This is a genomic window from Luteimonas sp. RIT-PG2_3 (assembly GCF_054902115.1).
On the sequence record NZ_JBUBPF010000003.1, the window covers coordinates 173,015 to 403,700 of the forward strand.

185 protein-coding genes, 1 tRNA gene and 1 pseudogene (2 of these 187 cut by a window edge) are annotated in these 230,686 nt (G+C 67.3%); 81 read left to right on the plus strand and 106 right to left on the minus strand.

Going from position 1 to position 230,686, the window contains the following annotated elements; all coding sequences use genetic code 11:
• Positions 1-79, plus strand: partial view of a ribonuclease HII gene (rnhB, locus tag ACYX7E_RS05700; RefSeq protein ID WP_462079606.1) — the final stretch only. It extends 515 nt beyond the left edge of the window; the window shows 79 of its 594 coding nt (coding positions 516-594); its start codon lies off the left edge, out of view; it ends in the stop codon at positions 77-79.
• 39 nt (positions 80-118) lie between these two features.
• Here rnhB and ACYX7E_RS05705 read toward each other — a convergent pair whose 3' ends face one another.
• The gene (locus tag ACYX7E_RS05705; protein WP_462079607.1) at positions 119-619 is read right to left on the minus strand and encodes a hypothetical protein; all 501 of its coding nucleotides are present in this window, start codon (positions 617-619) and stop codon (positions 119-121) included.
• Positions 620-827: 208 nt separating this feature from the next.
• On the minus strand, positions 828-2,963 hold the full coding sequence (locus ACYX7E_RS05710; protein WP_462079608.1) for a tetratricopeptide repeat protein: 2,136 nt from the start codon (positions 2,961-2,963) through the stop codon (positions 828-830).
• A 253-nt stretch (positions 2,964-3,216) separates the two neighbouring features.
• On the opposite strand from ACYX7E_RS05710, the gene ACYX7E_RS05715 reads away from it, so the two are divergent.
• The 4 genes from ACYX7E_RS05715 (at position 3,217) to ACYX7E_RS05730 (ending at position 9,654) form a co-directional block, all read left to right on the plus strand.
• On the plus strand, positions 3,217-3,972 hold the full coding sequence (locus ACYX7E_RS05715; RefSeq protein ID WP_462079609.1) for a DUF1232 domain-containing protein: 756 nt from the start codon (positions 3,217-3,219) through the stop codon (positions 3,970-3,972).
• Positions 3,973-4,189: 217 nt separating this feature from the next.
• Positions 4,190-7,741: a DNA polymerase III subunit alpha gene (gene dnaE, locus ACYX7E_RS05720; protein ID WP_462079610.1), complete on the plus strand. Its 3,552-nt coding sequence runs from the start codon at positions 4,190-4,192 to the stop codon at positions 7,739-7,741.
• A 125-nt stretch (positions 7,742-7,866) separates the two neighbouring features.
• Positions 7,867-8,826 (plus strand): acetyl-CoA carboxylase carboxyltransferase subunit alpha, encoded by a 960-nt coding sequence (locus ACYX7E_RS05725; protein WP_462079611.1) that lies wholly within the window; start codon positions 7,867-7,869, stop codon positions 8,824-8,826.
• A 90-nt stretch (positions 8,827-8,916) separates the two neighbouring features.
• Positions 8,917-9,654 carry a tetratricopeptide repeat protein gene (locus ACYX7E_RS05730; protein ID WP_462079612.1) on the plus strand — a complete coding sequence of 246 codons (738 nt, stop codon included), beginning with the start codon at positions 8,917-8,919 and terminating at the stop codon, positions 9,652-9,654.
• Between the two features lie 42 nt (positions 9,655-9,696).
• Here ACYX7E_RS05730 and ACYX7E_RS05735 read toward each other — a convergent pair whose 3' ends face one another.
• Positions 9,697-10,758, minus strand: a complete 1,062-nt coding sequence (locus tag ACYX7E_RS05735) for an NADH:flavin oxidoreductase/NADH oxidase (protein WP_462079613.1) — start codon at positions 10,756-10,758, stop codon at positions 9,697-9,699.
• A gap of 119 nt (positions 10,759-10,877) precedes the next feature.
• Here ACYX7E_RS05735 and tilS point away from each other — a divergent pair, with 119 nt between their 5' ends.
• From tilS to ACYX7E_RS05750, 3 genes are all read left to right on the plus strand, one after another.
• Positions 10,878-12,248 carry a tRNA lysidine(34) synthetase TilS gene (gene tilS / locus ACYX7E_RS05740; protein WP_462079614.1) on the plus strand — a complete coding sequence of 457 codons (1,371 nt, stop codon included), beginning with the start codon at positions 10,878-10,880 and terminating at the stop codon, positions 12,246-12,248.
• Positions 12,249-12,309: 61 nt separating this feature from the next.
• Entirely contained in the window at positions 12,310-12,582 is a 273-nt protein-coding gene (locus ACYX7E_RS05745; protein ID WP_462079615.1) for an exodeoxyribonuclease VII small subunit, read from the plus strand.
• Positions 12,566-13,483, plus strand: coding sequence for a polyprenyl synthetase family protein (locus ACYX7E_RS05750; RefSeq protein WP_462079616.1), 918 nt, complete (start codon positions 12,566-12,568; stop codon positions 13,481-13,483). Before ACYX7E_RS05745 ends, ACYX7E_RS05750 begins: the two co-directional genes overlap by 17 nt.
• Positions 13,484-13,582: 99 nt before the next feature.
• On the opposite strand, the gene ACYX7E_RS05755 is transcribed toward ACYX7E_RS05750, so the two are convergent.
• The 3 genes from ACYX7E_RS05755 to pmbA all read right to left on the minus strand — a co-directional run bounded on the left by ACYX7E_RS05755 (position 13,583) and on the right by pmbA (position 16,241).
• The gene (locus tag ACYX7E_RS05755) at positions 13,583-14,035 is read right to left on the minus strand and encodes a DUF4870 domain-containing protein (RefSeq protein ID WP_462079617.1); all 453 of its coding nucleotides are present in this window, start codon (positions 14,033-14,035) and stop codon (positions 13,583-13,585) included.
• 165 nt (positions 14,036-14,200) lie between these two features.
• A complete protein-coding gene (locus ACYX7E_RS05760; protein ID WP_462079618.1) occupies positions 14,201-14,623 on the minus strand; it encodes a DUF4870 domain-containing protein in 423 nt (140 codons plus the stop codon).
• 235 nt (positions 14,624-14,858) lie between these two features.
• Positions 14,859-16,241 carry a metalloprotease PmbA gene (gene pmbA / locus ACYX7E_RS05765; RefSeq protein ID WP_462079619.1) on the minus strand — a complete coding sequence of 461 codons (1,383 nt, stop codon included), beginning with the start codon at positions 16,239-16,241 and terminating at the stop codon, positions 14,859-14,861.
• Between the two features lie 17 nt (positions 16,242-16,258).
• Between pmbA and yjgA the strand changes: the two genes are divergently transcribed.
• On the plus strand, positions 16,259-16,813 hold the full coding sequence (yjgA, locus tag ACYX7E_RS05770) for a ribosome biogenesis factor YjgA (protein WP_462079620.1): 555 nt from the start codon (positions 16,259-16,261) through the stop codon (positions 16,811-16,813).
• 190 nt (positions 16,814-17,003) lie between these two features.
• On the opposite strand, the gene tldD is transcribed toward yjgA, so the two are convergent.
• The 4 genes from tldD to ACYX7E_RS05790 all read right to left on the minus strand — a co-directional run bounded on the left by tldD (position 17,004) and on the right by ACYX7E_RS05790 (position 24,828).
• Positions 17,004-18,464, minus strand: coding sequence for a metalloprotease TldD (gene tldD / locus ACYX7E_RS05775; protein ID WP_462079621.1), 1,461 nt, complete (start codon positions 18,462-18,464; stop codon positions 17,004-17,006).
• Between the two features lie 117 nt (positions 18,465-18,581).
• Entirely contained in the window at positions 18,582-22,529 is a 3,948-nt protein-coding gene (locus ACYX7E_RS05780; protein ID WP_462079622.1) for a YhdP family protein, read from the minus strand.
• Positions 22,530-22,601: 72 nt separating this feature from the next.
• Positions 22,602-24,110, minus strand: coding sequence for a ribonuclease G (rng, locus tag ACYX7E_RS05785; protein WP_462079623.1), 1,509 nt, complete (start codon positions 24,108-24,110; stop codon positions 22,602-22,604).
• A 115-nt stretch (positions 24,111-24,225) separates the two neighbouring features.
• The gene (locus ACYX7E_RS05790) at positions 24,226-24,828 is read right to left on the minus strand and encodes a Maf family protein (protein ID WP_462079624.1); all 603 of its coding nucleotides are present in this window, start codon (positions 24,826-24,828) and stop codon (positions 24,226-24,228) included.
• A gap of 120 nt (positions 24,829-24,948) precedes the next feature.
• Between ACYX7E_RS05790 and ACYX7E_RS05795 the strand changes: the two genes are divergently transcribed.
• The 3 genes from ACYX7E_RS05795 (at position 24,949) to ACYX7E_RS05805 (ending at position 26,956) form a co-directional block, all read left to right on the plus strand.
• Entirely contained in the window at positions 24,949-25,707 is a 759-nt protein-coding gene (locus tag ACYX7E_RS05795; RefSeq protein WP_462079625.1) for an SIMPL domain-containing protein, read from the plus strand.
• A 1-nt stretch (position 25,708) separates the two neighbouring features.
• Complete coding sequence (locus ACYX7E_RS05800; RefSeq protein WP_462079626.1) at positions 25,709-25,891, plus strand: hypothetical protein; 183 nt, start codon at positions 25,709-25,711, stop codon at positions 25,889-25,891.
• Between the two features lie 360 nt (positions 25,892-26,251).
• Positions 26,252-26,956: an energy transducer TonB gene (locus ACYX7E_RS05805; protein ID WP_462079627.1), complete on the plus strand. Its 705-nt coding sequence runs from the start codon at positions 26,252-26,254 to the stop codon at positions 26,954-26,956.
• 127 nt (positions 26,957-27,083) lie between these two features.
• On the opposite strand, the gene rlmH is transcribed toward ACYX7E_RS05805, so the two are convergent.
• The 6 genes from rlmH to leuS all read right to left on the minus strand — a co-directional run bounded on the left by rlmH (position 27,084) and on the right by leuS (position 33,230).
• The gene (gene rlmH / locus ACYX7E_RS05810; protein ID WP_462079628.1) at positions 27,084-27,554 is read right to left on the minus strand and encodes a 23S rRNA (pseudouridine(1915)-N(3))-methyltransferase RlmH; all 471 of its coding nucleotides are present in this window, start codon (positions 27,552-27,554) and stop codon (positions 27,084-27,086) included.
• A gap of 57 nt (positions 27,555-27,611) precedes the next feature.
• On the minus strand, positions 27,612-28,010 hold the full coding sequence (gene rsfS, locus ACYX7E_RS05815) for a ribosome silencing factor (protein WP_462079629.1): 399 nt from the start codon (positions 28,008-28,010) through the stop codon (positions 27,612-27,614).
• Between the two features lie 60 nt (positions 28,011-28,070).
• Positions 28,071-28,727, minus strand: a complete 657-nt coding sequence (nadD, locus tag ACYX7E_RS05820; RefSeq protein ID WP_462079864.1) for a nicotinate-nucleotide adenylyltransferase — start codon at positions 28,725-28,727, stop codon at positions 28,071-28,073.
• A 47-nt stretch (positions 28,728-28,774) separates the two neighbouring features.
• Positions 28,775-29,803, minus strand: a complete 1,029-nt coding sequence (gene holA / locus ACYX7E_RS05825) for a DNA polymerase III subunit delta (protein ID WP_462079630.1) — start codon at positions 29,801-29,803, stop codon at positions 28,775-28,777.
• 65 nt (positions 29,804-29,868) lie between these two features.
• A complete protein-coding gene (locus tag ACYX7E_RS05830; protein ID WP_462079631.1) occupies positions 29,869-30,384 on the minus strand; it encodes an LPS-assembly lipoprotein LptE in 516 nt (171 codons plus the stop codon).
• 59 nt (positions 30,385-30,443) lie between these two features.
• Positions 30,444-33,230, minus strand: a complete 2,787-nt coding sequence (leuS, locus tag ACYX7E_RS05835; RefSeq protein ID WP_462079632.1) for a leucine--tRNA ligase — start codon at positions 33,228-33,230, stop codon at positions 30,444-30,446.
• Between the two features lie 151 nt (positions 33,231-33,381).
• Here leuS and ACYX7E_RS05840 point away from each other — a divergent pair, with 151 nt between their 5' ends.
• Together ACYX7E_RS05840 and ACYX7E_RS05845 are read left to right on the plus strand one after the other, a co-directional pair.
• The gene (locus ACYX7E_RS05840) at positions 33,382-35,094 is read left to right on the plus strand and encodes a sensor domain-containing diguanylate cyclase (RefSeq protein ID WP_462079633.1); all 1,713 of its coding nucleotides are present in this window, start codon (positions 33,382-33,384) and stop codon (positions 35,092-35,094) included.
• 220 nt (positions 35,095-35,314) lie between these two features.
• Positions 35,315-36,667, plus strand: a complete 1,353-nt coding sequence (locus ACYX7E_RS05845) for a metal-dependent hydrolase family protein (RefSeq protein ID WP_462079634.1) — start codon at positions 35,315-35,317, stop codon at positions 36,665-36,667.
• Positions 36,668-36,729: 62 nt separating this feature from the next.
• Here the strand turns inward: ACYX7E_RS05845 and ACYX7E_RS05850 are convergent, their stop codons facing one another.
• From ACYX7E_RS05850 to ACYX7E_RS05860, 3 genes are all read right to left on the minus strand, one after another.
• On the minus strand, positions 36,730-37,335 hold the full coding sequence (locus ACYX7E_RS05850) for a DUF998 domain-containing protein (RefSeq protein WP_462079635.1): 606 nt from the start codon (positions 37,333-37,335) through the stop codon (positions 36,730-36,732).
• A complete protein-coding gene (locus ACYX7E_RS05855; RefSeq protein ID WP_462079636.1) occupies positions 37,323-37,550 on the minus strand; it encodes a helix-turn-helix transcriptional regulator in 228 nt (75 codons plus the stop codon). The genes ACYX7E_RS05850 and ACYX7E_RS05855 overlap by 13 nt, the downstream gene beginning before the upstream one ends.
• A gap of 73 nt (positions 37,551-37,623) precedes the next feature.
• Positions 37,624-38,220, minus strand: coding sequence for a hypothetical protein (locus tag ACYX7E_RS05860; protein WP_462079637.1), 597 nt, complete (start codon positions 38,218-38,220; stop codon positions 37,624-37,626).
• A 162-nt stretch (positions 38,221-38,382) separates the two neighbouring features.
• Between ACYX7E_RS05860 and trxA the strand changes: the two genes are divergently transcribed.
• A complete protein-coding gene (gene trxA / locus ACYX7E_RS05865) occupies positions 38,383-39,255 on the plus strand; it encodes a thioredoxin (protein WP_462079638.1) in 873 nt (290 codons plus the stop codon).
• Positions 39,256-39,340: 85 nt separating this feature from the next.
• Here the strand turns inward: trxA and ACYX7E_RS05870 are convergent, their stop codons facing one another.
• Entirely contained in the window at positions 39,341-40,756 is a 1,416-nt protein-coding gene (locus ACYX7E_RS05870) for a cryptochrome/photolyase family protein (protein WP_462079639.1), read from the minus strand.
• Positions 40,757-40,920: 164 nt separating this feature from the next.
• On the opposite strand from ACYX7E_RS05870, the gene ACYX7E_RS05875 reads away from it, so the two are divergent.
• The 5 genes from ACYX7E_RS05875 (at position 40,921) to ACYX7E_RS05895 (ending at position 47,377) form a co-directional block, all read left to right on the plus strand.
• On the plus strand, positions 40,921-41,397 hold the full coding sequence (locus tag ACYX7E_RS05875) for a DUF4442 domain-containing protein (protein WP_462079640.1): 477 nt from the start codon (positions 40,921-40,923) through the stop codon (positions 41,395-41,397).
• 321 nt (positions 41,398-41,718) lie between these two features.
• Complete coding sequence (locus tag ACYX7E_RS05880) at positions 41,719-43,830, plus strand: protein kinase domain-containing protein (RefSeq protein WP_462079641.1); 2,112 nt, start codon at positions 41,719-41,721, stop codon at positions 43,828-43,830.
• Positions 43,831-43,938: 108 nt separating this feature from the next.
• Positions 43,939-44,634, plus strand: coding sequence for a DUF502 domain-containing protein (locus tag ACYX7E_RS05885; RefSeq protein WP_462079642.1), 696 nt, complete (start codon positions 43,939-43,941; stop codon positions 44,632-44,634).
• Positions 44,631-45,404, plus strand: a complete 774-nt coding sequence (locus ACYX7E_RS05890) for a queuosine precursor transporter (protein WP_462079643.1) — start codon at positions 44,631-44,633, stop codon at positions 45,402-45,404. Before ACYX7E_RS05885 ends, ACYX7E_RS05890 begins: the two co-directional genes overlap by 4 nt.
• A 146-nt stretch (positions 45,405-45,550) precedes the next feature.
• Entirely contained in the window at positions 45,551-47,377 is a 1,827-nt protein-coding gene (locus ACYX7E_RS05895; protein WP_462079865.1) for a DUF885 domain-containing protein, read from the plus strand.
• A 214-nt stretch (positions 47,378-47,591) separates the two neighbouring features.
• Here ACYX7E_RS05895 and ACYX7E_RS05900 read toward each other — a convergent pair whose 3' ends face one another.
• The gene (locus tag ACYX7E_RS05900) at positions 47,592-48,983 is read right to left on the minus strand and encodes a DEAD/DEAH box helicase (RefSeq protein ID WP_462079644.1); all 1,392 of its coding nucleotides are present in this window, start codon (positions 48,981-48,983) and stop codon (positions 47,592-47,594) included.
• A 374-nt stretch (positions 48,984-49,357) separates the two neighbouring features.
• On the opposite strand from ACYX7E_RS05900, the gene ACYX7E_RS05905 reads away from it, so the two are divergent.
• Together ACYX7E_RS05905 and ACYX7E_RS05910 are read left to right on the plus strand one after the other, a co-directional pair.
• The gene (locus ACYX7E_RS05905; RefSeq protein WP_462079645.1) at positions 49,358-51,082 is read left to right on the plus strand and encodes a FecR domain-containing protein; all 1,725 of its coding nucleotides are present in this window, start codon (positions 49,358-49,360) and stop codon (positions 51,080-51,082) included.
• A 2-nt stretch (positions 51,083-51,084) separates the two neighbouring features.
• Positions 51,085-52,761: a CHASE2 domain-containing protein gene (locus ACYX7E_RS05910; RefSeq protein ID WP_462079646.1), complete on the plus strand. Its 1,677-nt coding sequence runs from the start codon at positions 51,085-51,087 to the stop codon at positions 52,759-52,761.
• Here ACYX7E_RS05910 and ACYX7E_RS05915 read toward each other — a convergent pair.
• Positions 52,735-53,676: a LysR family transcriptional regulator gene (locus tag ACYX7E_RS05915; RefSeq protein WP_462079647.1), complete on the minus strand. Its 942-nt coding sequence runs from the start codon at positions 53,674-53,676 to the stop codon at positions 52,735-52,737. The two genes, ACYX7E_RS05910 and ACYX7E_RS05915, sit on opposite strands and share 27 nt — an antisense overlap.
• 112 nt (positions 53,677-53,788) lie before the next feature.
• On the opposite strand from ACYX7E_RS05915, the gene ACYX7E_RS05920 reads away from it, so the two are divergent.
• The 5 genes from ACYX7E_RS05920 to ACYX7E_RS05940 all read left to right on the plus strand — a co-directional run bounded on the left by ACYX7E_RS05920 (position 53,789) and on the right by ACYX7E_RS05940 (position 62,013).
• A complete protein-coding gene (locus ACYX7E_RS05920; protein WP_462079648.1) occupies positions 53,789-54,562 on the plus strand; it encodes an SDR family oxidoreductase in 774 nt (257 codons plus the stop codon).
• Positions 54,563-54,721: 159 nt separating this feature from the next.
• Positions 54,722-55,090 (plus strand): hypothetical protein, encoded by a 369-nt coding sequence (locus ACYX7E_RS05925; RefSeq protein ID WP_462079649.1) that lies wholly within the window; start codon positions 54,722-54,724, stop codon positions 55,088-55,090.
• Positions 55,091-55,415: 325 nt separating this feature from the next.
• Entirely contained in the window at positions 55,416-57,257 is a 1,842-nt protein-coding gene (locus ACYX7E_RS05930) for a monovalent cation:proton antiporter-2 (CPA2) family protein (protein ID WP_462079650.1), read from the plus strand.
• 221 nt (positions 57,258-57,478) lie between these two features.
• The gene (locus ACYX7E_RS05935; protein ID WP_462079651.1) at positions 57,479-59,587 is read left to right on the plus strand and encodes a M13 family metallopeptidase; all 2,109 of its coding nucleotides are present in this window, start codon (positions 57,479-57,481) and stop codon (positions 59,585-59,587) included.
• Positions 59,588-59,997: 410 nt separating this feature from the next.
• Positions 59,998-62,013 carry a M13 family metallopeptidase gene (locus tag ACYX7E_RS05940; protein WP_462079652.1) on the plus strand — a complete coding sequence of 672 codons (2,016 nt, stop codon included), beginning with the start codon at positions 59,998-60,000 and terminating at the stop codon, positions 62,011-62,013.
• A 71-nt stretch (positions 62,014-62,084) separates the two neighbouring features.
• On the opposite strand, the gene ACYX7E_RS05945 is transcribed toward ACYX7E_RS05940, so the two are convergent.
• Together ACYX7E_RS05945 and ACYX7E_RS05950 are read right to left on the minus strand one after the other, a co-directional pair.
• On the minus strand, positions 62,085-62,753 hold the full coding sequence (locus tag ACYX7E_RS05945; RefSeq protein WP_462079653.1) for a rhomboid family intramembrane serine protease: 669 nt from the start codon (positions 62,751-62,753) through the stop codon (positions 62,085-62,087).
• 362 nt (positions 62,754-63,115) lie between these two features.
• Complete coding sequence (locus ACYX7E_RS05950; protein ID WP_462079654.1) at positions 63,116-63,460, minus strand: MGMT family protein; 345 nt, start codon at positions 63,458-63,460, stop codon at positions 63,116-63,118.
• Between the two features lie 47 nt (positions 63,461-63,507).
• On the opposite strand from ACYX7E_RS05950, the gene ACYX7E_RS05955 reads away from it, so the two are divergent.
• Positions 63,508-63,918, plus strand: coding sequence for a hypothetical protein (locus tag ACYX7E_RS05955; protein ID WP_462079655.1), 411 nt, complete (start codon positions 63,508-63,510; stop codon positions 63,916-63,918).
• Between the two features lie 73 nt (positions 63,919-63,991).
• Here the strand turns inward: ACYX7E_RS05955 and ACYX7E_RS05960 are convergent, their stop codons facing one another.
• Entirely contained in the window at positions 63,992-65,119 is a 1,128-nt protein-coding gene (locus ACYX7E_RS05960; RefSeq protein ID WP_462079656.1) for an anion permease, read from the minus strand.
• Positions 65,120-65,131: 12 nt separating this feature from the next.
• A complete protein-coding gene (locus ACYX7E_RS05965) occupies positions 65,132-65,758 on the minus strand; it encodes a DUF47 domain-containing protein (RefSeq protein WP_462079657.1) in 627 nt (208 codons plus the stop codon).
• A 291-nt stretch (positions 65,759-66,049) separates the two neighbouring features.
• Between ACYX7E_RS05965 and ACYX7E_RS05970 the strand changes: the two genes are divergently transcribed.
• Both ACYX7E_RS05970 and ACYX7E_RS05975 read left to right on the plus strand, forming a co-directional pair.
• Entirely contained in the window at positions 66,050-67,360 is a 1,311-nt protein-coding gene (locus tag ACYX7E_RS05970; RefSeq protein WP_462079658.1) for a hemolysin family protein, read from the plus strand.
• Positions 67,347-68,006 (plus strand): exopolysaccharide biosynthesis protein, encoded by a 660-nt coding sequence (locus tag ACYX7E_RS05975; protein ID WP_462079659.1) that lies wholly within the window; start codon positions 67,347-67,349, stop codon positions 68,004-68,006. The genes ACYX7E_RS05970 and ACYX7E_RS05975 overlap by 14 nt, the downstream gene beginning before the upstream one ends.
• Positions 68,007-68,109: 103 nt before the next feature.
• Here ACYX7E_RS05975 and ACYX7E_RS05980 read toward each other — a convergent pair whose 3' ends face one another.
• From ACYX7E_RS05980 to ACYX7E_RS05990, 3 genes are all read right to left on the minus strand, one after another.
• Positions 68,110-70,242 (minus strand): putative bifunctional diguanylate cyclase/phosphodiesterase, encoded by a 2,133-nt coding sequence (locus tag ACYX7E_RS05980; RefSeq protein ID WP_462079660.1) that lies wholly within the window; start codon positions 70,240-70,242, stop codon positions 68,110-68,112.
• Positions 70,239-71,168 carry a phosphate/phosphite/phosphonate ABC transporter substrate-binding protein gene (locus tag ACYX7E_RS05985; RefSeq protein WP_462079661.1) on the minus strand — a complete coding sequence of 310 codons (930 nt, stop codon included), beginning with the start codon at positions 71,166-71,168 and terminating at the stop codon, positions 70,239-70,241. The genes ACYX7E_RS05980 and ACYX7E_RS05985 overlap by 4 nt, the downstream gene beginning before the upstream one ends.
• 91 nt (positions 71,169-71,259) lie before the next feature.
• Positions 71,260-72,105, minus strand: coding sequence for an RNA methyltransferase (locus ACYX7E_RS05990; protein WP_462079662.1), 846 nt, complete (start codon positions 72,103-72,105; stop codon positions 71,260-71,262).
• An 88-nt stretch (positions 72,106-72,193) separates the two neighbouring features.
• On the opposite strand from ACYX7E_RS05990, the gene ACYX7E_RS05995 reads away from it, so the two are divergent.
• Complete coding sequence (locus tag ACYX7E_RS05995) at positions 72,194-73,036, plus strand: inositol monophosphatase family protein (RefSeq protein ID WP_462079663.1); 843 nt, start codon at positions 72,194-72,196, stop codon at positions 73,034-73,036.
• 209 nt (positions 73,037-73,245) lie between these two features.
• On the opposite strand, the gene ACYX7E_RS06000 is transcribed toward ACYX7E_RS05995, so the two are convergent.
• The 10 genes from ACYX7E_RS06000 to ACYX7E_RS06045 form a co-directional block, all read right to left on the minus strand.
• Positions 73,246-73,440, minus strand: a complete 195-nt coding sequence (locus ACYX7E_RS06000) for a heavy-metal-associated domain-containing protein (protein WP_462079664.1) — start codon at positions 73,438-73,440, stop codon at positions 73,246-73,248.
• Positions 73,441-73,606: 166 nt separating this feature from the next.
• Positions 73,607-74,101 carry a Cu(I)-responsive transcriptional regulator gene (gene cueR / locus ACYX7E_RS06005; RefSeq protein ID WP_462079665.1) on the minus strand — a complete coding sequence of 165 codons (495 nt, stop codon included), beginning with the start codon at positions 74,099-74,101 and terminating at the stop codon, positions 73,607-73,609.
• A gap of 147 nt (positions 74,102-74,248) precedes the next feature.
• Positions 74,249-74,527 carry a glutaredoxin family protein gene (locus tag ACYX7E_RS06010; protein WP_462079666.1) on the minus strand — a complete coding sequence of 93 codons (279 nt, stop codon included), beginning with the start codon at positions 74,525-74,527 and terminating at the stop codon, positions 74,249-74,251.
• A gap of 56 nt (positions 74,528-74,583) precedes the next feature.
• Positions 74,584-77,127, minus strand: a complete 2,544-nt coding sequence (locus ACYX7E_RS06015) for a heavy metal translocating P-type ATPase (RefSeq protein ID WP_462079667.1) — start codon at positions 77,125-77,127, stop codon at positions 74,584-74,586.
• Positions 77,128-77,348: 221 nt separating this feature from the next.
• Positions 77,349-78,314 carry a protein translocase subunit SecF gene (gene secF, locus ACYX7E_RS06020; protein WP_462079668.1) on the minus strand — a complete coding sequence of 322 codons (966 nt, stop codon included), beginning with the start codon at positions 78,312-78,314 and terminating at the stop codon, positions 77,349-77,351.
• Positions 78,315-78,330: 16 nt separating this feature from the next.
• Complete coding sequence (gene secD, locus ACYX7E_RS06025; protein ID WP_462079669.1) at positions 78,331-80,214, minus strand: protein translocase subunit SecD; 1,884 nt, start codon at positions 80,212-80,214, stop codon at positions 78,331-78,333.
• 146 nt (positions 80,215-80,360) lie between these two features.
• A complete protein-coding gene (gene yajC, locus ACYX7E_RS06030) occupies positions 80,361-80,699 on the minus strand; it encodes a preprotein translocase subunit YajC (protein WP_462079670.1) in 339 nt (112 codons plus the stop codon).
• A gap of 218 nt (positions 80,700-80,917) precedes the next feature.
• Positions 80,918-82,033 (minus strand): tRNA guanosine(34) transglycosylase Tgt, encoded by a 1,116-nt coding sequence (gene tgt, locus ACYX7E_RS06035; RefSeq protein WP_462079671.1) that lies wholly within the window; start codon positions 82,031-82,033, stop codon positions 80,918-80,920.
• A gap of 239 nt (positions 82,034-82,272) precedes the next feature.
• The gene (gene queA, locus ACYX7E_RS06040) at positions 82,273-83,313 is read right to left on the minus strand and encodes a tRNA preQ1(34) S-adenosylmethionine ribosyltransferase-isomerase QueA (RefSeq protein WP_462079672.1); all 1,041 of its coding nucleotides are present in this window, start codon (positions 83,311-83,313) and stop codon (positions 82,273-82,275) included.
• A gap of 115 nt (positions 83,314-83,428) precedes the next feature.
• Positions 83,429-83,860 carry an Lrp/AsnC family transcriptional regulator gene (locus tag ACYX7E_RS06045; RefSeq protein ID WP_462079673.1) on the minus strand — a complete coding sequence of 144 codons (432 nt, stop codon included), beginning with the start codon at positions 83,858-83,860 and terminating at the stop codon, positions 83,429-83,431.
• Positions 83,861-84,227: 367 nt separating this feature from the next.
• On the opposite strand from ACYX7E_RS06045, the gene ACYX7E_RS06050 reads away from it, so the two are divergent.
• Positions 84,228-85,727, plus strand: a complete 1,500-nt coding sequence (locus tag ACYX7E_RS06050; protein ID WP_462079674.1) for an aminotransferase class III-fold pyridoxal phosphate-dependent enzyme — start codon at positions 84,228-84,230, stop codon at positions 85,725-85,727.
• Between the two features lie 208 nt (positions 85,728-85,935).
• On the opposite strand, the gene ACYX7E_RS06055 is transcribed toward ACYX7E_RS06050, so the two are convergent.
• The 4 genes from ACYX7E_RS06055 to ACYX7E_RS06070 form a co-directional block, all read right to left on the minus strand.
• Entirely contained in the window at positions 85,936-86,550 is a 615-nt protein-coding gene (locus ACYX7E_RS06055; RefSeq protein WP_462079866.1) for an inorganic diphosphatase, read from the minus strand.
• Between the two features lie 71 nt (positions 86,551-86,621).
• Positions 86,622-88,004, minus strand: a complete 1,383-nt coding sequence (locus tag ACYX7E_RS06060) for a purple acid phosphatase family protein (protein WP_462079867.1) — start codon at positions 88,002-88,004, stop codon at positions 86,622-86,624.
• A gap of 80 nt (positions 88,005-88,084) precedes the next feature.
• Positions 88,085-89,239: an NHL repeat-containing protein gene (locus ACYX7E_RS06065; RefSeq protein WP_462079868.1), complete on the minus strand. Its 1,155-nt coding sequence runs from the start codon at positions 89,237-89,239 to the stop codon at positions 88,085-88,087.
• Positions 89,240-89,386: 147 nt separating this feature from the next.
• Positions 89,387-91,954 carry a TonB-dependent receptor gene (locus ACYX7E_RS06070; protein ID WP_462079675.1) on the minus strand — a complete coding sequence of 856 codons (2,568 nt, stop codon included), beginning with the start codon at positions 91,952-91,954 and terminating at the stop codon, positions 89,387-89,389.
• 161 nt (positions 91,955-92,115) lie between these two features.
• Between ACYX7E_RS06070 and upp the strand changes: the two genes are divergently transcribed.
• The gene (upp, locus tag ACYX7E_RS06075; RefSeq protein WP_462079676.1) at positions 92,116-92,748 is read left to right on the plus strand and encodes a uracil phosphoribosyltransferase; all 633 of its coding nucleotides are present in this window, start codon (positions 92,116-92,118) and stop codon (positions 92,746-92,748) included.
• A gap of 173 nt (positions 92,749-92,921) precedes the next feature.
• On the opposite strand, the gene ACYX7E_RS06080 is transcribed toward upp, so the two are convergent.
• The 6 genes from ACYX7E_RS06080 to rsmD form a co-directional block, all read right to left on the minus strand.
• Complete coding sequence (locus tag ACYX7E_RS06080; RefSeq protein ID WP_462079677.1) at positions 92,922-93,326, minus strand: MAPEG family protein; 405 nt, start codon at positions 93,324-93,326, stop codon at positions 92,922-92,924.
• Between the two features lie 95 nt (positions 93,327-93,421).
• Positions 93,422-95,287, minus strand: coding sequence for a gamma-glutamyltransferase (gene ggt, locus ACYX7E_RS06085; protein WP_462079678.1), 1,866 nt, complete (start codon positions 95,285-95,287; stop codon positions 93,422-93,424).
• A complete protein-coding gene (locus ACYX7E_RS06090) occupies positions 95,284-95,538 on the minus strand; it encodes a YfhL family 4Fe-4S dicluster ferredoxin (RefSeq protein WP_462079679.1) in 255 nt (84 codons plus the stop codon). The genes ggt and ACYX7E_RS06090 overlap by 4 nt, the downstream gene beginning before the upstream one ends.
• Before the next feature lie 197 nt (positions 95,539-95,735).
• Positions 95,736-96,227: a hypothetical protein gene (locus ACYX7E_RS06095; RefSeq protein WP_462079680.1), complete on the minus strand. Its 492-nt coding sequence runs from the start codon at positions 96,225-96,227 to the stop codon at positions 95,736-95,738.
• A 60-nt stretch (positions 96,228-96,287) separates the two neighbouring features.
• Entirely contained in the window at positions 96,288-96,791 is a 504-nt protein-coding gene (gene coaD / locus ACYX7E_RS06100) for a pantetheine-phosphate adenylyltransferase (RefSeq protein ID WP_462079681.1), read from the minus strand.
• Positions 96,792-96,872: 81 nt separating this feature from the next.
• The gene (gene rsmD, locus ACYX7E_RS06105; RefSeq protein ID WP_462079682.1) at positions 96,873-97,439 is read right to left on the minus strand and encodes a 16S rRNA (guanine(966)-N(2))-methyltransferase RsmD; all 567 of its coding nucleotides are present in this window, start codon (positions 97,437-97,439) and stop codon (positions 96,873-96,875) included.
• Positions 97,440-97,671: 232 nt separating this feature from the next.
• Here rsmD and htpG point away from each other — a divergent pair, with 232 nt between their 5' ends.
• On the plus strand, positions 97,672-99,579 hold the full coding sequence (gene htpG, locus ACYX7E_RS06110) for a molecular chaperone HtpG (RefSeq protein WP_462079683.1): 1,908 nt from the start codon (positions 97,672-97,674) through the stop codon (positions 99,577-99,579).
• A gap of 130 nt (positions 99,580-99,709) precedes the next feature.
• Here the strand turns inward: htpG and ACYX7E_RS06115 are convergent, their stop codons facing one another.
• The gene (locus ACYX7E_RS06115) at positions 99,710-101,521 is read right to left on the minus strand and encodes a DUF885 domain-containing protein (protein ID WP_462079684.1); all 1,812 of its coding nucleotides are present in this window, start codon (positions 101,519-101,521) and stop codon (positions 99,710-99,712) included.
• A gap of 208 nt (positions 101,522-101,729) precedes the next feature.
• On the opposite strand from ACYX7E_RS06115, the gene ftsY reads away from it, so the two are divergent.
• From ftsY to ACYX7E_RS06135, 4 genes are read left to right on the plus strand one after another with little or no spacing between them, the layout of a single operon-like run.
• Positions 101,730-103,184 (plus strand): signal recognition particle-docking protein FtsY, encoded by a 1,455-nt coding sequence (ftsY, locus tag ACYX7E_RS06120; RefSeq protein ID WP_462079685.1) that lies wholly within the window; start codon positions 101,730-101,732, stop codon positions 103,182-103,184.
• Positions 103,181-104,602, plus strand: a complete 1,422-nt coding sequence (locus tag ACYX7E_RS06125) for an AsmA family protein (protein WP_462079686.1) — start codon at positions 103,181-103,183, stop codon at positions 104,600-104,602. Before ftsY ends, ACYX7E_RS06125 begins: the two co-directional genes overlap by 4 nt.
• Positions 104,599-105,681 carry an A/G-specific adenine glycosylase gene (gene mutY / locus ACYX7E_RS06130; protein WP_462079687.1) on the plus strand — a complete coding sequence of 361 codons (1,083 nt, stop codon included), beginning with the start codon at positions 104,599-104,601 and terminating at the stop codon, positions 105,679-105,681. Before ACYX7E_RS06125 ends, mutY begins: the two co-directional genes overlap by 4 nt.
• A complete protein-coding gene (locus ACYX7E_RS06135) occupies positions 105,678-105,947 on the plus strand; it encodes an oxidative damage protection protein (RefSeq protein WP_462079688.1) in 270 nt (89 codons plus the stop codon). Before mutY ends, ACYX7E_RS06135 begins: the two co-directional genes overlap by 4 nt.
• Positions 105,948-106,027: 80 nt before the next feature.
• Here the strand turns inward: ACYX7E_RS06135 and ACYX7E_RS06140 are convergent, their stop codons facing one another.
• Together ACYX7E_RS06140 and ACYX7E_RS06145 are read right to left on the minus strand one after the other, a co-directional pair.
• Positions 106,028-106,510, minus strand: a complete 483-nt coding sequence (locus ACYX7E_RS06140; RefSeq protein WP_462079689.1) for a DUF6491 family protein — start codon at positions 106,508-106,510, stop codon at positions 106,028-106,030.
• Positions 106,511-106,853: 343 nt separating this feature from the next.
• Positions 106,854-109,706, minus strand: coding sequence for a M14 family metallopeptidase (locus tag ACYX7E_RS06145; RefSeq protein WP_462079690.1), 2,853 nt, complete (start codon positions 109,704-109,706; stop codon positions 106,854-106,856).
• A 291-nt stretch (positions 109,707-109,997) separates the two neighbouring features.
• Between ACYX7E_RS06145 and ACYX7E_RS06150 the strand changes: the two genes are divergently transcribed.
• Genes ACYX7E_RS06150 through ACYX7E_RS06160 form a run of 3 tightly spaced genes read left to right on the plus strand, consistent with a single transcriptional unit; the run spans position 109,998 to position 113,822 of the window.
• Complete coding sequence (locus tag ACYX7E_RS06150; protein WP_462079869.1) at positions 109,998-110,852, plus strand: N-formylglutamate amidohydrolase; 855 nt, start codon at positions 109,998-110,000, stop codon at positions 110,850-110,852.
• The gene (locus ACYX7E_RS06155) at positions 110,845-112,770 is read left to right on the plus strand and encodes a tyrosine/phenylalanine carboxypeptidase domain-containing protein (RefSeq protein WP_462079691.1); all 1,926 of its coding nucleotides are present in this window, start codon (positions 110,845-110,847) and stop codon (positions 112,768-112,770) included. Before ACYX7E_RS06150 ends, ACYX7E_RS06155 begins: the two co-directional genes overlap by 8 nt.
• A 2-nt stretch (positions 112,771-112,772) precedes the next feature.
• Positions 112,773-113,822, plus strand: coding sequence for a glutathione synthetase (locus ACYX7E_RS06160; RefSeq protein WP_462079692.1), 1,050 nt, complete (start codon positions 112,773-112,775; stop codon positions 113,820-113,822).
• An 81-nt stretch (positions 113,823-113,903) separates the two neighbouring features.
• Here the strand turns inward: ACYX7E_RS06160 and ACYX7E_RS06165 are convergent, their stop codons facing one another.
• On the minus strand, positions 113,904-115,013 hold the full coding sequence (locus ACYX7E_RS06165) for a DNA topoisomerase IB (protein ID WP_462079693.1): 1,110 nt from the start codon (positions 115,011-115,013) through the stop codon (positions 113,904-113,906).
• A gap of 385 nt (positions 115,014-115,398) precedes the next feature.
• Between ACYX7E_RS06165 and ACYX7E_RS06170 the strand changes: the two genes are divergently transcribed.
• The 5 genes from ACYX7E_RS06170 to ACYX7E_RS06190 all read left to right on the plus strand — a co-directional run bounded on the left by ACYX7E_RS06170 (position 115,399) and on the right by ACYX7E_RS06190 (position 120,680).
• Positions 115,399-116,106 carry a response regulator transcription factor gene (locus ACYX7E_RS06170; protein ID WP_462079694.1) on the plus strand — a complete coding sequence of 236 codons (708 nt, stop codon included), beginning with the start codon at positions 115,399-115,401 and terminating at the stop codon, positions 116,104-116,106.
• Between the two features lie 486 nt (positions 116,107-116,592).
• Entirely contained in the window at positions 116,593-117,264 is a 672-nt protein-coding gene (coxB, locus tag ACYX7E_RS06175; protein WP_462079870.1) for a cytochrome c oxidase subunit II, read from the plus strand.
• The gene (gene ctaD, locus ACYX7E_RS06180; RefSeq protein WP_462079695.1) at positions 117,261-119,807 is read left to right on the plus strand and encodes a cytochrome c oxidase subunit I; all 2,547 of its coding nucleotides are present in this window, start codon (positions 117,261-117,263) and stop codon (positions 119,805-119,807) included. The genes coxB and ctaD overlap by 4 nt, the downstream gene beginning before the upstream one ends.
• The gene (locus ACYX7E_RS06185) at positions 119,804-120,175 is read left to right on the plus strand and encodes a hypothetical protein (RefSeq protein ID WP_462079696.1); all 372 of its coding nucleotides are present in this window, start codon (positions 119,804-119,806) and stop codon (positions 120,173-120,175) included. Before ctaD ends, ACYX7E_RS06185 begins: the two co-directional genes overlap by 4 nt.
• Positions 120,176-120,185: 10 nt before the next feature.
• Complete coding sequence (locus tag ACYX7E_RS06190) at positions 120,186-120,680, plus strand: DUF2231 domain-containing protein (protein WP_462079697.1); 495 nt, start codon at positions 120,186-120,188, stop codon at positions 120,678-120,680.
• Positions 120,681-120,703: 23 nt separating this feature from the next.
• Here the strand turns inward: ACYX7E_RS06190 and ACYX7E_RS06195 are convergent, their stop codons facing one another.
• On the minus strand, positions 120,704-121,267 hold the full coding sequence (locus ACYX7E_RS06195; protein WP_462079698.1) for a CopD family protein: 564 nt from the start codon (positions 121,265-121,267) through the stop codon (positions 120,704-120,706).
• Between the two features lie 23 nt (positions 121,268-121,290).
• Between ACYX7E_RS06195 and ACYX7E_RS06200 the strand changes: the two genes are divergently transcribed.
• The 3 genes from ACYX7E_RS06200 (at position 121,291) to ACYX7E_RS06210 (ending at position 123,900) form a co-directional block, all read left to right on the plus strand.
• Positions 121,291-122,283: a cytochrome c oxidase assembly protein gene (locus ACYX7E_RS06200; protein WP_462079699.1), complete on the plus strand. Its 993-nt coding sequence runs from the start codon at positions 121,291-121,293 to the stop codon at positions 122,281-122,283.
• Between the two features lie 126 nt (positions 122,284-122,409).
• Complete coding sequence (locus ACYX7E_RS06205) at positions 122,410-122,910, plus strand: hypothetical protein (protein WP_462079700.1); 501 nt, start codon at positions 122,410-122,412, stop codon at positions 122,908-122,910.
• Positions 122,911-123,366: 456 nt separating this feature from the next.
• Positions 123,367-123,900, plus strand: a complete 534-nt coding sequence (locus tag ACYX7E_RS06210) for a hypothetical protein (protein ID WP_462079701.1) — start codon at positions 123,367-123,369, stop codon at positions 123,898-123,900.
• Between the two features lie 144 nt (positions 123,901-124,044).
• Here the strand turns inward: ACYX7E_RS06210 and ACYX7E_RS06215 are convergent, their stop codons facing one another.
• From ACYX7E_RS06215 to ACYX7E_RS06230, 4 genes are all read right to left on the minus strand, one after another.
• Positions 124,045-126,075, minus strand: a complete 2,031-nt coding sequence (locus ACYX7E_RS06215; RefSeq protein WP_462079702.1) for an alpha/beta hydrolase — start codon at positions 126,073-126,075, stop codon at positions 124,045-124,047.
• A 314-nt stretch (positions 126,076-126,389) separates the two neighbouring features.
• The gene (locus ACYX7E_RS06220; protein ID WP_462079703.1) at positions 126,390-126,824 is read right to left on the minus strand and encodes an outer membrane protein assembly factor BamE; all 435 of its coding nucleotides are present in this window, start codon (positions 126,822-126,824) and stop codon (positions 126,390-126,392) included.
• Positions 126,825-126,930: 106 nt separating this feature from the next.
• Positions 126,931-130,068, minus strand: a complete 3,138-nt coding sequence (locus tag ACYX7E_RS06225; protein WP_462079704.1) for a YadA-like family protein — start codon at positions 130,066-130,068, stop codon at positions 126,931-126,933.
• A gap of 649 nt (positions 130,069-130,717) precedes the next feature.
• A complete protein-coding gene (locus tag ACYX7E_RS06230) occupies positions 130,718-130,939 on the minus strand; it encodes a helix-turn-helix transcriptional regulator (RefSeq protein ID WP_462079705.1) in 222 nt (73 codons plus the stop codon).
• A gap of 633 nt (positions 130,940-131,572) precedes the next feature.
• On the opposite strand from ACYX7E_RS06230, the gene ACYX7E_RS06235 reads away from it, so the two are divergent.
• Genes ACYX7E_RS06235 through ACYX7E_RS06245 form a run of 3 tightly spaced genes read left to right on the plus strand, consistent with a single transcriptional unit; the run spans position 131,573 to position 136,027 of the window.
• Positions 131,573-132,133: an RNA polymerase sigma factor gene (locus tag ACYX7E_RS06235; protein ID WP_462079706.1), complete on the plus strand. Its 561-nt coding sequence runs from the start codon at positions 131,573-131,575 to the stop codon at positions 132,131-132,133.
• A complete protein-coding gene (locus ACYX7E_RS06240; protein WP_462079707.1) occupies positions 132,130-133,125 on the plus strand; it encodes a FecR family protein in 996 nt (331 codons plus the stop codon). The genes ACYX7E_RS06235 and ACYX7E_RS06240 overlap by 4 nt, the downstream gene beginning before the upstream one ends.
• A 22-nt stretch (positions 133,126-133,147) precedes the next feature.
• Positions 133,148-136,027 carry a TonB-dependent receptor domain-containing protein gene (locus ACYX7E_RS06245; RefSeq protein ID WP_462079708.1) on the plus strand — a complete coding sequence of 960 codons (2,880 nt, stop codon included), beginning with the start codon at positions 133,148-133,150 and terminating at the stop codon, positions 136,025-136,027.
• Between the two features lie 509 nt (positions 136,028-136,536).
• On the opposite strand, the gene ACYX7E_RS06250 is transcribed toward ACYX7E_RS06245, so the two are convergent.
• Complete coding sequence (locus tag ACYX7E_RS06250; protein WP_462079709.1) at positions 136,537-141,891, minus strand: autotransporter outer membrane beta-barrel domain-containing protein; 5,355 nt, start codon at positions 141,889-141,891, stop codon at positions 136,537-136,539.
• Between the two features lie 272 nt (positions 141,892-142,163).
• Here ACYX7E_RS06250 and ACYX7E_RS06255 point away from each other — a divergent pair, with 272 nt between their 5' ends.
• Positions 142,164-142,937, plus strand: coding sequence for an SDR family oxidoreductase (locus tag ACYX7E_RS06255; RefSeq protein WP_462079871.1), 774 nt, complete (start codon positions 142,164-142,166; stop codon positions 142,935-142,937).
• Here ACYX7E_RS06255 and ACYX7E_RS06260 read toward each other — a convergent pair.
• Positions 142,922-143,209 (minus strand): hypothetical protein, encoded by a 288-nt coding sequence (locus ACYX7E_RS06260; RefSeq protein WP_462079710.1) that lies wholly within the window; start codon positions 143,207-143,209, stop codon positions 142,922-142,924. The genes ACYX7E_RS06255 and ACYX7E_RS06260 overlap by 16 nt on opposite strands.
• A 29-nt stretch (positions 143,210-143,238) precedes the next feature.
• On the opposite strand from ACYX7E_RS06260, the gene ACYX7E_RS06265 reads away from it, so the two are divergent.
• Both ACYX7E_RS06265 and ACYX7E_RS06270 read left to right on the plus strand, forming a co-directional pair.
• A complete protein-coding gene (locus tag ACYX7E_RS06265; protein WP_462079711.1) occupies positions 143,239-143,508 on the plus strand; it encodes a hypothetical protein in 270 nt (89 codons plus the stop codon).
• 32 nt (positions 143,509-143,540) lie between these two features.
• Entirely contained in the window at positions 143,541-144,710 is a 1,170-nt protein-coding gene (locus tag ACYX7E_RS06270; RefSeq protein WP_462079712.1) for a low temperature requirement protein A, read from the plus strand.
• A 270-nt stretch (positions 144,711-144,980) separates the two neighbouring features.
• Here ACYX7E_RS06270 and ACYX7E_RS06275 read toward each other — a convergent pair.
• The 9 genes from ACYX7E_RS06275 to thrS form a co-directional block, all read right to left on the minus strand.
• Positions 144,981-145,057, minus strand: a tRNA-Pro gene (locus ACYX7E_RS06275).
• A gap of 133 nt (positions 145,058-145,190) precedes the next feature.
• Positions 145,191-145,547, minus strand: a complete 357-nt coding sequence (locus ACYX7E_RS06280) for a MerR family transcriptional regulator (RefSeq protein ID WP_462079713.1) — start codon at positions 145,545-145,547, stop codon at positions 145,191-145,193.
• Positions 145,540-145,842, minus strand: a complete 303-nt coding sequence (locus ACYX7E_RS06285) for an integration host factor subunit alpha (RefSeq protein ID WP_462079714.1) — start codon at positions 145,840-145,842, stop codon at positions 145,540-145,542. The genes ACYX7E_RS06280 and ACYX7E_RS06285 overlap by 8 nt, the downstream gene beginning before the upstream one ends.
• Positions 145,843-145,882: 40 nt before the next feature.
• On the minus strand, positions 145,883-148,276 hold the full coding sequence (pheT, locus tag ACYX7E_RS06290) for a phenylalanine--tRNA ligase subunit beta (protein WP_462079715.1): 2,394 nt from the start codon (positions 148,274-148,276) through the stop codon (positions 145,883-145,885).
• A 125-nt stretch (positions 148,277-148,401) separates the two neighbouring features.
• On the minus strand, positions 148,402-149,430 hold the full coding sequence (gene pheS, locus ACYX7E_RS06295) for a phenylalanine--tRNA ligase subunit alpha (RefSeq protein WP_462079716.1): 1,029 nt from the start codon (positions 149,428-149,430) through the stop codon (positions 148,402-148,404).
• 153 nt (positions 149,431-149,583) lie between these two features.
• On the minus strand, positions 149,584-149,943 hold the full coding sequence (gene rplT, locus ACYX7E_RS06300) for a 50S ribosomal protein L20 (protein ID WP_462079717.1): 360 nt from the start codon (positions 149,941-149,943) through the stop codon (positions 149,584-149,586).
• Positions 149,944-149,954: 11 nt separating this feature from the next.
• The gene (gene rpmI / locus ACYX7E_RS06305; RefSeq protein WP_024889803.1) at positions 149,955-150,152 is read right to left on the minus strand and encodes a 50S ribosomal protein L35; all 198 of its coding nucleotides are present in this window, start codon (positions 150,150-150,152) and stop codon (positions 149,955-149,957) included.
• 399 nt (positions 150,153-150,551) lie between these two features.
• Positions 150,552-151,073 carry a translation initiation factor IF-3 gene (gene infC, locus ACYX7E_RS06310; RefSeq protein ID WP_462079872.1) on the minus strand — a complete coding sequence of 174 codons (522 nt, stop codon included), beginning with the start codon at positions 151,071-151,073 and terminating at the stop codon, positions 150,552-150,554.
• A 92-nt stretch (positions 151,074-151,165) separates the two neighbouring features.
• Positions 151,166-153,070: a threonine--tRNA ligase gene (gene thrS / locus ACYX7E_RS06315; RefSeq protein ID WP_462079718.1), complete on the minus strand. Its 1,905-nt coding sequence runs from the start codon at positions 153,068-153,070 to the stop codon at positions 151,166-151,168.
• Between the two features lie 810 nt (positions 153,071-153,880).
• Here thrS and ACYX7E_RS06320 point away from each other — a divergent pair.
• Positions 153,881-155,470, plus strand: a complete 1,590-nt coding sequence (locus ACYX7E_RS06320; RefSeq protein ID WP_462079873.1) for an SDR family NAD(P)-dependent oxidoreductase — start codon at positions 153,881-153,883, stop codon at positions 155,468-155,470.
• A 554-nt stretch (positions 155,471-156,024) separates the two neighbouring features.
• Complete coding sequence (locus tag ACYX7E_RS06325; protein WP_462079719.1) at positions 156,025-156,390, plus strand: DUF1428 domain-containing protein; 366 nt, start codon at positions 156,025-156,027, stop codon at positions 156,388-156,390.
• 56 nt (positions 156,391-156,446) lie between these two features.
• Here the strand turns inward: ACYX7E_RS06325 and ACYX7E_RS06330 are convergent, their stop codons facing one another.
• The 4 genes from ACYX7E_RS06330 to ACYX7E_RS06345 all read right to left on the minus strand — a co-directional run bounded on the left by ACYX7E_RS06330 (position 156,447) and on the right by ACYX7E_RS06345 (position 162,446).
• A complete protein-coding gene (locus ACYX7E_RS06330) occupies positions 156,447-157,322 on the minus strand; it encodes an ABC transporter substrate-binding protein (RefSeq protein WP_462079720.1) in 876 nt (291 codons plus the stop codon).
• 100 nt (positions 157,323-157,422) lie between these two features.
• On the minus strand, positions 157,423-159,027 hold the full coding sequence (locus ACYX7E_RS06335) for an EAL domain-containing protein (RefSeq protein WP_462079721.1): 1,605 nt from the start codon (positions 159,025-159,027) through the stop codon (positions 157,423-157,425).
• 206 nt (positions 159,028-159,233) lie between these two features.
• On the minus strand, positions 159,234-161,090 hold the full coding sequence (locus tag ACYX7E_RS06340) for a CocE/NonD family hydrolase (protein WP_462079722.1): 1,857 nt from the start codon (positions 161,088-161,090) through the stop codon (positions 159,234-159,236).
• Between the two features lie 132 nt (positions 161,091-161,222).
• Positions 161,223-162,446 (minus strand): MFS transporter, encoded by a 1,224-nt coding sequence (locus ACYX7E_RS06345; RefSeq protein ID WP_462079723.1) that lies wholly within the window; start codon positions 162,444-162,446, stop codon positions 161,223-161,225.
• A 113-nt stretch (positions 162,447-162,559) separates the two neighbouring features.
• Here ACYX7E_RS06345 and ACYX7E_RS06350 point away from each other — a divergent pair, with 113 nt between their 5' ends.
• From ACYX7E_RS06350 to ACYX7E_RS06360, 3 genes are all read left to right on the plus strand, one after another.
• Complete coding sequence (locus tag ACYX7E_RS06350) at positions 162,560-163,387, plus strand: AraC family transcriptional regulator (protein ID WP_462079724.1); 828 nt, start codon at positions 162,560-162,562, stop codon at positions 163,385-163,387.
• A gap of 183 nt (positions 163,388-163,570) precedes the next feature.
• Positions 163,571-163,960, plus strand: coding sequence for a BlaI/MecI/CopY family transcriptional regulator (locus ACYX7E_RS06355; RefSeq protein WP_462079725.1), 390 nt, complete (start codon positions 163,571-163,573; stop codon positions 163,958-163,960).
• Position 163,961: 1 nt separating this feature from the next.
• Positions 163,962-165,863 carry a M56 family metallopeptidase gene (locus tag ACYX7E_RS06360; RefSeq protein ID WP_462079726.1) on the plus strand — a complete coding sequence of 634 codons (1,902 nt, stop codon included), beginning with the start codon at positions 163,962-163,964 and terminating at the stop codon, positions 165,861-165,863.
• 133 nt (positions 165,864-165,996) lie between these two features.
• Here the strand turns inward: ACYX7E_RS06360 and ACYX7E_RS06365 are convergent, their stop codons facing one another.
• Together ACYX7E_RS06365 and ACYX7E_RS06370 are read right to left on the minus strand one after the other, a co-directional pair.
• The gene (locus ACYX7E_RS06365) at positions 165,997-166,758 is read right to left on the minus strand and encodes a DUF2306 domain-containing protein (protein ID WP_462079727.1); all 762 of its coding nucleotides are present in this window, start codon (positions 166,756-166,758) and stop codon (positions 165,997-165,999) included.
• A gap of 244 nt (positions 166,759-167,002) precedes the next feature.
• Positions 167,003-168,163 (minus strand): AAA family ATPase, encoded by a 1,161-nt coding sequence (locus ACYX7E_RS06370; protein WP_462079728.1) that lies wholly within the window; start codon positions 168,161-168,163, stop codon positions 167,003-167,005.
• 326 nt (positions 168,164-168,489) lie between these two features.
• Between ACYX7E_RS06370 and ACYX7E_RS06375 the strand changes: the two genes are divergently transcribed.
• Positions 168,490-168,939 carry a GFA family protein gene (locus tag ACYX7E_RS06375; RefSeq protein WP_462079729.1) on the plus strand — a complete coding sequence of 150 codons (450 nt, stop codon included), beginning with the start codon at positions 168,490-168,492 and terminating at the stop codon, positions 168,937-168,939.
• Positions 168,940-169,377: 438 nt separating this feature from the next.
• Here the strand turns inward: ACYX7E_RS06375 and ACYX7E_RS06380 are convergent, their stop codons facing one another.
• On the minus strand, positions 169,378-169,698 hold the full coding sequence (locus ACYX7E_RS06380; RefSeq protein WP_462079730.1) for a hypothetical protein: 321 nt from the start codon (positions 169,696-169,698) through the stop codon (positions 169,378-169,380).
• Between the two features lie 241 nt (positions 169,699-169,939).
• Between ACYX7E_RS06380 and ACYX7E_RS06385 the strand changes: the two genes are divergently transcribed.
• The 3 genes from ACYX7E_RS06385 to ACYX7E_RS06395 are packed head-to-tail and all read left to right on the plus strand — an operon-like array spanning position 169,940 to position 173,272.
• Positions 169,940-171,190 carry an alkaline phosphatase family protein gene (locus ACYX7E_RS06385; RefSeq protein ID WP_462079731.1) on the plus strand — a complete coding sequence of 417 codons (1,251 nt, stop codon included), beginning with the start codon at positions 169,940-169,942 and terminating at the stop codon, positions 171,188-171,190.
• Positions 171,191-171,239: 49 nt separating this feature from the next.
• Positions 171,240-172,766, plus strand: coding sequence for a DNA-3-methyladenine glycosylase 2 family protein (locus ACYX7E_RS06390; protein ID WP_462079732.1), 1,527 nt, complete (start codon positions 171,240-171,242; stop codon positions 172,764-172,766).
• On the plus strand, positions 172,763-173,272 hold the full coding sequence (locus tag ACYX7E_RS06395; RefSeq protein WP_462079733.1) for a methylated-DNA--[protein]-cysteine S-methyltransferase: 510 nt from the start codon (positions 172,763-172,765) through the stop codon (positions 173,270-173,272). Before ACYX7E_RS06390 ends, ACYX7E_RS06395 begins: the two co-directional genes overlap by 4 nt.
• A 56-nt stretch (positions 173,273-173,328) precedes the next feature.
• Here ACYX7E_RS06395 and ubiM read toward each other — a convergent pair whose 3' ends face one another.
• Positions 173,329-174,501 carry a 5-demethoxyubiquinol-8 5-hydroxylase UbiM gene (gene ubiM, locus ACYX7E_RS06400; protein WP_462079874.1) on the minus strand — a complete coding sequence of 391 codons (1,173 nt, stop codon included), beginning with the start codon at positions 174,499-174,501 and terminating at the stop codon, positions 173,329-173,331.
• 426 nt (positions 174,502-174,927) lie between these two features.
• Here ubiM and ACYX7E_RS06405 point away from each other — a divergent pair, with 426 nt between their 5' ends.
• Positions 174,928-176,154 (plus strand): dipeptidase, encoded by a 1,227-nt coding sequence (locus ACYX7E_RS06405; protein WP_462079734.1) that lies wholly within the window; start codon positions 174,928-174,930, stop codon positions 176,152-176,154.
• A gap of 199 nt (positions 176,155-176,353) precedes the next feature.
• On the opposite strand, the gene ACYX7E_RS06410 is transcribed toward ACYX7E_RS06405, so the two are convergent.
• From ACYX7E_RS06410 to ACYX7E_RS06425, 4 genes are all read right to left on the minus strand, one after another.
• Complete coding sequence (locus tag ACYX7E_RS06410) at positions 176,354-176,524, minus strand: 30S ribosomal protein THX (RefSeq protein ID WP_462079735.1); 171 nt, start codon at positions 176,522-176,524, stop codon at positions 176,354-176,356.
• 103 nt (positions 176,525-176,627) lie between these two features.
• Entirely contained in the window at positions 176,628-177,026 is a 399-nt protein-coding gene (locus ACYX7E_RS06415; protein ID WP_462079736.1) for a MerC domain-containing protein, read from the minus strand.
• A gap of 199 nt (positions 177,027-177,225) precedes the next feature.
• Positions 177,226-178,029, minus strand: coding sequence for a class I SAM-dependent methyltransferase (locus ACYX7E_RS06420; RefSeq protein ID WP_462079737.1), 804 nt, complete (start codon positions 178,027-178,029; stop codon positions 177,226-177,228).
• Between the two features lie 190 nt (positions 178,030-178,219).
• Positions 178,220-180,331: a TonB-dependent receptor domain-containing protein gene (locus ACYX7E_RS06425; protein ID WP_462079738.1), complete on the minus strand. Its 2,112-nt coding sequence runs from the start codon at positions 180,329-180,331 to the stop codon at positions 178,220-178,222.
• Between the two features lie 281 nt (positions 180,332-180,612).
• Here ACYX7E_RS06425 and ACYX7E_RS06430 point away from each other — a divergent pair, with 281 nt between their 5' ends.
• Together ACYX7E_RS06430 and ACYX7E_RS06435 are read left to right on the plus strand one after the other, a co-directional pair.
• Positions 180,613-181,056, plus strand: coding sequence for a MarR family winged helix-turn-helix transcriptional regulator (locus ACYX7E_RS06430; RefSeq protein WP_462079739.1), 444 nt, complete (start codon positions 180,613-180,615; stop codon positions 181,054-181,056).
• On the plus strand, positions 181,053-182,306 hold the full coding sequence (locus ACYX7E_RS06435) for an MFS transporter (protein WP_462079740.1): 1,254 nt from the start codon (positions 181,053-181,055) through the stop codon (positions 182,304-182,306). The genes ACYX7E_RS06430 and ACYX7E_RS06435 overlap by 4 nt, the downstream gene beginning before the upstream one ends.
• Before the next feature lie 106 nt (positions 182,307-182,412).
• On the opposite strand, the gene ACYX7E_RS06440 is transcribed toward ACYX7E_RS06435, so the two are convergent.
• From ACYX7E_RS06440 to ACYX7E_RS06450, 3 genes are all read right to left on the minus strand, one after another.
• Positions 182,413-182,910 (minus strand): transcriptional repressor, encoded by a 498-nt coding sequence (locus ACYX7E_RS06440; protein ID WP_462079741.1) that lies wholly within the window; start codon positions 182,908-182,910, stop codon positions 182,413-182,415.
• Between the two features lie 73 nt (positions 182,911-182,983).
• The gene (gene gltX / locus ACYX7E_RS06445; protein ID WP_462079742.1) at positions 182,984-184,408 is read right to left on the minus strand and encodes a glutamate--tRNA ligase; all 1,425 of its coding nucleotides are present in this window, start codon (positions 184,406-184,408) and stop codon (positions 182,984-182,986) included.
• A 113-nt stretch (positions 184,409-184,521) separates the two neighbouring features.
• Positions 184,522-186,585 carry a TonB-dependent siderophore receptor gene (locus ACYX7E_RS06450; RefSeq protein ID WP_462079743.1) on the minus strand — a complete coding sequence of 688 codons (2,064 nt, stop codon included), beginning with the start codon at positions 186,583-186,585 and terminating at the stop codon, positions 184,522-184,524.
• A gap of 417 nt (positions 186,586-187,002) precedes the next feature.
• Here ACYX7E_RS06450 and ACYX7E_RS06455 point away from each other — a divergent pair, with 417 nt between their 5' ends.
• The 4 genes from ACYX7E_RS06455 to lpxH all read left to right on the plus strand — a co-directional run bounded on the left by ACYX7E_RS06455 (position 187,003) and on the right by lpxH (position 190,982).
• A complete protein-coding gene (locus ACYX7E_RS06455; RefSeq protein WP_462079744.1) occupies positions 187,003-188,019 on the plus strand; it encodes an ABC transporter substrate-binding protein in 1,017 nt (338 codons plus the stop codon).
• An 8-nt stretch (positions 188,020-188,027) separates the two neighbouring features.
• Complete coding sequence (locus tag ACYX7E_RS06460; RefSeq protein ID WP_462079745.1) at positions 188,028-189,092, plus strand: FecCD family ABC transporter permease; 1,065 nt, start codon at positions 188,028-188,030, stop codon at positions 189,090-189,092.
• Position 189,093: 1 nt separating this feature from the next.
• The gene (locus tag ACYX7E_RS06465) at positions 189,094-190,146 is read left to right on the plus strand and encodes an ABC transporter ATP-binding protein (RefSeq protein WP_462079746.1); all 1,053 of its coding nucleotides are present in this window, start codon (positions 189,094-189,096) and stop codon (positions 190,144-190,146) included.
• A 101-nt stretch (positions 190,147-190,247) separates the two neighbouring features.
• Positions 190,248-190,982, plus strand: a complete 735-nt coding sequence (gene lpxH, locus ACYX7E_RS06470; RefSeq protein ID WP_462079747.1) for a UDP-2,3-diacylglucosamine diphosphatase — start codon at positions 190,248-190,250, stop codon at positions 190,980-190,982.
• An 18-nt stretch (positions 190,983-191,000) separates the two neighbouring features.
• Here the strand turns inward: lpxH and ACYX7E_RS06475 are convergent, their stop codons facing one another.
• The 6 genes from ACYX7E_RS06475 to ACYX7E_RS06500 form a co-directional block, all read right to left on the minus strand.
• A complete protein-coding gene (locus ACYX7E_RS06475; protein ID WP_462079748.1) occupies positions 191,001-191,810 on the minus strand; it encodes a ferritin-like domain-containing protein in 810 nt (269 codons plus the stop codon).
• Positions 191,810-193,282, minus strand: a complete 1,473-nt coding sequence (gene purF, locus ACYX7E_RS06480; protein WP_462079749.1) for an amidophosphoribosyltransferase — start codon at positions 193,280-193,282, stop codon at positions 191,810-191,812. Before purF ends, ACYX7E_RS06475 begins: the two co-directional genes overlap by 1 nt.
• Positions 193,283-193,437: 155 nt before the next feature.
• Entirely contained in the window at positions 193,438-194,445 is a 1,008-nt protein-coding gene (locus tag ACYX7E_RS06485) for an SPOR domain-containing protein (RefSeq protein ID WP_462079875.1), read from the minus strand.
• A gap of 50 nt (positions 194,446-194,495) precedes the next feature.
• Entirely contained in the window at positions 194,496-195,782 is a 1,287-nt protein-coding gene (gene folC, locus ACYX7E_RS06490) for a bifunctional tetrahydrofolate synthase/dihydrofolate synthase (protein ID WP_462079750.1), read from the minus strand.
• Positions 195,783-195,990: 208 nt separating this feature from the next.
• Complete coding sequence (locus tag ACYX7E_RS06495) at positions 195,991-196,635, minus strand: histidine phosphatase family protein (RefSeq protein ID WP_462079751.1); 645 nt, start codon at positions 196,633-196,635, stop codon at positions 195,991-195,993.
• Between the two features lie 144 nt (positions 196,636-196,779).
• A complete protein-coding gene (locus ACYX7E_RS06500) occupies positions 196,780-198,948 on the minus strand; it encodes a S46 family peptidase (protein ID WP_462079752.1) in 2,169 nt (722 codons plus the stop codon).
• A gap of 475 nt (positions 198,949-199,423) precedes the next feature.
• On the opposite strand from ACYX7E_RS06500, the gene kbl reads away from it, so the two are divergent.
• The gene (gene kbl / locus ACYX7E_RS06505) at positions 199,424-200,617 is read left to right on the plus strand and encodes a glycine C-acetyltransferase (RefSeq protein ID WP_462079753.1); all 1,194 of its coding nucleotides are present in this window, start codon (positions 199,424-199,426) and stop codon (positions 200,615-200,617) included.
• 196 nt (positions 200,618-200,813) lie between these two features.
• On the opposite strand, the gene ACYX7E_RS06510 is transcribed toward kbl, so the two are convergent.
• The 5 genes and pseudogenes from ACYX7E_RS06510 to ACYX7E_RS06530 all read right to left on the minus strand — a co-directional run.
• Positions 200,814-201,593, minus strand: a complete 780-nt coding sequence (locus tag ACYX7E_RS06510; RefSeq protein ID WP_462079754.1) for a pseudouridine synthase — start codon at positions 201,591-201,593, stop codon at positions 200,814-200,816.
• A gap of 74 nt (positions 201,594-201,667) precedes the next feature.
• Positions 201,668-202,138: a hypothetical protein gene (locus tag ACYX7E_RS06515; protein ID WP_462079755.1), complete on the minus strand. Its 471-nt coding sequence runs from the start codon at positions 202,136-202,138 to the stop codon at positions 201,668-201,670.
• A 154-nt stretch (positions 202,139-202,292) separates the two neighbouring features.
• Positions 202,293-203,357 carry an OmpA family protein gene (locus ACYX7E_RS06520; RefSeq protein ID WP_462079756.1) on the minus strand — a complete coding sequence of 355 codons (1,065 nt, stop codon included), beginning with the start codon at positions 203,355-203,357 and terminating at the stop codon, positions 202,293-202,295.
• Between the two features lie 189 nt (positions 203,358-203,546).
• Positions 203,547-204,992 (minus strand): bifunctional 2-methylcitrate dehydratase/aconitate hydratase, encoded by a 1,446-nt coding sequence (locus tag ACYX7E_RS06525; protein ID WP_462079757.1) that lies wholly within the window; start codon positions 204,990-204,992, stop codon positions 203,547-203,549.
• A 303-nt stretch (positions 204,993-205,295) separates the two neighbouring features.
• A pseudogene (locus ACYX7E_RS06530) lies at positions 205,296-206,204 on the minus strand (LysR family transcriptional regulator); the annotation flags it as partial.
• A gap of 97 nt (positions 206,205-206,301) precedes the next feature.
• Between ACYX7E_RS06530 and ACYX7E_RS06535 the strand changes: the two are divergent.
• The 7 genes from ACYX7E_RS06535 to ACYX7E_RS06565 all read left to right on the plus strand — a co-directional run bounded on the left by ACYX7E_RS06535 (position 206,302) and on the right by ACYX7E_RS06565 (position 214,578).
• The gene (locus ACYX7E_RS06535; RefSeq protein ID WP_462079758.1) at positions 206,302-207,585 is read left to right on the plus strand and encodes an MFS transporter; all 1,284 of its coding nucleotides are present in this window, start codon (positions 206,302-206,304) and stop codon (positions 207,583-207,585) included.
• 78 nt (positions 207,586-207,663) lie between these two features.
• The gene (locus ACYX7E_RS06540) at positions 207,664-208,686 is read left to right on the plus strand and encodes an aldo/keto reductase (RefSeq protein ID WP_462079759.1); all 1,023 of its coding nucleotides are present in this window, start codon (positions 207,664-207,666) and stop codon (positions 208,684-208,686) included.
• A 168-nt stretch (positions 208,687-208,854) separates the two neighbouring features.
• Positions 208,855-209,874, plus strand: coding sequence for a zinc-binding alcohol dehydrogenase family protein (locus tag ACYX7E_RS06545; protein WP_462079760.1), 1,020 nt, complete (start codon positions 208,855-208,857; stop codon positions 209,872-209,874).
• A 263-nt stretch (positions 209,875-210,137) separates the two neighbouring features.
• Complete coding sequence (gene yczE, locus ACYX7E_RS06550; RefSeq protein WP_462079761.1) at positions 210,138-210,785, plus strand: membrane protein YczE; 648 nt, start codon at positions 210,138-210,140, stop codon at positions 210,783-210,785.
• A 155-nt stretch (positions 210,786-210,940) separates the two neighbouring features.
• On the plus strand, positions 210,941-212,971 hold the full coding sequence (locus ACYX7E_RS06555) for a 2,4-dienoyl-CoA reductase FMN-binding domain-containing protein (protein WP_462079762.1): 2,031 nt from the start codon (positions 210,941-210,943) through the stop codon (positions 212,969-212,971).
• A 398-nt stretch (positions 212,972-213,369) separates the two neighbouring features.
• On the plus strand, positions 213,370-213,828 hold the full coding sequence (locus tag ACYX7E_RS06560; protein ID WP_462079763.1) for a cell wall hydrolase: 459 nt from the start codon (positions 213,370-213,372) through the stop codon (positions 213,826-213,828).
• Between the two features lie 138 nt (positions 213,829-213,966).
• The gene (locus ACYX7E_RS06565) at positions 213,967-214,578 is read left to right on the plus strand and encodes a glutathione S-transferase family protein (protein WP_462079764.1); all 612 of its coding nucleotides are present in this window, start codon (positions 213,967-213,969) and stop codon (positions 214,576-214,578) included.
• Between the two features lie 168 nt (positions 214,579-214,746).
• Here ACYX7E_RS06565 and prpF read toward each other — a convergent pair whose 3' ends face one another.
• From prpF to prpB, 6 genes are all read right to left on the minus strand, one after another.
• Positions 214,747-215,964 (minus strand): 2-methylaconitate cis-trans isomerase PrpF, encoded by a 1,218-nt coding sequence (gene prpF / locus ACYX7E_RS06570; RefSeq protein WP_462079765.1) that lies wholly within the window; start codon positions 215,962-215,964, stop codon positions 214,747-214,749.
• 25 nt (positions 215,965-215,989) lie between these two features.
• Complete coding sequence (locus ACYX7E_RS06575) at positions 215,990-216,658, minus strand: hypothetical protein (RefSeq protein ID WP_462079766.1); 669 nt, start codon at positions 216,656-216,658, stop codon at positions 215,990-215,992.
• The gene (locus ACYX7E_RS06580; protein WP_462079767.1) at positions 216,648-217,118 is read right to left on the minus strand and encodes an SRPBCC family protein; all 471 of its coding nucleotides are present in this window, start codon (positions 217,116-217,118) and stop codon (positions 216,648-216,650) included. The genes ACYX7E_RS06575 and ACYX7E_RS06580 overlap by 11 nt, the downstream gene beginning before the upstream one ends.
• Before the next feature lie 44 nt (positions 217,119-217,162).
• On the minus strand, positions 217,163-219,784 hold the full coding sequence (gene acnD / locus ACYX7E_RS06585; protein WP_462079768.1) for a Fe/S-dependent 2-methylisocitrate dehydratase AcnD: 2,622 nt from the start codon (positions 219,782-219,784) through the stop codon (positions 217,163-217,165).
• A 157-nt stretch (positions 219,785-219,941) separates the two neighbouring features.
• Complete coding sequence (gene prpC / locus ACYX7E_RS06590) at positions 219,942-221,102, minus strand: bifunctional 2-methylcitrate synthase/citrate synthase (protein ID WP_462079769.1); 1,161 nt, start codon at positions 221,100-221,102, stop codon at positions 219,942-219,944.
• A gap of 67 nt (positions 221,103-221,169) precedes the next feature.
• Positions 221,170-222,054, minus strand: coding sequence for a methylisocitrate lyase (prpB, locus tag ACYX7E_RS06595; protein ID WP_462079770.1), 885 nt, complete (start codon positions 222,052-222,054; stop codon positions 221,170-221,172).
• A 146-nt stretch (positions 222,055-222,200) separates the two neighbouring features.
• Here prpB and ACYX7E_RS06600 point away from each other — a divergent pair, with 146 nt between their 5' ends.
• Entirely contained in the window at positions 222,201-223,439 is a 1,239-nt protein-coding gene (locus tag ACYX7E_RS06600; protein WP_462079771.1) for a citrate/2-methylcitrate synthase, read from the plus strand.
• A 183-nt stretch (positions 223,440-223,622) separates the two neighbouring features.
• The gene (locus tag ACYX7E_RS06605) at positions 223,623-224,957 is read left to right on the plus strand and encodes a M14 family zinc carboxypeptidase (RefSeq protein ID WP_462079772.1); all 1,335 of its coding nucleotides are present in this window, start codon (positions 223,623-223,625) and stop codon (positions 224,955-224,957) included.
• 27 nt (positions 224,958-224,984) lie between these two features.
• On the opposite strand, the gene prpE is transcribed toward ACYX7E_RS06605, so the two are convergent.
• The 5 genes from prpE to ACYX7E_RS06630 all read right to left on the minus strand — a co-directional run.
• Positions 224,985-226,883, minus strand: a complete 1,899-nt coding sequence (gene prpE, locus ACYX7E_RS06610; protein WP_462079773.1) for a propionate--CoA ligase — start codon at positions 226,881-226,883, stop codon at positions 224,985-224,987.
• A gap of 300 nt (positions 226,884-227,183) precedes the next feature.
• Positions 227,184-227,909, minus strand: a complete 726-nt coding sequence (locus ACYX7E_RS06615) for a cupin domain-containing protein (RefSeq protein WP_462079774.1) — start codon at positions 227,907-227,909, stop codon at positions 227,184-227,186.
• A 211-nt stretch (positions 227,910-228,120) separates the two neighbouring features.
• Complete coding sequence (locus ACYX7E_RS06620) at positions 228,121-229,107, minus strand: malate dehydrogenase (protein WP_462079775.1); 987 nt, start codon at positions 229,105-229,107, stop codon at positions 228,121-228,123.
• A 39-nt stretch (positions 229,108-229,146) separates the two neighbouring features.
• Complete coding sequence (locus ACYX7E_RS06625) at positions 229,147-229,503, minus strand: glutaredoxin family protein (protein ID WP_462079776.1); 357 nt, start codon at positions 229,501-229,503, stop codon at positions 229,147-229,149.
• A gap of 16 nt (positions 229,504-229,519) precedes the next feature.
• Positions 229,520-230,686, minus strand: partial view of an aminotransferase class I/II-fold pyridoxal phosphate-dependent enzyme gene (locus tag ACYX7E_RS06630; RefSeq protein WP_462079777.1) — the 3' portion only. The gene runs 33 nt beyond the window's last position; the window shows 1,167 of its 1,200 coding nt (coding positions 34-1,200); the start codon falls outside the window, past its right edge — the gene reads right to left on this strand; the stop codon is at positions 229,520-229,522.

Consider the following 230,686-nt stretch of genomic DNA (forward strand, 5'->3'; position numbering starts at 1 on the left):
GTCCCTGCTGCGCGCGCATGGTCCCTGCCCGCAACATCGCCGCAGCTTCTCGCCGGTACAACAATCGTTGCCCTGGTAGTCGCAGCGGCCTTGCCCGGGTGCAGGACGCGAACGCGCTCTACATCAGCGGCGGATCCGAGGACACCACGATGATCGGCGTACCTGCGAGCGGAGTCTTGTCGAGCACGCCCTGCACCTGGCCTTCCGGAAAATCGGCATCCGCGCCGACGATCACCGTGAACACATAACGCCCGTCTGCCAGGCCCGGCGCGATCTTCGCCGCGACCGCATGGCCGGCGCCCGAACGCAACACCAGTCGCCACGCAGCGGGACTACCGTTCCCGTCCGCATCCGCCTCGTCGCCGGGCAATGATGACAACGGCAGCGGCGCACCAGCGGCCTCGGCGAATGGCTGCGCCGGACCCGACTGGAACACGACGCGGAATGCAGCGGCGGCACCGCCATCCGACGCAATGCTGCGCCAGACGACGCGGTCGACATCCTGCAGATGGACCGCCTCCGGTTGCAGCGTCCATCCCCCATTCGCATCGCGTGCGATGTCGATCACCACGTCCTGCTGAGCGCCTGCCGCCGTTTCGGATTCTGTCGGGGACACCATCTTCCACCTCCATCGGCATCTGTCGCGATGCCATCGTCTCGTGAAGCGACGTCCGGAACTCCAGCGTCGCGCATCTGTGTACAGCCGTGGTGCTCTTGCCTTGCCGCTCTTGCGGTAGTGCGCTTGCCGTAATGCGCTTGCCGAAGCCTTCGTACCCTGGCGCGCCTGCGGTGGTGCTCCGCTGTTTCTTCTGTTCGAAATGCCGCGCCTATTGCCGACGCTCCGCCACGGACACGGCCAGAAACGGATTGCCGGCAATCCGCCTTTCCGGGATCCCTGCACGGCGCGCCGTGTCCAGGCGCTTGCGCGCGTCCTCCTCATCACCAAGCGCGTGCAGGGTCTGCGCATTGAGCAGGCTGGCCTCACCCGCTGCCGTGCCCAGCGCTTCGGCACGCGCCACCATCTCACGCGCCTGCCGGGTCATGCCCAGGTTGGCCATGTACCAGCCGGTGGCGGCCATCGCGACCGCATCGTCGGGATTGAGCGCGAGATAGTCCGTGGAGATCTCGACCGCGCGACCGAATGCGGTGGTTGCCGCCGCCGAATCGGCGCCTCCCGATTCCGCCAGCAATGCATTGCCCAGGTTACCCCAGACCAGCAGGTCGCCGGCATCGAGCTCGACGGCGCGTCGCAGCAGGCTCACCGCCGCCGGGTACTCGCGCTGCAGGAACTTGAGTTCGCCATAGTTGCTGAGCACGCCTGCCGTCGGTTGCAGGCTGATCGAACGCTCGAACGCCTCGGCCGCAAGACGGTGGTCGCCGATGCTCAGGTACAGGCCGCCCAACGTACTCCAGACCACCGCATCGTCGGGCCGGAAGCGCACTGCGGCGCGATAGCTCTCGATCGCGCCTTCCAGGTCGCCCTGCAGGTACTGCTGGTAACCCAGCCGGCTATGGATCGCGGCATTGCCCGGGCTTGCCTGCATGGCCTTGCGGAAATACGTCAACGCCTGGGCGTGCTCGCCACGCGTTGCGTGGATCTGCGCGATGCCGGTATAGGCGCCCGGCCAACGCGCGGGATCCTTCAGCGCGAGCGCGTACTGCGCGAGTGCCTGCTTGTCGTCGCCCTGCGTGCGATACAGGTCGCCCAGCGCAAGGCTGGCGATGCTGGACCCCGGATCCATGTCGCGCGCCAGCTCGCAGGCGACCCGGGCATGCGCCAGCGACTCCGCGTTGCGACGGCTGCCAAACCTGACCAGTTCCGAGCGGCAGATGCCGGCCTGCGCCTTCGCGAAACCGCGATCTTCCTTCAACGCGCCGTTGAAGAACGCGATCGCGTCGTCGACGTTGCCGCTGCTGGCGGCCAGCCGCAATTGCTGCATGCCGCGCAGGTAGGCATCGAAGGCGACCACGTTGCGGGTCGGCGTCAGCTTCCGCGACAACGCTTCGCTGCGCTCGGGCAACACCTGCAGCAGCGCGCCGACGACTTCGTTGGCGATTTCGGTCTGGGTCGCGAACACGCCCGTGCGTTCGCGGTCGTAGACCTGGCTCCAGACCGTGAAACCGGTGCGGGTATCGGACAGGCGCGCACTGATCCGGAGGCGTTCGCCCTCGCGGCGCACGCTGGCGTCGAGCACCGCCGACACACCCAGCAGCGCGCCCAGCTTGCGCACGTCGGTCTCGCGGCTCGCAGGACTGGCCGGAGACAACGGTGCAGCAACCTTCAATCCCGCCACGCCGGCCAGGGCATCGTGCATTTCCACCGCCAGGCCTTCGGCGAAGTAATCATCGTCGCGCTCCCCGCCCAGCGTCGTGAACGGCAGGATCGCCACCGAGGCCTCGCCCCGCCCGGTAGGCGCCGCCGCCTGCTGCTGCCACCACAGCGTCGCGATGACAATACCGATGGCCAGCAACGAGGCCGTCATCCAGGTGCGCATCGTCCAATGCCGGGGCGATGGCCGGGCAGCCGCTCCGCTGCGGTCGCCGCTGCCGACGTCCCAGGGCCGGCCCGAAGTCGATCCAGCGCCCGAACCGACCTCGGTGTCTGCGATAACGTCGGCCGGCAGCACCTCGTCGAGGCGGGCATGCTGCTGCAGCAACGCGCCGACGAAACGGTAGCCCACGCCGTGCTGGGTCTGGATGTAGCGCGGCTGCTGCGAGTCGTCGCCCATCGCGTTGCGCAATTGCGCCACTGCACGCGTCAGCACGCCCGGCGTCACGTGGCGATGGCCCCAGACCTGGTCGATCAGCGCCTCGCGGCCGACCAGTTCGCCCGGTCGCCGCAGCAATGCCAGCAGCACGGCGAAGGCCTTGGGCTCGACTGCCTGGGGCTCGCCGGCCCGCAACAACAGGTGCGCAGCCTCCTCGACGACGATGTCGCCGAAACAGAAGCGTCCGGGCGACACCGAGTCCGCTGCACGCCCGGCTGCCCCAGGACCCGCTGCCCCAGGGCCCGCTGCGCCAGGACCGGCCGCGACGACGCCCGGAAGTCCCTGATCGGCGGCTTCGTCGGTCATGGTCCGTCCGTGCTCATGTCATCGCACCATCATCAGACTTGGCTCACGAAAACATCCTAACTCCCTCATGACCCCAACGGGAAAGCGCACCGATGCTGGTCACGCGCTCCATCCCCCGGGCGCCTGGACATGAGGACTGCACGTGAACGCAATCGTGAACACCCTGGCCGCCGGCCGCCGGCGACCCGACCATCCGTCTCCCCACTCGCCCGGCAGCAAGGTCTCGATCGAGGCCAGTCACCGCATTCGCGGCGGCAGCGGACCGTCCAGCTGTTGCAGCAGCGGAGTCGCCAGCCACACGGGCGGCACTGGCAAGGCGACCCGCGGCAGCCGGCGCATGATCGGCAGTTATCCGATCGACCAGGGCGCGTTGGACCGCTTCAACCGCCTGCTGCGCCGGCTCGGCCAGTCGCCACTGACCCTGGACGCGCTGACCGACTTCGCACGCTGCCTGGCATCGGCGACCGCCAACAACGCGACACCGGCCTGGATCATCGCCCGGATGCGTCGGGCGTCCGTGCTCAACGTCATGATCGCCGACCCCACCTGGGACCTGGCCGAGGACTGCCGCGACGCCGCGCGCCTGGTCATGGACTACGTCCACAGCACCCTCGACCTGATCCCCGACAAGCTGCCGCGCCTGGGCTGGCTCGACGACGCGATCCTGATCGAGGCGGCGTGGCCGTTGCTGTCGGGCGAAGTCGACAGTTACCTGGACTTCTGCCGCGTGCGCCACCTGGAAGCGCAACTGCGCGGCTGCGAGGACCACGCGTTCAGCTTCAGCCGCGAGGACTGGCTGCGCCTGCACGTCGCCTCGACCGACGGCAAGGGGCATCGCCGGGTGGTGCCCCGCGAACAGGTCGTCGCCTCACTGGGCATGACGCCGCTGGAAGACTGAACGGCAACGGCGGGCCGCGCCGACGGGCCTGCATGCTGGCGCAGGACGCTACCCCGCGCCGGCCCCCGTCACTGCGGGCGTCGGCCTGGTGTTGCGGCATGTTCCGGCGTGTGCGGGCATCGGCGGATGCCGCCGGCTGATCCGCAGGCAGTGGACTGTCAAGCCTTGTCCGGACTGCCTCGCGGACCTACCCTGACAGGCTACAGCCGGCCTGCCGATGTCCCAACGATTCGTCCACCTCCACCTGCACAGCGAGTACTCGCTGGCCGATTCGACGATCCGCATCCCGGATCTCGTCAAGCGTAGCGCTGCCCTCGGACAGCCCTCGGTCGCACTGACCGATCGCAACAACCTGTTCGCGCTGGTCAAGTTCTATCGCGCGGCCGAAAGCGCCGGCATCAAGCCGATCGCCGGCGCCGACGTGATGATGGCCGACGGCGACGCCCCGGCCTGGCCGATGACCCTGCTGTGCCGCGACCGCGACGGCTACCTGAGCCTGTCGCGCCTGCTGACCCGCGCCTGGATGGAAGGCCATCGCCATGACGGCGTCGTGGTGCGGCCGGAATGGCTGCAGGAGCTCAACCTCGGCCTGTTCGCGCTGGTGGGTCGTCACAGCCACGCCGGGCAACTGGTGTCCGGTGGCCGCGACCAGGCCGCCAACCAGTGGCTGGCCGGCTGGCAGCAGGTCTTCGACGATCGCCTGCACCTCGAGGTGACGCGTTGCGGCCTGGACGGCGAGGCCGACTTCAACGCCTTTGCCCTGCAGGCCTCGGTCGAGCGCAGCCTGCCGCTGATCGCCAGCAACGACGTCCGCTTCCTCGATGCCGAGGGCTTCAACGCGCATGAGGCGCGCGTCTGCATCGCGTCCGGACGCGTGCTCGAGGATCCCAAGCGCCCGCGCGACTACGCGCCCGGCCAGTTCCTGAAAAGCAGCGAGGACATGGCGGCGCTGTTCGCCGACATTCCCGATGCGATCGACAACACCCTCGCACTCGCGCAGCGCTGCAACCTCGAACTGCAGCTGGGCACCTACTACCTGCCTGCGTTCCCGGTGCCGGCCGACGAGACGCTGGACAGCTGGATCCGCAAGGAGTCGCGCGACGGGCTGGAGAAGCGTCTTTCCAAGCACCCGATGGCACCGGGCCACGACCGCGCCAGCTACGACGCGCGCCTGGAGACCGAACTCGACGTCATCATCAAGATGGGGTTCCCGGGTTACTTCCTGATCGTTGCGGACTTCATCAACTGGGGCAAGGCCAACGGCATTCCGGTCGGGCCGGGCCGTGGTTCCGGTGCCGGTTCGCTGGTGGCGTGGGCGCTGGGCATCACCGACCTCGATCCCCTGCCCTACGACCTGCTGTTCGAGCGCTTCCTGAATCCGGAACGCGTGTCGATGCCCGACTTCGACATCGACTTCTGCATGGACCGTCGCGACGAGGTCATCGACTACGTCGCGGCGAAGTACGGCCGCGACCGCGTCAGCCAGATCATCACCTACGGCACGATGGCGGCCAAGGCCGTCGTCCGCGATGCCGGACGCGTGCTCGGCTATCCCTACGGCATGGTCGACGGCATCGCAAAGCTGGTGCCGATGACGCTGGGCATCGGCCTGGAGGACGCACTCGGCCGTACCGACAAGTCGCGCAGCGACGATGCCTGGCGTTCCGACGAACTGATCGCGCGCTACAACGACGAAGACGACGTCCGCGACCTGCTCGACCTCGCGCTCGAGCTCGAGGACCTGACGCGCAATGCCGGCAAACACGCCGGCGGCGTGGTGATCGCGCCGACGCCGCTGTCGGACTTCTGCCCGCTGTTCGCCGAACACGACGAAGGCGGCCGTGGCCGCAATCCGGTGACCCAGTTCGACAAGGACGACGTCGAAGCCATCGGCCTCGTCAAGTTCGACTTCCTCGGCCTGCGCACGCTGACGATCATCGACTGGGCGGTGAAGGCGATCAACAAGCGCCGCGCACGCGCGGGCGAGGCGCTGCTCGACATCGACGCGCTGCCGCTCGACGACGTGCCCAGCTACCAGCTGTTCGCGCGCGGCGACACCGTCGCAGTGTTCCAGTTCGAATCGCGCGGCATGCGCGAGCTGCTCAAGCGCGCGCAGCCCGATACCTTCGAAGACATCATCGCGCTCGCCGCGCTGTTCCGTCCCGGTCCGCTGGGATCGGGGATGGACAAGGAATGGGTCGATCGCAAGCATGGCCGCACCGAGGTCAGCTATCCGCACCCCTCGCTGGAGCAGGTGCTCAGCCCGACCTACGGTGTGATCGTCTACCAGGAACAGGTGATGCAGATCGCCCAGGTCCTGGCCGGCTATTCGCTGGGCGGCGCCGACCTGCTGCGTCGCGCGATGGGCAAGAAGAAGGCCGAGGAAATGGCCAAGGAGCGCGCCAAGTTCGAAGCCGGCGCGGCCGAGAACGGCGTCAACCCGAAGGTCGCGACCTCGATCTTCGACCTGATGGAAAAATTCGCCGAGTACGGCTTCAACAAGTCGCACTCGGCCGCCTATGCGCTGGTCGCCTACCAGACCGCATGGCTGAAGGTGCATTACCCGGCCGAGTTCCTGGCCGCGGTGCTGTCGTCGGACATGGACAACACCGACAAGGTGGTGATGTTCCTCGACGAATGCCGCGCGCAGGGCATCGACGTGCTGCCGCCCGACGTCAATTCCTCCGGCTACATGTTCGAAGCGATCGACAGCAATCCAGCCCCCGGTTCGCAAGCGAGCCGGGGCACCATCCGCTATGGCCTGGGTGCGGTCAAGGGTGTCGGTCGCGGCGCCTGCGAGGCCGTGGTCGAGGCGCGCGGCAACGGCTTCGAAGACCTGTTCGATTTCTGCAAGCGCATCGACACCGGCAAACTGAACAAGCGCACGCTCGAAGCGCTGATCAATGCCGGCGCCCTCGATGCATTGGCCGGCAATCGCGCATCGCTGATGCTGCAGCTGCCGGAAGTGCTGAAGGCCACCGACCAGATCGCCAAGAACCGCGATGCGGGCATCTTCGACATGTTCGGCGGCGGCGGCGCGCCCGATATCCACATCGACCTGCCAACCTGCGCGGAATGGCCGCTGCAGCAGAAGCTCAACGGCGAACGCGAGACCCTCGGGCACTACCTCAGCGGGCATCCGCTGGATCCGTATCGCGATGAACTCAAGGGACTGGTGGGCCACCACCTGGGCCAGCTCGACGAGATCTGGGCTGCGCGCAAGGACGACAAGGCCGGCAAGAGCTGGCGCCCGGAAACCACGGTGATCCTGGCCGGCCAGGTCATGGGCATGCGCAAGCGTGGCGAATCGCAGGCCTTCGTGCAGATCGAGGACGGTCGCGGGCGGCTGGAGTGCGCGTTCTTCGCCGAGGCCTATTTCGAGAATTCGCAGTTGCTGACCCGCGACCGCATCCTGGTCATCGAAGGCGGCCTGCGCGAGGACGAGTTCAGCGGCGGCTTCGCGCTGCGGGCACGCCGGGCCTGGGATTTCGACGTGGTCTGCCAGCAGCACGCGCAGGGCCTGGCGCTGCAGCTCGACCTGCGCGTCGACGGCACCCTGGAACAGGTCGAATCGCTGCTGTCGCAGCGCCGGCCCGGGCAGACCGCACTGCGCTACGACCTGCTGCTGCCCAAGGGCGCCGCCGGCACGCTGGCGATCAACGGCAGCCACGGCGTGCGCGTCGATGCCGCGCTGCCGGGCACGCTGCGCGCACTGCCCGGCGTCAGGCAGGTGCGCCTGAACCTGACGCGCCCCTGGACCAGCGGCTGAGGCCAGCACCCACCACGGCCAGCGCGCTTCCAGCGCGCCCCTTCCAAACCCGGGCGTACGGTCGTTTCCGGTGCCGTCCGTTAAACTGTCCACTTTCCGGCCTCTGGCCCAGGGCTTGCCCTTACATGAATCCAAATTACCTCGACTTCGAACAACCCATCGCCGATCTCGAGGCGAAGATCCACGACCTGCGCCAGGCCAGCAACGGCCCCGCGGTCAACATGGATGCCGAGCTTCACGCCCTGCAGGACAAGCTGCGCAAGCGCACCGCGCACATCTTCCGCGACCTGACGCCATGGCAGGTCTCGCAACTGGCCCGGCACCCGGCACGCCCCTACACCAACGACTACATCCGGGTGTTCTGCGACGAGTTCGAAGAGCTGGCCGGTGACCGCGCCTATGCCGACGACGCCGCGATCGTCGGCGGCCTGGGCCGCATCAACGGCCGCAGCGTCGTCATCATCGGCCACCAGAAGGGCCGCGACACCAAGTCCAAGGTCCGCCGCAACTTCGGCATGCCGCGCCCCGAGGGCTACCGCAAGGCGCTGCGGCTGATGAAGATGGCCGAGCGCTTCAAGCTGCCGGTGCTGACCTTCATCGATACCCCGGGCGCCTATCCCGGCATCGGGGCCGAGGAGCGCGGACAATCCGAGGCGATCGCCCGCAACCTGATGGAGATGGCCGAGCTCAAGACCCCGATCATCTGCACGGTGATCGGCGAAGGCGGCTCCGGCGGCGCGCTGGCGATCGGCGTCGGCGACCGCACGCTGATGCTCGAATACAGCACCTATTCGGTGATCTCGCCGGAAGGCTGCGCATCGATCCTGTGGAAGGACGCCGGCAAGGCGCGCGACGCGGCCGAGCAACTCGGCCTGACCGCCAAGCGCCTGCTCAGCCTGGGCCTGATTGACAAGCTGGTGCGCGAGCCGATCGGAGGTGCGCATCGCAATCCGCACCAGACCGCGATCCGCCTGAAGGCCGTGCTGATGAAAGAGCTCGACGCGCTGGAACGGCTGCCGATCTCCGAGTTGCTTGAAAATCGTTACCGCCGCCTGCGCAGCTACGGCGCCTACGAGGCGGCCTGACGCAACGGCATGCTGCGACACGGCGCGCCGCATCCGCCGGCGCTGCCGCACGCATTGACACTCCAGAGACCGAGCCCCGACAGGGATGCCATGAGCCCGATCCTGCTGCTATCGATCATCCTCCAGGTCGGCTGCGCCGTGCACGTGGTACGCACCGGCCGGCCGATGTACTGGCTGTTCATCCTGCTGATCGGTTCCTACATCGCGGTCCTGATCTACCTGGTCGCCGTGGTGCTGCCGGACATGCAGAACAGCCGCGGCGCGCGGCGCGTGGTGCACAACCTCAAGGACCAGATCGATCCCGAACGCGGCCGGCGCGAAGCCGACGCGCAACTGGCGATGTCGGACTCGCAGGACAACCGCCGCAAGCTGGCCGAGCAATGCCTGGCCGCCGGCGATTACCAGAAAGCCGCCGACACCTACCGGTCCGCGCTGCGCGGACTCTATGCCAATGATCCGCACCTGTTGATCGGCCTGGCCCGGGCGCAGTTCGCACTCGGGGAGACTGCACAGGCCAGCCGGACCATCGAGTCGCTGATTGCCGCCAACCCGGGGTTCCACTCCTACGACGCGCACCTGCTTTACGCGCGCGCACTGGCCGCCAGCGGCGAAACCGGGCGCGCCCGCGAGGAGTACGCCGAGCTGGTCACGCGCTTCCCCGGCGAAGAAGCGCGTGCGCGCTATGGCCTGCTGCTGAAGAGCGAAGGCGACGATGCCGCCGCGCGCGCGGTTTTCCAGGACATCCTGCAACGCCTGCAGACGCTGCCCGACTACTACCGCCGCGAACAGCGCGAGTGGATCGATATCGCCAGGCGCGAGCTCGGCTGACGCCGCTCGGCACCCACGAGGTCATCCGGACCTCCTCCGCGCCTACCAGGCGCGCTGGTACTGCAACGGCGTCGTGATCTGCGCGCCCAGGGCCTGCGCCGCGCGCCGCGGGAAATACGGATCGCGCAGGAATTCACGCGCCAGCAGCACGATGTCCGCATCGCCTCCGGCCACGATGCGCTCGGCCTGTTCCGGTGTCGTGATCAGGCCGACCGCGCCCGTGGCAACGCCGGACTCGGCACGGATGCGCGCGGCGAACGGCACCTGGTAGCCCGGCCCGACCGCGATCTTCTGTTCCTTGGACAGGCCACCACTCGACGTGTCGACCAGATCGACGCCGCGCGCCGCGGCGAGCCTGGACAGCGCGACGCTGTCGTCGACCGACCAGCCACCGTCGACCCAGTCGGTCGCCGAGATCCGCAGCCACAGCGGCAGCGATTCGGGCCAGACCTCGCGCACCGCATCGATGACCTCCAGCACCAGCCGCACGCGGCCATCGAAACTGCCGCCATAGCCATCGCGGCGCAGGTTCGACAACGGCGACAGGAACTGGTGCAACAGGTAACCGTGCGCGGCGTGGATCTCGACGAGTTCAAAGCCCGCCTCGAGCGCGCGTACCGCAGCCTCGCGGAACGCACGCGTGATGCCGGCGATGCCCTCGGCATCGAGCGCCTGCGGCTGCGGATAGGTCACGTCGTAGGCCAGTGCCGAAGGGGCGACCACCTGCCAGCCACCGGCCGCTTCCGGCACCCCGCCATGGCCCAGCCACGGCGCGTACGTGCTGGCCTTACGGCCGGCATGCGCCAACTGGGTCCCCGGCACCGCGCCGTGTTTGCGGATGAAGGCCGCGATCGGCGCCCATGCCTCCACCTGCGCCTGGTTCCACAGGCCGGTGTCCTCGGGCGAGATCCGCCCCTCCGGCAGCACGGCGGTGGCTTCGGTGAAGACAATGCCGGCACCGCCGACGGCGCGACTGCCCAGGTGGACCAGGTGCCAGTGGTCGGGTAGCCCGTCGCGCGCCGCGTACTCGCACATCGGCGACACCGCGATGCGGTTGGCGAACGTCAGTCCGCGCTGGCGCAACGGTGAGAACAGCACGGACATCGGCAGGCTCCAGGCAGGCAGGACAATGGACGACTGTAGGCCGCAGCGGCGGGGTCCGCGACGACGCCACCGGATCACTGCATTGCAGCGCATGGCACCATGTCGCGATGACGCCCGCGATGCCCCCCGCGCACGACCCTGCGAACACCGACATCGCGCTGCCTCCCGCGCCCGGGGCCGGCAGTCTGGTGGTCGGCTTCAGCGGTGGACTGGATTCCACCGTGCTGCTGCATCGCCTTGCCCGTGCCGTCGCTCCCGTCGCCGTTGCTGCCGGTACAGCCCCTGCGCGCGGGCTGCGTGCGCTGCACGTGCATCACGGCCTGCATGCCGACGCTGACGCCTGGGCCGCGCACTGCCAGGCGACCTGTGCGGCGCTCGGCGTCGCGCTCGATGTCGTCCGCGTGCGGGTCGACACCGACAGCGGGCTGGGCCTCGAAGGCGCCGCACGTGCGGCCCGGCATACCGCCTTCGCCGCCGCACTCGGTGCCGGCGACATCCTGACCCTGGCCCACCATCGCGACGACCAGGCCGAGACCTTCCTGCTGCGCGCCTTGCGGGCCTCCGGCGTCGACGGGCTGGCCGCGATGCGTCCGCTGCGGGCGTACCCACCCGGCTGGTTGTGGCGCCCTCTGCTGGCGCTCCCACGCAGCGCCCTGCTGGCCTATGCGCAGGCGCGCGACCTGCAGTGGATCGAGGACCCCGGCAACGTACGCGACGACCTCGACCGCAACTTCCTGCGCCATCAGGTGCTGCCCCTGCTGCGGCAACGCTGGCCGCAGGCCGACGCCGCCTTCGCCCGTGCCGCGGCCTTGCAGGCCGAGACCGCGGCACTGCTGGCGCATGACGACGTCCGCTTGCTGGCGGACGCCTGCGATGGCGATCCGCACCGGCTCGAGGTCGCGTTCCTGGGCCGGCTGCCTGCCGCCCGGAGCGCCCGCCTGCTTCGCCTGTGGATCGCAACGCTGGGACTGCCTCCATTACCGGCACAGGGCCTGCGCCGGATCGCCTCCGACCTGCTGGTCGACGCCCCCGGCGACGATGCACGCTTCGCCTGGCGCCATGCCTGCATCCGGCGCTGGCGTGGCTGGCTGCATGCCGATGGCCTGCGACCGTCGTTGCCGGTGGAGTTCCGGGTCGCGTGGACGCCATCCAGGCCATTGACACTGCCGACCGGCGACACGCTGTCGTTGACATCGGCCCGCCCGCTGCCACCAGGCACCGGCTTCATCGTGCATGCGCGCCAGGGCGGTGAACGGATCACGCTTGCCGGCCGGCACCACTCTCACGCGCTCAAGCACGTGCTGCAGGACGCCGGCATCGCACCGTGGACGCGCGAAGGCCTGCCGTTGCTGTCTTCACCCGATGGCACGTTGCTGGCCGCCGGCGACCAGGTGCTGTCGGGTACCTTCGCCGCCTGGCTGCTCCGCCACGAGGCACGGTTGTCATGGCAGCGCACGACGCGCGTCGATGCAGCTCCGCCCACCCGCTGACAACAGGCCGGCAACGCCGCCCTCCCTCGCCAGTCCGACGGCACGGGCTTACACTTGACGCATGGTCAAGAAGCCCACCGCCGAAGCCTCGCCCGTCGCCGATTTCGAAAGCTCGCTGGACCAGCTCGAACAACTGGTCGACAAGATGGAGCACGGCGACATGAGCCTGGAAGACTCGCTGGCCGCCTACGAACGCGGCGTCGGCCTGTACCGTCGCTGCCAGCAGGCGCTGGAACAGGCCGAGTTGCGCGTCCGCCTGCTCAGCGACCCCGATGCCCCGGCGAAGGCGGTGCCGTTCCCGGCGGCCGGCGGTTCCGATGACAGCGAGCGCTGAGTCCGTCCAGGCGGACGCGACGGACGGCGGGTTGTCGCAATGGCGCGTCGCCAGCGATAGCGCGCTGGCCGCGGCGCTCGACGGACTCTCATCCACCGAACCCAAGCTGCTGGCGGCGATGCGCCACGCGGTACTGCTGGGCGGCAAGCGCATGCGTCCGCTGCTGGTGCACGCGACCGGGCATGCCTGCGGTGGCGCGATCGATGCCACGCTCGCGCCGGCCTGCGCGGTCGAACTGATCCACGCCTATTCGCTGGTGCACGACGACCTGCCGGCGATGGATGACGACGCACTGCGTCGCGGCCAGCCGACCGTCCACATCGCGCATGGCGAGGCGATCGCGATCCTCGCCGGCGACGCCCTGCAGACGCTGGCTTTCGATGTCCTCGCGCAGGCCTCGCATCCGGCGCAGATCCGCGTCGACATGCTGCAGGAACTGGCGCGCGCGTCTGGCGCGCTGGGCATGTGTGGCGGGCAATCGCTCGACATCGTGGCGACCGGACGCTCCGATACGACGTCGCTGCCTGAACTCGAACGCCTGCATGCGATGAAGACCGGCGCGCTGCTGCGTGCAGCGGTGCGTCTGGGTGCGATCGCGGCGCAGGCCGACAGCGCGCAGCGCGTGCGGCTGGATGTGTTCGCCGACGCGCTGGGCCTGGCGTTCCAGATCCGCGACGACCTGCTCGACGTCGAAGGCGACAGCGCCACGCTCGGCAAGACCGCGGGCAAGGACGTCGCGCAGGACAAGGCGACGTTCCCCGCGCTGATCGGCATCGAAGACTCGCGTGCACGACTGGCCGAACTGTCCGGGCGCATGCACGACGCGCTGGCCGGCGATACGTTCGCGGACGCGCACGGACTGCGCGCATTGGCGCGCCGGGTCATCGAACGCGACCACTGACGCAAGCGCCCCCGTGCGCCGCGCTGGCGCAGGCGGCCGGGTGGACTCAGAACCCTGTTCACGATCTGTCGCGAGCGCAGCAAGATCGTGAGCAGGTTCCTAGACCAGGCGGATCGTGAACGGGTAACGGTAGCTTTCGCCGTTCCAGGCCTTGACCGTGGCAACGATGCTGCAGACCAGCCACATCACCGCGATCGCGAACACCAGCAGCAACAGCATCAGGCCGAGCGGAGCGGTGACGATCACGCCGATGCCCAGCGTCAGCACGGTGGCGCCCAGCAGCAGGAAGCCGGCCGCGAACACGCCGCAGGTGTACAGGAACATGCTGATGTTGAAGTTGAGCGCTTCACGCGCATGTCCGGCGATGAACGCCGAATCGTCGCGCTTGAGCAGGTAGACGGCGCCTGCGACCAACATACCGGCAAAGCCCGAGATCCAGCTGGTCATCAAGGCCAGCAGCAGCGCGCCCAGGTGCGTCAGCGCCGCCCATTGGCGTTCGGACGCGGACGCGTCGGACACGATCGTGGCGGGGGTTGTCTGTGAGGTCTGCATGCGAAGTCTCCTGCCGGAAACGCTCCGGTTGCAGGACCAATATGACCGCTGGCGCGCACAACTCAACCCAACCGATGGCCTACCCGCGCAGGTCACCGCCAGCCGCCGGCGATCCCGCGAACGGAAACCGCCGGCTGCCTGCACGCGAAGCGTGCGTGACGATGCTTACTTGATCAGGCGGATCGTGAACGGGTAGCGGTAAGCCACGCCTTCGTTGGCCTTGATCGCGGCGATGACGATGAAGACCAGTGCGGCAATGCCGATGATGAACATGATCGGCAGGATCACGATGAAGCCGATGAACAACGTCAGCACGCCGGCCATGAACAGGATCAGGAACACGCCGGCCAGCGTGATGTTGAAGTTCAGCGCTTCCTTGGCCTGGTCGTCGACGAAGGGCATGGTGTCCTTCTTGACCAGCCAGATGATCAGCGGACCGAGGAAGCAGCCGATGCTGCCGGCCCAGCCGGCGGTGACGACCGCACCGACCAGGGACGACAGGTGGGCGATCATCGCCCACTGCCGCTGGTCGGCAGGTGGGACGCCGTCGCTGACAGGCGGCGGAATGGTGTCATTGAAATCGGTCATGCCGAGCTCCCCGGAGGCGAATGGACGGGCGGTCGATACCGCCGCCAGCGCACATTACACCAAGCACGCAGCACAACGATGACGCCTGTCGCCGGCGCCGGCGGCGCCCGGCAAGGCCTTCGCCGGGTCGGCCCCACCCGCTGGCAGGGCCCTCTCGCTGGCGGGGTCGACGATGGCCCTTCCCCAGGCCGTCAGCACGACGGCGGGCCGGCCACTGGAGGTCAGTCGCTGGAGGTCAGTCGCTGCCGGCGACCGTCATCGCCCCGAGCAGGATCGAACCGGTACGGATATGCGAACGCGGATCGATATCGCTGCCGACCGCCTCGATGCCGGCGAACATCTGCTTGAGGTTGCCTGCAATCGTGATGCCATCCACGGCATGCACGATCTCGCCGTTCTCGACCCAGAAGCCGCCGGCACCGCGTGAGTAGTCGCCGGTAATGCCGTTGACGCCCTGGCCCATCAGTTCGGTGACCAGCAGGCCACGGCCGAGCCCGCGCACCATCGCCTGCAGATCGCCGGCATTGGCGGCCACCTCGAGGTTGTGCACGCCGCCGGCATTGCCGGTGCTCTGCAGGCCGAGCTTGCGCGCCGAATAGCTGCCGAGGATGTAGCGCTGCAGCACGCCGCCCTCGACCAGGGCCGATTCGCGCGTCGCCACGCCTTCGGCGTCGTAGGCCGCCGAACGCAGCCCGCGCGGCAGGAACGGACGCTCCTGGATCGAGAACCACGACGGGAACACCTGGGTGCCGGCACTGTCGAGCAGGAAACTCGCGCGGCGGTACAGCGAGCCGCCCGAAACCGCGCCCAGCAGGTGACCGATCAGCGAACGTGCCACCTCGGCGGCGAACAGCACCGGATAGCTGCCGGTCGCGATCGGGCGCGGGTCGAGCCTGGCCAGCGTGCGCTCGGCAGCCTTACGACCGACATCGCCCGGCGATGCCAGGTCCAGCGCCGACAGGCTGAAGCTGTACCAGCCATCGCGCTGCATGTCGTCGCCCTCGCCGGCGATCAGCGCGCATCCGAGGCTGTGGTGGGTCGCGCGTTCGGCGCCGACGAAGCCATGCGAATTCGCATAGACGCTCAGCGACTCCCCGGTCCCGACCGAGGCACCGTCGGTATTGCTGATCCGGCGGTCGGCGTCGCGCCCGGCCTGTTCGCAGGCCAAGGCAAGATCGACGGCCTGGTCGGCCGACAGCGCCCAAGGGTGCCAGTCGTCGAAGTCCGGCCAGCCATCGGCACCGGGAGTGGCCATCAGCTCGGCGTCGGCCAGTCCCGACGCGGCATCGTCCTCGGTGAAGCGTGCGATCGCGCAGGCCTGCTCGACGGTGGCGCGCAGGCTGTCCTCGCGCAGGTCCGCGGTGCTGGCGCTGCCCTTGCGCTTGCCGAAGTAGACGGTGACGCCGATGCCGCGGTCGCGGGTCGATTCCACGGTATCGACCGCGCCCATGCGGACGTTGACGTTGAGGCCGCGCTCCTCGGAACACGAGACCTCGGCCTGGGTGGCGCCCTGCGCCCGGCAATGCGCCAGCAGGCGCTCCGAGAGGCCGGACAGGCGCTGCAGGCGGTCGACGGAATCGTCGACGTCGGGGGCGGAAACCGGAACGACAGCGTTCAATGGATTATCCTGTTGCAATGAGAGGCAAAGACGAAGAGACCGGAGAATTCCTCGGCGCGAGCCGCAGCCAGCAGCGGCGCGAGGCGCTGGGGGTCCTGGCGCTGGGCGAACAGCTGTCCAGCCTGGGCGACGCGCAGCTGTCGAAGCTGCCGATTCCCGAGCACCTGCTGCCGCACATCCTGGAAACCCGCAGGATCACCTCGCATATCGCGCGCAAGCGCCAGCTTGCGTGGCTGGCCAAGCAGATGCGCCGCGAGGAGGACGAAGTCCTGGACGCGATCCGCGACGCGCTCGATGCCGGCGGCCAGGCCGCTCGCCAGGAGACCGCGCTGGTGCACCGGATCGAACGCTGGCGCGAGCGCCTGCTCGACGACGGCGACGCGGCGCTGGCCGAGCTGCTGACCGACTATCCGCGCGCCAACCGCCAGCACCTGCGCCAGTTGACGCGCAACGTGATCGAGGAGCGCAAGCGCAACAAGCCGCCGCACGCGTTCCGCGAACTGTTCCGCGAACTGCGCGAACTGATGTCGCAATCGCAGGACGACGACGCGTTCGTGGAAGACGCCGAGTAGCGCAGCGCGACGGTGCGGATGCAACCGTCTGCGCCGTCGGTGCTGTCTCCAGGCTCCCTCTGCAGCATGTCCATCCGGCGCGTGCCTGTTCTGGACATCCCAGCCCAGAGCCTGCCTGCCCGGAGCAGACTTGCTTGGAGCATGCCCACCCGCGCCGCGCTGCATCAGCCTTGCCATCGCTACGCCGCCTTCAGGCGCGCGTCCCGCCAACGGTGACCTGGTCGATCAGCAGCGACGGCTGGCCCACGCCGACCGGTACGCTCTGCCCGTCCTTGCCACAGATGCCGACGCCATCGTCGAGCGCCATGTCGTGGCCGACCATGCTGACCCGCTGCATGGTCTCGGGACCATTGCCGATCAGCGTCGCGCCCTTGACCGGCGCGGTGACCTTGCCGTCCTCGATCAGGTAGGCCTCGGTTGCCGAGAACACGTACTTGCCGCTGGTGATGTCGACCTGGCCGCCACCGAAGTTGACCGCGTACAGGCCCTTCTTGACCGAGCGGATCATCTCTTCGGGATCGTGCTTGCCGGCCAGCATGTAGGTATTGGTCATCCGCGGCATCACCAGGTGCGCGAACGATTCGCGACGGCCGTTGCCGGTCGGCGCGACGCCCATCAGGCGCGCGTTCAGCGTGTCCTGCATGTAGCCCACCAGCACGCCATCCTCGATCAGCGTCGTGCACTGCGTCGGCGTGCCTTCGTCGTCGATGTTCAGCGAACCGCGCCGCCCGGCCAGGGTGCCGTCGTCGACGATCGTCACCCCGGGCGAGGCCACGCGCTGGCCGATGCGGCCGGCATAGGTCGAGGTGCCCTTGCGGTTGAAATCGCCTTCCAGTCCGTGGCCCACGGCTTCGTGCAGCAGCACGCCGGGCCAGCCCGCGCCGAGCACGACCGGCATCGATCCGGCCGGCGCATCGATCGCCTCCAGGTTGACCAGCGCCTGCCGCAAGGCCTCGCGCGCGAATGATTCCGGACGGCCGTCGTCCAGCAGTTCGGCATAGTTGTAGCGGCCGCCAAAACCGGCATAGCCGGATTCGCGGCGGCCGCCCTGTTCGACGATGACCTGGATGTTCATGCGCACCAGCGGTCGCACGTCGCCGGCCAGCACGCCATCACTGCGCGCGATCAGGATCGTGTCGACGCCGCCGGACAGGCTGACCATGACCTGCTGCACGCGCGGATCGGCGGCGCGCAGCATGCGGTCGATCCTGCGCAGCGCCTCGACTTTGGCCTCGTTGCCCATCGCATCGATCGGATCGAGCGCGGGATACAGCGAGCGCGACGACAGCGCGTGCCCGCTGCGCAACGCCAGCGGCGCATGCGCGGCGCCATCGCGCGCGATCGCACGCGCCGACTGCACGGCGGTCAGCAATGCCTCGCCGTTGATGTCGTCGGAATAGGCGAAGCCGGTCTTCTCGCCGCTGATTGCGCGCACACCCACGCCCTGCTCGATCGAGTGCGCACCGTCCTTGACGATGCCGTCCTCGACCGTCCAGCTCTCGCGACGGGCATGCTGGAAATACAGGTCGCCGAAATCGATCCCCGGCCCGAGCAGGCTGCCGAACATGCGATCGAGGTGGAGGTTGTCGAGGCCGGCAGGCATCAACAGGCGGCTTGTCGCAACCGCCAGCGGCGTGGTGTTCTGGGTCATGGTATCGAGTGTGGGGGCTGGGCCCGAAATGGCAAGCCGCAAGCGGCAAAGGAAGCAGGCACGCGCCTGCTTACAGGCCGGCCGTTCAAGGGCCGGGCATTCACAAGGGCCGTCCCGTCACGGGCCGGCCGGTGGATCGACCGCCGGCGGCACGACGCTCGCGTCCTTGGCATGCGGTCCGATGCCGGCATGCGGGATCACGTCGACCTTGGGATCCTGCCAGGGGCCGCTGACCCGATAGGTCTTGGCGGTCATTTCACCCAGCGGACGCTTGAGCACGGCGTTGGCGACCGCGCCGACGGCCGCGCCCACCGGTCCCGCGGCGATCGCGCCGACCGCGGTCAGCAGGTTGCCGGCCTTGGGCAGCACTTCGATCGTCTGGTCGTGCGTCTGCGCCCGCAGGTCGGCACGTCCGCGGATGCGGATATCGGCGGCCGGGCCGCTGATCGCCATGTCGTCGCTGCTGGCGATGCCGTCGCCGATGCGGATGTTGCCGCCGATGCGGTTGAAGGTGAATCCCTTGGCGAAGAAATCGCGGAAATCGAGCATCAGCCGTCGCGGCAGCTCGGCGACGCTGAGCAGGCCGAGCACGCGCCCGGCACCGGGTTCGACCTCCGCCAGCTGGCCATCGCGGATCTGCACCGACAGCGTGCCTTCCAGCGCGCCGGGCGCGAACGCGATCGGACTGCCGGGCCAACGGGCGCTGAAGCGCAGGCTGCCTTCGCCGCCATTGATGCGCTGCCCCAGCCCCATGCCCAACAGCACACGGCCGAAGTCGCCGCTGTCGACATCGACATCCAGGCGCGTGCGCGCACTGTCGCCGCGCCCGACCCACTCGCCGCGCACATCCACCTGCTGGCCTGGCGCTCGCATCTGCATGCGCTCGATGCCGATGCCGTTGGCGATGCGCTGGGTGTACAGCGCCGCCTTGCCCAGTTGCAGTTCGCCCAGGCGCAGGTCGTCGACGTCGATGTGCAGCGGCGGCAGCGACGCGGGATGGAGGGTGTCGTTTTCGGCGGATGCCGATGCCTGGGCTGTCGCTTGCGGAGCGGCAGGGGCCGGCAGTGCCGCCGCTTTCTCGCCCGGCCTGGGTGCCGGCCAGTACAGTCGTTGCAGGCGGGCGACAATCGCCGCGCGGCGATCGTTCGGTACCTGCACGCTGCCCGCCAGCGTCGCGCCTTCCAGCGCCAGCTTCAGCACGCCCTGTTCTTCAGACCCGCTGATGCGGGTGTTGGCGAAATCGCTGCCGAACAACCGGAACCGCTCGGCCTGCACGTCGATGCTGCGCAACGCCAGACCATCGCCGTCGCCATCCCCGCCCAACGCGCTCCAGTCGATCGCGTCCAGCTCCGGGGTACGGCCACCGATGACCAGCCCGCTCGCGGGCGGTGCCTGCACGACCTGTCGGCTGCCCAGTTGCACGCGGACGCCCGTGCGCTCGCCGACGGTCCGCGCACGCAATGCCAGGCGATCGGCGAACGCCACGGTGATGTCGCCACTGCCCAGCGGCAGCGGGGTTTCGATCGTCGTCGACAAGGCTTCCGCTGCCGGCTTGCGCAGCGGTTGCGGCAGCGCCAGCGACGTCCCGACCAGATTGGAATGCAGCCGCAGCATGGTCGGCGCCACCCCGCCCGCCGTCCCCTTCTGCGTCGCGACTTTCCGCGGCGTCGCATTCTGCGCCGTGGCATCGGGCGTGGCGCCCTTCGGGATCGAGACGCCTATCGTCCACGGCGAACGTCCACGCACCTGCGGGACCAGCCAGCCCAGGTCCGGCGCACGCGCCAGCAGGTCGGTCGCCGACAGCGACATGTCCAGGTCGGCCTCGAAGGCATGCAGGCGATCGCGCACATGGCCTTCGCCGGCACGCAGGCTGAGCAGGCCAGGCTGACCGTCGCGATGCACGCGCAAACCTTCCGCATCGAACCCGTGCTGGTCGTAGCGGGCCTCGCCATGGACATCGCTGAAGGCCAGGTCCCAGCGCGATTCGGAAAGCTGCGCGCCACCCAGCGACACGCTGCCATCGATCTGCGGCGCGCCATGCGCGTGCAGGGCAAGCGCCAGCGCGAACCGGGTCGCCGCCGGGCCACTGGCCTTCAGCGCCTCCAGCGTTTCGGCATGCTCGTGCTGCAGCGGACTCTGCTTCAGCAGCGCGAGCAGCTTGGCGGCGTCGGTGTTCGCCTGCGCCCGGACCGCAAGATTGGCCTGTTTGTAGTGCGGCAGGCTGGCCTCGATACTGCCGACATCGATCCCGGCCATCGTCGCCGTGCCCTGCAGCGAGAATCCGTCGCCGACAAAACTGACGTGCCCGTTGATGCGTTCCATCGCCGGCCAGTCGGGTTGGAACTTGACGCCGACATCGACAAGATCGCCATCGGCCTGGAACAGACCCCGCGACGCCTTGCCATCGAGCGCGCTGAACGGCCAGTCGTCGAGATCGCCGGAGATCACCGCACGCCCATTGCGGACTTCGCCGGCAATCAGCGCGCCATCGAGCCAGCGCACTGCCGACTCCGGCATCTGGTGACGGATCCAGAACCGCTTGGCGAGCGTGACTTTCGCCGGCGCGACCGCCGCCGCCAGGTCGAGCACCGGACGCGAGCCGTCGGCCTGGAAGCCCAAGCCACCGCGCACATCCACGGCATAGCCGATGCCCTCCACGTGCAGTGCAGAGGTTTCCAGCCGCATGCCCTCGCCATCGCGCCACGCGGCCAGTTCGCCACGCAGCTGGATGGGGTGCGGCGCATCGAACGCCGGCGGCCAGTCGACGACGACCTTGGCCGCGGGGTCGAGAGCGAAGGCCAGCCCCTGCGCATCCATCGACAATGCGCCGGCCAGGCCCTGCAGGCCGGGACGGTTCGCAATCGCGGCAAAACCCAGGCCTTCGATCCGGCTCGATCCGCGCCAACTGCCTGGCCCGGACGGCGCCGAAACGCGGATGTCATGCAGCACGGCGGCCGGCTTCGACGTGGCCAGCCATTGACGCAGCGATGCCGGCAGGCGATTGCTCAGCGACAACGCCGCCACCAGCGGGCCGGCGTCGATGCGGTCCGCGCGCAGCCCGTACTGGCGGCCGCCGGCAAGCGCCAGACCGTCCAGCGATTGCGGCTGCGCCGCCATGCCCAGCCGCAGCGTCGGTGCGTCGATCCGCCACTGCGTGCCGTCACTGCGCCAGCGTGCCTTCATCGTCAGCCGTTCGAAGCCGGCCGAGGTGGCCGCTTCGCCGGCATGCAGCGGATCGCCGCGCAACGACAGCCCGTCGACCACGACATCGGTGGTCACCGAGACGACCTTGTTCCCGCGCAGCTCCACCCAGGCCTGGCCGCGCCCGCGTCCGGCATTGGCGACGATGCCGCCCGCCTGCAGCAGGCCCGACCATGCGGACAGATCCGCGTCGCGCGCGATCGCATAGGCCTTGCCCGATCCCTGCGTGCGGTCGAGGTCGAACGATGCCTGCACCGGCGCGGCGTCGCTGCGCATCCGCGCACGCGCGGCGACGCGCATGCGGTTGCCGCTGACCTGCACGCGGACGTCGATGCTCGGGATGACCGTATCGATGCCCAGCGACGGCGCGTGGATACCGAGGCTGCCATCGATGACCTGCAATTCGCCCAGGCCTTCCAGTGACGACATCGGATCGCCACCGGCCTGCGCCTGGCCCGGCAATCCACGCACACTCCAGATGCCGTTCGCGCTGCGCTCCAGCGTCAGCTCGACGCCGCGCAGGCGCAGCTCGGTGAACGAACGCCCGGGCAACAGGCCAGCGTACTGGGCCACCAGGATCTCGGCACTGCCGACCAGCACGGCGTCCGGGCCGTCACCGATGCGCAGGCCCTCGACCTGCAGCAGCGGGCCGCGTCGCGTCCAGGACGTCTGCAGTTCATCGAACGCGATGCCGCGCCCGGCCCGCTCGCTGAGCCAGGCCGCTATGCGATCGGGATGGCGCTCGGCGAGCGGCAGCAACTGGCTCATCAACCCGGCGCCGAGCGCCATCAGCACCAGCACCACCGCCACCGCGTAGCCCAGGCCACGCCGCGCCAGCCGCAGACGCCTGCGCAGCGAGCTCATGGCGGAGGGGCGGGACGCGCGCAGCCGCGCGCCCGCGACGCATCCGGCACGGCGCCGTCGCCATTGCGGCGGCTAGAGCAGCACGACATCGAACTGCTCCTGCAGGTATTGCTCGTCGGCCTGGAAACGGATCGACTTGCCGAGGAATTCCTCGAGCTCCGCCACCGCCGGGGACTCCTCGTCGGTGATCCGGGTCACGACCTTCGGCGATGCGATCACCAGCAGACGCTCGGCCTCGAACTGGCGCACCGCACGCACGATCTCGCGGAAGATCTCGTAGGTCACGGTTTCGGCGGTCTTCAGCATGCCGCGGCCACCGCATTCGTGGCACTCCTCGCTCAGTTGCCGCTCCAGGCTCTCGACGGTGCGCTTGCGCGTCATCTCGACCAGGCCCAGCGGCGAGAAATCGTAGACGGTGGTCTTGGCGTGGTCCTTGGCCAGCGACTTCTCCAGCGTCCGCAGGACCTGGCGACGGTGCTCGTCGTCGGTCATGTCGATGAAGTCGATGATGATGATGCCGCCCAGATTGCGCAGCCGCAGCTGCCGGGCCACCGCCTGCGCAGCCTCCAGGTTGGTGCGGTAGACGGTCTCCTCGAGATTGCGCTGGCCCACGAACGAACCGGTGTTGACGTCGACCGTAGTCATCGCCTCGGTCTGGTCGATGACCAGGTAGCCGCCGGACTTCAGCGGCACCGACTTGTCCAGCGCACGCTGGATCTCATCCTCGACGCCATACATGTCGAAGATCGGGCGCGCCCCGGAATAGTGCTCGAGCTTGTCGACCAGGCCCTGGTCGCCGCCGGCCACCAGCGAAGGCATGTACTGCGCGGCGAACGTGCGCAGGCGCTCGAAGGTCTCGCGCGAATCCACCTTGACCTTGTCGACGTCGCGGCGGATCAGGTCGCGCACCGCACGCATCGGCAGCGTCAGGTCCTCGTACAGGCAGCTGCCGACGCTGGTCCCGGCGACGCGGTGCTCGATCAGCGACCAGGCGCGCTGCAGGTAGGCCACGTCCTCGGCCAGCGCTTCGGCGGACTGGCCTTCGGCATTGGTTCGCACGATGTAGCCGTGGTGGGCACCGGGCGGCGTCAGTTCGGCGACCAGCCCCTTCAGGCGGGCGCGCTCGGCCTCATCCTCGATCCGCGCCGACACGCCGATCACGCGCGACTGCGGCAACAGCACCAGGTAGCGCGACGGAATGCTGATCTGCGTGGTCAGGCGCGCGCCCTTGCTGCCGATCGGATCCTTGACCACCTGCACGACGACTTCCTGGCCATCGCGCAGCAGCTCGGTGACCGGAAGCGCGGGCTGCGGTTCCGACAGGGCAGGCTCGCCGAGGTCGGCTGCCGACATCGAGCGCATGACGTCGTTGGCATGCAGGAACGCGGTGCGATCCAGGCCGATCTCGACAAAGGCGGCCTGCATGCCCGGCATGACCCGCTGCACCTTGCCCTTGTAGATGTTGCCGACCACACCGCGACGCCAGCCGCGTTCGATATGCAGCTCCTGGAGCATGCCGTTTTCGATCACCGCGACACGGGTTTCCCGTGGGGTGACATTGACCAGGATTTCCTCCGACATGACCTGCGTTACTCCGAATCGGAAGAAAGAAACATCGAGGCGGCGCACGGCGCGACCTCATGGAACCGCTCGGGCCTTGCGCGTCCATTCGAGCGGCTCGCGCCCCACGTCGCGATCACGCGCGCGTCCCGGGCGTGGACGGGTCGGCGTCGAGCGCGATCCCGAAGTCGGCCAGCAGGCTCGCGGTCTCGAACAGCGGCAAGCCCATGACGCCCGAATAGCTGCCCGCCAGATGCGTGACGAAGCGTTCGGCGCCCCCCTGGATCGCATAGCCACCGGCACGGTCGCGCGGCTCGCCACTCGCCACGTAGGCGGCGACCTGCGCCGGCGACAGCGCCGCGAACGTCACCTGCGAACGCGACACCGCCTGCGCCTCGCGACCGGCCGACACCAAGCTGACCACGGTGATCACCTGGTGCGTGCGGCCGGACAGCCGCTGCAGCATGCGCGCGGCATCGGCATCGTCGACCGGCTTGCCGAACACCTCGTCGTCGAGCACCACTTCGGTGTCCGAACCCAGCACCACCGCGCCGGGCACGGCGACGACCTGCAGCAGGCCGGCACCGGCCTTCTCGCGGGCGACGCGCCTGACGTAGGCCTCGGCCGGCTCGCCGGACGCGCGCACCTCGGGAACGTCGACATCGACGATGCCAAACCGCACGCCAAGGCGCGACAACAGTTCACGCCGACGCGGCGATTTGGAAGCAAGATGCAGCATCCCGCAAGGATAACCCGCGCCCCGCCAACACTGGCGCCGAAGCGTCATCAACCCCATTCAGGCTCACCGGCCGTTCACTGGGATACGCCCATCGTATTGGGTATCCACAGGAGTGACCAGATGACCTTTTTCCGCCTTCGTCCGCTGACCCGCGTCCACCCGCTGATGGTGGCGACCGCCCTTGCCCTGAGTACCGTCTCGATGACCGCCTGCGCGCAGACCCCCGCCCTTTCCGCCACCGCACAGGACGGCACCCTGCTGTCGGTCTCGGCCAGTGCCGACGCCAGCCGCGTGCCGGACATCGCGACGCTCTCCACCGGCGTGGTGACCCAGGCGGCCGACGCCAACACCGCGCTGCGCCTGAACTCCGAACAGATGACCAAGGTCGTCGCGACGATCAAGGCGTCGGGCGTTGCCGAGAAGGACATCCAGACCTCGGGCATCAACATCCAGCCGCAGTACCGCTACACCGAGAACCAGCCTCCGGTGATCACCGGCTACCAGGCCAGCAACAACGTCAACATCAAGGTCCGCAACATCGGCCACCTGGGCAAGGTGCTCGACGCCCTGGTCGCCAGTGGCGCCAACCAGGTCAACGGCCCGAGCTTCGAGATCGACCAGCCCGAGGCGGTCTACGATGAAGCCCGCCAGGCCGCGCTGGCCAAGGCCCAGCAGCGTGCGGAGATGTACGCCAAGTCGCTCGGCCTGAAGGTGCGCCGGATCGTCAGCATCAGCGAGGGTGGTGGCTTCCAGCCGCCGATGCCGATGATGATGAAGGCGATGGCGATGGATTCGGGCGCACGCGCGGCACCGCCGGTATCGCCCGGCGAGACCTCGCTGAGCGCGAACCTCGACGTGGTCTTCGAACTGGGACGCTGACATGGGCACCCCGGACCGCGACGACAGCAAGCCCAGCAAGCCGGGCAAGGACTCCGGCTACCGGGAGCGCCAGCCCGCCAGCGGCGAGGACGCGCGCAACAGCGGCAAGCGTCCCCACCAGACCCCCGAGGACGGGGGCCTGGAACGCGATCCTGATGCCGATGCTGATCGCAAGCCGGACTGACGCCCTGGAGGCGATGCCCGGGGATTGTCCGGGGCTGCCGTCACATAGAGACCCGCGCCACCTCCACAAGGCCCGCCATGCGGGCCTTGTGCCGTCCGGGCACAAGCCCATGACCGCACCCATGACGGCGCTACTGTTCGCGCGGTCGCGGCCGCACCCTTCATCCCACGGTTCCGACCGTCCGTCTGCGACGCATTGCCGGTCACCCTTCACAGGGACCACTTTTGACGGGCAGTCGTAGCGTTGGACGCCATCCAGGCAGCAACACGCGGACGATCCATGGTTTCAACCCCATCTGCCGGGGTGGCACGTTTCCCGTCGTACCGGAGCAGTCGTGCTCCGGCAACCTGGAGGTGGGCCATGGTGCTGCAACACACGCGTTCCCTTTCCCGCGCACAGACCCAGCACGGCCACGTGCTGTTGCATGGCGTGAAGCTCGACCTCAATCGCATCATCGGCGTCAGCGGCACGCTCGCGTTGAACGTGCTGCTGTTGATGTTGCTGCTGGTGCCGATGCGCATGCCGGCGCCGGCCGCGCTCGAAGACAAGGCCCCCGACCTGCGCTGGATCGATCCCAAGCCGACGCCGCCTCCTGTACCGCCGGAAGTGGTCAGGATCGTCCCGCCGCAGCCGCGTGCCGCCCCGCAACCACGCGCGGTGGTCCCGCAGCAGGTCGTCGTCGACGTCCCGGTGCTGTCCGACCAGGGCACGCCCGTCGTCGACATGCCCACGCAGGCACCGACGATGGACGCCGCTCCGTCGATCGCCCCCTCCGGCCCGGTCACCGGCATGAGCCTGGAATACGTCAACGCCTCGTCGCCACGCTATCCGCGCGATGCGATCCGCGGCGGGCTCGAGGGCACGGTGATGCTGAAGGTGCTGGTCGACGTCGACGGCAAGCCGATCGAAGTGACCCTGCACCGCAGCAGCGGACATCGCGTGCTCGACCAGGAAGCCGTGCGCCATGTGCTGCGCCAGTGGACGTTCCGCCCGGCCACGCGCGACGGCGTGCCGGTGCAGGCGATCGGCATCGTGCCGATCGACTTCAGACTCGACCGAGGCTGAAAGCTCCTCCCCCGGGGTGTTTGACGAAAGCCCGCCGCAAGGCGGGTTTTCCTCATCTGGATGTCCCCGCCGCAAGGCAGGTTGTCCTCGTCTGGATACTCCCGCCGCAAGGCAGGTTGCCCATCGATCAAGCGCGGTGATACGGGTGGTTGGCCAGCATCGCCGCGGCCCGGTACAACTGCTCCGACAACAGCAGGCGCACCAGCATGTGCGGCAGCGTCAGGGGTCCCAGCGACCAGGCCTCGTCGGCACGCGCCATGACCTCGGCGGCGTGGCCTTCGGGTCCGCCGATCAGGAACGCAAGGTCGCGCCCCTGCCCGCGCCAGTGTTCCAGGCGCTGCGAGAGTTGCTCGGACGAATGCAGTTTCCCGCGGCCATCGAGGACCACGACGTGCGCCTGCCGTGGCAACGCGGCCAGCACGCGCGCACCTTCCTCCTGGGTCGCGCGCGCGGCGTCGCGACCCTTGCCGCGCAGGCCGGGTTCGATCTCGATCAGTTCAAGCGGCAACCAGTGCGATAGGCGCTTCTGATATTCGGAGAATCCCTGGACCACCCAGGCCGGCGGACGTTCACCGACCGCGATCAGCCTCGCCTTCATCGGTGGGCACCGGGCGTGGCACACACAGCGACGGCCGCAGCGCAGCCATCACCGCGATCAGGCCTGGCCATCTTCCGGTGGCTGGTCGCCGACGGTCCACAGGCGCTCGAGCGCATAGAACTCGCGCACGCGAGGCAGCATGACGTGGACGACGACATCGCCGAGGTCGACCAGTACCCATTCGGCCTCGCGCTCGCCTTCGACGCCGAGCGGCTGGCAGTCGAGCTGCTTGGCCTGGCGGACCACTTCGTCGGCGATCGACTTCACGTGCCGGCTGGACGTGCCGGAGGCCACCACCATGAAATCGCAGATGCTGGTCTTGCCGCGCACATTGATTTCGGTGACGTCCTTGGCCTTCAGGTCGCCGACGGCGGTGTGGATCACCTTCAGCAGGGCTTCCGCCGACGGCGGCGGATTCGGAAGGCGGGTCTTGATGACGTGGGCGGAACTGGTCAAGTGCGGGTCACTCTTCGGATAGCGGGGGAGTATAGCGGAGCCCGGATAACGCAGGCCTGATCAGCCGCCATCCAGGTACAGCCGCTGGCCCCGGATGTAGTGCGCGACCGCCGGGGGGACCAGGCTCGCCCAGTCCCCGCCGTCGGCCCGCAGCTGGCGGATCCGGGTCGCCGATTCGGGATGCAGCGGCTGGTGCAGGCGCAGCAGGTGGCCGCCCGGCCCGGCGCGCAGCTGGGCCGGATCGTCGGTCCAGCGACCGGCCGTGGCCGCCGACAGCGCGGGCGGCCAGGGGCCCTCGAGCGGATTGCCCGGCCGCTCTGCGACCACGAAATGGGTCAGCGCGAACATCTCCTGCCATTGCCGCCAGCCCGGCAGTCCGAGCAGGCTGTCGGCCCCGATCAGCAGCGCGACCGGGGTCTGTGCGCCGTACTGGCGCCGCAGTTCGTGCAGGGTCTCGATGGTGTAGCTGCGGCCTGCCCGGTCAAGCTCGCGGCGATCGACCCGCAGGCCCGGCTCGTCGGCGACCGCCAGTTCCAGCATCCGCACGCGCTGGTCGGCAGTCGCGCCGGGCACCTCGCGGTGCGGGGGATCGGCGGCCGGCATCAAGCGCACCGGCGTGCCCAGCGTGTCGCGCGCCGCGCGCGCGATCGCCAGATGACCATTGTGGATCGGGTCGAAGGTGCCGCCGTAGAAGACCAGCAGGGCGTCCGCGTCCACGCCGGGGGGCTGCGCACCGGTCGCCGGAGCGCTGTGCTGCCCGGTGTTCACGCCAGCAGCGCCGACGCCTTGGGTTCGGCGACCGCGACCAGCAGACGCTCCAGGACCTGCCAGGCGTCGCCCGCGGCGCGCCCCTTGGCGATGCGGTCGACGCGCCCGGCCTCGACCACGAAACGCTGCCAGCGCGTTGGCGGGTGCCGCTGCAGCGCGCGCCGATAGACCGCCTGCTTGGAATCCCAGACCCGCTGCGCCTTGAACTCGGCCGCCAGGTTGCCGCCACGGGCATTGACCAGCGACAGCGCGGCGATGCGCTGCAGCTCCATGACCACCATGCCCATCAGCGCGAACACCGCCTCGCCTTCAGCGCGCAGGCCCGCGAGCATCCGCGAGACCTGGGCCGGCTGGCCATTCAGCGCCGAATCGATCAGGCGGAAGACGTCGTAGCGCGCGGCGTCGGCGACCAGCGCGTCCATCCGCGCCAGGTCCAGGGTCGTGCCTTCGGCCAGCAGCACGAGCTTGTCGATCTCCTGCGCGGCAGCGAGCAGGTTGCCCTCGACGCGCTCGGCGAGCCGCAGTACCGCATCGCGGTCCGCCCGCACGCCGCGCTTGCGCAGGCGCGTTTCGATCCATTCCGGCAACTGGTCGGGGCGCACCTGCTGGGCGACCACCAGATGCCCGATCCGGCCGATGGCCTCGCTCCATTTGCCGCCATGCTGCCGGCTCCATTCGCCGCCCGTCACCAGCAGCACGACGTCGCTGGGCGGATCGGCGCAGAACGCGCTGATGACCTCGGCGCCCTCCTTGCCCGGCTTGGTCGTCGGCAGGCGCAGTTCCACCAGCCGCAGCGACGAGAACAGGCTGGGCGCACGAAAGGTCGCGTCGAGCGTGTTCCAGTCGAAATCGCGGCCATCGGCATCGAAGACCTCGCGTTCGCTGAAGCCCAGCTCGCGGGCGCGGCTGCGTACGGCATCGGCCGCCTCGAGCACGCGCAGCGGTTCGGGACCGGCGATCAGGTACGCAGGCCGCAGCGGCTCGTTGGCCAGTTGCGTGACCAGGCGCTCCGGGGTCAGCTCCATCGGCAGGCGTTCATGACTGCGGTAGCTTCGATGACGTCAGGCACGGTCGCCGCTGTCGCCGGCGATCAGTGCGGCACGCCGCGCACGGCGGCGTCGATCCGGCGCAGGATCGAGGCGGTCATCTCGCGCTGCATCTCGATGGTCAGCAGTTCGCGCTCGCTGTCGACGCCGGTGGCGTCGTCGGGCGTGGACACGTAATCGCGCGACAACTCGACCGCCTGCTGCGGCACCATGACGTTGCCGTCGGCATCGCGCAGGCGGAACACGACGGCATAGCGCAGCGCGAACTCCTGCGCGCGGCCGAACTGGTCGACCGCCAGCGGCGTCGACGCCCAGCGCTCGGACTGGATGTCGAGGCTGGCGGCATAGGCGCCGTCACTCGCGTCACCGGTCAGCACGTTGACGCCTGCATGCTCCAGCGAACGCTCCAGCGAGCGCGCCAAGGCGCTGTACGGATCGCCGGCCGAGACCTTGATGTCCTCGAGGTCCGGCGGCAGCGTCAGCGCGTTGCGCAGGTGGAAGCCGCAACCCGGGAGCACGGTGACGGCGAGCAGGGCCAGGATCGCGAGGAATCGTTTCATGCGGGCAGTCTGGACGAAGGGAGCGGCGGCGGGCAAGCGGAACGACCTCGGTGCGTCCATCAGGACGCCACGACGTTGACGATCTTGCCCGGCACCACGATGACCTTGCGCACGTTCATCTCCTGCAGGAATTTATGAACGTTCGGTTCAGCCAGCGCGGCGGCCTCGACGGCCTCGCGGCTGGCGTCGACCGCCACCTCGATGGTCCCGCGCAGCTTGCCGTTGACCTGCACCGCCAGCGTCAGCGCATCGCGTTGCAGCGCCGTCGGGTCGACCGCCGGGAAAGCAACGTCTTCCAGCAGCGTCGGCGCATGGCCCAGCAGCTGCCACAGCGCATGGCTGGCATGCGGGGTGATCGGATTGAGCAGCAGCACGATCGACTCGAAGATCTCCTGGCGCAGCGCGCGGGCGTTGGCGCTGGCATCGTCGAACTTGCCGACGCGGTTCAGCAGCTCCATGACCGCGGCGATCGCGGTGTTGAAGCTGTGGCGGCGGCCATAGTCGTCGCCCACCTTCTGGATGGTCTCGTGCAACTGCCGGCGCAGGGTCTTCTGCGCGGCGTCCAGCACGCCCGGATCCAGCGCCGCGACGGCACCGCCATCGACGTGGCGCTGCACCTGCAGCCACAGGCGGCGCAGGAAACGCGACATGCCCTCGACACCGGCCTCGTTCCATTCCAGCGACAGTTCCGGTGGTGCCGCGAACATCGAGAACAGGCGCACGGTATCGGCGCCGAACTTGTCGATCATCGAACGCGGATCGACGCCGTTGTTCTTCGACTTGGACATCTTCTCGGTGCCGCCGATGTTCACCGGCAGGCCGTCTGCCCTGGAGACCGCGCCGACGACGCGGCCCTTGTCGTCGCGCTCGATGTCCACGTCGGCCGGGTTGATCCAGTCCTTGCCGCCGTTGTCGAGGTCGCGATAGAAGGTGTCGGCGATGACCATGCCCTGCGTCAGCAGGTTGATGACCGGCTCGTCGCTGCGCACCAGGCCCTCGTCGCGCATCAGGCGATGGTAGAAGCGGAAATACAGCAGGTGCAGGATCGCGTGCTCGATGCCGCCGATGTACTGGTCGACCGGCGTCCAGTAATCGGCACGCGCGTCGACCATGTCGGCGGCACCGGGGGAGGTGTAGCGCGCGGTGTACCAGCTCGATTCCATGAAGGTATCGAAGGTGTCGGTCTCGCGCTCGGCCGCACCGCCGCATTGCGGGCAGGTGGTCTTGCGCCACTGCGGATCGGACTTGATCGGCGACTGCACGACGCCGGGGTTGGCGAAGGCCTCCTCGACGTCTTCAGGCAGCAGCACCGGCAACTGGTCCTCGGGCACCGGCACCGCGCCGCAAGCGGCACAGTAGATCACCGGAATCGGGCAGCCCCAGTAGCGCTGGCGGCTGACGCCCCAGTCGCGCAGGCGGAAATTGACCCGGCGCGAACCGATGTTGTCGGCTTCGACGCGCGCGGCCAGCGCCTGCAGGCTGCCCTCGAAATCCAGGCCGTTGTACTCGCCGGAATTGATCAGGAAACCGCGCTCGGTGTACGCGCGCTGGTCGAGGCCGTCCAGATATTCCTTCACCACCGCCACCGCCAGCGAGGTGTCGTAGGCATCGACCGATCCGCCTGCCAGTGCGGCCTGGAACGGATCGCTGTCGTGCGAAACGTCGCTGGCGACTTCGTTGAGGGCGTCGCGCACGGCCGGCGGCACGATGACCGGGCGCACCGGCAGGCCGTAGGCCTTGGCGAACTCCCAGTCGCGCTGGTCGTGCGCCGGTACCGCCATGACCGCGCCGGTGCCATAGCCCATCAGCACGAAGTTGGCGACGTAGACCGGGATGTCCTCGCCGGTGATCGGATGGATCGCCCACTGCCCGGTGGCCATGCCACGCTTTTCCTGGGTTTCCAGGTCGGCCTCGGACACGCCGCCGCGCCGCAGGTCGGCCAGGAACGCCGCGAGCTCGGGATTGCCTTCGGCCGCCTTCAAGGCCAGCGGATGCTCGCCGGCGATGCTGATGAAGGTCACGCCCATCAGCGTGTCGGGACGCGTCGTGTACACGACAAGCTCCCTGAGATCGGGCGACACATCCTCGCCATCGACGCGGAAGCTGATCTCCAGGCCTTCGCTGCGACCGATCCAGTTGCGCTGCATGGTCTTGACCGAGTCCGGCCAGCCCGGCAGGCGATCGAGGCCGTCGAGCAGTTCCTGCGCGTAGTCGGTGATCTTCAGAAACCACTGTGGGATCTCGCGCTTCTCGACCAGCGCGCCGGAACGCCAGCCGCGGCCGTCGATGACCTGCTCGTTGGCCAGCACGGTCTGGTCGACCGGGTCCCAGTTGACGACCGAATTGCGGCGGTAGGCCAGGCCCTTCTTCATCAGGCGCACGAACATGCGCTGCTCGTGCACGTAGTAGTCCGGCGCGCAGGTCGCGAACTCGCGGCTCCAGTCGATCGCATAACCCAGCGACTGCAGCTGCGAGCGCATGTGCGCGATGTTGGCATAGGTCCACTTGGCCGGCGCGGTCGCGTTCTTGATCGCAGCGTTCTCGGCCGGCAGGCCGAACGCATCCCAGCCCATCGGCTGCAGCACGTTCTTGCCGATCATCCGCTGGTAACGGCTGATGACGTCGCTGAGCGTGTAGTTGCGCACGTGTCCCATATGCAGCGCGCCCGACGGATACGGCAGCATCGACAGGCAGTAGTACTTGGGCTTGTCGCTGGTTTCGTCGACCTCGAAGGCCTTCGAATCGCGCCAGAACTGCTGGGCGGAGGCCTCGACGGCGGCAGGCTGGTAGGCGGCCGGGTCGGTCGCGGGGACGGGGCTGGAGGCGTTGACTGGGTCGCTGGACACGGCAATGGCGGAAGCGGTGGGAGCTGAACAGCCTACCGCAGCGCCCCGGCGGCGTCATGCGAAGACATCGCCCGCGGCGCGCACTGGTTCATGAAGCCCGGTGCCCGCAGTGGCTACACTGGCCGGGCGTTCCCCCGGCAATCCGCAATCGATGCCCCCAAGCCCCGCGTCCCCAGCGTCCCGCCTGCGGCCCTACCGGCCCGCGACCTTCATCGCCACCCTGGTGCTGCTGCTGGGCGTCGGCGTGGCCAGCGTGATCGGCGTCAGTACCCTGCGCGACAGCAATCTTGCGATCGAACGCAGCTACCAGGTGCTGAATCTGATCGAGGTGCTGGACCACAGCATCCGCGTGACCGAATCCAACGCCCGCGCCTACCGGCTGACCGGGCACGCCGGCTACCGCGAGCAGTACCTGGCGTCGCTGCCGGAAGTGCAGCGCGCGTCGCAGGGGCTGATCGGCTTCACCCCGGCGGCGTCGACGCTGCGCAGCCAGGCCGAACGCCTGCAGGCACTGGCCGACCTGCGCCTGGCCGAGATACAGGGCCTGTTCGACATGCAGGAGACCCTGGGCAGGACGGCCGCGCAGGAGGCGTCGGATCCCACCAGCAGCCTGGCCCGCTGGCGCGAGATCGATGTACTGAGCCAGCAGATGCGCGACAGCGAGCGCGAACGCCTGCAGTCGCGGCAGGACGGCAGTCTGCGCCTGGCACGCTGGGTCATCGCCTTCGTCGTGCTCGGCATGCTGTTGTCGAGCTTCCTGCTGGTGACGCTGACCATCAGCCTGTCGCGCGAGGTGCGGCGTTCGGGCAGGCTCGGACGCGAGTCGCGCGATGCCTTCCTCGGCATGCAGGCATCCAACGCGCAGCGCGAACACCTGTCCGAGCAGCGCCACAAGCTCAGCCGCTATTCCAGCCTGCTGCAGAGCTGCGACAACCGCAACGAGATCATGCAGCTGACCGCCAGCACGATCCGCGCCCTGGTGCCCAACGCCAGCGGTCAGTGCTACGTGCTGCGCTCGTCGCAGGATTTCCACGAAAGCGTCGCCAGCTTTGGCGACCAGGTCGTCAGCAGCGGCGACCTGCTGCTGTCGCGGCAATGCTGGGCGCTGCGCCGTGGCCAGACGCACTACCTGCCTGGCGGCTCGGTCGGCATGCGCTGCGACCATATCGATGCCGACGCCGACCTGCAGCGGACCTCGTGCCTGTGCCTGCCGCTGGTGGCCCAGGGCAGCCCGATCGGACTGCTGCACGTCAGCGCGCCGGCCAGCGGCTCGCCCGACGACACCGATGCCGACATCATCGCCGCGGTCGCCGAGCAACTCGCGCTGGCGCTGGCCAACATGCAGTTGCGCGAGAAGCTGCAGGTGCAGTCGCTGCGCGACCCATTGACCGGCCTGTTCAATCGCCGTTACCTCGAAGAAAACCTCGCCCGCGAGCTGCATCGCTGCGAACGCCGCAAGCTGCCGCTGTCGGTGCTGATGCTCGATGTCGACTATTTCAAGCAGTTCAACGACAGCCATGGCCATGCCGCCGGCGATGCCGTGCTGGCCCTCGTCGGGCGGACGCTGACCGAAGCGATCCGGCAGGAGGACATGGGCTGCCGTTACGGCGGCGAGGAGTTCACCGTCGTGCTGCCGGAGACCGACGCCGCGACCGCGTTCGCGCGTGCCGAGACGATCCGGCGGACGCTGGAGACGGCCACCATCGTGCACCTGCGGCAGACGCTGGGGCCGGTCACGGTCTCGATCGGCATCGCGACCTACCCCGCCGACGGCACGACCCCGGAACTGCTGCTGGAAGTCGCCGATGCCTGGCTGTACCGCGCAAAGGCCGGCGGCCGCAACCAGATCGCGCCGACGCCCTGAGCGCGCACCGATGGCCGGACCGGCGCGGACCGCGGTCCGGCGGATGAACCCGGGGCGTGTCCGACGCGCGTGACACGAGCGGTCTGCGCGACCGTCCATGCGGCCCATGCGGATGGCGCCGACTTCCGCGGGACTCCCGCATCCGCATCCCGCGGCGCGCGACCTGCGCGCGGCTCCGCCACTGTGCTTCAATCGCGGCTCCTGTCTCCGGAGCCACCCGATGTCCGCATCCTCACGTCCGCCATTCGTTTCCCTGCTGCTGGCATCGGCACTGGCATCGCTCCTGCCGTTGAGCGCGTCCGCCGCCGGCACTGCCGTGCATTGCGACCGGCTGTTCGATGCACGCAGCGGTCGGATGCTCGGCGAGCACACCATCGTGGTCGAGGACGGACGCATCGCCAGCGTCATTCCCGGCCGCGCGAAGCTGGCCGGCGACATCGAATCGATCGTACTCGGCGACCGCACCTGCCTGCCCGGCTGGACCGACCTGCACGTCCACCTCGGCAGCCAGTCCAGTCCGCAGAGCTATTCCGAAGGCTTCCGCCTCGATCCGGTCGACTATGCGTTCCGCTCGGTCGGCTACGCCGGCAAGACCCTGATGGCCGGCTTCACCAGCGTGCGCGACCTGGGCGGCGAAGTCAGCCCGCACCTGCGCGACGCGGTGAACCAGGGTCTGGTCGATGGCCCGCGGATTTTCGCCGCCGGCAAATCCATCGCCACCACCGGCGGCCACGCCGATCCCAGCAACGGCCTCAACACGATGCTGTCGCACCTGATCGGCCCGCCCGGCCCGACCGAAGGCGTCATCAACTCCATCGACGACGCCCGCCAGGCGGTGCGCCAGCGCTACAAGGAAGGCAGCGACGTCATCAAGATCACCGCGACCGGCGGCGTGCTGTCGTACGCCAAGTCCGGCGACGCGCCGCAGTTCACGTTCGACGAGATCAAGGCGATCGTGCAGACCGCCAACGACTACGGCTATCGCGTCGCCGCGCATGCGCATGGCACCGAGGGCATGAAGCGCGCGGTCGAGGCCGGCGTCACCAGCATCGAACACGGCACCCAGATGACCGACGAGGTCATCCGGCTGATGAAGCAGCACGGCACCTGGTACGTGCCGACCATCTACGCCGGCCGCTTCGTCGCCGACAAGGCCAGGCAACCCGGCTATTTCCCGGAGATCGTGCGGCCCAAGGCAGCCGCGATCGGCGCGCAGATCCAGCAGACCGCGGCACGCGCCTACAAGGGCGGCGTCAAGATCGCGTTCGGCACCGACCAGGGCGTCGGGCCGCATGGCGACAACGCGCGTGAGTTCATCTACATGGTCGAAGCCGGCATTCCAGCTGCCTATGCTCTGCAGTCGGCCACGCTGCATGCCGCCACCGTGCTCGGCGTCGACGACCAGGGCGTCATCGAGGTCGGCAAGCGCGCCGACATCATCGCGGTGGCCGGCGACCCGGTGACCGACATCAACGCAGTGATGAACGTGGACTTCGTGATGAAGGACGGCAAGGTCTACAAGTCGCCGGCAGCGGCATCGACGGCCGCAGCCACGACTGCCACTGCGCAGTAACGACAGCGGCATGCCTTGGGCGGCATGCCCTGATGGCAACCGCACCTGCCGCGGACGTGGCCTCACGTTCGCGGCAGGCGCACCAGGATCCGCGTCACCCACGCCATCCATGCGAACCACGCCAGCGTCGCGATCCGTTGCGCGGGCGCGACGCCGATCAGATCCGCACCCAATACCGCCAGCAGCAACACCGCCGCGATCGCGAGGCCTGCCCGGCGCAGGCCTTGCCTGGCCACCGACAGCGCCAGCAGTGCGGCCGCAAACGCGATCCACCAGCAGGTCCACAGCACCGCATGCCAGCGGCTGGCGCCGGCATCGAGTTCATTGAGATCCAGCGGCGCCAGGCCCTGTGCCGCGAAGGCCAGCGCCGACAGCAGCGCAAGATTGCAGCCCTGCCGCGCCCACACGCCGGCATTCTCGGGCAGACGGTTGCGCAGGCCATTGGCCAGCAGCGCCATCGACAGCCCCGGCAACACGAACACCATCGCGTTGAACAACCACGCGCCCGGCAATCCGGCGGCGCCCGGCAATCCGATCGGATGCCGCCATTGCGAGTAACCATCCAACTGCGCGCCCAACGCGAGCAGCGCGCCGGCCCAGACCAGCGCCGCGCCCCAGGCCAGCGCCGCCGGTGGTCGCGCCAGTGGCGGCCAGGTCAATCCTGCCATCGGAACACCTCTTCGATTCCCACGTTGAATGTCCGCGCGATGCGGAACGCAAGTTCCAGAGACGGCGCGTATTTGCCGGCTTCCAGCGCAATGATCGTCTGCCGCGTGACCCGGCAGGCATCGGCCAGTCCCTGTTGCGTCATCTGCCCGTTCTCGAAACGCAGGCGGCGGATCTCGTTGACGATCGGTGTGCTCGCGATCGGTGTGCTCGCCATCAGCCCGGCACTCCGACGGCAGGCCACATGCACGACACCGCACTCCACCCCACCACGCTCCACGACACGGCGTTCAATGCCGGTCCCGCCAGTACATCACCGCGGAGGCGACGTACTCCACCAGCCAGCCCCACATCAACGCGAATACCAGCAGGTGCGCGATCATCAGCGGCGACGCCCATTGCAGCATGTGCGCAGGCGAGAACCCGAACATCACCGCCAGCGCGGCGACGCTGAACACCAGTGCGCCCTGCCCCCAGCTTGCCGCCTCGCCCTCGATGATGCGATCGCGCTCGTCGGCCTGCACCCTGTCCTTCCAGCGCGACGCCAGCCACTGCGACAGGATCGCCCAGGCCACCAGCAGCAGCATCAGCTTGCGTGCGATCCCGTTGAACTGGACGGCCTGTGGCGCGTCCACCGCACGCATCAGCTGCAGGTTGGCGCCGAAGTAGAACAGCGCGACCAGCATGAAGCCCACGCCGATCCAGGCCCGCCACTCACCCGGTGAGATCGCGTGTTCGACCTGCGGCGCCGGCAGGCGCGATGCCGCGTGCAGCGCCAGCGCGGCCACCGCGACCAGCACCATGATCCCCAGGTAGCCCAGGTCCACACCAAACAGCGGATCACTCCAGGCCAGCAGCGCCCACAGCAAGAGCCCGGCTGCCAGCACTGCGCCAATCCAACGTCCCGACCACCGCATGATGTCACCTCGACCAGACTATATGTAAAAACAACCTTACTTATTGATTGTTGGATGTCAACTGTTTTTTACATGGACTTGGATTCATCGCCGGGCGCCGCCATCCTGACCGCAGTCCAACAGGAAGCCTCCATGTCCCCCGACCCCGCCACATCGCACGTCTTCGACGCCACCACCGCGACCTTCGAGGCCGACGTCCTGCAGAAGTCCATGGACACCCCGGTCCTGGTCGATTTCTGGGCCGAATGGTGCGGCCCCTGCAAGGCGCTGGGCCCGATCCTCGAGAAGATCGCCGGCGACTTCCACGGCAGCTTCCTGCTGGCCAAGGTCGACACCGAGGCCGAGCCGCAGATCGCCGGCGCGTTCCAGATCCGCTCGATCCCGACCGTGTTCCTGGTCCGCGGCGGACAGATCGTTGATGGCTTCCAGGGCGCACTGCCGGAAGGCCAGGTCCGTGAGTTCCTGAAGCACCACGGCATCGAGCCGGGCCAGCCGCAGGACGCCGACGCCGATGTCGTCGACAGCGCGCCGATCGATCCCGCGGCCGATGTCGCGCGCCTGCGCACGCTGGTCGCCGATGAGGCCGACAAGCCCGAGCACCAGCTCGACCTGGCGCTGGCACTGCTGCGCACCGGCGAAGCCAACGAGGCCCGGACCCTGCTCGATGGCCTGCCGGCCAACCTGTCCACCGACGACCGCGCGGTCAACGCGCGCGCGCGGCTGGGCTTTGCCGCCGCGCTGGAGGGCGCACCCTCGGCGGCGGCGCTGCGCGCAACGCTGGACGCCAACCCGGACGACCATGCCGCACGCCACCTGCTGGGCACGCACCTGCTGCTGGGCGGCGAATCGGAGGCCGGCCTCGACGCCTTCCTGGACATCCTGCGCCGGGATCGCGAGTTCGGCGACGCGCTCGGCAAGCGTGCGCTAATCGATGCCTTCCGCATCCTCGACGACGCCGAACTGGTCGGACGCTATCGCCGCAAGATGTCGTCGCTGCTGTTCTGACACAACGACGCACGGGCGCGGCGACAGGCCCGCCCGTGCCCGCTGGTCATGCACAACCGGCCCGGCGTGGCCACTCCTGCCTGAGTCAGTCCGGTGTGCGCACGCGGATTGTTTCGAAGGCCGCAAGCGCCGCCTTGCGGCCTTCCGCGAGGTCGACGATCGGCGTCGACGGATAGCCGGCGGCACGCGCCAGGGCTGGCTGCTCCCACGGCGCATGCCGTAGCGGTGCCGGCAGGCCGGCCAGTTCCGGCACCCAGCGCGCGATGTACTCGCCCTTCGGATCGAAGCGGCTGGCCTGCAGCACCGGATTGAACACCCGCACATAGGGCGCCGCATCCACGCCGGTGCCTGCGGCCCATTGCCAACCCAGGCTGTTGTTGGCCAGGTCGGCGTCGACCAGCGTGTCCCAGAACCAGCGCGCGCCTTCGCGCCAGTGCGCGCGCAGGTGCTTGGTCAGGAAACTGGCGACGATCATGCGCACGCGGTTGTGCATCCACCCGGTCTGCCAGAGTTCGCGCATGCCGGCATCGATGATCGGCACGCCGGTGCGGCCGTGACGCCAGGCCTCGAGATCGGCGCGCGCAGGCCTGGCCCACGGAAAATCGTCGAAGCGCGGATTGAAGTTGGCATCCGTGGTCTGCGGGAAATGATGCAGCACGTGGTGCGCGAACTCGCGCCAACCCAGCTCGCGCAGGCTGGCTTCGCGACCGCTGCCGTCCTGCGTCTGCAACAGCGCGCGCGCGATCTGGCGTGGCGAGATCTCGCCAAAATGCAGGTGCGGCGACATCCGCGACGTTCCCGCCACCGACGGCACGTCACGCGCCTTGGCGTAGTCATGCAGCCGCTCGTCGATGAATCGCCGCAGCGCTTCTTCGGCCCCCAGCTCGCCCGGCGTCCAGTCCTCCCAGAAGCCCTTGTCCCAGCCCAGCGACGGTTGCAGGCCAAGTGCGTCCAGCGCGACTTCGCCAGGCAGTGCGGCATGCAACGGCAACCGCTCCGGCGCCGGCATGGCATCGGGCAGTCGCCACTGCGACAGCGCCGTGCGCCAGAACGGAGTGAATACCCGGTACGGATCGCCCTGCTTGGTCTGCACCTGCCAGGGCTCGAACATCAGGCTGGCGTTGTGGCTTTCGACATGCAGTCCCTGCGCACGCAGTTCGCGCTTGAGCCGGGTGTCGCGGGCTTCGATCGCCGGCTCGTAGCGGCGGCTCCAGAACACCGCCTCGGCGCCGCTGGCCTCCACGATCGCCTGCACTGTCGCCAGCGTCGGTCCGCGGAACAGATGCAGGCGCGCGCCGACGCCACGCAGGCGCGCCTCCATGGCCTGCAACGAGCGATGGCGCCAAGCATCGGAGGCGGCACCCGGCGCCCAGTCGCCTTCCTCATCAGGGGCATGCACGTAAGCCAGCAGGGGCGCATGGCCGAGCCGCAGCGCAGCCTGCAGGGCGGGCTGGTCAGCCAGGCGCAGGTCGTTGCGCAGCAATACGATGGCGACGGACATCAAGGCCTCGGGGTGTCAGGGGAAGGGAGCCGCATCGCGATCGCAGGGACCAGGACGGGCGCGCCATGATGCCAGCCGCCTCGTCGGCGCCTGCATCACGATCAAAACATACTGATGCGTATGTTAGGCTTCAGGCCTCCCGACCGACGCCCAACCGACCTACGATGAAAGCCTCGACCCTGCGCTGGATCTTCAACGTATGGCCGCCGTTCCTGTTCTCCGGCATCCACGTGTCCCGGCTGAGCCAGGACTGGCGGCATGCCGAGGTCGCGTTGCGGATGCGGCCCTGGAACCGCAACTACGTCGGCACGCATTTCGGCGGCAGCCTGTTCGCGATGACCGATCCGTTCTGGATGATCATGGTCAAGGAAGCGCTGGGCCGCGACTACATCGTCTGGGACCAGGCCGCCGAGATCGCCTTCGTCAAACCCGGTCGCGGCACCGTCATCGCGCGTTTCCACCTGCAGGACGCTCCGCTGGACGAGATCCGCGCGGCCGCCGCCGACGGCAGCAAGGTGTTGCGCTGGTTCGACACCGAGATCGTCGATGACCAGGGCGATGTCGTGGCGCGCCTGCGCAAGCAGTTGTACGTGCGTCGCAAGCGCGACCGCCCCCCGCAGCCAGCGCCGGGCCAGGCATAGGCGGAGCAGGCATCAGACAGCCGCGCCGGGCGCGGCGCCCGCTGGATGCCCCCCGGCTTGCCCTGCCGGACCTTGCGACCGCAACTGACCGAGCGCGGGCCCTGCCGTTGGAAAGCGCACGAACAGGCTACGGGCGGCCCATCTTGCGGGAACCAGGACCATCGCGTCCGTGTCGAAACGATGCCGCCCTGGAGCGGCCACGTCGCCATCACTGCCTGCCCGCCCGCGTCCATCCGTCCGACCGGCGCGATCATGCAGGGCCTGGGTTCATCGCTGAGCGTCAACGCGCGATATCCTGCGTGCCGTTGACAGGGGATCCACATGCCGACCGGCACCTACCAGACCGACCCGCCGCCGTTTCCGGAAATTCCCGGTTATCGGCTGTCGCGCGTGATCGGCAAGGGTGGCATGTCGACGGTCTACCTGGGCACCCAGTTGTCGCTGTCGCGCGAAGTCGCGATCAAGGTGATGCTGTCGGAAGCGCTGGCCGACGAAGTCAGCCGTCGCCGCTTCGAGAACGAGGCGCGCACGATCGCCCGCCTCGAGCATCCGCACATCGTCGGCATCCATGAGGTCGGTCGCACCACGCAGGGCCAACCCTGGTACGCGATGCCGCACCTGTCGGGCGGACACCTGGGCCAGCGCGACTTCACGCAATCGCACGACCGCGTCCGCGACACCCTGCAGGCGTTACTGTCGGCGCTGTCGTTCGCGCATGCGCGCGGCGTGGTCCATCGCGACGTCAAGGCCGAGAACGTGCTGTTCGACGAAGCCGACCGTCCGTTGCTGGCCGACTTCGGCATCGCGCTGCGCCGTGGCCACGGCACCCGCGTCACCATGACCGGGCTGGCCGTGGGCAGCACCGCCTACATGGCACCCGAACAGGCGCGCGGACAGCAGGTCGACCAGCGCGCCGACCTCTACAGCGTCGGCGTGCTGACCTGGGAAATGCTGACCGGCGAACTGCCGTACAAGGCCGACGATGCGTTGGCGATGGCGATCCAGCACACCCAGAACCCGATCCCGAGGCTGCCGGCGCGCTTGCGCCACTGGCAGCGCTTCGTCGACCGCGCGATGGCGAAGTCGCCGCGCAAGCGTTTCCACGATGCCCGCCAGATGCTCGAAGCGCTGGACCAGGTGCGTTGGCTCGATGGCAGGCAGGAACCGTGGTCGACGCGCCTGCGCAAGTACGCGCAATCGCTGGTGCGCCCGGTGCCGCGCGTGGCGCTGATTCCGGTCGGCCTGCTGGCCGCGGGCGTCATCGGCGTCGCCCTGCAGCGCGATCGTGGCTGGTCGCTCGGCGAGGACTTCCGGACCCCGGACAGCCAGGGCACCGCCGTGCCGTCCGATGCATCCGCCGAGGCCTCCATCGACACTCCCTCCGACGGGAACGTCGCCGAAGAAGCAGCGGCGTCGACCGACAACGTGAGCCCGGACGCCGACACCCTGCCCGGCAACGTCATCGATGCGACCCGCGCCCTGCATCGCGCCGCGCCCGAATCGATCGCCGGCAGCTGGCTGGCGACAATGGACCGCCGGCTGGCCAATGGCGTGATCAGCGTGGCCGACAGCCGCAACGCCGCCGACAGCCTGATCTCGGCCTGGCAGGCCGATCCCGCGCACCTGCAATTGCCGGCCGCCACCCAGCGCCTGTTGCACGCACTGGGCAACAGCGCGACCCGCGCGATCGCCGCCAACGAGGATGCCCAGGCCCAGGCCCTGCTGGCACAGGCGATGCGTGCGGCCAGGACGCTTGGCGTCGAGCCCGCGGATCCCGCACTGGAGACGCTGCGCAGTGAGGTCGACAAGGCCATCGCCGCGCGCATCGGTCGCAGCCGCGATCCTGCCGTTGCCGTGCGCAGCATCGAAAGCGCGCGCATCGTCGGCCTGGCGCAGGCGCGCATCGACGCCCTGCTGTCGCGCGCGAATGCAAGGCCGCGCGCAGCCGCCGGCAGCAACATCGCGCTGTTGTCGCTGGACGTCGCCGGACGCCAGGTGCAGGTCTTCGCCGCGCCGGTCAACCGCATCGACTACGCACGCTTCGCGGAGGCCAGCCAGCGCGAACCGGGCCTGTGTCGCGAGCGCGGCTCGCTGTTGCGGGTGCTGTCGCCGCGCGACTGGACCACGCCCGGATTCGCGCAGGCCGGGACGGATCCGGTGGTCTGCGTGTCCTGGCAGGACGCCAAGGCCTATGCCGCCTGGGCCGGCCAGCGCGACGGCCAGCGTTACCGCCTGCTGACCGCCGAGGAAGCACGCGCGCTGCCCAGCGCCAGCGCGGCCAAGCCCACCGCCGAATGGCGCGCGGACTGCGGCAAGGACTGCGCGCGCCGCCTGGTCACTGGCGCAAGCTGGCGCACAGCGGATGCATCGCGCGCGCTGGCCTCCGACCGCGGTTACGACGACGTCGGTTTCCGCCTCGCGATCGAACGCTGAGTGCCGACATAGGCTGGTTGACATACACTTGCGCGCTCGGCGGCAGAGCCGCGCAGGCGCTGCGCGGATGCCCACCTGACAGACGAACAGACGACAGGCCCCCGCGCGATGTCCACACCCTCTTCCCCCGCGCGCCGCGTGCAGCGGCTGTTCCTGACCGGCCTGCTGACGCTGTTGCCGATCTGGCTGACCTGGGTCGTCGTCAAGTTCGTGTTCGTGCTGCTGTCGGACATCAGCAAGCCCTGGGTCGGGCCGCTGTCGGAGCAGATCGCCGCGTCGTTCCCGAGCGCGATGGGCTGGGTCCACGCCGCCTCGGTGCAGAACACCATCGCGCTGGCCGCGACCGTGGGCCTGATCCTCGGCGTCGGCTGGCTCACGCGGCGCGTCATCGGCCAGCGCATCCTCGGCTGGCTGGACGCGCTGGTGCAGAAGATCCCGCTGGCCAACATCATCTATTCCAGCGCGCGCAAACTGCTCGACATCCTGCAGACCAAGCCAGACGGCACCCAGCGCGTGGTGCTGATCGACTTCCCGCACAGCGAGATGAAATCGGTCGGCTTCGTGACCCGGGTCATCCGCGAACAGGGCACCGGACGCGAACTCGCGGCGGTATATGTGCCGACCACGCCCAATCCGACCTCGGGTTACCTCGAGATCGTGCCGGTCGAAAAAATCACCCCGACCGACTGGACCGTCGACCAGGCGATGAGCTTCATCATCTCCGGCGGCGCCGTCGCACCGGACACGATCCCGTTCGATCCTCCCGGCAAGAACACCGCCACAGTCGATCCCGCGCAGGCATGACCGCAAGGCTGCTCGACGATCGCGCCACGCGCCTGTTCATCGGGCTGGCGGCGTTCTTCTGCGCCAACGCCGTGCTGGCCGAGTTCATCGGCGTCAAGATCTTCGCGCTCGAGGACACGCTGGGCGTCGCCCCGTTCGAGTGGCGCCTGTTCGGACAGGCCGGCTCGCTGAGTTTCACCGCCGGCACCCTGCTGTGGCCGATCGTGTTCGTGTTCACCGACGTCATCAACGAGTTCTTCGGCAGGCGCGGCGTGCGCATGATCTCGTGGATCGCGGTCGGCCTGATCCTGTACGGCTTCGTGTTCGCATTCGCCGCGATCGCGCTGGCCCCGGCCAGTTGGTGGGTCACCGCCGCGCAGGCACAGGGCGTGCCCGACTACCAGGCCGCGTTCGCCGCGATCTTCGGCCAGGGGCTGTGGACGATCGCCGGATCGGTCGTGGCGTTCCTGATCGGCCAGCTGATCGACGTCCAGGTCTTCCACAAGATCCGCCAGGCGACCGGCGAACGCTGGGTCTGGATGCGCGCCACCGGCTCGACCGCGGTGTCGCAGCTGATCGACAGCTTCGTGGTGATCTGGATCGCGTTCGTGCTCGGGCCGCAGCAATGGCCGACCTCGCTGTTCCTGGCCGTCAGCAGCGTCAACTACGCCTACAAGATGCTGGCCGCAATCGCATTGATCCCGTTGATCTACCTGGTGCGCCACGGCATCCGCCGCTACCTCGGCGATGCCCGCGCCGAGGAGCTGCGGCGCCAGGCCGCCGAAGGCTGAGCGGCCCCGCCGCCCGGGCGCTTACCTGCCAGTCCGCCCGCCTGCCCGCCCGTCCATCGGAACCGCCACCCGCCAGCCCCCCTGACCAGCGGCCCATGCGCCGCGGCCCGGAAACTGGAATGATCGGCGCACCTTCCGCTGGAATCCTGCCGATGCTGCGTCCGCTGCTGCTTGCCCTTGCCGTCACTGCCGCATTGTCGGCCTGCGACCGCCCCGCCCCGACCGCTGCCGACCCGGCCGCCGCACCTGCCGCCAGCGCGCAGGACGCGACCGCGCGCGCCGCCGAGCTGACCAAGGCCTATGCCGAGTTCTGGGAAGAAACGCTGAAGTTGAACCCGGTGCAGGCGACCTTCCAGGGCGACAACCGCTACAACGACCAGTTGCCTGATTTCGGCTCGGCCGACTACCGCAAGCAGATGCACGACTTCACCGAGCGCTGGCTCAAGCGTATCGAAGGCATCGGCAGCGAAGGCCTCGCCGGCCAGGACCTGCTGAGCTACGAGATCTTCGTGCGCAGCGCCAAACAATCGCTGGACGCAGAGAAATTCCCGGGCTGGATGCTGCCAGTCAACCAGATGGGCAGCGTCGCCAGCTATGCGGTGATGCTCGGATCGGGATCGGTCGCGCAGCCGTTCAAGACCGTCAAGGACTACGACAACTGGCTCGCCCGCGCGGCACGCTTTCCGGTGCTGCTCGACACCGAGATCGCCAACATGCGCGAAGGCATCGCCGCCGGCGTGGTGCAGCCGCGCGTGGTCATGGAAAAGGTGCTGCCGCAGCTGGACGCGGTGATCACCGATAAACCCGAGGACAGCCAGTTCTGGGGACCGGTCAAGGCCTTCCCGCAGGACTTCAGCGACGCCGACAAGCAGCGCCTGACGTCCGAGTTCCGCGCCCTGGTCATCGAACAGCTGATGCCGGCACTGCGCCGCCAACGCGCGTTCATCGCCGACGAATACCTGCCCAAGACCCGCGACAGCGTCGGTCTCGATGCGCTGCCCAACGGTCAGGCCTGGTATGCGTTCAACGCACAGCAACAGACCACCACCACACAGACGCCGGCCGAGATCCACCAGATCGGCCTCGACGAAGTCGCGCGCATCCATGGCGAGATCCGCAAGGTCATGGCCGAGGTGAAGTTCGAGGGATCGCTGCAGGATTTCTTCAAGTTCATGCAGTCCGACAAGCAGTTCGAATTCAAGTCCGAGCAAGCGCTGCTTGAGCATTACCGTGCGCTGGAAGCCAAGGTCGAGGCCAAGGTGCCGACGCTGTTCTCGCTGACGCCCAAGGCCGGCTTCGAGATCCGCCCGATCGAAGCATTCCGCGCGCAGTCGGCGGCCGGCGGCGAATACATGTCGCCCAGCGAGGACGGCACGCGCCCGGGCATCTTCTACGTCAACACCTACGACCTGCCGACGCGCAAGACCTGGGATGCCGAGGACCTGTTCCTGCACGAAGCCATCCCCGGCCACCATTTCCAGCTTGCGCTGCAGCAGGAGCTGACCGACGTGCCCGCGTTCCGCCGCTTCGGTGGCGAGACCGCCTTCGTCGAAGGCTGGGGCCTGTATGCCGAAGGCCTGGGCAAGGACCTGGGCGTCTATACCGATCCCTACAGCTACTTCGGCCGCCTGCAGGGCGAGCTGTGGCGCGCCGTGCGCCTGGTGGTCGACACCGGCCTGCATAGCAAGGGCTGGACCCGCCAGCAGGTGCTGGACTACATGTTCGAGAACTCATCGGTCAGCGAGCCCGACGCGATCGCCGAGGCCGAGCGTTACATCGCATGGCCGGGGCAGGCATTGGCGTACAAGACCGGCGAGCTGAAGATCAAAGCGCTGCGTGCGCGTGCCGAGCAGGCCCTGGGCGACAAGTTCGACATCCGCCAGTTCCATGCCGAAGTGCTCAAGGATGGCGCGGTGCCGCTGGGCGTGCTGGAAGCCAAGATCGACCGCTGGATCGCGGCGCAGAAGGGCTGAGCCCGCGGCGCGTGCAGAGACGTCCCGGCCTGCCGACGCAGCGCCGGGACACCGCGATGCAATGTGGTGTGGCGAGGCGCGATTCTGTTTGGCAGGTCCAGCGGGCTGCTGGCAGGTGGGCAGATAGATTGGCCTGGCAGTCCGAGGACGCCTGAGCCCGAAAACGACAATGCCGCCCTGGGGCGGCATTGTCTTGACGCTCACACCACCGGGATCAGGCGCGGCTGTCGCTGCGGTTGCCCTGCGGACGGGCCGTGCTGGGGCGGTGCTGCTTGGGACCGGCATGCGCGTGCGCACTGCGGTCGGCCGGCTTGCCATGCCCACCACGGCTGCCCGGCTTGCGCGGGGCGCGATGGCCGGCCGGCTTCTGCTCGCCCGGACGCAGGCCCGGACGCGCACCCATCGACGGCTTGCGCTGCTGCTGTCCGCCGCCACCGTTCTTCGGGATCGGGGTGTCCAGACGGATCGGACGGCTCGGCTCGTAGCCGGGCACGTTCTCCATCAGGATGTCCGCCTTCAGCATGCGCTGGATCTGCTTGAGCAGGCCGCCCTCTTCCGGCGAGACCAGCGACAGGGCTTCGCCCGACGCGCCGTTGCGGCCGGTGCGGCCGATGCGGTGCACGTAATCCTCGGCGACCATCGGCAGGTCATGGTTGATGACCAGCGGCAGGTTCGGGATGTCCAGTCCACGGGCGGCGACATCGGTCGCGACCAGGATGCGCGCACGGCCCGACTTGAACTGGTCCAGCGCCTTCTGGCGCTGCGCCTGGCTCTTGTTGCCGTGGATCGCGACCGTCTTCAGGCCGGCCTTGTCGAGCTGCTCGGCCAGGCGGTTGCAGCCATGCTTGGTCTTGCCGAAGATCAGCACCTGGTCGGTATGGCGACGCGCCAGGATGTCGACCAGCAGGTCGCGCTTGCGCTGCGCGTCGACCGGATGCACGCGGTGCACGATGGTCTCGGCGATGGTGTTGTTGGCCGCGACCTGGATCTGCTGCGGATTACGCATGAACTCCAGCGCCAGCGCCTTGATGCGCGCTTCGAACGTCGCCGAGAACAGCAGCGTCTGGCGGTCCTTCGGCACGCGGCCGAGGATGCGCTTCATCGACGGCAGGAAACCCATGTCGAGCATGCGGTCGGCTTCGTCGAGGATCAGCACCTCGACGGCATCGAGCTTGGCGTGGCCCGATTCCATATGGTCGAGCAGGCGACCCGGGCAGGCGACCAGGATGTCGACGCCGCGACGCAAATTCTCGATCTGCGGCTGCATGCCGGCACCGCCATAGATGGTGGTGACGTTCAGGCGCAGGTGGCGGCCGTAGGCCTTGATGCTGTCGGCGACCTGCACCGCGAGCTCGCGCGTGGGCACCAGCACCAGGGCGCGCGGCTTGCGCGGACCCTTCGGCGGCGTGGTTTTGGACAGGTGCTGCAGCAGCGGCAGGCCGAAGGCGGCGGTCTTGCCGGTACCGGTCTGGGCGCCGCCCAGCAGGTCATGGCCGGCCAGGACCAGCGGAATGGCCTCGGCCTGGATCGGCGTCGGGGTGGTGTAGTTGGACTCGGACAGCGCGCGCAGCAATGCGGGCGACAGGCCCAGGCTTTCAAAACTCATGGATGTTGACTCCGTTCAGCCCGTTGGCGAGCGAGGGCACCCCGCTGCAATGCGGAGGACCGGCGTCGATGGCCTTGGACTGGCTTGCCCGGAACTATCCAGAACCGCGTTGCGGGCAATGATTTGACGGCGACCGGATGCTCCGGGCCGTGTCTGCGCGACGAAAGACGTGCGGGATAAGAAGCCGGGCGGCCCTTTCGGGAGATGCGCGGCGGGCGTACCAGGATCGTATCCGCCACGGACCTCGGGTCCGGCGCGGAAGGCAGCCGTTTTGCAGAACATGCCAATTGTATGCAATTGCCGGCCGGTTCACCAGTCCACCCGATGTCATCGCCTACAATGCCGTCCTCATCCTGGGGAGATGGACCTGCGCCTTGAATGCGATTGCCAACACCATGCCGGGATTTTCGGCGTTGCTGCAACGTCCTGACGCCAGGACCGGCCTGTTGAACGCCTCCCTGCTGAACCCGGTCCTGGTCCGAGCCCTGGCAATCGTGCTCGCGCTGCTCGCCCTGCTGGCCGCGGCGGACGTGTCGGCGCAGGAATGGCGCTACCGCGTGCGGCCCGGCGACAACGTCTGGGAGCTGGCGCGCAGGCACCTCAAGCCCGACGTGCCCTGGGAGCGCCTGCAGGCGCTGAACCAGGTCGAGGACCCCTATCGCCTGGTGCCCGGCTCGGTGATGCGCTTCCCGCTGGCGTGGCTGCACCAGCAACCCGCCAAGGCCCGCGTCGTCGCATTCGCCGGCAACATCCAGGCCACCCGGCCCGGTTCGGCCACCCCCTTCCCGATCAGCGTCGACCAGTCCCTGGACGCCGGCACGACCCTGCGCACCGCCGCCGATGCCAGCCTGACGCTGGAGTTCGCCGATGGCTCGCGCCTGCAGCTGATGGGCGACAGCGAGCTGCAGCTCGACCGTCTCAGCGCCTACGGCAGCACCGGCATGGTCGATACCCGGCTGCGCCTGCCGCGCGGCCGTACCAGCTACGACGTCAAGCCCAACCGTGGCCCGGGTTCGCGGTTCATCGTCGAATCGCCCGGGCTGATGACCAGCGTGCGCGGCACCGGTTTCCGCGTGGCCAGCGACGGCACCCGCAGCCACTCCGAGGTCTACAACGGCAACGTCGACGTCAGCGGCGGCGGTCGCCGGGTCGTCGTCGCGGCCGGTCGCGGCACCTACAACGATGCCCGCCAGCAGCCGGTGACGCCGGTCGCGCTGCTGCCGGCTCCCGACCTGCGTGGCCTGCCCGGCGACATCGTGCGCATGCCCGAATCGCTGTCCTGGACGCCGGTCCCCGGCGCAGCCGCCTATCGCCTGCAGGCCAGCAGCCACGAGGACTTCCGCACCCTGCTGCAGGATGTGCGCAGCGATGAGCCGCGCGCGCAGTTGGACCTGCGCGCCGAAGGCCAGGCCTTCGTCCGCGTGCGTGCGATCGACGCGCAGGGGCTTGAGGGCCTGGATGCGGTGCATCCCGTGCTGATCGCCGCGCAACCCGGACCGCCGTTCACCATCAGTCCCGCCATCGACGCCAAGGTCGCCGGTCCACGCCCGCGCCTGCGCTGGACGCTGTCGGAAGGCGCCGCACGCTACCGGGTACAGATCGCGACCACGGCCGACTTCGCCGCACCTGTGTTCGAGCGCGACGACCTCAAGGGCCCGGACCTGCGCCCGGCGGTCGACCTCGCACCCGGACCGTATTACTGGCGGATCGGTTCGGTCGACGCCGCCGGCAAGCACGGTCCCTTCAGCGACAGCATCGGCTTCGAGGTCCACGCGGCCGATGCCGGTCCCGACGTCAGCGCCAACACTGCCGCCAAGGGCCTGGACGTGAGCTGGCGTGCCGGCGACGACGACCAGCGCTATCGCTTCGAGCTGTCGCGCAAAGCCGACTTCAGCGTGCTCAGCGAGGACCGCCTGCTCGACGACAACCGCATCCACCTGCCCGACATCAAGTCCGGCACCTGGCACATGCGCGTCAGCGTGGTCGAAAGCGATGGTTACGCGCAGGCGGCCGGTCCGGTACAGACGTTGAGGGTGGGCTGCGGGGCGTGCCGCATCCTGCTCGGCGTCGGTGCCGTGCTGGTCCTGACCGTGCTCTGACGATGCAGACATGGTCGATGCGCAGGCTGCTGACGCGGGCCCTTGTGGGGGCCGTCGCCGGTGCCGGCGTGGTCGCGCTGACCCTGACCGCCGCGACCTGGCGGCTCGACATGTGGGCCTACGACCAGTTGCTGTCGACGCTGGACCATCGCGCGGACGAGCACATCGTGCTGGTCGTGGTCGACGACAAAAGCCTGTCCGCGCTGGGGCGCTGGCCGTGGTCGCGCGGCGTGCACGCCGCGCTGATCGACAGTCTGGAACCTGCCAACGTGCGCGGCATCGCCTTCGACGTGATGTTCGCCGAGCCCAACCGCGAGGATCCGGCCGGCGACGATGCACTGGCGCTGGCGATCCAGCGCAACGGCAAGGTCGTGCTGCCGGTCATGGCCGAGCCGTCGCAGCCCGACGGCACCCTGATCGAAGTGCTGCCGATGGCGCCGCTGATCGATGCCGCCGCCGCGCTCGGCCATGCCGAAGTGGATACCGACAGCGACGGCATCGCGCGCGCGGCCTACCTGTATGCGGGACTGGGTTCGGCGCATTGGCCATCGCTGGCGCTCGCTTTGAGCAACCTGCATGCCGACACCCGCCCCCAGGGCAGGTTGCCGGGCCTGCGCGGCCACCTGGATGCGCAATCGCCATCGCCGTATCTGTGGAACCGCGACCACCAGATCATGGTGCCGTACGCGTCCACGCAGCGGTTCCAGCGCGTGTCGTACATCGACGCGCTGCGCGGCGAGATCGCGCCCGAGCTGCTGCGCGACCGCTGGCTGCTGGTCGGCGCGACCGCCAGCGGCATCTCCCGCGACGTGCTGGCGCCCGGGGCCGGTACCGGCGTGCGCATCTCCGGCGTGGAGTACCACGCCAACCTGCTGAACGTGCTACAGCACGACGCCGCGATCACGCCGCTGCCGCCGCTACAGCAACTGCTGCTCGGCGTCGGCCTGTTGCTGCTGCCGCTGGTGCTGTATCGCGAACGCGCGCGCGTGCGCCGCGGCTGGGTCGTGGCCCTGCTGACGGGACTGGCGACGCTGCTGGCCTGCGTGGTGCTGTTGCGCTCCGGCCAGCTCTGGTTCGCCCCCGCGCCGACGATCCTGGTCGTGCTGGTCGGTTACCTGGTGTTCGCGACGCTGCAGTTCAGCCGCTCGCAGCGACTCGCCAGTTCCGATGGCCTGACCCGGCTGGCCAACCGCCACATGTTCGATGCGACCCTGGAACGCGAGCTCAATGCGGCGCGACGCTCGAACCGGCCGCTGTCGCTGCTGCTGGTGGATGTCGACCACTTCAAGGCCTTCAACGACACCTACGGCCACCAGGCCGGCGACGACATCCTGCGCCACATCGCCAACATCCTGCTCGGCTGGACGCGGCGGCCGCGCGACCTGGCCGCGCGTTACGGCGGCGACGAGCTCGCCCTGATCCTGCCCGAAAGCTCGGCCAATGCCGCGATGGCCATCGCCGAAAGCATCCTGGCCGATGTGCGCCAGCTGAAGATCACGCACGCACGCTCGGACACCGCCGCGACCGTCAGCGTCAGCATCGGCATCGCGACCTACTACCCGATCCTGGAAGGCCACGAGGTCGACCTGATCAAGCGCGCCGACGCCGCGCTGTATCGCGCCAAGCGCGAAGGCCGCAACCGCGCACACTGCTCATCGGGATCGGTCGTCGGCGGCTGACAACGCCGGCTCGCCACCGTCCGCGATGCCGGCGAGCCGGCCTTCGAGCCATTCGGCGAACACGCGCACGCGCCCGGACAGATGCCGGCGGTGCGGATACAGCAGGTTCACCGGCAGATCCGCCGCGCGGTAGGCCGGCATCACCTCGACCAGTTCACCGGCGTCCACATGCGACTGCGCGTCGTAGCGCGGGATCTGGATCAGTCCGAGGCCGGCGATCGCGCAGGCGATATAGGTCTCGGCATTGTTGGCGCTGACCCGGCTCCGCAGCTCCACGACGCGCGAGCGTCCGCGTTCGACGTACTCCCAGTGGTCGACGCGGCCGCTGCCGGGCAGGATGTAGTTCACCGCGACATGCGCCTCCAGGTCCGCGGGGACGCGCGGCTCGCCGTGGGTCGCCAGGTAGGCCCGGCTGGCGAAATTGCCCTGCGCCAGCTGCCCGAGCGGGCGTGCGACCAGCCCGGAATCCCGCAGCGTGCCCACCCTGAGCGCGCAATCCACGCCCTCGCCCGCCAGGTCGACCTGGCGATCGCTGGCCATCAGTTCCAGCTCGATCTCGGGACAGGCCGCGAGGAAGCCCGGCAGCGCTGGCGCCACCAGCCGCGACGCGACGCGGGTCGGCATGTCCACCCGCAGGCGGCCACGCGGCTGCTTCGCGGGGCCGCGGTAGCGCGCCTCGGTGTCCTCGATCTCGCCCAGCAGTTGCCGGCACCAGTCCAGGTAGGACTCGCCATCGGTGGTCAGGTGCAAGCGTCGCGTGCTGCGGTGGATCAGGCGCGTCTGCAGGTGCTTTTCCAGCGCCTGGATCGCCTCCGACACCGTTGAACGCGGCAACTGCAGGCGATCGGCGGCGGCCGTGAAGCTGCCCAGCTCGGCCACGCGGATGAACACATCCATCTTCTGCAGGCGATCCATGGGGGCATCCCGATTGTTCGTGATTTCCGGATTGTAATTCCAGTCTGGCGACATTTATCCGCCCACGACGACCTTCCACACTGCGGGACCTACCCAACGCAGGAGTGTCCCCATGTCTGCCCGTACCCTCCAGGACAAGGTCGCCGTCATCGCCGGCGGCGGCAAGAACCTCGGCGCCCTGATCGCCACCCAGTTCGTGCAGGCCGGCGCCCGCGGCATCGTCGTGCACTACAACAGCGATGCCTCGCGCGACGAGGCCGAGGCCACCGTCGCCAGCCTCAAGCGACTGGGCGCCGACGCCATCGCGGTGCAGGGCGACCTGTCGGTCGTGGACAACAACATCCAGCTCTTCGATCGCGCCCGCTCGCACTTCGGCCAGGTCGATGTGGCCGTCAACACCGCCGGCGTGGTCATCAAGAAGCCGATCGCCGATGTCACCGAGCAGGACTACGACCGCAGTTTCGCCGCCAATGCCAAGGCCGCCTTCTTCTTCATCCAGCAGGCCGGTCGCACGCTGTCCGACGGCGGCAGCCTGGTCACCATCGTCAGCTCCCTGCTCGCGGCCTATACCGACTCGTATGCGATCTATCCCGGCAGCAAGGCACCGGTCGAGCACTACACACGCGCGGCGTCCAAGGAGTTCGGCGCACGCGGCATTTCGGTCAACGCCATCGGCCCCGGGCCCATGGATACGCCGTTCTTCTACGGCCAGGAGTCGAAGGAATCGGCGGCCTACCACGCATCGGCGGCCGCGCTCAGCGGCTGGTCGCGCAAGGGCCTGACCGACATCGAGGACATCGCGCCGATCGTCCGCTTCCTGGTCACCGAAGGCTGGTGGATCACCGGGCAGACCATCTTCGCCAATGGCGGCTATACCACCCGCTGAGGCCTCGCCCCGGCGGGCGAGACCTGCCTGGCGCGGCCCGTTGCGACCCGCACGGGCCGCAGCGGCCGTGGCCCGGCAGCGTCGTACGCGATGGCGCCGGGCACGCCTGCCGTGCCACCCTTGCAGGCTCCTGCCCTGAGAATCCCATCGGGAGCCCGCATGTCATTCCGCCAGAACACCCCTACGCCCGGCCTGTTGCTGGTTCGCCTGCTGCTTGCCAGCGTTTTCGTCGTCATGGGCGCCTGGCGATTGTGGGCCGCCCAGGGCATACCGACCAGCGGCGCTACGCTGACGTTCAGTGCCTTCGAGCTGGTGCTCGGCCTGCTGATCGCCGCGGGCTGGCAGTTGCGCTGGACCGCCCTGCTAGCGGCCCTGCTGATGCTCGCCGACGCCCTGATGTCGCATCCCTTCTGGTCGCTGGTCGGCAGCGAGCGCAGCGCGCAGTTGCTGCATTTCATGAAGAACGTCAACGCCATCGGCGGCTTCCTGCTGCTGTCGCTGACCGCGAACGCCGGCAAACGGCGCTGACGGACCTTCCGCCCGCCCGGCCTCGGTCGCCCGCCCCGGTCGCTTCGCTCCGGCCACTCCGATCCAGTCGTGCGGTGGGGACACATGAGGTCCACCCTGCCGCATACTGGGCACGGCGCCGCGCGCGCCACGGCCCTGTTCCATTGCCATGCTGCCCGCTCGATCGCCGCCACACGGTGACCATGTCGGGGCGCCTCCCTGCCTGCGGTATGCGGCGGGCACGGTCGGCACGATGACACGGGCAGGCGCGGCCTCCATCGCAAGACCTTCCGGATCGAACGCCCGCTCGATGCGGGTTTCCCCCTTTCCCAGTTGAACCGTCCCCATGGCCGCAGAATCCGATCCGACCACCCTGATCAAAGCCGTCGCCCTGCTCGGCGCCGCGATCGTCGCCGTACCGCTGTTCCGCCGGCTCGGCCTCGGCTCGGTGCTGGGCTACCTGGCTGCAGGCCTTGCGATCGGCCCGTTCGGTTTCGGCTGGTTCTCCCAACCCGAGGCGATCCTGCATTTCGCCGAGCTCGGCGTGGTGATGTTCCTGTTCGTGGTCGGCCTGGAAATGCGGCCCTCGCACCTGTGGAGCCTGCGCAAGCAGATCTTCGGCCTCGGCGCGCTGCAGATCGGACTGGCCTCGCTGGCGCTGACCGGGGTCGGCCTGCTGTTCGGCTTCCCGTTGCCGGTGGCCTTCATCGGCGGCGCGGGCTTCGTACTGACCTCCACCGCGATCGTCATGCAACTGCTCGGTGAACGCGGCGACATCGCCTTGCCGCGCGGCCAGCGCATGGTCTCGATCCTGCTGTTTGAAGACCTGCTGATCGTGCCCCTTCTGGCCCTGGTCGCGCTGATGTCGCCGCAGGCCGCCGATCCCGATGCCCCCTCGCGCCTGGTCAGCGTCGGCATCGCGCTGGCGTCACTGGTCGGCCTGATCGTCGCCGGCCTGTACCTGCTCAATCCCCTGTTCCGCGTGCTGGCCGCGGCAAAGGCGCGGGAAGTCATGACCGCCGCCGCACTGCTGGTCGTGCTGGGCGCGGCCGTGCTGATGGAGATGGGCGGACTGTCGATGGCCATGGGCGCATTCCTTGCCGGCGTACTGCTGTCGGAATCGACGTTCCGCCACCAGATCGAAGCCGACATCGAGCCGTTCCGCGGCATCCTGCTGGGCCTGTTCTTCGTCGCCGTCGGCATGTCGCTGGACCTGGCCGTGGTCTCGGCGAACTGGGTGCTGATCGCGTTGGCGGTGCCGGCGATGATGCTGGCCAAGGGCGCGTGCATCTACATCATCGCGCGCCTGATGCGCAGCAGCCACGGCGATGCGCTGGACCGCGCGACGCTGATGGCGCAGGGCGGCGAGTTCGCCTTCGTGCTGTATGCCGCGGCCGAGACCGCCGGCATCATCGACGCCCAGGTCAACGACAACCTGACCGCCATCGTGGTGCTGTCGATGGTACTGACACCGCTGGTGGTACTGGCGACGCGACGCCTGATGCCCAAGCAGGCGCAGTCGCTCGATGGCGTCGAGGAAGCCGACGGCCAGACCGGCAGCGTGCTGATCATCGGCTTCGGACGCTTCGGCCAGGTCATGAGCCAGTCGCTGCTGGCGCGCGATGTCGACGTGACGATCATCGATACCGACATCGAGATGATCCAGAGCGCGGCCGAATTCGGCTTCAAGGTCTACTACGGCGATGGCAGCCGGCTGGACGTGCTGCATGCCTCCGGCGCGCACCGTGCGCGTGCGATCGCGGTCTGCATCGACGACCGCAAGGCCGCGAGCCTGATCGTCGAACTGGCCACCCAGCATTTCGCGCAGGCCAAGCTGCTGGTGCGCTCCTACGACCGCGAGCACTCGCTGAGCCTGGTCAATGCCGGCGTCGATTTCCAGATCCGCGAAACCTTCGAATCGGCGGTCGCGTTCGGCGAAGCCGCGCTGCGCGCGATCGACGTCGACGAAGCCGATGCCGCCGAGATCGCCGAGCAGGTCCGCCGCCTCGACGCCGAGCGCTTCGAACTGGAATTGGCCAGCAACGACACGCGTGCGGGCATTCCCCTGATCATCAAGAACACCCAGCCGCTGGTGCCCAAGCCCACGCCGCTGACCTTGCCCAAGCGCGAAAGCAAGCGGCTCAACGAACAGGGCGACGCCGAGCCGTCTGCCGACCCGGCGGCCTGAACCCGCGTCCCGGCAGAGCTCGCGCCGCTGACCTGCGGCGCAGGCGCTGTGCCGTTGCTGTCGTCGCACCATCCCGATCATGGCAACGACAGCTTTGTGAAGGCCGCCCTCACGTCTTCACATGACCTTCGACACCCTCAGCTGCACGGACGGAGGCGTAGAGTGCCGCCACACCGCCGGGCGACCGTGTCGCCGGCTCCCCTTTTCGATGGAGTGATTCCGTGCGCGCCCAGGTCCCCAAGATCGTGTTGCTGTCCCTGTCCGTCTCGCTCGCGCTGGCCGCCTGCCAGCGCGATGCCACGCCCCCCGCGGCTGCAACCACCGCCTCGACGCCTGCGGCCGACGCCAAGGCGATGACGCTCGATGAAAGCAAGCTGCCGCCCTACAACCAGTTCCAGATCGGCGACCTCGACACCAGCAAGAACGCCTGCAGCGACTTCGGCGGCTACGTCAACGGCAAGTGGCTGGCGGCGAACGCGATCCCGGGCGACCGCACGTCGTGGGGTGCCTTCGAAATGCTCGACGAGCGTTCCACCGCCGTGCAGCACCAGCTCGCGCAGCAGGCCGCGGACGACGCCAATGCCGACGGCGTCGAGAAGCTGGTCGGCGATTTCTGGGCCACCGGCATGGACGAGGCGAAGATCAATGCCCAGGGCATCGAACCGCTGAAGGCCGAACTGGCCGCCATCGACGGACTGACCGACACCACGTCGATCGCCGACTGGCTGCGCAGCACCGCCGCCAAGGGCCAGGGCTTCCTGTGGGGGATCGGCGCGATGCCGGACTTCAAGGATTCCTCGGTCAACATCGCCGCGACCGGCCAGGGCGGCCTCGGCCTGCCCGACACCACGTACTACACGGCGGCCGACAAGGCCGGCATCCGCGACGCCTATGTCACCCACATCGCCAAGGTGCTCGAACTGTCGGGCACGCCCGCGGACCAGGCCAAGACGCAGGCCGCCGATGTACTGAAGTTCGAAACCCGCATCGCCAAGGCGTCGAAATCGCGCGAGGAGTTCTCGCGCAACGTCGAGCTGTACTACAACCCGATCAGCACCGCCGATGCCGACAAGCTGACGCCGAACTTCCCGTGGACGCGGTTCTTCGAATCGCAGGGCGTCGCGGTACCCAAGACGTTCTCGCTGTCGGTGCCCGCGTTCCACCAGGAAGTCGACAGGATGCTGGTCGACGTGCCGGTCGAACAGTGGAAGAGCTACCTGCGCTTCCATGTCGTCGACGGCGCATCGCCCTACCTGTCGGATGCGTTCGCGCAGCAGAACTTCGATTTCTACAACAAGACCCTCAGCGGCCAGAAGGACATCGAACCGCGCTGGAAGCGTGTGCTCGGCACCGTCGACGGCCAGGTCGGCCAGGCCATGGGCCAGCTGTACGTGCAGGTCGCGTTCCCGGCCGAATCCAAGGCGAAGATGGAAGCCCTGATCAAGAACCTCAGCGACGCGCTGAAGGTGCGCATCGAGAACCTGGAGTGGATGAGCGCCGACACCAAGAAGAAGGCGCTGGACAAGTGGAACACCTTCGAGCCGCGCGTCGGCTATCCCGACAAGTGGCGTGACTGGACCGGCCTTGCGACCAACCGCGACAGCTACATCGGCAACGTCATGGCCGCGACCGAGTTCAACTACAAGTGGGACCTGGGCAAGATCGGCAAGCCGGTCGACAAGAGCGAATGGGGCATGCACCCGCAGACCGTCAATGCCTCGTACAACCCGCTGGCCAACCAGCTGACGTTCCCCGCGGCAATCCTGCAGCCGCCGTTCTTCGACCCCAATGCCACCGACGAGATGAATTACGGCGGCATCGGTGCAGTGATCGGCCATGAAATGACCCACGGTTACGACGACCAGGGCAGCCGCTTCGGACCAACCGGGAACATGGAGAACTGGTGGACCGATGCCGACATGAGCGGCTTCCAGTCGCGCACCGGCAAGCTGGTGGCACAGTTCGACGGCTACAAGACCGCCGACGGCCGCAAGCTCAGCGGCAACCATACGCTGGGCGAGAACATCGCCGATCTTGGCGGCCTGGCCACGGCCTATGACGCAATGAAGAAGGCGGTCGGCGACACGCCCGACCCGATGACCGACCAGCTGACCCGCGACCAGCGCTTCTTCCTGAGCTGGGCCACGGTGTGGCGCCGCAACTTCACGCCGGAAGAGCTGACCAAGCGCCTGGTCACCGACGAGCATGCGCTCGCCGAATTCCGCGCGATCGGCGCGCCGTCGAACCTGCCCGCGTTCGCCGCCGCGTTCTCGTGCAAGGCCGGCGACCCGATGGTGCGTGGCGACGCCCAGAAGGTCGTGATCTGGTAGGAACCAGTTCACGATCTTGCTGCGCTTGCCATCTGGCACGCGTGCGGTGCTCGGTTGCTCATGTACCTCCACGTACACTGCGCTTTCTGCGCGCTCTTCCCCTTGGGACGCACGCCACGCGCCACCTGGCTGCGCTCGCGACAGATCGTGAACAGGTTCCAAGGCCTCCGCGCCGCATCGCGGCATCGGACGCCGCAGGCAGGGAGTCCTCGTCCCCGCCTGCCACCACAGAAGGCCCGGCACTGCCGGGCTTTCTGCCGTCTGCGGGCCGCAAATGCGGATCGCGACTACGGACGGTTCGCCACTGCACGTCCCGGACAGCGACGGCATTCAGGGACGGCATTCAAAGTTCGTCGCGCCGGGCTTGCTAGAATCCGGCGATTACTTTCCCGGGACTCCACATGCCGTCCATGCCGTCCAACCGACCGCTTGCCATCGCCCTGCTTGCCGCCAGCCTGACGCTGGCCCTGATGCCGCTCGATGCCGACGCCCAGCGTCGCCGGGCCGCCCCCAAGCCCCCGCCGGGGCCGACCGCATGCACGGACTTCTACGGCTTCGTCAACAAGGACTGGCTGACCGCCCATCCCTCCGCCTCGGGCAGCCCGTCGATGTCGGTGCTGGCCGAACTGCAGCAGCGCACGCTGCAACAGCAGCAGGACCTGCTGGACGCCGCGATGCAGGCGCCGCAGAACGACATCCAGAAGCTGCTCGGCGACTTCTGGGCCAGCGGGCTCGACGAGGCCGCGGTCGAAGCCGATGGCGCGCAACCGATCGCCACGCTGCTGTCGCGCATCAACGCGATCCGTCGCGCCAAGGACATCGCGCCGACGATCGCCGCGCTGCATCAGGTCGGCATCCCGGTCGCCTTCAACTTCAGCGCCGACCTCGACCTTGCCAACCTGGATCGCCACATCGGCTACTTCAGCGAAGGCGGTCTCGGCCTGCCCGACCCGGCCTACTACACGCGCACCGATGAAGACACCCGGGCCCTGCTGGGCCGCTACACCGACTACGTCAAGCGCATCCTGCAGCTGACCGGCACGCCGGAAGCGCGCCTGGCCGCGGAAGCGCAGCAGGTCATCGACCTGGAAACCCGCATCGCCGGACTGTCGCGGCCGATCCTGTCGATGCGCGACCCGCGCACCAACTACGCGCTGGTCCCCACCGACGGCTTCGCCAAGCAGTACAAGAACCTGCGCCTGCAGGACTTCCTGAAGGCCCAGGGCGTCACCGACCCCAATGTCTCGCTGGCCAACACCCAATTGTTCACCCAGCTCGATGGCTGGGTCGGCTCGCTGAAGGCCGACCAGTGGAAGGCCTACCTGCGCTTCCAGGTCGGCAACGCGATGGCGCCGTACCTGTCGAAGGACTTCCGCGACGCCGAATTCGCGTTCCAGGGCCGCGTGCTGCGCGGCGAGACCCAGCCGCAGCCGCGCAAGCAACTGGTGCTGGACGCGATCAACCGCGCGGCCGGCCCGATGATGGCGCGCGAGTACGTCGCCAAGCACCTGCCCGAAGCGACCCGCACGCGGGCGACCAGCGTGGCCGAGAGCGTGCGTGACGCGCTCGCGCGCGGCGTCGACCGCAGCCCGTGGATGAGCGAGCCCACCAAGGCCGAGGCGCGCGCCAAACTGGCGGCACTGAAGATCGAAGTCGGCGCGCCGCGCGACGACCTCGACTACACCGTGCAGCCGATGGGCCGCGCGAGCTTCGGCAGCAACATGCTGATCGCCTCGACCTGGCATTTCCGCGAAGAGATGCGCCGCATCGGCCGTGGCAACGCCAGCCGTCGCTGGGACGTGCTGCCGCAGCAGCCGGTACTGGCCTATGACGTCGCCCACAACCGCCTGATCGTTTCGGCCGGCGTGCTGCAACCGCCCGGCCTGGACGCCGGCTACGACACCGCCAGCACCTATGGCAGCTTCGGCGCGCTGATCGGCCACGAACTCAGCCGCGCGATCGACAATCGCGGCCAGTTGGTCGACGCCAAGGGCGATGTCCGCAACTGGTGGACGCCGGCAGACCTGGCCGCGTGGGAAAACGTCTCGGTCAAGGTCGCCACCCAGTACAACGCCTATCCCTACCCGGCCGCGACCGGCACCAACGTTAACGGCTTCCTGACCAAGGACGAGAACACCGCCGACCTGGCCGCCGTGGAACTGGCCTGGGACGCGCTGAACACCGTGCAGCCCACGCTGAGCCCCGCCGAGCGCGAGGCCTTCTTCAAGGGTTGGGCGCTGCTGTGGCGCGAACAGACCTCACCGGAAACCGCCGCCTTCAACGCCACGACCAGCGTCCACGCACCGGGCCAGTGGCGTACCAACGGCCCGCTGGCCAACCAGCCGGCCTTCGCCGAAGTCTTCAAGTGCAAGCTCGGCACCGGCATGGTCCGCAAGGCCGAAGACCAGATCTCGATCTGGCGCTGACGCGATCGCGGCAAACGAAAGGGGCGCCATTGGCGCCCTTTTTTTGGGTCCGCTGCGCATGCCCGGCGTGCCTACATGCGTCGACCACTCTGGAAGCCACGGCCGCGCTTGCGGCCGAACGGCGGTTGCCCGCGCCAGTAGCGGATCAGCAACCAGCCGAACAGCATGCCGCCCAGGTGCGCGAAATGTGCAACGCCCGACTGCGTGCCGGTGATGCCCATCGTCAGCTCGATCAGGCCGTAGACGATCACCAGCGTACGCGCCTTCATCGGGATCGGCGGGATCAGCAGCATCACGCGCTGGTTCGGGAACAACAGGCCATACGCCAGCAGCAGGCCGAACACGCCGCCCGATGCGCCGACCGTGGGATACAGGCCACCGCCCTGCTGCAGCGACATCGACACCACCGCCAGCTGGCACAGGCCGGCACCGACCACGCAGACCAGGAAGTACGTCAGGAAGCGGCGATTGCCCCAGACGTGCTCGAGCTGCGCGCCGAACATCACCAGCGCCAGCATGTTGAACAGCAGGTGCGCCGGGCCGCCGGTGTCGTGCATGAAACCGTAGGTCAGCAACTGCCACGGCATGAACGGCGTCGCGCCCGGCACCTCGACGCCCGAAGGCAGGATCGGCCACAGCATGAACAGGTCCAGCGCGGGCCCCAGCAGCAACTGCAACGCGTAGACGATCGCGTTGATGATCAACAAGGCCTTGGTGACCGGTGGCAGATTGGTGAACATCCAGACTCCTGACTTGCGTTCCTTTTTTGGCGCCGCCACGCCGGCGGTCGCCATCCCTCATCACGCCAACGGCGCATCGCCGCCTTGCAACGGCATGCACCACCCGCGCGACCGGACCACATGCGTCCCGGCTGCCCGCCGGCAGGCCACGGGGCCTGCAATCGCCGGAATGGCATGACGCATGCCTCCATCAACACGCAGGAAGCGCCCGCGACCGGCTAAGAACCTGTTCAAGATCTGTCGCGAGCGCAGCCAGGTGGCGCGTGGTGGAGCGCAGAAAGCGCAGTGTACGTGCAGGTACATGAGCATTTCGAGCACCGCACGCGCGCCAGATGGCAAGCGCAGCAAGATCGTGACAGGTTCTAACGCATGCCGTCCGCAGGCCCCCACAGCATCGCATCGAGGCTGTCGTCGCCACGCGAGATCCTGACCCGGCCGTTCTCAACCTTGACACCTTCGCGCGCCAGCCGGGCGGCCTGCTCCAGGAACTGCGGGCTGCCCTGCGCAAATGCAATGCGGCCGTCGCTGCGCAGCACGCGATGCCAGGGCAGGCTGGCGTCCTCGTTCTGGCTCAGCAGCCGCGCCACCATGCGCGCGCGCCCGGACAGACCCGCACGCCGCGCGACGTCGCCATACCCCGCCACGGCACCTTTCGGGATCGCACGGATCGCCGCAAGGATCCGCTTCTGGGCAGACAGGTCGCTCATCGGCGAATAGGATACCCTTCCGGATGCATTACGACGGACCCTGAACCATGCAGAATTTCGAACAGATCCGCAGTCACCTCGTCGCCAGCGACTTCCGCATCTCGATGCAGGAACCTTACGTGATCTGCATCGAACTCTCGCTCGATGGCGGCCGCCGCCACCAGGCGATCTTCCTGTCCGAACTGCACGACGACGACGCCCGTCATTTCCTGCGCGTCAGCACCGTCATCGCCCCGATCACCGGCATCGACGCGCGCCGCGCCCTGGCGTTCAACTGGGACACCCGCGTGGGTTATCTCGCGCTCGGCGAACTCGATGGCGTGCCGTACCTGCAGCTGTGCGAGAACCGCCCCTACGACGGCCTGTCGGCCGCCGAACTCGGTCGCCTGATCCTGGAGATCGGCGGCATGGGCGATCGCCTGGAGCGTGCGCTGTCGGCGGAAGGCGACCTGCTGTAAGGCCAAGCCCGGCAAACAATCCGGCTCAAGGCGAAACCGGGTCTGCGACGCTCCGGCTTCGCTGGTTTGAGGCTTACGCCCAGCCCATATTGACGAACCAGCGGAACAGTCCGTAGGCGATCGCGCCCGACATCGGGATGGTCAGGATCCACGCCCAGATCATCTTGTGGACCACGCTCCACTTGATCGCGTTCAGGCGCTTGGCGGTACCCACGCCCATGATCGCCGACGAGATGTTGTGCGTTGTCGACACCGGGATGCCCAGCGACGACGCCGCCAGGATCACCGAAGCCGCACTGGTCTCGGCCGCGAAACCATGGATCGGATGCAGCTTGACCAGCTTGTGGCCCAGGGTCTTGATGATCCGCCAGCCACCGGCCGCGGTACCGGCGGCCATCACCAGTGCGCATGTGATCTTGATCCACAGGTCGATGTCGCCCTGCGCCAGCGCCGCGTCGGACGGATGCAGGAACGCCAGCCAGCCCGGCAGGTTGTCGAGGGTGCCGACGCTCTGCGCGCTGGCCAGCGTCAACGCGACGATGCCCATGGTCTTCTGCGCGTCGTTCATGCCGTGCGCGAACCCCATGCCGGCGGCGCTGACGATCTGCGCCTTGCCGAAGAAGCTGTTGACCCAGCGCGGGCGCGCCAGGCGCGCCGGCCAGCCGCCGCTGCGCGCCATCATCGAGATCACGAAGAACAGCACGCCCATCATCAGGAAGCCTGCGGCGAACCCCAATACCGGCGAACTGACCATGGGCACGATGACTTTCCACAGGATGCCGGCGCTCTTGTAAAGCGGCTCGGTCGGCTCCGACCAGATGATCACGTCGAGGTTGTTCATCGCCGCGGCCAGCGCGGCGCCGACCAGGCCGCCGATCAAGGCATGCGACGACGACGACGGCAGCCCGAGCCACCAGGTGATCAAGTTCCAGATGATGCCGCCCAGCAACGCGCACAGGATCAGCTGCGAGCCCACGTCGATGACGCCGGCGTCGATCAGGCCCGACGAAATCGTCTTGGCCACGGCCGTGCCCATCAGCGCACCGACCAGGTTCATGCTGGCCGCCATGCCGACCGCCTGCATCGGCGTCAGCACCTTGGTGGCGACCACGGTGGCGATCGAATTGGCGGTATCGTGGAACCCGTTGATGTACTCGAACACCAACGCCGTGGCGACGACGATCAGGACCAGGGTGAGCATCGATCCCGGCCCCTAGGAGTTCTTCAGCACGATTTCATACGCCACGACACCGGCCTCGCGACAGCGGTCGATGGCCTTTTCGAGGATTTCGAAGAACTCCTTGAGCAGGAACATCTGCAGCGGATCGAGCTTGCCCGAGTAGATGTCCCGGTACAGTTCCAGCATCAGCCGGTCGGCCTCGTTCTCCAGCGAGCGCAGCTGGTCGTTGAGCGCCTTCATCGGCTCCAGCTTCATGTGCCGCAGTTGCTTGACCATCTGCACGACCACCGACGAGGCCTGTTCCAGCATCGCCGCGCGCGGCGCGAAGTCGATGTGCTCCAGGTGCTGGGTCGCCAGCGAATAGCGGTCGGCGAACTTCTCGATCTGCTTGGGGATCTTGTACAGCGCCGAGCCCAGCGCCTCGATGTCCTCGCGCTCGATCGGGGTGATGAAGCTGTCGACCAGGGCCTGACTGATCTTGTTGGAGGTCTCGCGCTCGCGCAGGCGGGCCAGCTTGAAGGCGTCCAGCGCCGGTTGGCGGTCGGCATCCTTGAGCATGCCGTGCAGGGCCTTGGCGCTGTCGTGGGCCGCCGTGGCGGCGTCCTCGAGCAGCGTATAGAACTGGTTGCCCTGGCCGAAGATGGTTTGCAAGGAGAACATGGGAGAGCCTCTCGCGCCGGAACGGCGGATCCAAGAAGGGAATTATGACCGCTCGATGACAATTCACGCCATCGTGCCGGCGACCTGGCCGCCAGACCGGGGTCCGGGAAGGCCCGGCGTGAAGGCCCTGCTAGCCAGCCGGCGCCTGCCGCCTGCTATGATCGCCTCCGCGCCCAAGCGCTGCCGACCCCACATGGACGACGACTCTAGACCGCCGCCGCGATCCAGCCACCGCTCTGCCGGACCTGCCGATCCCCGCCCTGCCCCCTTCCTGACCAGGACCCCACGCTGATGCTGGAGTTCCTGATCGTCCTCGTCCTGATCGCCTGCAACGCGTTCTTCGCGCTGTCGGAAATGTCGGTCGTGACCTCGCGCAAGCCGCGCCTCAAGCAGCGCGCGGCCTCCAGTGCCGGCGCCCGCAAGGCGCTGGAGCTGGCCGAGCACCCCGAGCGCTTCCTGTCCACGGTCCAGGTCGGCATCACCCTGATCGGCATCCTGACCGGCATGTTCGGTGGCGACGCCATCGGCGCGGCGATCGGCGCCTGGCTGTCGGAGACCGTGCCCGCGCTGGGCCGCTACGCCAATACCGTCGGCCTGGTGCTGGCGGTCAGCCTGATCACCTTCCTGACCATCGTCATGGGCGAACTGCTGCCCAAGCGGCTGGCGCTGCTGGCGCCCGAGCGGGTCGCCGCGACCGTCGCGCTGCCGATGCACTACCTGTCCAAGATCGCGACGCCGGCGGTCTGGCTGCTCAGCGTCTCGGTGCGGGCGATGCTCAAGCTGCTGCGCCTCAACAACACCGAGGCCGCGCAGGTCACCGAAGAAGAGATCCGCATGCTCGTCAGCGAAAGCCACGAGCAGGGCGTCATCGACGACGACGAACGCAACATGATGAACCGGGTCTTGCGCCTGGGCGACCGCAGCACCGCCAGCCTGATGACCCCGCGCACGCGGATCGCCTGGCTCGATACCGCCGAAACCCTGGACGACAACCTCGGCGTAATGCGCCAGACGCCGTTCTCGCGCTATCCGGTCTATCGCGCTAGCGATGCCGACGTCATCGGCGTGCTCGAGGTCAAGTCGCTGCTCGACCGCCTCGACCAGCGCTCGCCGGAACTGTTCCGCGATGTCCGCGAAGCGCTGTTCGTCTCGGAGTCCACGCCGGCGCTGAAGCTGCTGGAGATCCTGCGCGAAGAGCAGCAGTCGCTGGCGCTGGTCGTCGACGAATACGGCGAGATCACCGGCCTGGTGACCGTCAACGACGTCATGGAGGCCGTCATCGGCCGCACCCAGAGCGGCGACGGCGCCGATGCGACGCCGCTGATCGTGATCCGAGACGACGGTTCGATGCTGATCGACGGCAGCCTGACGATCGACAACCTGCGCGAAGTGCTGGGCGGCGGCGCGCTGCCCGGCGAAGACGAGCACGACTACCACACCGCAGCCGGCATGACGATCGCGCACTTCGGCCGCATCCCCAACGTCGCCGAACATTTCGACTGGCATGGCTGGCGGATCGAAGTCCTCGATCTCGACGGCCCCCGCGTCGACAAGCTGCTGCTGCAACGCGTTCCAGAAGCGGCCGCCGATGACTTCTCCTGACGCGCCGTCGCCGCAGGCCGAAGGCCCCGGGCGTCGTCGCGAAGCAGGGACGCGCGCCCTGCTCGACGCCCTCGCGCTCGGCGATCCCAACGACACCCTGAAACTGGGCGACCTGCTCGCCGGGCTTGGCCGGCAGATGTTCGGCATGCTGCTGTTCGTCGCCACCCTGCCCGCGTTCATCCCGATCCCGGGCGTCGGTGGCGCGATCGGCGGACCGCTGGTGGTGCTGGTCGGCGTGCAACTGCTGGTCGGCATGCGTAAGCCCTGGCTGCCGCGCTTCATCGCCGAGCGCGGTCCGCGACGCGCCTCGATGCAGATGTTCGACCGCAGGCTGTCTCCGTGGCTCGCACGGTTGGAACGCGTCGTGCGTCCGCGCCTGACCGGCGTGCTCGACCACCGCCTAGCGTCGATGTTCACCGGCCTGCAACTGGTGCTGCTGGGCGTGCTGCTGGCGCTGCCGATTCCGTTCACCAACTACCTGTTCGGCTGCCTGCTGCTGGCGTACGCACTGGCCCTGCTCGAACGCGACGGCGCGCTGCAACTGGCCTCCTGGGCCGGCGGCATCATCGCGATCACCGTGTTCGGGGTGCTCAGCGGCAGTCTCGCCGCAGCCGCCAGCCACTGGATCGGTCGTCTGCTGGGCTAGCTGCCGCGCCACACGCACGACGCGAGAGGCCGTGCCTGCGGCGGCCACAAGCACGTCGCGAACGACCACGACCACGCGCGCACCACAGCGGAGCGCGCTCGCGTCACATCAGCAGGCGCGAGAACTCCTGCGCGGTCATCGGATGCCCCAACCAGTAGCCCTGGGCGAGATCGCAACCGCGCTCGCGCAGGATCACGTACTGGCCTTCCTTCTCGATGCCTTCGGCGACCACCGTGATGCCCAGCGAATGCGCCATCGCGATGATCGCGGTCGTCAGCGCGAGATCGTCGGGGTCGCGCATCAGGTCGGCGATGAAGCTGCGATCGATCTTGACGCCATCCATCGGCACGCGCCGCAGGTGGCTCAGGCCCGAGAAGCCGGTGCCGAAATCGTCGAGCCAGACCTTGACGCCGGCATTGCGCAGACGCGCCAGCAGGCTGCTGACGCGCAGTTCGTCGCCGATCACCGCGGTCTCGGTCAGCTCGACGTGCAGATGGCGCGGTGCCAGCCCGGTCTCGCGCAGGATGTCGTCGACCTGCACCGACAGGTCGCCCGCACGCAGTTGCCTCGGCGAGACGTTGACCGACACGAACAGGTCGGCCGCCATCGGAAAATCGCGCTGCCAGCGGCGCGCGTCGATGCAGGCCGCGCGCAGCACCTGCGGGCCGATCACCTCGATCAGGCCACTCTGCTCGGCGACGTCGATGAACACCGACGGCGCGACCGGGCCGTTCTGCGGATGCTTCCAGCGCAGCAGCGCCTCGGCACCGGCGAGCTTGCCGTCGTTCATGTGGAAGACCGGCTGGTAGACCAGGCTGAGCTCGCCGCGCTCCCAGGCGCCGCGCAGGTCCTGTTCCATGCGCACGCGGCGCTCGACCGCCTGGTCCATCGCCCGGCTGTAGAAGCGATGGCAGTTCTTGCCCGCGACCTTGGCCTGGTACATCGCGATGTCGCCGTTCTTCATCATCATGCCGGCGGTGGACGCATCCTCCGGGAACAGCGTGACGCCGATCGAGATGCCGAGGAACACCTGGCGCCCGTGCACCTGGATCGGATGGCTGAGTTCGGCGATCAGGGCTTCGGCCAGGTTGCTCGACGCGACCCGGACATCGACGACGGGATCGCCCGGGTACTCGACCAGGATCACGAATTCGTCGCCGCCGAACCGCGCCAGCACGGAGTTCTCGCCGCCGAAGCGGTCGACCGTCTCGCGGATGCGGCTGGAGAACTGCATCAGCACTTCGTCGCCGGCATCGTGGCCGAGGGTGTCGTTGACGCGCTTGAAGTCGTCGATGTCCGCGAACAGCAGCGCCAGCTGGCGGCCGGTGCCGCTGCTCTGCACCAGCCGCTGGTCCAGCGTCTCGCGGAACGACAGCCGGTTCGACAGGCCGGTCAGCGCATCGGTGTAGGCCATGCGCCGGATATCGCGGTCATGGCGCACGATGCTGTCGACCATGTGCGCGAACGCGCGCATCAGGTCGCCGATCTCGTCTTTGCGCGCGGTCGGATCGAAGCGCACGTCGAGGTTGCCGGACTCGATCTGGCGCGCGGAATCGGCCAGCAGGCGGATCGGCCGTACCAGCGCACGCTGCAGCACGTAGCTGACCACCAGCGTCAGCGCGCCCAGCGCGGCCAGCAACAGCCCGATCGACAGCAGGTGGCGCTGCGAGATCTCGCGCATGCTCTCGCCCATCTGGCTGACCACGCTGCCCTCGTCGGACTTGACCGAGGCCAGCGAGTAGCCGATGCGCACGCCGCCCAGGCGCTGGTCGCCGATCCGGATCGGCGCCGACGCATCGAACAGCTTGTCGTCGGACTGCATGTGCAGTTCATTGGACGCGACCAGCTCGAAGGCGAACGGATCGGCCATCGGCTGGCCATAGGCGGCGATGTCGCGGCTGCCGTCGTGGATGATCCGGCCTTCGTTGTCGTAGACCAGCACGTAGCTGACATCGGGCAGCTTGGACGCGTTGCGGATCAGCGCGCCGATCGCATCGAGGTCGAAGTAGTACAGCGGATTGACCAGCGCGTCGGCCAGTTGCAGCGTCGATGCCTCGCCGCGCAGCACCAGCCGGTTGACGGCCATCTTGTGCACCGATGTCCTCGTCAGGTTCAACACCTCGCGCTGGGTCTGGTCCTGGCGCATGAACATCAGCGCCAGCACCGCGACGATAACCACCGATGCCAGCGCGGTCAGCAGTACGAACTTGCCACGCAGGCCGGTACGCAGGTTCATTCCACTTCCGCCACGACGCGCGCCACGCCCTTGCCCATGTGATCCAGCTCGCGTCGCGCCTGGTCGTCGATATCGATGAAGCGCGTGGTGCGGAAGAAACTCGCCAGCGCATCGCGCGCGGCCGGATCCTCGTGCGCGGCCAGCAGCAGTTCGCGCAGGCGCTGCTTGACGCGGGCATCCATGTCGCCGCGCACCACTTCCAGCGCGCGCGGATACGGCGCGGTTTCGCGGAAGACCACGAAGTCGCGACGGAACGACAGCGGCACGCGCTGGACGTTGTCCCAGTCCAGGTTGCTCATGACGCCGGCATCGACCAGCCGCTTGTGCACCCACGACGACAGGTTCAACTCGGACCGCGCGAACAGGTAGCCCACGCCGGTCGACGACGAACGGTCCATCGGCGACAGCAGCACTTCCATCGACAGCCCGGCCGAGAGCAGTTCGATCGCCGGGATGAAATAGGCGCTGGTCGACGCGCGGTTCTGGAACGCGATGCTGCGTCCGCGCAGGTCTTCGATGCTGCGGATGCCGCTGTCGCGACGGGTGAAATAGATCGTGTGGTAGCGGCTGACGCCATCGCGCTCGGTGATCAGCAGCGGCTCGGCGCGTGCGCGCTCCTTCAGCAGCATGCCGTTGCCGGAGGTCTCGGTGACCCAGTCCACGCGCCCACGCTTGAGGTAGCTCTGCATCTGCTGGGCATCGCCGGCCATCAGGATGCGGCCCTCGCGGATGCCGAGGTCGGCCATGCGCGGCACCACGTAGTCCAGCAGCGGCTTGAGCTGGTCGTAGTGGGCCTGGGGATCGTCGCTGATCCGCCCCAGCACCAGCACGTGGTGCCCCTCCTGCGCGGGCGACGGGCCGATACAGGCGAGCAGAAGCGCGGCCAAGGCCAACTCCCGACGCCACCTGTTGAAAAGCGCGCTCAACACATCCCAGCCCAAGGTCCCCAAAACGGATTCGAGACTAGCCCAAATCACCGAACCACGACAGCCGCATCGACGCATCCTGCAGACGCCATCAGCTTTTCCCGCGGTCGCCGGCAAGCCGGGCCATGCGTTGTGCATCCGCCAGCACGCCCCGCAGCAACCGCACCTCGCGGACGTCCAGTTCGCCGCGCAGGAAGATCCGCCGCAGCTTGCGCATCGCCGACTCCGGCGCGCGCCCCTTGTGGAAGTCGATCGCGTGCAGGGTCTCGTCCAACTGGCCGAAGAATCCCTCCAGCTGCGCATGGGTGGCGGGGGTGTCGCGCGGGTCCATGTGAGCGTCACCCTCCCCCTCTCCACCGTCGCGCCCGGCATCGGCAGAGCCCGTGCCACGGCAGGTATGTGCCGTCCCCGCCTCCCCGGCCCCGTCTCCGGCCAGCGCGGCGATCCGCAACTCGTACGACAGCACCTGGACGGCGGCCGCCAGGTTCAACGAGCTGTATTCAGGATTGGCCGGGATATGCGCGGCGGCATGGCACAGCTGCAATTCGTCGTTGTTCAGGCCGGTACGCTCGCGGCCGAACACCAGCGCCACCTCGGCGCCGTCGCCAGCCACGGCCAGCACCTTCGCGGCGGCCAGCCGCGGCGACAGTTCGTCCAGCGCGATCCGCCGGCTGCGCGCGGTGCAGCCAATCACCAACCGGCAATCGCCGACGGCTTCGGCTAGGGTCTCGAAGCGCTCCGACGCAGCCAGCACGTCGTCGGCGCCGGCGGCCATCATCACCGCATCGGGATCGGGAAAGCGCTCGGGCGCGACCAGCACCAGGCGCGCGAGCCCCATGGTCTTGATGGCGCGTGCGGCGGAGCCGATATTGCCCGGGTGCTGGGTACCCACCAGCACGATACGGACGCGATTGAGACGTGAAAGATCCTGATCCATGCGGTGAATGGTAAACTGACCGGCCCGACCCCTGCGTCGGACCGTTCTTTCAACCGTCGATCCTTCCCCGCGCCCGGAGACCTCCGCGATGCTTCAACCTGCTGTCAATATCATGGTCAAGGCGGCGCGCGCCGGTGGCAACATCCTGCTGCGGCACATGCACCGCCTGGATGCGCTGAACGTCGTCGAGAAGGACCGCATGGACTACGCCAGCGAAGTCGATGGTCTGGCCGAAGAAGCGATCATCAAGGAACTGCGCCGGGCGCACCCGGAATACGCGATCCTGGGCGAGGAAGGCGGCGCGCAGAAGAGCAGCCGTGGCCCGAGCCGCTACACCTGGGTCATCGATCCCCTGGACGGCACCAGCAACTACCTGCGCGGGTTCCCGCACTGGTGCGTGTCGATCGCCCTGTGCGAGGGCGCCGAGCCGCTGCATGGCGTGATCTTCGACCCACTGCGCAACGAGCTGTTCACCGCCACCCGTGGCGCCGGCACCCAGCTGAACGAGCGTCGCGTGCGCGTGTCCGACCGCAAGGACCTGGGCGGCGCGATGCTGGCCACCGGCTTCCCGCCGCGCGAGCGCTCGCGGGCCCCGGCCCAGCTGGAATGCATCAATGTGCTGCTGCGCGAGGCCGAGGACGTCCGCCGGACGGGTTCGGCCGCACTCGACCTGGCCTACGTCGCCGCGGGACGCATGGACGCCTATTTCGAGGCCGGCGTGCAGCCCTGGGACATCGCCGCCGGTGCGCTGATGGTCCGTGAGGCCGGCGGCCGCGTCTGCGACTTCAAGGGTGCCCCGACCGGACCGCTGCACATCTCGACCGGCAGCCGCCAGCTGATCGCCGGCGGCCTGCGCATCGTGGATCCGCTGCAGAAGGTGATCAGCGCGACCGGCTATGCCGATGCCTTCAACGTCCAGCTGACACCCTGACCTGCGCGCTGCGCGGCCGCTGCCGGGCGGCCGTCACGCAAACTCGCTTGAACGCCGGGCCGCGCCTCCCGCCTTCGCGGCAGGTGTCCGGACATCGCTTCGGGTCGGCGACACGATCGAAAGGTCCGGCCATGCCGCCCCGGCGCCATCCGCAGATCGGCAGCCACGCTGCCTGCGTCAGGGCAGGCTTCAACGCATTCGCCTGTGCATCAAGCCTGGTGCGGATACCCCGCCTCGCGCAATGCGGCGAGGAAGGCTGACTGTTCGACGGCACTGTCGACCCGGACGTCACGGTTGGGCGGGTCGGTTTCGATACGGGCATGGGGATCGACCCCCTGCAGCGCCTTGGTGACGGATCGGGCGCAGCCGCCGCAGGTCATGTTGGGAACATTGAATCGATACATCCTGATGTCCTGTTGATTCGGGGAGTCAGATCAGTATCCGGGTTGCCACCGTGGCAAGGTCAAGCGCCAGCGACGTTTTTCTGCACGCCCGTCGGCGGCATGCCTGCGCGACTCCAATGCCGGTCAGCAGGCTCGATGCGTGCACGCGCCGCCGCATGCGCGCCGCTCAGGCGTGCGTCGGCCTGTTCCCGCGACGGCGTGATGAAACCGGCGTATCGACGCCGAACAAGGGCGCACGGCGCGCGCCCTTCGTCGTTGGCGCGGGGTCGACTTTCGATTCGGCCAGATCCGCGATGATCGGGCAATCCGGCCGGTCGTTGCCGTGGCAATGCGCGGCCAGGTGCTCGAGCGTCTGCGCCATCGCCTGCAGCTCGGCGACTTTCGCCTTCAGCTCCGCCACGTGGGACAGCGCCACGGCCTTGACGTCGGCGCTGGCGCGCTCGCGATCCTGCCACAGCACCAGCAATTCCGAGATCTGCTCGACCGAAAACCCGAGGTCGCGTGCGCGGCGGATGAACCGCAGGCTGTGCGCATCCTGCGGCGTGTAGTTGCGGTAACCCGCATCGGAACGCAAGGCCTTCGGGATCAGCCCAATCTGTTCGTAGTAGCGAATCATCTTCGCCGAGACGCCGGAGAACCTGGCCGCTTCACCAATGTTCATCGTTCCTGCCTCCAAAGAAATCCATGCGATTGTGGCCCAGGCGCGCGCCGACCGTGCGCGACACGCGATCGTCGGCGAGCGTCGCTGCCGGGACCCTGGCAGCGGTCGCCACCCTGCGACGCGCCCGGTTGGTTCTCAGACCGCTGCTCAAACCGCTGCTCCCGATGGCGCCGGCAGGCCCAGCGCGCGCACCAGGCCCGGCTTCTGCGAAACGAACGTTCCGTAGAAGACCTCGTCGCCGACCAGGGTGATCGGCGCGATGCGGACGCCGGTGCGCGCCTTGGCTTCCGCCATGATGTCGGGGCGGGTCAGATCGCGCAGTTCGAACGCGATACCTTCCCTGTCGAGCCAGGCTTTCAGCATCTGGCAATCGGGACAGGTCGGCGTCGAATAGACGATGACGCGCGGGTGGGATACGTCGGGCATGGGAGACTCTTGCTGTATGCAGACGGGGAAAGGACGGCGGGGAACGCCGGCCAGCCTCAGTGATCGTTCGCCACACGCGGCCCATGACGACCTTCGACCGCCATGGGGCCACGGAACCGCTTCAGGCGCAACGCATTCCCCAGCACGAAGACGCTGGACAGCGCCATGGCGGCCGCAGCGAAGATCGGCGACAGCAAGGTGCCGTTGAACGGATACAGGGCACCGGCGGCGACCGGGATCAGCACCGCGTTGTACGCAAAGGCCCAGAACAGGTTCTGCTTGATATTGCGGATCGTCGCCTGGCTCAACGCGATCGCATTGGGTACGCCACGCAGGTCGCCGGACATCAGCACCACGTCGGCCGCCTCGATCGCCACGTCGGTACCGGTCCCGATCGCAAGCCCGACATCGGCCTCGGCGAGCGCCGGCGCGTCGTTGATGCCGTCGCCCACGAAGGCGACCCTGGCCCCCTGGCTGCGGAACGCCTTCAGCGCCGCGACCTTGCCATCGGGCAACACTTCGGCAGCGACCTCGTCGATGCCGAGCTGGCGGGCGATCGCCGCGGCCGTCGCCGCATTGTCGCCGGTGATCATCGCGACCTTCAGTCCCAGCGCATGCAGCGCGCGGATCGCCTCGGGCGTGGTGTCCTTGATCGGATCGGCGACGGCGATCACGGCAGCCAGGCGACCGTCGATCGCGGCATACAGCGGGCTCTTGCCTTGCGCGCCGAGCCGCTGGGCATCCTGCGCGAATTCCGTCACGTCCAGGCCCAGCCGGGTCATGAAGCGATCCGCGCCCACCGCGACGGTCCGTCCGGCCACCGTGGCCGAGACGCCGAAGCCGGGGGTCGCGTCGAAGCGTTCGACCCCAGGCAGGGGGATGCCACGTTGCTGCGCCGCCGCGACGATCGCTTCCGCGATCGGGTGTTCGGAGCGGGTCTCGACTGCCGCGACCAGCGCCAGCACCTCGTCGTGCGCAAAGTCCCTGGCGGGCACCAGGTCGGTCAGCTCCGGACGCCCCTTGGTCAACGTGCCGGTCTTGTCCAGCGCGACCACGCTGACATCGCGCAGCGCCTGCAGGGCCTCACCCTTGCGGAACAGCACGCCCAGCTCGGCCGCGCGTCCCGTTCCGACCATGATCGACGTCGGCGTCGCCAGCCCCATCGCGCAGGGGCAGGCGATGATCAGCACCGCGACCGCATTGACCAGCGCAAAGGTCAGCGCTGGATCCGGACCGAAGACCAGCCAGACAAGGAAGGTCAGCGCGGCCGCCACCATCACCGCCGGCACGAACCACATGGTCACCTTGTCGACCAGCGCCTGGATCGGCAACTTGGAGCCCTGCGCCTCCTCGACCAGGCGGATGATCTGCGCGAGCACCGTATTGGCGCCGATCCTGGTCACGCGGAAACTGAAAGCGCCGGTCTTGTTGATCGTGCCACCGATGACCTCGGCACCCACGCCTTTCGAGACGGGCACCGGCTCGCCGCTGATCATGCTCTCGTCCACATAGGACGCGCCGTCGACGACCTCGCCGTCGACAGCGATCTTCTCGCCCGGCCGCACCTGCACGATGTCGCCCGTCGTCACCTGGTCGAGCGCGATCTCGACCACGCTGCCGTTGCGCTCGACGCGCGCCGTCCTGGCCCGCAGCCCGACCAGTCGTTTGATCGCCTGCGAGGTTTTTCCCTTGGCGCGCGCCTCCAGCGTGCGCCCCAGCAGGATCAGCGTCACGATGACCACAGCGGCTTCGAAATAGACGTTGGCCGTACCCGGCGGCAGCGCGCCAGGGACGAAGGTGGCGACGACCGAATAGCCGTAGGCGGCCGACGTGCCGACCGCGACCAGCGAGTTCATGTCGGGCGCCAGCCGCAACAGCGCCGGGATGCCTTTCTGGAAGAAGCGCAGGCCCGGTCCGAACAGGACCAGGGTCGCGAGTGCGAACTGCAGGTACCAGCTTGTCTGCTGCCCCAGCACGCCCATCACCCAGTGGTGCATGGCCGGCACCAGGTGCGAGCCCATTTCGAGGATGAAGACCGGCAGGGTCAGCGTGGCGGCGACGAGCAGTGCGCGTCGCAGCGCGCGTGCCTCGCGTTCGCGACGCTCGTTGTCCTGGTCACCCGCATCGGTGGTGTCGACGGACAGGCGACGGGACGTATAGCCCGCCTGCTCGACGGCCGCCGCAAGATCGGCCATCGACACGGCCCCGGCCACATGGCGCACACGGGCGCGCTCGGTCGCCAGGTTGACGCTGGCTTCGAGCACGCCCGGGACCGCGGCCAGTGCCTTCTCGACCCGACCGACACAGGAGGCGCAGGTCATGTCCTCGATCGCCAGTTCGACGGTCTCCTCGCGGACCGTGTAGCCGGCGTCGGCGATGGCGCGGACCACGGCCTGCGGATCCGCCGCGCCGGCGAAGGTGATGTCGGCGCGCTCGGTGGCAAGGTTGACCGTGGCCAAGTGGACGCCCGGGACGGCTTTCAACGCGCGCTCGACACGGCCGACGCAGGAGGCGCAGGTCATGCCCTCGACCGGAAGGCTCAGGCGGGAAAGCGAAGAGGTCGGCGTCTGTTCGCCAGGTGGGGCCGCGACGGAAGTCATGGACCTGTCCCTTGGTGTGTGGAGTTGAAGCAAAGCCTAAAGCTTCCCATCGTTGGAATGTCAAGCCCGGGATCATCACAGGGCCTGCCCGGCCGACCCGAGCCGTCTCCCCTCCTCGCGTTGCCGCCGGCAACCGGCTTCTGGGGGCAAAAAAAAGGCCGCACTGGGTGCGGCCTTTCCGGTATGGCGGTCGTCGCGATGCGACGCCTGCGGTCCCTCGATCAGGGACGGCGCGCCAGCGCCGAGTCGTCGCGCGACTTCGGCATCAGGTCCTGCTTGGTGACCTTCAGCACGCCAATGGTCAGCAACGGGCAGGCAACGCAGATCGACGAGATCGTACCGATGACGATACCGATCATCATCGCTTCCGACATGCCCGCCAGCGAACCGCCGCCATAGATGTACAGCGCCAGCACGGTCAGGAACGCCGCCACCGAGGTGATGATCGTGCGCGACAGCGTCTGGTTGATCGAGGCATTGAGGATCGTGATCGGATCGGCGCGCATGCCACGGAAGTTCTCGCGGACGCGGTCGAACACAACGATGGTGTCGTTGATCGAGAAGCCCATCACCGACAGCAGGCCCGCCAGGATCGTCAGGTCGAACTCGCGCCCGGACAGCGAGAACCAGCCGGCCACGATGATGACGTCGCTGAGCGTGGTGATGATCGCCGAGATCGCGAACTTCCACTCGAAGCGGAAACCGATGTAGATCAGGAAGCCGACCAGCACGAAGATCAGCGCGTAGATGCCGTTCATCGCCAGCTCGCGGCCGACCTGCGGCCCGACGAACTCGTTGCGCACGATCTGCGCTGGGTTGTCGGCGGTGGCCGCAGCCGCCAGCACTTCCTGGGCGGTACGGTTGCTGGCTTCGGCATCGGTCTTGCCATCGCGCGGCTGCAGGCGCACCAGCAGGTCGCTGCCGGTACCGAAGGTCTGCACCTGGGCGCCGGCGTAGCCGCTCGACTCCAGACGCTCGCGCACGGCATCGATGTCGGCCGGCTTGTCGTAGCGCAGCTCGATGACGGTACCGCCGGTGAAGTCGAGCGCGTAGTTGAAGCCCTTGAAGACCATCAGGCCCATGGCCGCCACCATCAACAGCACGGTGACGCCGATAGCCACCCAACGCAGGCGCATGAAGTCGATCGACGGCGTGGCCGGGATCAGTCGCAACGGGAAAAGGCTCATGTCTGTAATTCTCCCGTCAGATGGCCAGCGACTTGAGCTTGCGCTTGCCGCCGTAGATCAAGGTTGCAATGCCACGCGACACCGTCACCGCCGTGAACACGGAAGTCAGGATGCCGATGACCATGGTGACCGCGAAACCGCGCAGCGGTCCGGTGCCGAAGGCATACAGCGCAACGCCTGCGAGCAGTGCGGTCATGTTGGAATCGAAGATCGTGCCCGAGGCCTTGTCGTAGCCTCCGGCAATGGCCGTTCGTGGAGGCAGCCCGGCCCTGAGCTCCTCGCGTATGCGTTCGTTGATCAGCACGTTGGCGTCGACCGACATGCCGATCGACAAGGCCAGGCCGGCGAAGCCGGGCAGTGTCATCGTGGCGCCGAACAGCGACATCACCGCGACCACCATCAGCAGGTTCAGCAGCAGCGCGATACAGGTGATGACGCCGAACATGCGGTAGTAGATCGCGAAGAACACCAGCGTGAACAGGAACGCGTACTGCACGGCCTGGGTACCGCGGGCGACGTTCTCGGCGCCGAGGCTCGGGCCGATCACGCGCTCTTCGATGAAGTCCATCGGTGCGGCCAGCGCACCGGCCTTGAGCTGCTTGGCCAGGTCCGCGGCTTCCTCGCGGCTCAGGCCGGTGGTCTGGAAGTCCTTGCCGAACACGCCGCGGATCGTCGACGAGCTGATGACGCGCTCTTCGACGCGCGAGGTGCGCACTTCCTCGCCATTGACGATGCGCACGGTCGGGATGCGCTCGACATAGACGATGCCCAGGCGCTTGCCGACGTTCTCGAGCGTGTGGTCGAGCATGCGCTTGCCGCCCGCGGCGTTGAGCGTGATGCTGACCGCCGGCAGGCCGGTCTGCGAATCGGTCTGCGGGGTCGCGTTGACCAGTTGGTCTCCCGACACCAGCAGGCGCTTGGACAGCAGCAGCGGTTGGCGGTTCTGGTCGTAATAGATGCGCGAATCGGCCGGGATGTTGCCGTCGGCCAGGGCCGCGGCGGCGGCGAGCTCGTCGCCGGTGACGGCGCGGAATTCCAGCGTCGCGGTCGCGCCGATCAGGCGCTTGGCCTCGGCGGTGTCCTGCAGGCCCGGCAACTGGATCACCAGGCGGTCGCTGCCCTGGCGCTGCAGCACCGGCTCGGAGACACCGATCGAGTCGATGCGGTTGGCGATGACGTTGCGGTTCTGCTCGACGGCATCGGTGGCGATGCGGCTGATCTCGCTATCCGACAGGCGTACCAGCACCTGGCGGTCGTTGGCTTCGATGACCGGCGCACCGCCGATGGTGCCGCCGCCGGCACTGCCGCTGAGGCTGCTGAAGATCGCGTCGCGCGCCTTGGCGACATCGGCCGCGTCCTTCACTGCGACACGGATGCTGTGGTCGGGCAGGCGGTCGACCGCGGTATAGGCGATGCGACCATCGCGCAGCGCGGCGCGGATGCTGTCGGAGTACGAGTCCACGCGCTTTTCGATCGCCGCGTTCTGGTCCACCTGCATGACGAAGTGCACGCCGCCCTGCAGATCCAGGCCCAGCGACATCGGCTTGCCGCGCAGCTTGGACAGCCAGTCCGGCACCGTCGGCGCCAGGTTCAGCGCGACCGAATAGTCCTCGCCCAGTTCCGGACGCAGCAGGTCGGAGACCCGGGTCTGCAGGTTGGGATCGTCAAGGCGGACCAGCAGGTGGTCGTCCTCGATCTCGACCCGCTTGGGTACGACCTTGGCGGTCTCCAGCAGGGCTTCCACGCGCTGCTGCAGCGCGGCGTCGACCACGATGCCGCTGCGGCTGGTGGTGACCTGGACCGAGGGATCCTGCTGGTAGACGTTGGGCAGCGCGTACAGCGCGCTGAGCAACACCACGATCAGGATGAGGGCGTACTTCCAGCGGGGAAATTCAAGCATTGAGATAGCCGTGTCGGGCGGAGAGTGGTCGCGGCAGCCGTGCTGCCGCTACCCTCGCCCCCTGCCGCAAGCGGGAGGGGACGGGTCGGTGCCGGGCACGCTGCGTCTGGCGCAGGCCGCCCCGGGGTGAGGGTGCAGCGGACCGATCAGGTCGACTTCAGGGTGCCCTTGGGCAGCACGTTGCCGACCGCGCCCTTCTGCACGCGGATCTCGACCCTGTCGGCGATCTCGACGGTGACGAAGCTGTCGCCCAGCGCGCGCACGACGCCGGCGATGCCGCCGTTGGTGATGACTTCATCGCCCACCGACAGCTTTTCCAGCATGCCCTTGTGTTCCTTGGCGCGCTTCATCTGCGGGCGGATCATCAGGAAGTACATGATCGCGATCAGGATGATCGGGAACGCCAGCGTCGACAGCAGGCTCGGCGAGCCGGCGGGGGCCGCCTGCGCATAGGCGGGGGAAATCAGCAGATCGAGCAGATTCATCGAATGTCCATCCAGCGGAAAAATAGCGGGGGATTATGCCACGGCAGGCCCGGCACGCGGGTCCGCCCGGGTTTGGGGCGGTTCCGGCGCCAGCCGATCGCGATGCGCGTGCCGGTCCGGGCCAGTGGGATGCCACCCCTGCCCCCGCCAGGCTGGATCAGCGGACCCGCCACCGGCTGGATCAGCCGGGCCGGTCTGGGCCCGGTGACGCCATCCGGTCAGCCCTGCCCCACACGCGCGGCATGGAAAGACTCCCGGAAGGCCGAAAAGGTTCCCGCCGCGATCGCGGCGCGCATGCCGGCCATCAAGGTCTGGTAGTACCACAGGTTGTGCAGCGTCCCCAGCATCGGCCCCAGCATCTCGCCGCAGCGGTCCAGGTGGCGCAGGTAGGCGCGGGTGTATCCGCCGCTGCAGGCATAGCAGCCGCAGCCCTCCTCGATCGGCCGCAGGTCGCGCTCGTACTTGGCATTGCGGATGCGCACCGTACCGGTACTGGTGAAGAAATGGCCATTGCGGGCATTGCGGGTCGGCATCACGCAATCGAACATGTCGATGCCGCGCGCCACCGACTCCACCAGGTCCTCGGGCCGGCCGACGCCCATCAGGTAGCGCGGGCGATCCTGCGGCAACTGCGGACAGGTATGTTCGAGCATCGCGTTGCGCTCGGCCTCGGGCTCGCCGACGGCCAGACCGCCGACCGCGTAGCCGTCGAAACCGATCTGGCTGAGCCCGGCGACCGATTGCGTCCGCAGGTCGTGGTGCACGCCGCCCTGGACGATGCCGAACAACGCGGCATCGTTGCCTTCATGCGCGCGCCGGCTGCGTTCGGCCCAGCGCAGGCTCAGCTCCATCGACTTGCGCGCGACCTCGTGCGTCGCCGGGTACGGCGTGCATTCGTCGAAGATCATCACCACGTCCGAGTCGAGCACCTTCTGGATCCGCATGCTCTCCTCGGGCCCCAGGAACACCTTGGCGCCATCGGTCGGCGCGGCGAAGGTCACGCCCTGCTCGGTGATCTTGCGCTTGTGCGCCAGCGAGAACACCTGGAAGCCGCCGGAGTCGGTCAGGATCGGACCGTCCCAGCGCGTGAAGCCGTGCAGGCCGCCATGCGCCTCGATGACCTCGAGGCCGGGCCGCAGGTACAGGTGGAAGGTGTTGCCCAGGATCATCTGCGCGCCCAGCGCGCGGATCTGGTCCGGGAGCACGCCCTTGACCGTGCCGTAGGTGCCCACCGGCATGAACGCCGGCGTCTCCACCGTGCCGCGTGGAAAGGTCAGGCGGCCGCGACGCGCGACGCCATCGTTGGCCAGGAGCTGGAACTGCATTCGGGACATGTGGGACCGGGAGATCGGGAAAGGAGGAGATCGGCAAGGTGGATGCGATGTCGCGATGCCGCCAGCGCGGGACAGGCGACCCAGAACCTGTTCACGATCTGTCGCGAGCGCAGTCAGGTGGCGCGTGGCGTGCGTGCCGGTGAAGAGCAGGCAGAAGCGCATTGTACGTGCGGGCACATGAGCAACCGAGCACCGCACGCGCGCCAGATGGCAAGCCCAGCAAGGTAGTGAACAGGTTCCTAGGACTCCCGGCGCTCGCCGCTCCACAGCAGCATCGCGTCGCCATAGGAGAAGAAGCGATAGCGTTCGCGCACCGCATGCGCGTATGCGGCGAACACACGGTCCTTGCCGGCGAAGGCCGAGACCAGCATCAGCAACGTCGATTCGGGCAGGTGGAAATTGGTCAGCAGCGCGTCGACGCTGCGGATGCGATAGCCGGGGAAGATGAAGATCTGGGTCTCGCCCGCGAATGGGTGCAGCTCGCCCTCGTGCATCGCGCTTTCGAGCGCGCGCACGACCGTGGTCCCGACCGCGATCACGCGACCGCCGGCTTCGCGGGTCTGGCGCACCTGCGCGACCAGCTCGGCACCGACGTTCAACCACTCGCTGTGCATCGTGTGCTCGCGGACGTCGTCGACGCGCATCGGCAGGAACGTGCCCGCGCCGACATGCAGGGTCACGTGGCCGAAGTTCACCCCGCGCTCGCGCAGGCTGGCCAGCAGGGGCTCGTCGAAATGCAGGCCCGCGGTCGGCGCCGCCACGGCCCCGAGCTGGCGCGCGAACACGGTCTGGTAGCGCTCGGTATCGTCGCTGCCCGGCTCGCGCCGGATGTACGGCGGCAGTGGCAGGCGGCCGGCCTTGATCAACCAGGACTCCAGCACGTCGCCAACGTCGAAACGCAGCCGGTAGAACCCGCCGTCGCGCTCGAGCACCTCGGCCTCGCCGCCAGCATCCAGGGTGATGCGCATGCCCGGCCGCGGCGGCTTGCTGGACCCGATCTGCGCACGTGCCTCGTTCTCGGGCAGCAGGCGCTCGATCAGGATCTCGACCCGGCCGCCGGTTTCCTTCTGCCCGAACAGCCGCGCGGGGATCACCCGGGTGTCGTTGAACACCAGCAGGTCGCCCGGCTGCAGCAGGCCGGCCAGATCGCTCACCTGGCGATCCGACAACGGCTCACCGGCCGGCGGGACCAGCAGCAGGCGACTGGCCGAGCGCTCGGCCAATGGCGCCTGCGCGATCAGCGCGTCGGGCAGTTCGTAATGGAAATCGGACTTCTTCACGGGACGCAGGAAGGCGGCAGGGCTGGCTATTGTAGTGACATGGCGGTGAGGGCCGGCCCGCGGGATGGCGGGGAGAAGGCGCCGGCTCGAGACCCGGCCCGCGAACCCGCCTCGCTCAGCGTTCGAACTTGGTCGACAGGATGATCGACGAGGTGGTGCGCTCGACACCGTCGATGGCACCGATGCGGTCGGTCAGCACGTCCATGCGGTTGACGTCCGGCACCAGGCCGAGCGCGATCAGGTCGTAGGAGCCGCTGACCGACTGCAGCGTGCGCACCTCGCTCATCGCCCGCAGCGCGGTGATGACCGGGGTCATCTGCTTGGGCTGCACGGTGATCATGATGTGGGCACGGATGTGGCCGCGCTCGTAATCGTCGTGGACGCGGACGGTATAGCCGCGGATGATCCCGGCCCGCTCCAGGCGCTCGATCCGCGCCTGCACGGTGGTTCGCGACAGCCGCAGCCGGCGTGCGATCTCGGCCGTCGACAGGCGCGCGTTCTCGCGCAGCAGGGACAGCAACAGTTGATCCGGGGCGTCTGCGTTCATTTCGACCAGATATTTCGGCGATCTGCCGAGATTACTCCGATTAGTGCGCAGTTCACACCTTCCAATCGGCAAGTCGATCCCGATAATAGACGTGTCGTCGGGCCATTCTCCGTCGCCCGCTGTCCCGGCAGCCGGGAAACGCAGACCGCCGGTGCCACCGCCGACATCCATGCCCCGCAAGGGCCTGGGCTGCATGGAGCGCAGCGGTGGGGAGCGGTACGCGTCTGCTGGCCCGGGCTCGATGCCCTCGGATCGTGTTCCGGCGCAAGCCGGGCTGCCGCCAGCCCCGTGGTCCGACCTATGGCCGCCATCCCGTGTCGCCCCTTCTTCCGCCACCTTCCTTTTTGTCCGTTGTATGGAGAACACCATGTCCGTGATCCACACCCTTGCCCCGCTGCGCGCCCATGCCGGCGAGCGCCGCACCGTCGGCCTGGATGACGCCACCGTCGAGCGCTTCGCCGCCTCGCATCCGGAGCTTGCCGAGGCCATCGAAGCCGCTGCCGTCGAATACGCCGCCATCCGGGCCGATTTCGCCGACCTGCTCGACCTCGACGAGTCCGCGCAGATCGAGGCCGTGCAGCACGGCTTCGTCAATTTCTATTCCACCGACGCGGTCAACCCATACGTCGCGCTGACCGCCCGCGGCCCCTGGGTCGTCACGCTGAAGGGCGCGGTGCTGCACGACTCCGGCGGCTACGGCATGCTCGGCTTCGGCCACACGCCCAAGCGCGTCATCGAGGCGATGGCCAAGCCCGCGCCGATGGCCAACATCATGACCCCCACGCTGTCGCAGCTGCGCCTGGAGCGCGCGTTGAAGCGCGAGATCGGGCACACCCGCGGCGGTTCGCCATTCAGCCATTTCCTGTGCCTGAACTCGGGCTCCGAGGCGGTCGGCCTGGCCGCGCGCATCGCCGACATCAACACCCGCGTTCAGACCGATCCGGGCGCGCGCCATGCCGGCAAGACGATCAAGCGCGTTGTCGTCAAGGGCAGCTTCCACGGCCGCACCGAGCGTCCGGCGCTGTACTCCGACTCCAGCCGCGGCCCCTACCTGAAGTACCTGGCCAGCTTCCGCGGCGAGGACTCGCTGATCACCGTGCCGCCGTACGAGGTCGACGCCCTGCGCAAGGTCTTCGCCGATGCCGACGCCAACGGCTGGTTCATCGAGGCGGTGTTCCTGGAACCGGTGATGGGCGAAGGCGATCCCGGCCGCGCCCTGCCGGCGGACTTCTACGCCGCCGCGCGTGAGTTGACCCGCGCCCACGGCACCCTGCTGCTGGTCGATTCGATCCAGGCCGGCCTGCGTGCGCATGGCGTGCTGTCGATCGTCGACTATCCCGGCTACGAAGGCGTCGACGCACCGGACATGGAGACCTACTCCAAGGCGCTCAACGCCGGCCAGTACCCGCTGTCGGTGCTGGCGGTCAGCGAAAGCACCGCCAAGCTCTACCGCAGCGGCATCTACGGCAACACCATGACCACCAACCCGCGCGCACTCGATGTCGCCTGCGTGGTGCTGGACCAGCTAACTCCGGAACTGCGCGACAACATCCGCATCCGTGGCGAGCAGGCCATCGCCAAGCTCGAGCAGCTCAAGTCCGAGCTCGGCAACGGCCTGATCACCCGCGTGCAGGGCACCGGCCTGCTGTTCTCGTGCGAACTTGCCCCGCAGTTCAAGTGCTACGGCGCCGGCTCGACCGAGGAATGGCTGCGCGAGCGCGGCATCGGCGTGATCCACGGCGGCGCGAACTCGCTGCGCTTCACGCCGCATTTCGCCACCGACGCCGACGAGCTCGAGCTGCTGGTGTCGATGGTCGGCAAGGCGCTGCTGGAAGGCCCACGCCAGAGCGAGGCCGCTGCGGCCTGATTCCGCACGCCGGCAACGCGCCGGTCGTGAGGATCCCCGCATGTGAGACGTCAACGCCGCCGGTTGCAGCTGCAGCCGGCGGCGCTTTTTTTGTCGCGTTCTTTTATCGCGTTCTTTTGTCGCGCGTTTTTCCCTGCGCGTTCTGTTGCCGCACATGCTTTGCGTGCCTGCGAGCGCCTGATGGCGACGCCGGCACCATGCGGCGCGGTCAGTCCTTGAACGCCGCCATCGCTTCCCTGATCATCGCGCGGGCTTCGGCAGCATCGCCGTAACCGCTGAGCTCGACGCGCTTGCTGCCGGCCGGCAGGTCCTTGTAGACGCGGAAGAACGCTTCGATGCGATCGCGCTCGATGTGCGGCAGGTCGGTGATGTCGCGGATGCCGATATAGGTCGGATCGATGTCGTCGGCAGGCACGGCGATGATCTTCTCGTCGCGCTCGCCGGCATCGACCATGCGCAGCACGCCGATCGGACGGAAGCGGATCAGCACGCCCGGATGCAACGGCGCCCGCGTCAGCACCAGCGCGTCCAGCGGATCGCCATCCCCGGCCAGCGTCCGCGGCATCGAACCATAGTTCGCCGGATAGGCCATCGGCATCGACAGGAAACGGTCGACATGGATCAGTCCGCTGTCGTCGGTCTCGTACTTGGTGAAACTGGCCGCCGGAATCTCGACCAGCAACAGCGCTTCCTCCGGCGCTTTGCTAGCCTGGGGCACGTGCAGCGGATGCACGCCCTGCGCCATCGCGCCCACCGGCACCAGCAGCGCGCCGACCAGCAGGCTCAAACAGATGCGTCGCGCCTGCTGCCGTGCACGCCGCATGCCGACGCCTGCCCTGCCCGGGTTCTTCATTCCGTGACGCGCCACCGTGTCACGCTCCATCGTGTCGTTCGTCATTCCCAACATCGGTCCGCCCTTCCTTTCAAGGTTTCGCCGCGCGTGCAATCGCGGGGCGCGATACGGCCATCGGTGATCTCGACCAGCGAACGCGCACCGTCAGCGCCGGTCCGCAGTTCGAAGGCATCGTACAGCCGGCCGGTGGCGGTCCGCGACTCGTAGCGCAGCACGCCGTCGGCGATGCGCAGGACCTGGAACAGCTGGGTATCCTCGGCGACCGGACGCATGTCGCGGCGGGCGGTGTCGGAGAGCCTGTACTGTTTGGCGCCGACCACGGACACGACATACTGCGGCGTCGCATGCGCGGGATCGAGGGCGCCACGACGCGCATAGACGTGGTCGTGTCCCTGCAGCGCGAGGTCGACGCGATGCCGCTCCAGCACCGGTTGCACATGCTCTCTGAGCAACGCGCTGTCGCGGTCCCCGCGAGGGGATTGGAATGGCTGGTGGATCAGCACGATCGACCAGCCGGGACGGGGCTTGGCTTCCAGCACACCCTCCAGCCACGCCGCCTGCGCCTTCGCGGTCCCGAGGTCGAGCGCGGACGTGCCATCGAGCACCGCGACGCGCAGGTCCTGGTAATCGAACCAGTAGCTTGTGCCCTCGACGCCCTTCGCACCGTTTCCGGGCAACGCGAACGTCAGCGGCCAGTGCGCACCGAGCACGCGGCGCTCCTGCGGCGTGTCCTCGAACTCTTCGAAGTACTCGTGGTTGCCCGGCGCCGGCGCGATCGCCAGCGTGCCCAGCGCGGCATCGTTGGCGTCGAACCACTCGCCCCATTCGTTGTCGTCCTCGCCGTCGCCGCCGCTGACCAGATCGCCGGCATACAGCGCCAGGCGCGCATCGGAAACGCTGCGCGCGGCCTCGCGGATGACCCGCGTGGTCAGGCTGGCGTTCTTGTTCTGGGTGTCGCCAAAGTACAGCAGCGTCAGTGGCGTGCCGGCAGTGGCGGCAGTGCGCAGGTGCCGCCAGGGGCTCCAGGTGCGGTCCCCCTGCACGCGGTAGGCATACAGCGTATCGGGCTCGAGTCCACCGACGTCGGCACGATGCTGGTAGGCGACGCCGTTCTCGGTGGTCTGCGCGCGGCTGCTGGACATGACCTGGCGTGCGATCCCCTGATCCGGCGAATCCGAGGCGACGGCGATCTCCAGCACCGGCGAGCGGATCGCGGCATTGGTGCGCCAGGCGACCGCGAAGCCGCGCGCAGCATCCTGCGCCGGGCTGGCGACGATGCGATCGGGAAAGCCGCTGGGCGCGTAACGCATCACGCCGGCAGACACCAGGGTATTGGGCTCGGGCGGGCGCGCGTCCTGCGCCTGCAACTGGCCGGTCCACAGTTGGCCGGTCGATGCCAGCACGACGGCGAGACCCACGACCACGTGCAGGCGACGGGTGAACCTGGTGCTGCGGTAATGACGGTCATGGCGGTGGGGGCGGCCATGGCCGCGTCGGATCGCGCTCATCGCTGCGCCTCCGTCGCCGGACAGGCGGGCAGCTTCAGTGCCGTCACGATGTCCTTCCAGTCGAACGCGACCACGCCCTGGTCGTCATGCACCGCATACAGCACGCCATCGGGGAACCGCGGCGATGCCAGCTGATCGAGCCAGATACCATCGGTATTGGCCACGCTCGCACCGGTCACCGCGCCGGTATGCGCCAGCGTACGGCGATCGAACAGGTGGAAGACCGTGCGACCCTTGCCCTGCTCGGTCGTGATCCACCAGCCGCCACCGTCCGCGCAGGTCCTCAGCATGATGCCTTCGGACTGCGCCTTGAAGACGTCGGCGCCCAGCGTGCGTCCCGCGAATCGTCCGGCAAGGTCATAGACCTTGAGTTCGTTGGCGTAGGTCTCGTCCTCTTCGGCGATCAACAGGCGATCGTTGCCGGGGTCGCCCCAGATCGACTCGACCACGCGCAATGCGCCCTGCTCGCTGGTGTCGCCGAAGCTTCCGCTCAACGTCGCCTGCCAGCCGTCGCCGGCAGGCGCCAGCGCGTACTGCCTGACGCGGCGATCCAGCTCGTCAAGCGGCGGCAGGATGTCGTTGCCCTCGGCATCCTCGCCGGCCATGTAGGCATCGGTGACATACAGCCTGTAGCCGTTGCCTGTGCGATCGACCCAGAGGCCGTAGGGCTTGACCAGGTCGGCCTCGGCAAACACCAGCACGGGCTCGAACCCGGGCAGCCGCAGGACCTGGACGCGATGGTTGTCACGCTCGACGACGAACAGCAGGTCGTCGATGACGGCAATGCCATTGGGGCGCAGGAATTCCCCTGGCCCCTTGCCCGGCTTGCCGACCGTACGCAGGGTCTGCCCGGTCTGGCCGTCGTAGACCACGAGGCGGTCGGTGGCCTTGGCGGTGGCGATCAGCCAGCGCGTGCCATCCGCCGCCGTCCACGATGCCGGCGAATCGATGTTGTCTTCAGGTGTCATGACCGTCAGGAAGGCTTCGGTCAGCACCGGGATGTCGCGGGTCGCGGCATCGGCGAGCGGCGCCTGCACGGCGTTGCCGGAAGCAGGCCCCGGCGTCGCCGGCGCGGCAGGGGTCTGGCTGCCGCCACAGGCGACCAGCGCCAGCAGCAGCGGAACGACAGTCAGCACGCGCGATGTCGGCATCATGGGCATGGAGGGGTCTCCGTTGCATGGCGTGCGCCGGGATCGCGCACGCGCGCCATCCCGGGGATGGCGGTGGGCCCTGCGTCGACGGGTCGCGTCGACGCAGGGCGGGCTCGGTGGATCTACGATGGCAGTGCGGGTCCGGACTCAGAACCGCAGCTTGACGCCCATCGTGTAGGTGCGTCCGTACAGCTCGTTCTGCAGCGTATTGGCCGGCGATCCCTGGTACAGCTCCAGCGGCTCGTCGAGCAGGTTCGACGCTTCGAGGTAGAAGCCCCAGCTGTTGCTGACCTTGTAGTCCAGCGTGAAGTCGAGCTGGGTATTGGCGGCGACCCAGATGTCCAGGTCCTTGCTGTCGCCGATCTCATCGAGGTACTCGCTGCGGTAGACCGCTGCCAGGCGCGCGCTCAGGCCGCCGCGTTCGTAACCGACATGCACGCTGTACAGGTTCTCCGACGACAGCGGCAGCGTGAACGCCTCGCCGCTACGGTCCTCGACCGTGCTGCCTGCCGGCAGCGTGAACTCGGTATCCAGCCAGGTCGCGCTGGCGCCCAGCAGAAGGCCGTTGCTGAAATGCTGCTGCCAGTTCAACTCGACGCCGAGCACGCTGGCATCGTCGCCGTTGACCGGCATTCTGACCTCGGCGCCCGGGTAGGCTGCGTTGTTGACGCTCAGGGTTTCGGCGATGTAACCCTCGATGTCCTTGTGGAACACGCCGACCGAGAAGATGCCGGCATCGCCAAGATAGCGCTCGAACGACAGGTCGAGGTTGCGCGACTTGTAGGGATCGAGCTGCGGGTTGCCCAGTTCGACTTCATCGTCTTCACGATTGATCCTGGCGCGCGGCGAAATGTCGCCGAACGACGGCCGGCCGATGGTCTGCGTATACGCGCCGCGCAGCACCCAATCGTTCTGGGTGTCGTAACGCAGGTGCAGGCCCGGCAGCACGTTGGTGTAGCGGCTCGAGGCCTGGCGCGTGACAAAAGTAGTCACGCCATCCTCGTCGGTCTCCATGCCGTTGCCGGTCGCCTCGAACTCGGTGCGCTCGACACGCGCACCCGCGATGACCCGCAGGTTGCCGATGTCGGCCGTCGCCATCAGGTAGCCGGACAGGACGTCCTCGCTGGCGACGTAGTCCTCCAGCAACGAGACTTCCTGGTTGCCGAGCACGTCCTGCGGACGCGCGGTGTAGTCGCCCTGCCGCGCCGCGAGCCAGGCTCGCATGTCGGCCGAGCTGATGCCATCACCCATGTTGCCGTGGGTGTAGTCCGGCGAATTGCGGCTCCAGTTGCCCAGGCCAGGATCCGGGCCGCGGCGCAGCTCGAGTTCGTCGACATTGACGTTGCGATCGCGCCAGCGACCGAGCAGACCGGTCTTCCAGGTCACGCTATCGCCCTGGAACGCGTAGTTCAGCGCGGCGCTGTACTCCTTGTCGTCGACCCACTTCGGCGCGACCACGAGGCGGTTGAACGCGTAGTTGTCATTGTCCAGCCAGCCACCGGCCGGACTGTCGCTGATCGTGTAGCGCGGGATCGCACCACGCTGGTCGAGGATCAGCGAGACATCGTCATCGCCGGCATATTCGAAGCGCATCTCGACCTCGTCGGCGACCTTCTCCTTGGTCTTTGTGTAACCCAGACGGTAGTCGATGGTCGAACGGCCGAAACGGTTCTCGCCGCCGACGCTGGTCGTGAACGTATTCTCTTCCTTGGTGCGGTAGCGCACGCGGCGACTGAAGTCGCCCGGATCGATCCCAGTCACGGTGTAAGTGCCATCGGCGTTCTGGGCGACGTCGCCCTCGCCCACCGGGATGATGCTGTTCTGGCGGGTCTCGGCATCGGTGAAGTCGGTATACAGCGTGCGCAGGAAGTAGCTGCTGCTGTCGTCGGGACGCCAGTCGAGGTTGAGGTTCAGGCCGGTGCGTTCTCGGTTGACGTAGTACTTGCGCTGCTGGACCTCGATGGCTTGCAGGCGGCCATCATTGACCTCTTCATCGATATCGGCGTACTCCGCCTCGATGTTGTCGGACTCGTAGTCGCGATCCTGGTAACTCAGGCCGAACGCGACCGCGAAAGTGTCGTTGAAGCGGTCGCTGTAGTTGAACGAGGCCTTCGGGCTGGTCTTGCCGCTGAGGCTCTGGTAACCCATCTCCGCCTTCGCGCGCAGGTCGCGGCCATCGCGGTCGAAGCCCGAGGCCGACTCGACCTGGATGCTGCCGCCGATCGAGTCGCCCGGCAGGTCCGGGGTCGGCGCCTTGATGACGGTCAGGCGCTCGGTGGAATCGGAAGGAATCACGTCCAGCGGCGCGGCGCGGCTGGAATCTTCCGGCGTACCGATCGCGACGCCGTCGACGGTGACGCTGTTGAGCGCCGCGTCGAGTCCGCGCACGACCACGTAACGGCCTTCGCCCTGATCGCGGGTCACGCTGATGCCGGGCAGGCGCTGCAGCGATTCGCCGACGTTCTTGTCCGGGTACTGGCCCATCGAGTCGGAGGACACCGTGTCCTGGATCGTGTTGGAGCCGCGCTTGAAGTCGATCGCGCGCAGCTGCGATTCGTACTGGGCGCGGACGACCATCTCGTCGAGGTTGACGATGTCGCTGCCATCGGGCGCGACCTGCGACGTGGCTGCATCCTGCGCCGTGGCGGCGAAGGAAAGACTGGCGGACGCCAACGCGAAGGCGATGGCGGCGTGAAGCGGGTGCGGAGCGGGCATGGGGGGTCCGGAGCTGTGAGTACCGGGTGCACACGGTATGTCGGTCCGGTTTCAGCACCATGACAGCGCGCGCCCGCTGCAGGCCGCGACGACTGCTGTCATGCTATCGACATCTCCCGTCAGCGACGGCCACGCGCCGCACAGCCGCGATGAAAGCGCCCATGAAGATCATCGAAGTCTCCCATCCCCTGGTGCAGCACAAGCTCGGGCTGATGCGTCGCGCCGACAACAGCACCAAGGTGTTCCGCGAACTGGCCGCCGAAGTCGCGACGCTGCTGACCTACGAAGCCACCGCCGACCTGGAGACCGAGGACACCGTCGTCGAAGGCTGGGCCGGCCCGGTGCACGTGCGCCGCATCAAGGGACGCAAGATCACGCTGGTGCCGATCCTGCGCGCGGGACTGGGCATGCTGACCGGCGTGCTCGAACTGATCCCGGCCGCCAAGGTCAGCGTGGTCGGCATCAAGCGCGACGAGGATTCGCTGCAGGCGGTGCCGTACTACGAGAACCTGGTCGGCGAGATGTCCGACCGCACGGCGCTGATCCTCGACCCGATGCTGGCCACCGGCGGCACGCTGATCGCGACCGTCGACATGCTCAAGGCCGCCGGCGCGGCGCGCATCAAGGGTCTGTTCCTGGTCGCCGCGCCCGAAGGCCTGCAGGCGCTGGAGGCCGTGCACCCGGATGTCGAGGTCTATACCGCGTCGATCGACGAACGACTCAACGAGAAGGGGTACATCCTGCCCGGCCTCGGCGATGCTGGCGACAAGATCTTCGGCACGCGGGTCGAATAAGTCCGGAGGCCGGAGGGACGCCCGGGCGACCCGGCCCCGGGCTGTCGCAGCTGCCGGTGGCCGCCAAGGCCCACCCTCACCGCGAGGCGGGCATCGGCCCCGACGTCAGGAGGGCCGCCACCGCCAGGCCCGCAGCAGCGCTCAAGCCGGCAGTGGCCGTCACACAGTGGCGATCACGCCAGGAGCGTTGGCAGCACGGCGCGATAGATGCCGAGCGCGGCCATCAGCAACAGGCTGATCAGGGTCAGCAACATACCGACCAGTCGTCCCGGCGAGACCCCGATGCTGCCGCCCAGCCCCACCGCATGCAGGATGCGTCCCAGCAGCAGCATCGCGCCCAGCACCCACAGCCATGCGGCGGGCACTCCGCTGAGCTCCAGCAGGGCCATCAGGATCAGCGCCAGCGGCACGTACTCGGAGAAGTTGCCGTGCACGCGGACACTGCGTGCCAGCGTGGAATGACCACCATCGCCGATGCCGATCCGGTTGGACCTGCGCTGCATGACCACGCGCATCGTCAACACCACGAACATCAGCGCATGCAGCGAAGTGAACAACAGGGTAATGCGTGGCGTCATGGCGATGCTTCCGGCGTGCAGGACTCTTGTAGGAGTGGCGATGGGCGCAATGGGCGTGTCTCAAACCCGGCGCCCGACGATCGGACACGGACGCCTCAGTTGGCCTTGCCGACCGTGTCGACGCGTCCCTTGCCGACCGGATTGCGCGGATCGCTGCCGGCACTGAGCGCGTTCCCGCGCCGGTCCCAGCCAACCGCCTGGAAGTTGCCCCAGACGTGACTGGACCCGCGTCCGCCTTCGGCGGTCTCGCCCGGCAGGTTGACGGTATGGCCCAGCGCGCGCAGCCCCTGGGCGGTCTCGGCCGTGAAGGCATCGGATTCGGCCGAGATCACGTCCGGCATCCACTGGTGGTGGTAACGCGGCAGCGCGGTCACCGCCTGCATGTCCAGCCCGGCGTCGACGCCGAGCGCGCCCAGCAGCACCATCGTGATGATGCGGCTGCCACCGGGGGTCCCGAGCACCGCGACGCGATCGTCGGAAACCATGAAGGTGGGCGTCATCGAACTCAGCGGGCGCTTGCCCGGCTTCGGGGCGTTGGCGTCGTAGCCCATCACGCCGAACGCGTTGGGCGTGCCCGGCTTCAGCGCGAAGTCGTCCATCTCGTTGTTGAGCAGTACGCCGGTTCCCGGCGGCACCAGTCCGGAACCGAACAGCAGGTTCACCGTCTGGGTCACCGCAGCGCGGTTGCCGTCGCTGTCGATGATCGAGAAATGCGTGGTTTCCTCGTCTTCCAGCGGCGTCGGATTGCCCGACAGCAGGTCGCTGGGCGTCGCCCTGGCCGGGTTGATCGTCGCGCGCAGGCCGGCGGCATAGTCGCGGCTGGTCAGCAGGCGTTGTGGCACGTCGACGAAATCGGGATCGCCCAGGTAGAACGTGCGGTCGCGGAACGCGCGCCGCATCGACTCGACGACCAGGTGCGTGCGCTGCACCGGATCGAGCTCGGGCAGCTTCCACGGTTCCAGGATCTGCAGCATCTGCGCCATCGCGATGCCGCCCGACGACGGTGGCGGCGCGGTGACGATGTCCCAGCCGTGATAACGCAGGCGGATCGGTTCGCGCTCCTTGACCTGGTAACCGGCGAGCTCCTCGGCGGTCCAGCGTCCGCCTTCGGCGCGAACGCCGGCGATCAGCTTGCGCGCGATCTCGCCCTTGTAGAAGCCGTCGAAGCCCTTGTCGGCCAGCACGCCGAGCGTGCGTGCCAGGTCGGGCTGGCGGAACAGGTCGCCTTCCTTCAGTGCCGCGCCACCGGCCAGGTAGACCGCACGCGTCCCGGGGTAGCGCTCCATGACCTCGCGGCGTGCCTGGTAACCGCGCGCCAGCCGGGCATAGACCGGGAAACCCTCGCGGGCGATCCGGATCGCCGGGGCCAGCGACTGCTTCAGCGGCAACTTGCCGTACTTGCCGGCCACATGCACGAATGCCGCGGGCAGCCCGGGGATGCCGGCGGCCCAGGGACCGTTCTCGGCGCGATCGCGATCGAACTCGCCATCGGCTTTCAGATAGCGGTCCGGCGTCGCTGCCGCAGGCGCGGCCTCGCGCGCATCGATGAAAACGTCCTTGCCGGTGGCGGCATCATGCAGCAGGAAGAAGCCGCCGCCACCAATGCCCGACGAGATCGGCTCGACCACCGACAGCACCGCCGACACCGCAACGGCCGCGTCGAAAGCATTGCCGCCGGCATTGAGCACTTCGAACCCGGCATCGGTCGCCAGCACATGCGCCGACGCGATCGCCGCGGCCTGCGGCGTGCCCGCATGCGCCGTGGTGGTCGACGGCGTTGCCTGCACGTCCTGCCCGCCCGCCAGCGCGGTGGCCGCGAACGGCAGCAGCGCTGCGATCAGGACCAGCGAGACCGCGTGTCGCGAGGCAAGCCGGCGCGCGGCGGCCTGCAGCGAGGCAAGCGTGTGCGAAGCAGGGTTGCGCGAGGCGGCGCCGAACGCCGTGGTGACAGGCAGGGTCATGTGAGCTCCAGTTGCAGCCGGCCCAGCTTTGCCAGCAGTTCTTCTTCGGATTCGGGGAATTCGGGATCGGGGTCGATGCACTCGACCGGGCAGACGACCACGCACTGGGGTTCGTCATGGTGGCCCACGCATTCCGTGCAGCGCGCGGGATCGATCACGTAGATGTCTTCGCCCTGCGAGATCGCCTGGTTGGGACAGGCCGGCTCGCATACGTCGCAATTGACGCACAGCGCATTGATCTTCAGTGACATGGCGCCATTGTAAGCGCTGGCTGCGGTCGCAGCGTGCCATCGGCAGGATGCTGCGCCCGGCGGATGGATGTCCAACACCCCGGACAGGCCACGGGGAGGGACCGCCTCCCGGGAGCGGCCTGCGGCCGTCCCGGGAGTCTTGCTGCGACGGGTCTTGCTCAGGCCAGCCCTGTCTCAGGCAGCCTTGCTGGAGCGGCTTACTTGGCGGTGTCGACGAACACGTACTCGACGCCGGCCGGGGCCACGGCGGTCTTGACGCGCTCGCCGTCCTCGGCCTTGCCGATGAACAGCACGCGCACGCCCTTCATGGTGTTGGCTTCAACGCCCTTGAACGCCTCGACGACGGTGTCGGCCATCTTCGCCGATGCCGGCGACGCATAGGCCAGCAGGTTGCCCTTGACGATGCCGCGCGACACGTCGGCGGTGATCTTCTCAGCCAGGCGGTCGTACTGGTCCTGGAAGTCCGGGGTGCTTTCGCCCGGCAGCAGGTACACGAACGGCTGGTTGCTGATGCCTTCCATGTTGCGGTTGACCACGTCGGAGATGTAGGCGACCCACGCGCCACGGTCTTCGCTGGTCGGGGCCGACACCGGCGCCTGCTCGACCTGTTGCGTGGATTCTTCCTTCTTGCAGGCGGCGAACGTCAGCACAAGGCTTGCGATCAGCATCAGGCGGGTCATGGTGTTCATCGTGTTACCTCTGTGTTGTCCGGTGAATGTTGGATGATGGTGTGGGGCTATTGAATCAGATCAGGGATGCGTGCGCTTCCACTCGGCCTGCAGCGCTTCGGCCACGGCCGCGGGCACGAAGCCGGATACGTCGCCGCCCAGGCGCGAAATCTCGCGCACCAGCGACGAGGAAATGAAGCCGTACTGCTCGGCCGGCGTCAGGAACAGCGTCTCGACCTCGGGAATCAGGTGGCGATTCATGCTGGCCATCTGGAACTCGTACTCGAAGTCCGAGACCGCGCGCAGTCCACGCAGCAGCACACCGCCGACGACCTCGCGGACGAAATGCGCCAGCAGTCCATCGAAGCCGACGACCTCGACGTTGCGATGCCGCGACAAGGCCTGCCGCGCCAGCCCGACCCGCAGATCGAGCGTCAGTGCCGGGCGCTTGGACGGGCTTTCGGCAACGCCGACGACCAGCCGCTCGAACAACGGCGCGGCCCGGTTCACCAGGTCGATATGACCATTGGTGATCGGGTCGAAAGTGCCTGGGTAGACCGCGATGCGGTTGCGTTCCGCGCTCATGCCTGTCCGCCGTACGTCCATCGTGATGACGGCGGCAAGTGTACCAGCGCAGTCAAGCTGCATTCATCCTGCAACGCAGGCTCATTCCGGCGGCTGCCATCGGTACAGACCATATCGGGTATCGCGGGTGCTGCCCGTTCGATGCCCGGCCCATGGTGGGTCCAGCGCGATGCTGCAATGCAGCGGCGTCTCCAGGTAGAGCCAGGCCCCCGGCGCCAGCCATGCCGGTAATGCCTGCAGCACCGACTGCCAGAGGTTGGCGGCGAACGGCGGATCGACGAAGACCACGTCGAAGCGCCCTTGCAGCGGTGCCCGCAGGAAGGCCACGGTATCGGCGCGCACGATATGCGCGGCATCGCCGCCCTCCAGGCGCCCCACCGTCTGTTGCAGGCTGGTCACCAGGGCCGGCTCGCGTTCGACCAGCAGCGCTTCGCGCGCTCCGCGCGACAGCGCCTCCAGGCCGAGTGCACCGCTGCCCGCGAACAGGTCGAGCACCCGCGCGCCGGGCAGCGCCGGCTGCAACCAGTTGAACAGCGTCTCCCGGGTCCGGTCCGAGGTCGGGCGCAGCCCGTCGCGCTCGACCACCGGCAAGCGGGTATTGCGCCAGCGGCCGCCGATGATGCGGACCTGTCCTGTGTTTGGCTTCATACCGCTATTGTGCCGCGCCGCACCTGGCCTGCGACATCGGCGATGCGCCTGCAACACGACGGCGGGTGCGCCCCAGGGGAGCGTCATCGGGCAGCCGTGGTCGCGCCCCCACCCTGCCCTGACGACCGCCCGCGCTTGAATCCCCAGGCAATGCCCCTATCTGCAAGGACATTGGCCGCGATCGCGGCCGCCGCCTTTCAAGCCCTCTTCTCCACCGGATCGAGCCACGCCCATGACCACCGAGACCGACAAGCAGACCCTTGGATTCCAGACGGAAGTCAAGCAACTGCTGCAGTTGATGATCCATTCGCTGTATTCCAACAAGGAGATCTTCCTGCGCGAGCTGGTCTCCAACGCCTCCGATGCCGCCGACAAGCTGCGCTTCGAGGCACTGACCGACGGCAGCCTGCTCGAAGGCGACGGCGACCTGCGCATCCGCATCTCCAGCGACCCGAAGGCGCGCACGCTGACCATCGACGACAACGGCATCGGCATGACCCGCGACGATGCGATCGCCCACCTCGGCACGATCGCGCGCTCGGGCACCGCCGACTTCCTGAAGCAGCTCAGCGGCGACCAGAAGAAGGACGCCCACCTGATCGGCCAGTTCGGCGTCGGCTTCTACAGCGCCTTCATCGTCGCCGACCAGGTCGATGTCTACTCGCGTCGCGCCGGCACACCCGCCAGCGAAGGCGTGCACTGGTCGTCGCGCGGCGAAGGTGATTTCGAGGTCGCCAGCATTGACAAGCCCGAGCGCGGCACCCGCATCGTGCTGCACCTGAAGGAAGGCGAGGACGCCTACGCCGACGACTGGCGCCTGCGCGGCATCATCAAGAAGTACTCCGACCACATCGCGCTGCCGATCGAGCTGGTCAAGCCGTTCCACGGCGAGGACAGCGAGAAGCCGGCCGAACCGGAATGGGAAGTTGTCAACCGCGCCAGCGCGCTGTGGACGCGTCCCAAGGGCGAGATCAAGGACGAGGAATACCAGGCGTTCTACAAGCACATCTCGCATGCGTTCGACGACGCGCTGGCCTGGAGCCACAACAAGGTCGAAGGCAAACTCGACTACACCTCGCTGCTGTACCTGCCCGGCAAGGCGCCGCACGACCTCTACCACCGCGATGCCGCCAAGGGCCTGAAACTCTACGTGCAACGCGTCTACATCATGGACCAGGCCGACCAGTTCCTGCCGATGTACCTGCGCTTCATCAAGGGCGTCGTCGATTCCGCCGACCTGCCGTTGAACGTTTCGCGCGAGATCCTGCAGGCCGGCCCGGTCATCGACTCGATGAAGGCTGCGCTGAGCAAGCGTGCGCTGGACATGCTCGAGAAACTGGCCAAGGACAAGCCCGAGGACTACAAGGCGTTCTGGACGCAGTTCGGCCAGGTACTGAAGGAAGGCCCAACCGAAGACTTCGCCAATCGCGACAAGATCGCCGCGTTGCTGCGCTTCGCTTCGACCGCCGACACCAGCGGCGAGCAGAGCGTGTCGCTGGCAGACTACATCGGCCGCATGAAGGAAGGCCAGGACACGCTGTATTACCTGACCGGCGAGACCCATGCGCAGATCAAGGACAGCCCGCATCTCGAGGTGTTCCGCAAGAAGGGCGTCGAAGTGTTGCTGCTCAGCGACCGCATCGACGAATGGTTGATGGGCTACCTGACCGAGTTCGACGGCAAGCGCTTCGTCGACGTCGCTCGTGGCGATCTGGATCTGGGCGCGCTCGACAGCGAGGCCGACAAGAGCGCGCAGGAAGTCGTCGCCAAGACCCGCGAACAGCTGGCCGTGCGCCTGAAGGACGTGCTGGGCGACGACGTCTCGGACGTGCGCGTCTCGCATCGCCTGACCGAATCGCCGGCGATCCTCGCGATCGGCCAGAACGACATCGGCCTGCAGATGCGCCAGATCCTCGAAGCCAGCGGCCAGCAGGTGCCTGACACCAAGCCGGTGTTCGAATTCAATCCGGAACATCCGCTGATCGAGAAGCTCGATGCCGAGACCGACCAGAGCCGCTTCGCCGATCTCGGACGCGTGCTGTTCGACCAGGCCGCGCTGGCCTCGGGCGAAGGACTGAAGGATCCGGCCGGCTACGTGCGCCGGCTCAACAAGCTGCTGCTGGAACTGTCGGCAACCTGAGACAGGCGGCGCGTGGACGCGGACCGGCCGGCAATCCCAGCCCGGTCCGCCCCCGCGCCCACGCGTGGCGAGGCGTCAGCCCCCGTCGCCGGCACCACACCGCTGGCGCCATGCGCGGCCATGGCCGCGACTAGGAAGCCTTGTTCTTCTGTTCGGCAATGAAGCGGCGCATCTGTTCTTCCAGCGTCGTCAGCGGCACGCCCCCCAGGTCCAGGATCGCGTCGTGGAACGGGCGCTGGTCGAACGCCGGACCGAGTTCGGCCTCGGCTTCCGCACGCAGCTTGCGGATCGACAGCAGGCCCAGGTGATAGGCCAGCGCCTGCCCCGGCCATGAGATGTAGCGGTCGATCTCGGTCTCGATGTCGTGGTGCGCCAGCGCGGTGTGACTGGCCAGGTAGTCGATCGCCTGCTGCCGGGTCCAGCCGTATTCGTGCAGCCCGGTATCGATGACCAGGCGCGCAGCGCGCCACATCTCGAACGTCAGCCGGCCGAAGTCCTCGTAGGGCGTCTCGTAGATGCCCATCACCGTGCCCAGCCATTCGCTGTAAAGGCCCCAGCCTTCGCCGTAACCGCTGAAGTAGGTCTCGCGGCGGAAGTCCGGGCGATCGGGCGCTTCCAGCGCGACCGCCGCCTGGTGGCTGTGCCCCGGCGCGCACTCGTGCAGCGTCAGCGCCGGCAGGTTGTACAGCGGCCGCGACGGCAGGTCGTAGGTGTTGAACAGGCAGGCCTCCAGACCACCGCGCCCGGAGGTGTAGATCGGGGCGATGTCATCGGGCACCGGGACGATCGTATAGCGATAGCGCGGCAGCACGTTGAAGATGTCCTTGAGCTTGCCGTCGACGCGCTTGGCGACATAGGTCGTGTACGACAGCAGCTCGCGCGGCGTCTTCGCATAGAACTGTGGATCGCTGCGCAGGAACGCCAGGAACGCCTCGAAGCTGCCCTCGAAGCCGGCGCGCAGCATCGTCTGGCGCATCTCCGCGGAAATCCTCGCAACCTCGTCGAGACCGATCCTGTGGATCTGCTCCGGCGTCAGTTCCAGCGTGGTGTATTCGCGGATCTGGCTGCGGTAGAACGCCGCGCCATCGGGCAGGTCGCGGGCACTGATGGTGGTCCGCGCGGCCGGCATGTAGTCCTCGCGCAGGAACGCCAGCAACCCGCGATACGCCGGCACGACCTGGCCACTCAGCAGCCGTGCCGACTCGGCCTGCAGCTCGTTGCGCACCGCCTCGGGGATGTTGGCCGGCATCGATGCGAACGCGACCGCGAACGGATTGCCGGGGCCGTCGACGGTGAACGCCTCCAGCGTCTTGTCGCGGCCCTGGATGGTCACGCGCGGCACCGAGTAGCCGCGCGCGAGGCCTGCGCGCATGTTGGCGATCTGCTGCTGGAAATGCTGCGGGATGTCCTGCATCCGCGCCAGCAGGCGCCGGTACTGCGCCTCGTTCTGTGGCGGTTGGCGCGGGCTCAGCCAGCTCCAGAAGAAAGTGTCGCTGTTGAACGGCGCCTCGAAGGTGCGATAGCGGATGTTGTTGACCTCGGCCTCGAGGGAGGCGCGGAACACCTGCGCATTGACCTGCTCCTCGCGCGGAAGCCCGGCCACCGGGATGCGGCCCAGTTGCGCCAGCACGTCCTCCCAGTAGGCCTGGCGACGGGCATAGACCTCCGGCGCGACGCTGCCGAGCCGGCCATCGGATACCCAGCGACCGTTCTCCAGCACATTGCCGTACTCGCGCTGGCGCCACGCCCACTCGGACTCGTACAGGGCCCGCAACCGCGCCTGCGCCGCAGCGCCAGCGGCCGCCTCCTGTCCTGCGCCTTCGGCTGGCGTGGCTTGCGCGGGCGTGGCTTGCACCGGCATCGCGTGCACAGGCGGCGTGACTGCGGCGGCCAGCGCCATCGACAACGGCAGGCCGGCGAACAAGCGGCGGATATCAGTCATGCGGTCACTCCAGGACGCAACGGTCGATCGGGAATCCAGCCCGGATTATCGCGACCACATCGCATCCGCGCGAGCCGGGCGGCCGCCGATGCCGCGACGCCTTGTCCATCCGCCCGGGGACGCGTGCAGGCCGGTCGCCGTCAAGCTGGCGGCCACGCCCGCAGTGCTAGCATTGTGGGTCCCCCGTCTGGCTGTGCCGCACGCCCCCATGATCCGACTGTTTGGCCGAAAACCCGCTTCCGACGCCGCACCGGACAAGGACGCAGGCGCCAATCCGCCCGCGCGCACCTCCAAGTACAGCCTCGACGACCTGGCGGCCGCCTTCCCGGGCGCGCAGCCGGCACCGGCACAGCCTGCGGACGAACCGGGACCGCCGCCCGGTCGGCAGGACCAGGCCGCACCGCGACCGTCCGAAGAGGTCGATGCCGCGACCGAACAGGCCATGGCGGCGGCAAACGCCATCGCCGCAGCCAGCGCACCCGCACTCGCGCAGCCCGCATCGACCACGGGCCTGGTGCCGCCTGCACCTGTCCATGTCCCGGCAGCGCCCACACCCGCCGCGCCCACCGCCGCTGTCCCCACGGTGGCGCCGCCTCCGCTCGCTGCCGTCACGCCACCGCCCGCGGTCGTGCCCGCGCCTGCACCGTTTGCTCCTGCACCGCCCGCGCCTGCGGCACCCACGCTCGCGGCCGCCGCGCCGGAACCCTTCGCCGCCGCGCCCGGCACGCCCGAACCGGCCGCAGCCGGCAAGCCCGGCTGGCGCGAACGCCTGCGTGGCAGCGTGTTCGCCCGTAGCCTCGGCGGCCTGTTCTCGCGCAACCCCAAGCTCGACGACGACCTGCTCGACGAGATCGAAACCGCGCTGCTGACGGCCGATGTCGGCATCGCCGCGACCACGCAGCTGATCGACAACCTGCGCAGGCGGATGAAATCGCGCGAGTTCGCCGATGCCAATGCGCTGCTGCGGGCATTGCGCGACGATCTGGTCGCGATGCTGCGACCGGTCGCGCAGCCGCTGGTCATTGCCGCCGACGCCCAGCCTTTCGTGATCCTGACGGTTGGCGTCAACGGCGTCGGCAAGACCACCACGATCGGCAAGCTGGCCAAGCGCTACAAGGACGAAGGCCATTCGCTGATGCTGGCCGCCGGCGACACCTTCCGCGCAGCCGCGGTCGCGCAGTTGCAGGCCTGGGGCGAACGCAACGGCGTGGCCGTGATCGCGCAGGGCCAGGATGCCGATGCCGCATCGGTTGCCTTCGATGCCTTGCAGGCCGCCAAGTCGCGCGGCACCCGCGTGCTGATCGCCGATACCGCCGGACGCCTGCATACGCAGACCGGGCTGATGAACGAGCTCGGCAAGATCCGTCGCGTGCTCGGCAAGCTCGATGCCAGCGCACCGCATGAAGTGCTGATGGTCATCGACGGCACCACCGGACAGAACGCGCTGTCGCAGCTGCGCCAGTTCCATGCCGCGGTCAATGTGACCGGCCTTGTCGTCACCAAGCTCGACGGCACCGCCAAGGGCGGCGTGGTGTTCGCGCTTGCGCGCGAGTTCGGCATTCCGATCCGCTACGCCGGCATCGGCGAGCGCCCGGAGGATCTTCGCCTGTTCGATCCCGAAGCCTTCGTCGATGCCCTGCTGCCGGAGACGCTGGGCGCGTGAGCGCCGACGCCCCTGCGGCGGCCGCTCCCCCTGCTCCGCGCGGCCGACGCTGGTGGCGCCGCGCGGGCATCCTCATCGTGCTGGTCGCGGTGGGCATCGTGCTGCTGCACTGGCTGCTGCCGCCGGCGCGCGTGGCCGACCTGGTGCTGGGACAGCTGGGCAGGACGCTGGCGCTCGACATCCGCCGCAGCGGCGACGCCGACTACCGCCTGCGCGGCGGCCCGATGCTGCTGGTCCACGACATCGTCGTGCGCGCACCCTCACCCGCTGGCGTGCCTTCCGCTGCCGAGCCTTCGCCTGGCGCGCCCTCATCGGGTACCAGCGCACTGCTGCGCGCCGACCGCGTCTATATCGCGCTGCCATGGCGCACGCTCCTGAGCCGCGGCAAGACGCTCGCGATCACCCGTATCGAACTCGACAGGCCGATCGTCGACCTGCCCGCCGTGCAGCAGTGGCTGGCGACGCGCCCGCCAGGCGACAGTCGCCTGCCGACGCTGGTCGATGGACTGCGCATCCGCGATGGCGTGCTGCACAACGGGCCGTGGCGCGTCGAGGGCATCGCCGTCGATCTTCCACGGTTGGCACCGGAGGCCGCTGACGCGCGCGATGCCCGCGTCGATGCCAGGGTCGATGCACGCCTGCGCGGCCGCTACGTCGATACCACGATGCGCATCCCGTTCGATGTCGCCATCGCGATGACCCGTCCCGGCAACGGTGCCGGCGCCGCCGTGGTCGGCAACATCAGTATCGAGCGCGACGACTGGCGCATGCCCGCCTGGGTGAGCCTGTCGGGACCGCTGTTGTTCGGCGATGGGAATATCCGTGTCCGCCCGGCACGACTGGGCCTGCACGCGAGCGTTGTGTCCGGCGACACCCGCATGCCGTTCGCGCTGGGCCTGCAGGGACCGCTGCGGTTCGATGGCACCACCTGGACGCTGGCGCCCCTCGGCATGGCGCTCCACGGCACGCAGATGCTGCCGAGCCTGGAATCGCATGGCGCGATCGCACTGGGTCGGCGACTGGTCGTGCGGCTCGACGGGCGCATGCAGGGCTGGCCGGACGCGTGGCCTGCGTTGCCGCCGCCGCTGTCGGCATCCGATGCACCGTTCGCCTTCGGCATGCGCTATGCCGATGCTGCGGATGTGTCTGGCCCGATCGGCTTGCAACTGCAGCGCGACGCCACCCGTTTCGATGGCCGCTTCCGCGTGGCCGACATCAGCGACTGGCTCGCGCAGCTCGAACGCGGCACGCCGCTGCCGCCGCTGCAGGGGCGCATCGAGACGCCCGGCATCGAGATCTCGGGTGCGCGGCTGGAAGGCGTGGTCGTCGAGTTCGAAGACGCCGGTCTCGACGACGGCAGCGACCCATCCCTCCCGGACAACTCGACCAACACCACGACCACGACCACGACGCCATGACGATTGCGAACGACGAGCATTTCGCCCAACGCCTGCTGGCCTGGTTCGATGTCTCCGGGCGCCATGACCTGCCATGGCAGCACCCGCGCTCGCCGTATCGGGTCTGGTTGTCGGAGATCATGCTGCAGCAGACCCAGGTGCGCGTGGTGATGCCTTACTTCGAGCGCTTGCTGGAAGCGTTGCCGAGCGTGCGCGCACTGGGAGAAGCGCCCTTGGACGATGTGCTCGCGCTGTGGTCGGGCCTGGGCTACTACGCCCGCGCACGCAACCTGCACAAGGCCGCGCAGCAATGCGTCGCACTGCACGATGGCGAGCTGCCGCGCGATTTCGATGCCCTGCTGGCCTTGCCCGGCATTGGCCGCAGCACCGCGGGCGCCATCCTGTCGCAGGCCTGGGGCGATCGCTATCCGATCCTGGACGGCAACGTGAAACGGGTGATGTGCCGCTACCACGGCATCGCCGGCTGGCCGGGCACGCCGAAGGTCGAGAAGCAGCTGTGGGAGATCGCACAGGCGCAATTGCCGCAACAGCGCATGGCCGATTACACCCAGGCACAGATGGATTTCGGCGCCACCCTCTGCACGCGGCACGACCCGGCCTGCGTGCTGTGCACGCTGCAATCGGACTGCAGCGCGTTGAAGCAGGGCCGCGTCGACGAACTGCCGACTCCCAAGCCCGGCAAGCCCCTGCCCGAGCGCGAGACCATCGCCCTGCTGCTGCAGGACGAGGACGGCCGCGTGCTGCTGCAGCGCCGCCCGCCCAGCGGCATCTGGGCCTCGCTGTGGTCGCTGCCGGAAGCCGTGGACGAGGCACAGGCGCAGCACTGGTTCGACGAACACATCGACGGACGCTTCGACGCACATGCGACGCTGGCGCCGGTCGCACATGCCTTCACCCACTACCGGCTGACGCTGCATCCGCGGCAATGGCCAGCGGTCGCGCTGCGCAGCCGCGTGGGCGACAATGAGGACCTGCGCTGGATCCATCGCAGCGACCTCGCGTCGGTCGGCATCCCGGCGCCGATCCGCACCCTGCTGATGGCACGCCTGCCCCACGAACCCCGGACACCGCCACGATGAGCCGCACCGTCTTCTGCCTCTACGAACAACGCGATGCCGAAGGGCTTCCTTTCGTGCCCTGGCCCGGCGAACTGGGCAAGCGCATCTTCGCCAACATCGGCAAACCCGCCTGGGCCACGTGGCTGGCGCACCAGACGATGCTGATCAACGAGAACCGGCTGTCGCCGCTGGACCCCAAGCACCGCGCGTTCCTGGAACTGGAGATGGAAAAATTCCTGTTCAGCGGCGGCGCCGACAAGCCCGCCGGCTACGTTCCCGAAGCCTGAAGCCGCGACACGGCTCCAGACCAAGCCCAGGCTGCATCGCCGACGAGCTGCCAGACCGCGCGCACCACCCCGACCTCACGCTATGCCGCAGGCGGGTTGCCGGTAGCAGGGCTGGTCGCGGGCGGCGTGGCCTCGGGTTGTTCGCGCGCCTGCTTCTCCGCCGCGCGGATCGCGTTGACGTCCAGTGGCCGGATCTCGCGGATGGTGCACGGCATGTCCATGCTGCTGCCGGTATCGCGCACCAGCACCTTGTCGAAACGGGCACTGACCCGGTTCATCGTATTGGTCAACGCGATCGCCGGCGTCGACTGCAGACCACTGCAGGGCCCATGCAGTTCCAGCAGCCAGGCCTCGCGCGGACGCGTCCAGACCGCGATCGCGGTATCGCCGAGCGGTGTCCAGCCGTTGATCGAACCGAAGTAGTTGAAGCTGGGGACCGGCTCACCGGCATGCTCGCGATAGAGCGCAAGCTGCTGCGCGTCGCTGAGGCCGCCACCGGTCGCGCATGCGCCCAGTGCGAGCGTGGTGGACAGCATCGCAGCCATCGCGGACAGGCGTTTCATGGTGGACTCCTTCGTCGCGGCGCGACGGCAATGGTCGGCTCGAACACGGGTGACCGCCCTGATCGAGCACTCCGATCGAGCGTTCTGATCGACTGGCACAACAATTATCCAGATCGAATGATGCGCCCCTGCGGCCAGGGTGCAAGCCATCGCCGCGCCATGGTTCAGCACAGGTTGGTCGCAGCCGCCGCCACGGGCCCGAGAACCTGTTCACGATCTGTCGCGAGCGCAGTCAGATGGCGCGTGGTGGAGCACAGGAAGCGCAGTGTACGTGTGGTACATGAGCATTCCGAGCACCGCACACGCGTCAGCTGGCAAGCGCAGCAAGATCATGAGCAGGTTCTTATTGTGCCGACGTGGTCGCCTGCAGCAGCCCATTGAACAGCAGCTTGAACGCGCCGTGACTTTGCGCGCGGAACGTCACGTCCGTGCCCAGCAGCAACAGCCGCCCTTCGCCGATGTCAGCCTGTGCCGCCAGCACGCCACCGTCGAGGTATTCCTGTCCCAGCGCCCAGCCGCTGCGCAGCGGCTGCGGCCCATCGAACCACAGGATCTGGCGGATGCCGGCGTGTCCGTCCGGCAGGTCGAACACCGGTGCGTTGTCCCAGCGGCCGTCCGAGAAATACAGGTCCAGCCGCTGCGGCAGCCCCATGGCCACCGGATGCGTCGTGTCGACCGCCACCGACAGCACGCTCCCCGGGATGTAGTACTCGCGCTGGCGCAGTGCACGGTCGCGGCCATCGTCGCCGACCTTGCGCAGGTGGCTGCGGATCGGCAGGCCCAGGCTCAGCGCAAGACCGGTGGACGATCCGGTGGCAATGATGTGGCCGCCCGCGTCCAGAAACGCGCGCAGTGCCGGCAGCGAGCTGTCGTCGAGCTCGCCGAGCATGTGCTGGAACGCCGCCGGCACCTTATCCTGGCCTTGCCGGCGCGGGGCGCGGGGTGCCTTGCCCTCGATCGCCAGCGCCTCGGCGGCCGGGAACGCGCCGCTGGGCAGGATCAGCACATCGAAGCGCTCGCGCAGCCCGCCGGCAGTGATCGCCTGCGGATAGACCACCTCATAGTCGAAGCCGAACGATTCCAGCACCAGCCGCGTCCAGCCCGACACCATCGAACCACCGTACTGGTCCCACAGCGCGATGCGTGGCGCATGGATCTCATGCAGCCCTTCGCCGATCCGTCGCGGCGACGCAGCGACCGCAACACCGGTCTCTGCGGCGGCCGGGCCCAGCACCGCCAGTGCGGCGGCGGTCGACGGGACGTGGAACATGCCCGCCTCGCCGTCCAGACGTTGCACCGGCACGCCCGCCTTGAGCACGCGATTGACGACGGTGAAGCTGTCGTTGGCGCGTGGATCGATCAGGTAACCACTGGACGCGCCGGCAACCGAGGCCGCTGGCGGCGACTGCAGCTCGCCGACAGGCACGGCGGCGAACGGACCATCGAAACCGTCGAGGATACGGTCGAAGGCGACCCCCATCTGCAGCGCCAGCGTCCAGCCGGCCGAATCGTAGGGCGCGACCGGCGGTCCGCCCGGATATTCGACATCGTGCGGATGGTCCTGCGGTTCGAACATGTCGAGCACGTGCGGGCGGAATGCCTGCGCCGTCCGGACGACATACGAGCCGGCCGGATAACCCTTGCCGGCGACCTCGAACGCGCGTTCCGCCCGCTCAACCTCGACGCCGGCCAGCAGCAGCGCGTTGACGAACTTCACCGCGGTCGGGAAATCGGCCTGGTCGGCTGGCAGGATGTAGCCGCGCGGATCGCGGCGGTCTGCGGCGTACAGGCGCTGGTACTGCACGGCCGTGAGTTCGTTGATCGCCGCCGCCGTCGCCGCGCCCTGCGCAGGCGCCGCAACCTGCCCAGCGGCGGCATCTGCGGCATCTGCGGCATCTGCGGCAGCACCCGCCGCCGCAGGCTTGCGCTCGGCCAGCGCCTGCGCGCGCGCCGCATCCAGCGCCGAGGGTCGCGCGGTCCAGTGGTCGCGGCTGCCGCGCTCGATCGAGTTGCGGCCCATGCGCCAGATGTTGAACAGCAACGGCTCGCGATGGCGCGACGCGTAATCCAGGATCGCCCAGTTCGCGGTCAGGCTGTAGTCGATCGACTGGCGGAAATGCCAGCGCTGCGCCGGCACCGGCAGCGGCAGGTTGCTGTCGGGCAACTGCCGGTCGAGCAGGAACGGCATCTGCATCGGCGTGGGGCTGCCGGTGATCTCGGTCAGCACGCCCAGCATGTTGTGGAAATACGGCGTCGTGCGCAGGCCGCCATTCCACCACGTCGAATAGACGCTGCCGCCCTTGGAGACTGCGCCGGGCTTGGCCTCCTGCAGGAAGCGCGTGTTCATCGCCGCGCCCAGCGCTTCCAGCCCGACCGGCACCATCGCGTCCATCGCATAGTTGAACGGGTCGCGATACGGCGGGATCACGATCACCGTACCGGTAGGCGACGACTGGTGGTGGTTGTAGAGGATCTGCGGGTACCACTGCGTATAGGCGACGCGGTTGAGGTTGCGCGTCTCCTGCAGCGCGGCCATGTAGAAGTCGCGATTATTGTCGTGCCCGGCGTACTTCTGGTACATCCGCGGCGCGGTGTCGGCCACGCGCTTGTTCGCGACCGGCTCGCGCATGTACCAGTCGGCGATCAGCTCCTGGCCGTCGGGATTGGCATGCACCAGCAGCACGATGGTGTCGTCGAGGATGCGCAGGGTCTCGGCATCGTCGCGCGAAGCCAGTTGCCACACCGTTTCGATCAGCTGGTGCGAGCCGACGGTCTCGGTCGCATGCAGTCCGCCATCGATCCAGACCACCGCCTTGCCGGCGGAGGCGAGCTGGCGCGCGACCGCCTCGTCGTCGCGCGCGCGGGCCAGCCGTGCGGAGATCCCGCGATACTCCTCCAGCCGCGCCAGGTTCGCGGGCGACGATGCGATCAGCATCAGGTGCGGACGGCCTTCCGACGTCCTGCCGATCTCGACCAGCCGGAAGCGGTCCGAACTCGCGGCGACCCTGCGGAAATAGGCCTCGGTCCGGCTGTAGTTCGCAAGCTGGTAGTCGTCGCCGATGGCGAAACCGAAATGTTCGCTCGGCGATGGCGGTCGCGCCTCGACCTGCGCCGTCGCCAGCACGAGCAACAGGAGCAACGACCACCACGCGGGATTGCGGGCTGCGGCAGGGTGGACGGCATGGAGGTTCGGCACCGCAGACTCCCGGATCGACGACAAGCGCGAAGCGGCCCACGGTGCCACAAGGCGGACACGCGTTCCAGCGCCCGGTCACGGCAGCGGCGACGACACCCGGCGCCTGCGCGCCGGCGCCCGGCCTCACAGCGTTGGCAATGGCGACCGCGCCCACGCCTCGCTCACGCGGACTCGCTTACAACGGACACCCGACACGCAGCCCGCCCCGCCGATCACCGCGCATGTGATCGCCGTCCCACGAGGTAGATGCATGACAACGCCGTTTCCGCCATCGCAGACGCAGACGTGTCCATGACCACGGCAGGCGTCCATCCAGACGATCCGCAGCCATGGTGGCGGCTGCAGCGCAGCGACGATGCCATTGTCGCGACCGCGATCCATGACGGCCACCAGTTGCGGCCCGCCGTGGAGACCGCGATGGCCTTGTCCGATGCCGGGCGCCTGCGCGAAGAAGATCCGTTCACCGGCCATGCCATCGCGCGCATCCCCACCCATGTCATCGCGCACCGTTCGCGCTTCGAGGTCGACCTCAACCGCCCGCCGGAAGCGGCGGTCTACCGCACGCCGGAGCAATGCTGGGGCCTGCAGGTCTGGCAGGCGCCGCCCGACGACGCCTTCGTGGCCGAGTCCCTGCGCTCGCACCGCGCCTTCTACGCCATGGTGGGGCAGCTGCTCGACGATGTCGCGGCCGCGCATCCCCGATTCGTGGTGCTGGATGTCCACAGCTACAACCATCGCCGTGATGGTGCCGACGCTGCGCCGACGCCGCAGCAGGATGCACCGGACATCAACATCGGCACCTACTCGATGCCGCGCGCGCAATGGGCCTGGCTGCTCGATCCGCTGATCGAGCGCATGCGCGACTTCGACTTCGGCGGTCGCCGGCTGGACGTACGTGAGAACGTGGCCTTCGAGGGGCGCGGCGAACTGACACGCTTCGTGCACGCGCGCTATCCAGGCGCCGGCTGCGCGATCGCGATCGAGTTCAAGAAGTTCTTCATGGATGAATGGAGCGGCCAGCCCGATCCCGCCGAACTCGCGACCATGCAGGCCTTCATGCGAGACATCGCGACCCATGCACGAGGCCTGCTGCAGGCGCGCAACGAGCCGGATGCGCGGCCGACGGATGCGCCCGCGCATGGCTAGCCAGCGCTCGCCGTCGCCGCGCACGCAGGCCTCCGACCTGCAGGACGATGCCCGCCATGACGCGGGCGGGCAGACCGCCCTGCCCGCGGTCGATAGCGATGGCGTCTCGCGGCAGACGCTGGCCGCCGGCGGCCGGGTCCACCTGGATCGCCCCTTGCCATTCCTGCTGCTGAGCCGCTATCCCGACGATCCCTGCAGCCTGGCCCATCGCGTGGCGACGATCAGCCCGGCCAGCGTGATGTGGCCCGAGGCCGAAGCCGCGGACGCCGAGGCGCTGGGCCGCGTGCTGGCGATCCTCGAACGCCAGCGCCGCGACTTTCCCGGCCTGTTGCTGCTGTCGCTGTACGACCTGCCGCGCGACCGGATCCTCGAGGAGGACAGCCCGCGACTGGAGCGCTTCGACTTCATCGTCGGCGCCACCGACGACGCACCTGCGCAGGCGGCGGCCGATCGCCTCGGCAAGGCACTGCAGTCGCTGCGCGTCGACCAGCGTACGCCGAAGATCGAGCCGGTCGACCATGCCTACGCGGAACCCGGGCTGGAAACGCTGGTCGCCGCCATCCCGGACCTGTCGCACCTGTCGCTGGGCCTGCCGCAAGTCCATCGCGTGCCCGGCGAGGAAGGCGTCTATCCGCAGGTCTTCCATGCCCTCGAGAGCGCCGTGCTGGATGCGCTGCTGCAGGCCTGCGCCGCTTTCGTCGAGGCCACGACGCCGGGCGACCGGCCGCACCATCGCAGCCTGGGACGCAGTTCCTTCATCGATGCCGCCGTGGCCGTGGACCGCGAACTGTCGCGGATCAGCCACTCCTTCGACTTCCTGCTGGGCGTCTCACCGATCAATACCGTGCAGGCGCGCCAGCAGTACCAGGCCGATGACGCGCAGAAGCCACCGCAGTTCCGCTACCGGCCACTGACGATCAGCCCCGAGCGCGGCAAGCGCGCCCTGCATGCGATCGACGTCCGCGGTGTCGAAGACCCGGTCCTGGAAACGCTGTTCCTGGAGAAGCAGCGCGAACTCGACCTGCAGCTGACGATGCTGCAGGTCCGCAACACCCCGGCATTCAGGCACGCGTCGGCGATGCAGTACGGCACCGTCGAGCCCTGGCTGCGCGAAGCGGCGCTGCACATCCTCGAAGCGATCCACGAGCCGGAAGATGCCGACGACGCCTCATGGATCGACTGCCACGCGGTCCAGTCCGCGGCGCAGGCCCTGATCGCCCGCTACCACGACGGGCTGCCGGACTTCATCGCCGACGCCTGCCTGCGCAAGGACATCGCGCCGGGGCTGATGGTGTCGGGCAACGCGGTGCTGATCTCGACCGAAACCCGGATGCGCCGCGAGCGCCTGGACGCGCTGCTGCAGCATGAAATCAGCGTGCACGTGCTGACCTGCGTCAACGGACGCCAGCAGGGCCTGTCGATCTTCGGCGCCGGCCTTGCCGGCTATGAAGGCATCCAGGAAGGTCTCGGGGTGTTCGCCGAGTACGCCGTCGGCGGCCTGACCGCGGCACGGCTGCGCCTGCTCGCGGCACGGGTGCTGGTCGTCGACGCGATGCACGACGGCGCCGGTTTCATCGATTGCGACCGCCTGTTGCGCGACCGCCATGCGTTCGCCGCCGCCGCGTCCTTCGACATCGTCGCGCGCGTGTTCCGGTCAGGCGGCCTGGGCAAGGACGCGATCTACCTGCGCGGACTCAAGCAGGTGTTCGACGTACTGGCCGAGGGCCACGATCTGGGCACGTTCTGGTTCGGCAAGATCGCGCTGCAGCATGTGCCGATGGTCGAGGAACTCCGGCAACGCGGCATCCTGCGCGCGCCGATGGCCATCCCCGAATTCCTGTCCCGCCCGACCGTACAGCGCAACCTCGCGCGCGTGCGTGCCGGGATTCCCTTCGTCGACCTGCTCAGGACACCATGACCATGCTGATCGCATTTTTCGTCAATACGATGGAAGACGAGCAGGAGCACTACACCACGACCGTGCTCGCGCACGAAGCTTCGCGCCGGGGCCATGACGTCTGCTACGTCACCGCAGGCGATTTCACGCTGGGCGCCGACGACGTGCTGCGCATGCACGCCCATGTGATCCCCGCGCAGAAGAACGGCAAGCGATCGATCGCCCGCTTCTTCAGCGACCTCAAATCGATCGCACAGACCAAGCTGGTCGCGATCGACGATGTCGACGTGCTGATGCTGCGCAACGATCCCTCGCGCGACGCCATCGACCGCCCCTGGGCGCAGGACATCGGTATCCAGTTCGGACGACTGGCCGCGCAACGCGGGGTACTGGTGCTCAACGACCCGGGCGCGCTGTCGCAGGCGGGCAACAAGCTGTATTTCCAGTCGTTTCCCCGCGAAGTCCGCACCGACACCCTGATCAGCCGTTCGCCGACCGACATCAAGGCCTTTGCCAAGAAGCACAACGGCAAGGTGGTGCTGAAGCCGCTACAGGGGTCGGGCGGCCAGGGCGTGTTCCTGCTGGAAGGCAAGACCGGCAAGAACCTCAACCAGATGATCGAGGCGATCGGTCGCGATGGCTACATCATCACCCAGGCCTACGTGCCGGAAGCCGACAAGGGCGACATCCGCCTGTTCCTGATGAACGGCCTGCCGCTGCAGGTCGATGGCCAGTACGCCGCGATCCGCAGAGTCAGCGCCAAGCAGGACATGCGCAGCAACATGCATGCCGGCGGCAAGGCCCGCAAGGTCAAGATCACCGACCGCCAGCTGCATGTCGCCGAACTGATCCGGCCCAAGCTCGTGCATGACGGCATGTTCCTGGTCGGCATCGACATCATCGGCGACACCATCCTGGAAGTGAACGTGTTCAGTCCGGGAACGCTGCAAGCCTGCAGCGAGCTGGCCGGCGTCAACTTCGCATCGGCGATCCTGGCCTCGATCGAGCGCAAACTGGCGATCGCGCAGCAGTTCCCGCACCGCTTCGACAACCGCACGCTCGCGGTGATCTGATCGCGTCTTGCCGCCGCGCCACCATGTGGCGTGGCGACGGCCTGCGTGGGGACGGTAGTACCTCCCGGCGATGTCGACCGCTCAGCCCGGCTTGCGTCGCCGTGAGGTGGACTTGCTTGCGACGCGGTGCGTGCGCGACAGGTAACGCAGCGCAGCGGCCTCCCACTGGCGCTCGCCGCGTGCCGCACGCGCCGTGCGCTGCAGGCTGCCGTCCTGCCAACCCGCGAACACGCAGGGGTCGATGTACGACTTCCTGCACACCGATACCGTATTGCCGAGCGCTTCGGCGATCCCGGTGACCACCTCGCGCTCGAGGCTGGCCAGCAGGCGCTGCGACGGCGCTTCCGGGGCCGGAGTCGCCGCCAGTTGCTGGAAGGCGGCCAGCGTCGCGCCCCAGGTCCGGAAATCCTTGGCGGTGAAATCCTCGCCCATGCTGTCGCGCAGGTAATCGTTGACGGCGCCGGAGTCGACCGGCTGCAACTCGCCATCGTCGCCACGGAACTGGAACAACAACTGCCCTGGCAACTGGTGCAGCGCCCGCACCATCCGCACAAGCCGCCGGTCGCCGATGGCGATGTCGTGCTCCTTGCCGCTCTTGCCACGGAACTTCAGGCGCAGGCCACCACCCCGCACGAACGAGGCATGGCGATTGCGCAGCGTGGTCAGGCCATAGGATCGGTTGCTGCGCTGGTACTCGACATTGCCGACCCGCATCAGCGTGGTGCTCATCACCGTCACGACGATCGCAAGCACCTTGTCGCGCGGGAAGCCCGGCAAAGCCAGGTCCTTGCGCCGGGGCCGGCCCAACGCAGGCAAGGCACGTCCGAACGCGACCAGGCGATCGAACTTGTCGACGTCGCGCAACGAGCGCCAGCGTGGGTGGTAGCGATACTGCTTGCGCCCGCGCGCGTCGCGGCCGGTCGCCTGCAGGTGCCCGCGCTCGGACGTGCAGATCCAGACGTCGCGATAGGCTGGCGGGATCGCCAGTGCGCGGATGCGCGCAAGCACCTGCGGATCGCGGATGGCACGGCCATCGCTGCCGCGATAACTGAAGCCGCCACCGCTGCGCCGCCGCTGGATGCCCGGGGCGTGGTCGCTGACATAACGCAGGCCCATCTCGGCCGCCTGGCGCGCGGCCTCGATTGCGGAAAGATCGGGCGGGACGTCGGCTTTCATGGCGTTCGCAGGCATCGGATGCGCGGCATTGCGGAACGCGATTGTGCGTGGCGGCCGTCAATGCGGCGTCAACACACGCAGGCGCTGGTCGCGCGCAATGCGCGCAAGGATGACTGCGCTGTCGGCCTGCGCCCTATGGACGTGAGCCATGGACGGATCGCCCGACGTGACCAGCGCGACGCAACCGATGAATAGGCTCGCGGACAGGCCAGCACGGTGACCGGAATCCCTGCGTATTCATGCCTTCTTTGCGCGTCGTCGGTTGCGCAGAAGACAAGAATTCAAGTCAGACGCTCGCAAAACGTGATCGATGTCGCCGTCAACACTCAATCACTTCACACAGAACAAACTGAACGCCTGCCATCGTTTGGCTTCAACTCTTTCACACAGCGAGGACGCCATGCATACGGGACATCGCGGTCTGGTGCTTATCGTCGAGGACAATCGCAACATCTCCGGCCTCATGGGCGATTTCCTGGAGAGCCGCGGCTACGAAGTCGACTACGCAGGAGACGGCTCCGAAGGTTACCGGCTTGCGACCGAGGAATCGCATGACGTCATCGTGCTGGACCTCGGCCTGCCGCGCATGGACGGCCTGGAGGTCTGCCGCAAGCTGCGGGACAACGCGCGCATGAGCACGCCGATCCTGATGCTGACCGCACGCGACACGCTGGAGGACAAGATCGATGGCCTGCAGGCCGGTGCCGACGACTACCTGACCAAGCCCTTCTCGATCGAGGAGCTGGAAGCCAGGGTCCGGGCGCTGGTCCGTCGCGGACGTCGCGAGGTCGGCGGAGAAGTCCTGCGCGTCGCCGATCTTGCCTACGACCCCGCCAGCATGCGCGCCACGCGAAATGGAGATGAACTGGTGCTCTCTCCGATCGGCCTGAAACTGCTGAACATCCTGATGCGCGAGTCGCCACGCGTAGTCTCACGCCAGGAGATCGAACGCGAGATCTGGGGCCAGCACCTGCCCGATTCGGATACCCTGCGCAGCCATCTGTACAACCTGCGCCGCGTCATCGACAGGCCGTATCCGACGCAGTTGCTGCATACCATCCAGAGCGCGGGCTACCGTCTGGCCGACACCGGAACGACCGTGCAATAGCGCGGGCCTCGCGCGGGGTGGGCCCTGCCTGCAGCAGGCAGGGGCCCATTGTCGGGAATACGCGTGCGGACGCCGTGGCCCAGCCTCGGCGTCCGCTTTGTTTTGGAGCGTGCGTCCTCTGGACACTGTCGCGTCCAGTCGTGCGCGGCAGTCCCTGCACCGCTGCGCATGACATGCCGGCCGTCGCGCTTCACCTCTCGGCCACAGCGGCCATGCAAACCTGAATGCGTCGCCCATCGATTCGCATCCTGCCCGATCGCAGCGGCATCCATTCTCACGCCGTCATTTCGCACGCTGTCATGCCGCGCGATCCCGTCGGACCGCACCGCCGCCACATCCGCTGCCACGCCGCCAGGAGGGATCGCCATCAATCCGCCCGCAGCTGCCCGCAGACCTCCCGACATGCAAGGCGCGCGGCCTCCCGCATGCGGCAGGTCCGGATCATCCCTTGCCGCGTTATCGGCATGCACACTGTCGGCGTACCTGCTGTCGGCATGCCAGGGCCCACAATCGGCGCTGGATCCAGCCGGCCCGTCCGCGGATGCGATCGGTGCGATCTGGTGGTGGATGCTGTCCGGTGCCACCCTGATCTGGATGCTGGTCGTCGTGCTGGCGTGGCACGCGATGTCGCGACGCAGGCCCAGCCTGCGTGCCGTGGGCGGACGCCGCCTGATCGTCATCGGCGGGCTGCTGCTGCCGACCCTCATGCTGATGGCCCTGCTGGTCTACAGCGCCGCCAGCAGCGAGCGCATCACAGGGGACCGGCAACAGGTCGCGCATGCCGTCGACGTGCGTGCACGCCAGTGGCAATGGACGTTCGAATATCGCGATGGCATCGATGGCGACATCCTCGCGCGTAGCGAGGATGCCCTGCTGATGCCACGCGGCGAATGGGTCGAGTTCCGCGTCCATGGCGAGGATGTCATCCACAGCTTCTGGATTCCCCGGCTTGGCGGCAAGATCGATGCCATCCCCGGACGCATCAATACGATCCGCCTGCGCGCCGACCAGGGTGGACGCATCAGTGGCCAGTGCGCAGAGTTCTGCGGCCTCGATCATGCGCACATGCGCTTCGACGTGCATGTGGTCGAACCCGACCAGTACGCAGCCTGGCTGCGGAGCGATAGCGACCGCTTCCTGCCGGAGACCGTATGGTGAGCGGCGCTGGCACCGATACCCTCCCGCAGGACAACGGTCGGCAGGTCGCGACCCGGGACGCCGCATTCGTCGCCGTGCTGGCGCAGGTCTGGGCCAACGATCCTGGCTGGAAGGGGCAACTCACGGCCGTCAACCACAGCACGATCGCGCTGCGCTTCATTGTCACCGGCTTCGCGTTCCTGCTCGTCGGCGGACTGCTCGGCATGTTCATCCGCCTGCAGCTGGCATGGTTCGGCAACGAGGTCCTGGATCCGGCACGCTACCACCAGTTCGTGACCATGCATGGCACGACGATGATGTTCCTGTTCGCGGTGCCGATCATGGAAGGCTTCGCGATGTACCTGATCCCCAAGATGCTGGGGTCGCGCGACCTGCCCTACCCCCGACTCAGCGCGTTCGGTTACTGGTGCTACCTGTTCGGCGGCCTGTTCCTGTACTCGAGCTTCCTGTTCGACGCGGCACCGGACGGCGGCTGGTTCATGTATGTCCCCCTGGCCGATGCGACCTACTCGCCGGGCATGGGCGCCGACTTCTGGCTGATCGGCGTGACCTTTGCCGAGATCGCGGCGGTGACCGCGGCCGTCGAGCTGATCGTCGCGATCCTGCTGACGCGCGCGCCGGGCATGCATCTGGGCCGCATGCCGCTGTTCGCCTGGGCGGTGCTGGTCACCGCTTTCATGATCGCATTCGGATTCCCACCGCTGATCCTGGCCAGCATCCTGCTGGAGATGCAGCGCGCCTTCGATGTCGTGTTCTTCGACGTCGGCCGTGGCGGCGATCCCCTGCTGTGGCAACACCTGTTCTGGCTGTTCGGGCACCCGGAGGTCTACATCATCTTCCTGCCCGCCACCGGCGTGATCTCGATGGTCATCCCGACCTTCGCGCGCATTCCCGTGGTCGGCTACAGCTGGATCGTGCTGGCGCTGGTCGCGACCGGCTTCCTGAGTTTCGGCCTGTGGGTACACCACATGTTCGCAGTCGGCATCCCACTGCTGGCGCTGGCGTTCTTCAGCGCCGCCAGCATGGCAGTCGCGATCCCGTCGGGCATCCAGGTCTTCGCGTGGATCGCGACACTCTGGTCCGGCCGGCCCTGGCTGCGCGTGCCGATGCTCTACATCATGGGTTTCTTCGTGGTGTTCGTCTGCGGCGGACTGACGGGCGTGATGCTGGCCCTGGTGCCGTTCGACTGGCAGGCCCACGACACCCATTTCGTCGTCGCCCACCTGCATTACGTATTGATCGGCGGGCTGATGTTCCCGCTGTTCGCGGGGCTGTACTACTGGCTGCCGCTGGCCACCGGGCGCATGCCGTCGGAAGGCCTCAGCCGCAGCGCATTCTGGTTGCTGTTCATCGGCTTCAATCTCGCGTTCCTGCCGATGCATCTGACCGGGCTGCTCGGCATGCCACGACGCGTCTACACCTATGGCGAGCACCTGGGCGTGGAATGGTTGAACCTGCTGTCGACCGCCGCGAGTTTCGCGATGGCCGCCGGCATCATCGCGATCCTGATCGACGTCGCGCTGTGCCTGCTGCACGGCCCGCGCGCACGCCGCAACCCCTGGCGTGCCGGCACGCTGGAGTGGGCCCTGCCGCAACCGGTGCCTGCCTACAACTTCGCGTCGATGCACGAGGTCGCCGACCGCTATCCCTTATGGCAGACCCCGGACTGGGCGCCACGCAGCGCCGGCGCCAGCGGCTGGCTCGGCTCCGTGGCCGACGATCGTCGCGAAGTGCTCGGCACCGGCATCCGCAATGCCAGGCCGGAACAGGTGATCCGGGTCTCGGGCTCGACCTGGCTGCCGTTGCTGTCGGCGCTGACCATCGCCGCGCTGCTGGCCTGCTTCATCGCCAAGCAGTACGTCGCTGCGGCGGGCCTGCTGCTGCCGCTGCTGGCCCTGCTGCTTGTCTGGGCCTGGACGACCGGCGACCGTCACGCGCCGCTGCGCCGCGAAGCCGCACCCGGCACATGGCTGCCGACGCAGCGCAGCAGCGCCAACGCACCCGGCTGGTGGGCGCTGGTCATCGGCCTGCTGATCGACGGCTCGCTGTTCGCGTCGCTGGTGTTCGCGTACTTCTATCTCTGGCTGGGCACGCCGCAATGGCCACCGCAGGCGTCGAGCGTCGCTGCCAGCGGCATGGCCCTGCCGGCCCTGTTCGCGCTGCTGGCCAGCAGCGTGGGCGCGGCGATGATGTCGGCGATGAACCGGCGCAATGCCGCACGCCCGGCGCAGGCCATGGCGGTCGCCAGCGGCCTCGCCGGCATCGCCTTCCTGTACCTGCACGCAGCGGCGTTGCGCGACGTCGGCCCACCGCAGGCGCATGCCTACGCGGCGGTGGTCTGGACCCTGGCCGGCTTCCACGCGATCCATGTCGTGGTTGCTGGACTGGCCGGCCTGTTTGCCTGCGCGCGCATCGGCCGCGGGTACGCCGACAGCGAGCGCGATCTCGACGTCCGCATCGCCTCCGGCCTGTGGCACTACACGGTCGTCCAGGGCACCATCGCCTGGGCGGTCATCCATCTCTTTCCGCGGATGGCGACATGAGCCGCGTGCATGCCCGCAGCCTGACCGGCATGGCCGCGCCGCTGGCGGTCTGGGCCCTGCACTTCATCGTCGTCTACGCGATCCAGGCCATCGCCTGCCGCCAGGGCTGGCATGCGCTGCGATGGGCGGGTCGCGATGGGATCGTCTGGTGCCTGTTGCTGCTGACGCTTGCGGCCATGCTGACGACGGCCTGGCTGGGATGGCGCGCATGGCGGCAACGCCCGGCAAGCACGCGCAGCGGTACCGACCACGATGCACCGCCGCTGGACCGCTTCATGGCGACGTTGACGACCGCCGTCTCGGTACTGGCGACCGTCGCCATCGCCTTCACTGGCATCCCGTTGCTGATCCTCTCCACCTGCCGCTGAGACCGTCCCGATGCGCAAGCAGATCCGTCAGCCCGCCGCGACCGAGAGTGGCCCCTCGCTGAAGAGCCGCATGGCCATCCTCGGGCATCCGATCCATCCGATGCTGGTGGTCTACCCGACTGCGTTCCTGAGCATGGCGTTCGTCACCGACCTGGTGTTCCTGTGGCTGCAGGTGGGCTTCTGGGCGCAGGTGTCGTACTGGCTCTGCGTCGCCGGACTGGTCTTGGGCGTACTTGCCGGCTGCGTCGGCGCGATCGACGTGCTGACGATCCGCAGCGTGCGCCGGCATGTCTCGGCATGGAGCCACGCGGTCGCCGCGGTGATGCTGCTGGCGTTGGCCGCCGCCGGCGTCTGGCTGCGCCATCCCGATCCCGAAGCCGCCGTCTGGCCCTGGGGGCTGCTGCAATCGGCGGCGACGACGACGATGGCGATGGTCGCCGGCTGGCTCGGCGGCACCTTGACGTTCCGTCATGGCATCGGCGTCTATGGCAGCCACGAGCCGTGACCGAGCCTGCAGCAAGGATGTCTCTACTTCACGGCACACTGCCGACGCAAGACTGTCCAGTGGCCGACCGCATCCGCACCGGCGGCCGTCGCTGTCGCCACTGGCGATATCGAAACTGCGGATGTCGCAGCCGTCGGTGTTGCAGCGGTTGGAAGCACAGCGGAGCGGGTCCGGTCTCCCGGCTTGCCGGCAGTGACCGCGGCGATTGCCAGCAACAGCACCAGTGGCAGCCAGCGCGTATGGCGATAGTGCGTACTGCTGTCGCGCCCCTCGCCGTGCCCGAACCGGTACAGGATCATGCCGTAGTAGACGTGCAGCAGCACGGCCAGCGTGACCAACCCGAGTTTCGCGATGATCCATGGCGACGGCGCCACCTGCAGCAGCAGGATCGCGCCGAGCACCACCGCCAGCAGCGCTGCCGGCGTCATGATGCGGAAGTACAAGGTGTTGATCGCGAACGTGCCGTAGTCCGAACGCGAATCCCGGCTGCGGCGATGCCACGACAACAGCAAGCGCGGCAGGAACACCAGTCCCACGAACCACAGGGACACGGCCGCGATATGCAGGGATTTGATCCAGAAGTACACGCGCGCTCCATGGAGAGACCGTCATGAAGCCTACGCCATCGCCTGCAAGCCGGATGTGCATGGCCCATTTCCGTGCCATCGGCATGGTGCCATCCACCTTCCACGCCAGCTTCGCAACCGCTGCGCGTCGGCCACGCGTGCTGCGATGCCTGTTGGCCTGCGTCGTGCTGGCGGTCGCGGCGATCGGACAGGCCTCAGCACATCCGGCCGACACCCCGCCGACCTGGGGCAGCGCATGGTCGTTGTCACCCTGGATCCTGGTGCCTTTCGCGCTGCTGCTGTGCGCCTATGCACGCGGACTCTGGCTGCTGTGGCGACGCGCCGGTATCGGCCACGGCATTTCCACTGCAGGCGCATCCGCGTTCGCGCTCGGCATGACCTGCCTGTGGTTCGCCACCATCTGGCCGCTGGACGCATACGGAAGCTGGTCGCTGGCCGCGCACATGGCGCAGCACATGCTGCTGCTGGCGCTGGTCCCGCCGCTGCTGCTGGCAGGCCAGCCGCAGGCCGCCATCGCGACCGCCTTGCCACGCCAAGCCAATCGCATCGTGCAGGCCATCGCCCGCAGATTGGGGAGGGTCGGATCCGCACTGACGGCCGCTGCGATCGCGCACAGCCTGGTCATGTGGGCCTGGCATGTGCCTACGGCTCTGACCCGCGCATTGGCGTTCGAGCCGCTGCACTGGTTGATGCATGCGAGCTTCCTGGTGACCGGGCTGTGGTACTGGCATGCGCTGCTGCAGCGACTGCGCGATCCACGTACCGGCTCGCTGCCAGCCCTGGGCTCGATGGTCGCGGTGATGATGCAGATGGGATTGATCGGCGCACTGCTGACGTTCTCGCCACGTCCGCTGTACGCGATTTACGCAGGGCGCACTGCCGCCATCGGGTTGGATCCGCTGCACGACCAGCAGCTGGCCGGCCTGCTGATGTGGGTGCCCAGCTGCCTGCCGTATCTGTTCGGTGCGTTCTGGCTGACGCAGCGCGAACTGTCGCGATGGTCTCGACGTGCCTGACGAGACATGCCTGATGCGACGCTCACGTCCGCTTCGAAACGCAAGCAGGATCCACGGTCTGGCACCTTCACGATGCATTGCCGCCCGTCATGCCTCAATCGGGACTCGCGCCAAGGAGTCTTCGACATGCGCAAGCGCATCGTATTCAGTACCCGCGACGTCGCACATGCCCGCGACCTCATCGCCATCGCCTATGCGGCCGGCTTCACCGACGATGATCTGTCGGTGGTGGCCCGCTCCGACATCGAACTCGAGCAGGTTGCCGACCAGCTGAAGATGGCCGACTCCGATTTCATTCCGGCCGCCTTGCGGGGTGCCGGCTATGGCGCGATCACCGGCACGCTGGCGGGACTGGTCGCGGTCAGCCTGACGCCGCTGGGCATCACCCTGGCTGGCGCCGCGCTGGCCGGCGGTCTCGGCGGCGGCGCGATCGGCGCCTGGGTCTCGTCGCTGGTCGGTTCCTCGATTCCCGATCCGATCCGCCAGGAATTCGAGGACGAGATCAAGGCCGGACGCGTACTGGTCGCGATCGATGGCGAACCGGAAACACTGGATGTCGCCATGCCCCGATTCAACGAAGCAGGCGCGGTCAAGCTCGACTACGAACGGCAGGCGGGCATGACCTGATCCATCGCCGCGGAACACGCGCGGATGCCTCCCGTCTGCGCGGCGAAGCCCGCGTTTCCAGCGGCTTCCTTTCCTGCCTGAGCCGGACTGCTTGCCGCCGCCATTCTCCTTGTTGACGGTGGCCCAGGCACGTTCCGTCGCGACATCCCTGGACACGCCCTGCTTGCGATAGCTGTCGGCAATATGTTCGGCCTTGCGCTTCTGCTTGTCGGCATATGCGGCTTTCGGATCGGTGGCCATGATGATCGCCTCCTGAGCAACATCGGCATTCCACCTGCAGCATTCCACGTGCAGCGTCACGCACGGGAGAACGCAAGGTTAAAGCCATGTGCACACCAGCATGACTGGTCGGAAAACAGAAATCACGACGTGCGGCATCCGGTCAGGATGCGTTGATGGATCGGCTCGCATGCTCCTCAGAACGCCGCATCCCGCACAACACAGGAGGTCGTCGTCATGAGCATGCTCTCACCGGTCACCGGTGAAATGTCCGACAGCAAGGTCGCCGCCATCTTCGAGGATGAAAGCACCGCCCGCAGGATCGCCGGCAAGGTCGGCGGCCTGCTCAACCTGCGTCCCACGCAGGTGCAGGTGGTGACTCCGATGGACCAGCAACCCGGCAGGAAGCTGGAGCCCGAAAGCCACGGCATCTTCCGCACGATCCTGATCGCCCACTACAAGCTTGGCCTGGCCGGACTTGGCACGGGCGCGGTGCTGTTCGCCGTACTGATGATGATGCAGGTGCCCGCCATCGTGCAGTCTCCATGGTTCGCCGCCGGCATGATGATCGGCTACGGCGGCGTGGCGGGATTGATGCTCGGCGGGCTGATCTCGCTGCGCCCGGACCACGACCCCTACGTGTTGAAGGTGCGTGGCGCGCTGAAGGAAGGGCGTTCCGCCGTCGTGGTGCACGCGTATTCCGCCGGTCAGCGCGACCATGCTGCGGATGCGCTGTCGTCGAATGGCGGAGAAACGATCCGCACGCTCTGATCCTCGGCGCCGGAGTGACCGCGAACGGTGATCCGGAGCACAGAATGCCTGGCGGGTTGCGGAGCATTTCGTTGCGCTCTACTGCGCGCGAGCATTGGCCAGCTCAAATGGCGCGACCTGCCAGCGCGCATGCCGACACGCCTGCTAACGCACCCGCGGCATCGCCTTCGCGACAGGCGTCGCCAGCTTGGCCGACGCGATCCTTCGCTCCAGTTGTTCGCGTTCCGCCATCGGCTTCGCCCGCCACCAGTCACGGACGTAACGCCCGTCGACCTGGACGACCCCGTCCCGCCAGGCATTGAGCTGCGGCTGCGGAAAGCCATTGGCCTGACCGCGCAGATGGTGGTCGAAGAAACCCAGTACGAAATCGATCGGTGCGCCCAGCATGGCCTCGGCCGGGGCGTTGCCGAACAGCGGATCGCGCAGCGGGCGACGGATGAACCATGGCAGGTCCGACAACCCCAGATGCCGGGTTCCCAGCAACTGCACGCGCACGACATCCTGGCGCATCCCCGCGGTTGCAAAACGCTCATACGCGAGTTCGTTGTAGCTGCGCGCAGGCCGGCGCTTCGGCATACCCATCTCGTCCTCGTGCGCGGCAAGGTCGGAGTGGAACATCATGAAAGGCACCGGCATGTCGGCATCGAGCGCCAGCATCGGCGTGTCCCAGCCATCCAGGTTGACGCCCGCGCCGCAACGGCGGTCGACGATGCAGACCGCGCCCGCGACCGCACCGCCAAACGACATGCCCATCTCGCCAACGCGATCGAATGCGCCGGCCGCCGCGATCGCGACGACATCGGCGGGCACGGCACCGCGTTGCAACTGGTCATGCACGAAGAGGCGATCCGCGATCCAGGCCGGCGCACTGCGGAAGGCCATGCGGTCATCGGAAGCAGCGTCTTCCAGGCGTCCTTCGATCAAGCCATCCAGGCGTTCGTCGAGCGTGCGGCCCTCCTTCGCATGGCGGACCGCGGTCGATTGTGGACGCGCGGCTTCTACCGCCATTGCCGGATCCGTTGGAATGACCGTGCCGTCGCGGAACGGCGTCGGCGCAGCATCATGCGGGTGCTGGATCGAATAGACCACATAGCCGTGGCTGGCCAGCGCTTCCATCAGCGCCGTGTTCTGGCCCAGGAACGACGTGAAGCCATGGCTGTAGAACACGACCGGCCACGGCGCTTCGCCGGTCAGCAGTGGCGCGCTCTCGTAGGAATGCGTGCGCACATGGGTCAGGTAGGTCAGGAACGGCGGAAAGCCGACCATCTCACCCAGCCCACGCGCCGTTGTCCGCGCCTCGATGTCGCTGAAATAGCGCAGCGGCTCGCGCCCCTCCAGATCCCCCGCCGGATACCAGACGCGCACCAGCAGGCGACGCGGTTCGTCGGCCGCCGCGGCCAGCACGCCCAGCCTGGACCGATCGACCAGCTCGAACGTCCGCACGCCGACTCCATGCGGCCCAGGCGGCACCGGAAGCGCCGACACCGGGAACCACCACAACGAGACGAAGACCCCGGCCGCCATCAGCGTGACGACGCTGCCGCTCAACAGGCGCAGCGCGGCAGAACGCGGCGCCATCGTCGCGCGACGGCGCACCACCAGCGCCACCAGCAACACCACCCCGACCGCCACGCCCGGCGCGGCCTGCCACCGGCCCAGTACCAGGCCGACCACGCCAGCGAGCAGCGCGATGACAGCCGAGCCCACGAGGACACGGGACCGACCCGGCAGCGAACGCCACCACCACGCCGCCGAGAACACCGCCAGCGCAATGACGAGCACGAGATCGGACGGAATCATGGGGCAAGACCTGCCGGCCGGCGGCCGTCGGATCGGCAGTGTAAGCGAGCGCCCAACGGCAGGAACCTGCCGGACGTCACGCGTACGACCCGCACGATTGCCGTGCGTCCTCGCCTGGCTTTTCTGTCCCGGCCAGGCGCCCGCCCGCGTCGTTCCCCGGGAAATCAGGGATCGTGTTCGACGTGCATGCCCAGCACAACCAACCTGCCCCAGTCCGTCACGGGACCAGAACGGTATCTCCCCGGTTGCACGGCAGCGACTCCCCGCCGACATCAGGGCCCCATGTTGGCCCTTTTTTGGCGCCGTGCACGACGGCACATGCATCGCGCGATCGATCCCATCCCGCCGCCGCCGCGACGTTTCGCCGGCAAGCAACCCGGTGTTGGATACGAATGTGCCGGGCAAAAAAAACGGCCACCGAACTGGTCGATGAGCCGCTGATCAAAGCCAGAATTTGATCGAGGTAGCCTCTACCAGAAATTCAATATAGCTACATTAAAATCAAATGCTTGTTAATGAACTTGTCGAAGCTATCCACAAAACCACCCCAAACGACGACTCGATGCGACGCAGTGCTATGCAGCACTTTCGCCAATCGGAGAGCCGCAACAAGTATTGACGCCCGGGCATTCCCAAGACCGTTGACGAGGCGCTTTGCCTGCGGGAAGCGGCGGTGAGTGGGTTGCCCATCAATGAACTGCGTCGGGAACGCGCTCCGCACAGGAGTCGGGAGCCCAATGGAAGCCCTGCCCGCGATAGTCCTTGTCGAAGATCACCTTGTACTGGCAGGTGACGACACCGTCAGCGGTGCGGAAGTGGAAGAGATAGTCCCACTCGCGCACGCCGACCAGGCCCTCGCGGAAGTGGGGACGCCCCAGCAGGTCGTACAGCTGATCCTTCGTCACGCCCGGACCGATCGCGCGCAGGTTGTCGATGTTCGGGAACGTTCCTTCCTTCAGGACAATGCCGGACACGTCAGGGAACACCACCTCGCCCGCCTGCCCGTTCGGCGAGATATCCCGACTGACGTGGCGGGTCCCGCACGCACCCAGCAGGGCGACCAACATACCCGCAACACACATGCCCGCGATCCGTCCGCGCTTGCTCCGTACCAAGATCTTCATTGTGTTTCCCCGTTATTCAACTGACCGGGCGGCAGGCGTCGCGCTGCCACCGCGAAAATTCCATCGTTCCAGGACGGGAGGCGATGGATCACCGCCTCCCGCGCACTCACCACTGGATGCCGGCACCGACCGAGAAGCCCCAGTCGCGCGAGGTATTGCCGCTGGCCGAGGCCTTGTAGACATAGCGCCCGTTGTCGGTGATCCCCGACAATCCGACCGCCATGCCGTACTCGCTCTGGTAGCCGCCGAAGCCGACCGCAAGCATGCTCTTGCCCGGCAGATAGGCTTGCGGCAGGCCCGCGATCGCCATCGCCGAAGCCGTCGCACCGCGATAGCCGCGATTGAGTGTCCACACGTCGTTCTGCAACCCGCCGAGCCGCTGGTCGGTGTATTGATTCGCTGTACTGATGGCCTGCGTCACCCCTGCGGACAACTGGTTGACGTTGACAGCATCCGTACCGGCGATGCCCGGGGCGACACCGCTGATCGTACGCTCCCCGACATTGACCTCGCCTACGGACTGACTGGTACCGACATAGGCTGCGTTGTATCCGGCCTGCGCGCCTACCGAGGTCGCCGACCCCTGCCCCAGCGCGACGCTATTGGCATGGCTGGCGGTGGCTCCCTGCCCGATCGCCGTACTGTCGGTGGCAGAGGCGCTCGCGTCATTTCCGATCGCCGTGCTGTTGCTGCCACTGGCTACGCTCTGATTGCCTACCGCGGTGCTGTTGCTTCCGCTGGCCACCGCGCCGTTGCCACCCGCCGATGCATTCGCGCCACTGGCCTGCGGTGCGACGTAAGCCTCCTCCTGGGTGACCTGGAACGGGCCACTGCCACCACGCTCCAGATCGGTGACGCGATCATCGAACCCGTCCACGGTATTGCTCAGGTTGATGACGTCGCCCTCGACACTGGTCACCCGGCCATCGAGGTCATCGATATCGCCCCGGATATCGGTGATCTCGCCTTCCACATGCGTCACACGCGCATCGACCTGGTCGATGCGGACGTTGACCGCTCCGATCTGCGCGTCGGTGTAATTGCTGGACTGCGTGACGACGCTGCTGATCCCCGCCTGCAATTGACCGACATTGACGGCGTCGGTGGCAACTGATCCGGCAGCGACGCCGGTCACCTGGCGTCCGCCAAGGTTGACCTCGCCGGTTGAACTGCTGTTGCCGACATACGCCGCCTGATAGCTGGCTTGCGCGCCCACTGTGGTCACGGATCCAGCACCCAGCGCGATGCTGTTGGCATGATTGGCAACGGCACCCGTCCCGATCGCAAGGCTGTTGAATGCCAAGGCCTGCGCACCGGAGCCCAGCGCGACACCACCATCTCCCTGGGCGCGCGCGCCAAACCCGACGGCGACGGCCTCATCTCCCTCTGCCTCCGCGTCCTTGCCGATGGCGATCGCGTCATCGCCGGTCGCACCGTCGTTGGCCTCGTTACCTCCACCGGTACTGTTGACGCTGTAGTAATCCACCTCACCGGCTGCGACCGCAGTCTGCACCGCTCTGAGCTGAGCCACGTTCACCGCGTCACTGTCCTCCGTTCCTGCGGCCACGCCCGTGATCTGGCGGAATGAACCATTGGACGCATCGCCGACGCTCACGGCGCCCAGGGTACTGCGGGTGGCCGCGATCGCAGCCTGCTGCGCCGCACTGGCTCCCGAAGGCACATGACCGCTACGCGTGGCGTCGTTGCTGGAGCTGTCGGTACTGGCAACACTACCTGCGCCCAGCGCGACGCCATCCGCCACACTGACCCGCGCCTGGGTGCCGATGGCCGTGCCGCGGTCGGCGGACGCTGTCGTCGAGGCGGAATTGCCGATAGCAATGGAGTCCTGCGCCTCTGCGACGCTCGTGCGCCCTACCGCAAGGCTGCGATCACCCACCGCACTGTTCATGACACCCAGCGCAACACTCTCCTCGCCCGCTGCAACATTGAGCACGGGAAATCCAAGCAGATAGGTCCCCACGCCCATTGCGACGCTGCGCGTCCCAGAGGCGAGATTGCCATTGCCTACGGCCGCCGCCTCGTCTGCACCGGCGATGTTGCCCGTCCCGAGCGCACTGCTCATCAGGCCATCGGCCGTGTTGGTCGTCCCCACGGCGACCGAGCCGTCCCAGAGGGCAGCATTGTCGATGCCCATTGCCACGGCGCCTGTCACCAAAGAGCCATCCCCCGTCGCGTTGTTGCGCGTGCCGACGGCCACGCTGTCGGAGCTGGAGGTCTGGTTCCCGAAGCCGAGCGCGGTACTACGCGACCCGAGGGCCATGTTCTGGTAACCGACAGCGGTCGCATACCCCAAGGGCTCCCATGGGAAACCGGTATTGATCGCGCCGGACGCCTGGCTGCCAAAGCCCATGGACGTGCTGTACTGGCCTGACGCGACTGCCTGCGTGCCAAAGGCCAGTGCATTGTCGGCCGTGGCACTGGCCTCGTAACCCAGCGCCACGGCATTCATGCCATCACTCCGGGCATCGCGACCGATCGCGATCGCGTAGTCCTGGGTTGCTTCCGAAGAGCGGCCAATCGCCAGAGAGCTGGCGCCACTGGCCAATGCGCTGTCACTCATGGCGATTGAATCAGCACCCGACGCCACTGAAATCCGACCAATGGCAATTGAGCTGTCCGCGGACGCATTCGCCCCATTGCCCACTGCCACCCCAGAGTCTGCAGTAGCGGAACTGGTTGTTCCCAAGGCCAGGGCCCGACGTTGATCTGCCGCGGCACTATCGCCCAGCGCGACAGCACCTTCAGCAGTCGCATTGTTGCTGCGCCCGATGGCGACCGCGCCATCCCCAATCGCAGTGTTACCGGAACCGACCACCACCGCACCAACGCCATTCGCAGACGAACCGCTACCGATCGCAACAGCACCACCTGTCCCGGTGATATCCGTGCTGCCCTGGGTGCTGGCGGTGACATAGGTTCCGATGGCGACATTCTGCGCAAGGGAATCCGACCCACCTGCTGCTGCACGCTCGGCCACGGCATTGAAACCGATGGCAATACTGTTGTCGCCCTCCGCGCGCGTCGAACTATTCCCCAGGGCGATCGCCCCGGTCCCAAGGTTGCTGCCCGCCAGCCCCACGAGCCCCGCCCAATCCGGCACACCCGTATTGTCGGCAATTCCAGAGAACGTTCCGAATCCACCATTGGCATTGGGAATGGCGCAAGTCCATGGGCCCGTCGCAGCCGGCCGCTGACATACGGCGCCCGTGGTGGCGTCCTGCACGACAGCCGCCCTCGAAACCACTGGCAATGCGGCAAGCACTGCCAACACCAGAAGAACATCGACTCTAGGCGCCAGGTGGAGACGCCGAACAACAGCCGAGCCATCGCTCGTGACCAACGCTGACGCCACGGCCCATGGCAAGCGCCCCGGGCTTCCGACCTTGCTGCGAGATATGCTCATATTGCTATAGCCTCAAGTTGACGTGAGCTGCTACCGGAAACGCAAAACTCCGTGCAAAAAAAACGTCGATAGCCAGCGTAAGTCTGCGAGATTATCGAAGCGGACTTGACGAAAAAAGGATCAGTGCTCTCTTCTGTGAGTCGGCACACAATCAGCCCACAAGAACAATGCTTCTACCTAGGACCGCGGCTTCCGATAATGGCGTGTGTGGTCTGAAACCACGCCAAGTGAGGGCTTAGAGCCGGCCCTCGATAGTCAGTGAGGACAATCCGGAATCGATGTTGCTTATGACGCACTCCGCACAGGAAGGTTCGTCCTCCCCCAAGTCAGGCTTGCGAGTCTGACTGCCCTATAGTCGGCCTCGGTTGCCGCTCACACCGATCCTTGCGCTTCCGTCCGACCCGACGAAGCGTGATGAGTCTTGCGCCACACTTCGTGGTCGACAATCACCAAGCCCATATGCCCTTCTTCATTCCCGGAACTGGATGTCGCCGCGCCCGGTCGCTACCCATTCGAAGGACACGCCGGTCGTGGTCGCAAGCACAACCAGGTTGCCCACGCTGGGCTTGGGGCGCGTGCTGATCTCCCAATTTGCGACCGCACCACGCGTCACGCCGATTCGCTCTGCCAACTGGCTTTGCGTCAGTCCTGCACTCCGCCGCGCCACGCGTATACGCGTCGCCATGTCCATGGTTCATCCCTACGCCCTGTCCCTGCGCCATGAAACGTAGAATCCTCTAGAACTCCCTACCTTCGACCGCAGTCGATCTTCCCTATCCACGCGTGGAGTCACCGTTGCTCGACGTAAACAAGGGCCATCTCTGAAAGTCGATGAGGATCGAGAACCGCAAGGACTGGCCTGGGTTCTCCGGGCCATGTACCCACCATCCACACGCTACCCCGCACTTTGGACCACCAAGGTCAAGAGTGGATGCAGGGCGCTGTGATTGGCTGGAACCCAGGAATGCACTCCTCTACCCAACCTCGCGCAAGGCAGGGTCGTCCAGGAAGGGGCGGTTTAGGGAGTCGAACCATCCCAGCTTGAGCGACCTCGTCCCGCACCCTGCAGCCAAACCGGGTTGCTGCACTTTCATGAGTTCCATCGGCGGATCAAGGCTGGCATTCGTCTGCCGGGGAAAGGGGCCCGCGTTTCCACCGCCGTCACCTGCCTAGACACCCCCCAGCTCCGGCAGGCAACGTAAAAGAACACCACCCTCCCTACCTACCTGCCCTGCCAAATGCCTGTCAGAATCCCGCCTTAATTTGGTTAGTATCAGTCACATGGGCCAGCATACGGAGCCCGTTTCCCACGGGCCTGTATTGCATGACTGTCGTCACAGAAATCGCATCCAGCGAGCGTTCTTTTGAGCGGTTTCTGGTTCAACAACGCCCGATCCTGGTCCGTTATCTCCGCAAGTACGTGACTTTGCATGACGATGCCCAAGACATTGCGCAGGAAAGCCTGTTCAAGCTGACGCGCTACCGCAACCTGCCCGCCGCCGACCTGAGACCGCTGCTATACCGGATTGCGCTCAACGCGCTCCATGATTTCCGACGGCGAGAGTCCGGTGTGCGCCAGATACCCCTATGCGATACCAATTCCGATCTTGATGACGTCCCGGACGAATTGCCGCAACCCGAGCAATGGACAGAGCATCAAGAGGAACTCGCGCGTGTACGGGCCGCCATTGACCAGCTGCCAGCACGCTGCAAGGAGATCTACCTGCTCAATCGCGTTGATGGCATGAGCTATAGTCAGATTTCCAAGCATTGCGGCATTTCCACCAAAGCGGTCGAGAAGAATGTAGGTAGAGCCCTGTCTTCGCTCAGGAGGTTGCTCTCAGTTCAAGCGGGATCTACAGACAGCGACGACCAGAATCCATGAACGTTTCCACTTCCTCATCTCTCCAGGACCTGCCCCGCTCAGCCGAAGACTGGCTGGCACGACTGCTATCGCCCGATTGCAGCGCAGATGAACACAGGGCTTTCGAAGATTGGCTGGCCTTGTCTCCCCGCAATGCGCTCGACTACGCTGAAGTCGAACGCATTCATCGATGGGCTGGAGCGCTGAGGTCAGATCCAGCGCTGCGCAACCCGGAACATCATGCAGACGAGACTCCAACAAGGCACTGCAGACGCGTCTGGCATCCCGGCTTCGCTTTGGCAGCCGCGTTGCTACTCGCGCTGGGAGGAGCAATTTGGTTGTTCATCGACCTACGGCAGGCGGCGCCCCTGCAGTATGCGACACAGATCGGCGAACAGCGCCGCGTAGATCTGCCGGATGGGTCTGGACTGTTCCTGGACGCGAATACTCTGGTGCTGGTGGCATATGGGCATTCTCAGCGTCACGTGGAGCTTCTGAGCGGCCGCTTGCAAGCCAATGTCGCGCACGATGGCAATCGACCTTTCGTGGTGACTTCAGGTGTGGGCACCACCCGCGCGCTCGGGACCGTATTCCAGGTGGAGCGACAGAACGGGCGCACGGTTGTCAGCCTGTTGCAAGGACGGGTTGTTGTCGACACGCGAGACAACCAATCTGTTCACTCATTGGAACTGCGACCGTTGCAACAACTCACCTATGGCCCAACCGGAGAATTCGCCCACCGGACAAGCATTGATCGTAGTGATGCGGAGAGCTGGCTTCATGGGCGCCTGACATTCAATGAAGAGCGCCTCGCCGACTTGATCGCGCAATTCAACCGCTATTCCCAGAACCAGTTGATTCTGTCGGACGCCGCATTGGGTGATATCCGCGTCAGTGGCATGTTTGATGCCCATGACCAGCCTGGATTGCTCGCCGCCCTGCACCAGGGCTGGGGGTTACAAGCAAAGCAAGTCGCCAAGCATCAGATCGAGTTGTCTACATCGAAGCAATAGGTGCTGGGGAGCACCGACGACCATGCCGATCCGGCCCTGCGGCAAAAACTTTGCAAGACATGCGTCACCCAATCCACCAACAAGCGTTCTGACACGGCTGCTCGTCTCGGCATGCATAGCGATTTCCGCGCAAGACGCCATTGCCGTGCAGGCGAACTCCGCCCCAACGTCCCGCTATGAGGTTCCATCGGGCACGCTCGATGACGCCTTGCGGGCGTTCGCCGACCAATCGAATATTCAGCTGCTCTACTCCCCAATGCTGGTCCGTGGCAAGCATAGTCCTGGTCTGCGGGGTGACCACGCCCGATCCGCGGGACTTGCCCGACTTCTTTCGGAGCATGGACTGACGGCGGTGACCGTCAACCCGAACACATATCTTCTGCGAAGCACGAAAGACCAGGCGCGCGCGCCCCTGGTCTCTTCCGTGCAGCCGGAAACCACCCAGCCGTCCAGCGTGATCGAGCTCGCTTCGGTCAACGTCACCGGCACACGTATTCCACGCACCTCGATGGAATTGTCATTCCCCATGACCGTGATCACCGCAGAAGACATTGAGCGCAGCGGACGCGGGACGCTGCACGACCTGTTGAGTCAGCAACCTGGCCTGGTCAGCCACCACCCGGTCACCGTCGCCAGCGAAGGAAGATACTACCCAACGATCATTGCGGCGTCCGCGAGTCTGTATTCTCTCGGCCCCCGCTCAACACTGTACCTGTTGGACGGACGACGCATTGCACATTTCGGCCTCGCGTCGGCAGAACTCGGCGGGATATTCGACCTGAACAGTATCCCCTTGAGTTTCATAGACCGCATCGAAATCCTGCGTGGCGGCGCTTCAGCAATCTACGGTGCGGATGCTATGGCAGGCACAATCAATATCATTCTCAAGAAGGATCATGCAGGAGGCGAGGCATCTTCTCAGCTTGGCATCTCGCAGCAAGGAGATGCCCCATCCCGCCGAGCATCCGTGATCTTCGGAGCGCAGACACCCGGAGGCGGAAACCTCATGCTTGCGGCAAACATCACGTCTCAGGATGAGCTTGGCGGGGACCGTCGTAAGTGGCACACAGATGACCGATCAGCACATGGGCTACCGGACGAACGCCCACTCATTGGGTTCTCGACCAGACAAGGGACACCCCTGCTCCGACTTCCACAATGCCAAGCCAGGGGCGAAGATCCTGACTCCCCCTATTGTCGCTTCGACTCCGCAAGATACAGAACCCTGCAGCCCGATCTACTCAACAAGTCCGTATACGCGCACTGGAACCAAGCGCTAGGCAATTCTCTCTCGTTGCACTTTACTGGTTTGCGTACACAGAGCAAGCACACGCTTCAGTACCCTCCTGTGATTAGTTTTTTTTCAATTACGCCCGCTCATCCCGACTACGCACTGGCGCCCGCTGCCAATTTGGATGTCGACTACGCATTCTATGAATTCGGCGCACCCAGAAACCACAGCACCAGCGTCACCAGTGACGTTTCGCTCGGGCTGGCAGGCCTGACGCGAGGATGGAGCTGGGACGTCGCCTTGTCTCACAGCAAGAGCAGCGTCCACAGCACGATCGACAACGTTTTCCTGCTATCCGAAGTCAGGGAGAACATCAATCGCATCCGGATCGATGGTTCGGACAATACCGACGTCATGAACGCGATGCGCGCCGCTATCCATCCGTCCGGCTACTATTCTGTCGATACACTGGAAGCCACTGCGAACCGCGGATTGTTCGATGCGTTCGGTCGACTCGCCCAGATTGAACTGGGGGTGGCGATCCATTCAGCGCATCGCCGGAATGTGCCAGACCCGCTGCAAGTGAATCGCGAAATATCCCTCGGCTCAACGGGCATTGCGCCTTACGACCTGCATGGTCGCGATTCCGCCATCTTCGCTGAGCTCGATTTGCCCCTGCGTCACACGCTACAGGCGGATCTGGCCATCCGTATCGACCATCACAATGGCTTTCGCTCCAATATGTCGCCACGGATCGGCGTGAAATGGACTCCAAGCCGAACCCTGCTCGTTCGCGCCAGTCTTGGCCAAGGCTATCGGGCACCCAGCTTGAGCGATAAACGCGTACCGTTTGATTTGGGTACCGACAACGTGTCGTTGCGAGCCAGTCCGCAACTACTGCCTTGCATCCAAATCGTTCCAAATCTCTGCCGGGTGGAATATGGTGTTGGCGAGAATCCTCATCTACGCGCCGAATTTTCCCGCAGCCTGACCGTGGGCGTGGCCTGGGCGCCGACACGTGCGTTCAGTGCAAGCCTGGATGGTTACCGCATTTCTCGCACCAATGAGTTCGGCATCGCCGACGCGTTCAGATATCCCTCCCTTTTCCCGGACGGACTGATTCGCGACGACGATGGCGTGCTGTATCGAGCAAACAAGTACCTTGCCAATATCGGCTCGTCCGAAACGCAAGGATTGGAGTTCGAGTCGAACTATTTCTGGCGAAGCCAGAGTTTCGGAGAGTTCAGTCTTAGTCTCGCCGCACACTACCTCAGCCAATATGCCACCGCGAATGTCATGCAGTCAAGGCCCATCGACCATGCAGGCCATGACGTGCCCAAGCTGACGGTACTGGGCAACATGAAATGGCAGTACGGCAACTGGACGACGACGCTATCGTTGCGCCATTTCGGCACGTCGCATGCTTATGTTGCGGGAGAGTCATGCCCGGCGACCAATCGCGAGCTGGGAAAATGCACCAATCCGTCTGCGGCGATTTGGGGAGTTGGTACCAGCTACGCCGCACCAGGCGGCTGGTCATACTCGTTTGGCATCAGCAATTTGCTTGATCAAAACCCCACAAATTATCGCGCCGGAACAGGTGGTTACAACATAGCCATCAACGATGTTCTGGGGCGGTACTTTACGGCGGGTGCGACGCATAGATTCTGAGGTCCTGCGATCACAGGCCCGTATCGCGTACCTCAATGGGGCCATGGCAACGCTGCTGCATTCAGGTCAGCCGGGCCCACCCATGTCGCCAGCCTCCTGGAGACGTCTCCGCCAGTGGACCACCCAAGTCGTCCATGCACGCAGACCAGGCTTGTTGGGTACTTGCGTGAGCACAACCCGTTGTTCGAGAGGTTCGCGAAGTCGTCTCGACATTTCACGTCTGATGCTCACCAGGTGAGCTGCGGGCGCTGAACCGGTCCGGGAGTCAAAGACAGCTGGCTCGGGTCACGCTGTCCGGCTGAACCGGAACTCTCCTGCACCCACTCTGCCTGCCGCGCCCGCGTGCCGGAAGTCCGCACCCTCTAAACGGAACAGGCGGCGATCGGGTCGATCGCCGCCTGCTTGAGCCAAGCTCGTTTCGGTGCTGGCGCACCATGGGGGCCGCTCGCTCTTCTTCTCGCTGTCCATGGCTCCAGTCATCAAGCGCTGGAGCCTCCGGAAAGCCAGGTTCAGAAGTCCCAGCGCACCCCCACCGTCCCGCCAACGCCATGGTTGTCGCTCGCGTTCTTTTCAGACTGGCCGTAAGTCGCCTGCCCATACAGGAGCGCGTTGCTGCCCAGGGCAATGGATCCACCCACACCGATCTCGACCCAGGTCGGCTGGTCGCTCGTGACCAGTTCCATGTTCTGCGCAATGGTGGTGTGGTGCGGCCTGAGGGATTGCACGACATTGACGATGGCATAGAACATCTTGCCACCGTTGTCCGGACCGGTCAGATTCGCGCCGTTGGCATGGTACTCATATGCCAAGCCGATTCGCGCGACGTTGTTCTTGTGGTTACCAAGATCGACCTTCACGCCCTTGCTGTCGGTGAAGGTATCGGAGCTCAGCTGGCTCCAGCTCACCTGCGCCTGCGGCACCAGTACGCTCTTGCGGCCCTCACCGATCACGAAGCGATTGCCGGCTTCCAGGCTGACCGACGTCGATTCCACATCCAACCCTTGCACGGTGGTGCCGTGGCTCGTCGTGCCCAGATCGGCGGACGCCTTGTTGTACTGGGCCTGGAAATCCACGTATTCGCCGCCCGCGCTGTTCCAGGTGAGGTTCACGCCGACACCAGCACCATCGGCCCTGATCTTGCCTCTGTCGGCGGCCTCCGGCCTGCTGATCCTGGCGTCCATGCCCTTGTACTGGCCGGTGACGCCCGCGCTCAGGCGCCCGCCTTCGTCATTGTCGAACAGCGCGAAGTCGGCACCGACCTGCACGCCCCAGGTATCGTTGCGCGTGCTGAAATCAACAGTGCTGCTCTTGGGCGTCTTGGTTGTCTGATCGGCCGTCATACGAACCCACAGACCGCCGAACGCACTGTCATTGCCTCCGGCCAGCCACTGCCGCTGTCCGACGCGCTCCTCCAGGGTCGGAAGTTCACCAAAGGCATCCGCCAAGGCACCTGCCGCTCCGCTGTACAACGCACCAAGAGAATTCAGACCGCCGCGCAACACGACGGTTTTAGGCTCAGCGCCGTTTGCCAGATCGTAGTCCCAGATGCCGTTGACGATCGGTCCGCCGACGAGGCTGAAGTTCGAAGCGTCCACACTACCGCCAGCCGTCGCGACGAGCACATCCTGACCTGTCGCTTCTGCGGTCGCCGGAGTGAGGTCTTTGACGTTCAATGCCGTGACGCCGGTGATCGAACCGCCCACATGGAGCTCGTCCGCCACATCTGTCGCAAAGTTGGCGTCGATCTTCAGCGTATTTCCTGAACCGATGGCCGCGTAGTTCCCGGTGACGTTGAACGTGTCACCGGTCGCGTCATCCTGCATGTCAATCGTTGCCGGATTGAGGCTCAGATTGCCGTTGATGGTGAAACCACTGCGGGCCACGATCGTCGAATTGATCAGGTTGACCTGCGCCGCCGTCAGCGAATCGCCACCGCCGACCGTCAGCGTCGAGCTATTGGCGTTGACGGTATCCCAGTTCACCAGATTGCTCTGCGGCGCAATCAGCGTCTGGTTGACGCTGTTCAAGTTCAGGATGTTCCCCTGCCCTGCAGCGCCACCGTCCAGCCTGGTATTGCCCAGAGTGAAAGTCGCACCCGCGACGTTCAGCGTATCCGCACCATCGCCGGCATTGACGCCGCCAGCCACCGTACCGCTGGTGAGGTTGATGATGTCATTCCCGGCACCGCTGTTGATGGCGCCGCTGATCGCAGCACCGGCCAGTGTGATGGTATCGACACCGGCTCCTGCCGACACGCTACCCGCCGTTCCGGCGCTCAGCGTCACGATGTTGTTGCCCTCGCCAGCGTCGATCTCACCGCTGACAGCAGCACCGCTCAGACTGATATTGTCGTTACCGGCACCACCGGCCACGCTGGCCACAGTGCCTTGCATCAGGGCAATCGTGTCGTTGCCTTCACCGCCTTCGATGGCGCCGTCGACCGCTGCCGTGGCACCGTTCAGAACGATGGTGTCATTGCCGTTTCCGCCAGCGACCTTGCCGCTCACGTGCGCGCCGCCCAGCACCCAGATCTGGTTGTTGCCATCCGTGGCCGTGCCGTCGCCGCCGAGCACGTCGCCCCCCACCGTTACGGCATCGGTAGCCGGCACGCTTCCGTCGGGAAGGGCGCCCAGGCCACCAATCCTGATCTGGTTGCTGCCCTCATTGCCTTCGACATTCGCCACGACGGTGCTGCCGCCCACGACATAGATCACGTCATCGCCCAGGTTGCCCTGTACGCCGCCGACTGATCCCGTGGTGTTGATGACAATCAGGTCCGCGCCGTCCTGCTCCGCGCTGGCGTCGGCGCCGACCTCTCCGCCGGCCACGATACCGCCTACCGAGGCGCCACCTGCGACCGTGAGGATGTCCATGCCGCCAGCGCCTTCGAAGTTGCCGGCAAAGACTTCCGTGCCATTCACGGTCAGCGTGTCGTCGGTGATGCAGCCCAGCGAGGTGCCATTGGTCTCGTTCAATCCGCCCGCCGGGCAAGCTTGCAGCGTCAGGAACCAATCCAGGGGATTGGCGCCCGCCGAGTCGCCCTGCTGCAGTTGATAGGCGCGCCCACCCATCTGCGCCGGACCATACGCCAGCACGAAGGCGTCACCCGGTGACGACGTACCTCTGACGTCCACCACGGCGATATCCTGCTCATCAGACAGCGCGCCCGTTGGTGTCAGGTTGTTCACTGCCAGGCCCGTCACGCCACTGACGTTGCCATCGACCACCAGCTTATCGGACGTGTGCGTGGACGCATCGACGTCGAGCAGGATGCTGCCACCGGCGCCGACGTAGTTGCCGCTCGTGGCGGTGAGGGCCCCGATGGTCAACGTGTCACCTACAGTACCTGCCCCAATGGACAGCACCGCAGGATTGCCAGCAGCGTCCCTGCCCAGGGTGAAGGTACCGGCCGTCATCGTGCCGACCAGATCCGCCGTGCCGCCATTGAGATTCACGGCCCTCCAGTTCTGAATTTCCTGACCCGCGGCATCGAGGTTACGCGTCAGGTTGCTCACGGCGTTCAGGTTCAGAACATCGACGGCATCGTCGACGCCGCCATCCAGCGTCCCGACATTCGTCATGTCGGTTCGGTTGAAGGTCAGCACGTCAGCACCGGTCCCCAGGCGGAAGCCGCCGGTCACCGTAGCCGCGCCAACGGTGATCACCGAATCGCCACCGTTGTCGGTCATCGCAAAACCGGTTCGACCTGCCGCTTGTACCGTGGAGCCGTCATTGATGTTGACCGTCGTCGTTCCGGGGGTGCCCCACGTCCAGATGACGCCATCGCTACCACCTGTCAGCGCCGTTGACCGCAGCGTGCCATCGACATTGATCGTCGTTCCCGCGGTACCGTTGTTGGTCAGCTCCATCGTGTTGTTGTAGGACGTAATGGTGCTGCCCGCTGCGATGTTGATCGTCAGGGGACCTTCGCGCTCCGTCACGCGCATACCATCACCGGTGATAGTTCCAGCCGACAGCGTATTGATGGCGCCGTTCGTGGTGATCGTCGTTCCCTTGACCGCCCTGGAGTCCACATTGATCGCCGTGTTGTTCGGCGTATCAATATTGTTGACGGTGATGATGGTCTGGCTGTCGGGCGCTGGGGAGTAGAAGGTCGCGGAATCATTCGTCAGATTGACGCCGATGCGGTCCGACTGGATCGTCCCAGCAGCATTGATCGTTGCAGCCCCCGTGCCGCTGTGGGTGATGTCAATACCATCGCCGCCGGACGTGATGTCGCCGACGTTGATCGTGGTGATGTTGGCGAGATCGGTGCTACCGAGCGTGTCGCCGGCAATGCCCCTGCCCGCGGCCGTGATGTTGCCGGCATTGATGACCAGGTCATTCTTGACGATGTTGACGCCGTACCGGATGCCGTCACCTGTCGTCGCGGTGATGTCGCCGGTCGTGATGCTGACCTTACCGGTGCCATTGCGGTTGTAGACAACGCCGGTGCCGGCCTGGATATTGCCCGCCGTCACCGTCGTATCGCCGTTGCCGCCGTTCGCGATCGTGCCGAGCCCGATGCCCGTCCCTGCGAAGTCGCCGGTGGCACGATTGGTGACAGTGATATCTCCGGTCGTAAGGTTCCAATCCGATCCGCCAGGTCCCGCCGTGGTAGTCCCGTGCGGGTCGCTGTCGAGCCGGACGCCATAGCCGCCACCGTTCTGGAAGCCATTGACCCCGGAAGCCGCCATGCCCGCATTGATATCGCCGGTTTCAACCGAGATGCTGCCGGTTCCTGACTGGTTGACGGTGACGCCCGTACTGCCGGTGGTCACGTTGCCAGTCTGGACGTTGATTGCGTAATTGTTGGCATTGTCGTTCGACTCGATCACGACGCCTGCGCCGCCCGCCGTGATGTTCCCGGTGGTGACCGTCGTTTCGCCATCAACCATGTTGATAGCGAACCCGAGATTCACGCCCGTTCCAGCGACGTCGATGTTGCCGGTGGTAATGTTGGTAGGCTGCATGCCCGCCTGACCGACCCGACCCACCAACTGGATGCCGTCGCCACCGTTAGAGACGAAGGTATCCCCGGCACTGGCGCGGCTGCCGGCCACGATATCCTTGACGTCGATGGTCAGCGGACCGCCCAAATTGCCGTCACTGTTGCCGTCGACCCCGTTGATACGGATGGCATGCCCCAAAGTGTTGGTCACCGTACCGGTTGCCGTCACCGTCAATGATCCACCGGCGCTGGCATTGCCGATATCGAGCGCAGCGCCCAAACCGCCGACGTTTGCCGTCACCTGATTGACGTTCACGGCGACATCGAAACCAGCCTCGCTGCCGTCGCGGAGGACGCGAACGCCACTGTCGGCGCTGCCGGTAATGGTCCCCGTCGAAGTAACGGAGACATTCCCGCTACCGGTGTGCGTGATGTTGATGCCCTTCCGGGTTCCCGTCACATCGCCATCCGAAGTGACGGCCACATCGCCTGTGCCATCCGTGGTGACGAATATCGCACCCAGGTTTCCAGCAGTCACGTTGACGTCGTGGACGTTCACCGTAATTGCATCTGAGTTCACATCCGTCTGGATATCAATCGGGGAGTGGGCCGCATCGCTTCCATTCGTGATCAGGCCCGTCGATGTGACCGTCACATTATCCACTCCCGGTGATCGAACGACGACCGGAGCATCCGACGGAGGCTCGTTGATGACGATATCTGCTGCCAGCGCCGGCTGAGCAATGGCCAATCCGGCAACCAAGCTCACGCTGGCCACATTGGGTCCGATGCTGGCGAGAATTCCCTTGAACTTTATGAAGCGTCCGCCCCGCAACAACAGTTCTGCACGCACGCGGGCGATGCGCTCTTGTTCAGCGGCACGCGAGGCTTGGGCACATGACTTGATGTTCATTGAAAGCGTTCCTTCTGGGAATTCATGGAGAAAAGGTGACAGCCGTTACGGAAACTGACTATTTCCGCCACAACACATGGCTGATCAAAAATCGTAGCAACGTCGAATAGCAAAGTATCCGGCACCTCTCATTTTGTGATTGATAATCACAAAGTCCGTCTGCACCCACTTATTCGATGAGCAAGATGTCACTGTGCCAGCCAGCGATGGCCCATCTCTCCGATCTGAGCCCGAAGATTCAAACCTCCCGACACGCCACCAAGGAGATCGCAATGGCAGACCATTCCATCAAAGGCAAGACCGTACTCATCGCCGGCGGCGCCAAAAACCTCGGCGGACTGATCGCCCGCGATCTCGCGCAGCAAGGCGCCAGGGCCATCGTCGTGCACTACAACAGCGCCAGCACCAGGAGCGACGCCGACGCGACGGTCACCGCAGTGAAGGCCGCGGGAGCCGAGGCCGTGGCGATCCAGGCAGACCTGACGACAGCCAGCGCGATCGAGAAGCTGTTTGCCGACGCCATCGCAGCAGTGGGCAAGCCGGACATCGCCATCAATACCGTTGGCAAGGTGCTCAAGAAACCAATGGCCGACATCAGCGAAGCCGAGTACGACGAGATGACGGCCGTCAATTCCAAGACCGCCTTCTTCTTTCTCAAGGAAGCCGGCAAGAATCTCAACGACAACGGCAAGATCTGCACCGTAGTGACGTCCCTGCTGGGCGCCTTCACGCCATTCTACGCTGCCTATGCCGGCACCAAGGCGCCGGTCGAGCACTACACGCGGGCAGCGTCCAAGGAGTTCGGTGAGCGCGGCATCTCGGTGACTGCGGTCGGTCCAGGCCCGATGGACACATCGTTCTTCTACCCGGCCGAAGGCGCCGATGCAGTGGCCTATCACAAGACGGCGGCGGCGCTCTCTGGCTTCAGCAAGACCGGCTTGACCGACATCGTGGACGTCGTGCCCTTCATTCGCCACCTGGTCAGCGACGGATGGTGGATCACCGGCCAGACCATCCTGATCAACGGTGGCTACACGACCAAGTAGTCCTGCCCGGGGATGAGCGGCACGGCCGCTCCCACGGTGCCAAGAAGGGGCGAAACCGGGTCGACAGCCCGCCGTTCTGCAGTGTCGACGACAGCAGGCTGGATAAGCACTACGCCAAGGATGGCTTCGATGCGTTCGGCAATACCAAGGCCTTGCTGATCGACAATCCGGATCTCGACATTGATGTCTTTCTGCCCTATACCGGCAAGGACATCGCGAATCACCTGACCGTCATCTCCTGACGGCGCAAGCGGCCATTCCCACACCTCCACGCTCCCTCCAGAATCTTGAGGAAACAGACATGCACGTGCTGATGGTGATTGCAGGCGGTGTCGTGTTACTGGGCGTCTTCCTGCTATTTGGCAAGCTCTGGGGCGGCGACGCCGCTGGCATCACGATGGCCATCAAGGTCTTCATTCCCGTGTGGCTGCTCGTCTCGATCGCCAATCTGTTGGTTGGCGTGATGCACGCCGGCTACAGCGTGCGCGAGGAGCTGCCGATCCTGTTGATCGTCTTTGTAGTGCCGGCCGCGGTGGCGGCGCTGGCCCTCTGGTGGTTCGTCCGTCCATGATGGGCGAACGTCCGACGCGGCCGGGGGAACCCATGTCGCATCCGCTTCTGCGGCACCGCGACGGCCATCATGCGCGGGTAACCTACGAAGAGTTGTTCTTCGACCTGGTCTACGTCTTTGCGGTAACCCAGCTCAGCCACAAGCTGCTGCACAACCTCACTGCCATAGGCGTGATCGAGACGTTGATCGTGTGGTTCGCTGTCTGGCTTGGCTGGCAGTACACCTGCTGGGCCACCAACTGGTTCGATCCCCAGAAACCCCGCATCCGCGGCATGATGTTCGCGGCCATGCTGCTCGCCCTGGTGATGGCGTCGAGCATTCCGCAGGCCTTCGGCGACCGCGGACTGGTATTCGCGGGCGCCTATGTCGCCATGCAGGTTGGTCGAACAGCGTTCATCGCACTGCAACTGCCTGCGGACCACCCGCTGGCGCCGAACTATCGGCGCATGCTGGGCTGGGTGTCGGTCGCGGCGGTGTTCTGGATCGCCGGCGGCCTGGCGAACCCCGAGACACGGGCACTGTTCTGGTTGGTAGCTGTCCTGTGCGAATACGTCTCCCCGATGTTCGGCTTCGCCCTGCCTGGCATGGGGCGATCAAGAACCGGGGACTGGACGATCGAGGGCGGGCATCTGGCAGAGCGCTGCCAGCTCTTTGTCATCGTCGCCCTCGGCGAGACTGTGCTCGCCAGCGGTGCCAGCCTCGCCAATGCTGAGCTCTGGACGCCCGCGGTGCTGCTGGCGTTCCTGTCCACGTTCATCGGCACCCTGGCCATGTGGTGGCTGTACTTCGGCACATCGAGCAGAGATGCCACCGCCGTCATCACGCGATCCGGAGATCCCGGGCGCATCGGCGCCTATTTTCATTACGCCCATGCGATCCTGATCGCCGGCGTCATCGCCACCGCGGTCGGCAATGACCTGGTGCTGGCCCATCCGCACGCAGGCCCGGCCGTGGCCCAGCTCGCCATCCTGCTGGCCGGCCCGGCGCTCTATCTACTGGGCAGCGCCGTGTACAAGCGCGTCGTCTATGGCGTGCTGCCCGCGTCCCATCTCGCGGGCGTGCTGATGCTGCTGGCGCTGGTGCCCGTGGGTCTGACTGCCGACACCCTGGTCCTGGGCTGGCTGACCACAGGGGTCGTGCTGGTGGTGAGCTTCTGGGACACGCATCGGGTGCGTGTGGACCGTCCGGATACGCGATCATGAGCATCGGACGCTGCCTCAATTGAATCGGGCGATGATCTAGCTCCGAGCGCTGTGGAAGATACGGAGACCGTCGTGCCCTTCTTGGCGCACCACGTGGCCGACTGATTCAGTCAGGATCTGGCCTTCGAGCGTCGGTGTCGCGACCGCTTCCTTCAGGCTGCGCCTGTCGATTGCAGGACGTCGCATAGGATTTGCTTGGACACTGAAGTACAAAAGCCTCTGATTTCCCAGAGGCTTTTGGTCTTTCTCGTCCATTGCTGGACTGCTGTTTGGTCGGGGTAGCCGGATTTGAACCGACGACCACTTGTCCCCCAGACAAGTGCGCTACCAGGCTGCGCTATACCCCGGAAAAAGCTGGCCCGGCTGCAGAACCGATGCAGGCGGGCGGGTGTTGCTGAAGCGGCGTGATTATACCGGTTTCTCCGGCTGCCGCCGAGCTTGCTTGCTGAACGCGGCAAGGCCGGTCCGGCACGTCGATTCTCAGCGCTTGAGCAGTTGCAGGACTTCTTCCAGCTCCATGCGGACCTGCTTGACGATCTGGTTGCTGAGCGCGGATTCCTGCTTGGCGCCCTCGCCTTCCAGGCGCAGACGGGCGCCGCCGATGGTGTAGCCCTGTTCGTACAGCAGGCCGCGGATCTGGCGCACCATCAGCACGTCGTGGCGCTGGTAGTAACGGCGGTTGCCGCGACGCTTGACCGGCTCCAGGCTCGGGAACTCGGTTTCCCAGTAACGCAGCACGTGCGGCTTGACGTCGCAGAGCTCGCTGACTTCGCCGATGGTGAAGTAACGCTTGGCCGGGATCGGTGGAAGTTCGCGGTTGCTGCCCGGATCAAGCATGGACGGCTCCTGCGTAGGCTTCGACGCGTTCCTTCAGTTTCTGGCCCGGCCGGAACGTCACCACGGTGCGTGCGGAGATCGGGATCTCTTCGCCGGTCTTGGGGTTGCGTCCGGGGCGCTCGTTCTTGCGGCGCAGTTCGAAGTTGCCGAAACCCGACAGCTTGACCTGGCGGCCCTGTTCGAGCGACTCGCGCAGCGCATCGAAGAACGCATCGACGAATTCCTTCGCCTCGCGCTTGTTGAGGCCGACTTCCTCATACAACTTCTCGGCCATCTCCGCCTTGGTCAACGCCATGCTGTTCCCCCGTCCTTCTTCCGCGCCTGCGTGTGCAACGTCATCCCCGGATCCTGGCGCCGTGGTCGCGCGCCAAAGTCTCGATCACCCGAGCGACGACGACATCCACATCGGGGTCGGTCAGAGTGCGGGAATCCTCCTGCAGAATCAAGCCCATGGCGAGACTCTTGAACCCTGGTTCGACCCCCTTGCCTGCGTAACGGTCGAACAGCCTCAGGCCGGTCAGCAACGGACCGGCCGACGCCCGGATCGACGCCTCCAGTTGCGCCCAGCCCACGGCCTCGGGCACGACAAACGCGAGGTCGCGGCGGACCGACGGGAACTTCGACAACGGCCGCGCCAGCGGCAGCGGACGCTGCTGCAGCGGCGCGAGATCGAGCTCGAATGCGATCACATCGACATCCAGGTCCAGCGCGCGCGCCAGCCGGGGATGCAGTTCGCCGATCCAGCCCAGCCGCAGCTCGTTGCCGTCGGCATCGCGGCGCAGCACATCGGCCGAACGTCCCGGGTGCCCCATCGGCGCAGCCGACGGACGGTAGACCAGTTCGGCCCCCGCGCAGGCCGCCAGGCTGTCGAGGTCGCCCTTGAGGTCGTGGAAGTCGACGGCGCGCGCAGGCACGCCCCACTGCTCGCTGACCACCGGACCGCAGACCGCGCCGGCGATGCGCACGGTCTCGACCGGCGCCTCGCCCTGGCCCCTGGCCGCCGAGAACACGCGTCCGATCTCGAACAGGCGGATCCGCGACTGCTGGCGCGCGGCATTGCGGCGCAGTGCGTCGACCAGGCCGGGCAGCAGCGAGGTCCGCATGATCGCCAGTTCGGCGCTGAGCGGATTCGCCAGCGGCACGCTGTCGGCGTCCAGCGACCACAACTGCAGCCACTGCGCATCGACGAACGCGAAGTTCACGGTCTCGTAGAAGCCGCGCGCGACCAGTTGCCGGCGCAGGCCGGACTCGGGGACCTGCAGCTCGCTGGGCGACGCCAGGCGCGTGCCGCCACCGGGCAGGGTCGTCGGGATCGCGTCGTAACCATGGATGCGCGCGATCTCTTCGATCAGGTCTTCCTCGATCGCCAGGTCGAAGCGGCGCGCCGGCGGCGTGACCTGCCAGCCATCGGCCTGCACGACCACCGCCAGCCCCAGCGCGCGCAGGATGCGCTCGACGTCGGCATCGGCGACCGCCAGGCCGAGCACGCGCGCCAGCCGCGCGCGACGCAGCACGATCGGCTGCGGCTGCGGCAGGTGCGCGGGCAGCACGGCTTCGCTGACCGGACCCGGCGCACCGCCGGCGATATCGACGATCAGCCGCGTCGCCAGCTCGATCGCAGCCGCCGGCAATTCGGGATCGACGCCACGCTCGAAGCGGTGCGCGGCGTCGGTGTGCAGGCCGAGCTTGCGGCTGCGGCCGATGATCGCGTCGGGCGCGAAATGCGCCGACTCCAGGAACACGTTGCGGGTGGCGTCGGTGACGCGGGTGTCCATGCCGCCCATCAGGCCGGCCAAGGCGACCACGCGATCGGCATCGGTGATGGCGAGGAATCCGCTGTCGAGCGCGGCTTCGCGGCCATCGAGCAGGGTGACGGTCTCGCCATCGCGCGCGCGGCGCACGCCGATCGGGCCCTTCAGGGTGTCGCGGTCGAAGGCGTGCATCGGCTGGCCCAGCTCCAGCATCACGTACTGGGTCACGTCGACCAGCAGGCTGACGGGGCGCACGCCGCTGCGGCGCAGGCGCTCGGCCAGCCAGATCGGGGTGGCGCGCATGGCGTCGACGCCTTCGATGACACGACCGAGGTAACGCGGGGCGTCGGCACCGGCATCGAGTTCGATCGGCAGGGTCGCGTCGATGACGGCCGCCACCGGCGCCGCTTCCAGTGCGTTGACCTGGCTGCCGAAGGCCGCCGCGACGTCGAACGCGATGCCGCGCACGCTGAAGCAGTCGGCGCGGTTGGGCGTCAGCTTGAGTTCGATACTGGCATCGGGCAGGCCGAGGTAGCCGGCCAGCGGTGCACCGATCGGTGCGTCGTCAGGCAGTTCCAACAGGCCCGAGGCGTCGGCATCAATGCCCAGCTCCTTGGCCGAGCACAGCATGCCGTTGGATTCGACGCCACGCAGCTTGGCGGCCTTAATCGTCAGCGTGCCGACCGTCGTGCCGATGGTCGCCAGCGGCGCGACCAGGCCCGGACGCGCATTGGGCGCGCCGCAGACGATCTGCAGCAGCGCGGGACCACCGGCATCGACCTGGCAGACCTGCAGGCGATCGGCTTCCGGATGCTTGTCCGCCGACACGATGCGCGCGACCACGACGCCATCGAGCGCTTCACCCAGCGGCTGCAGTTCATCGACCTCGAGGCCGATCGCGGTCAACGTCGCGGCGAGCTGCTCGCGCGTGGCGTCGGTGGTGACATGCTGGCGCAACCAGTTTTCGGAGAATTTCATGGTTCGTGGTCCGTAGGGCGGGTCTCGACCCGCCATTGCAAAGCATCGGTGTTTATCGAGCGTCCGGACGGATATCCGTCCAACCGCGTCCCATCAAGCACAACAGCGCAGGGTCGAGACCCGGCCTACGCGAACTGTTTCAGGAAACGCAGATCGTTCTCGAAGAAGGCGCGCAGGTCATTGACGCCATAACGCAGCATCGCGAAACGCTCGACGCCAAGGCCGAACGCGAAGCCGGTGTAGCGCTCGGGATCGATGCCCACGGCTTTCAGCACGTTCGGGTGGACCATGCCGCAGCCCAGCACTTCCAGCCAGCGCGTGCTGCCGTCGGGCTGCTGCCAGGCGATGTCGACCTCGGCGCCGGGCTCGACGAACGGAAAGTAGCTGGGCCGGAAGCGCATTTCGAAGTCGCGCTCGAAGAACGCGCGCACGAACTCGCTCAGCGTGCCCTTGAGGTCGGCGAAGGTGGCGTGCTCGTCGACCAGCAGGCCTTCGACCTGGTGGAACATCGGCGAATGCGTCTGGTCGGAATCGGAGCGGTAGACCTTGCCGGCGGCGATCATGCGCAGCGGCGGCGCGCCACCGCTCTCGAGAAGCCGCGTCATGTAGCGCACCTGCACCCCGGACGTGTGCGTGCGCAGCAGGCGGCCGACGCCGCCGGCGGTGTCGCCGGGCAGGTAGAAGGTGTCGTGCATCGCGCGCGCGGGATGGTGCGGCGGGAAGTTCAACGCTTCGAAGTTGTGCCAGTCGTCCTCGATCTCGGGACCATCGGACAGTTCGTAACCCAGCCTGCCGAAGATCTCGGCGATGCGCTCGAGCGTATGGCTGATCGGATGCACGCCGCCACGGTCCGGGTCGCGACCCGGCAGGCTGACGTCGATGGTTTCCGACGCCAGGCGCGCATCCAGCACGGCGTCGTCGAGCGCGGTCTTGCGCGCCGACAGCGCATCGCCGATCGCGTCGCGGGCGCGGTTGATCGCTTCGCCGGCCGCCTTGCGCTGGTCGCCGGGCAACTGGCCCAGCGCCTTCAGCTGCGCGGTAATGCTGCCCTGCTTGCCGAGCAGGCCCACGCGCAGGCCCTCCAGCGCCTCGGGCGTGGCGGCCGCGGCGATGTCGGCCAGCGCCTGTTGGGACAACGACTCGATCTCGCTCATCTCAATGCATTCCGTAGGTCGCGTCGCGTTGCGGAAAGCCGCATGCACTTCCGTCCAGCGCCGCAAAAAAACAAATGGGGAAGGACTTGCGCCCTTCCCCATGCGTTGAAGCGTACTCCCGGCGATCGTGAGGCGATCACCGGGGCATGTACATCAAGCTGCGAGCGCGCCCTTTGCTTTTTCAGCCAGGGCCGCAAAACCGGCCGCATCGTGCACGGCGATATCGGCCAGCACCTTGCGATCCAGGGTAATGCCGGCCTTCAGCAGGCCGTTCATGAAACGGCTGTAGCTCAGGCCGTTGATGCGGGCAGCCGCGTTGATGCGGGTGATCCACAGCGAACGGAAATTACGCTTCTTCTGCTTGCGGCCGATGTAGGCGTATTGCTGCGCCTTGATGACAGCCTGCTTGGCAGCGCGGAAGACCTTGCGACGGGCGTTGTAATAGCCCTTGGCGAGGTTCAGAACTTTCTTGTGGCGGCGACGCGCCTGTACACCACGTTTGACTCGAGCCATGGTCTAGGTCCTCAGAGATAGGGAAGCATGCGGTCCAGACGGCCCGCGTCCTCGGCACGAACATGGTTCGTCTGCCGCAGGTTGCGCTTCCGCTTGGTCGCTTTCTTGGTGAGGATATGGCTGCGATTGGCGTGGCCGGCCTTGTACTTGCCGGACGCCGTCTTACGGAAGCGCTTGGCCGCGCCCCGATGGGTCTTGATCTTGGGCATTGCGATGTCCTTGACGGTTTTCTAATACTGGCCCGGGCGGTGGCCTCCACATCCCGAAGGACGCTGCCACGCTTTCCATCCTGCCCCTGCCGGCTTGTAAGTCACTGACCTGCCTCGAAAAAGGCAGCATCACGACGGGTTCCAAAGGTGTAACCAACAACAACCCCGGCGAACCGGGCCGGCCATTATGCCGGGATCGGGTTTTGCTTGCAAATCATCAGCTTGCCGGCACGCATCCAAGGCATCGGCGCGGGCACGCGAACGGCCCCGCCATCCGGTGCAGGCCAGCGCCAAGCCGCCACCGCCGAAACGGCGGAAGCGCAGGACCCTCCGACCATGCCCTCCCACGCAGGCGCGGGAGGGGGCGAGGGACGCGTCAGCGGCCAATGGCCGCCGGCATCACTTCTTCTTCGGCGCGATCATCATGACCATCTGCCGGCCTTCAAGGCGCGGACGCGATTCGATCACGATGTCCTCGCCCAGGTCCGCCTCGATGCGCGAGGCCATCTCGCGACCCAGTTCCTGATGGCTCATCTCGCGACCACGGAAACGGATGTTGACCTTGACCTTGTCGCCTTCCTCAAGGAAGCGACGCATGTTGCGCAGCTTGATCTGGTAGTCACCCTCGTCGGTGACCGGCCGGAACTTGAGTTCCTTGATCTCGACCTGCTTGGTCTTCTTCTTGGCCTCGTTGGCCTTCTTCTGCTGTTCGAACTTGAACTTGCCGAAGTCCATGACCTTGCAGACCGGCGGATCGGCATTGGGCTGGATCTCGACAAGATCCAGGCCCTCGCTTTCCGCCAGTTCCAAGGCCTCGTCGCGAGACAACACGCCGATCATTTCGCCGTCGGAACCAATCACGCGCACGCGCGGCACGCGGATTTCGTTGTTCCGACGATTCTGTTTTTCAGGGGTGCTAATACTGCATTCTCCAGAGTGATTTGAACCGGCTGCTCGTCAGCGGCCGGAGCATCCGCGGCAGGCCGGACCCCCGGCATGCCACGTTGACAACATCATGCTGCGCGCTCTTCACCCAAGCGTGAGACGAAGTCCTCGAGCGACATTGTGCCAAGGTCTTCGCCTGAACGCGTGCGTACGGCGACGACGCCGTTTTCCTTCTCGCGGTCCCCCACCACGAGCAGGTACGGCACCCGCTGCAGCGTGTGCTCGCGGATCTTATAGCCGATTTTCTCGTTCCGCAAATCAGCCGAAACCCGGAACCCTTGATTTGCAAGGGATTTCCGGACGCCGTCGACGTAATCGGCCTGCGCATCGGTGATGTTCATCACAACCGCCTGGACCGGGGCCAGCCAGGCCGGGAAGGCGCCGGCGTGGTGCTCGATCAGGATGCCGATGAAGCGCTCCATGGAGCCGACGATGGCGCGGTGCAGCATGACCGGGGTGCGCTTCTGGCTGTGTTCGTCGACATATTCGGCGCCCAGGCGGCCCGGCATCATGAAATCGACCTGCATCGTGCCCAGCTGCCAGGTCCGGCCGATGGCGTCCTTGAGGTGGTATTCGATCTTGGGACCGTAGAAGGCGCCCTCGCCCGGCAGTTCCTGCCATTCCACCCCGCAGGCCCCCAGCGCCGAGCGCAGCGCGCCCTCCGCCTTGTCCCAGGTGGCGTCGTCGCCGAGGCGGGACTCCGGGCGCAGCGCGATCTTGATCTGGATGTCGCTGAAACCGAACTCGGAGTAGACCTTCAGGGCCTGCTGGTGGAACGCGGTGACCTCGGCCTCGATCTGGTCTTCGGTGCAGAACACATGCCCATCGTCCTGGGTGAAACCGCGCACGCGCAGGATGCCGTGCAACGCGCCCGACGGCTCGTTGCGGTGGCAGGACCCGAACTCGCCATAGCGGATCGGCAGATCGCGGTAGCTGTGCAGGCCCTGGTTGAAGACCTGGACGTGGCCGGGGCAGTTCATCGGCTTCACCGCATAGGTCCGCTTCTCGGACTCGGTGAAGAACATGTTGTCCTTGTAGTTGTCCCAGTGGCCGGATTTCTGCCACAGGCTGACGTCCAGGATCTGCGGGCAGCGCACTTCGCCGTAACCGGTATCGCGGTAGACGCGGCGCATGTATTGCTCGACGACCTGCCAGATCGCCCAGCCCTTGGGATGCCAGAACACCAGACCCGGCGCTTCTTCCTGCAGGTGGAACAGCTCCTGCTGCTTGCCGATGCGGCGATGGTCGCGCTTCTCGGCTTCCTCGATGCGCTGGATGTAGGCCTTGAGCTGCTTGGCATCGGCCCAGGCGGTGCCGTAGATGCGCTGCAGCTGCTCGTTCTTGGAATCGCCACGCCAGTACGCGCCGGAGATGCGCGTCAGCTTGAAGGCCTTCAGGAAACGCGTGTTGGGCACGTGCGGGCCACGGCACATGTCGACGTATTCCTGGTGGTGATACAGGCCCATCGCAGTGACTTCGGGACCCATGTCGTCGATCAGGCGCAGCTTGTAGTCCTCGCCGCGAGCCTTGAACGTCGCCACGACTTCGTCGCGCGGGGTCATCTTCTTGACCACATCGTATTCGCTGTCGATCAGCTCGCCCATGCGCTGCTCGATCGCCGCCAGGTCCTCGGGCGTGAACGGGCGCTCGGACCAGATGTCGTAATAGAAGCCCTCGTCGATGACCGGGCCGATCACCATCTTGGCGTCCGGGTACAACTGCTTGACCGCGTGTCCGACCAGATGGGCACAGGAGTGGCGGATGATCTCGACGCCCTCGGCATCCTTCGGGGTCAGGATCTGCAACGTGGCATCGCGGTCGATGATGTCGGAGGCGTCGACCTGGCGGCCGTCGACCTTGCCGGCGACGGTGGCCTTGGCCAGGCCGGGACCGATTGACTGGGCAACCTCCATCACCGAGACGGGATGGTCGAATTCGCGGCGGCTGCCGTCCGGGAGCGTGATCGTGATCATGGGCATCTGCAATCTGGAGGACGGCCGTCGGGAAACGGGCCGTGGGATGGAACGGGAAGCGCGCGCAAGCGCGGGGGAAAGGTTCGACAGCGGAAGGAGGCCGGGCCAGGCAACAAAAAAGCGCCTTGCGGCGCCCGGAGGGTCCGGTTCCGCTGGGACAGACATCAATGGGCGGTGGTAGTGCTCATGTCGCACGCTCGGCCGGCGTTGCCGCGGGCCACCTTGCGGGGAAGGGGATGCGGCAGATTCTAGGCCTTGTGCGGGCGCTTGGGTAGTTTGCCGGCCGCCTCGGCCCCCGCGTGCCCTGCCGCCAGGCGCTCCCGGCAGGCGACGCGGACGCCATCCCACCGCTCCTGCACGAACTGCCAGCGCCCCTGTTACAGACATTTGCCGTCCCGCCAGCGGAAGCAGCGGGCAGCCCGATTGCCGCGTCGGCCGGGCGAGCCGTAGCTGGCCGCCTGACTGGTCGGGCTGGCGGCCGCTGCTCTGGAGAGGGCGTAGCGAACCCGATGCCGGGACCGCCATCCGCACGGGACATGCCGGAAACCCGCGCGTCGGCGACAATACGCGGTCAGGTGGCCGACACCGGCCCGGTTGGGAGGCCTCCCGGCGGTATCGCGGCAGCGCGTGTCCAGCGCGCGCCACGCCGCCGACCCGCGCCCCCGACGGTGGCAGAGGTCCGTGCCGGGACGTCCGAACGCTCCCTGGCGCGTGCCCGCTGTCACCCGCCCTTCCCCCGCCTGTCTACCTGCCTGTTCAAACTGCCCCTCGTCGTCGCCCTCCTCCCGGATATCCGTTTTGAACGCTCCCATCGACACCGCGCCCGCCTCCTCCCCCGACAACACGTCACTGTCAGAACGCGTGCGCATCGCGCTGTCGCTGCTGGAGGACATCCGCGCCGATCGCCGGCTGCTCGACAGCCTGCCCGACGACCAGCGCGAGCGCCTGCACGTCGCCATCGCCGAGGTCCACCACCCCGAGCCCAAGGCGCGTCGCAAACAGCTCAAGGCCGAAGCACGCGAGCGCCACCAGGAGAAGGTCCGCAAGACCGAGGCGCTGCTCGACCAGACCGGCATCCGCACGCTGCGGCGCAAGCCGGTGTTCACGACACCCAACTATTTCCCGCCGCAGGCGCCAGGCCAGCACGATCCACGCAACGCCGCGACCGAGGCGCTGGCCTACCAGACGTCCCCGGAGCTGCTGCATTGCTATGTCTGCAAGCAGAAGTACACGCAGGTCCACCACTTCTACGACCAGTTGTGCCCGACCTGCGCCGAACTGAACTTCTTCAAGCGCACCGAGACCGCCGATCTCAGCGGCCGCGTCGCGCTGCTGACCGGCGGTCGCGTCAAGATCGGCTACCAGGCCGGACTCAAGCTGCTGCGCGCCGGCGCCACGCTGATCGTCACCACGCGCTTCCCGCGCGATTCCGCCGCGCGTTATGCGCAGGAAACGGACTTCGCCGACTGGGGTCATCGCCTGGAAGTGTTCGGCCTCGACCTGCGCCACACGCCGAGCGTCGAGGCGTTCTGCCAGCAACTGCTGGCCACGCGTGAACGGTTGGACTTCATCATCAACAACGCCTGCCAGACCGTGCGCCGCCCACCCGCGTTCTACGCACACATGATGGCCGGCGAGACTGCTGCCGTGCAGGAGTTGCCCGAGCACGTGCGCAAGCTGGTCGGCAACTACGAGGGCCTGCGCAGCATCGACCTGCTGCCGGGCGGCGCCTCTCCGGCGCTGGTCGAACGCGGCCAGTCCGCGACCGATGCCGCTGGCCTCGTGCGCGCGGCCGAGCTGTCGCAGGTGCCGCTACTGGCCGACGAGCTGCTGGGCCAGACGCACCTGTTCCCCGAAGGCCGGCTCGACCAGGACCTGCAGCAGGTCGACCTGCGCGGACGCAATTCGTGGCGCCTGCAGATGGACGAGGTGCCGTCGGTGGAGCTGCTGGAGACGCAACTGGTCAACGCGGTCGCGCCGTTCGTCATCAATGCGCGGCTGAAGCCGTTGATGCTGCGCACGCCAGCCGGCCAGCCACAGGAGCGCGACAAGCACATCGTCAACGTCTCCGCCGTCGAAGGCCAGTTCTACCGCAACTTCAAGACCACCAAGCATCCGCACACCAACATGGCCAAGGCCGCGTTGAACATGATGACGCGCACCTCGGCCGCCGATTACCACGGCGACGGCATCCACATGAACTCGGTCGATACCGGCTGGGTCACCGACGAGGATCCGGTCGAGATCGCCGCGCGCAAGATCGTCGAAGAACGCTTCCACCCGCCGCTCGACATCGTCGATGGGGCCGCGCGCATCGTCGACCCGATCATCCACGGCATCAACACCGGCGAGCATGTCTGGGGGCAGTTCCTGAAGGACTACGCACCGACGGACTGGTGACAAGGCGACGCGGGCGAACGCGTCGCCCGCCATCCATCGGCAGTCTTTATCCGCGCGCGACGCGACGTCGCTTCGGTGCGTTGACCGCAGCCGCCTTGTCCACCGGAACCTCAACCTCCCTCGTCGCCGATGCCACGGACGCGGCGTCACGATCGCCCAGGTGCTCGACCGTATCGGCCAATGAGCTCACCCAGAGGATCTGCGCGTCTGGCCGCGCGCGGCTGGACGGCGCCCGACATCCGTAAACTCATGCGCGAGAACTGGCTGTGAGTCCACGAGCAGGTCTGGGACCTTTGAACCTTGCGCGCCGCCACCGGCATCGGGGCACGCTGAGCGACGACGCCCGCCCGGCCGGCCGTCTTCAAATCCGTGGGCCACGCCGCCTGGGACCTGGCCGCCGCGCGCGTACTGCTTGCTGCACACTGAGTCCTGCAGCGCGCGCAGGCACCCGGTCGAGCCGCAGGCTGCACCAGGTATCGAACCATTCAGCGGAGCCTGTCGATTCCAGCCCCCCGCAGTCGTCGTTGCAGGCCATTCCACCCAAGGAGACAGCCATGAGCTATATCGACGGATTCGTGATTGCCGTGCCGACCGCCAACAAGGACAAGTTCATCGCCCACGCGCGCGAGGGCGATGCCGTATTCATGGACTTTGGCGCCCTGCGCGTCGTCGAGTGTTGGGGCGACGATGTGCCCCCCGGTAAACAGACCGACTTCCAGCGCGCGGTGCAGGCCAAGGCCGACGAGACCGTGGTGTTTTCATGGATCGAGTGGCCCGACAAGGCCACGCGCGACATCGGCATGAAGAAGATGATGGACGATCCGCGCATGGACCCGACAAACAACCCGATGCCGTTCGATGGCATGCGGATGATCTTCGGCGGATTCGCGCCGGTCGTGGAACTCGGCGGAACACCCTGAAGCACAGGGCGTCGCCTGCCGACCGCCGCGGCCGGTCGCGGCCCGCACCGGCTGTGTCAACGGTACAGGGCTTCGTAGCCTTCCGCGTCCACCCGCGACAGTCCCATCGCGTCGAACTGCGCCCACATCGCGCGCCAGCGGCCGGCGTCGCGACGCACCGGGCTAACCAGTCGCGGGCAGGTGTCGGCGATGATCGCGTCCATCAACGCGCTGGCCGTTTCGCCGCTGTGCGCATACCACAGCCGCGCCGCCTGCGTGGGATCGTCGCGACACAGGGCCGCGCCACGCGAGATCAGATCCGTCACCGTCGCGACGACCTGCGGGTGCTCGGCCAGGAATGCGCTGCCGGTGAACAGTTCCAGGGCCGAGAAATTCTGCAGGCCGGTATCGCCGCTGGCGATGAACGCTGCATCGACGCCGAGCATGCGCGCTTCCACGCCCTCGAAGTTGGCGAAGCACAACCAGGCGCCATCGTAGCCCTGCTGCAGGTTCTGCAGATGCGCGAAGCCGGCGCTTTCGATGACCACCTGCGCCTCGTCGAAGTCGGCGCCCTGCTGGCGGCACCAGCGCGCCAGGATCTCGATCGCGATCGCATCGGTCACGCCCCCTGCAACCGGCGACGCCAGGCGGACACGCCCGCCGTCCAGCAGGCGGCGCCCGGCACTGCGATCGAGCAGGATGCCGCCATCGGTCTCGAAGAAGCAGCCCAGCGCAGACAGCCCGTTGCGCGCCTCGTCGATCATGTGCAGCGGCTCGTTGCAGGAAAACGCGATCTCACCGCTGGCGGTCGCTGCCAGGCCGTCGTAATGGTCATCGGGCACGACCAGTTCCAGCGACAGGCCCGCCTCGCGATACCAGCCAAGTTCGATGCCAGCGATCATCGGCAGGTGATCGGGATTGAGGAACCATTCGAGGCCGAGCTGCAACTTCATGCGGGTGTTTTCCTGCGGGAGGGACCAGCGCGCAAGATACGGGATCCGATGCGCGCGGTCAGCCCTGACCGCCGGCCTCGACGATAGCGTGCGCGAGGCCTCAGCTGACCTGCGCCTGTCCGCCCGCGGCCTCGTCCGCGATCCGCTGGCGAAATGCGGCGGCGGTCATCGGGCGGCCGAACCACCAGCCCTGGCCGAACAAGGGATAGCCGATCGCACGCAGGTAGTCGACCTGCGCCTGCGTTTCCACGCCTTCGATGACCACCTGCATGTGCAGGGTCCGCGCGAGGTCGATGATCTGCGGCACCAGCGTCACTTTCATGCCGTCGGTATCGATGGTGCTCGTGAACGACCGGTCGATCTTCAGCGCATGCACATCGAGTTCGCTGAGGTAGGCGAGACTGGAATAGCCGGTGCCGAAATCGTCGATGTAGACGCGATGGCCAAGTTCATGCAGCCGGCGCGTGCCGGAGATCGCCACCTCGCGCGCCGCGGTCGAATGCTCGGTGAGCTCGATGCACAGGCGATCGGCGGTCACGCCCGACAACGCCAGCGCCTGCGCCAGCTCAAGGTGGAAACGGCTGTTGTCGAGGTCGTTGGCCGAGATGTTGACATTGATGCGGAATTCGCCGGGCTGCACCAGCAGGTCGGCGAAATCGCGCAGTACGCGGCGGATCACCAGCGTGGTGATGCGGCTGATGCTGCCGTTGTCCTCGGCGATCGGAATGAAACGCGCAGGCGGCACCATCCTGCCATCGCGGTCGCGCCAGCGCACCAGCGCCTCGGCGCCGACGATGGCGCCGTCGTCGATGCGCACGACAGGCTGGTACTCGACCTCGAGCGCATCGTTGGCGATGGCCCGCTGCAGCCGCGCCTCCATCGACTGGCGACGCGACTGCCACAACAGGATCGAGACACCGAGCGCGGTGCCGGCGATCGCCCCCAGCAGCGTACCGACCAGCATCAGCGGCCACTGGTTCTCCAGCAGGCTGGTCTTGCGCTGGCTGCTGGCCACGCAGACGCCGCGATCGAGCGCGCATTGCGGATAGAACAGCGCGCCATCGCGGTCGAACGGCGTGCCGGCCCGAAGGTCGGCCGGCGTCAGCCGCATCGGCGTGCCATACAGCGACAGATAGCCGCCGCTGCCCTCGCCCAGGTAGCCGACCATGACCTGCGCATCGGGAAACGGCAGGATGCGGAACGCGGCCGGATCGAGGACCACGCGTGTATCGCCACGGCCCATCGTCGGAGCGCGGCTGCCATGGGCCAGCAACTGCAGTTGCGACAGCGAGAGATCGCGCCCGTCCGCTGTGCGCAGATCCGGTACACCGACGTGACGGGGCGTGCTGACCCGGAACAGGCTGGCCGAGCAGACGAGGTCGCCGTTGCGGACGCGCCCGATGTCCTTGATGTAGTAGGTGCGATAGACCGTTTCGCGCAGCTGTTCGAATTCCGCGTCGCTGCACATCTGTCCGGGCTGGCCGTTGAAACGAGCAATCGTCAGCAGGACCTCGCGGTCCAGGTCCAGCGCGCGATCCAGCAGCAGGCCCGAGTACGCGCCCAATCGCTGCTCGGCAAGAGAGGTCACCGCCTGCCAGCACAGGACGGCACCGAGCAAGCCGCCGGCCATCGCGCAGCCCGACACCAGCAACGCCCGCAGCAGTTGCGGCAACCACGGCCCGCGGGTGGATGCAGTGAGAGACAAACCGGCCCCCGATCGTCACTGGATGCCATCGTGGAGACGGCTGCAGCCGCACTATAACGGCTGCCGCGGTCCATTGACGCCAGCAGTAGGCCCACGCTCCAGCGCAGGCCCGCTCCAGCGCGGGCACCCTCCAGCGCAGCCACTCTCCGACGCAGGGGCTCCCCCGTCAGAGCCGCGACGCTGCGGCCCGCATGCGATCACCGCCCTCAGCGTGCGGACTTGCCGCCGTGCCCCAGGAAGGCGGCGTCCGGAGCCTCGGGTTCACCCTTGCGGACGGGGTGCGCGATCGGCACGTACAGCGCGGTAGGATGCGCCGCATCGTGGAACAGCCTGACCGTGACCGGACGCGCATCGCGCATGGATTCTTCCGCGACCACGCCACCGCTGTTGTAGTTCTTCTGCATGCCGATCGAGCTCACCGGCCCCACGGTCAGGCGCAGGCGATGGCCCTTGCCCAATTGCCGCGAGACGAACATGAAACGCTCGAAGTCATAGCGCTGCGGTTCGGTGGTCTGCACCAGCCTTGGCGTGCGCAGGTCCTCGCGATAGCGGGCGCGCATGATGTCGTTGCTCAGCAGGATGCTGTTGCCGTCGCGGTCGACGTCGTACACCGATACGGTGAAATCGGTGTCGGGCTGGTCGATCGCCAGCCACGCCGAGAACTTGAAGAAACCGCTGATCTCGGTGTCCTGGTCCAGCGGCGCGCTGTGGTAGACCAATTGCGGGCCGGCCGAGGCCAGCACCAGGCGCTGCGAGACCAGTTCTTCCGGGCCTTCCTCGCTCTCGATGTCGGAAATGCGGGTATCGCGCGGATCGTAGACATAGTGGTCCGGGCCGCCACTCCCGGCGCTACCTGTCTTCAGGCTGCCGGACGCGAAGGCATCGCTGGGATTGCCAGTCGAGTCCAGGTAGTACGGACGCGCCTCGGCGGTGATCGCATCCAGGCTGTCGGCATAGCGCCAGGTATCGGTGCCCATGACGTAGTAGGCGACCGGCTTGCGCAGGAAGTCAGGCTTGGGACCGCCCTGCATCGTCCACGCATACCAGGCCAGATGCAGCTTGGGCAGGTCCAGCAGGCTGGCAGGACCGAACTCCAGCCCGCCGAACTTCGCCTTCGGCGTACGCGTGCCGGCATGGTCCCATGGCCCGATGATCAGGTAGTGGCCCGCGCGTCCTTTCGCCGATGCATGCTGCAGGTGCTGGCGGTAGAACGCCAACGCGCCGGGCTGGTCGCCGTCATAGCTGCCGGTGATGCTGAGGATCGGCATGTCGAGCTTGGCGTATTGCGCAGGCGTGGGATTGTAGGTATCCCAGTACGCGTCGGGATGCGGGTGCTGCAGCCATTCCTGGAAGATCGGCGACGGGTTGCCGACGATCCGGTCGTAGGTGTTGAACGGTGCGCCGCTGACGAACCATTCGCGCATCTTCGCGGTCCAGAACCCGCCATCACCGAACAATCCATCCTGCGCCGCGCGACCGCTGACCAGGGTCAGCCACTGCAGGTTGTAGGGATAGAAGATGTTGTTGCGCATCGGGAAATCGACACCCGCATGCGCGGACGCGACCGGCACGATCGTGCTCAGGTGCGGCGGTAGTTCCTTCGCGGTGGCCCATTGGTCGTAGCCGGCATACGAGCCGCCCCACATGCTGACCTTGCCATTGCAGTACGGCTGCTTCGCCAACCATTCGACGACGTCGTGCCCGTCCTTGGCTTCCTGGATGAACGGTCGGAACTCGCCTTCTGAATTGCCGCGTCCGCGCACGTCGACGGTCAGGAACGGCAGGCCGTGCGCGGCGAAGTACACGCCACGGTCGTGGTACGTCTGCGAGATGTACGGCGTCAACGTGAAGATGCATGGCGCCGGCGCGGATTGCCCCTTCGGCCGATACACGGTCGCGTTGAGCTTGACGCCATCGCGCAGCGTAATCTTGACGCCCCAGCTGAAGTCGACCTTGGCCGCATCCTCGAGATCGGTCGCCAGCGCCTGCGATGGCGACAGCCAGCACAGCGTCGCCGCGACCCACATGGATGCCGCGACGCGGCGTGTGTCGAACTGGACCATCAGGACCCCTCCACGGGAATGGCCCCTCACCCCGGGCCGGATACCGGCATCCAACACCCCGGCAGGCGCGAAGTAAAGCGCCGCGGGTCGGTTCTGGTATTTGCACTGGCGTCCGCCTCGCGGCGCGTGCCATCAACGCGGCGACGCGACCTGCGAGGCCTCGCGCGGCAGCAGGATCGCGATGATCCCCAGCAGCGGCAGGAAGGCGATCGTCTGGTAGACCAGTTCGATGCTGGTGCGATCGGCCATGACCCCGAGCACGGCGGCGCCCAGCCCGCCCATGCCGAACGCGAAGCCGAAGAACAGGCCCGACACCATGCCCACCTTGCCCGGCATCAGTTCCTGCGCGTAGACCAGGATCGCCGAGAACGCCGACGACAGGACGAAGCCGATGACGATCGCCAGCGCCGTGGTCCAGAACAGGTCCATGTACGGCAGCATCAGGGTGAACGGCGCCACGCCCAGGATCGACACCCAGATCACCGGACGGCGCCCGATGCGATCGCCCACTGGTCCACCCAGCAGCGTGCCGGCCGCCGATGCGAACAGGAACACGAACAGATGCATCTGCGCGCTCTGCACGCTGAGGCCGAATTTCCCGATCAGATAGAACGTGTAGAAGCTGCCGATGCCGGCGATGTAGAAGTACTTCGAGAAGATCAGCACCAGCAGCACCGCGATCGCGCCCAGCACGACGCGACGCGGATACGGCGCGGCCTCTTCGACAACGGCGGCATGACTGGCCGAGCGCTGGCGCTGCGCGCTGGCCCAGCGGCTGACCCAGGCCAGCACGAACACGCCCAGCAGTGCCGCAATACCGAACCAGGCAATGCTGCGCTGCCCGTACGGCGCGATCACCAGCGCCGCCGCCAGCGGTCCGACCGCGGTCCCGGCATTGCCGCCCACCTGGAACACCGACTGCGCAAGGCCATGCCGACCGCCCGACGCCATGCGCGCGATCCGCGACGATTCGGGATGGAAGATCGACGAGCCCATGCCGACCAGGGCCGCCGCCATCAGCACCGTCGCGTAGTTCGGCGCGAACGCCAGCAGCAACAGGCCGCACAGCGTGAACGCCATGCCCAGCGGCAGCGCCTGCGGCAGTGGCCTGCGATCGGTATAGGCACCGATCAGCGGCTGGAAGAACGAGGCAGTGAACTGATAGGTCAGGGTGATCAGGCCGATCTGCGCGAACGACAGATGGAACTGGCCCTTGAGCACTGGATAGATCGCCAGCACCAGCGACTGCACCATGTCGTTGACCAGGTGCATCGCGCTCAACGAGCCGAGCACGCGCCCGGCCACCTGGCGTGCCGCCGGGGGCGCCGCCGCAACCACGGAAGTAGGGTCTGTCATCGCATCGATCCTGGAAAACCTGGGGGAGGAATACCCACCGGCCAACGCCGGCAGCGCGGCGATGATGCAACCGCCCGGGGCTCCCGTCTCTCGTTTTCAGGTACCCTCCTGTCGTGAAAAGGACATCGGCACCTCCTGCCTCCTCAGCGCCCCCGGCGACGCCTGTCGACCCCGCCCTGCGCGCGCGGATCCTGGACGAGCTCGACGCCAGCACGCTGGCGGTGTCCTGCAAGGCCACCGACTACGCGCCGCGCACGCTGATCGCCGCGCATGCGCACAACAAGCACCAGCTGATCCATGCCGTGCAGGGCATCATGGTCGTGCAGTCGGACGCCGGCCGCTGGATCGTGCCACCGACGCGCGCGATCTGGATGCCGGCCGGACAGGTCCACATGATCCGCTGCATCGATGCGCTGCACATGCGCAGCCTGTTCGTGCGACCGGATGCGATACCCGGCTTGCCCGATACGCCGCAGACGGTCGCGATCTCGCCGTTGCTGCGCGAGATGATCAATGCCGCCGTCGACATCCCGCATCCCTACGCGTCCGACAGCGCCGACGCACGCCTGATGCGCTGCATGCTCGACCAGTTGCAGACATTGCCGGTGCTGCCATTGCACCTGCCGCAGCCCACCGACAAACGACTGCAGCGCATCTGCCGGCAACTGCAGCAGTCGCCGGACGACACCTCGACGCTCGGCGACTGGGCCGGCCGACTGGGCATCGACGTCAAGACCATCCAGCGCCTGTTCGCACGCGAGACCAGGATGACGTTCGGGCAATGGCGACAGCAGGCGCGATTGCTGGACGGACTGGAGCGGCTCGCGCGTGGCGACAAGGTCGTCGACATCGCATTCGCGCTCGGCTACGACACGCCCAGTGCCTTCACCGCGATGTTCAAGCGCCAGTTCGGGCTGACCCCAAGCCGCTTCTATCGCTGAGGACGCTCCTGCCCTCGTCCGCCCGCCCGTGGCGAGCCTGGCCTCGCCCGCCCACCCTGAGCAGACCTGACCCTCGCCCGACCGCGCTGGGTGGACGGACCCGGCAGGCATGACCTTCCGCCTATTGACTACAATTGTAGTCACGCGCATATTGACTACACGTGTAATCACCAAGGCACCGGCATGCGCAACAAGACCGTCGGGGACCAGGAACTGGCCCTGCTGCAATACCTCGCCGAACAGGGCGAGTCATCGGTCGGCGAGGTCGCCGCCGCGTTCGGCGAGGCGCGCGGGCTGGCCCGCTCGACCGTGCTGACGATGATGGAACGGCTGCGCGCCAAGGCCTACCTCAAGCGCCGGCAGGTCGATGGCGGCGTGTACCGGTACTCGACGACCGCGCGTCAGGACGATGTCGTCCACAACGCGGTCGGGAGCTTCGTCGAGAAGACCCTGCAGGGCTCGGTGTCGCCGTTCGTGGCCTGGATGTCGCAGCGCACCGAGGTCAGCGACAGCGAGCTGGCCGAACTTGAAGCCCTGGTCGCGACGCTGCAGTCCAAGCGCAAGGAGGACTGACATGACGCTCGAATTCGTCAGCGATCTGTTGTTGCCGCGATTGCTGGCCGCCAGTGTGCAATCGACCCTGCTGGTCGCCGTGGTCTGGCTGCTCTGCCACAGCGTGCCGCGCCTGTCGGCCAACACCCGTGCCTGGCTGTGGTGGCTGGTCGCGCTGCAGTTGCTTGCCGGCCTGTTCTGGTCGAACCCGCTGACATTGCCCCTGCTGCCCGCGCAATCCGTGCAGCCGGCGATGGCCATCGGCATACCGCCCGACGCCTGGTCGACACCGCCCATGGCACTGGCAGGCATCGATGCGATGGCGACCGACGCCGCTGCGTCCACGAGGCCTGCCGCCAGCGCGTCAGCCGCACTGCCGGCGACCCCATGGCCCTTGGCCATCACGATCCTGTGGATCTGCGGCCTCGGCGTGATGATCGTGGCGACGCTGCGCGGCTACCTCGCCACGCGGCGCCTGTTGCGGGAATCGCAACCATGCCGCGACCGCGCCCTGCTGCAGGCACTCGCACTCGCCGCCGACGCGCACGGCCTGCGCGCGGCGCCACGGTTGCGCGTCTCCGCCGCGATCGATTCGCCGCAATTGATCGGCCCCTGGGCGCCCGTGCTGTTGCTGCCCGCGCATCACGCGCAGTCGATGCAGGCCGATGAACTCGACATGGCGCTGACCCACGAGCTGGTGCATCTGCAGCGCGGCGACCTGTGGTGGGGAATGCTGCCTTCGCTGGCTCGTCACCTGTTCTTCTTCCACCCGCTCGCGCACCTGGCCATCCGTGAATACGGCCTTGCGCGCGAAGCCGCCTGCGACGCCGCCGTGCTCGCCGGCCATCGACATTGCGCCCGTCGATACGGGCAACTGCTGTTGCGCCTCGGCGTGGCGCCACGTCCCAGGGCGGGGCTGGCCAGCGCATCGGCCGACTTCCACATCCTCAAGAGGAGGCTCACCATGTTGCACGACACGCATCACCTTCCGCGCATCGTTGCCGCGCTCGTCATCGGCGCCGTCGCCGTGCTGGGCGTCATGCCCTATCGCATCATCGCTGCCACCGCACCAGTGTCCGCGCCGGCCACGGTCCCCGTCACCGCACCGCATTCGGCCCCCACCACACTGTCGGCACCCGCCCCCATCGCCGCGCCACTGGCCGCACCCGCGCCGGTCTCGGCGCCAAGGGCGATAACTGTGCCCACCACCAGCGTGACAGCGCCGAATGCCGCACTGGCGGCACCCGTGGCTCCCACCGCGCCGCTGGCCCCGTCCGCACCGCGTGCAGCGCCCGAGGCGCGCGACCCGACCGTCGACATCGCCCCGCATGCCACCGCGCTGCGCGGCACCTTCACACTGAACAGGCAGCCCGGCGATCGCGCCTATGTGCTGCTCAGCGACGACGATAGCATCGCCGTGGGCGCTACCTCCGAACTGCGCGAGGCACAGGGGATACGCAAGGGCAATGAAGACCTGCTGTGGATGCGCAAGGGCAACGTCCGCTACGTGGTCCGCGATTCCGCGACGCTGGCGCGCTTGCGCGAGGTCTATGACGACGTCGAGCGACTGGGCAAGGCCCAGGGCGAACTTGGCGAGCGCCAGGGCCAGTTGGGCGAACAGCAGCGTGCGCTGGGCTCCCGCCAGGACGACCTCGGCATGCAGCAGGCCGAACTCGCGTCCGAAGGTGCCAGCCGACGCGATCATGCCGCGTACGCCGAACGCATGGCCGCGCTGGCCGCCCGGCAGCGCGCAATCGCCGAGGACATGCAACCGCTGGCCCAACGCCAGGCCACGCTGGCGCGCGAGCAGGCGGCGCTCGCGGCGCGCCAGAAAGCCGCAGGCGAACAGGCGCAACGCGAGGCCTGGCGCCTGATGGATGCGGCCATCGCCAATCGCGTCGCGCAGCCGATCAGGATCGATTGACGGGTGCAGCGTCTGCGTTCGACGCAGGGCGGAGACCGCGCCCGACCAATGCCGGGCGCAGGCCGCCGCAGTACTGCATCCATCCGGCATGCGAGATCTCGCCAGGTCCCCGGCACAGGCACGGCGGCCCGCCTCACATGCGCGGCCACCACATCCCGATCGTCGCCACCGCGATGCCGACGCCCATCGCCAGGGTCAGCACGACCAGCAAGGCTGAGACCGCCAGACGGCCGGCGGCGCCCGGCCGCTCCTGCACATGCAGGTAAGCCTGCAGCACCAGCAACGGCAAGGCGTACTGGCCGATGCCGAGCACGATCAGCGCGGGGCCTTCGAAGGTCTTGGGATCGAATCCGGCCGGACCGCCATTGACTGCGATCCAGAACATCAGGCCGACACGGAAAAACCAGACACCGTTGACGACCAGGAACAGGCGCAGCGCCCAGCGACGATGGCGGCGGATATCACGTGCCAGCGCATGCCGGAACGCCAGCACCGCGCAAAGCAGGATCAGGATCGCATTGAAGCTGATGCTCAGGTGCTGCACGGTGCCGCCCACGGCCCCACGTGTCAGCACCATCACGAGCCCGGTGCTGCTGACGACCCCGGCGGTCAGCAGGTACAGGCGACCATTCCAGCGATGCAATCGCGGCGCATGCGTGCGGACCGCGGGGATCAGTTGCAGCGGCCCGCCCAGCGTCAGGATCGCTGCCAGCAGGACATGCAGGCCGACGACGAGGTTGCCGGCGGTTTCACCGGCGACGTAGCCCTTGGGCAGCACCTGGTTCCAGATCGACAGATCGCCGATCACGACCGCACCGCCATAGAACGCGAGGATATAGGCCGCGAAGATCAGCTGCCCGGCCACCGCCACCACGAACCAGGCGCGCACCGACATGCGCAAGATGGCACTCGCTGGAGATCCCCGCCCTGCACCGGCATTCGACACTGCGGCATGCATCGCCATCCCCCAAACCTGCGTTGAAGCGCAGCGACTGCCGCGCCTCCCGTGCCCGCATGATGCAGGGCCATGGCGACATGGCCGCGTGCCGTTGGGGGGCATGACTTCTGTCGGCGCCATCAGCACGCGCCGCGCAACACTCCACCGCCTGCGCGCGTGCCCCAGCCCCGCGGGGCGCGACTCAACGCTCCGGCCAGTACCAGGCCGGCGCATCCAGCAGGCCCTGGCCGTCGATACGGGTCTGGCTGTCCTGCTTCACCAGGCGGATCGCGTTGCAATCGGGCGCCTGCTCCAGCGCGGCGATCAACCGGCTGGCATGCGAGACCACCCAGACCTGGCTGCGCCGCGACGCGTCGGCGATCAATCGCGCCAGGGCCGGCAACAGGTCCGGATGCAGGCTGGTTTCGGGCTCGTTGAGCACTATCAACGGCGGCGGGCGCGGCGTGTGCAATGCGGCAATCCACAGCAGGTAGCGCAGGGTGCCATCGGACAGTTCGGCTGCCGACAGCGCGCGCAGCAACCCGTGCTGGCGGAACTGCAACGAGAAGCGCCCGCCTTCGACCAGGACCTCGACCTGCGCGCCGGGAAACGCATCACTGACTGCCGCATCCAGCGCCGCGGGATTGCCGATCTCGCGGATCGTTGCCCAGGCCGCCGCGAGGTCGCGACCGTCATGACTCAGCACCGGCGTCCGCGTCCCGAGTTGCGGCAACCGTGCGGGCGCATCGGCATCGGCGCGAAAATGATCGTAGAACCGCCAGTTGCGGATCGTCTCGCGCAACTGCAGCACCTCCGGTGCATGACGCGGATCGGCGATCTGTCCGAACAGGCTCTCGAACTTGTGCAGATGTTCGCCGGCCACGCGCCAGCCACGTCCTTCGCGGACGCGCACCATCGCGCCACGGCGGTCGACCAGCACATTGCCCTGGCGCAGGAACGGTCCGCTCCAGATCACCTCGCGCTTGACCTCGGGGTCGAACGCGAACAGCGACCGCTCCGGTGTCGGCAGGCCGAGATCGATCGCATAGCCGAAGTCCTCGCCGGCGAATCCCAGCTTCAACGACACCGGCTTCTGCCGCGGCCCGCCTTCGACCGGCACTTCGCCGCGTCGCATGCGTGCGCTGATCGCCTCCGGCCCCGCCCACAGCGTCGACTGGAGTCCGCCCTCGCGCGCCAACGCCGACACCACCCCACCCTGCGCCGTCTCTGCGAGTAGTCGCAGCGCGCGGTACAGGCTCGATTTGCCGCTGCCGTTGGCACCCGTGACCAGGTTCAGGCGGCCCATCGGCACGACCAGGTCGTGCAGCGAGCGGTACTGGGCAATGGCAAGTGTGTTGAGCATCTGGGGACGGACCGCGCTGCATGCGCACCAAGGACGGGAGGGCATCGCCGGCCGTGCAGAGACTTCCGCACCCCACCGTCGCGATGCCATGCGGCCAACCTAAGGGCTGCCGTTCTCAGGGATCGCGACACTCCGATCCATGCCGCGCAGCGTCAAGACCTCATTAGGCTGGACGTTTAGGATAGGACGCCCGGACATCGACCACCACAACGCTGCGGCGCGGTTCCCTGCTTCAGGTTGCCTGGAGGCGTACGTCCTTGCGACGCGCGTCCTCGCAGCACGAGCCCTCGCGACACGATCCCACACCCCGGCCAGGAGACCATCGCATGCGCAAGACCCGACATGGCAGTTGCCACTGCGGCGCCGTCCGCTTCGCCTGCGACATCGACCTGGCACCGGAGGGCGAGCGCTCGCCGCAACGACGGCCCGGCATTTGGTTCTCGTCGACGCTACGCTGCAATTGCTCGTTCTGCCGCAAGACGCGGATGTGGAAGAACCACGTCCCGGCCGAGGACTTCCAACTGCTGCAGGGCGCCGACGCGTTGACGCACTACCGCTTCGGCGAGGCCGGCATCGACCACACGTTCTGCGGCACCTGCGGCGTGTACCCGTTCGTCACTGCCAGCGAGCCGGTGATGGGAGGCGACTTCGTCTGCATCAACATCGCCTGCCTGGACGACGTGTCCGATGACGAGTACGCCGCCGCGCCACTGCGGTTCGAGGACGGCGCCCACGATGACTGGGGCCAGCCGCCGCGCGTCACCGCGCATCTGTAAGCGAGCTGCCGGCGGCATCCAGACGGATCGCAGGGCCTAAAAAAGCGTCTCTTCGCCGGACCCTGGAAATCGCAGGATTGCCGAATCGCTGGTGTCGGATCTGCAGTGGTCGCGAGCTGAGGCTGCTCTCCCTCGGTCAGGGCATCCTGCCCTGACTCGGGCGCACGCCATCCATGGCGTGCTCGACGCAGCCTCCGCCCGCGACCACTGCCGTGCGCGTCATGATTGCGGCGCCGGTTGCTTTCACCGCATGTCCCAGTCGTTGAAGACAACGGGTCCTCCGAGACCGGACGGGGCAACGCGGATTCCAAAGCCGACGCCGCCTCCTGCTTGGCGCCATGCGGACACGCGAAACTCCCCACTTCAGAGAAGAACCAAAAAAGCAGACGCCCGGCACTGGGCCGGGCGTCCGTTGGATCGGTGGCGATGTCGCGCAGCTCAGAACACCGACGGATCGAGGCGACGCAAGGCGTCCTTGAGGTCGGTCGATCCGGTGCGCTGGATGTCCTCGCGGGTATAGACGCGACCACCGGCGGACACGCAATCCTTTTCGGCGCGCTTGGAACGGGCGTTGCGTGCGGACACGATGCGCGAGCCGGTCTCTTCGATGCAGATGCGATCGTCAGGCTTGGCACGGTCCGAGGCGGCGTTGCGACCCGCCTCTTCCGGCTCGTCCTGCGGCACGGACTGGGCCGATGCGGCGAACGCCAGGCCGGACAGCAGCACGGCGGACAACAGGGATTGGCTGAAACGGTTCATGGCACACCTTCAAGCGGACATTCGGGTACGCACAAGATGGGCATTTGCGCCGACAAATCAAGCATCCGACGCATTCAGCGCAGCTGGCGGTTGGAGTCCGTTCACTGCGACGGCGCGCACCCGCGCAGACACGCGAGCGCCCCGGGCGCGTCGACGGAGCCCACGTTGCTCGCGCGCCAGTCTTCGGCCTCCGTGGCAAGCCCGCCAGAAAACCGTCATCGGCAAGGATTAAACTGCGCCGATGACTTTCCAACGCCTGCTGATCCTGGCGGCCGCCTGCCTGCTGGCCGCGTGCGCATCGACGCCTTCCCCTACCGCCCCCTCCACTCCCACCGTGCTGCTGATCTCGATGGACGGCGTGAAGCCGGACTATCTCGGCCAAGGCGACACGCCGCGCCTGGACCACCTCGCGCACGAAGGCGTGCGCGCGCAATGGATGAATCCCTCGTATCCGACGCTGACGTTTCCGAACCACTACAGCATGGTCACCGGTCTGCGTCCGGACCGGCACGGCATCATCCACAACATGATGCAGGACGCCGAACTGGGCGGGTTCAGGACGTCCAATCGCGAGGCCGTCGGCGATGGTCGCTGGTGGGGTGGCGAACCGGTCTGGGTCTCGGCCGAACGCGTCGGCCTGCCGACCGCGACACTGTCCTGGCCGGGCAGCGAGGCACCGGTGCAGGGCGTGCGTCCGGGCCGCTGGCTGCCGTTCGACATCAGCCGCACGCTCCCCGTCCGCGTGCAGACCGCGCTGGACTGGCTGTCGGAACCCGACGCCACGCGCCCACGACTGATCACGCTGTACTTCGAACAGCCCGACAGCGTCGCGCATGAGTTCGGGCCGTCATCGCCGCAGCTGCGCGCGACGCTGCGCGAGGTCGACGCGGCGATCGGCCACCTGCTCGACGGCATCGCGGCCCGCGGGCTGCAGCCGCGCGTGAACCTGGTCGTGGTCTCCGACCACGGCATGGCTGACGTCCCGCTTGGCAACACCCTGGCCACGGAGGACCTGGTCGACGCGGCGGAGGCCGAGGTCGTCTCGTATGGACAGGTCGTCGGCATCGTGCCGCGCGCCGGACGCGAACAGGCAACGGCACGGCGATTGCTGGGCGCGCATCCGCAATACGATTGCTGGACCAGGGACACGCTGCCGCCACGCTGGCGCTACGGCCGGCATCCGCGCGTGCCGCCGATCGTCTGCCAGATGCACGAGGGCTGGAACGCCTTGCCGCGTGCGATCGCGCAGGCGCACCTGGCCGCCGGGCATGCGCGCGGATCGCACGGTTACGATCCCGCGCTGCCGTCGATGCGCGCGGTGTTCCTCGCCCGGGGTCCGGCGTTTCACAATGGCGTGGTCCTGCCGGCGTTCGACAACGTCGACATCTATCCGCTGCTGATGCACCTGCTCGGGCTGCCCGCCCAGCCCGGCGATGGCGAGCTGGGTCCCCTGCTGCCGGCGCTGAAGCCCGACGCAACGATCCGACATTGATGTCCGAATCCGGCGAGTCCCGGCGTGGCCCGGGTGCTAGCCTGCAGGCATGTCACAACCCGCCACCCTTCCCGCCCCCGCCGTCTGCGAACAGGCCCGGCTGAGCCGCGACGCCCGTTTCGACGGGTTGTTCTTCACAGCGGTCACCAGTACCGGCATCTACTGCCGGCCGGTCTGTCCGGCGCGGCCGCCGCGTCGTGAGAACGTGGTCTATCACGCCAGCGCGGCCGCCGCCGAAGCGGCAGGCTTCCGCCCCTGCCTGCGCTGCCGGCCCGAACTGTCGCCCAGCGAGGGGGCCTGGCGACGCGGCGACGAAGTGGTCGCGCGCGCCCTGAAATTGATCGACCAGGGCGTGCTCGGCGATGGTCCGTTGGCCGACCTCGCCGAACGCCTGCACGTGGGCGAGCGCCAGTTGCGCCGGCTGTTCGTCGACCGCCTTGGCGCGCCGCCGATCGGCGTGCATGGCACGCGCCGCCTGCTGTTCGCCAAGCAGTTGCTGACCGAAACCGCGTTGCCGATCACGCAGGTGGCCGAGGCCGCGGGTTTCGGCAGCCTGCGCCGCTTCAACACCACGTTCCGCGACGCCTACCGGATGGCACCGCGCGACCTGCGCAAGCGCGAGCCGGCCGCCAACAGCGAAAGCCTGTCGCTGCGCCTGAACTACCGCCCGCCGTACGATTTCGACGCGATGCTGTCGTTCCTGCGCGGGCGCGCCCTGCCCGGCGTCGAACGCGTCGATGCACGGCAGTACACGCGCGTCATCGGCACCCGCGACGCACCCGGCTGGCTGCGCGTCAGCGCATGGCCGGCACAGGACGGCACCCCGCAACATGCGCTGCGGCTGGAGGTTCATGGCTGCACGCCGGCGCAGTTGCTGGACGTGGTCAACCGCGTCCGCCGGATGTTCGACCTCGATGCCGACCCGCAGGTGATCGCGCAGGCGCTGTCGAAGGATCCACGCCTGGCTACGCTGGTGCAGCGCGCACCGGGCCTGCGCCTGCCGAGCGGCTGGGATGGCTTCGAGATCGCGATGCGCGCGATCATCGGACAACAGGTCAGCGTCGCCGCGGCACGCACCGTTACCGCGCGCGTATCGCAGCGCTTCGGCGATCCATTGCCGCCCGCGTTGGCGGAACTGGGTTTCGCGCACCTGTTCCCGCGTCCGCAGCAACTGGTCGACGCCGACCTGTCCGCGATCGGCCTGACCCGCGCCCGCGCGCAGACGATCCGTACCGTTTCGGCCGCGCTGCTGGAAGGCCGCGTGGACTTTCGCGTCGAGCGCACGCTGGACGACTTCACCCGGCGCTGGATCGCACTGCCCGGCATCGGCCCCTGGACCGCGCAGTACATCGCGATGCGCGCCCTGGGACACCCCGACGCGTTCCCGGCGGAGGATCTCGTGCTGCAGCGCGCCCTGCCCGACGATGGCAGCCGCCTGGGCGCGAAGGCGCTGCTGGCACATGCCGAACAATGGCGACCCTGGCGCGCCTATGCGGTCATCCAGCTGTGGCGCGACGCGATGCCACGGCCGAAGGATGTCCCCACCCCACCCGATTCCAAAGGAGCCACCCGATGATCACCTGGACCACGTTCGACAGCCCGGTCGGCCCGTTGATGCTGGCGACCACCGATGCCGGCCTGCATGCGCTGGAGTTCGGCGAAAGCCGTCACCCGGTCCGCCGCGACGCCCGCTGGCAACAGGGCGACCATCCGCTGTTGCAGCGCGCGCGCGCGCAGCTCGATGCCTATTTCGCAGGAACGCTGCGCGATTTCGACCTGCCACTGGCACCGCAGGGCACCGCGTTCCAGTGCGAGGTGTGGAAGGCCCTGACAACGATTCCCTATGGCAGGACATTGGGCTATGGCGAACTCGCGGCACGCATCGGCAAGCCGTCGGCGGTACGCGCGGTCGGCGCTGCCAATGGCCGCAATCCGCTGTCGATCTTCGTGCCCTGCCATCGCGTCATCGGTGCGGACGGCACGCTGACCGGATACGGCGGCGGGCTGCCGACCAAGGAATTCCTGCTGAGCCTGGAAGGCGCATGGCCGCGCACGGACCTGTTCAGCGCCGAGCGTCGCTAGCGCAGCGCGGCGTGTACTGCTTCGCTTTCCAGATTCGAAAGCGCCGGCCGGCCGCCTCAACCGCGCGTCAGGTGCCCCGCGATCAATTGCCGGAACGGCGCGACATGATGGGCAAGCCGCAGCGCGGTATTGCGCACCAGCCGCGCGGGCACGCGATCGTCGGTGTAGAGCCCTGCGACCATCTGCGTCGCCAGGTACAGGGGGCGCGTCGCGAGCCGGTGACCCCACTGGTAGCGCGCCAGCACCGTCGGCGCGGCGAAGTCCTCGCCACGCCGATGCGCGCGCAGGATCTCGCGCGACAGGCGTGCCTGCCCCAGCAGTCCGAAGTTGAAACCATGCGCGGTCACCGGATGCATACCCACCGCCGCATCGCCGAGCAATGCGTAGCGTGGCCCGACGAAACGATCCGCATAGACACCGACCAGCGGATAGCAATGCGGGCGGCTGATGACGTCCATCCAGCCCAGGCGTCCATCGAAGCGGCGTTCGAAATCCCGGCCCAGCGCGCTGTCGTCCATGGCCTGCAGCCGTTGCATCTCGCGCTGCGGCAGCGTCAGCACGACGGATGCGCGGTCGCCATTGAGCGGCAGCAACGCCAGCGTCTGCCCGTAGTCGAACCATTCCCAGGCTACGTGTCCGTGCGGATGTTCGTGGCTGACCCGGCAGACCATCATGCTCTTGCCGAAATCGCGCATCTGCGCGCCGATGCCCATCATCCGGCGGGTCTCGGAAAACCGGCTGTCGGCCGCGACTACGAGCCGCGCCTCGACGTGGCTGCCGTCATCGAGCCCCAGCCGTGCCGCGCCCTCGACCTGCTCGATCGACTTCACACTCACGCCTGCCTGGATGCCGACATCGGCGCAATCGGCGACGCTGTCGTAGGCGGCCTTGCGGATCAGGTCGTTCGGGACCAGCCAGCCCAGTTCCGACTCGCGGCCATCGCCTGCGGTGATGTCCAGCGCGAACAGCGACGGACCGTTGAGGACTCTGGCATCGCGCAACGGCGAGATCTCCCCGGGCGCGATCCGACCCCAGATATCCAGCGCCTGCAGCAGGCCGCGCGAGGTGTGCGTCAATGCGATCTCACGCCCGTCGAATGCGGGCACCCGCAGCGCGTCCAGCGGCTGCTTCTCCAGCAGGCGCACCGACAGGCCGCTGCCCGACAGCGAGCGCGCGAAACCCAGGCCGGAAGGCCCGGCGCCGACGATCGCAACGTCCACGCGTTCCATGCCTTCCATGCATTCCTCGCGTTCAAGGCTGCGTGTGCTCGTCATCTGCTGCATCCGTCAGGGCACCTGCATGAAGTGTAGTGACGCCGGCACGGTAGCGACTTGATCAGGATCAAGGCCCTGCGGGCGCAGGCGGCACCGGGCATCGAGGGAGGGCTGGCGGCGTCGTGGCGACGTCCTGCGGGCGATGGGCAAGCACGGCCAGGTCCATGCGTCAGCATGCATCGGCACGTTGCGGCGCGCTGCAGGACGATGGCGGTGGCCAGGGGCTGGCGGTCCCGCATCAGGGGGCTGGCATCCATTTAGGTATTGTCACCCGGGACGGCAGCGGATGCGAATGCATACAATCGGGCGATGGCTGCCGCGATGCCGCGCTTGCGTTCCGCGGTCCCGTCTTCCGTTGCGTCCCAACTCCCAGGAGTCACCATGCGTCTTGCATCCCTCGTGCGTCCCGCTCCCCTCGCCGCCGCCCTCGCGTGCTGCCTCGCCACGCTGGCAGGCGCCTCGCTCGCTGCCGACGACGCCGCGCGCAAGCTCGCGCAGGACGCGATCATCGTCGACACCCACATCGACGCGCCCGGAGCGCTGGTCGAGAAATGGGCCGACATCGGCAAGCTGTCGCCGGACCGCGAGTTCGACTACCCGCGCGCGCGCGAAGGCGGGCTCGACGTCGCCTTCATGTCGATCTACACCTCGGCCGGTCAGGACGCCTCCGGGCAGGCCCGCCAGGCCGCGCATGCGCAGATCGATGCCGTCGAGGCCGCGGTGCAGCGCAACCCCGACAAGTTCGCGATCCTGACCTCGCCGCGCGATGTCGAGCGCCTGCGCGCCGGTGGCAAGGTGCTGCTGCCGCTGGGCATGGAGAACGGCGCGCCGCTCGGCGACGATCTCGCACAACTGCAGGTCTTCTTCGATCGCGGCGTGCGCTACATCACGCTGGCCCACAGCGCCAACAACCGCATCAGCGACTCCTCCTACGTCCAGGTGAAGCAGTGGAACGGGCTGAGCCCGTTCGGCCGCCAGGTCGTGGCCGAGATGAACCGCCTGGGCATCATGGTCGATGTCTCGCACCTGGGCGATGCCTCGGCGGCCGAGGCGATCAAGCTCAGCAAGGTGCCGGTGATCGCGAGCCATTCCGCATTCCGCCACTTCACGCCCAACTTCGAGCGCAACATCAGCGACGAGCTGGCCAAGGCGGTCGCCGCCAAGGGGGGCGTGGTGCAGGTGCCGTTCGGTACCGCGTTCGTCAATCCGGTCGCTGCCGCCGACATCCAGGCCTACTACCGCGCCGTCAACGATTTCAACAAGCGCAACGATGCGCTGGCCGCGGAAGGCAAGCCGAAGGAAGATTTCAAGGCGTTCTCCGACGCGTGGGACAAGGCCCACCCGACGCCTGAAACCCTGATCGAAGCGGTGCTCGAGCAGATCGACTACGGCATCAAGCTGATCGGCATCGACCACGTCGGCATCGGTTCCGACTTCGATGGCGTCGACGGCGCGTTGCCGACCACGCTGCGCACGGTGGCCGACTTCCCGAACTTCGTCGCCGGGCTGCAGGCACGCGGTTACTCCGATGCGGACATCCGCAAGGTGCTCGGCGAGAACCTGTTGCGCGTCTGGCGCGCGGTCGAAGACGGCAGCAGCAAGCGCTGACGGCACCGGGTTGCAGCACCGGGCTGTCGGGCCAGCGCCCGGCAGCCTGCGACTGCGATGGACGCGTGATGGCCTCGCGGGGATCGCGGGGGTTGCACGCAGGATCCGCAGACACAAAAAAGCCCCGCATTGCGGGGCTTTTCGTTGCCGCGGTCGACAGCGCGGACGCCATCGAACCCGTCGACCGAAGATCATCGAATCAGGCAGCAGCCTTCTTCACGACCTTCTTGGCCGGAGCCTTGGCTGCGGACTTCTTGGCCACCGGGGCGTCGGCCGCACCGGTCGTCTTCTTGGTCACCTGCGAACGGGCATTGCCGTAGCTGGAGTTGTAGCGCTTGCCCTTGGCTGTCTTGCGGTCGCCCTTACCCATGGTCCTGCTCCTGATCTTGTCTTTGCATGTGTCGTGCGGACGTGCCGCAGGCCGCGAATGCTAGCACGAGCGGGCAGTTCCCGCCCTGCGCGCGGCCCCGTCCTTATCGTGGTGCCGAGGCCGCATGCGAAAGCTTGAGGTTCAGCAGATGGGCACCGGCCAGCATCAACCCGCCCAGGGTCATCACCACTGCGTGCGCGATGCCATGGTTGTGCAGCACCGTGAACGAGCCGACCCAGACCAGCCCCAGTCCCGGCAGCAGCAGCGCCCAGGCCCGGAATGCGCGGTGGCGGCGATAGCCCAGCGTCAGCGTGGTGGCGCCCAGCAGCGTCGCGAACACCACGAACGCCTGGTCGATATCGATCCAGCCGCCCACATTCAGGCCGAATGCGGGCAGCAGCGCCAACAGGATCGGCACCAGCGCGCAATGGATCGCGCACAGGAAGGAGGCGGCAAATCCGAGGCGGTCAGCCTGGCGGAGGGTGGATGACTCAGTGGACATGTCGTTCTGCGGGGGCGGCGATTGATGTAACATTATAACATCCATTGTCTTTGTCTAGTGTACTCCAGCGAAACGCTGCGGCGCACAAACGCGCGGATCGGGCGGCGGGTCCTGCGCCGCATGCGGGTGGACGCACGATGAGCGCCTCAGAAGTGCCTATCAAAACTGCGCGACAGCCCTGAATCCGCCCACCCTGCACTCATCGTGGCTCGGCGACGACGATGTAGTCGTGGCCATGGCGCAGCCCACCCTCGCGGTGCAGGTGGGCCAACGCCCGACGGCGCAGGTCGGCGATATGCGCCAGCATCGCCACCGCCAGCGCGCGGTCCTGCCAGCGGCCGACCGCCTGCGTGCACATGTCCAGCTGGCTGTGCACGAACCGTTCGCCGTAACGGATCGGAATGCGCTCGGCATCGATGACGCGGAATCCGGCGGTGTCGAGCTGGCGCAGCGTCCATTCCAGCGGGTATTCGCGATACGGCTGGTCCCGGGCGATCAGCAGGCAGGCATCGCGCAGGCGTCCAATCTCGTTGACCAGGCGCGCGTCGGCCTCGGTGGGCACATCGTGGACGTAGGGCTCCAGGCCGACGACATACAGCCTGCGCGTGACCAGCGGACGCAGGCGCTGGAACAGTTGCCCCTGCCAGTACGGCGCGAAGCCTTCGATCGCGCCCAGCAGGTAATCGGCCAGCACGGTGTCGTAGCGTTCCCCGGCCAGCAATCCGGGATCGACCCAGTTGCCGACGACGATGCGGTCCTGCTCACGGCCGCGATCGCCGAGCTCGATCCGGGTCTTGTCGGCCATCGCGCTGGACCCGGTGATCGCGGTCCAGCGCTCGGTGTCCTGTGCCAGCAGCCAGCGCATCGAACCGCGCCCGGTGCCGGCATCGAGCACCGCGCCCCACGGCAGATGGCCGTGGAGCGCGGTGATGCGGTCGTACAACGACATCAGCGCCTGACCACGATCTGTCGCGAGCGCGAGCAGGTTGCGCGTGACGTGCATTGCGTGGAGAGCAGGCAGAAAGCGCAGTGCATGTGCCTGTCAACCAACATGTTCATGAGCACCGTGACCGCCCTCCATGGCGGCCACCCTTCGGGCCAGCGCCATGCGCTGTCCAGAACCGCTCCAGGCGGCTCTTTCGAGCACCGCACGTGCGCAGGATGGCAAGCGTCGCAACATCGTGGACAGGTGCTTAGAAGTCGTAGCTGACGCCGAAGCTGACATTGCGACCCGGCAGCGGGATGGTGCTGGCCAGGAACGAGGCGTGGTTCCAGATCTGCTCGTCGAGCAGGTTGGCACCGCGCACGAACAGCCGCGTCCGGCCATCGGGCAGGCGGTAGTTCAACGTCAGGTTCAACATGTCGTGGCTGGGCGTGACCGATTCGAAATCATCGATGTTGTCCTGCCGGTTGACGTGGTACAGCTCCAGCTCGCCGGTGAACGGGCCGCTGCCGACATTGACGCGACCGCCGAAGCGCGCCGCGGGGATGCGCGGCACGTTGCCGCCGCCGTCGGCGAACGTCGCCTGCACGCGGTCTGCGAACACCGTCGTGGTCAGCGCATCGCTGAGGTGCAGGCTGACCTCGGCCTCAAAGCCGCGGAACTCGGCATCGCGCTGCGAGTACTTGATCAGGCGGAAGTCCTCGTAGCGGTCCAGCGTGCGCGCGTAGATGTAGTCGTCGATCTTGTTGGAGAACGCGCCGAGGCTGAAGGTGACGTCGCCGGCGGTCTTGCGCAGGGTCAGCTCGTAGTTGCGCGAAGACTCCTTGCCGAAGGCCGCATCATTGACAGCACCGCCGCAGGTCAATGCGCTCGGCAGCAGGCCGCACTCGTAGGTGTTGGTGGCCAGGTGGACGCCGCGGGCGTACAGCTCCTGGGCATGCGGCAGGCGTTCGGAATGCGCGGCCGAGAACGTCAGCGACAGGTCGGGCCGGAACGACCAGACCACGGCGGCGGCCAGCGACGTCGCGGTGTCGTCGAAGCGCGGACGATTGCGGGCGTCGTCGACCGGCGTGTGTTCCAGCCATTCCTGGCGCGCGCCGAGCTCGAAATGCCATTGTTCGTTGGGTTCGAAATGCTCGACCAGGAACAGCCCGGTCGAACGCGTATCGACCTTGGGCATGAACGACTCGGCGCCTTCGGCGCTGAAGCGCGTGTCGGAATGCTGCAGGCCGATCACGCCGGTCCAGTCGCCGACCCGCGCATGCTCGACTTCCACGCGCGTTTCGTAGCCCTTGTTCTTGAACGTCGTCGAGACCTCGCCGTCTTCCAGTTCTTCGTGCTGGTAGTCGGTGTGGCTGGCGCGGAAGCGGATGCGGCTGATGCCGGCGAACGGATCACGATACTCGCCGCGGACGTCGAAACGCTTGCTGACCAGGTCGATGACCGGCACATCGCCATGCTCGTGCTCGTGGTCATGATCGTGGTCATCGCCATCGTCTTCATGGCTGCCGCAATGCAGGGCGGTGCCGTGCGGATGGCAGCCTTCGTATTCGTGGTTGTGGCCGGGCAGTCCGTAGTGGTCGTCGCGGTAGGAATAGGCCAGGCCGACGTAGCCATTGGGCGTCACCCACGACAGGCCGACGCTTGCGTTCTTGGATTCGGCGAACGTGCCGTCGACGCGCGCCTCGTCCAGGTCCGGCGCGCGGTAGTCCTTGGCGTCGCGCGACGAGCCTTCGGCATGCAGCACCAGGTTGGAGCCGACCTGCGCCGACACCGCGCCGGCGAACGCCTTCTCGTCCGCCACGCTGTTGCCGCGCATGATCACGCGGCCATCGAAACCGCCGGTCGGCAGTTCGGTGGGGATCTTGTTGTCGATGACATTGACCACGCCGCCGATCGCGCCGCCGCCATACAGCAGCGTCGCCGGGCCACGCAGCACCTCGATGCGCTCGCCGAGCAGGGGATCGACGCTGACGGCGTGATCGGGAGAGATGTCGGACGCATCCAGGATCGACGTGCTGTCGGACAGCACCTTGACGCGCGGACCGACCTGGCCGCGGATCACCGGACGGCTGGCGCCGCCGCCGAACGAATCGACATGCACGCCGGGCAGGTTATCGAGCGCTTCGCCCAGGGTGCCGGCGCCACGCGAGATCAGGTCGTCGGCATCCACCACGCTGAACGGGGCGGCGATACGGTTCGGGTTTTCACCGATGGCGACGACATTGAGCGTGGGCAGGTCGACGGTGTCGTCACTGGCGGTCGCCGGGGCGCGCTGCGCCATCGTGGGGCCGGCAAGGGCCACCGATCCGAGGAGGACGAACTTGACGGCGATGCCGAGGGGGTGGTGTCTGTGGGTCATGGAGGTCCGCGCTGTGGTTCAGGGAAGTCGGGCTGTCGGAGTCGGAGGACGATCGAATCGGCCCGAACTTGATATGGTATATCATAACAATTCGTCTACGGTATCCGTCGAAACACCGAAAAGCCCTGTTGCCGCGTATGTGCACCAAGGCCCTGCCCGGATACCTCCCCGCTCCGCGCCGCCTCCCACCGGCCGATATCGGCAACGGCCGGCTACGCCTTTTGCTTGTCCATGCGTTGATATAAGTGTATATACACGCTTGTTTCGCACAGGAACCCGCCGTGTCCGCCTCCCCCACGTCCCCTCCCCTGGTGTTCGGCTGCAGCTGCCACCGGCTGCGCAAGCTGACCCGGCTGATGACCCAGCGCTACGACCAGGCGCTGGCGCCGGCCGGCGTCAACGTCAACCAGTTCGCGATCCTGCGCCGCGCGCAGGTGGAGCCGAAATCGATCAGCGTGTTGGCGCTGGAACTGGGCATGGATCGCACGACACTCAGCCGCGACCTCAAGCCGCTGGTCGCGGCCGGCTGGGTCGTACTGCGCAGCAGCGAAGACGATGCCCGCCAGCGGCGCATCGAGGTCACGTCGGCCGGCGCAGAGGTCATCGCCGCCGCCAGACCGCTCTGGCACGAAACGCAGACCGATATCGAAGCCCTGCTTGGACACGAGCAGGTCTCCCAACTGCACGCCGCCCTCGACCACGCCACCGGACAACTGACGCAATGAGCCAGCCCTCCCCCTCCGTCGCGGTCGTGCGCTACTGGCCGCTGGTGCTGGCCGCCACCGCGATGATGATGATCACGATGGGTGCCCGCCAATCGCTGGGCCTGTTCATGCAGCCGATCGCGCGCGACACCGGCATCGGCATCGCGGCGATCAGCTTCGCGCTGGCGGTCGGGCAATTCGTCTGGGGCGCGGTGCAGCCGGTGTTCGGCGCGATCGCCGACCAGCGCGGCAGCGGCCGCGTGCTGGTCGCGGGCGGACTGCTGCTGTTCTCGGGCATGGCGATGGCCCCGTTGTTCGCCAGCGACTGGGGCCTGCTGCTGACCTTGGGACTGGTCAGTGCCGCAGGCGCCGGGGCCGGCAGCTTCTCGATCCTGATCGGCGCGACCGCACGCGAGCTGCCCGCCGAGCGCCGCTCGATGGCGTCGGGCGTCATCAATGCCGGCGGATCGTTCGGTCAGTTCCTCTACGCACCGTTCGCGCAGACGATGATCGGCGCCTTCGGCTGGATGGCGGCGATGTGGGCCATGGCGTTGACGGCCCTGGCGACGTTGCCGCTGGCCTGGCCGCTGCGTCGCAGGAGGTCCGCGGCCGTGGTCGGCGGCGCTGCGCCCGGCCCCGCGGCCGACGACATCGGCCTTCGCCAGCAATTGCGCATTGCCTTGCGCGACCGCAGCTACTGGTGCCTGCACCTGGGCTTCCTGACCTGCGGCTTCCACATCGCATTCCTGGTCACCCACCTGCCGACCGAGATCGCGACCTGCGGCCTGTCGCCGAACGTCTCGGCGATCTCGCTGGCGCTGATCGGACTGTTCAACATCGCCGGCAGCATCGGTACCGGCTGGCTGGGGAACCGCTTCCGCATGAAATGGCTGTTGACACTGATCTACGCCAGCCGCGCGTTGATCATCGGGCTGTACCTGCTGTCGCCGCCGACGCCGATGGTGTTCTTCGCCTTCTCCGCGGCGCTGGGCATGACCTGGCTGGCCACAGTGCCGCCGACCGCCGGACTGGTCGGCAAACTGTTCGGACCCCGCTACCTCGGCACCCTGTTCGGACTGACCCTGCTGTCGCACCAGACCGGCGCGTTCTTCGGCGCATGGCTGGGCGGCCTGGCGATCGAGCACCTCGGCAGCTATACGTGGATGTGGTACGCCGACATGGTGCTGGCGTTGCTGGCAGCCGCGATCAACCTGCCAATCCGCGAGGCGCATCTGCAACCCGCGGCACCTGCGCCTGCCGCTGCGCACTGAGACGGCGGCGCCTGCGATGCCTGCACGCGCATCGACGCGTGTCAGGCACCAGTCTGCTAGTAACGTCTAGTGCTGGTGTGCTGTTCGCGCGACTGCGATTGCGATGTCAGCGCTGCGCCGGTGCGCAGCTGGCGCACAGGCCATGGACTTCAAGCGTCTGCGCCTGCGGCACGAATCCCAGCGCGCGGGCGCGCTCGTCGAGCGAGGCCACGACCACTTCGTCTTCCAGTTCCACCGCGCTGTGGCAGCTGTCGCAGATCAGGAACGGCACCGAGTGCTGCGCGCTGTTGGGATGGTGGCAGGCGACGAAGGCATTGACCGACTGCAGCTTGTGGATGAAGCCATTGGCCAGCAGGAAATCCAGCGCGCGATAGACCGTCGGCGGCGCCGCTGCCCCCGGGCCGTCGCCATCGCGGACCTGGTCGAGCAGGTCATAGGCCTTGAGCGGCTTGCCGGCATCGGCGATCAGGCGCAGCACGTGCGCCCGGATCGGGGTCAGGCGCAGGCCGCGTTCGCCGCAGGCCCGCTCGACCGCATGCACGAACGCCGCCGCGTCGTCGACGTGGTGATGGGGGTCGGTGCAGCTGTGGGAAGTCTCGTCCATGCAGGGATGATGGGAGCGATCGGGCGCCGACTCAAGTCTGGCGCGCGCCCGGCCGAAGATCCTCCCTTCGCGTTCAGGCTGGATCGACGGCAATCCGCGCCAGCGCGGCATCGATGCGCTGCAACGCCTGCTGTTGGCCCGCCAAGTACACGGTGTGCGAGATGTCCGGGCTGACCTGGGTACCGGTCATCGCCACGCGCAGCGGCTGCGCGACCTTGCCCATGCCGATGCCCAGCGCTTCGGCGCAGGCATGCAATGCGGCCGACACCGCATCGACATTCCAGTCCGGCAATGCGGCCAGGCGCTCGCGGGCATCGGTCAACGGCGCACGCGCGGCATCCTTGAGGTGCTTCGCCACGGCGGCAGCGTCGTACTCGGTCAGCGGCGAGAACCACACCGCCGCACGCTCGGCCATTTCCGCCAGCGTCTGCACGCGGTCGCGCAGCGCGACCACCAGGTCGGCCGCAGCAGGGCCCGAGGCGAGGTCGTATCCGGCGTTGCGCAGGTGCCAGTCCAGGTGCACGGCAACGTCCTCGGGCGCATCCGACTTCAGATATTGCTGGTTCAGCCAGCCGAGCTTGGCCGGATCCAAGCGCGAGGCCTTGGCGTTGACGTCCTTGAGGTCGAACAGCTGCTTCATCTCGTCGATCGAGAAGATCTCCTGGTCGCCATGCGACCAGCCCAGCCGCACCAGGTAGTTCAGCAACGCATGCGGCAGGTAGCCGGCATCGCGGTACTGCATGACGTCGGCCGCGCCGGTGCGCTTGGACAGCTTGGCGCCCTGCTCGTCGAGGATCATCGGCAGATGCGCGAACGACGGCACGTCGGCGCCGAGCGCGCGATAGATGTTGATCTGCCGTGGCGTGTTGTTGACGTGGTCGTCGCCACGCACGACATCGGTGATGCGCATGTCGACATCATCGATGACCACCGCGAAGTTGTAGGTCGCGTATCCATCGGGCCGGAAGATCACCAGGTCGTCGAGCTCGCTGTTGGCGATCTCGATGCGGCCCTTGACCTTGTCGTCCCAGGCCACGCTGCCGTCCTGCGGATTCTTCAGCCGGATCACGCGATTGGGATCGTCGCGCCGCGCCTCGTGCAGCGCCGCATCGCTGCGGTCGCGCCAGGCGCCGTTGTAGCGCGGCTTCTCGCCGGCCGCCATCGCGTCCTCGCGCATCGCGTCGAGTTCTTCCTTCGACTCGTAGGCGTAGTAGGCCTTGCCTTCGGCGACCAGGCGCTCGGCGGCCTCGCGATAGCGCGCCAGGCGATGGGTCTGGTAGATCGGGCCTTCGTCGTAGTCCAGCCCCAGCCAGGCCATCGCGTCCAGGATCGCGTCGATCGCGGCCTGCGTGCTGCGCTCCCGGTCCGTGTCCTCGATGCGCAGGATGAACTCGCCGCCACGGCGCCGCGACTCCAGCCAGCAGTACAGCGCGGTGCGCGCGCCGCCGATATGCAGGTAGCCGGTGGGACTGGGGGCAAAGCGGGTGCGACAGGCCATGCGGGGGCTCGCGGCGTGGGAAAGCCGGTGATTTTAACCCGGGAGCGCGGGTCGCACCGTGGCGACCCGCGCGGCGGCGCGCCAGGCGCCAGCTCCTCCGCCGGGCTTGCCGCTCACCAGCGCTTGGACAGCGTCAGGCGCGCAGTGCGCGGGGCCTGCGGATAGATCTGCGAGAACCCGCCGGTCATGAAGTAGCGCTCGCCGGTGACGTTGTCGAGGTTGAGCAGGATGTCGATGCCGTCGCCAAACACGTAGCGCGCATTGAGGTCCAGGCGCGTGTACGCGGGCAGGAAGAAGCTGTTGGACGTGGTCGCCGCCTGCTCACTGGCATGGAACACGCCACCGCCGACGCTCAAGCCGCGCAGGCGGCCATCGAACGACCACGTCGCCCACAGGCTGGCCTGGTGGCGCGGAACGCCGGCGAGGCGGTTGCCGACCAGCAGGGGGCTGGTGTCTTCGGTGATCGTCGCGTCCGAGAACGCATACGACGCCACCAGCGTCAGCGCATCGAACGGACGCGCGGACACCTCGGCCTCGACGCCGCGCACGCGCAGCTCGCCGGTCTGCAGCACGCGGTTCCAGTCCAGCGGGTCGGCTACCACCGCGTTCTGCTTGCGCAGGTCGAACAGGGCCAGCGTCGTCTCGACGCGGCCATCGAGCAGCAGCGACTTGATCCCGAGTTCGCGCTGGTCGCCGCGCGTGGGTGCCGGGGTCACCCCGCTTTCCAGCAGCCCGGCATCGGCCTCGTTGCGGAACGAGCGCGCCCAGCTGGCATACAACGACACGTCCGGCGTGGCCAGAAAGGTCAGTCCGGCGCGAGGGGAGAACGGCGAATCGCGCCGTGTGATCGCCGGATCGATGCCGCCGGTGTAGAACGACACCGTCTCGGTACGGTCGAAGCGGCCACCCAGCAGCAGCCGCCATCGCGCCCAGGTCATTTCGTCCTGCAGGTACAACGCGCTGCTGCGGTAGTCGTAGCGACTGTCGCCGGTCGGGACCTCGTCGCGGGGGCGCGCGCCGTGCTGCGGCTGATGCAGGTCGATAGGATTGCCGTAGGCGATCGTGCCGTCCAGATAGGCCAGGCGATCGCTGACGCGTTCGACGCCGGCCAGCACGGCATGCCGGACCGGCCCGGTTGCCAGCGCGCCATACAGTTCGGCCTGAGCCGTCACGTCTTTCTGTTGCTCGTGGTAGCGGATGAAATTGCGGCTGATCGAGGTGCCCGACAGCGTCGGGAAGCCATAGTTGAAGAAGCGTTCGCGGGGCACGTCGACATACGACCAGAACGTACCCAGTCGCAGCCGCCAGGCGTCGTTCAACTGCCGGTTGAACTCGATGACGGTCGTCCATTGCTGCTTCTCGACACGCATGAACGGCTCGCCGTAGTTGCGGCTGATCGGCTGATCGAGGAACAACGGACTGTTGCCGAAGCCACGATCGAACGCGGCATCGCGCTCGATGTATTCGATGCGCAGCAGCAGGCTGGTATCCGCATCCGGACGCCATTCGAGCACGGGCGATACGAACAGCTGGCGGTTGTCGACGAACTCGCGGAAGCTGCCGGCATCCTCATAGCTGGCATTGAAGCGGCCCAGCCACGTGCCGCCGCTGTCCAGGGGACCGCCGACGTCGATGCCTGCGCGCGTGTACTGGTCCGATCCCGATGTCAGCGATGCCTGCGCGGCGAACGCCTCCTGCGGGCGCTTGGATACGAAATTGATGACGCCGCCGGGCTCGAAGCGGCCATACAACGCCGACGCCGGCCCCTTCAGCACTTCGATGCTGTCGATGCCCTGCAGGTCGATTTCCGGTTGCGAGACGCTCTGGCGGAAGCCGTCGCGCAACGTGCTGATGGCCTGGAAGCCGCGGATGCGGAAACGCTGGTTGCCCGAGAACCCGATCGTGCGCTGCACGCCGCTGACCGTTTCGACGGCCTGTCCGATGTTGGACACGTTGCGCAGGTCCAGCAGTTCGCGCGGCACGATGTTGACGCTGAACGGGGTTTCCAGCACGGCGGCACCGGACTTTGTCGCGGTCTCCCCCGGAATCCGCCCGATGCGACGGCCATAGACGGTCACCACATCCAGTTCGGTCGCGGTACTGGCATCGATCGAGGCACGAGCGTCTGCATGCGCGTCTGCTTCGGGCGCGGCCACGCCCTCGCGTGCCTCCGCCATGCGCCATGGCGCCATCCCCAGTCCCAGAACGACCGCCACCGCCAGAAGATTTCGCACTGCCTACCCCAATGAAATGAATTGATATAACATAACATTTCTTGAAGTAGTGACAAGGATGGGTGGGCAATGTGTGCAGGTGGATGCGGGCGCCGGGGCCATCGGCCCCGGCTTTGGCCGACGCTGGTCCTGCTGGCGCTCTGCGCAGGGCTGCTCGTCGCGGGCTGCGCGAAGGACACCGGAAAGCACCCCGGCAGCGACGCGACAGCCGGGGGAGATGCCGACACGGCTCGGTCCGGCCTCGACGCGCGGGGACCGGATCTGCAAGCGCCCACGGACGCCGGACGATTCACGCCGATCCCGCTGCGGCATGCGCGCTACCTCACGCTCGAACAGCACGACGGATTCATCGTCGCCAGGATGCGCGCGCCCGTTGCCGACCAGGGCGGCGCCCGCGAAGAACGCTCGGACACGCTCGTGCTGCTGGCACAGGACGCCCCGCTCCCGTCCTTGACCGGAACCTTGCGCGACGCCACGTTGATCCGCACGCCCGTGCGCAGCATCGCGACGAACTCGGGCGTGGACGAGGCCTTTCTGGCCACGCTCGGCGTCGCCGATCGCCTGGTCGCCGTCGGTGGCCTGGCATCGTACGACGATGCCGTCCGGCGCCGCGCGAAAGCCGGCGAGATCGGCGTGCTCGGCTACAACTGGCACTCGCCACCCAATCTCGACGTGCTGATCGTGCGGCAGCCCGACGTCTTCCTGATGCGCCTCAGCGATCTCGCGCAGACCCCGGTCCTGCAGCGCGCGCGTGCACTGGGCCTGACCGTGGTGCCGACCTTCGCCGAAGAAGAAGCCAGCTATCTCGCCCGCGCGGAATGGATCCGGCTGTACGGCCTGCTGACCGGAACCGACGCCGTCGCCGAGCGCATCTTCGGCGAGGTCGAAGCCAGCGTCGCGGCATTGAAGCAACAGGTCTCGGGACGCCCGGCCACCGCCGTGCTGTGGGCCTATCCCAGCGGCGCCGACCGCTGGGTCGCCACTGTACGCGGCGCGGAAGCGGCTTACATCACCGATGCCGGTGGCCGGAACCTGATGGCGCGCGACGAAGATCCCCGCCGTTATGTATCCGACGTGGTCGCGACCGAAACGCTGCTGCCGCTGGCCGAACGCGCGGATGTCTGGCTGATCGGCGACATCCACGCCGTGGCCCCGCGCAGCCATGACGTCGAATCGGGATTCAGGGCCTGGCGCGAAGGCCGGCTGTACGGCAACACGGGGCGCATCGTCGCCTCGGAGAACGCCTACGACTGGTACCAGACCGCGATCGTGCGACCGGACTGGGTGCTGTCCGACATGGTCAAGATCCTGCATCCCGACCTGGTACCCGGCCCGTTCCGTTTCCTCAAGCCATTGCCCCAAGGCCAATACCAGTGACCGTCCCCATGCGCGGCCCCGCCCTCGCCTCCGCAGGGACGCACCGCAACGGCTGGATGGTCGGTTCCGGACTGGCGCTCGCGCTCGCCGCGGTCGCGGTGGCGAGCCTGGCCCTGGGCCAGCAGGTGCTCTCTGTCAGCCAGGTCCTGCAGGGCCTGTTCGGCTTCGATGCGGCATCGCCCGAATACCGCATCGTCCATGGCCTGCGACTGCCGCGCGTATTTGCGGCGATCCTCGGTGGCGGCGCGCTCGCCGTCGCCGGGCTGTTGATGCAGACACTGTTCCGCAATCCGTTGGCCGACGCCTGGTCGTTGGGCCTGATGGCCGGCGGACAGTTCGGTGCAGCCGTGGTCGTGGTGGCCGGCGCGGTCGTCGGTCCAGCTGCGCTGGGTCTGATCACCGGACTGTCGGGGCTGGGCATCGTCGCCGGCTCGGCGATCGGCATGCTCGCCGTCGCGCTGGCGATGGCGGCGATGGCCAGGCGCGTGAGTTCGGTGACGCTGCTGGTGCTGGGCCTGATGCTGGGATTCCTGGCGCAGGGCCTGATCGGCGTATTGCTGCATTTCACCAACCGCACGCAATCGCGGATCTTCGCCTCCTGGAACGATGCGACCTTCGCCTCGATCGCCTGGCCGGACTTCCTGAGCTGGCTGCCGCTGGCAGTGGTGGGCCTGATGCTCGCGGTCTACGTGGCCAAACCCCTGACCGCGCTGCTGCTGGGCAACCTGTACGCCGAAAGCCTCGGCGTCAACGTGCCACGGCTGCGTCGCATCGTGCTGGGCGCGACGATCCTGCTGGCCGCACCGGTCACCGCCTTCTGCGGTCCGGTCGCCTTCATCGGCCTGATCACGCCGCACCTGGCGCGCGGATTGATGGGGTCCGCGAGGATCGGCGCACTGGTGCTGGCAACCTTCGTGCTGGGGGCCCTGCTGGCACTGCTCGCGGACATGGTGGTGCACCTGCCGTGGCGCCAGCACTTCCTGCATCTGAACGCGATCCTCGCGATTCTTGGCGCGCCGGTGGTGATCGCGATGCTGTTGACCTCGCGCAGCCTGCGCGCGACCGGAGGCTGACATGCTGCAGATCCAGGACCTCCAGATCGGCTACGCCGGCAACGCGCTGGCGCGGTTGCCGCAGACGCACGTCGGGGCCGGTGAATTCATCTGCCTGCTCGGCCGCAATGGCCAGGGCAAGTCCACGCTGCTGCGCACGCTGGGTGGATTCCTGGCGCCATTGGCCGGCGAGGCACGCCTGGGCGGCAGGCCGGTTCAGGCATTGCGCGGCGCCGAGCGTGCGCGCCGCATCGCGGTGGTGCTGACCGACCGTCCCCAACTGGGTGCGCTGGGTGTGACCGAACTGGTGGAGATGGGACGCCATCCCTATACCGGTTGGGCCGGCAGGCTGGACGATGACGACCGCAGGATCGCAAGCCAGGCGCTGGCGCTGGTCGAAGGCCTGCACCTCGCGCATCGTCTGGTCGACAGCCTCAGCGATGGCGAGCGCCAGCGCGCGATGATCGCGCGTGCGCTCGCGCAGCAACCCGAACTGATGCTGCTCGATGAAATCACCGCGTTCCTGGACCTGCCGAGCCGCGTCACCATCATCGACACGCTGCGCCGGATCGCCCGCGAGCAGGGTATGGCCATCGTGCTGTCGAGCCATGACCTGGAGCTGTCGTTGCAGACCGCGGACCGACTGTGGCTGTTGCCGGGAGGTGGCCGTTTCATCGACGGCGTACCCGAAGACGTCGCGCTTTCGGGCGAGATCGGTCGTGCCTTCGATGCCGCGAACCTGACGTTCTCGCCCGCGACCGGACGCTTCGAGATGCCCGCCGGCCAGGGTCGGCACATCCTGCTCGACGCGCAGTGCCCAAAGGCGCCGTGGCTGGCACGCGCATTGCGCCGCGTCGGCCATGTCGTTTGCGAGCGCGGCGAGGTTGACGACCGGCAAGGCGTCGATCATGTCGTGACGCATGTGCACGGCGACTGGCATGTCGACGGCGTTGCCGCAGGCGCAGGCATCGGCGATGCGCTCGCCTGGCTGCGACGCGAACGCGAACCGGAACACCAACCCGAGCCAGGGCTGGCGCCGGCACAGGCACCCGAATCCGATCCCGAGCGGACCTGAGCGGCGCCGCCGGCCGCAGTGGTCGCAGCGCGATGGCCGTGCCGCAATGCGCCGCCGGACGAACGGCGCGCATGCGACGGGCGCAGCCTTACAATGCGGCCATGACCACGCTCTTCATTTCCGACCTGCACCTGGATCCGCAACGACCGGCCATCACCGGCCTGTTCTGCGACTTCCTGGCGGGCGAAGCACGCGATGCGAAGGCGCTGTACATCCTGGGCGACCTGTTCGAAGCCTGGGTCGGCGACGATGACGATTCCGAGCTTGCGGCAACGGTCGCATCCGCCCTGCATGCGTTGACATCGGCCGGGGTACCGGCGTTGTTCCAGCGCGGCAACCGCGACTTCCTGCTCGGTCAGGACTATGCCGGCCGCGCCGGCCTGCGGATCCTGCCCGACCCCGCGGTGATCATGCTGGGCAATGCGCCCACGCTGCTGATGCACGGCGACCTGCTGTGCACCGACGACACCGCGTACCAGCAGTTCCGCGCGCAGACGCGCGACCCCTCTTGGCAGGCCACCTTCCTTGCCCAGCCGCTGGCCGCGCGCCAGGCGTTCGCGCAGCAGGCGCGGGCCGCCAGCCAGACCCGCCAGGGCGAACTGCAGGCGGCCGGGACGATGGAAACCATCACCGATGTCGCGGCGCAGACCGTCGACGAGATGTTCGGCCGTTATGGCGTGCAGACGTTGATCCACGGCCACACGCATCGTCCGGCGATCCATACCCTGCGCGTCGGCGAACACGACTGCCAACGCATCGTGCTGGGCGACTGGTACACGCAGGGCTCGGTGCTGCGCGTCGACGCCGATGGCGGCATGCAGCTGTCGGCGCTGTAAGCCCGTTCTCTGCAGACCTCAGCGGGACTCGGCGACCTGCATCAGCGCGGCCAGTTCCTCGTCGCTGAATCCGGCGGCGCTGCGCGCCTCGATATTGAACGGGCCATGCAGCACGGCGCGCGCATACCCTGACAACAGTTCACGGAACCTCGGTTCCGGCGCGACGCCCTGGCGCTCGCAATGCCAGCGGAACCAGTGCGATCCTGCGGCCACGTGCGGGACTTCCTCACGCAGGATGATCTCCAGCACATCGGCGGTGGCGTCATCGCCCAATGCCCGCAACTTGACGATCATTCCCGGGGTGACGTCGAGGCCGCGCGCTTCCAGCACACGCGGCACCAGGGCCATCCGCGCCAGGCCATCGTGCGCGGTCTTCTCTGCCATTTCCCAGAGTCCGTTGTGGGCATCGAAATCGCCATAGTCGCGACCGTGCGCGAGCAGGCGCTCGCGGATCATCCGGAAATGCCGCGCCTCGTCGCTGGCGATCGACACCCAGTCCGCGTAATAGGCCGCCGGCATGTCGCGGAACCGGTAGACCGCGTCCCAGGCCAGGTCGATGGCATTGAACTCGATATGCGCGATCGCATGGATGAACGCCGCGCGTCCTTCATTGCTGCCCAGTCCGCGACGCGGCAGCTCGCGAGGATGCACCAGCTTCGGTCGTTCCGGTCGGCCCGGCATGCGGATCGCATCGGGTGGCGCCGCCTGCGGCGGCACGGTCAATTCGCCGCGTGCGAAAGCGTCGGCGCTGGCGAAGGTCAGCGCCAACTTGTCCTGCGGCTGCGCTGCCTGCAGGCAGCGCGCGGCCGCCTCGAACAGCGAACCCATCACGAGGCCATGCGGCGCTTGCGCTTGGCCTCGTCGGAACGCAGTTGCTGGATACGTTCGAAGTAACCGGCCTCGATGCCGGTGACGTACTCGCCGCTGAAGCAGGAGCTGTCGAACTTTCGGCCGACGAACTTCGGCCCGGCAACCGCCGCCTCGAGGTCCGACAGGTCCTGGTAGATCAACCAGTCGCAGCCGAGCAATTGCTCGATCTCCTGCTCGCTGCGCCCATGCGCGACCAGCTCATCCACCGACGGCATGTCGATCCCGTAGATGTTGGGATGGCGCACCGGCGGTGCAGCGGACGCGAGGTAGACCTTCTTGGCACCGGCATCGCGTGCCATCTGCACGATCTGACGCGAGGTCGTGCCGCGCACGATCGAATCGTCGACCAGCAGCACCACGCGGTTGCGGAACTCCAGCGGGATCGGATTGAGCTTGCGCTTGACCGACTTCGCGCGCTCGCCCTGCCCCGGCATGATGAAGGTGCGGCCGACGTAGCGGTTCTTGATGAAGCCTTCGCGATACTTCACGCCCAGCGTGCTGGCGATTTCCAGCGCGGAGTCGCGCGAGGTATCGGGGATCGGGATCACGACGTCGATATCATGATCCGGGCGCTCGCGCAGGATCTTCTCGCCCAGGGTCACGCCCATGCGCATGCGCGCCTTGTGCACCGAGATGTTCTCGATCATCGAGTCGGGCCGCGCGAAGTACACGTATTCGAAGATGCACGGCGCATGTTGCTGTGGCGCCGCGCACTGGCGATGATGCAGTTCGCCACGCGCAGTGACCACGATGCCCTCACCCGGCTGCACGTCGCGCAGGCGCTCGAAACCAAGGATATCCAGCGCCACCGACTCCGATGCGACTGCGTACTCGGTGCCGGCGTCGGTTTCACGCTTGCCCAGCACCAGCGGACGGATGCCGTGCGGATCGCGGAACGCGACCAGGCCGAGCCCGAGCACCATCGCAACCACCGCATAACCGCCCTGGGCGCGGCGGGCGACGCCTTCGACCGCGCGGAACGCCGCTTCCGGCGTCAATGCCTTCTCGCGGTCGAGCTCGTGCGCGAACACGTTCAGCAACACTTCCGAGTCCGACTCGGTGTTGACGTTGCGGCGGTCGGTCTCGAAGACCTGCTGGCGCAACTGGTCGGTGTTGATCAGGTTGCCGTTGTGCGCCAGCGCGATGCCGTAGGGCGAGTTGACGTAGAACGGCTGCGCCTCGTCGCTGCCCTCGCTGCCGGCGGTCGGGTAGCGGCAATGGCCGATGCCGACGCGCCCCTGCAGCAGCGCCATCGCCTTGGCGTCGAAGACATCGCGGACCAGTCCATTGCCCTTGTGCACGCGCAGCTGGGCGCCGCTGGCGGTGGCGATGCCGGCAGCGTCCTGGCCGCGGTGCTGCAGCACGGTGAGTCCGTCATACAGCGCTGCTGCGACTTCAGAGGTTCCAACAATGCCGACGATGCCGCACATGGGCTTGATTCCAGATGGTGTTGCGAAGTTGTCGCGGGTGGATGACGTCAGGTGGAGCCTGATGTAGAGCCTGATGTTGTGGAGCGTGCTGTTGTGGGGCGTGCTGCGGGACAGTGCAAGCGGTGGCCGGACCGGTCCGTCAGACAGGCCCTGGATCAGGGATGCGAGCGGACCATGCCGTCGATCGCGACGGCCGACTTCACGCGCGACTTCAGCCTTTCGGCATCGGCGCGCGTCAGCACGGGGCCAGCCTTGACGCGGGTCAGGCGACCCTTGTCGGTGCTGACGGTATCGGTGAACGCAGTGATGCCGGCGGCGCGCAGGCGATCGCGCAGCGCATTGGCATCGCCGGTACTGGAGAACGCACCCAGCTGCACGACGAAGCCGGTATCGGGCGCCGCCGGCGTGGCCGCCTCGGCAGGCTTGGGCGCGGCCGGCGTCGCGGCGACCGGCTTGGGTGCTTCAGGCTTGGCCGGCGCGGGCTTGGCAGGCTCGGGCTTGGCAGGCTGCGGCTTTGGCGTGGCAGCGACCGTTGCCGGGCTGGCGGCATCGGCGTCCAGCGCCAGCACCCGCGGCGTCACGTCATTGCGGATCTGCGCAGCGCGCAGGCGCACGGTTTCGGCCTGGGCGCGGTTCGCATACGGTCCGATGCGAACGCGGAAGGCGGGCTTGTCGTTGAGCGTGAACGGCTCGCTGAACGCGGGCAGCTCGGCGGTACGCAGCTGGCGGACGATCGCGTCGGCCTGGTCGCGGGTCGCGAAGGCGGCGAAATGCACCGCGTAATTGCCGCTGGCGACGGTGGCCGGCAGCATCGGCTGCGGACGGGTCGCGGCTTCCGGGGCCGGCAATGCGTCGCTGGCCGCGGGCGCGTTGCGCTCGGCGGCGGTGTCCACGGTCGGCAGGGCGTCGCCGTCGTCGGCCGCCGCAGGCGCCGGCAGCGGCGCCGGCTGTGCGGGGGCATTGGCCGCCGGGGCATCGCCATTGACGACCAGCGGCAGGTCCACGGTGCGGTAGTCCCCTGACGGGGCATCGGGCACGCGCAGCGACAGGTCGGACACGCCGCTGTCGGGCGCAGGGCCCTTGACCAGCATCGGTAGGAAGATCACGGCCAGGGCGACCAGCACGGCCGCACCAACCAGGCGCTGTTTCAGTCCGGAATCCATCAGCATCGGGGGCAACGGAGGGCGGTCGAATTATACGCCCGTCCCAGCCCTCACTTCTTAACGCCGCCCGCGCCGCCTCCGTCCACCAGGGCCGCCAGGGTTTCGGCCGCGACCTGGAACGAACCGAAGACCAGGATCCGGTCGCCCGGTACGGCCAGCGCGCGCACCGCGGCCAGCGCGGTGGCGACATCGGTCGAGCGCACGGCGGCGCCGGCCCGGGTCTGCTGCAAGCGGCCTGCCAGCGCATCGGCATCCTGTCCGCGTGCGCCGGCCCCCAGCGAACCGGCCAGCCACCAGCGGTCGACATCGTCCTGCAGGGCCAGCACCACGCCAGCCACGTCCTTGTCGGCCAGGGCGGCATACACCGCATGCACCGTGCCTGGCGCTGGCACTGCGCGCAGCCATTGCGCCAGCGCGGCGGCCGCCTGCGGGTTGTGCCCGACATCGACGACGATCTCGACCCCCTCGCGCTCGAAGCGCTGCAAGCGGCCGGCGACCCGGGCACTGGCGACGCCCTCGGCGTAGGCCGCACGCGGGATCTGCCGGCGCAGCGCACGCAGTGCCGCGATCGCGGTCGCGGCATTGCGCAACTGCACCGGCGCGTCCATCGCCGGCTTGGGCAACTGCAGTGCGAAGCCGGGCTCGCGCCACGACCAGTGGTCGTCGTCGTCGGCGAACAGGAAATCACTGCCGGCGCGGATCGCCGACGCACCCAGCGCATACGCCCGACCGAGCACGCTCGACGGCGGATCGTGCTCGCCCAGCACCAGCGGTTTCCAGGCGCGCGCGATGCCGACCTTCTCCAAGCCGATGGTCTCGCGATCGTTGCCCAGCCAGTCCTGGTGATCCAGGTCGACGGCGGTGATCACCGCGACATCCGGATCGACGAGATTGGTGGCGTCCAGGCGCCCGCCCAGCCCGACCTCGAGCACGACCAGGTCCAGCCCGCTGCGCGCGAACAGCCACAGCGCCGCCAGCGTGCCGAATTCGAAATAGGTCAGCGTGGTAACGCCGCGCGCCGCTTCCACGGCCTCGAAGGCCGCAACCAGGTCGGCATCGGACGCATCCAGCCCGTCGATGCGCACGCGCTCGTTGTAGCGCTGCAGGTGCGGCGAGGTATAGCAGCCGACGCGCCAGCCGGCGGCGCGCGCGATCGCTTCGATGAAGGCCACCGTCGAGCCCTTGCCATTGGTCCCGGCGACGGTGATGACGTGCCTGCCCGGCCGGCCGATGTCCATGCGCGCATGGACGTCGCGGACACGCTCGAGCCCCATGTCGATGGCCTTGGGATGCTGGCGCTCGATCCGGTCGAGCCAATGCGAAAGCGTCTGCGTCATCGGCCTATTGTAGGACGCGCCCAGAATCTGTTCACGATCTGTCGCGAGCGCCGGCAGATGGCGTGTGGCGGAGCGCAGAAAGCGCAGTGTACGTAGAGGTACATGAGCATTTCGAGCACCGCACGCACGCCAGATGGCAAGCGCAGCAAGATCGTCAACAGGTTCTCAGGCCCGCCGACAGCGTGCTGCAGGCACGCGCACCGCCGGACTACAGCGCGCGATGCACCGCTTCGCCGAAGAACGCGGTGTGGTGCGCGCAGTCGTTGAGGCGGACGACTTCGAGGTGTTCGACGTCCGGACCTTCCAGCAGGTTCAACGTGGTCGGCGCCTGGCGGAACGTCCACAGCCGCGAGAACGGAATGCCGAGGATGTGGCACAGGATCACCCGGTTCACTGCATCGTGCGCGACCACCAGCAGGGTGCCGTCGGCCGGCACGTCGTTGCAGGCACGGACGAAGGCCTGCCACGAACGCTCGAACACCTGCGCCAGCGATTCACCGCCCGGCATCTGCACGGTATCGGGCGAGACGCGCCATTCGCGCAGCAGTGCCGGATCGCGCTCGCCGATTTCGCTCGCCAGCAGGCCTTCCCAGGTACCGTGCGCGATTTCCATCAGGCCGGCGTCGGTGGCGAGCATCGAGGCACGCGTTTCGCCCAACGCCAGTTGCGCGGTGCGAAACGCGCGCGACAGCGGCGAGGCCACCGCACGGTCGATGCCGACGTCGCGCAGGCGTTCGCCCAGCAGCCATGCCTGTTTCTCGCCGACGGGGGACAGCGGGATGTCTTCCTGGCCCTGATAGCGGCCTTCGGCGTTCCACGGCGTCTCGCCATGGCGTGCAAGCAGGATTCTCATGCGGGGCAATTCCTATGGGGGTGCGGTCCGGCGCTGACGTCCGCCGGAAACCCGTTCAGTTTAAGGGATGCAGGCCCGCCCCGTGGGCGGGCCCGCATCGTCCGGCCTGGCAATCGATCTGGCGAGCGACCCGGCGATGCCGGCTCAGCGTCTCGGCGTGAGGCCCAGCTCCTGCAGCAGCTGTGGCGCCGGATAGACCTCCTGCATGATCCAGCGCATGTAGCGCTGGTCGACCGAAATCGTCCGCGTCATGTCGGCATCGAAGACCCAGTTGGAGCTGACCGACTCCCAGTTCATGTCGAACAGCAGACCGACCAGGCGTCCGCGCGCGTCCAGCACCGGCGAGCCGGAATTGCCGCCGGTGACATCGAGATCGGACAGGAAATTCACCGGCACGGTCTTCAGCGCACGGTCCGCCAGGCCGCCATGACGTTTCGCGGCGACCGCATCGAGCAGCGCCTGTGGCGCCTCGAACGGATCCTCGCCGGTGACCTTGGGCGGGATCTGGTCGATGGTGGTGAACGGCGTGTGCTGCACGCCGTCGAGCGTGGTGTACGGACGCACGTTGCCGAAGGTGATCCGCAGCGACGAGTTGGCATCGGGATAGACGAAGCGTCCCTGGCTCTTGCGGTAGTCGGCGACCGCCTGCAGGTAGCGCGGTCGCAGCACCAGCACTTCACCGGTCGAGGTCTTCTGCGCCTGCTCCCAGGCCAGCAGCGTGGGCATGATCGCGACCGCGTAGCGGATCGCCGGATCGCGGCTCTTCTCGAACGCAGCGCGGTCGGCGGCGAACCACTTCAGGCGCGCATCGGCCTCGACCAGTTCGCTGCGCCCCAGCCGGTCCAGCGCGCGATCGATCGCCTTGGCATCGCCGCCGTCGAGCCAGGTATCGATGGCCGCCACTTTCTGTGCGGCAGGCAGCTTGGTGTATTCGTTGAGCCAGTAGCGCTGCAGTTCGCGATCCATCGCCGGCACGTAGCGACGCTCCATCTGCCGCAAGCCGCCTTCGAAGGTCTGCAGGTCGCGCTGCTGGAACCCCTGCTCGCGTTCGGCATCGGGCTTCTGGCGTTCGATCGCCAAGCGGTACAGGCGGATCGCCGTCGACACCAGACCGGTGCCGTCGAACTGGCCGACGACCAGGTCGCGATCACGCGTGGCGCTGGCCGCCTGGTTCAGCGCCACCAGCCGCTGGTGCGCATCGATCGCCGGCTTGCCGGCCTCGCCCTGTGCCTGCAGCCACGCCAGCACGGCCGCTTCCTCGGCCTGCTTGCTGGCGGCGGCGCCAATGCGCTGGAAACCGCTGAGCTGCCCGTCGTAGTTCTTCAAGGTGTTTTCCCAGCCGCGCATGGTGCTGGCGTACTTGACCTCGATATCGGGATTTTCCTTGCCGCGCGCTTCGACCATCGCGGTCAGCGCCTTGTAATGCCGCGATACCGTCGGATAGGTCCATTGCTCGGTCTCGTCGAACTCGCCGGCCAGCGCGTAGCGATTGGTCCGCCCCGGGTAGCCCGCGACCATGACGAAATCCCCGGCGGCCAACGGCTTGTCGGCGAACTTCAGCCAGTGCCTGGGCGTGTACGGCACGTTGTCGGCGGCGTAAGCGGCCGGCTTGCCGTCCTTGCCGACATAGGCGCGATAGAACGAGAAATCGCCGGTATGCCGCGGCCACATCCAGTTGTCGACATCGCCGCCAAAGCTGCCGACGCTGCCTGGGGGCGCATAGACCAGGCGCACGTCCTGGATCTCGATGTTGCGGAACAGGCGGTAGCTGTTGCCGCCAAGGAAGCTGTACAGGCGGCAGCGATAGCCGGGCTCGGACTCGCAGGCGGCGACCAGCGATTTCTCGATCGCATCCAGCGCGCGGGTGCGCGCCAGCGGATCGGCCGCGGCCTGGATGGCGGCGTTGACCTGCCGGGTCACGTCATCAATCGCATCGAGCACGAAGATCCGCGACGCCGGGCCGGCGCTGATTTCATCTGCCCGGGTCGGCGCATTGAAACCATCACGCATCAAGTTGTTCTCCGGTGTGGAGTTCAACTGGATCGCGCCGTACGCGCAGTGATGGTTGGTCGCCACCAGCCCCTGCGGCGAGACGAAGCTGGCGGTGCACCCCCCCAGCGACACGACGGCACCGAGCGGATCGCCGGTCAGGTCGGCCAACTGCTTCGGATCCAGTTGCAGCCCCGCCTTCTTCAGCGGCCCTGCAATGTCCGGAAGCTGTTGCGGCACCCACATGCCCTCCCCTGCCATCGTCGTCATGCTGCCGGTGGAAAGCACCCCGAGCAGCGCCGTGGCAAGGAATCGTCTACGCATGTGATCACCATCTGGATAAGGCCTTGACCGGCAAGTCTATCGGCTGTGGCCCGGACAAAGCCAAACCGGGCCCGACCGAAGGCGCGCGCATGCCGCATGCTGCAATGCGCCACGACGCCGGCCCGGGCCGGCGCATGCCCCCGCCAAAAGGCGGCGGCTGCGGACCGCTCCGCGCCTGTCTCGCGCCGCGTCGGCACGCGCTCCCGTCGCGCCGGGCCTCGTTGGTGCAGGCCTGCGTCCTGCCACGGCTCCCGCTGCCGTACGATGGCCACCCGCATCAGCCACGCCGCCGCTTCAGCATGCGGTGCGTTGGCAGACCGAGACCGGCCCGGATTGAAGCAGGCCATGATCCAGACAAGCAATGATTGAAACAGGCCCTGATCCAAACAAGCCCTGACTCAAACAAGCCCTGCTTCAAACAGATCTTTCTTCCGGGCTCTTCTTCAAGCGGGCCCTTTTTCGAACGAGACGCACCATGTCCCTGACCCAGCGCTACCACCAGACCCTCGGCGAGATCCGCGACGCCGGCCTGTTCAAAAGCGAGCGCGTGATCACCAGCCCCCAGGCCGCGCAGATCACCCTCGCCGACGGCCGCCAGGTGCTGAACTTCTGCGCCAACAACTACCTCGGGCTCGCCGACCATCCCGACATCATCGCGGCGGCCAAGCAGGCCCTCGACACGCATGGCTTCGGCATGGCCTCGGTGCGCTTCATCTGCGGCACCCAGGACCTGCATAAGCAGCTGGAGCGGACGATTTCCGGGTTCTTCGGCAAGCAGGACACGATCCTCTATGCCGCCTGCTTCGATGCCAATGGCGGCCTGTTCGAGCCCTTGCTGGACGAGCATGACGCGATCATTTCCGACGCGCTCAACCACGCCTCGATCATCGACGGCGTGCGCCTGTGCAAGGCGCAGCGCTACCGCTACGCCAACTGCGACATGGCCGACCTCGAACGGCAACTGCAGGCGGCCGACGCCGCCGGCGCGCGCACCAAGCTGATCACCACCGACGGCGTGTTCTCGATGGACGGTTTCATCGCGCCGCTGGACGACATCACCGCACTGGCCAGGAAGTACAACGCGCTGGTACACATCGACGAATGCCATGCCACCGGCTTCCTGGGCGCCAGTGGCCGCGGATCGGCCGAGGTCAAGGGCGTGCTGGACCGGATCGACATCATCACCGGCACGCTCGGCAAGGCCATGGGCGGCGCACTCGGGGGATTCACCACGGCCTCGGCCGAGGTCATCGAACTGCTGCGCCAGCGCTCGCGCCCCTACCTCTTCTCGAACTCGCTGCCGCCGCACGTCGTCGCGGCCGGCATCAAGGCCTTCGAGATGCTCGATGCCGCCGGCGACCTGCGCGAGCAACTGGCCAGCAACACCGCGTATTTCCGCGAACGCATGACCGCCATCGGTTTCGACATCCGTCCCGGCACGCACCCGATCAGCCCGGTCATGCTCTACGACGCCCCGCTGGCGCAGCGCTTCGCCGAGCGCCTGCTCGAGGAAGGCATCTACGCGATCGGCTTCTTCTTCCCGGTGGTGCCGAAACAGCAGGCGCGCATCCGCACCCAGATCAGCGCCGCGCATACGCGCGCGCAGCTCGACCAGGCCATCGATGCGTTCACCCGCATCGGTCGCGAACTGGGTGTGCTGAAGGACTGAACGCTGAGGGGCTGAACGCTGAAGGTCTTGGACTTGAACGAGCTGGCCTGAAGAGACCGGGTTGTTGAAGGGCTCAGCGCTTGGAGGGCTGAGCTCTTCAACGACTGAGCGCTTCAACGACTGCGCCCTGCAGCGACCGGCATGATCCATCGCGCTGCCGGGCATGCAGGGGCGGCCACGTGGGCCTCGCCCGCAGTCAATCCGGCAGCGGCGCGGACGGCACGGCCAATGACGCGATCTCCGCTGCCGCCAGCAGCCGCCATTGCCCCTTGCCCAGCTCGCCCAGCGCCAGCGGGCCGATCGCCACGCGCACCAGCCGCAGGACCTCGACCCCGCAGGCCGCCAGCAGACGGCGGATCTGGCGGTTGCGCCCTTCATCGAGCACGATCTCCAGCCAGCCCGTGCGCTCGCCGTGCCGCAGCAGTCGGGCCGACGCGGCCTTGAGCCATTCGCCTCCGTCTTCGACACCGGCCTGCAGGGCGGCCAGCAATCCCTCGTCGGGCAATACATCGACCTGCACGTGATAGGTCTTCAGCAGGCCCTCGACCGGGTCGGTGATCTTCGCCGCCCACGCCGAGTCGCTGGTGAACAGCAACAGGCCCTCGCTGGCCTTGTCGAGCCGACCGACCGGCGCGATCCAGCCCAGGGCCGGATCCTCGAAACAGCGATAGACGGTATCGCGGCCACGTTCGTCCTGCACGGTGGTCACCAGGCCACGCGGCTTGTTGAGGACGAGATAACGATGGGCGACCGGCGCTGCGGCCCGATCCGCCAGCACGATGCCGCTGGCATCCAGCGCGACCGGGAACTCCGGATCGAACACCTGGCGCCCGTCGATGCGCACCTGCCCCGCGCGAACTAGGCGCTCGGCTTCGCTGCGCGAGCACAGCCCGCGCTTGGACAGCACGCGCGCGATCCCGTATCGCGGCCCGCGCAGCCCCTCTGCACGCGTGCCGCGCGTCCTAGCCGGCGACACGCAGCACCGCGCCCATCAAAGCGAACGGCCCGCAGAAGCGGGCCGTCGGCAGCAACGCGGAAGACCGCATGCCGTCACTGTTGGGGTTGCGTCTGCGCCGCCGGCTGTTCCGGCTGTGCGGCAGCGGCATTGGGGTCGACGCGACGACCTGCGCTGTAGCCATTGGCCTGCAACCAGGCATCGAAATCATCGGCGGTCATGCGCTTGCCGCCCTGTGTCATGTTGAAACGGTATGGCGTGTTGTCATGCTCGGTGCGCTTGACGTAGGTCGCGGCACTCGCGCTGACCGGCGCTGCGGCCGCGGGCACGGTGGCCACGTTCTGGCAGCCTTCGATACGCAGGCGCTGCAGCACGTTGTCGACCGATTGCGCTTCGTCGAATCCCTGCGCAAGCACGCCGCGCTGCGAACCCAGTTGCGGATTGACCGCCACGAAGCCCGAGGCGACCGGCGCCAGCAAGGTCGGGCGCACCGGCAATGGCGCAGGAATCACCGAGCCTTGGCACTGGGTTGCGGCGTGTGCGGGGAGCACAGCAAACAACAACATTGCGAGAGCGACCGTGCGCATCGATCCGTTTCCATTCAAGGTGATGCCGCGGAGTGTAGCAGCGACACACGAGGTTGAACATTGAATACGGCAGAGCCCAGAAACACGAAGCCCGGCACGAGGCCGGGCTTCGGGATGCAGCTGTGCAACCGAATTACTGAACGTTGAGCTCGGTACGACGGTTCTGCGCACGACCAGCCGGATTGTCGGAACCATCCGCGTTGGTGTTCGGGGCGATCGGACGGCTCTCGCCGTAACCGGTCGGGCCCACCAGACGGCTGGAAGCGACGCCGTTGCTGGTCAGGTAGTCATACACGGTCTTCGCACGACGCTCGGACAGACCCTGGTTGTACGCATCGGTACCCTTCGAGTCGGTGTGGCCAGCCACTTCGACGCGCAGGTCCGGGTAACGCTTCAGGATCTCGACGGCTTCGTTCAGGATCGACACCGCGTCAGGACGCAGGGTGGCCTTGTCGAAGTCGAAGTTGACACCGTTCAGATCGATGGTGATCTTTTCCGGCGGCGGCGGCGGCGGCGGAGCAACCGGCGGCGGCGGCGGCGGCGGCGCGACGGCCTTGACCGGAGCCGGTCCCAGCGGGATCACGACACCGACCGAAGCCAGCGTGTCGCCGAAGAAGCTCTCTTCCTGCTGGTGACGATAGCCGGGGCCATCAACACCGCTCTCGGCGGCCCAGCTCTGGTCGTCGAAGTCAGCGCGCATGGCGATTTCCGCACGAACCGCGACGCGGTTGGTGAAGGTGCCCTGCAGACCGACGCCGACCTTGGCAGCCAGGTTGCCGTCTTCACGCTGCGCCGGCGAATTCGGGCTGACGATTGCGTACTCTTCTTCCGACCGCTGGTAGCCCAGACCGAACAGCAGGTAGGGGTTCCAGGCACGGCCTTCGGCAATGAAGTGGCGGCGCAGGTCCAGCGAAACGCCGTACTGGCTCCAGTTCAGATCCGGGTTGGCACCCGCAACGCCGCTGTCGAAGCCGGGGTTCTGATAGTTCAGCTCGCCATCCACAGACCAGTTCGGGCTGATGAACTTGCCCAGACCAATCGAACCAAACGGGGTGTCTTCGGTACGACGGTCACCATCCTGGAAATTGTAACCAACGGCGCCGGTGATGTACCAACGGTCGTCGAACTCCTGTGCACTGGCGGTGTGCGCCAGGCCCAGACCGGCAAGAAGCGCGGCGCCGAGGAGTTTCTTGTTCATCTTTTAAGCTCCTTAGATCAAGGGAAAAGCGTTTTGTTGCGGAAAATGAGGTCAGGGGCGAACCCCGGTACCCACCCAATCAGATTAGAGTCAGCACCGTGAAGACAGCGTTAACACTACCATAACAGTTGACGCGGGCAAAGATAAATCATTGCCCGCGCCCTGTGTGCAAGCGGTACCGGGGCCCGGTCAGACTTCATACAGGGCCAGAAAGGCCTGCACAGGCATGGTGTCCAGCTCTTCAGGCGCTTCGATCAAGCCCATCAGGCGCTCGACACGGGCCGCCGGCAGCCGCGATCTGAACGCGGCCTCGGCTTTCGCCAACAGCACCGGAATCCCCTCCTCCCGGCGCCGGCGATGCCCGATCGGGACATCGATCGATACGTCCCCGGACGACGTGCCGTCCTGGAAGAACACCTCGACCGAGTTGCCGATGTAGCGCTTGTCGGGATCGAAGTAGTCGCGCGTGAATCCAGGATCCTCGGACACCTCCATGCGATCGCGCAGCGCGTCGATGCGCGGGTCGGCGGCCACCGCGTCTGAGTAATCGCTGGCCTCCAGCCGGCCGAAGATCAGTGGCACCGCGACCATGTACTGCAAGCAGTGATCGCGGTCGGCCGGATTGGACAGCGGTCCGGTCTTGTCGATGATGCGCAGCCCCGCCGCCTGGGTCCGGATGACGATCCGCGAGATGTCGCTGATGCGGTCACGCACCAGCGGATGCAGGCGCATCGCGCACTCCACCGCGGTCTGCGCATGGAACTCGGCGGGAAAGCTGAGTTTGAACAGGATGTTCTCCATGACGTAGCTGCCGAAGGGGCGCTCGAACGCGAACGCGCGGCCGGAGAACGCGACGTCGTAGAAGCCCCAGGTCTTCGCGCTGAGCGCAGACGGATAGCCGATCACATGCTTTCTCGCGGCATTGAGCGCGTGGATCACCGCGCGCCGACAGGCGTCGCCGGCCGCCCAGCTTTTGCGGGGACCGGTATTGGGCGCGTGCCGGTAGGTCCGCAGGGCGCCGTTGTCGATCCAGGCATGCGACACCGCCGTCATGATCTCGTCCTTGCCGCCGCCGAGCATCGCGGTCGCCACCGCGGTGGACGCCAGCCGCACCAGGATCACGTGATCGAGCCCAACCTGGTTGAAGCTGTTCTGTAGCGCGTAGACGCCCTGGATCTCGTGCGCCTTGATCGCCCAGCCGAAGACATCGCGCATCAGGATACGGCGTCCTTCCTTGCGCGCCAGCCAGTCGGCGAGCGCCAGGATGGTGCCCAGGTTGTCGGACGGATGCCCCCATTCGGCAGCCAGCCAGGTGTCGTTGAAATCGAGCCAGCGCACCAGGGTGCCGATGTTGAACGCGGCCTGCGCAGGATCGAGCGCGTGCGCGGTGCCGGGGACGCGCGCACCGCCTGCGATCTCGCCACCGGGCACCAGGGGGCCGAGGTGCTTGACGCATTCAGGGAACTGCAGCGCCAGCATCGCGCAGGCCAGCGAATCGAACAGCATGTAGCGCGCGGTGTCGTAGGCAACCTTGGACTCGATGCGCGCGTCGATGACATAGTCGGCGATCGCCACCATCGGCGCGTCGGGCGCGGGCCGCAATGCGGAGCGGTCGTCGGAATCGGAAGCGGACATGGCGTTCCCGCCGGAAGCGAGAGGGACCCCCATCCTGCCAGAACGCATGGCACGCCGACGTCAGTGCGGCTTTCGCGAGGCCTTGGCGGGCGACCTGGTCCGGACCTTCCGGGCGATGTCCGGCTTTCCGATGTCCGGCTTTCCGATGCTCGGCTCTTTAATGCCCGGCTTCCCGGACGTTGGATCCTGACGCTGGATCGCAGCAGGTTTGCCGACGTCAGGCCTGATGACCCCAGTCTTGTCGACGCCGGGTCTGATGTCGTCAGGCCCGATGTTGGCGGGCGCGATGACCGCCGTAGCGCCGGCCTCCCGCCACGGCGATCGCGCGGCAAGACGGGCGGTCAGGAAATCGATGAACGCGCGCACGCGCGGCGGCATGTATCGACGCTCCGGCATCACCGCATGGATGCCGGTATCCCGCAACTGGTACTCCGGCAACACGCGCACCAGCCTGCCGTCGGCGAGTTCGTCGGCGACATGCCACAACGAATGCGCGGCAATGCCCTGCCCCGCCACCGCGGCATCGCGCAGCAGCTCGCCAAGATTGCTTTCGAGGCGACCGGACACCGCGACCTCGTGCCATGCGCCGTCGCGGCCCTGCAGTTGCCAGTTGGCCTGGCGCCCGCGACTGCCGAACAACATCAGGCAATCCAGTTCCGCCAGGTCTGCCGGCGTGGTGGGCGTGCCGTGACGACGCAGGAAGTCGGGCGCGGCGCACAGCACGCGCTGGTTGCTGGCGATGCGGCGCGCGACCAGGCCGGAGTCATCGAGCGCACCGATCCGGATCGCCAAGTCGAAGCCTTCCTGCACCAGGTCCACCAACTGGTCGCTCAGGTGCACGTGCAGCCGGACCTGCGGATACAGCGCCATGAACGCGGGCAGCAGCGGCGACACGTGCTGGCGACCGAACGATGCCGACATCGTGACCCGCAGGGTCCCGGAGATCTCGTTGCCGGCCTGTCGCAGGCTCTGGCCCAGCGCTTCGAGCTCCTCGACCAGCACGCGACCGCGCGCAGCCAATTCATGGCCCTCGGTCGTGGCATGCAGGCGGCGGGTCGTGCGGTGGAACAGGCGGACGCCGAGTGCCTGCTCCAGACGCTTGAGCCGCTGGCTGGCCACGGCCACCGACAGGTCGAGCTGCCTGGCCGCCGCACTGATCGAACCCAGGTCGAGCACACGCAGGAACAGGGCAATATCGCCGAGACGGTCCATTTTCAATATTTTATTGAAAGTATTTCTGGATTCTGTCTGTTTCCACTCAATATGCAAGCGCCCAGACTGCGTCGACTCCTCCAGGCCCTCCGCTGCCATGCACGCCCCGACACCCGCCTCCCTGCCCGCCACGCCCACGCCGCCCGCTTCTTCGCGGATGCCGCTGGCGGTCTATGCGCTGACCGCCGGCGCCTTCGGCATCGGCACGACCGAGTTCGTCATCATGGGCCTGCTGATGCAGGTCGCGAACGACCTGCAGGTCTCGATCGCGGCGGCCGGACTGCTGATCTCCGGCTACGCGCTCGGAGTCTTCGTCGGCGCGCCCCTGCTGACCGCGGCGACCGGCCGGCTGCCGCGCAAGACCGTGCTGGTCGCGCTGATGGTGGTGTTCACGCTGGGCAATCTCGCCTGCGCGCTGGCACCCGACTACACCGTGCTGATGATCGCCCGCGTCATCACCTCGCTCGCGCATGGCACCTTTTTCGGCGTCGGCGCAGTGGTCGCGACCGGACTGGTCGCCGAAGACCGCAAGGCCTCGGCGATCTCGATCATGTTCACCGGCCTGACCGTCGCCACCCTGCTGGGCGTGCCCGCGGGCGCCTGGCTGGGTCTGCAGTTCGGCTGGCGCGCGACGTTCTGGGCGGTCGCGGCGATCGGCGTGATCGCCACCCTCGTCATCGCGACCCTGGTCCCCAAGGCGCGCGGCGAGCAGGTGCAGACGAGCTTCGCTGCCGAGATCCGCGTGATCGCGCAACCGCAGGTACTGCTGGGCCTGCTGATGACGGTGCTCGGCTTCGGCGGAATGTTCACCGTCTACACCTACATCCAGCCGCTGCTGACCGAAGTCGCCGGCTTCACCGACGCGGCGGTGTCGCCGATCCTGCTGGTGTTCGGCGTCGGCATGATCGTCGGCAACCTGCTGGGCGGGACGTTCGCCGACCGGCGATTGATGCCGGCGCTGCTCGGCACGCTGATCGCGTTGACGCTGGTGATGGGACTGATGGGCTTCGCGCTGCACAACAGGACGGCGATGGTGGTCTTCGTCGGACTGCTCGGCGCAGCGGCATTCGCGACGGTATCGCCACTGCAGTTGTGGGTGCTGCAGCAGGCACGCGACGCGCAGAGCCTCGCATCGAGCCTGAACATCGGTGCCTTCAATCTCGGCAATGCGTTCGGCGCATGGCTCGGCGGCGTGGTCATCCTGCATGGCCCCGGCCTGACCGCACTGCCCTGGGTCGCGGCGCTGGTCCCCGCCTCGGCCCTGCTGGTGGCTCTGTGGGCGATCACGCTGGACACCCGGAACAAACGCATCGCGCGCCGCACGGTCCCCGACGACAGCAGCGACAGCGCTGCGATCGTCGAACAGACGATGCCGGCCTGAGAGCCTAGTCTTGCGTTGCAGCCCCTGCCACTCGCCTCCCCATTCGCGGGCATGCCCGCTCCTACAGGACGATCCCTCATGGAATACCGTCACCTCGGACGATCCGGCTTCAAGGTCCCTGCACTGAGCTTTGGCACCGGCACGTTCGGCGGCCAGGGTAAGCTGTTCGGCGCCTGGGGCAACACCGACGTCGACCAGGCCCGGCGCCTGGTCGACATCTGCCTGGATGCCGGCCTCAACATATTCGACAGCGCCGATGTCTATTCGTCGGGCGCCTCCGAGTCGATCCTCGGCGCCGCAATCAAGGGCCGGCGCGACAAGGTGCTGATCTCGACCAAGGCCACGTTCCGCTTCGACGATGGCCCCAACAGCGTGGGCTCATCGCGCTTCCATCTGGTCAATGCGGTGGATGCCGCACTGAAGCGGCTGGGCACCGACTACATCGACCTGTTCCAGTTGCATGGCTTCGACGCGAAGACGCCGGTCGAGGAAACGCTGTCCACGCTCGACGAGCTGGTGCGCGCCGGCAAGCTGCGTTACCTGGGCGTGTCCAACTTCTCCGGCTGGCACCTGATGAAATCGCTGGCGGTCGCCGAGCGCTACGGCTGGTCGCGCTATGTCGCCAACCAGACCTACTACTCGTTGATCGGTCGCGACTACGAGCAGGAACTGATGCCGCTCGGCATGGACCAGGGCGTCGGCGCCGTGGTCTGGAGCCCGCTCGGCTGGGGCCGGCTGACCGGCAGGATCCGCCGCGGCCAGGCCTTGCCCGACAACAGCCGCCTGCACGACAGCGCCGAGTTCGGACCCCCGGTCGAAGACGAACGCCTGTTCAAGGTCATCGATGCGCTGGACGCGGTCGCGGCCGATACCGGCAGGCACATCGCGCAGATCGCATTGAACTGGCTGCTGCAGCGCCCGACCGTCTCCACCGTGGTCATCGGCGCGCGCAACGAGGAACAACTGCAGCAGAATCTTGGCGCGATCGGTTGGCAGCTCAGCGCCGAACATCTCCAGCAGCTCGACGATGCCAGCGCCGTGACCCCACTCTATCCGTACTGGCACCAGCGCGGATTCGAACGCAATCCGCCCCTGGTCTGAGAGGCTGAGCGTTTCAGCCTCTCAGTCGGGCCATGGATGGCCCGACGCGAATCGAGCACTCAAGTGCATGATTCTCGTGAACGAGTCCGGACATGTGCCGGACTCGCGGCAGAAGAATTCCACAGGATGTGGAATTCTTCTCAGGCTCTGACCCGAGGACAACCACAGATGAAAGCCGTTGCACTGACCCGCTACCTTCCGATCGACGACCCGCAATCGCTGCAGGACGTCGAACTGCCCGACCCCGTGCCCGGCGCGCACGACCTGCTGGTGAGGGTCGAGGCCGTCTCGGTGAATCCGGTCGACACCAAGGTGCGTTCGCCGAAGCCGCAGGTCGAGGCGCAGCCCAAGGTGCTGGGCTATGACGCGGCCGGCGTCATCCAGGCCGTCGGCGCCTCCGTCGTCGGCTTCAAGCCCGGCGACCGCGTCTATTACGCCGGCGACGTGACCCGCCCCGGCAGCAACGCGCAGCTGCAATGCGTGGATGCGCGCCTGGTCGGCCACTTGCCCGCCACGCTGGATTTCGCGCAGGCGGCCGCCTTGCCGCTGACCGCGATCACCGCCTGGGAGCTGCTGTTCGAGCGCATGCCGTATGCCTTCGACGGCGGTGGCCAGGGCCGATCGCTGCTGGTCATCGGTGGCGCCGGCGGCGTCGGCTCGATCGCGATCCAGCTGGCGAAATTGGCCGGCTTCACCGTGATCGCGACCGCCTCGCGCGAAGACACCATCGCGTGGTGCCGGAGCATGGGCGCCGACCACGTGGTCAACCATCGCGAAGCGCTGGCGCCGCAGTTGCAGGCGGCAGGCTTTGCGCAGGTCGATGCCGCGATCAACCTGGCCGATACCGATCGCTACTGGGATGCACTTGGCGAACTGATTTCGCCGCAGGGCCATGTCGGCCTGATCGTCGAGCCGGCAGGTGCGTTGCGCATCGGCGATCCCTACAAGGCCAAATGCATCGGCATCCATTGGGAGATGATGTTCTCGCGTCCGCGCTTCCAGACCGGAGACATGCACCGCCAGGGCGAGATCCTGCAGCAGGTCGCGCAACTGATCGATGCCGGCCGCCTGCGCGGCACGCTGACGTCCACGCTGTCGCCGATCAATGCGGACACCCTGCGCCAGGCGCATCGGCAACTCGAATCGGGCACCACGATCGGCAAACTCGCGCTGGCCGGCTGGCAGTGACCGGTCAGCCCTGAGAACCTGTTCAAAGCCTGTCGCGAGCGCAGCCAGGTGGCGCGTGGCGGAGCGCAGAAAGCGCAGTGTACGCGCCGTACATGAGCAACCGAGCACCGCACGCGCGCCAGATGGCAGCGCAGCAAGACGTTGAACCGGTTCCGGGCGGCACCGCAGGACCGCACCTCGCATCAAACGCTGTGCACCGTCGCCGCGGCCGTCCACAATGGGCGGCTGCGGCGGAACTTCATCGCGCCGAACATAGAACCGACATGACGTCCCTGCTCCGCCTCCGTTCCACGCAACGCTGGATCCGCCTGCTGCTCGGGCTGTTCCTGTACGGCATCGGCATCAGCCTGATGGTGCGCGCCAGCGTGGGTATTTCGCCGTGGGACGTCCTGAACCAGGGCGTCTCGCTGCAGACCGGATTGTCGTTCGGACTGGTGATCGTGCTGGTCGGCGCGCTGGTGCTGCTGGCGTGGTGGCCGCTGGGCCAGATGTTCGGCATCGGCACGGTGCTCAATGTGCTGCTGATCGGGCCGAGCGCACAGGTCGGGCTCTGGCTGGTCCCCGAGGTTCAGGGCCTGCTGCTGCAATGGACGACGTTCCTGAGCGGCCTGGTGCTGCTGGCGATCGCAACCGGCCTCTACATCGGCGCGGGCTTCGGCGCCGGCCCTCGCGACGGGCTGATGACCGGCCTGCATGCCCGCACCGGCGCGCCAATCTGGCTGGTGCGCAGCCTGATCGAAGGCTGCGTGCTGCTGATCGGCTGGTGGCTGGGCGGCAACGTCGGCTGGGGCACCCTGGTCTTCGCCGCGCTGGTCGGGCCGCTGTGCGGCATCACCCTGCCGCGCCTGCGGATGCCCGAGGCAACGGTCCCCGGGACCGCCACGCAAGCCGCCGGGCCCGCCAGCCCATAAGCGACACGGCAGCGAACCACCGCGCGTCGTCGCGAGCACATCGGAACGGTTGTATCCGCCGGCCCCGGTACCGTTGATCCGCGACCACGCCCCGCGACTTGCTTCGCAACCGGTTTGACGGCACGCTGGCATCTCCATACGCCAGCGTATCCAGCATGCCAGCCACCGGACCGACCCCCTACCCGCACCTGCTCGCACCGTTGGACCTGGGGTTCACGACCCTGCGCAATCGCGTCCTGATGGGCTCGATGCATACCGGTCTCGAGGATCATCGCCGCGACTTCCCGAAGCTGGCGGCCTATTTCGCCGAGCGGGCCGAAGGCGGTGTCGGGCTGATCGTCACCGGCGGATTCGCGCCGAACATGCAGGGCTGGCTGAAGCCGTTCGGCGGCAAGCTCGGCTGGCCCTGGGAAGCGCGCAAGCATCGCCAGGTCACCGCCGCGGTGCACGCGCACGATGCCCGGATCTGCCTGCAACTGCTGCACGCGGGCCGTTACGCCTATCACCCGCTGTCGGTCGCACCCTCGCGGATCAAGGCCCCGATCAATCCGTTCACGCCACGCGCGTTGTCGGCACGCGGCGTGGAAAGCACCATCGATGCCTACGCGCGTGCCGCACGGCTGGCGCGCGACGGTGGCTACGACGGTGTCGAGGTCATGGGCTCGGAAGGCTATCTGATCAACCAGTTCCTCAGCGCGCGCACCAACCGGCGCAAGGATCACTGGGGCGGCAGCGTGGCGCAGCGCATGCGCTTCGCGACCGAGATCGTGCGACGCGTCCGCGAGGCCTGCGGCCCCGACTTCATCATCATCCATCGACTGTCGATGCTCGAACTGGTCCCGGAAGGCTCGGACTGGAACGAGATCGTGCAACAGGCCCAGGCGATCGAGGCCGCAGGCGCGACGATCCTCAACACCGGCATCGGCTGGCATGAGGCACGCGTGCCGACGATCGCGACCTCGGTGCCGCGCGCCGCGTTCGCAGGCGTTACCGCGAAACTGCGCCCGCACGTCGCCCTGCCGCTGGTGGCGACCAATCGCATCAACATGCCCGAGGTCGCCGAAGCCGTGCTGGCGACCGGCGGCGCCGACCTGGTGTCGATGGCGCGCCCGTTGCTGGCCGATCCGCAGTGGGTCGCCAAGGCGCGCGACAACCGCGCGCAAGCGATCAACACCTGCATCGCCTGCAACCAGGCCTGCCTGGACCATGTGTTCCAGAACCGCACCGCGAGCTGCCTGGTCAATCCGCGCGCATGCGCGGAGACCGAACTCGACTATCGACCCACGGCATCGCCGAAACGCATTGCCGTGGTCGGCGCGGGACCGGCGGGACTGGCCTGCGCGACGATCGCGGCCGGGCGTGGCCATCACGTGACCCTGTTCGATGCCGCCGCCGAGATCGGTGGCCAGTTCAACATGGCCAAGCGCATTCCCGGCAAGGAGGAGTTCCACGAAACCTTGCGCTATTTCGGCCACCGCATCGGCGAGACCGGCGTCGTGCTCCAACTCGGCACCACCGTGACGCCCGACCGCCTGCAAGGCTACGATGAGATCGTGCTCGCCACCGGCGTGGTCCCGCGCGCGGTCGATTTCGCGGGTCACACGCATGCCAAGGTCGTCAGCTATCTCGATGTGCTGCAGGGGCGTGTGGCGGTCGGCAAGCGCGTGGCGATCATCGGCGCGGGCGGCATCGGTTTCGACGTTGCAGAATTCCTCGTGCAGCAAGGACCCTCGCCGAGTCTGGATCCAGCGGCATGGATGCGCGAATGGGGGGTCGATCCCAGCTTCGAACGCGCCGGTGGATTGGCGACGCCGCAGGTCGAGCCTGCCGCGCGCCAGGTCTGGCTGCTGCAACGCAGCCCGGGCAAGCCCGGCGCGCGACTGGGCAAGACCACCGGCTGGATCCACCGCAGCACGCTCAAGCACAAGGGCGTGCAGATGCTCGGTGGCGTCAACTATGCCGGCGTCGACGACAACGGCATGCGCATCATCGTCGATGGCCAGGAACAATGCCTACCGGTCGATCACGTCGTGGTCTGCGCCGGGCAGGAACCGTTGCGCGCATTGCATGCGCCGTTGCTCTCATCGGGAAAGCAACCGCACCTGATCGGCGGCGCCGATGTCGCGGCCGAACTCGATGCCAAGCGCGCGATCGCGCAGGCGGCGAGACTCGCGGCGTCGCTGTAAACGACACCACGCCAACAGCGCGCGCACTGCAGCACGCGTTGTCGTTTCGATGCACGACATGAATGCGCGGCGTACCTGCTCCGCCATGGAGGCCTGCAGACGCGCATGGCGGCAGCACATCGAGGTCTTCAAGATGTTAAATGCGCCGCTTTCGTATTCAGGAAAGGTTTTGTAAGAGACCGTTACCTTGCGCGCACTTTCCCGCTGGGTCGTTCGGTGGGATCCGGCCCGGTCCGCAATCCTGCAGACATTGGCGCCCGGGCGATCAACAGCAGCCGCAAGGCTGGTCATGCGACATAGCACGTCGCCGCCCTCCCCAATACGCCATGTCGTTCCGCACGCTGGATGCCTCCGCATCCCCCGCAACGGAACGGCGCAACGCAGCAAGGAGTCCATCGATGAAATTGGCCTGGATCATGTGGCTGGCCTCTGTGCTGCCGCCACAAGCCGCCGATTCCCTGTGTCTGAGCACCACGGTGTACCTGGAGGCACGCGATCAGTCCGAGCGCGGCCAGCAGGCCGTTGCCGAGGTCGCGCTGCGTCGTGAAGAGAGTGGCCTGTGGGGCGACTCGATGTGCGATGTCGTCACCGCGCGCAAACAGTTCGCACCGACCATCGTGTCGCCGCAGACGCGCCTGGGCAACGCCGATGCCTGGGTCCGCGCGGTCACGGTCTCGCTGGAATCGCAGCGCAACTGGCAGCTGCCGATCGGCGAACGCAAGGAAATCGTCCCCGGCGCCAGCCACTTCATGGCCCATGCGATCGCATCGCCGAGCTGGAGCAATGCGCGCCAGGTGGCCACGATCGGCGACCATACGTTCCTGAGGGTGCAGTCCCTGCGCCCGCGCGGTGGCTGAAGCCGCCAGACGCACGCACGCAGCTGTATTGCACTGCAGCCGCGACACCACCGATGCAACAGACCGGCGCACGCGCCCTGATCGCGTTTGCACGCGCCCGGGTCCATGATGGCGGCTTCCTTCAACCGGATGCCCACCATGAAACTGCACACCTCCTCCGGCGCCTGCTCACTGGCCGACCATATCGCCCTGCACTGGATCGGGCAGCCGTTCGAGGTTCGCGTGGTCGCGCGCGAAGAGCGCAAATCAGAGGCCTTCCTCGCGCTCAATCCGGCCGGCGCGGTCCCGGTGCTGGAAGACGATGGCTGGGTGCTGACGCAGAACGCGGCCATCCTCAATTACCTGGTCGACCGTTTTCCGGAATCCGGCCTGGGCGGCGATGGCAGTGCCCGCGGTCGCGCGGATGTGAATCGCTGGCTGTCGTTCTTCAACGCCGACGTGCATCCCTCGTTCCATCCGCTGTTCGGCAGCACCTCATATCTCGATGAAGCGGCCGCGCAGCAGACCAAGGAGGCCGCCAGGAAAAAACTGCGCGGTTATTTCGAGCGCGTGAACGCACAGCTCGATGGCCGCGACTACATCACCGGCGCCCGCTCGATCGCCGATCCCTATCTGTTCGTGGTCACGCGCTGGGCCAAGGCCATGGGCGTCGACCTGGCCGGACTGCCGCACCTGGATGCGTTCTTCGCGCGCATGCTGGCCGACGATGGCGTGCGCGCAGCCATGCAGACCGAAGGACTGTCCGCTTAAGGCCCTGCGATCGGGTTCATGCATTCACGGCGGCGGATCGCGCAAGCGCCGTCGCCGTGATGGCTTGAAGCGCTCCGTCTTGAAGCGCTTAGTTCTGGAGCACCTCGTCCTGAGCGCTTCGTCTTGCGTGCTTGCTATGGAAGCGTCGCGTCGTGCACCAGCACCCCGTCAGACAACGCTTGCGACGTCGGCGGGCACCCGCACCGCGCCTTCCATCAGCACGCGTGCGCTGCGGCTCATGATGGCCTTGGTGACCGTCCACTGGCCATCGACTTCGTTCGCTTCTGCGCCGACACGCAAGGTGCCGGACGGATGCCCGAACCGCACCGACGTCCTTGCACCGCCACCTGCCGCCAGGTTCACCAGCGTGCCGGGGATCGCCGCTGCAGTCCCGATCGCGACCGCGGCCGTCCCCATCATGGCGTGATGCAGCTTGCCCATCGACAACGCGCGCACGCGCAGGTCGATATCGCCCGCCGCCACGGCTTTTCCGCTCGATGCCACGTAATCGGCCGCAGGTGCCACGAAGGCGACCTTGGGCGTGTGCTGGCGCCTGGGCGCCTCCGACACGTCGGCGATCAGGCCCATGCGCACTGCGCCGTGCGCGCGGATGGTCTCGAACATCGCCAGCGCCTTCGCGTCGCCGTTGATCGCGTCCTGCAGTTCGCTGCCGCTGTATCCGATCGCCGCCGCATCGATGAAGATCGTCGGGATACCGGCATTGATCAACGTGGCGCGCAGGATGCCGACGCCAGGCACGTCCAGATCATCGACCAGGTGCCCGGTCGGGAACATGCTGTTCCGGGCAAGGGCACCTCCGCCATCGCCGTCGCCTTCATCCGCTGGATCGACGAACTCCAGCACGATCTCGGCGGCCGGGAAGGTCACGCCATCGAGTTCGAAATCGCCGGTCTCCTGCACCTGCCCGTCAGCGATCGGCACGTGCACGATGATGGTCTTGCCGATGTTGGCCTGCCAGACGCGCACGGCGAAGGTCCCGTCCTGCGGAAGGCGTGCCGGATCGATGAAACCGTTGGCGATCGCGAACGGCCCGACCGCGGTGCTGAGATTGCCGCAGTTGCCGCTCCAGTCGACGAAGGCGGTATCGATCGAGACCTGTCCATACAGATAGTCGACATCATGGCCGGGCTGCGTGGCCGGCCCGATGATCACGCATTTGCTGGTGCTCGAGGTCGCGCCGCCCATGCCGTCGGTGTGCTTGGCGTATGGATCGGGCGAACCGATGACGCGCATCAGCAACGCATCCCGCGCCGCGCCGGGGACTTGCGCCGCCGCCGGCAGGTCCTGCAGGCGGAAGAACACGCCCTTCGATGTGCCGCCACGCATGTAGGTGGCGGGGATGCGGAGTTGGGGCAGTGGCTTCATGTGTCGTCCTGATGCTTGGAAGGAGTCAAAACAGGGAGGCCTGGACCCGCCGCGGCGGCTCGGGACCCAGCTCCCAACGCCCCAGGGTCGTATAGCGGTACGGCTTGCCGCCACCCACCACCAGTTCGAAGGCATCGATGACGACATCGATCTCCGGAATCTTCCGGGACCTTGGCATCACGCCATGAAAACCATAGCTCACGGTGACATGCGCACTGTGTCGCCCGCCCATGGGCAGGCCTTCCTCGGCAATCGCGGCGTTGATCGCGTCGACCAGCGCATCGACCTTTCCGGACCCTCCGTGCACCCGCACATCGACGTTCGCGCTTCCGCGCCCGTTCGTCTCGCATTGCAGGCGATCCAGCGACAGCGTGAATGCCTGCGCCTGCACGCGAGCTCCGGCCAGCAGCAGGCGTCGACGTATCTCCGGCGTGTCCTTGTAGCGATCCGAAAAGCTCTGGTGCAGGAGGTCGAAGGGAAAGACCTCGGCGCCCAGCACGTCCAGCACGCCATGCGCTTCCAGCTGTTCCGAGATCGCATCAGTACAGCGCGCACGCAGCCGCGCCAGAAACAGCAGGCGGGGCCCACCGCTTCCACGCTGCCACCACACATCGGACAGGACGTCACCCGAAGGACTTCCTCCGGAAGACGATACCGGCAACCCGGCGCGGCGCATGCCCAGATCAGGCCCCATCCGGAATCTCGGGCTCGACCAGCTTCGCCAGCAGTTCCAGCGATTCCTGCCACCCGAGGTAACAGAAGTCGACCGGAATCGCCGCTGGAATGCCTTCCTGCAGGACCTGCAGGTCGGTGCCACCGATGCTGCTGGTCAGTGTCACCGTGACTTGGATCGTGCCGGGCAGGCCCGGGTCCTCGAAGCGGTCGGTGTAGCGCAGCCGCTCGTTGGGCACGAGTTCGACATAGTGGCCGCCGAATGCATGACTGGAGCCGGTGCTGAAATTGGTGAACGACATGCGGTAGCCGCCGCCGACCCGCGCGTCCATCTCATGGACCTTGCCGATGAAGCCGTGCGGCGGCAGCCATTTGACCATCGCATCGGGATCGAGGAAGGCACGGTACACGCGCTCGGGTGGTGCGCGCAGCACGCGGTGCAGGCGGACGGTGCCGGTGTCGGGGCTGGAATCGCGGGTCATGATCGGTCTCCTGTGGATGGGCTTACCGTTCTACGACGAACGGGTCAGGCGACTTTCGACGCCAGGAAGTCCTGCGCGAACCGCTGCAGCACGCCACCGGCCTCGTAGATCGACACCTCCTCCTCGGTATCCAGGCGACAGATGACCGGCACGGCGAGCTGGGTGCCGTCGGTCCGGTGGATCCGCAGCGTCAGGTCGGCACGCGGGGTGCGTGCGCCGACGACGTCGTAGGTCTCGGTGCCGTCCAGGCCCAGCGTCAGGCGGGTCGTGCCGGGCTGGAACTCCAGCGGCAGCACGCCCATGCCGATCAGGTTGGTGCGATGGATCCGCTCGAAGCCCTCGGCGACGATCGCTTCCACGCCGGCCAGGCGCACGCCCTTGGCGGCCCAGTCGCGCGAGCTGCCCTGTCCGTAGTCGGCGCCGGCAACGATGATCAGCGGCTGCTTGCGGTCCATGTAGGCCTCGATCGCTTCCCACATGCGCACCACCCGCCCCTCGGGTTCGATGCGCGCCAGCGATCCCTGCCTGACCTGCCCATCGACAACGGCCATCTCGTTGACCAGCTTCGGGTTCGCGAACGTGGCGCGCTGCGCGGTCAGGTGGTCGCCGCGATGGGTCGCGTACGAATTGAAGTCCTCTTCCGGCACGCCCATCTTCGCCAGGTACTCGCCGGCCGCGCTGTTGGCCATGATCGCGTTCGACGGCGACAGGTGGTCGGTGGTGATGTTGTCGCCAAGCACTGCCAGCGGCCGCATGCCGGTCAGCGTGCGCTCGCCGGCGAGCGCGCCTTCCCAGTAGGGCGGGCGGCGGATGTAGGTGCTCTGCGGGCGCCAGTCGTACAGTGGATCGACGCGCTCGCCGTTGTCGACGACCAGCTTGAACATCGGGCCATAGACGGCGCGGAACTGCTCGGGCTTGACGCTGGCCTTGACCACCGCGTCGATCTCTTCGTCGCTGGGCCACAGGTCCTTCAGCGTGACCGGCCTGCCGTCGTGGTCGAGGCCGAGCACATCCTTCTCGATGTCAAAGCGGACCGTGCCGGCGATCGCATACGCGACCACCAGCGGCGGCGACGCCAGGAACGCCTGCTTGGCATAGGGATGGATCCGCCCGTCGAAATTGCGGTTGCCCGACAGCACCGCGGTCGCATAGAGATCGCGCTCGATGACTTCCTTCTCGATCGCCGGGTCCAGCGCGCCGCTCATGCCATTGCAGGTGGTGCAGGCGAAGGCCACGATGCCGAAGCCGAGCTGTTCGAGCTCAGGCAACAGCCGGGCCTCTTCGAGATACAACTGCACGGCCTTCGATCCCGGCGCCAGCGAAGACTTCACCCACGGCTTGCGGGTCAGGCCGGCGCGGTTGGCATTGCGTGCCAGCAGGCCGGCGGCGATGACGTTGCGCGGATTGCTGGTGTTGGTGCAACTGGTGATTGCGGCAATGATGACCGCGCCATCGGGCATCAGGCCCTGCGCTTCCTCGGCCTGGGCCGCGGCCAGCCCGACCGCGATGCCGCGCTCGGCCAACGCCGAGGTCGGCAGGCGACGATGCGGGTTGGACGGGCCGGCCATGTTGCGCACGACGCTCGACAGGTCGAACGTCAGCACGCGCTCGTATTCGGCCGTGACCAGGTCGTCGGCCCACAGGCCGGCGGTCCTGGCGTAGATTTCGACAAGCTGGATCTGCGCGTCCTCGCGTCCGGTCAGGCGCAGGTAATCGATGGTCTGCCCGTCGATGTAGAACATCGCCGCGGTCGCGCCGAACTCCGGCGTCATGTTCGAGATCGTCGCGCGGTCGCCGATCGTCAGCGCATTGGCGCCTTCGCCGTAGAACTCGATGAACGCGCCGACCACCTTCTGCGCACGCAGGAACTCGGTCAATGCCAGCACGACGTCGGTGGCGGTGATGCCGGGCGCGGGACGTCCGGTCAGCTCGACGCCGATGATGTCGGGCAGGCGCATCCACGACGCGCGACCGAGCATGACATTCTCCGCTTCGAGCCCGCCCACGCCGATCGCGATGACGCCGAGCGCATCGACGTGGGGTGTGTGGCTGTCGGTACCGACGCAGGTATCGGGGAACGCGACGCCGCGGCCGTCGTCGGCTTGCTGGACATAGATCACCGGCGACATCTTCTCCAGGTTGATCTGGTGCATGATGCCGTTGCCCGGCGGGATCACGTCGACGTTGCGGAACGCCTGCTTCGTCCAGTCGATGAAATGGAAACGGTCGGCGTTGCGGCGATCCTCGATCGCGCGGTTCTTGCTGAAGGCGTCAGGATCGAAACCACCGCATTCGACCGCCAGCGAGTGGTCGACGATCAACTGCACCGGCACGACCGGATTGACCTTGGCCGGATCCCCACCCTGGTCGGCGATCGCGTCGCGCAGGCCGGCAAGGTCGACCAGCGCGGTCTGCCCGAGGATGTCGTGGCAGACCACGCGCGCCGGAAACCACGGGAAATCCAGGTCACGGCGGCGCTCGATCAACTGCGTCAACGCATCCGGCAGCAGCGCGGGATCGCAACGGCGCACCAGGTTCTCGGCAAACACGCGCGAGGTGTACGGCAGGGTCGCATAGGCGCCGGGCTTGATCGCGTCGACGGCGGCGCGCGCATCGAACCAGTCGAGCTGGCTGCCGGGAAGGGGTTTGCGGTGCTGGCTGTTCATGGCTGGCTGGGGTCTGCAGGCGTGGATCGGGGGTCGAAGATCGGATCGCGAACGGCGGGGTGCAGCGGGAGCGCGGAACCGGGAACGCGGGGATCAGCATGCGGAGCCAGGATCGCCGGCCCCGCACGCCCGATGCCCCACGGACACGCGTCGGTGCTCAGCGCTCGGCGATCGGCACGAACACCTGGTCCTCGGGACCGGTGTAGTTCGCGCTCGGGCGGATGATCTTGCCGTCGATGCGCTGCTCGATGATATGCGCACTCCAGCCAGCGGTCCGCGCGATGACGAACAGCGGCGTGAACATCGCCGTCGGCACACCCATCATGTGGTAACTGACCGCGCTGAACCAGTCGAGGTTGGGGAACATCTTCTTGATGTCCCACATCACCGCTTCCAGGCGCTCGGCGATGTCGTACATCTTGCGGCTGCCGGCCTCGTCGGAGAGCTCGCGCGAGACTTCCTTGATGACCTCGTTGCGCGGATCGCTGACGGTATAGACCGGATGGCCGAAGCCGATGATGACTTCCTTGCGCTCCACGCGCGCCTTGATGTCGGCCTCGGCCTCGTCCGGCGTGTCGTAACGCTTCTGGACCTCGAACGCGACCTCGTTGGCGCCGCCGTGCTTCGGCCCGCGCAAGGCGCCAATGCCGCCGGTGATCGCGCTGTGCATGTCGCTGCCGGTGCCGGCGATGACGCGGCATGCGAACGTCGAGGCATTGAACTCGTGCTCGGCGTACAGGATCAGGCTGGTGTGCATCGCCTTGACCCAGGACTCGCGCGGCTCGAAGCCGTGCAGCAGGTGCAGGAAGTGCCCGCCGATGGAATCGTCGTCGGTCTCGACATCGATCGCGCGGCCGTTGTGGCTCCAGTGGTACCAGTACAGCAGCATCGAACCCAGCGACGCCATCAGCTTGTCGGCGATGTCGCGCGCGCCCGGATGGTTGTGGTCGTCCTTCTCCGGCGACACGCAGCCCAGCACCGACACGCCGGTCCGCATCACGTCCATCGGATGCGCCGACGGCGGCAGTTCTTCCAGCGCGGCCTTGACCGCGGCCGGGATGCCGCGCAACGATTTCAGCTTGGCCTTGTAGCCGCGCAGTTCGGACGCGCTCGGCAGCTTGCCGTGCACCAGCAGGTAGGCGATTTCTTCGAATTCGCTGGTGCGTGCCAGGTCGAGGATGTCGTAGCCGCGGTAATGCAGGTCGTTGCCGCTGCGGCCGACCGTGCACAGGGCGGTGTTGCCGGCGGCGGTGCCGCTGAGCGCGACGGATTTCTTCGGCTTGAAGCCGGGGGCAGTGCTGGCGGTGTTGTCGCTCATCTGGGGTCTCCCGTGAATGCCTGGATGCGGGTACGCCCGGCTTGCGGGCCTCCCGGCGGAACGGTGCTTATTTCTTCGCGGCGAACAGGGCGTCGAGGCGCTGTTCGAACGCGTGGTAGCCGATGCGCTCGTAGAGCTCCTCGCGGGTCTGCATCGTGTCGACGACCGATTGCTGGTGGCCGTCGCGGCGCACCGCGGTATAGACGTTCTCGGCGGCCTTGTTGGCGGCGCGGAACGCCGACAGCGGGAACAGCTGGATCGCGACGCCGGCCGATGCCAGCTCATCGCGCGTGAACAGCGGCGTCTTGCCGAACTCGGTGATGTTGGCCAGCACCGGGACCTTGACCGCGTCGACGAAGCGGCGATAGGTCTCCAGGTCGTAGGCGGCCTCGGCAAAGATGCCGTCCGCGCCCGCCTCGACGCAGGCGATCGCCCGCGCGATGGCGGCATCGACGCCATCGACCTGGATCGCATCGGTGCGCGCGATCAGGAAGAAGTCCGGATCGGTCCTGGCATCGGCAGCCGCCTTGACGCGATCGGCCATCTCGCCCTGCGACACGATCTCCTTGCCGGGACGATGGCCGCAGCGCTTGGCGCCGACCTGGTCCTCGATATGGCACGCGGCGGCACCGGCTTTGATCAGCGACTTGACCGTGCGCTCGATGTTGAACGCGCTGGCGCCGAAGCCGGTATCGATGTCGACCAGCAGCGGCAGGTCGCAGACGTCGGTGATCCGGCGCACGTCGATCAGCACGTCTTCCAGCGTATTGATGCCCAGGTCCGGCAGCCCGAGCGAGCCCGCGGCGACGCCGCCGCCCGACAGGTAGATGGCGCGGAAGCCGGCGCGCTTGGCCAGCAGGGCGTGGTTGGCGTTGATCGCCCCGATCACCTGCAGCGGCGATTCGGCGGCGAGGGCGGCGCGGAATTGCGCGCCAGGGGAAGCAAGGCTCATCTGAGGGACTCCAATGCAGCGAGGTGGCGCGACGGACCCGGAAAGGCGCGGCCTGCGGTCATCGGGACCGTCGCCGCGAGGTGCGACACAATCTCGCACCGAACGACCTATTGATCAATCTTGATCATTTAAATCAATATATCCAGATGAGCGATCCATCCAGTGAACACCTGATCTCGGCGCGCGAGGCCTGCGGGCTCCTCGGTATCAGCACCGCCACACTCTACGCCTACGTCAGTCGCGGGCTGTTGGAGTCGCGCCCGGGGCCCGACCACCGCAGCCGCGTCTACCGTCGCCAGGACGTCGAACGCCTGGTCCAGCGCAAGCATGCCGGGCGCGGGGCGGCCCGTGGCGCCGCGCAGAGCCTGGATCGCGGCCTGCCGGTCATGGAAACGCGGATCTCGCTGATCCGGCCCGACGGCCCGTACTACCGCGGCCACTCCGCAGTCGCGGCGGTGCGCGAGGGCGCGACGCTCGAGGACATCGCCCGCCTGCTGTGGGACTGCGGCGACGAAGATCCATTCGCGCAGCGTCCGGCCACGGCCTGGCCGGCACGCGTGCAGGCGATCGCATCCGACGCCGGCCTGCCGCCGCTGGAACGGGCGATGGCGGCGATCCCGCTGCTGGCGCTCGACATCCGTCACTCCTTCAACTCGGCGCTGCCGGTACGACGCGAGATTGCCGCTACGCTGCTGCGCCAGAACGCCGCGTTGCTGGTCGCCCGCCCGCCCGGCGCCAGCGCGGTGCATGCCCTGCTGGGCGACGCCTGGCGGCCCGGCGACGCCGGCTTCAGCGAACTGGTACGCGCCGCCCTGGTGCTGTGCGCGGATCACGAGCTCAATGTCTCGGCCTTCGCCGCGCGCGTGGTCGCCTCCACCGGCGCGCACCTGCATGCCACCGTCTGCAGCGGGCTGGCCGCCCTGTCGGGCCCGCGCCACGGCGGCGCCACCGCACGCGCCTACGCCTTGATCGCCGATGCGATGAAGGCCGACTCGGCCCCGGCCTTCATCGCGTCGCGCTGGCAGCGCGGCGACGAGCTTCCCGGCTTCGGCCACGCGTTGTATCCCGATGGCGATCCGCGTGCCGCGGAGCTGTTGCGGATGCTGCGCGAACAGCGCGCGGGCGATCCCACGATGCGCCGCATCGATGCGCTGGTGCATGGCGCGCAGGACGCCAGCGGCCAGCATCCGAATGTCGACTTCACGCTGGCGGCGATCTGCCATGCGCATGCACTGAGCGCCTCGCCGGCCCTGGTGCTGTTCGCCGCGGGCCGCTTGGCAGGATGGCTGGCGCATGCGCTGGAGCAACAGGCGCTCGGCAAACTGATCCGTCCACGCGCCAGCTACACCGGCATCCAGCCCGAGCAGGTGCCGGCAAAGACCTGATTGCAGGCACGCCGTCTCAGTCGCCAGGGTTACCGGGACGCGGGTTGACATTCATTTGCACGCGCACGACCCTGCCTGCTGCCCTTGGGCGCCCTCTTCTTTCGCGACCGCCACACTCCGATGCGCCCGCCCCGCAAGCCGCCCTCCTGCCTGCCGCTCCTTCTCCTACTGCTGGCCACCGTCATGACCCACGCTGCCTGTTCGCGCGATACACCGGCACGCAATGACGCGCCTGTCGCGCCTGCCGCGAGCGCGCCGCTGCCGGAAGCGCCTGCATGGCTGCTGCAGGTCGAAGCACTCTACGACAGCGAACTACGCGTGCCGGGACTGGAAGCGCGCACCTTCCAGCCCGAACAATGGTGGGAGGTCGCGACGCCCTTGCTGTCGCCCGCGCGCGGGTTCTCGACCGAAACCGTCGGCAGCAGCGCCGAAGGGCGTCCGCTGCGCCATATTGCCTGGGGACAGGGACCCATCACCGTACTGCTGTGGTCGCAGATGCACGGCGACGAAAGCACCGCGTCGATGACGCTGGTCGACCTGTTCCGCTTCCTCGGCGAGCATCCCGAACACCCGCTGGTCCAGCAGCTCAAGACGCGGACCAACCTGCACGTGCTGCCGGTGATGAATCCCGATGGCGCCGCCCGTTTCCAGCGGCGAAATGCTCAGGGCATCGACATCAACCGCGATGCACGCCTGCTGGCCTCGCCCGAGGCGCGCACATTGAAGGCCCTGCGCGACCGCCTGCAGCCCGCATTCGGATTCAACCTGCATGACCAGCGCGTCGGCTATCGTGTCGGCACGTCCGACATCGGCACCGCGATCGCGTTGCTGGCACCACCGTCCGACGAGAGCCGCGGCATCAACGACGTGCGCAAGCGCGCGATCGAAGTCGCCGCGGTCATCCGGATCGCGCTGGAGCCGCGCATCCCGGGACGCATCGCACGCTGGGACGACACCTTCAACCCGCGCGCGTTCGGCGACCTGATGACGCAATGGGGCACCAGCACGATCCTGATCGAATCGGGCGGCATCGAGGGCGATCCAGAAAAGCAGGCGTTGCGCCGCCTGAACTTCATCGCGCTGGTCGCGGGGCTGGAGTCGATCGCGAGCGGCAGCCATGCGGGCACCTCGCCACTGCCCTACAGCGAACTTCCTGAAAACGGTCGCACCTGGCCCGACCTGCTGATCCATGGCGGCGTGCTGGCGGTTCCGGGCCTGGACCAGGGCCGCACCGACCTGCTGGTCAATTTCCGCCATCCGCTGGCCGAGCGCGGTGGCACCATCGCCGATATCGGCGACCTGGCCGGCACCGAGGCGCGTCGCGTCATCGATGCCACGGGATTGTTCATCGTACCGATCCAGCCGGCCGCCAAGGGAGCGCATGCCGCGAAGATCGGCAACGGTGCACGCGCCTATTTCCACCTCAGCCGCGACCCGGCCGGCAAGGACATCGTCTGGACGCTGGCCGGCGATGTCGACCCGCAACACCCCAGCCCGGCACCGGCGTCCACGCCCTGACGGCCACCTGCGCGCGACAGCGCGCGATCAGCTGCCGGCGTCCGAGCCCCGATCCAGCGCACGCCGCACTTCTTCCAGCGCGTTGGGATCGTCCAGCGTCGACAGGTCGCCCGGATCGCGATGCTCGGCCAGCGCCTGCAACGAACGCCGCAGCAGCTTGCCAGAACGCGTCTTCGGCAACGCATTCACCACGTAGACCCGTGACGGCCGCGCGACCGCGCCAAGCTGGTCGGCGACGGTCTGCAGCATCTGCCGTACGGACTCGCCGGCCGCGGCCGCATCGCCTGCCCGCCTCAGCGTCGCGAAGACCACCGGCACCTGCCCCTTCAGTTCATCGTGCACGCCGACGACCGCCGCCTCGGCGACATCGGGATGGCTGGAGATCGACTCCTCGATCTCTCGCGTGCCGAGGCGGTGGCCCGCGACGTTGATGACATCGTCGGTGCGGCCGAGGATGAAGGTGTAACCGTCGTCATCGCGGATCGCCCAGTCCAGCGAGCTGTACAGCAGTTCGTTGAAATGGGAGAAGTAACTCGACAGGAAGCGTGCATCGTCGTTCCACACCGTGGTCATGCAGCCCGGCGGCAGCGGCGGCTGGATCACCAGCACCCCCTTGGTATTGGGTGCTGCCTCGGCGCCGGTCGTCTCGTCGATGACACGCAGGTTGTAGCCGGGCGTCGGCAACCCCGGCGAGCCGAACTTCACCGGCTTCATCTCCACGCCCGGCATCAGCGCCAGCACAGGCCAGCCGGTCTCGGTCTGCCAGTAGTTGTCGATGACGGTCTTGCCCAGGCCTTGATTGATCCATTGCGCGGTGGGCTCGTCGAGCGGCTCGCCGGCAAGGAACAGGTACTGCAGTTTCGACAGGTCGTATTGCGTCAGGAACGACGCATCCTGCTTCTTCAGCACGCGCACCGCGGTCGGCGACGAGAACATCGTGCGCACGCCGTAGTCGGCGCAGATCCTCCACCAGATGCCGGCATCGGGGGCCGTCGGCAGGCCTTCGTAGAGGATCGCGGTGGCCCCCGCGATCAGCGGGCCGTAGACGTTGTAGGAATGGCCGACCGCCCAGCCCACATCGGACGTCGTGAACATCACCTGCCCGGGACGGATGTCGTAGATCGCCCACATCGACAGGGCCATCGCCACCGCGTAACCGCCAACGTCGCGCTGCACGCCCTTGGGCTTGCCCGTGGTGCCGGAGGTGTACAGCAGATAGCTGGGCTCGTTGCTCTCCAGCCATTGCACCGGCACGTCGGCACCGGCATGGCGGTCACGGATCGTCGCGTAGTCGACATCGCGTCCTTCGACGCGTGCGTAGCCTGGATCGAGTCCGCGCCCGACGATCAGCACATGCGGCGGTGGTGACGACGCTTCGGCGCAGGCGGCATCGACCAGCGGCTTGTAGGGAATGACCTTGCCGCCACGGCTGCCGGCATCGGCGGCAATGAGCAGCTTCGGCTTGGCGTCGTCGATGCGCAGCGCGAGGTTGTGCGCGGCAAATCCGCCGAACACCACCGAGTGAACGGCGCCGATGCGTGCACAGGCCAGCATCGCGAACACCGCCTCGGCCATGTTGGGCATGTAGATGACGACGCGGTCGCCACGCTGCACATCCAGCGCCTGCAGTACGGCGGCGAAGTCATTGACCTCGCGATGCAACTGTCGATAGCTGATCTCGTGCGTCTGTCCGGTTTCCGTCGAGATCGCCACCAGTGCCAACTGCTCACCACGTGCATCGAGGTGCCGGTCGACGGCGTTGTAGCACAGGTTGGTTTCACCACCCACGAACCAGCGCCGGAATGGCGGGTTGTCGTATTCGAGGATCGTCTGCGGCGGCGTGTGCCAATGGATGGCACGCGCATGCTCGGCCCAGAACGCTTCGGGCGCTTCGATCGAGCGGCGATGGAAGTCGGTGTAGTCCATGACAGCGATCCAGGTTGGCGGCAGCTGCCACCGAATCTAGCCGAGGCGGGCGTGCCGGACCGTGAGACCTTGGTCGAATGCCATGTCTCAGGCCACCTGCATCAGGTCGCTGCAAACGTTTTTTCCCGGCGCAAATGCACGCATCCCGGTTCAGCGCTGCATCGGCGTGCCGCGCCGGAGTCGAGCCTCGCCGGCCCTGTCCCCCGGTATCAACGCCAGCCGCACGCTCGAAACGCGCGAGGGACGCGCCGGAGGCGCGCCGAAGCAGAAGCGCGGCGAGCCGGCGAGCCCGTCCGTGCGTCAGGCCGGCCTGTGGATCGCGAAGACCTTCTTGACGTGCACCTGGCTGTCCCAGCTGCATTCGGCATCGCGGCATACCAGGAAGACATCCCCCTTGCCGAACACGCCCTCGTTCCCCGGACCATCCACGAAGCCGACCTCGCCTTCCAGCAGGTGCATCAGTTCGTAATGCCGGTAACGCATGGCCGTGCGCGTGTACGGCGTCGAGTCCCAGGTCCCGCACATGAACTCGCCGTCCAGCGAGCGGTAGTCGGTGAAACTGCGGCATTGCGGGGTCGGCGTCGTCAGCAGTTCCGCCAGCGGCGCTCCCGAAGGCTGCAGCGCGGCCGACTCGTCGATCGGCACCAGCCCTTGCGCAGCCCCTGCGGTCGCACTGCAGCGCATGAAGATGATCGTCGCCGCCTTCGCGCACCGCCACTGCAGGGCAACACCGGCCGGCACGACCAGGCTTGCGTCGGTTGCCAGCGTGGTCGACTGCCCATCGGCAACCAGCACAACCTCGCCTTCGAGCACGATCAGGAATTCGTCATGCGACTGCGCAGGCGAGTCACCCGAGCCTGCGGGCAGGATCAGCCGCCCCAGCGTCACAGGGCCTTCCGGCAACGCCAGCCAGTCCCTGCCCGCAGACCAGGCCTCGGCTGCGGACACGCCATCACGCACCGGCGTCAACGCCGCATAGCGCCGCAGATCGAGGAACGCGGGAACAGCAGCAGGCACGACCGGCATGGCGGGCATCCAGGTAGAAAAGATGCCATGAGCCTAGCGGAGCAGGCGCGGAAGTACGCACCAAATGCGTGCCCGACACAGCGTGGACATGCGGCGCTCCGGGCCTGTGCCAGGTGGTGATGCTGCAACGCGCGCAAAAGAAAAGCCAGCCGTGTCCGGCTGGCTTTTGGTCACATCAACAGCGGATACCCTCGTCGAAGGGCGCCGGTGTTCAGCCCAGCAGGTGGGCGACGCCGCTGCGCTCTTCCTCGAGCTCGGCCAGCGTCTTGTTGATCGCCTGCTGGCTGAAGTCGTCGACCGGCAGGTCCTTGACCAGCGTGTACTCGCCGTTCTCGGTGGTCACCGCGAAACCGAAGATCAGGCCCTCGGGGATGCCGTAGCTGCCGTCGGACGGCACGCCCATCGTCACCCACTTGCCGTTGCTGCCCAGCACCCAGTCGCGCACGTGGTCGATCGCGGCGTTGGCGGCCGAAGCGGCCGACGACAGGCCGCGTGCTTCGATGATCGCGGCGCCGCGCTTGCCGACCTGCGGGATGAAGGTGTTGGCGTTCCAGTCGGCGTCGTTGATCTTGTCCTTCAACGAAGCGCCGGCGACGGTCGCGAAGCGGTAGTCGGGGTACATGGTCGGGCTGTGGTTGCCCCAGACAACCAGGCTGTCGATGTCGCCCACGGCGACGCCGGCCTTGCCAGCGAGCTGGCTCAGCGCGCGGTTGTGGTCGAGGCGCAGCATCGCGGTGAAATTCCTGGCCTTCAGGTCCGGTGCCGACTTCATCGCGATGTAGGCGTTGGTGTTGGCCGGGTTGCCGACCACCAGCACCTTGACGTCGCGCGAGGCGACCTTGTTCAGCGCTGCACCCTGTGCGGTGAAGATCTTCGCGTTCTCCAGCAGCAGGTCCTTGCGCTCCATGCCCGGGCCGCGCGGACGCGCACCGACCAGTAGGGCCACGTCGACGTCCTTGAACGCGACTTCCGGATCGTCGGTGCCGACCACGCCGGCCAGCAGCGGGAACGCGCAGTCTTCAAGCTCCATGATCACGCCCTTGAGCGCGGCCTGGGCCTTGTCGATCGGCAGTTCCAGCAACTGCAGGATCACCGGCTGGTCCTTGCCCAGCATTTCGCCGGAAGCGATGCGGAACAACAGCGCGTAGCCGATCTGACCGGCGGCGCCGGTGACTGCAACTCGAACGGGAGCTTTCATGGACATGTCCTCGTGTACCGTGGGGAATACGGCCATCGCTCAGTAGACGCGATAGCCAAGTGGGGTGAGTTTTTCCTGCAATGCCGCAGTGTCGTAACCGCGGATGACATCCTGGCCGATCACCGTCACCGGCACGCCGCGCGCGCCAATGGCGCGCAGGGCGCGTTCGCCTTGCGGTGTATCGATGTCGAGCACCTTGTAACGCACGTCGGCGGCGTCGAATTCCTTGCGCTGCCTGCGGCAATAGCCGCACCACTGCGCCGCCAGCATCACGATGCGGTCTTCGCCGGTGAGGTGGCGCGGGTCGTCGGCATGCAGCGAGGCCTGGGCATCGCCGCGGACATGGAGCAGCGCGCCTGCGACCACCACCAGGACCAGCCAGCCGAATGCGCGCATGCCGGGCCGGTCCGCCTCAGCGCAGCTCTTCGAAGAACGCGCGAATCCGCTCCAGCCCCGGCGCCAGCTGCGACGTCGGGCAGGTATAGCTGATCCGGAGCGCACGCGGCTCGCCGAACGCCGATCCCGGCACGCAGGCCACGCCCTTGGCGTCGAGCAGCGCATTGCAGAAATCGACATCGTTGGCGATCAGGGTCCCGTCATGCGACTTGCCGAACGCGACGCTGATGTCCGGGAACACGTAGAACGCACCCTGCGGTTTCGGGCAGACGACGCCGGGAATGCTGGCCAGCATCGCGACGACCTGGTCGCGCTTGGCCTGGAACTCCGCGCATTTCTGCTGCGGCACGTCCTGCGGCCCCGACAGCGCGGCGGCCGCGGCGGCGGCGGCGACTTCGGTCACGCAGGTGATGTTGTTGGAGTTGAGCGTGGTGACCGCCCTGGCGATCACTTCCGGGCCGGCCATGAAGCCCACGCGCCAGCCGGGCATGCCGTAGGTCTTGGACAGCGAGTCGATGAAGATCACGCGATCGCGCAGTTCCGGACGCGCCTGCACGAAGTTGTGGTAGCCCACGCCGTCGAACACCATCGTGTTGTAGATGTCGTCGGTGATGACCCAGGTATCGGGATGGCGTGCGATCACGTCGGCCAGCGCGGCGATTTCCTCGCGGGTGTAGACCATGCCGGTCGGGTTGGACGGGTTGTTGAACAGGAACAGCTTGGGCTTGCGTGCCAGCGCCTCGTCCAGCTGCGCCGGCGTCAGCTTGTAGTCCTGCGATGCCGGACAGGCCAGCAGTTGGACATCCGCGTTCAGGATCTCGGCGATATCGACATAGCTGGTCCAGTACGGCGTCGGGAACGCGAAACCGTCGCCGTCGTCCAGCAGCGCCTCGGCGATCGAATAGATCAGATTCTTGGCGCCGATGCCGACCGCGCAGTTGGCGCGACTGTAGCCCTCGAGGCCGAGCGCCTGGATATGCTCCAGGAACGCGTCCAGCACGGCGTCGCCACCGCGGTTGCTGCCGTACTGGCCGGAATCGGTCTCGAGCGCGGCGCGAGCGGCCTCATAGACGTGCGCGCCGGGCAGAAAGTTGGGCACGCCGATCGAGAAACTGATGACGTCCCGCCCTTCGGCCTTCAATCGCTTCGCTTTCTCAGCGACCAACATGATGGCGCTGGGCTT

Coding starts and splice junctions, on each gene's coding strand:
- yajC (WP_462079670.1), bottom strand. CDS start 80,699: ATGAATCTGCTCGATCTGCTGATTTCCCCCGCCTATGCGCAGGCGGCC.
- ACYX7E_RS05920 (WP_462079648.1), top strand. CDS start 53,789: ATGTCTGCCCGTACCCTCCAGGACAAGGTCGCCGTCATCGCCGGCGGC.
- ACYX7E_RS06500 (WP_462079752.1), bottom strand. CDS start 198,948: ATGCGTAGACGATTCCTTGCCACGGCGCTGCTCGGGGTGCTTTCCACC.
- ACYX7E_RS05885 (WP_462079642.1), top strand. CDS start 43,939: ATGTCCACACCCTCTTCCCCCGCGCGCCGCGTGCAGCGGCTGTTCCTG.
- ACYX7E_RS06205 (WP_462079700.1), top strand. CDS start 122,410: ATGCGCAAGCGCATCGTATTCAGTACCCGCGACGTCGCACATGCCCGC.
- holA (WP_462079630.1), bottom strand. CDS start 29,803: ATGGAGCTGACCCCGGAGCGCCTGGTCACGCAACTGGCCAACGAGCCG.
- ACYX7E_RS05930 (WP_462079650.1), top strand. CDS start 55,416: ATGGCCGCAGAATCCGATCCGACCACCCTGATCAAAGCCGTCGCCCTG.
- ACYX7E_RS06410 (WP_462079735.1), bottom strand. CDS start 176,524: ATGGGTAAGGGCGACCGCAAGACAGCCAAGGGCAAGCGCTACAACTCC.
- ACYX7E_RS06330 (WP_462079720.1), bottom strand. CDS start 157,322: ATGAAGTTGCAGCTCGGCCTCGAATGGTTCCTCAATCCCGATCACCTG.
- ACYX7E_RS06165 (WP_462079693.1), bottom strand. CDS start 115,013: ATGCCTGCGAACGCCATGAAAGCCGACGTCCCGCCCGATCTTTCCGCA.
- ACYX7E_RS06485 (WP_462079875.1), bottom strand. CDS start 194,445: ATGGATTCCGGACTGAAACAGCGCCTGGTTGGTGCGGCCGTGCTGGTC.
- ACYX7E_RS06325 (WP_462079719.1), top strand. CDS start 156,025: ATGAGCTATATCGACGGATTCGTGATTGCCGTGCCGACCGCCAACAAG.
- ACYX7E_RS05890 (WP_462079643.1), top strand. CDS start 44,631: ATGACCGCAAGGCTGCTCGACGATCGCGCCACGCGCCTGTTCATCGGG.
- acnD (WP_462079768.1), bottom strand. CDS start 219,784: ATGAACAGCCAGCACCGCAAACCCCTTCCCGGCAGCCAGCTCGACTGG.
- yczE (WP_462079761.1), top strand. CDS start 210,138: ATGACGTCCCTGCTCCGCCTCCGTTCCACGCAACGCTGGATCCGCCTG.
- secD (WP_462079669.1), bottom strand. CDS start 80,214: ATGCTTGAATTTCCCCGCTGGAAGTACGCCCTCATCCTGATCGTGGTG.
- ACYX7E_RS05955 (WP_462079655.1), top strand. CDS start 63,508: ATGCAGAATTTCGAACAGATCCGCAGTCACCTCGTCGCCAGCGACTTC.
- ACYX7E_RS05995 (WP_462079663.1), top strand. CDS start 72,194: ATGCTTCAACCTGCTGTCAATATCATGGTCAAGGCGGCGCGCGCCGGT.
- ACYX7E_RS06185 (WP_462079696.1), top strand. CDS start 119,804: ATGAGCCGCGTGCATGCCCGCAGCCTGACCGGCATGGCCGCGCCGCTG.
- ACYX7E_RS05750 (WP_462079616.1), top strand. CDS start 12,566: ATGACAGCGAGCGCTGAGTCCGTCCAGGCGGACGCGACGGACGGCGGG.
- ACYX7E_RS06405 (WP_462079734.1), top strand. CDS start 174,928: ATGCGTCTTGCATCCCTCGTGCGTCCCGCTCCCCTCGCCGCCGCCCTC.
- pheS (WP_462079716.1), bottom strand. CDS start 149,430: ATGAGCGAGATCGAGTCGTTGTCCCAACAGGCGCTGGCCGACATCGCC.
- ACYX7E_RS06270 (WP_462079712.1), top strand. CDS start 143,541: ATGTCGCATCCGCTTCTGCGGCACCGCGACGGCCATCATGCGCGGGTA.
- ACYX7E_RS06535 (WP_462079758.1), top strand. CDS start 206,302: ATGCACGCCCCGACACCCGCCTCCCTGCCCGCCACGCCCACGCCGCCC.
- tldD (WP_462079621.1), bottom strand. CDS start 18,464: ATGACCCAGAACACCACGCCGCTGGCGGTTGCGACAAGCCGCCTGTTG.
- trxA (WP_462079638.1), top strand. CDS start 38,383: ATGTCCCCCGACCCCGCCACATCGCACGTCTTCGACGCCACCACCGCG.
- lpxH (WP_462079747.1), top strand. CDS start 190,248: ATGACCACGCTCTTCATTTCCGACCTGCACCTGGATCCGCAACGACCG.
- ACYX7E_RS06495 (WP_462079751.1), bottom strand. CDS start 196,635: ATGAGAATCCTGCTTGCACGCCATGGCGAGACGCCGTGGAACGCCGAA.
- ACYX7E_RS05850 (WP_462079635.1), bottom strand. CDS start 37,335: ATGGCAGGATTGACCTGGCCGCCACTGGCGCGACCACCGGCGGCGCTG.
- ACYX7E_RS05840 (WP_462079633.1), top strand. CDS start 33,382: ATGCCCCCAAGCCCCGCGTCCCCAGCGTCCCGCCTGCGGCCCTACCGG.
- ACYX7E_RS06435 (WP_462079740.1), top strand. CDS start 181,053: ATGAGCCAGCCCTCCCCCTCCGTCGCGGTCGTGCGCTACTGGCCGCTG.
- ACYX7E_RS05870 (WP_462079639.1), bottom strand. CDS start 40,756: ATGTCCGTCGCCATCGTATTGCTGCGCAACGACCTGCGCCTGGCTGAC.
- ACYX7E_RS06000 (WP_462079664.1), bottom strand. CDS start 73,440: ATGTATCGATTCAATGTTCCCAACATGACCTGCGGCGGCTGCGCCCGA.
- kbl (WP_462079753.1), top strand. CDS start 199,424: ATGTCCCTGACCCAGCGCTACCACCAGACCCTCGGCGAGATCCGCGAC.
- ACYX7E_RS05780 (WP_462079622.1), bottom strand. CDS start 22,529: ATGAGCTCGCTGCGCAGGCGTCTGCGGCTGGCGCGGCGTGGCCTGGGC.
- tgt (WP_462079671.1), bottom strand. CDS start 82,033: ATGTCCCGAATGCAGTTCCAGCTCCTGGCCAACGATGGCGTCGCGCGT.
- prpC (WP_462079769.1), bottom strand. CDS start 221,102: ATGAGCGACAACACCGCCAGCACTGCCCCCGGCTTCAAGCCGAAGAAA.
- ACYX7E_RS06250 (WP_462079709.1), bottom strand. CDS start 141,891: ATGAACATCAAGTCATGTGCCCAAGCCTCGCGTGCCGCTGAACAAGAG.
- ACYX7E_RS06380 (WP_462079730.1), bottom strand. CDS start 169,698: ATGAACCGTTTCAGCCAATCCCTGTTGTCCGCCGTGCTGCTGTCCGGC.
- ACYX7E_RS06440 (WP_462079741.1), bottom strand. CDS start 182,910: ATGGACGAGACTTCCCACAGCTGCACCGACCCCCATCACCACGTCGAC.
- ACYX7E_RS06360 (WP_462079726.1), top strand. CDS start 163,962: ATGACGCTCGAATTCGTCAGCGATCTGTTGTTGCCGCGATTGCTGGCC.
- ACYX7E_RS06160 (WP_462079692.1), top strand. CDS start 112,773: ATGCTGATCGCATTTTTCGTCAATACGATGGAAGACGAGCAGGAGCAC.
- ACYX7E_RS06095 (WP_462079680.1), bottom strand. CDS start 96,227: ATGAACACCATGACCCGCCTGATGCTGATCGCAAGCCTTGTGCTGACG.
- ACYX7E_RS06520 (WP_462079756.1), bottom strand. CDS start 203,357: ATGAACAAGAAACTCCTCGGCGCCGCGCTTCTTGCCGGTCTGGGCCTG.
- cueR (WP_462079665.1), bottom strand. CDS start 74,101: ATGAACATTGGTGAAGCGGCCAGGTTCTCCGGCGTCTCGGCGAAGATG.
- ACYX7E_RS06515 (WP_462079755.1), bottom strand. CDS start 202,138: ATGTTGTTGTTTGCTGTGCTCCCCGCACACGCCGCAACCCAGTGCCAA.
- ACYX7E_RS06565 (WP_462079764.1), top strand. CDS start 213,967: ATGAAACTGCACACCTCCTCCGGCGCCTGCTCACTGGCCGACCATATC.
- ACYX7E_RS05730 (WP_462079612.1), top strand. CDS start 8,917: ATGAGCCCGATCCTGCTGCTATCGATCATCCTCCAGGTCGGCTGCGCC.
- ubiM (WP_462079874.1), bottom strand. CDS start 174,501: ATGGAACGCGTGGACGTTGCGATCGTCGGCGCCGGGCCTTCCGGCCTG.
- ACYX7E_RS06140 (WP_462079689.1), bottom strand. CDS start 106,510: ATGAAACGCCTGTCCGCGATGGCTGCGATGCTGTCCACCACGCTCGCA.
- rlmH (WP_462079628.1), bottom strand. CDS start 27,554: ATGAAGGCGAGGCTGATCGCGGTCGGTGAACGTCCGCCGGCCTGGGTG.
- ACYX7E_RS06010 (WP_462079666.1), bottom strand. CDS start 74,527: ATGCCCGACGTATCCCACCCGCGCGTCATCGTCTATTCGACGCCGACC.
- ACYX7E_RS05980 (WP_462079660.1), bottom strand. CDS start 70,242: ATGAACCTGCGTACCGGCCTGCGTGGCAAGTTCGTACTGCTGACCGCG.
- prpE (WP_462079773.1), bottom strand. CDS start 226,883: ATGGACTACACCGACTTCCATCGCCGCTCGATCGAAGCGCCCGAAGCG.
- prpF (WP_462079765.1), bottom strand. CDS start 215,964: ATGAAGCCACTGCCCCAACTCCGCATCCCCGCCACCTACATGCGTGGC.
- ACYX7E_RS06070 (WP_462079675.1), bottom strand. CDS start 91,954: ATGCCCGCTCCGCACCCGCTTCACGCCGCCATCGCCTTCGCGTTGGCG.
- ACYX7E_RS05755 (WP_462079617.1), bottom strand. CDS start 14,035: ATGCAGACCTCACAGACAACCCCCGCCACGATCGTGTCCGACGCGTCC.
- ACYX7E_RS05875 (WP_462079640.1), top strand. CDS start 40,921: ATGAAAGCCTCGACCCTGCGCTGGATCTTCAACGTATGGCCGCCGTTC.
- ACYX7E_RS05925 (WP_462079649.1), top strand. CDS start 54,722: ATGTCATTCCGCCAGAACACCCCTACGCCCGGCCTGTTGCTGGTTCGC.
- folC (WP_462079750.1), bottom strand. CDS start 195,782: ATGACGCAGACGCTTTCGCATTGGCTCGACCGGATCGAGCGCCAGCAT.
- ACYX7E_RS06280 (WP_462079713.1), bottom strand. CDS start 145,547: ATGCTTGATCCGGGCAGCAACCGCGAACTTCCACCGATCCCGGCCAAG.
- ACYX7E_RS05915 (WP_462079647.1), bottom strand. CDS start 53,676: ATGGATCGCCTGCAGAAGATGGATGTGTTCATCCGCGTGGCCGAGCTG.
- ACYX7E_RS06625 (WP_462079776.1), bottom strand. CDS start 229,503: ATGCGCGCATTCGGCTGGCTGGTCCTGGTGGTGGTCGCAGGCGCGCTG.
- ACYX7E_RS05910 (WP_462079646.1), top strand. CDS start 51,085: ATGCAGACATGGTCGATGCGCAGGCTGCTGACGCGGGCCCTTGTGGGG.
- ACYX7E_RS05855 (WP_462079636.1), bottom strand. CDS start 37,550: ATGGCGAGCACACCGATCGCGAGCACACCGATCGTCAACGAGATCCGC.
- ACYX7E_RS06090 (WP_462079679.1), bottom strand. CDS start 95,538: ATGTCACTGAAGATCAATGCGCTGTGCGTCAATTGCGACGTATGCGAG.
- ACYX7E_RS05965 (WP_462079657.1), bottom strand. CDS start 65,758: ATGTTCTCCTTGCAAACCATCTTCGGCCAGGGCAACCAGTTCTATACG.
- htpG (WP_462079683.1), top strand. CDS start 97,672: ATGACCACCGAGACCGACAAGCAGACCCTTGGATTCCAGACGGAAGTC.
- ACYX7E_RS06615 (WP_462079774.1), bottom strand. CDS start 227,909: ATGCCGGTCGTGCCTGCTGCTGTTCCCGCGTTCCTCGATCTGCGGCGC.
- ACYX7E_RS06255 (WP_462079871.1), top strand. CDS start 142,164: ATGGCAGACCATTCCATCAAAGGCAAGACCGTACTCATCGCCGGCGGC.
- ACYX7E_RS05760 (WP_462079618.1), bottom strand. CDS start 14,623: ATGACCGATTTCAATGACACCATTCCGCCGCCTGTCAGCGACGGCGTC.
- ACYX7E_RS05705 (WP_462079607.1), bottom strand. CDS start 619: ATGGTGTCCCCGACAGAATCCGAAACGGCGGCAGGCGCTCAGCAGGAC.
- ACYX7E_RS06045 (WP_462079673.1), bottom strand. CDS start 83,860: ATGAACGCAGACGCCCCGGATCAACTGTTGCTGTCCCTGCTGCGCGAG.
- ACYX7E_RS05960 (WP_462079656.1), bottom strand. CDS start 65,119: ATGCTCACCCTGGTCCTGATCGTCGTCGCCACGGCGTTGGTGTTCGAG.
- ACYX7E_RS05970 (WP_462079658.1), top strand. CDS start 66,050: ATGCTGGAGTTCCTGATCGTCCTCGTCCTGATCGCCTGCAACGCGTTC.
- ACYX7E_RS05795 (WP_462079625.1), top strand. CDS start 24,949: ATGACCTTTTTCCGCCTTCGTCCGCTGACCCGCGTCCACCCGCTGATG.
- ACYX7E_RS06135 (WP_462079688.1), top strand. CDS start 105,678: ATGAGCCGCACCGTCTTCTGCCTCTACGAACAACGCGATGCCGAAGGG.
- ACYX7E_RS06540 (WP_462079759.1), top strand. CDS start 207,664: ATGGAATACCGTCACCTCGGACGATCCGGCTTCAAGGTCCCTGCACTG.
- ACYX7E_RS06545 (WP_462079760.1), top strand. CDS start 208,855: ATGAAAGCCGTTGCACTGACCCGCTACCTTCCGATCGACGACCCGCAA.
- ACYX7E_RS06150 (WP_462079869.1), top strand. CDS start 109,998: ATGACCACGGCAGGCGTCCATCCAGACGATCCGCAGCCATGGTGGCGG.
- ACYX7E_RS06575 (WP_462079766.1), bottom strand. CDS start 216,658: ATGGGGCCTGATCTGGGCATGCGCCGCGCCGGGTTGCCGGTATCGTCT.
- dnaE (WP_462079610.1), top strand. CDS start 4,190: ATGTCCCAACGATTCGTCCACCTCCACCTGCACAGCGAGTACTCGCTG.
- ACYX7E_RS05800 (WP_462079626.1), top strand. CDS start 25,709: ATGGGCACCCCGGACCGCGACGACAGCAAGCCCAGCAAGCCGGGCAAG.
- ACYX7E_RS06340 (WP_462079722.1), bottom strand. CDS start 161,090: ATGGTCCAGTTCGACACACGCCGCGTCGCGGCATCCATGTGGGTCGCG.
- rng (WP_462079623.1), bottom strand. CDS start 24,110: ATGTCGGAGGAAATCCTGGTCAATGTCACCCCACGGGAAACCCGTGTC.
- ACYX7E_RS06370 (WP_462079728.1), bottom strand. CDS start 168,163: ATGCTCAACACACTTGCCATTGCCCAGTACCGCTCGCTGCACGACCTG.
- rplT (WP_462079717.1), bottom strand. CDS start 149,943: ATGGCTCGAGTCAAACGTGGTGTACAGGCGCGTCGCCGCCACAAGAAA.
- ggt (WP_462079678.1), bottom strand. CDS start 95,287: ATGACCCTGCCTGTCACCACGGCGTTCGGCGCCGCCTCGCGCAACCCT.
- ACYX7E_RS06080 (WP_462079677.1), bottom strand. CDS start 93,326: ATGACGCCACGCATTACCCTGTTGTTCACTTCGCTGCATGCGCTGATG.
- ACYX7E_RS06155 (WP_462079691.1), top strand. CDS start 110,845: ATGGCTAGCCAGCGCTCGCCGTCGCCGCGCACGCAGGCCTCCGACCTG.
- ACYX7E_RS06465 (WP_462079746.1), top strand. CDS start 189,094: ATGCTGCAGATCCAGGACCTCCAGATCGGCTACGCCGGCAACGCGCTG.
- ACYX7E_RS06375 (WP_462079729.1), top strand. CDS start 168,490: ATGCGCAAGACCCGACATGGCAGTTGCCACTGCGGCGCCGTCCGCTTC.
- pheT (WP_462079715.1), bottom strand. CDS start 148,276: ATGAAATTCTCCGAAAACTGGTTGCGCCAGCATGTCACCACCGACGCC.
- ACYX7E_RS05990 (WP_462079662.1), bottom strand. CDS start 72,105: ATGGATCAGGATCTTTCACGTCTCAATCGCGTCCGTATCGTGCTGGTG.
- ACYX7E_RS06065 (WP_462079868.1), bottom strand. CDS start 89,239: ATGCCGACATCGCGCGTGCTGACTGTCGTTCCGCTGCTGCTGGCGCTG.
- ACYX7E_RS06425 (WP_462079738.1), bottom strand. CDS start 180,331: ATGACCCACAGACACCACCCCCTCGGCATCGCCGTCAAGTTCGTCCTC.
- ACYX7E_RS06355 (WP_462079725.1), top strand. CDS start 163,571: ATGCGCAACAAGACCGTCGGGGACCAGGAACTGGCCCTGCTGCAATAC.
- ACYX7E_RS05735 (WP_462079613.1), bottom strand. CDS start 10,758: ATGTCCGTGCTGTTCTCACCGTTGCGCCAGCGCGGACTGACGTTCGCC.
- ACYX7E_RS06600 (WP_462079771.1), top strand. CDS start 222,201: ATGAGCGATCCATCCAGTGAACACCTGATCTCGGCGCGCGAGGCCTGC.
- ACYX7E_RS06555 (WP_462079762.1), top strand. CDS start 210,941: ATGCCAGCCACCGGACCGACCCCCTACCCGCACCTGCTCGCACCGTTG.
- ACYX7E_RS06460 (WP_462079745.1), top strand. CDS start 188,028: ATGCGCGGCCCCGCCCTCGCCTCCGCAGGGACGCACCGCAACGGCTGG.
- mutY (WP_462079687.1), top strand. CDS start 104,599: ATGACGATTGCGAACGACGAGCATTTCGCCCAACGCCTGCTGGCCTGG.
- ACYX7E_RS06620 (WP_462079775.1), bottom strand. CDS start 229,107: ATGAAAGCTCCCGTTCGAGTTGCAGTCACCGGCGCCGCCGGTCAGATC.
- ACYX7E_RS06240 (WP_462079707.1), top strand. CDS start 132,130: ATGAACGTTTCCACTTCCTCATCTCTCCAGGACCTGCCCCGCTCAGCC.
- ACYX7E_RS06365 (WP_462079727.1), bottom strand. CDS start 166,758: ATGTCGGTGCGCGCCTGGTTCGTGGTGGCGGTGGCCGGGCAGCTGATC.
- ACYX7E_RS06525 (WP_462079757.1), bottom strand. CDS start 204,992: ATGTCCGCTTCCGATTCCGACGACCGCTCCGCATTGCGGCCCGCGCCC.
- ACYX7E_RS06455 (WP_462079744.1), top strand. CDS start 187,003: ATGCGCGCGCCCGTTGCCGACCAGGGCGGCGCCCGCGAAGAACGCTCG.
- ACYX7E_RS05940 (WP_462079652.1), top strand. CDS start 59,998: ATGCCGTCCAACCGACCGCTTGCCATCGCCCTGCTTGCCGCCAGCCTG.
- ACYX7E_RS06345 (WP_462079723.1), bottom strand. CDS start 162,446: ATGACAGACCCTACTTCCGTGGTTGCGGCGGCGCCCCCGGCGGCACGC.
- ACYX7E_RS06395 (WP_462079733.1), top strand. CDS start 172,763: ATGATCACCTGGACCACGTTCGACAGCCCGGTCGGCCCGTTGATGCTG.
- ACYX7E_RS05880 (WP_462079641.1), top strand. CDS start 41,719: ATGCCGACCGGCACCTACCAGACCGACCCGCCGCCGTTTCCGGAAATT.
- ACYX7E_RS05725 (WP_462079611.1), top strand. CDS start 7,867: ATGAATCCAAATTACCTCGACTTCGAACAACCCATCGCCGATCTCGAG.
- ACYX7E_RS06605 (WP_462079772.1), top strand. CDS start 223,623: ATGACCCACGCTGCCTGTTCGCGCGATACACCGGCACGCAATGACGCG.
- ACYX7E_RS05950 (WP_462079654.1), bottom strand. CDS start 63,460: ATGAGCGACCTGTCTGCCCAGAAGCGGATCCTTGCGGCGATCCGTGCG.
- ACYX7E_RS06265 (WP_462079711.1), top strand. CDS start 143,239: ATGCACGTGCTGATGGTGATTGCAGGCGGTGTCGTGTTACTGGGCGTC.
- ACYX7E_RS05830 (WP_462079631.1), bottom strand. CDS start 30,384: ATGAAACGATTCCTCGCGATCCTGGCCCTGCTCGCCGTCACCGTGCTC.
- ACYX7E_RS06560 (WP_462079763.1), top strand. CDS start 213,370: ATGAAATTGGCCTGGATCATGTGGCTGGCCTCTGTGCTGCCGCCACAA.
- ACYX7E_RS06190 (WP_462079697.1), top strand. CDS start 120,186: ATGCGCAAGCAGATCCGTCAGCCCGCCGCGACCGAGAGTGGCCCCTCG.
- coaD (WP_462079681.1), bottom strand. CDS start 96,791: ATGAGCGCGGAACGCAACCGCATCGCGGTCTACCCAGGCACTTTCGAC.
- prpB (WP_462079770.1), bottom strand. CDS start 222,054: ATGAGCCTTGCTTCCCCTGGCGCGCAATTCCGCGCCGCCCTCGCCGCC.
- ACYX7E_RS06210 (WP_462079701.1), top strand. CDS start 123,367: ATGAGCATGCTCTCACCGGTCACCGGTGAAATGTCCGACAGCAAGGTC.
- ACYX7E_RS06390 (WP_462079732.1), top strand. CDS start 171,240: ATGTCACAACCCGCCACCCTTCCCGCCCCCGCCGTCTGCGAACAGGCC.
- ACYX7E_RS05845 (WP_462079634.1), top strand. CDS start 35,315: ATGTCCGCATCCTCACGTCCGCCATTCGTTTCCCTGCTGCTGGCATCG.
- gltX (WP_462079742.1), bottom strand. CDS start 184,408: ATGGCCTGTCGCACCCGCTTTGCCCCCAGTCCCACCGGCTACCTGCAT.
- ACYX7E_RS06450 (WP_462079743.1), bottom strand. CDS start 186,585: ATGGCGGAGGCACGCGAGGGCGTGGCCGCGCCCGAAGCAGACGCGCAT.
- thrS (WP_462079718.1), bottom strand. CDS start 153,070: ATGATCACGATCACGCTCCCGGACGGCAGCCGCCGCGAATTCGACCAT.
- ACYX7E_RS05745 (WP_462079615.1), top strand. CDS start 12,310: ATGGTCAAGAAGCCCACCGCCGAAGCCTCGCCCGTCGCCGATTTCGAA.
- ACYX7E_RS06475 (WP_462079748.1), bottom strand. CDS start 191,810: ATGGGTTCGCTGTTCGAGGCGGCCGCGCGCTGCCTGCAGGCAGCGCAG.
- purF (WP_462079749.1), bottom strand. CDS start 193,282: ATGTGCGGCATCGTCGGCATTGTTGGAACCTCTGAAGTCGCAGCAGCG.
- ACYX7E_RS06385 (WP_462079731.1), top strand. CDS start 169,940: ATGACTTTCCAACGCCTGCTGATCCTGGCGGCCGCCTGCCTGCTGGCC.
- upp (WP_462079676.1), top strand. CDS start 92,116: ATGAAGATCATCGAAGTCTCCCATCCCCTGGTGCAGCACAAGCTCGGG.
- ACYX7E_RS06420 (WP_462079737.1), bottom strand. CDS start 178,029: ATGCACGTCACGCGCAACCTGCTCGCGCTCGCGACAGATCGTGGTCAG.
- rsmD (WP_462079682.1), bottom strand. CDS start 97,439: ATGAAGCCAAACACAGGACAGGTCCGCATCATCGGCGGCCGCTGGCGC.
- ACYX7E_RS06170 (WP_462079694.1), top strand. CDS start 115,399: ATGCATACGGGACATCGCGGTCTGGTGCTTATCGTCGAGGACAATCGC.
- ACYX7E_RS06015 (WP_462079667.1), bottom strand. CDS start 77,127: ATGACTTCCGTCGCGGCCCCACCTGGCGAACAGACGCCGACCTCTTCG.
- ACYX7E_RS06055 (WP_462079866.1), bottom strand. CDS start 86,550: ATGCGGCGTGCACGGCAGCAGGCGCGACGCATCTGTTTGAGCCTGCTG.
- tilS (WP_462079614.1), top strand. CDS start 10,878: ATGCCCCCCGCGCACGACCCTGCGAACACCGACATCGCGCTGCCTCCC.
- ACYX7E_RS05790 (WP_462079624.1), bottom strand. CDS start 24,828: ATGCTGCATCTTGCTTCCAAATCGCCGCGTCGGCGTGAACTGTTGTCG.
- yjgA (WP_462079620.1), top strand. CDS start 16,259: ATGAGAGGCAAAGACGAAGAGACCGGAGAATTCCTCGGCGCGAGCCGC.
- ACYX7E_RS06200 (WP_462079699.1), top strand. CDS start 121,291: ATGAAGCCTACGCCATCGCCTGCAAGCCGGATGTGCATGGCCCATTTC.
- ACYX7E_RS06285 (WP_462079714.1), bottom strand. CDS start 145,842: ATGGCGTTGACCAAGGCGGAGATGGCCGAGAAGTTGTATGAGGAAGTC.
- ACYX7E_RS06220 (WP_462079703.1), bottom strand. CDS start 126,824: ATGAAGATCTTGGTACGGAGCAAGCGCGGACGGATCGCGGGCATGTGT.
- ACYX7E_RS05805 (WP_462079627.1), top strand. CDS start 26,252: ATGGTGCTGCAACACACGCGTTCCCTTTCCCGCGCACAGACCCAGCAC.
- ACYX7E_RS06115 (WP_462079684.1), bottom strand. CDS start 101,521: ATGACTGATATCCGCCGCTTGTTCGCCGGCCTGCCGTTGTCGATGGCG.
- ftsY (WP_462079685.1), top strand. CDS start 101,730: ATGATCCGACTGTTTGGCCGAAAACCCGCTTCCGACGCCGCACCGGAC.
- ACYX7E_RS06230 (WP_462079705.1), bottom strand. CDS start 130,939: ATGGACATGGCGACGCGTATACGCGTGGCGCGGCGGAGTGCAGGACTG.
- ACYX7E_RS06235 (WP_462079706.1), top strand. CDS start 131,573: ATGACTGTCGTCACAGAAATCGCATCCAGCGAGCGTTCTTTTGAGCGG.
- ACYX7E_RS06415 (WP_462079736.1), bottom strand. CDS start 177,026: ATGTCCACTGAGTCATCCACCCTCCGCCAGGCTGACCGCCTCGGATTT.
- ACYX7E_RS05975 (WP_462079659.1), top strand. CDS start 67,347: ATGACTTCTCCTGACGCGCCGTCGCCGCAGGCCGAAGGCCCCGGGCGT.
- secF (WP_462079668.1), bottom strand. CDS start 78,314: ATGAGCCTTTTCCCGTTGCGACTGATCCCGGCCACGCCGTCGATCGAC.
- ACYX7E_RS05900 (WP_462079644.1), bottom strand. CDS start 48,983: ATGAGTTTTGAAAGCCTGGGCCTGTCGCCCGCATTGCTGCGCGCGCTG.
- ACYX7E_RS06050 (WP_462079674.1), top strand. CDS start 84,228: ATGTCCGTGATCCACACCCTTGCCCCGCTGCGCGCCCATGCCGGCGAG.
- ACYX7E_RS06580 (WP_462079767.1), bottom strand. CDS start 217,118: ATGACCCGCGATTCCAGCCCCGACACCGGCACCGTCCGCCTGCACCGC.
- rpmI (WP_024889803.1), bottom strand. CDS start 150,152: ATGCCCAAGATCAAGACCCATCGGGGCGCGGCCAAGCGCTTCCGTAAG.
- ACYX7E_RS06245 (WP_462079708.1), top strand. CDS start 133,148: ATGCCGATCCGGCCCTGCGGCAAAAACTTTGCAAGACATGCGTCACCC.
- ACYX7E_RS05945 (WP_462079653.1), bottom strand. CDS start 62,753: ATGTTCACCAATCTGCCACCGGTCACCAAGGCCTTGTTGATCATCAAC.